The sequence below is a fragment of the Chitinophaga sp. Ak27 genome (assembly GCF_012726295.1).
Classification (GTDB): domain Bacteria; phylum Bacteroidota; class Bacteroidia; order Chitinophagales; family Chitinophagaceae; genus Chitinophaga.
In genome coordinates this window covers 1-230,686 of sequence record NZ_JABAOB010000012.1, presented here as the reverse complement: position 1 = coordinate 230,686, position 230,686 = coordinate 1, and the positions used below count along the sequence as shown (strand labels likewise).

At 47.0% G+C, this 230,686-nt stretch carries 168 protein-coding genes and 3 tRNA genes (1 of these 171 cut by a window edge); 92 read left to right on the top strand and 79 right to left on the bottom strand.

The features are described 5' to 3' along the window. The 3 genes in view from HGH90_RS29955 to HGH90_RS29945 are tightly spaced (at most 40 nt apart) and all read left to right on the top strand, a layout consistent with a single transcriptional unit that may run on beyond the window. A protein-coding gene (locus HGH90_RS29955) for a Calx-beta domain-containing protein (RefSeq protein WP_169192634.1) crosses the window boundary here: on the top strand, positions 1–10,582 show its final stretch. 15,554 nt of this gene lie to the left of the window's left edge; the window shows 10,582 of its 26,136 coding nt (coding positions 15,555–26,136); the start codon falls outside the window, past its left edge; it ends in the stop codon at positions 10,580–10,582. A 40-nt stretch (positions 10,583–10,622) separates the two neighbouring features. Beyond that, positions 10,623–11,624 (top strand): type IX secretion system membrane protein PorP/SprF, encoded by a 1,002-nt coding sequence (locus HGH90_RS29950; protein WP_168764688.1) that lies wholly within the window; start codon positions 10,623–10,625, stop codon positions 11,622–11,624. Between the two features lie 18 nt (positions 11,625–11,642). Continuing rightward, positions 11,643–13,451: an OmpA family protein gene (locus HGH90_RS29945; RefSeq protein WP_169192633.1), complete on the top strand. Its 1,809-nt coding sequence runs from the start codon at positions 11,643–11,645 to the stop codon at positions 13,449–13,451. 104 nt (positions 13,452–13,555) lie between these two features. Here HGH90_RS29945 and HGH90_RS29940 read toward each other — a convergent pair whose 3' ends face one another. Then, positions 13,556–15,448 (bottom strand): beta-N-acetylhexosaminidase, encoded by a 1,893-nt coding sequence (locus tag HGH90_RS29940; protein WP_169192632.1) that lies wholly within the window; start codon positions 15,446–15,448, stop codon positions 13,556–13,558. A gap of 253 nt (positions 15,449–15,701) precedes the next feature. Here HGH90_RS29940 and HGH90_RS29935 point away from each other — a divergent pair, with 253 nt between their 5' ends. The 4 genes from HGH90_RS29935 to HGH90_RS29920 all read left to right on the top strand — a co-directional run bounded on the left by HGH90_RS29935 (position 15,702) and on the right by HGH90_RS29920 (position 20,114). Then, positions 15,702–16,106 (top strand): DoxX family protein, encoded by a 405-nt coding sequence (locus HGH90_RS29935; protein ID WP_168764685.1) that lies wholly within the window; start codon positions 15,702–15,704, stop codon positions 16,104–16,106. 124 nt (positions 16,107–16,230) lie between these two features. Next, positions 16,231–17,046 (top strand): alpha/beta fold hydrolase, encoded by an 816-nt coding sequence (locus HGH90_RS29930; RefSeq protein WP_168764684.1) that lies wholly within the window; start codon positions 16,231–16,233, stop codon positions 17,044–17,046. Between the two features lie 122 nt (positions 17,047–17,168). Continuing rightward, positions 17,169–19,460 (top strand): glycosyl hydrolase family 95 catalytic domain-containing protein, encoded by a 2,292-nt coding sequence (locus HGH90_RS29925; protein ID WP_169192631.1) that lies wholly within the window; start codon positions 17,169–17,171, stop codon positions 19,458–19,460. Positions 19,461–19,568: 108 nt separating this feature from the next. Further along, positions 19,569–20,114, top strand: a complete 546-nt coding sequence (locus HGH90_RS29920; RefSeq protein ID WP_168764682.1) for a hypothetical protein — start codon at positions 19,569–19,571, stop codon at positions 20,112–20,114. 54 nt (positions 20,115–20,168) lie between these two features. On the opposite strand, the gene HGH90_RS29915 is transcribed toward HGH90_RS29920, so the two are convergent. Beyond that, positions 20,169–20,951 carry a carbon-nitrogen hydrolase family protein gene (locus HGH90_RS29915; RefSeq protein WP_168764681.1) on the bottom strand — a complete coding sequence of 261 codons (783 nt, stop codon included), beginning with the start codon at positions 20,949–20,951 and terminating at the stop codon, positions 20,169–20,171. 361 nt (positions 20,952–21,312) lie between these two features. Here HGH90_RS29915 and HGH90_RS29910 point away from each other — a divergent pair, with 361 nt between their 5' ends. The 10 genes from HGH90_RS29910 (at position 21,313) to HGH90_RS31885 (ending at position 47,885) form a co-directional block, all read left to right on the top strand. Then, positions 21,313–23,592 carry a hypothetical protein gene (locus HGH90_RS29910; protein ID WP_168764680.1) on the top strand — a complete coding sequence of 760 codons (2,280 nt, stop codon included), beginning with the start codon at positions 21,313–21,315 and terminating at the stop codon, positions 23,590–23,592. Between the two features lie 9 nt (positions 23,593–23,601). Further along, the gene (locus HGH90_RS29905) at positions 23,602–24,693 is read left to right on the top strand and encodes a hypothetical protein (protein WP_169192630.1); all 1,092 of its coding nucleotides are present in this window, start codon (positions 23,602–23,604) and stop codon (positions 24,691–24,693) included. A gap of 45 nt (positions 24,694–24,738) precedes the next feature. Beyond that, positions 24,739–30,345, top strand: a complete 5,607-nt coding sequence (locus tag HGH90_RS29900) for a PA14 domain-containing protein (protein WP_168764678.1) — start codon at positions 24,739–24,741, stop codon at positions 30,343–30,345. Positions 30,346–30,364: 19 nt separating this feature from the next. Continuing rightward, entirely contained in the window at positions 30,365–30,859 is a 495-nt protein-coding gene (locus HGH90_RS29895; RefSeq protein ID WP_169192629.1) for a hypothetical protein, read from the top strand. Positions 30,860–30,901: 42 nt separating this feature from the next. Further along, positions 30,902–34,369, top strand: a complete 3,468-nt coding sequence (locus HGH90_RS29890) for a hypothetical protein (RefSeq protein ID WP_168764676.1) — start codon at positions 30,902–30,904, stop codon at positions 34,367–34,369. 7 nt (positions 34,370–34,376) lie between these two features. Continuing rightward, positions 34,377–35,084, top strand: a complete 708-nt coding sequence (locus tag HGH90_RS29885; RefSeq protein WP_168764675.1) for a hypothetical protein — start codon at positions 34,377–34,379, stop codon at positions 35,082–35,084. 6 nt (positions 35,085–35,090) lie between these two features. Beyond that, positions 35,091–43,361 (top strand): RHS repeat protein, encoded by an 8,271-nt coding sequence (locus HGH90_RS29880; RefSeq protein WP_169192628.1) that lies wholly within the window; start codon positions 35,091–35,093, stop codon positions 43,359–43,361. Positions 43,362–43,588: 227 nt separating this feature from the next. Then, positions 43,589–43,924 (top strand): hypothetical protein, encoded by a 336-nt coding sequence (locus HGH90_RS29875; RefSeq protein ID WP_168764673.1) that lies wholly within the window; start codon positions 43,589–43,591, stop codon positions 43,922–43,924. A gap of 81 nt (positions 43,925–44,005) precedes the next feature. After that, positions 44,006–44,395 carry a hypothetical protein gene (locus tag HGH90_RS29870; protein ID WP_168764672.1) on the top strand — a complete coding sequence of 130 codons (390 nt, stop codon included), beginning with the start codon at positions 44,006–44,008 and terminating at the stop codon, positions 44,393–44,395. Between the two features lie 397 nt (positions 44,396–44,792). Next, the gene (locus HGH90_RS31885; RefSeq protein ID WP_248277095.1) at positions 44,793–47,885 is read left to right on the top strand and encodes a beta strand repeat-containing protein; all 3,093 of its coding nucleotides are present in this window, start codon (positions 44,793–44,795) and stop codon (positions 47,883–47,885) included. A gap of 87 nt (positions 47,886–47,972) precedes the next feature. Here the strand turns inward: HGH90_RS31885 and HGH90_RS29860 are convergent, their stop codons facing one another. From HGH90_RS29860 to HGH90_RS29845, 4 genes are all read right to left on the bottom strand, one after another. Beyond that, positions 47,973–49,475, bottom strand: coding sequence for a glycoside hydrolase family 43 protein (locus HGH90_RS29860; protein ID WP_168764671.1), 1,503 nt, complete (start codon positions 49,473–49,475; stop codon positions 47,973–47,975). A gap of 119 nt (positions 49,476–49,594) precedes the next feature. Continuing rightward, a complete protein-coding gene (locus HGH90_RS29855; RefSeq protein ID WP_168764670.1) occupies positions 49,595–50,353 on the bottom strand; it encodes an SDR family NAD(P)-dependent oxidoreductase in 759 nt (252 codons plus the stop codon). A gap of 91 nt (positions 50,354–50,444) precedes the next feature. Further along, positions 50,445–51,359, bottom strand: a complete 915-nt coding sequence (locus HGH90_RS29850) for a helix-turn-helix domain-containing protein (protein WP_168764669.1) — start codon at positions 51,357–51,359, stop codon at positions 50,445–50,447. A 3-nt stretch (positions 51,360–51,362) separates the two neighbouring features. Then, the gene (locus HGH90_RS29845; RefSeq protein WP_168764668.1) at positions 51,363–51,704 is read right to left on the bottom strand and encodes a winged helix-turn-helix transcriptional regulator; all 342 of its coding nucleotides are present in this window, start codon (positions 51,702–51,704) and stop codon (positions 51,363–51,365) included. 91 nt (positions 51,705–51,795) lie between these two features. Between HGH90_RS29845 and HGH90_RS29840 the strand changes: the two genes are divergently transcribed. Then, positions 51,796–52,653, top strand: a complete 858-nt coding sequence (locus tag HGH90_RS29840) for an MBL fold metallo-hydrolase (protein ID WP_168764667.1) — start codon at positions 51,796–51,798, stop codon at positions 52,651–52,653. A 36-nt stretch (positions 52,654–52,689) separates the two neighbouring features. On the opposite strand, the gene HGH90_RS29835 is transcribed toward HGH90_RS29840, so the two are convergent. After that, complete coding sequence (locus HGH90_RS29835; protein ID WP_247679884.1) at positions 52,690–54,843, bottom strand: GH92 family glycosyl hydrolase; 2,154 nt, start codon at positions 54,841–54,843, stop codon at positions 52,690–52,692. A gap of 163 nt (positions 54,844–55,006) precedes the next feature. Between HGH90_RS29835 and HGH90_RS29830 the strand changes: the two genes are divergently transcribed. The 3 genes from HGH90_RS29830 to HGH90_RS29820 all read left to right on the top strand — a co-directional run bounded on the left by HGH90_RS29830 (position 55,007) and on the right by HGH90_RS29820 (position 56,339). Further along, positions 55,007–55,738, top strand: a complete 732-nt coding sequence (locus HGH90_RS29830; RefSeq protein WP_169192627.1) for a DUF72 domain-containing protein — start codon at positions 55,007–55,009, stop codon at positions 55,736–55,738. Positions 55,739–55,884: 146 nt separating this feature from the next. Beyond that, positions 55,885–56,181, top strand: a complete 297-nt coding sequence (locus HGH90_RS29825; protein ID WP_169192626.1) for a response regulator transcription factor — start codon at positions 55,885–55,887, stop codon at positions 56,179–56,181. Between the two features lie 8 nt (positions 56,182–56,189). Continuing rightward, positions 56,190–56,339 (top strand): hypothetical protein, encoded by a 150-nt coding sequence (locus HGH90_RS29820; RefSeq protein WP_169192625.1) that lies wholly within the window; start codon positions 56,190–56,192, stop codon positions 56,337–56,339. Between the two features lie 5 nt (positions 56,340–56,344). Here HGH90_RS29820 and HGH90_RS29815 read toward each other — a convergent pair whose 3' ends face one another. Then, complete coding sequence (locus HGH90_RS29815) at positions 56,345–56,548, bottom strand: CsbD family protein (protein WP_168764664.1); 204 nt, start codon at positions 56,546–56,548, stop codon at positions 56,345–56,347. A gap of 260 nt (positions 56,549–56,808) precedes the next feature. Here HGH90_RS29815 and HGH90_RS29810 point away from each other — a divergent pair, with 260 nt between their 5' ends. The 6 genes from HGH90_RS29810 to HGH90_RS29785 all read left to right on the top strand — a co-directional run bounded on the left by HGH90_RS29810 (position 56,809) and on the right by HGH90_RS29785 (position 61,119). Further along, positions 56,809–57,294, top strand: coding sequence for an inorganic diphosphatase (locus tag HGH90_RS29810; RefSeq protein WP_169192624.1), 486 nt, complete (start codon positions 56,809–56,811; stop codon positions 57,292–57,294). Next, positions 57,291–57,788, top strand: a complete 498-nt coding sequence (locus tag HGH90_RS29805) for a DUF421 domain-containing protein (protein WP_169192623.1) — start codon at positions 57,291–57,293, stop codon at positions 57,786–57,788. The genes HGH90_RS29810 and HGH90_RS29805 overlap by 4 nt, the downstream gene beginning before the upstream one ends. 45 nt (positions 57,789–57,833) lie before the next feature. Next, positions 57,834–58,718, top strand: a complete 885-nt coding sequence (locus tag HGH90_RS29800) for an SDR family oxidoreductase (RefSeq protein WP_248277094.1) — start codon at positions 57,834–57,836, stop codon at positions 58,716–58,718. Between the two features lie 34 nt (positions 58,719–58,752). Continuing rightward, positions 58,753–60,183, top strand: coding sequence for an MmgE/PrpD family protein (locus HGH90_RS29795; RefSeq protein WP_169192621.1), 1,431 nt, complete (start codon positions 58,753–58,755; stop codon positions 60,181–60,183). 38 nt (positions 60,184–60,221) lie between these two features. After that, a complete protein-coding gene (locus HGH90_RS29790) occupies positions 60,222–60,890 on the top strand; it encodes a hypothetical protein (RefSeq protein ID WP_211172709.1) in 669 nt (222 codons plus the stop codon). 76 nt (positions 60,891–60,966) lie between these two features. Continuing rightward, the gene (locus HGH90_RS29785; protein WP_169192620.1) at positions 60,967–61,119 is read left to right on the top strand and encodes a hypothetical protein; all 153 of its coding nucleotides are present in this window, start codon (positions 60,967–60,969) and stop codon (positions 61,117–61,119) included. A gap of 46 nt (positions 61,120–61,165) precedes the next feature. On the opposite strand, the gene HGH90_RS29780 is transcribed toward HGH90_RS29785, so the two are convergent. Beyond that, positions 61,166–61,903 carry an SDR family NAD(P)-dependent oxidoreductase gene (locus HGH90_RS29780; RefSeq protein WP_168764659.1) on the bottom strand — a complete coding sequence of 246 codons (738 nt, stop codon included), beginning with the start codon at positions 61,901–61,903 and terminating at the stop codon, positions 61,166–61,168. An 87-nt stretch (positions 61,904–61,990) separates the two neighbouring features. Between HGH90_RS29780 and HGH90_RS29775 the strand changes: the two genes are divergently transcribed. After that, positions 61,991–62,326 (top strand): winged helix-turn-helix transcriptional regulator, encoded by a 336-nt coding sequence (locus HGH90_RS29775; RefSeq protein ID WP_168764658.1) that lies wholly within the window; start codon positions 61,991–61,993, stop codon positions 62,324–62,326. 1 nt (position 62,327) lies between these two features. On the opposite strand, the gene ppsA is transcribed toward HGH90_RS29775, so the two are convergent. The 6 genes from ppsA to HGH90_RS29745 all read right to left on the bottom strand — a co-directional run bounded on the left by ppsA (position 62,328) and on the right by HGH90_RS29745 (position 70,096). Next, a complete protein-coding gene (ppsA, locus tag HGH90_RS29770) occupies positions 62,328–64,934 on the bottom strand; it encodes a phosphoenolpyruvate synthase (RefSeq protein ID WP_169192619.1) in 2,607 nt (868 codons plus the stop codon). Between the two features lie 7 nt (positions 64,935–64,941). Then, positions 64,942–65,397 (bottom strand): MarR family winged helix-turn-helix transcriptional regulator, encoded by a 456-nt coding sequence (locus HGH90_RS29765; RefSeq protein ID WP_168764656.1) that lies wholly within the window; start codon positions 65,395–65,397, stop codon positions 64,942–64,944. Positions 65,398–65,515: 118 nt separating this feature from the next. Next, complete coding sequence (locus tag HGH90_RS29760) at positions 65,516–66,895, bottom strand: S41 family peptidase (RefSeq protein WP_169192618.1); 1,380 nt, start codon at positions 66,893–66,895, stop codon at positions 65,516–65,518. A 206-nt stretch (positions 66,896–67,101) separates the two neighbouring features. Beyond that, on the bottom strand, positions 67,102–68,031 hold the full coding sequence (locus HGH90_RS29755; RefSeq protein WP_169192617.1) for a helix-turn-helix domain-containing protein: 930 nt from the start codon (positions 68,029–68,031) through the stop codon (positions 67,102–67,104). A 5-nt stretch (positions 68,032–68,036) separates the two neighbouring features. Beyond that, positions 68,037–68,900: an NmrA family NAD(P)-binding protein gene (locus HGH90_RS29750; protein WP_169192616.1), complete on the bottom strand. Its 864-nt coding sequence runs from the start codon at positions 68,898–68,900 to the stop codon at positions 68,037–68,039. Positions 68,901–69,076: 176 nt separating this feature from the next. Next, positions 69,077–70,096 carry a YhcG family protein gene (locus HGH90_RS29745; protein WP_168764652.1) on the bottom strand — a complete coding sequence of 340 codons (1,020 nt, stop codon included), beginning with the start codon at positions 70,094–70,096 and terminating at the stop codon, positions 69,077–69,079. 318 nt (positions 70,097–70,414) lie between these two features. On the opposite strand from HGH90_RS29745, the gene HGH90_RS29740 reads away from it, so the two are divergent. Together HGH90_RS29740 and HGH90_RS29735 are read left to right on the top strand one after the other, a co-directional pair. Beyond that, the gene (locus HGH90_RS29740; protein ID WP_248277093.1) at positions 70,415–71,818 is read left to right on the top strand and encodes a DUF4157 domain-containing protein; all 1,404 of its coding nucleotides are present in this window, start codon (positions 70,415–70,417) and stop codon (positions 71,816–71,818) included. Positions 71,819–71,872: 54 nt separating this feature from the next. Next, on the top strand, positions 71,873–73,048 hold the full coding sequence (locus HGH90_RS29735) for a hypothetical protein (RefSeq protein ID WP_169192615.1): 1,176 nt from the start codon (positions 71,873–71,875) through the stop codon (positions 73,046–73,048). A 58-nt stretch (positions 73,049–73,106) separates the two neighbouring features. On the opposite strand, the gene HGH90_RS29730 is transcribed toward HGH90_RS29735, so the two are convergent. The 16 genes from HGH90_RS29730 to HGH90_RS29655 form a co-directional block, all read right to left on the bottom strand. After that, positions 73,107–73,691 (bottom strand): RNA polymerase sigma factor, encoded by a 585-nt coding sequence (locus HGH90_RS29730; RefSeq protein WP_168764650.1) that lies wholly within the window; start codon positions 73,689–73,691, stop codon positions 73,107–73,109. Positions 73,692–73,788: 97 nt separating this feature from the next. After that, the gene (locus tag HGH90_RS29725) at positions 73,789–74,379 is read right to left on the bottom strand and encodes a collagen-like protein (RefSeq protein WP_168764649.1); all 591 of its coding nucleotides are present in this window, start codon (positions 74,377–74,379) and stop codon (positions 73,789–73,791) included. A 66-nt stretch (positions 74,380–74,445) separates the two neighbouring features. Further along, entirely contained in the window at positions 74,446–75,477 is a 1,032-nt protein-coding gene (locus HGH90_RS29720) for a type IX secretion system membrane protein PorP/SprF (protein WP_168764648.1), read from the bottom strand. 33 nt (positions 75,478–75,510) lie between these two features. Further along, positions 75,511–77,508 carry an OmpA family protein gene (locus tag HGH90_RS29715; RefSeq protein WP_248277092.1) on the bottom strand — a complete coding sequence of 666 codons (1,998 nt, stop codon included), beginning with the start codon at positions 77,506–77,508 and terminating at the stop codon, positions 75,511–75,513. Positions 77,509–77,533: 25 nt separating this feature from the next. Next, a complete protein-coding gene (locus HGH90_RS29710; protein WP_169192614.1) occupies positions 77,534–78,538 on the bottom strand; it encodes a PorP/SprF family type IX secretion system membrane protein in 1,005 nt (334 codons plus the stop codon). 31 nt (positions 78,539–78,569) lie between these two features. Continuing rightward, complete coding sequence (locus HGH90_RS29705) at positions 78,570–82,679, bottom strand: PKD domain-containing protein (protein WP_169192613.1); 4,110 nt, start codon at positions 82,677–82,679, stop codon at positions 78,570–78,572. A gap of 27 nt (positions 82,680–82,706) precedes the next feature. Beyond that, positions 82,707–83,060, bottom strand: a complete 354-nt coding sequence (locus HGH90_RS29700; protein ID WP_168764644.1) for a T9SS type A sorting domain-containing protein — start codon at positions 83,058–83,060, stop codon at positions 82,707–82,709. 10 nt (positions 83,061–83,070) lie between these two features. Beyond that, complete coding sequence (locus tag HGH90_RS29695; RefSeq protein ID WP_169192612.1) at positions 83,071–91,998, bottom strand: right-handed parallel beta-helix repeat-containing protein; 8,928 nt, start codon at positions 91,996–91,998, stop codon at positions 83,071–83,073. A 30-nt stretch (positions 91,999–92,028) separates the two neighbouring features. Next, the gene (locus tag HGH90_RS29690; protein WP_169192611.1) at positions 92,029–93,330 is read right to left on the bottom strand and encodes a DUF4302 domain-containing protein; all 1,302 of its coding nucleotides are present in this window, start codon (positions 93,328–93,330) and stop codon (positions 92,029–92,031) included. Positions 93,331–93,363: 33 nt separating this feature from the next. Next, entirely contained in the window at positions 93,364–94,263 is a 900-nt protein-coding gene (locus tag HGH90_RS29685) for a putative zinc-binding metallopeptidase (RefSeq protein ID WP_168764641.1), read from the bottom strand. Positions 94,264–94,300: 37 nt separating this feature from the next. Continuing rightward, positions 94,301–95,770 (bottom strand): RagB/SusD family nutrient uptake outer membrane protein, encoded by a 1,470-nt coding sequence (locus tag HGH90_RS29680; protein ID WP_168764640.1) that lies wholly within the window; start codon positions 95,768–95,770, stop codon positions 94,301–94,303. Between the two features lie 28 nt (positions 95,771–95,798). Then, complete coding sequence (locus tag HGH90_RS29675; protein ID WP_169192610.1) at positions 95,799–99,440, bottom strand: SusC/RagA family TonB-linked outer membrane protein; 3,642 nt, start codon at positions 99,438–99,440, stop codon at positions 95,799–95,801. A 410-nt stretch (positions 99,441–99,850) separates the two neighbouring features. Further along, positions 99,851–100,858 carry a FecR family protein gene (locus tag HGH90_RS29670; RefSeq protein WP_169192609.1) on the bottom strand — a complete coding sequence of 336 codons (1,008 nt, stop codon included), beginning with the start codon at positions 100,856–100,858 and terminating at the stop codon, positions 99,851–99,853. A 117-nt stretch (positions 100,859–100,975) separates the two neighbouring features. Continuing rightward, complete coding sequence (locus tag HGH90_RS29665) at positions 100,976–101,569, bottom strand: RNA polymerase sigma factor (RefSeq protein ID WP_168764637.1); 594 nt, start codon at positions 101,567–101,569, stop codon at positions 100,976–100,978. 512 nt (positions 101,570–102,081) lie between these two features. After that, complete coding sequence (ilvD, locus tag HGH90_RS29660) at positions 102,082–103,770, bottom strand: dihydroxy-acid dehydratase (RefSeq protein WP_169192608.1); 1,689 nt, start codon at positions 103,768–103,770, stop codon at positions 102,082–102,084. 22 nt (positions 103,771–103,792) lie between these two features. Further along, on the bottom strand, positions 103,793–104,350 hold the full coding sequence (locus HGH90_RS29655; protein WP_169192607.1) for a Crp/Fnr family transcriptional regulator: 558 nt from the start codon (positions 104,348–104,350) through the stop codon (positions 103,793–103,795). 427 nt (positions 104,351–104,777) lie between these two features. Between HGH90_RS29655 and HGH90_RS29650 the strand changes: the two genes are divergently transcribed. Next, positions 104,778–105,383 (top strand): hypothetical protein, encoded by a 606-nt coding sequence (locus tag HGH90_RS29650; RefSeq protein ID WP_169192606.1) that lies wholly within the window; start codon positions 104,778–104,780, stop codon positions 105,381–105,383. A gap of 348 nt (positions 105,384–105,731) precedes the next feature. On the opposite strand, the gene HGH90_RS29645 is transcribed toward HGH90_RS29650, so the two are convergent. Next, positions 105,732–105,816, bottom strand: a tRNA-Ser gene (locus HGH90_RS29645). Between the two features lie 694 nt (positions 105,817–106,510). Between HGH90_RS29645 and HGH90_RS29640 the strand changes: the two genes are divergently transcribed. Beyond that, entirely contained in the window at positions 106,511–107,494 is a 984-nt protein-coding gene (locus HGH90_RS29640; protein ID WP_169192605.1) for a hypothetical protein, read from the top strand. Here the strand turns inward: HGH90_RS29640 and HGH90_RS29635 are convergent. Next, a complete protein-coding gene (locus tag HGH90_RS29635) occupies positions 107,486–109,030 on the bottom strand; it encodes a hypothetical protein (RefSeq protein WP_169192604.1) in 1,545 nt (514 codons plus the stop codon). The two genes, HGH90_RS29640 and HGH90_RS29635, sit on opposite strands and share 9 nt — an antisense overlap. A 943-nt stretch (positions 109,031–109,973) precedes the next feature. Here HGH90_RS29635 and HGH90_RS29630 point away from each other — a divergent pair. The 12 genes from HGH90_RS29630 (at position 109,974) to HGH90_RS29575 (ending at position 128,654) form a co-directional block, all read left to right on the top strand. Beyond that, positions 109,974–112,946: a SusC/RagA family TonB-linked outer membrane protein gene (locus tag HGH90_RS29630; RefSeq protein WP_169192603.1), complete on the top strand. Its 2,973-nt coding sequence runs from the start codon at positions 109,974–109,976 to the stop codon at positions 112,944–112,946. Positions 112,947–112,962: 16 nt separating this feature from the next. After that, entirely contained in the window at positions 112,963–114,477 is a 1,515-nt protein-coding gene (locus HGH90_RS29625) for a RagB/SusD family nutrient uptake outer membrane protein (RefSeq protein ID WP_168764629.1), read from the top strand. Positions 114,478–114,482: 5 nt separating this feature from the next. Next, positions 114,483–116,072, top strand: coding sequence for a carbohydrate-binding protein (locus tag HGH90_RS29620; RefSeq protein ID WP_168764628.1), 1,590 nt, complete (start codon positions 114,483–114,485; stop codon positions 116,070–116,072). Between the two features lie 20 nt (positions 116,073–116,092). Then, the gene (locus tag HGH90_RS29615) at positions 116,093–117,154 is read left to right on the top strand and encodes a DUF5007 domain-containing protein (protein WP_168764627.1); all 1,062 of its coding nucleotides are present in this window, start codon (positions 116,093–116,095) and stop codon (positions 117,152–117,154) included. Between the two features lie 51 nt (positions 117,155–117,205). Continuing rightward, on the top strand, positions 117,206–120,355 hold the full coding sequence (locus HGH90_RS29610; RefSeq protein WP_169192602.1) for a SusC/RagA family TonB-linked outer membrane protein: 3,150 nt from the start codon (positions 117,206–117,208) through the stop codon (positions 120,353–120,355). A 30-nt stretch (positions 120,356–120,385) separates the two neighbouring features. Then, a complete protein-coding gene (locus HGH90_RS29605) occupies positions 120,386–121,915 on the top strand; it encodes a RagB/SusD family nutrient uptake outer membrane protein (RefSeq protein WP_168764625.1) in 1,530 nt (509 codons plus the stop codon). 10 nt (positions 121,916–121,925) lie between these two features. Next, a complete protein-coding gene (locus tag HGH90_RS29600; RefSeq protein ID WP_168764624.1) occupies positions 121,926–122,648 on the top strand; it encodes a fasciclin domain-containing protein in 723 nt (240 codons plus the stop codon). 55 nt (positions 122,649–122,703) lie between these two features. Further along, positions 122,704–124,290 carry a DUF5008 domain-containing protein gene (locus HGH90_RS29595; protein WP_168764623.1) on the top strand — a complete coding sequence of 529 codons (1,587 nt, stop codon included), beginning with the start codon at positions 122,704–122,706 and terminating at the stop codon, positions 124,288–124,290. A gap of 15 nt (positions 124,291–124,305) precedes the next feature. Further along, a complete protein-coding gene (locus HGH90_RS29590; protein ID WP_168764622.1) occupies positions 124,306–126,057 on the top strand; it encodes a DUF4983 domain-containing protein in 1,752 nt (583 codons plus the stop codon). Between the two features lie 35 nt (positions 126,058–126,092). Continuing rightward, a complete protein-coding gene (locus tag HGH90_RS29585; RefSeq protein WP_169192601.1) occupies positions 126,093–127,472 on the top strand; it encodes a discoidin domain-containing protein in 1,380 nt (459 codons plus the stop codon). A gap of 140 nt (positions 127,473–127,612) precedes the next feature. Beyond that, entirely contained in the window at positions 127,613–128,200 is a 588-nt protein-coding gene (locus tag HGH90_RS29580) for a Crp/Fnr family transcriptional regulator (protein WP_168764620.1), read from the top strand. Between the two features lie 91 nt (positions 128,201–128,291). Further along, the gene (locus tag HGH90_RS29575) at positions 128,292–128,654 is read left to right on the top strand and encodes a nuclear transport factor 2 family protein (RefSeq protein ID WP_168764619.1); all 363 of its coding nucleotides are present in this window, start codon (positions 128,292–128,294) and stop codon (positions 128,652–128,654) included. A gap of 59 nt (positions 128,655–128,713) precedes the next feature. On the opposite strand, the gene HGH90_RS29570 is transcribed toward HGH90_RS29575, so the two are convergent. The 6 genes from HGH90_RS29570 to HGH90_RS29550 all read right to left on the bottom strand — a co-directional run bounded on the left by HGH90_RS29570 (position 128,714) and on the right by HGH90_RS29550 (position 139,567). Beyond that, positions 128,714–131,602 carry a glycoside hydrolase family 38 C-terminal domain-containing protein gene (locus HGH90_RS29570; protein ID WP_248277091.1) on the bottom strand — a complete coding sequence of 963 codons (2,889 nt, stop codon included), beginning with the start codon at positions 131,600–131,602 and terminating at the stop codon, positions 128,714–128,716. Positions 131,603–131,787: 185 nt separating this feature from the next. Beyond that, positions 131,788–134,019, bottom strand: a complete 2,232-nt coding sequence (locus HGH90_RS29565; RefSeq protein ID WP_169192599.1) for a glycosyl hydrolase family 95 catalytic domain-containing protein — start codon at positions 134,017–134,019, stop codon at positions 131,788–131,790. Between the two features lie 210 nt (positions 134,020–134,229). Continuing rightward, positions 134,230–135,741 carry a RagB/SusD family nutrient uptake outer membrane protein gene (locus HGH90_RS29560; RefSeq protein WP_168764616.1) on the bottom strand — a complete coding sequence of 504 codons (1,512 nt, stop codon included), beginning with the start codon at positions 135,739–135,741 and terminating at the stop codon, positions 134,230–134,232. A 58-nt stretch (positions 135,742–135,799) separates the two neighbouring features. After that, positions 135,800–138,868, bottom strand: a complete 3,069-nt coding sequence (locus tag HGH90_RS29555) for a SusC/RagA family TonB-linked outer membrane protein (RefSeq protein ID WP_169192598.1) — start codon at positions 138,866–138,868, stop codon at positions 135,800–135,802. A gap of 261 nt (positions 138,869–139,129) precedes the next feature. Next, positions 139,130–139,252, bottom strand: coding sequence for a hypothetical protein (locus HGH90_RS32035; protein WP_262888621.1), 123 nt, complete (start codon positions 139,250–139,252; stop codon positions 139,130–139,132). Positions 139,253–139,312: 60 nt separating this feature from the next. Further along, positions 139,313–139,567: a hypothetical protein gene (locus HGH90_RS29550; RefSeq protein ID WP_169192597.1), complete on the bottom strand. Its 255-nt coding sequence runs from the start codon at positions 139,565–139,567 to the stop codon at positions 139,313–139,315. Positions 139,568–139,808: 241 nt separating this feature from the next. On the opposite strand from HGH90_RS29550, the gene HGH90_RS29545 reads away from it, so the two are divergent. After that, positions 139,809–140,540 carry a GntR family transcriptional regulator gene (locus HGH90_RS29545; RefSeq protein WP_145674070.1) on the top strand — a complete coding sequence of 244 codons (732 nt, stop codon included), beginning with the start codon at positions 139,809–139,811 and terminating at the stop codon, positions 140,538–140,540. A 65-nt stretch (positions 140,541–140,605) separates the two neighbouring features. On the opposite strand, the gene HGH90_RS29540 is transcribed toward HGH90_RS29545, so the two are convergent. Next, complete coding sequence (locus HGH90_RS29540) at positions 140,606–141,490, bottom strand: hypothetical protein (protein ID WP_169192596.1); 885 nt, start codon at positions 141,488–141,490, stop codon at positions 140,606–140,608. 203 nt (positions 141,491–141,693) lie between these two features. On the opposite strand from HGH90_RS29540, the gene HGH90_RS29535 reads away from it, so the two are divergent. Beyond that, positions 141,694–145,728: a DEAD/DEAH box helicase gene (locus tag HGH90_RS29535; protein WP_169192595.1), complete on the top strand. Its 4,035-nt coding sequence runs from the start codon at positions 141,694–141,696 to the stop codon at positions 145,726–145,728. Between the two features lie 46 nt (positions 145,729–145,774). Here HGH90_RS29535 and HGH90_RS29530 read toward each other — a convergent pair whose 3' ends face one another. Beyond that, positions 145,775–146,533, bottom strand: a complete 759-nt coding sequence (locus HGH90_RS29530) for an SDR family NAD(P)-dependent oxidoreductase (RefSeq protein ID WP_169192594.1) — start codon at positions 146,531–146,533, stop codon at positions 145,775–145,777. Positions 146,534–146,561: 28 nt separating this feature from the next. Beyond that, entirely contained in the window at positions 146,562–148,280 is a 1,719-nt protein-coding gene (locus HGH90_RS29525) for an IlvD/Edd family dehydratase (protein WP_168764610.1), read from the bottom strand. A gap of 224 nt (positions 148,281–148,504) precedes the next feature. Here HGH90_RS29525 and HGH90_RS29520 point away from each other — a divergent pair, with 224 nt between their 5' ends. From HGH90_RS29520 to HGH90_RS29495, 6 genes are all read left to right on the top strand, one after another. Then, complete coding sequence (locus tag HGH90_RS29520) at positions 148,505–151,276, top strand: outer membrane beta-barrel family protein (RefSeq protein WP_169192593.1); 2,772 nt, start codon at positions 148,505–148,507, stop codon at positions 151,274–151,276. A 6-nt stretch (positions 151,277–151,282) separates the two neighbouring features. Beyond that, positions 151,283–152,053, top strand: a complete 771-nt coding sequence (locus tag HGH90_RS29515; protein WP_168764608.1) for a GLPGLI family protein — start codon at positions 151,283–151,285, stop codon at positions 152,051–152,053. 20 nt (positions 152,054–152,073) lie between these two features. After that, positions 152,074–152,880: a helix-turn-helix domain-containing protein gene (locus HGH90_RS29510; RefSeq protein ID WP_211172708.1), complete on the top strand. Its 807-nt coding sequence runs from the start codon at positions 152,074–152,076 to the stop codon at positions 152,878–152,880. A gap of 143 nt (positions 152,881–153,023) precedes the next feature. After that, entirely contained in the window at positions 153,024–153,398 is a 375-nt protein-coding gene (locus HGH90_RS29505) for a VOC family protein (protein WP_169192592.1), read from the top strand. A gap of 103 nt (positions 153,399–153,501) precedes the next feature. Next, positions 153,502–153,768 (top strand): hypothetical protein, encoded by a 267-nt coding sequence (locus HGH90_RS29500; protein WP_145674052.1) that lies wholly within the window; start codon positions 153,502–153,504, stop codon positions 153,766–153,768. A 250-nt stretch (positions 153,769–154,018) separates the two neighbouring features. Further along, positions 154,019–154,564 (top strand): hypothetical protein, encoded by a 546-nt coding sequence (locus HGH90_RS29495; RefSeq protein WP_169192591.1) that lies wholly within the window; start codon positions 154,019–154,021, stop codon positions 154,562–154,564. A gap of 1 nt (position 154,565) precedes the next feature. Here the strand turns inward: HGH90_RS29495 and HGH90_RS29490 are convergent, their stop codons facing one another. Then, the gene (locus HGH90_RS29490) at positions 154,566–155,003 is read right to left on the bottom strand and encodes an acyl-CoA thioesterase (protein WP_168764605.1); all 438 of its coding nucleotides are present in this window, start codon (positions 155,001–155,003) and stop codon (positions 154,566–154,568) included. Between the two features lie 169 nt (positions 155,004–155,172). Here HGH90_RS29490 and HGH90_RS29485 point away from each other — a divergent pair. After that, positions 155,173–155,257, top strand: a tRNA-Ser gene (locus tag HGH90_RS29485). 143 nt (positions 155,258–155,400) lie between these two features. Here HGH90_RS29485 and HGH90_RS29480 read toward each other — a convergent pair. The 3 genes from HGH90_RS29480 to HGH90_RS29470 form a co-directional block, all read right to left on the bottom strand. Next, a complete protein-coding gene (locus tag HGH90_RS29480) occupies positions 155,401–155,907 on the bottom strand; it encodes a hypothetical protein (protein WP_169192590.1) in 507 nt (168 codons plus the stop codon). A gap of 241 nt (positions 155,908–156,148) precedes the next feature. Then, entirely contained in the window at positions 156,149–156,622 is a 474-nt protein-coding gene (locus tag HGH90_RS29475; protein ID WP_169192589.1) for a hypothetical protein, read from the bottom strand. A 226-nt stretch (positions 156,623–156,848) separates the two neighbouring features. Next, positions 156,849–157,172: a DUF4870 domain-containing protein gene (locus HGH90_RS29470; RefSeq protein WP_168764602.1), complete on the bottom strand. Its 324-nt coding sequence runs from the start codon at positions 157,170–157,172 to the stop codon at positions 156,849–156,851. A 231-nt stretch (positions 157,173–157,403) separates the two neighbouring features. Between HGH90_RS29470 and HGH90_RS29465 the strand changes: the two genes are divergently transcribed. Then, the gene (locus tag HGH90_RS29465) at positions 157,404–159,221 is read left to right on the top strand and encodes a helix-turn-helix transcriptional regulator (RefSeq protein WP_169192588.1); all 1,818 of its coding nucleotides are present in this window, start codon (positions 157,404–157,406) and stop codon (positions 159,219–159,221) included. Between the two features lie 18 nt (positions 159,222–159,239). Here the strand turns inward: HGH90_RS29465 and HGH90_RS29460 are convergent, their stop codons facing one another. After that, positions 159,240–159,617 (bottom strand): winged helix-turn-helix transcriptional regulator, encoded by a 378-nt coding sequence (locus HGH90_RS29460; protein WP_169192587.1) that lies wholly within the window; start codon positions 159,615–159,617, stop codon positions 159,240–159,242. A gap of 187 nt (positions 159,618–159,804) precedes the next feature. Between HGH90_RS29460 and HGH90_RS29455 the strand changes: the two genes are divergently transcribed. Continuing rightward, a complete protein-coding gene (locus HGH90_RS29455) occupies positions 159,805–160,407 on the top strand; it encodes an FMN-dependent NADH-azoreductase (protein ID WP_169192586.1) in 603 nt (200 codons plus the stop codon). Between the two features lie 109 nt (positions 160,408–160,516). On the opposite strand, the gene HGH90_RS29450 is transcribed toward HGH90_RS29455, so the two are convergent. The 8 genes from HGH90_RS29450 to HGH90_RS29415 form a co-directional block, all read right to left on the bottom strand. Then, entirely contained in the window at positions 160,517–161,611 is a 1,095-nt protein-coding gene (locus tag HGH90_RS29450; protein WP_169192585.1) for a type I restriction endonuclease, read from the bottom strand. Positions 161,612–161,650: 39 nt separating this feature from the next. Further along, a complete protein-coding gene (locus HGH90_RS29445; RefSeq protein WP_169192584.1) occupies positions 161,651–162,643 on the bottom strand; it encodes a DUF4407 domain-containing protein in 993 nt (330 codons plus the stop codon). A gap of 11 nt (positions 162,644–162,654) precedes the next feature. After that, the gene (locus HGH90_RS29440) at positions 162,655–163,221 is read right to left on the bottom strand and encodes a hypothetical protein (protein ID WP_169192583.1); all 567 of its coding nucleotides are present in this window, start codon (positions 163,219–163,221) and stop codon (positions 162,655–162,657) included. Positions 163,222–163,231: 10 nt separating this feature from the next. Continuing rightward, on the bottom strand, positions 163,232–163,633 hold the full coding sequence (locus tag HGH90_RS29435) for an HNH endonuclease (protein ID WP_169192582.1): 402 nt from the start codon (positions 163,631–163,633) through the stop codon (positions 163,232–163,234). A 49-nt stretch (positions 163,634–163,682) separates the two neighbouring features. Then, positions 163,683–163,883: a hypothetical protein gene (locus tag HGH90_RS29430; protein WP_168764594.1), complete on the bottom strand. Its 201-nt coding sequence runs from the start codon at positions 163,881–163,883 to the stop codon at positions 163,683–163,685. A 50-nt stretch (positions 163,884–163,933) separates the two neighbouring features. Beyond that, complete coding sequence (locus HGH90_RS29425) at positions 163,934–164,143, bottom strand: hypothetical protein (RefSeq protein ID WP_211092980.1); 210 nt, start codon at positions 164,141–164,143, stop codon at positions 163,934–163,936. Between the two features lie 88 nt (positions 164,144–164,231). Next, a complete protein-coding gene (locus tag HGH90_RS29420; protein ID WP_169192581.1) occupies positions 164,232–164,897 on the bottom strand; it encodes a response regulator in 666 nt (221 codons plus the stop codon). Further along, entirely contained in the window at positions 164,894–166,570 is a 1,677-nt protein-coding gene (locus tag HGH90_RS29415; RefSeq protein ID WP_169192580.1) for a tetratricopeptide repeat protein, read from the bottom strand. Before HGH90_RS29415 ends, HGH90_RS29420 begins: the two co-directional genes overlap by 4 nt. 613 nt (positions 166,571–167,183) lie before the next feature. Here HGH90_RS29415 and HGH90_RS29410 point away from each other — a divergent pair. From HGH90_RS29410 to HGH90_RS29400, 3 genes are all read left to right on the top strand, one after another. Continuing rightward, positions 167,184–168,176 (top strand): hypothetical protein, encoded by a 993-nt coding sequence (locus HGH90_RS29410; protein ID WP_169192579.1) that lies wholly within the window; start codon positions 167,184–167,186, stop codon positions 168,174–168,176. Positions 168,177–168,289: 113 nt separating this feature from the next. Next, a complete protein-coding gene (locus tag HGH90_RS29405; RefSeq protein WP_168764589.1) occupies positions 168,290–169,312 on the top strand; it encodes an LLM class flavin-dependent oxidoreductase in 1,023 nt (340 codons plus the stop codon). A 235-nt stretch (positions 169,313–169,547) separates the two neighbouring features. Further along, a complete protein-coding gene (locus HGH90_RS29400) occupies positions 169,548–172,361 on the top strand; it encodes an outer membrane beta-barrel family protein (RefSeq protein WP_169192578.1) in 2,814 nt (937 codons plus the stop codon). Positions 172,362–172,412: 51 nt separating this feature from the next. On the opposite strand, the gene HGH90_RS29395 is transcribed toward HGH90_RS29400, so the two are convergent. Then, positions 172,413–173,216, bottom strand: coding sequence for a GLPGLI family protein (locus HGH90_RS29395; RefSeq protein ID WP_169192577.1), 804 nt, complete (start codon positions 173,214–173,216; stop codon positions 172,413–172,415). A 150-nt stretch (positions 173,217–173,366) separates the two neighbouring features. Here HGH90_RS29395 and HGH90_RS29390 point away from each other — a divergent pair, with 150 nt between their 5' ends. Both HGH90_RS29390 and HGH90_RS29385 read left to right on the top strand, forming a co-directional pair. After that, a complete protein-coding gene (locus tag HGH90_RS29390) occupies positions 173,367–174,881 on the top strand; it encodes a sensor histidine kinase (protein WP_169192576.1) in 1,515 nt (504 codons plus the stop codon). Between the two features lies 1 nt (position 174,882). Then, a complete protein-coding gene (locus HGH90_RS29385) occupies positions 174,883–175,566 on the top strand; it encodes a response regulator transcription factor (RefSeq protein ID WP_168764585.1) in 684 nt (227 codons plus the stop codon). A 95-nt stretch (positions 175,567–175,661) separates the two neighbouring features. Here HGH90_RS29385 and HGH90_RS29380 read toward each other — a convergent pair whose 3' ends face one another. Continuing rightward, entirely contained in the window at positions 175,662–176,021 is a 360-nt protein-coding gene (locus HGH90_RS29380) for a nuclear transport factor 2 family protein (RefSeq protein WP_168764584.1), read from the bottom strand. Positions 176,022–176,364: 343 nt separating this feature from the next. Between HGH90_RS29380 and HGH90_RS29375 the strand changes: the two genes are divergently transcribed. The 6 genes from HGH90_RS29375 to HGH90_RS29350 all read left to right on the top strand — a co-directional run bounded on the left by HGH90_RS29375 (position 176,365) and on the right by HGH90_RS29350 (position 184,926). Continuing rightward, a complete protein-coding gene (locus HGH90_RS29375; RefSeq protein ID WP_168764583.1) occupies positions 176,365–176,949 on the top strand; it encodes an RNA polymerase sigma factor in 585 nt (194 codons plus the stop codon). Positions 176,950–177,025: 76 nt separating this feature from the next. Beyond that, positions 177,026–178,240: a FecR family protein gene (locus tag HGH90_RS29370; RefSeq protein WP_169192575.1), complete on the top strand. Its 1,215-nt coding sequence runs from the start codon at positions 177,026–177,028 to the stop codon at positions 178,238–178,240. A 48-nt stretch (positions 178,241–178,288) separates the two neighbouring features. Continuing rightward, positions 178,289–181,828, top strand: coding sequence for a SusC/RagA family TonB-linked outer membrane protein (locus HGH90_RS29365; RefSeq protein ID WP_168764581.1), 3,540 nt, complete (start codon positions 178,289–178,291; stop codon positions 181,826–181,828). Between the two features lie 4 nt (positions 181,829–181,832). Then, a complete protein-coding gene (locus HGH90_RS29360) occupies positions 181,833–183,299 on the top strand; it encodes a RagB/SusD family nutrient uptake outer membrane protein (protein ID WP_169192574.1) in 1,467 nt (488 codons plus the stop codon). Between the two features lie 8 nt (positions 183,300–183,307). After that, positions 183,308–183,979, top strand: coding sequence for a fasciclin domain-containing protein (locus tag HGH90_RS29355; RefSeq protein WP_168764579.1), 672 nt, complete (start codon positions 183,308–183,310; stop codon positions 183,977–183,979). A gap of 17 nt (positions 183,980–183,996) precedes the next feature. After that, complete coding sequence (locus HGH90_RS29350) at positions 183,997–184,926, top strand: DUF5007 domain-containing protein (RefSeq protein WP_168764578.1); 930 nt, start codon at positions 183,997–183,999, stop codon at positions 184,924–184,926. Positions 184,927–185,002: 76 nt separating this feature from the next. Here the strand turns inward: HGH90_RS29350 and HGH90_RS29345 are convergent, their stop codons facing one another. From HGH90_RS29345 to HGH90_RS29335, 3 genes are all read right to left on the bottom strand, one after another. After that, a complete protein-coding gene (locus HGH90_RS29345; protein ID WP_169192573.1) occupies positions 185,003–185,386 on the bottom strand; it encodes a VOC family protein in 384 nt (127 codons plus the stop codon). 80 nt (positions 185,387–185,466) lie between these two features. Next, entirely contained in the window at positions 185,467–186,048 is a 582-nt protein-coding gene (locus HGH90_RS29340) for a Crp/Fnr family transcriptional regulator (RefSeq protein WP_169192572.1), read from the bottom strand. Positions 186,049–186,061: 13 nt separating this feature from the next. Next, positions 186,062–186,760 (bottom strand): dihydrofolate reductase family protein, encoded by a 699-nt coding sequence (locus HGH90_RS29335; protein WP_168764575.1) that lies wholly within the window; start codon positions 186,758–186,760, stop codon positions 186,062–186,064. Between the two features lie 406 nt (positions 186,761–187,166). On the opposite strand from HGH90_RS29335, the gene HGH90_RS29330 reads away from it, so the two are divergent. Next, positions 187,167–187,568 carry a hypothetical protein gene (locus HGH90_RS29330; protein ID WP_169192571.1) on the top strand — a complete coding sequence of 134 codons (402 nt, stop codon included), beginning with the start codon at positions 187,167–187,169 and terminating at the stop codon, positions 187,566–187,568. A 64-nt stretch (positions 187,569–187,632) separates the two neighbouring features. Here the strand turns inward: HGH90_RS29330 and HGH90_RS29325 are convergent, their stop codons facing one another. Beyond that, positions 187,633–188,310 (bottom strand): TIGR02117 family protein, encoded by a 678-nt coding sequence (locus HGH90_RS29325; protein WP_317166187.1) that lies wholly within the window; start codon positions 188,308–188,310, stop codon positions 187,633–187,635. An 89-nt stretch (positions 188,311–188,399) separates the two neighbouring features. On the opposite strand from HGH90_RS29325, the gene HGH90_RS29320 reads away from it, so the two are divergent. Next, positions 188,400–189,140, top strand: coding sequence for a hypothetical protein (locus HGH90_RS29320; RefSeq protein WP_168764573.1), 741 nt, complete (start codon positions 188,400–188,402; stop codon positions 189,138–189,140). Positions 189,141–189,229: 89 nt separating this feature from the next. Here the strand turns inward: HGH90_RS29320 and HGH90_RS29315 are convergent, their stop codons facing one another. The 5 genes from HGH90_RS29315 to HGH90_RS29295 form a co-directional block, all read right to left on the bottom strand. Then, positions 189,230–190,144 carry a bestrophin family protein gene (locus HGH90_RS29315; RefSeq protein WP_168764572.1) on the bottom strand — a complete coding sequence of 305 codons (915 nt, stop codon included), beginning with the start codon at positions 190,142–190,144 and terminating at the stop codon, positions 189,230–189,232. Positions 190,145–190,154: 10 nt separating this feature from the next. Then, positions 190,155–190,640 (bottom strand): hypothetical protein, encoded by a 486-nt coding sequence (locus HGH90_RS29310; protein ID WP_168764571.1) that lies wholly within the window; start codon positions 190,638–190,640, stop codon positions 190,155–190,157. A 109-nt stretch (positions 190,641–190,749) separates the two neighbouring features. Beyond that, positions 190,750–192,108, bottom strand: coding sequence for a sensor histidine kinase (locus HGH90_RS29305; protein ID WP_168764570.1), 1,359 nt, complete (start codon positions 192,106–192,108; stop codon positions 190,750–190,752). After that, on the bottom strand, positions 192,092–192,811 hold the full coding sequence (locus HGH90_RS29300) for a response regulator transcription factor (RefSeq protein ID WP_168764569.1): 720 nt from the start codon (positions 192,809–192,811) through the stop codon (positions 192,092–192,094). The genes HGH90_RS29305 and HGH90_RS29300 overlap by 17 nt, the downstream gene beginning before the upstream one ends. Before the next feature lie 17 nt (positions 192,812–192,828). Beyond that, positions 192,829–193,404 carry a histidine phosphatase family protein gene (locus HGH90_RS29295; protein ID WP_168764568.1) on the bottom strand — a complete coding sequence of 192 codons (576 nt, stop codon included), beginning with the start codon at positions 193,402–193,404 and terminating at the stop codon, positions 192,829–192,831. 246 nt (positions 193,405–193,650) lie between these two features. Between HGH90_RS29295 and HGH90_RS29290 the strand changes: the two genes are divergently transcribed. Beyond that, complete coding sequence (locus tag HGH90_RS29290) at positions 193,651–194,784, top strand: terpene synthase family protein (protein ID WP_168764567.1); 1,134 nt, start codon at positions 193,651–193,653, stop codon at positions 194,782–194,784. 7 nt (positions 194,785–194,791) lie between these two features. Here HGH90_RS29290 and HGH90_RS29285 read toward each other — a convergent pair whose 3' ends face one another. After that, the gene (locus HGH90_RS29285) at positions 194,792–196,525 is read right to left on the bottom strand and encodes a hybrid sensor histidine kinase/response regulator (RefSeq protein ID WP_169192570.1); all 1,734 of its coding nucleotides are present in this window, start codon (positions 196,523–196,525) and stop codon (positions 194,792–194,794) included. A gap of 284 nt (positions 196,526–196,809) precedes the next feature. Here HGH90_RS29285 and HGH90_RS29280 point away from each other — a divergent pair, with 284 nt between their 5' ends. Further along, entirely contained in the window at positions 196,810–196,977 is a 168-nt protein-coding gene (locus HGH90_RS29280; RefSeq protein ID WP_168764565.1) for a hypothetical protein, read from the top strand. A gap of 49 nt (positions 196,978–197,026) precedes the next feature. Next, entirely contained in the window at positions 197,027–198,100 is a 1,074-nt protein-coding gene (locus HGH90_RS29275; RefSeq protein WP_169192569.1) for a class I fructose-bisphosphate aldolase, read from the top strand. Positions 198,101–198,138: 38 nt separating this feature from the next. On the opposite strand, the gene HGH90_RS29270 is transcribed toward HGH90_RS29275, so the two are convergent. Together HGH90_RS29270 and proB are read right to left on the bottom strand one after the other, a co-directional pair. Continuing rightward, positions 198,139–199,386: a glutamate-5-semialdehyde dehydrogenase gene (locus HGH90_RS29270; protein WP_168764563.1), complete on the bottom strand. Its 1,248-nt coding sequence runs from the start codon at positions 199,384–199,386 to the stop codon at positions 198,139–198,141. Between the two features lie 13 nt (positions 199,387–199,399). Next, positions 199,400–200,434 (bottom strand): glutamate 5-kinase, encoded by a 1,035-nt coding sequence (gene proB / locus HGH90_RS29265; RefSeq protein WP_145673948.1) that lies wholly within the window; start codon positions 200,432–200,434, stop codon positions 199,400–199,402. A gap of 116 nt (positions 200,435–200,550) precedes the next feature. On the opposite strand from proB, the gene bla reads away from it, so the two are divergent. Next, a complete protein-coding gene (gene bla / locus HGH90_RS29260; RefSeq protein WP_168764562.1) occupies positions 200,551–201,450 on the top strand; it encodes a class A beta-lactamase, subclass A2 in 900 nt (299 codons plus the stop codon). A gap of 39 nt (positions 201,451–201,489) precedes the next feature. Here bla and HGH90_RS29255 read toward each other — a convergent pair whose 3' ends face one another. Next, positions 201,490–201,963 (bottom strand): hypothetical protein, encoded by a 474-nt coding sequence (locus tag HGH90_RS29255; RefSeq protein ID WP_169192568.1) that lies wholly within the window; start codon positions 201,961–201,963, stop codon positions 201,490–201,492. Positions 201,964–202,147: 184 nt separating this feature from the next. Here HGH90_RS29255 and HGH90_RS29250 point away from each other — a divergent pair, with 184 nt between their 5' ends. The 4 genes from HGH90_RS29250 (at position 202,148) to HGH90_RS29235 (ending at position 205,015) form a co-directional block, all read left to right on the top strand. Next, positions 202,148–203,038, top strand: a complete 891-nt coding sequence (locus HGH90_RS29250; protein ID WP_168764560.1) for an AraC family transcriptional regulator — start codon at positions 202,148–202,150, stop codon at positions 203,036–203,038. Between the two features lie 39 nt (positions 203,039–203,077). After that, entirely contained in the window at positions 203,078–203,347 is a 270-nt protein-coding gene (locus HGH90_RS29245; protein WP_145673940.1) for an ArsR/SmtB family transcription factor, read from the top strand. Between the two features lie 136 nt (positions 203,348–203,483). After that, on the top strand, positions 203,484–204,239 hold the full coding sequence (locus HGH90_RS29240) for a glucose 1-dehydrogenase (protein WP_169192567.1): 756 nt from the start codon (positions 203,484–203,486) through the stop codon (positions 204,237–204,239). A 20-nt stretch (positions 204,240–204,259) separates the two neighbouring features. Further along, positions 204,260–205,015, top strand: coding sequence for an SDR family oxidoreductase (locus HGH90_RS29235; protein ID WP_169192566.1), 756 nt, complete (start codon positions 204,260–204,262; stop codon positions 205,013–205,015). Positions 205,016–205,250: 235 nt separating this feature from the next. On the opposite strand, the gene HGH90_RS29230 is transcribed toward HGH90_RS29235, so the two are convergent. After that, positions 205,251–205,901: a hypothetical protein gene (locus HGH90_RS29230; RefSeq protein ID WP_169192565.1), complete on the bottom strand. Its 651-nt coding sequence runs from the start codon at positions 205,899–205,901 to the stop codon at positions 205,251–205,253. Between the two features lie 51 nt (positions 205,902–205,952). Then, positions 205,953–206,321 carry a winged helix-turn-helix transcriptional regulator gene (locus HGH90_RS29225; RefSeq protein ID WP_168764556.1) on the bottom strand — a complete coding sequence of 123 codons (369 nt, stop codon included), beginning with the start codon at positions 206,319–206,321 and terminating at the stop codon, positions 205,953–205,955. 84 nt (positions 206,322–206,405) lie between these two features. On the opposite strand from HGH90_RS29225, the gene HGH90_RS29220 reads away from it, so the two are divergent. After that, positions 206,406–207,230, top strand: coding sequence for an alpha/beta hydrolase (locus tag HGH90_RS29220; RefSeq protein WP_211172706.1), 825 nt, complete (start codon positions 206,406–206,408; stop codon positions 207,228–207,230). Positions 207,231–207,236: 6 nt separating this feature from the next. Here HGH90_RS29220 and HGH90_RS29215 read toward each other — a convergent pair whose 3' ends face one another. Continuing rightward, the gene (locus HGH90_RS29215) at positions 207,237–208,667 is read right to left on the bottom strand and encodes a PLP-dependent aminotransferase family protein (protein ID WP_168764555.1); all 1,431 of its coding nucleotides are present in this window, start codon (positions 208,665–208,667) and stop codon (positions 207,237–207,239) included. A gap of 66 nt (positions 208,668–208,733) precedes the next feature. Continuing rightward, positions 208,734–210,167 (bottom strand): PLP-dependent aminotransferase family protein, encoded by a 1,434-nt coding sequence (locus HGH90_RS29210; RefSeq protein ID WP_169192564.1) that lies wholly within the window; start codon positions 210,165–210,167, stop codon positions 208,734–208,736. A 94-nt stretch (positions 210,168–210,261) separates the two neighbouring features. On the opposite strand from HGH90_RS29210, the gene HGH90_RS29205 reads away from it, so the two are divergent. The 11 genes from HGH90_RS29205 (at position 210,262) to HGH90_RS29155 (ending at position 218,933) form a co-directional block, all read left to right on the top strand. Beyond that, entirely contained in the window at positions 210,262–210,612 is a 351-nt protein-coding gene (locus tag HGH90_RS29205; protein WP_211092978.1) for a nuclear transport factor 2 family protein, read from the top strand. Between the two features lie 20 nt (positions 210,613–210,632). Beyond that, entirely contained in the window at positions 210,633–211,070 is a 438-nt protein-coding gene (locus HGH90_RS29200; protein WP_169192563.1) for a carboxymuconolactone decarboxylase family protein, read from the top strand. Between the two features lie 156 nt (positions 211,071–211,226). After that, a complete protein-coding gene (locus tag HGH90_RS29195; protein ID WP_169192562.1) occupies positions 211,227–212,135 on the top strand; it encodes a DNA-3-methyladenine glycosylase family protein in 909 nt (302 codons plus the stop codon). Positions 212,136–212,144: 9 nt separating this feature from the next. Beyond that, positions 212,145–212,630 (top strand): methylated-DNA--[protein]-cysteine S-methyltransferase, encoded by a 486-nt coding sequence (locus HGH90_RS29190; protein WP_211092977.1) that lies wholly within the window; start codon positions 212,145–212,147, stop codon positions 212,628–212,630. A 108-nt stretch (positions 212,631–212,738) separates the two neighbouring features. Continuing rightward, positions 212,739–214,157 carry a pyridoxal phosphate-dependent decarboxylase family protein gene (locus tag HGH90_RS29185; RefSeq protein ID WP_169192561.1) on the top strand — a complete coding sequence of 473 codons (1,419 nt, stop codon included), beginning with the start codon at positions 212,739–212,741 and terminating at the stop codon, positions 214,155–214,157. Then, positions 214,150–215,070, top strand: coding sequence for an EamA family transporter (locus tag HGH90_RS29180; RefSeq protein ID WP_169192560.1), 921 nt, complete (start codon positions 214,150–214,152; stop codon positions 215,068–215,070). Before HGH90_RS29185 ends, HGH90_RS29180 begins: the two co-directional genes overlap by 8 nt. 129 nt (positions 215,071–215,199) lie before the next feature. After that, on the top strand, positions 215,200–215,640 hold the full coding sequence (locus HGH90_RS29175; RefSeq protein WP_168764549.1) for a GNAT family N-acetyltransferase: 441 nt from the start codon (positions 215,200–215,202) through the stop codon (positions 215,638–215,640). A 26-nt stretch (positions 215,641–215,666) separates the two neighbouring features. Continuing rightward, positions 215,667–216,230 carry an NUDIX domain-containing protein gene (locus HGH90_RS29170; RefSeq protein ID WP_169192559.1) on the top strand — a complete coding sequence of 188 codons (564 nt, stop codon included), beginning with the start codon at positions 215,667–215,669 and terminating at the stop codon, positions 216,228–216,230. Between the two features lie 19 nt (positions 216,231–216,249). Then, the gene (gene rlmB, locus HGH90_RS29165; RefSeq protein WP_248277090.1) at positions 216,250–217,071 is read left to right on the top strand and encodes a 23S rRNA (guanosine(2251)-2'-O)-methyltransferase RlmB; all 822 of its coding nucleotides are present in this window, start codon (positions 216,250–216,252) and stop codon (positions 217,069–217,071) included. Between the two features lie 17 nt (positions 217,072–217,088). Continuing rightward, on the top strand, positions 217,089–217,940 hold the full coding sequence (locus tag HGH90_RS29160; RefSeq protein ID WP_169192558.1) for a hydroxymethylglutaryl-CoA lyase: 852 nt from the start codon (positions 217,089–217,091) through the stop codon (positions 217,938–217,940). Positions 217,941–217,949: 9 nt separating this feature from the next. Then, a complete protein-coding gene (locus HGH90_RS29155; RefSeq protein WP_169192557.1) occupies positions 217,950–218,933 on the top strand; it encodes a GSCFA domain-containing protein in 984 nt (327 codons plus the stop codon). 30 nt (positions 218,934–218,963) lie between these two features. Here HGH90_RS29155 and HGH90_RS29150 read toward each other — a convergent pair whose 3' ends face one another. Next, positions 218,964–220,424 carry an MFS transporter gene (locus tag HGH90_RS29150; RefSeq protein ID WP_168764545.1) on the bottom strand — a complete coding sequence of 487 codons (1,461 nt, stop codon included), beginning with the start codon at positions 220,422–220,424 and terminating at the stop codon, positions 218,964–218,966. Positions 220,425–220,643: 219 nt separating this feature from the next. Here HGH90_RS29150 and HGH90_RS29145 point away from each other — a divergent pair, with 219 nt between their 5' ends. Next, entirely contained in the window at positions 220,644–222,914 is a 2,271-nt protein-coding gene (locus HGH90_RS29145; RefSeq protein ID WP_168764544.1) for a patatin-like phospholipase family protein, read from the top strand. A 31-nt stretch (positions 222,915–222,945) separates the two neighbouring features. On the opposite strand, the gene HGH90_RS29140 is transcribed toward HGH90_RS29145, so the two are convergent. Then, a complete protein-coding gene (locus tag HGH90_RS29140) occupies positions 222,946–223,542 on the bottom strand; it encodes a tRNA-(ms[2]io[6]A)-hydroxylase (RefSeq protein WP_168764543.1) in 597 nt (198 codons plus the stop codon). A 79-nt stretch (positions 223,543–223,621) separates the two neighbouring features. Between HGH90_RS29140 and HGH90_RS29135 the strand changes: the two genes are divergently transcribed. From HGH90_RS29135 to HGH90_RS29125, 3 genes are all read left to right on the top strand, one after another. Further along, positions 223,622–224,737 carry an aminotransferase class I/II-fold pyridoxal phosphate-dependent enzyme gene (locus HGH90_RS29135; protein WP_169192556.1) on the top strand — a complete coding sequence of 372 codons (1,116 nt, stop codon included), beginning with the start codon at positions 223,622–223,624 and terminating at the stop codon, positions 224,735–224,737. 52 nt (positions 224,738–224,789) lie between these two features. Next, on the top strand, positions 224,790–227,216 hold the full coding sequence (locus HGH90_RS29130; protein ID WP_169192555.1) for a penicillin acylase family protein: 2,427 nt from the start codon (positions 224,790–224,792) through the stop codon (positions 227,214–227,216). A gap of 76 nt (positions 227,217–227,292) precedes the next feature. Next, positions 227,293–227,365, top strand: a tRNA-Lys gene (locus tag HGH90_RS29125). 233 nt (positions 227,366–227,598) lie between these two features. On the opposite strand, the gene HGH90_RS29120 is transcribed toward HGH90_RS29125, so the two are convergent. From HGH90_RS29120 to HGH90_RS29110, 3 genes are all read right to left on the bottom strand, one after another. Further along, the gene (locus HGH90_RS29120) at positions 227,599–228,525 is read right to left on the bottom strand and encodes a hypothetical protein (protein WP_169192554.1); all 927 of its coding nucleotides are present in this window, start codon (positions 228,523–228,525) and stop codon (positions 227,599–227,601) included. Positions 228,526–229,015: 490 nt separating this feature from the next. Beyond that, positions 229,016–229,591, bottom strand: coding sequence for an SMI1/KNR4 family protein (locus HGH90_RS29115; protein ID WP_169192553.1), 576 nt, complete (start codon positions 229,589–229,591; stop codon positions 229,016–229,018). Positions 229,592–230,291: 700 nt separating this feature from the next. Further along, a partial coding sequence (locus HGH90_RS29110; RefSeq protein WP_169192302.1) for a YbjQ family protein occupies positions 230,292–230,686 on the bottom strand: 395 nt, incomplete at its 5' end.

Genomic DNA, 230,686 nt, shown 5'->3' with positions numbered 1-230,686 from the left:
TGGAGCAGAACCATCTACTCCTGGCAGCTTCAAAGTAAGCCTGCCTGCGAATATTACTTCCGCGAGGGACATTACGGTGGCTTACAGCACCAGCGGTACAGCTACCGTGGGCGCTGACTACCAGGCGCTTGGCACTATTACCATCCCTGCTGGTCAGAACAGTGTAACCATACCCGTTAATGTGATAGATGATAAGATCATTGAGCCAACGGAAACTGTGGATATGACGATCACCGGTGGCAGCGATACACAGTTTACCTATACTGTAGCCGCTGGTGGAGGCGCTGCCACAGTGAATATCGCGGATGATGATTACACGGCTAACAGTAATGTAATATTGCTCACTAAAGTGTCGGATGCGATAGAAGGTAGTACCAATGGTCGTTACAGGGTTTCCCTGCCACCAGGCGTTACTGCCCAGTATGACGTGGTGATCACCTATAACCTTGGAGGAACAGCTAACGGTCCTGCGGCCACGCCAACAGACTACAGTCTACCGACGATACCTGCCGGTAGTTTCACTATACCTGCAGGCTCTAATGAAGTGTTCATTGATGTAGCAGCTATTAACGATGGTATTATTGAAGGTCCGGAAACAGTGGTAATGAACCTCATCAACGCAGCTTCTGCCAGTATGCCATTTACAATAGATCCATCTGGCAACGGTGCAGTGGTGAATATCATAGACGCCAACGCTGCTTCCAGCACGCCTATACAGGTGGTTACGCCTGTTAATGCCTCTGAGCCAGCCGGTAACGGAAGCTTCAGAGTGAAACTGGCCGGCACAGCTACCTCCGCATGGCCTGTTACAATTGGCTATAGCATATCCGGTACCGCTACTTCCGGCGAGGACTACCAGGCGCTGAGCACTATCACTATTCCGGGTGGCAGCAATGATGCACTGATACCAATCAATGTGCTGGATGATAAGATCATTGAGCCAACTGAAAACATCACCATTACGCTCCTCTCGGGTAGTGCAACAGATGGAGGCGGCAATGCCTACATCTTCCCGCCAGATCCGGCTAATAGTAATGTTACTGTTAACATTGCAGACGACGATGCTACTGCGGTGAACCAGGTGCTGAAAGTGGTGAAAAAAGATGATGCCGCTGAACCAGGCACCAATGGCGCCTATACTATCAGCCTCCCTGCAGGCTATACTTCTGCCGCTGATATCACGTTCAGTTACAATATGACTGGTACCGCTGCCCGTAATACCGACTACACCATCAGCGCCATCAAGCTGCCGGCTAATAGCAACAGCTTTACTATACCGTTGATCGTTAGCGATGACAAGATTATCGAACCTACGGAAACGGCTATACTAAATCTGACAGGTGGTACGGACGCCAATGCGTTCACTTATACCGCCGATCCGGCAGGTAACAATGCCACCCTGAATATCATCGATAATGACAGTACTGCTGTTAACCGCGTGTTGATGGTGACGAAAACAGCCGATGGCGCAGAACCAGGTACTGCTGGCGAATTTACCATTAGCCTGCCTGCTGGTTATACCGCGTCGCAAGACATCGACGTAACTTATACCATCGGTGGTACCGCCACCCCAGGTGCAGGTTTTGACTATACTGCGCTCACCGGTACCGCGAAGATCATTGCCGGTCAACCGGACGTTAAAGTAGCCGTACCTGTAACCAACGATAATATCATAGAAGGCACAGAAACAGTGGTAATGACACTGACTGGCGGAACCAGCAGTAGCTTTAACTTCACACCGGCCACTGGTAACAGTACTGCCACCGTGAACATTACCGATGATGATAATACAGCGGCTAACCAGGTGATCAACATCACGAAGAAAACGGATGCAGCAGAACCTGGTATTGATGGTGCGTTTACTATCAGCCTGCCTGCTAACATAACGTCGGCTAAGCCGGTAACCGTGAATTACACTATTGCCGGTACCGCGATCAACGGAACAGATTACGGCACCCTTTCCGGTACGGTTGTAATACCTGCCGACCAGAATAGTATAGACGTGCCCGTTACCGTGAAAGACGACAAGATCATAGAAGGTACAGAAACGGTAGTCCTCACCGTTACAGGTGGTACTTCTCCGGACTACACCTTCACCGCCGGCATTGCCACCGCTACGGTGAACATCACCGATGATGATGACAATCCCACCAACCGGATGCTGAGCGTTATCAATAATGGCGACGCCGCAGAACCAGGTACCAACGGTCAGTTCCTCATAAGCCTGCCTGCCGGTTATACCGCAGCTGTGCCGATCACTGTGACTTATACCGTAGGAGGTACCGCCACTGCCGGCGCAGACTACACCGCGTTGACCAATACCGTGGTGATACCAGCCGGAGATCCGGATGTGCTGGTAGCCGTTAATGTGATAGATGATAAGATCATTGAGCCTACAGAAGACGTGACCCTGACCATCACCAGTGGCACCGGCGGTGCAGCATACACCCCCGACCCTGCTAAAGGTAGCGCTACCGTGAACATTACGGATGATGATAATACACTTGCCAACACGGCGCTGACGGTAACCAGGACCGCCGATGCTGCGGAACCGGGTACCAACGGAAGCTTCAGCATTAACCTGCCTAACGGCGTAACCGTAGCGGAAGATGTTACCGTTCAATACACCATTACCGGCACGGCGGTTAACGGCACCGACTATACGACCCTCAGCGGTACTGCAGTGATCCCGGCTAACAGCGACAAGGTAATTGTGCCGGTGACAGTGATCGACGATAAGATCATAGAGACAACTGAAACCGTGATCATGAAACTGAATAGTGGCGCCAGCACTCACTTTAACTTTACCGCCAGCGGCACTCATGGCAGCGATACGGTGAACATCGTGGATAACGACAATACCTCCTCAGCGCTTGTGCTGAGTATCAAGAAGAAGAACGACGGTGCAGAACCATCTACTAATGGCGCCTTTACCATCAAGTTGCCTGCCGGCTATACAGCTTCCCAGGATATTACCGTGAACTATACCGTAACAGGTACAGCCACCAGCGGTGATGACTACAACACCCTCAGCGGCAGCATCGTACTGCCTGCCGGTAAAGACAGCGTTGACCTGCCGGTAACTGTGAAAGATGATAAGATCATAGAGCCTACAGAAACCGTGGTCGTGTCCCTTACCGGCGGCAGCAGCACCGACTTCACGTTGGTACCGAGCGCCATAGAAGGTACCGCTACCGTTAATATCACAGATGACGAATCGCTTACACCAGCTAACCTTGCATTGAGTATAGTGCGGAAGAGCGATGCCGCGGAACCATCTACCAATGGGGCATTTACGATCAGTTTGCCTGCCGGTATCACCACGGCTGAAGCCATCACCGTGAACTATACCGTGGCGGGTACTGCCACCCCAGGTGCTGACTACACCGCCTTAACCGGCACAGTAGTCATCCCTGCAGGAGCAGGTACAGTAGACGTTCCCGTTACAGTGGCAGATGACAAGATCATAGAGCCTACAGAAACCGTGATCGCCACCCTGGCAGGAGGAACTTCCAGCAGCTTTACCTTCACCGGTAGCGGCAATGCCACCGTAAACATCACCGACAACGACAACGTGGCAGCCAACCTCGTGCTGAGCGTTGCCAACGCGGGCGATGCGGCAGAACCGTCTGTTCCGGGTTCCTTCCATATTACATTGCCGGCAGGATATACTGCATCAGAAGATATTACGGTGAACTATAACATTACCGGTACGGCCACCAGTGGCACAGACTATACCGCACTTGCTGGTACAGCCGTGATTTTGGCTGGTAAAGACGGGGTAGTAGTATCAGTACCTGTAATAGATGATAAGGTGATAGAGAATACAGAAACCGTGATCATGACCCTCAACGGGGGTAGCTCCACTACCTTCACGTTAACAGGTAATGGCAGCGCGACCGTAAATATTGCAGATGATGACAACAACAACGCGGCTAACCGCGTACTGTCTGTCACCAAAATAACCGATGCCGCAGAACCGGGTACTGATGGCAAGTTTGCCATCACGCTGCCTGCTGGCATCACTGCTTCCGAAGACATCACCGTAAACTATACCATTGGCGGCAGCGCTACCAGTGGAAAAGATTACTCTGCATTGAGCGGTACAGTGGTCATCCCGGCTGGTAAGGACACCGTATTTGTACCAGTGCCGGTGATCGACGATAAGGTGATCGAAACCACAGAAACCGTGGTGATGACCCTCACCAGCGGTACAAGTACCAGCTTCAACTTCGTTACCAGCTTTACCAGCGGTAACGCTACGGTGAATATTGCGGATGATGATAACGTGGCGACCAACCTGGTAATCAACGTGACCAATCCTGTAGACGGTGCAGAACCAGCTACCAACGGAATGTTTACAGTTGGATTACCGGCAGGTTATACCGCATCGGAAGACATCACCGTTAGCTACACTGTAGGCGGCACTGCTACCAGTGGTACAGATTACACTGCGCTTAGCGGCACCGTGGTAATCCCTGCGGGCCAGCCAAGTGTGCCTGTAACCGTTAGCGTGATCGACGATAAGATTATAGAAAATACAGAAACCGTTGTATTGACGGCCACAGGAGGTACATCCACCAGCTTTACGCTCGTGGCAAGCGGTACAACCGGCAATGCTACCGTGCATATCGCAGATGACGATAACACTATAGCTAACCGGGTACTGAGTGTAAAAAATGCAGGCGACGCAGCGGAACCGGCTACAAACGGTAAGTTTACGATCAGTTTGCCTGGTGGAGTAACTTCGTCTGAAGATATTACGGTGAATTACACCATTGCAGGTACGGCCACCAGCGGCGCAGACTACAATACCCTCAGCGGTACCGTAGTGATCCCTGCAGGAAAAGATAGCGTGGACGTTCCGGTGAGTGTGATCAATGACCAGATCATTGAAAGCACAGAAACCGTGATCCTCACGTTGAACGGCGGAACCTCTGCCAGCTTCATCTTCAGCGGTACTGGTAATGCCACTGTGAACATCACCGACGATGACGGCGGAAACAGAACGCTGACAGTAGTTAAAACCACAGATGCCACAGAACCAGGCACCAATGGCAACTTCAATATCAGCTTGCCTGCTGGTATCACCGCTGCGGAAGATATCACTGTTAATTATACGGTTGCAGGAACTGCCGTGAATGGCACCGATTACGCCAGTCTTACTGGTTCAGCAGTTATCCTGGCTGGTAAGAACGGTGTTAGCGTACCAGTAACGGTAACAGATGACAAGATCATTGAAAACACCGAAACGGTGATCATGACGCTGACCAATGGTACCTCTGCCAGCTTTGCCTTTGTGCCCAGCGCCGCCAGCGGTACTGCTACGGTAAATATTGCAGATGATGACAACACCACGGCCAACCGTATACTGTCTGTCACCAAAAAGGCCGACGCCGCAGAACCAGGCACTAATGGCCAGTTTGCCATCAGCTTACCTGCCGGCATCACCGCCTCCGAAGACATCACCGTAAATTACACTATCGGTGGCACCGCTACCAGCGGACAGGATTACACCGCCCTGAGTGGCACCGTAACCTTCCCGGCCGGTAAAGACACGGTATTTGTAACCGTGCCGGTGATCGACGACAAGGTGATTGAAACGACAGAAACAGTGGTGATGACGCTGAATGGCGGTACTTCTACCAGCTTTACTTTCACCGGTACTGGTAATGCTACCGTGAACATTACAGATGATGATAACACCGCGGCTAACCGCGTACTCACCGTGGTAAAAGGCGCCGACGCAGCTGAACCATCTACCAACGGTACATTTATTATTAGTCTGCCTGCAGGTATTACCGCTGCTGAAAACGTGACCGTAAACTATACCATCAGTGGCACTGCCACCGCAGGTACTGACTACACCACGCTCAGCGCTTCCGCCCTGATCACAGCAGGTCAGAACAGTGTTACTGTTCAGGTACCGGTAATCGATGATCAATTGATTGAAAATACAGAAACCGTTGTGATGACGCTGAACGGTGGTTCTTCTACCAACTTTACCTTCACCGGTAACAGCAACGCTACTGTAAACATACTCGACAACGATGATGTTGCGGCTAACCGTATACTCAACGTAACGGCTACGAAGCAGGCCGCAGAACCAGGTACCAATGGTGAGTTCACCATTAGCCTGCCAGGCACAATAGCTTCATCAGAGCCTATTACAGTAACCTACACCATTAATGGTACCGCTACCAGCGGCGTAGATTATACGGCGCTCACCGGCACCGTGATAATCCCTGCCGGGCAGCATAGCGTAACCATTCCGGTACAGGTGATCAATGACCAGATCCTGGAAGGTACAGAAACCGTGGGCATGACCATCACAACAGGTACCTCCACCAGCTTCACCTTTGCCGGCGGCAGTGCAGCTACGGTGAACATCTCGGATGATGAGAATACGGTGGCTAACCGCACACTCAGCATTGTGAAAACAGCCGATGCCGCAGAACCTGGCACTAACGGCGCATTCAAAATCAGCCTGCCAGCAGGTATCACTTCTTCCGAAGCGATTACCGTAAACTATACAGTTGCCGGTACAGCTACCAGCGGTACTGATTATACCGCCATCACAGGAGCCATCACTATCCCGGCGGGTCAGAACAGCGTAAGCGTTCCGGTGGCTGTAATAGATGATCAGCTGATCGAAAACACAGAAACCGTTATCATGGCCCTGAGCGGCGGTACTTCTAACAGCTTTACGCTCGCCGGCACAGGTAATGCTACCGTGAATATTACAGATAATGAGAACACGGCGGCTAACCGCGTACTGGCCGTAAGTAAGGTAGCCGATGCCGCGGAACCGGGTACCAATGGCGGATTTAAAATTAGCCTGCCAGCAGGTATCGCTTCTTCCGAAGCCATCACGGTTAGCTATACCATCGGCGGTACGGCCACCAGTGGTGCAGACTACACAGCTATCACGGGAACCATCACTGTTCCTGCCGGCCAGAATAGTGTAACCGTACCAGTGAATGTAAAAGACGACCAGTTAATTGAGAATACTGAAACGGTGATCCTGACGCTGAACGGCGGAACTTCTACCAGCTTTGCTTTCACCGGTACTGGTAATGCTACCGTGAATATTACGGATGATGAGAATACGGCGGCTAACCGCGTACTCACCGTTGCCAAAGCAGCAGATGGCGCAGAACCGTCTACCAATGGCGGATTTAAAATAAGCCTGCCTGCCGGTATCGCTTCTTCTGAAGATGTAACCGTAAACTATACCATCACAGGTACAGCTACTGCCGGTACAGACTATGCCGCCATCACCGGCGCCATCACAATCCCAGCGGGTCAGAATAGCGTGAACGTACCAGTAATGGTAATAGATGATAAACTCATCGAACCTACTGAAACCGTGATTATGACGCTGAATGGCGGCACTTCTACCAGCTTCACCTTCACCGGTACTGGCAATGCTACTGTAAATATTACCGATGATGAAGGCGATCCGGCCAACAGGGTACTGACAGTAGTAAAAACAACAGATGCCGCAGAACCTGGTACTAATGGTGCGTTTACTATCAGCCTGCCTGCAGGTGTTGCATCCTCAGAAGATGTAACGGTGAACTATACCATTGCAGGTACCGCTACTGCCGGTACAGATTATACTGCCATCACTGGAGCCGTCACCATCCCGGCAGGTCAAAACAGTGTGAATGTACCAGTAACGGTAATTGATGATAAACTCATCGAGCATACCGAAACGGTGATCATGACCTTAAACGGCGGTGCATCCACCAGCTTCACCTTTACCGGTACTGGTAATGCTACCGTGAACATCGCCGATGATGAAGACACACCGGCTAATCGCGTGTTGAGCGTAGTGAAAACGGCGGATGGTGCAGAACCTGGCACAAACGGTGCATTCAGCATCAGCCTGCCAACTGGCATTGCTTCTTCCGAAGACATTACTGTCAACTACAGCATAGGTGGTACCGCTACCAGCGGAACAGACTACAATGCTATCACCGGAACGATCACTCTTCCGGCAGGTCAGAACAGTGTAGCAATACCGGTGGTAGTGAAAGACGACCAGGTAATTGAAATGACCGAAACGGTGATCATGACCTTAAATGGCGGAACTTCCAATAGCTTCACGTTTACCGCCAATGGTAGTGCTACAGTTAACATCACCGATGATGAAAGCATTACACCGGCCAGCCTGGCACTGACCATCGCCAAAGACACCGATGGTGCAGAACCATCTACCAATGGCGCCTTTAAGGTGAGCCTCCCTGCAGGCATCACGTCATCAGAAGATGTGACAGTAAATTATACCGTGGCAGGTACAGCTACTGCCGGCGCAGATTATACGACCCTTACAGGATCAGTAGTGATCCCCGCAGGTCAGAATAGCGTGTTAATCCCGGTAGTGGTGACAGATGACCAGATCATAGAAGTTACAGAAACAGTCGTTGCCACTCTCAGCGGAGGAAACTCTGCTCACTTTACCTTCACCGGTAATGGTAATGCGACAGTGAATATTACAGACGATGAAAGCATCACTCCGGCCAAGCTGGTATTGACCGCCAAAGGAACAGACGGTGCAGAGCCGGGTACCAATGGTAGCTTCGTTATCGGATTACCGGCAGGTGTTACTTCATCAGAAGACATCACCATCAACTATACGACTGCGGGTACCGCTACAGCCAACGCAGATTATACCGCACTGACAGGTACGGTTGTTATTCCTGCAGGTCAGAACAGCATCACGATACCAGTGGTAGTAAAAGATGATAAGATAATAGAAGGTACTGAAACGGTTATCATTACACCAACCAGTGCCACTTCCGGTCACTTTACTTTCACCAACGCTGGTAGCGCCACTGCCAACATCACCGATGATGAAGTGGTAGATGCTAACCTGGTGCTGAATGTTACTAAGGATACCGACGGTGCAGAGCCATCTACCAATGGTAGCTTCACCATCAGTTTACCGACCGGTGTAAGCGCAGCGATGGATATCACCGCCACCTATACAGTGGCAGGCACCGCGAAGAGCGGAATTGATTACACCGCCTTAACCGGCACGGTAGTAATTCCTGCAGGTCAGAACAGTGTTACCATACCGGTAACTGTGATAGACGACCAGTTGATAGAAGGAAACGAAACTGTGATTATTACCGGAACAGGTGGTAAAGCAGGCAGCCTGGTATTTACACCAGGTAGCAGCAACACCGCTACTGTGAATATCGCGGATGACGACGATATCAACCTGGACCTGGAAGCCAGCGCTACTAAGGCCAATGCGGCAGAACCATCTACAGCAGGTGAATTCACAATTAAACTTGCCAGCGGCAAAATACCGGATGCCGACATCACCGTTACCTACTCCATTGCGGGTAGTGCAACGGCAGGCAGCGATTACCAGGCGCTTACAGGTACCGTGGTGATCCCGGCCGGTCAAAACAGTGTAACGGTGCCAATGAATGTAACAGACGATGACTTGATAGAGCCTCTTGAAACCGTAGTACTCACTGTTACCGGCGGCAAATCCAGCACCATTAACTATACAATAGGTGCTAATAAAACCGCTACTGTAAACATAGCAGATGACGACAACACCAACCTGGGGCTGTTGATCACAGCAAGTAAACCAAACGCCGCAGAACCTAATGTTGACGGAGCGTTTACCATCAGCCTGGCAAGTGGCAAGCGTACTGCCGCACCTATCACCATACAATATATGATGAGCGGCAGCGCCACACCGGATGCAGATTACACGGCCATCAGCGGTACCATTACCATTCCGGCCGGCGCCAGCAGTGTAGTCGTTCCGGTAATAGTTCAGGACGACCGCGAAGTGGAAGGACCAGAAACGGTGGTGTTCAAGCTCACCGGCGGTCAATCGGCCGACTACGCCTTCACAACAGGTGCAGCCACCGAAGCCACTGTAACGATTGCAGACGATGACAAACTGGCGGGCGATCTGATCGTCACCAAAGAAATCGTTTCACCGGTAGCGGGACCTTACCGTATGGGACAAAACCTGACATATCGCATTACGGTGAAGAATGTGGGTAACATCCCTGTCACCAGCGTGAAGGCAGAAGACCATTTACCGGTACAACTGGATATACCAACGCATACAGCAGCAGATCGCGGTGATGTGATAGTAACGCAAGCCACCAAGCTGGTAGAATGGAATATCGGTGACCTGGCAGTAGGAGCTAGTGTACAGATGACGCTGACAGCCCGCGTAATTGAGGGCGGTAAGCTGATCAACGAAGCAACGGCTTACAGTACCAATATGCCGGATGCCGATAGCACCAATAACGTAGGCGTATCAACGATAGCGGTAGAAGGGTCAGACTTGTCATTCCCGAATGTGATTACACCGAACGGCGATGGTAAGAACGAAAGGTTCATCATCGGTGGTTTGGAAAAATATCCGGGTGCTGCCATCTTTATCTTCAACCGTTGGGGTGGACAGGTGTACCAGTCGAAGGATTACCATAACGATTGGGATGGTTCCAACCTGAATGAAGGCACCTACTACTATATACTGGAAGTAAGGAAAGAAAGTGGTATCAAGAAGTACAAAGGTTGGGTAACCATATTACGGTAAGAGATAACAATATTATCTGCTACAAAAAAAAGTGTAAAAGATGCAAACAGTACTTAGAGCAGGAATAATGGTCTTGCTGCTGGCAATAAGTATGCGCATTGTAGCGCAGCAGAACATTCAGTTCAGCCAGTATGTCTTCAACGGGTTAAGCGTTAACCCTGCCTATGCAGGCTATAAGGAAGACCTGTATGTGAATACCGTTTACCGTCATCAATGGAGTGGTTTCCCTGGTGCGCCCCGTACGGGAGGCGTATCGATAGATGGGGTAACGCCGGCGAGCGACAACAAGGTAGGATTAGGGTTACAAATGTTGTTTGATAAACTGGGACCACAGGAGGCGTTATCGCTGTATGGCTCATACGCCTACCGGATTCCGCTGGATGATGAAGGTACGCGCCGGCTTTGCTTTGGTCTTGGTGGTGGTGTTACCCAGTATTCCATCGACGGTAATGCGCTGCAATACACAGATAACGATGACGTGGCGCTGCCGCTGGGCAAAAAGAGTGTGTGGGTGCCAGACGCGCGCTTTGGCATATACTATTACACTTCCCGTTTTTATGCCGGCGCTTCCGTCATGGACCTGTTTTCTCTCTATACCGATGCTACCCGCTATAGCTGGAAAGGGAATAACTATTCCACCATCCGAAAAACACAGCACCTGTATATTACTACAGGTGCTATGTTTCCGCTGGGCGACAATTTGCAGCTGAAACCTTCGATCCTGATTAAGGAAGATTTTAAAGGGCCTACCAACGTAGATATTAATGCCTTCCTGTTGATTGGCGACAAATTATGGACAGGCGCTTCCTATCGTACCGGTGTGGGATTATGGAATAAAACTAACCTGCAGAAAGACCTCAGCGAAGTAGATGCTGCCAGCGTAATGGTGGAATTTTATGCTACTGAAAAATTGCGTATTGGCTATTCCTACGATCTGACCATTAATAAAATGGCAGGTTACCAGGGAGGATCGCACGAGATATCACTGGGCTTTTTGATCCCATCGAAGAATTTTACGGTAAGGAGCCCCAGGTATTTTTAACCTTTAGTTGTTACACGTATGATACGTTGCACGATAATGACCATTCCGCTGGTGTTTTTGATGACGACACAGTTATACAGCCAGGAGCAGAAGAGTTTGACGCAGTTGGCTGATGAGGCTTATGCAAGGCAGGAGTATGCAAAGGCGGGCTCGCTCTATTACAGGATTGCCCGTAATAAAGGAAGTAAGACGGCGGTAGACCAGTTGATGAAAATGGCCCATAGTTACCAGGAAATTGGGTACTATAAGTTGGCTGCCGACATCTACCAGGAAGTTATCAGTCGCCCTGATTGTCCTGCGTCTGCTTATTTTTCTTATGGAGAAGTACTCCGGCAGCTGGAACAATATGATGCGGCAAAAAAACAATATGCTTTGTTCAGCACGTCGAATGCCGACAGCCTTAAATTAAAAGATGTTGCGTTGCTGGGCTGCGACAGTGCCGCCGTATGGAGCAAGCAGGGCGCGCCTATAGAATTGAAGCCGATCAAAGAACTGAATACCTATGGTTCCGACCTCGTTAGCGGGGCGGTACAAAAAGGTTTGCTGGTAATGTCGAACGGTTACCGCTCAATGGCGCTGAATAGCGGCTCACAAGCGAGTCCCGCCATCGACAAACGCACGGAGCAGCCTTATTACAAGGCATATGTTTACCAGCAATACGCCGGTGATAATTCCAACGCCTACCTGGAAGAGCTGGTACCCGCGCTGCTCGGCAAATATGACTATCATATTGGTCCTGTATGTTTGAATAGTACGGAAGACACCCTTTACGCGACCATTAATATACAAGGCAAGGGAGTGCCCGTTACTGGCAAAGGTGCTATAAATGGTATCCGTCACCTGCAGATCTACCAGTCGGTGAAAAAGAATGGTAAATGGGAAACCCCGGTATTGATGCCTGGCATTAATATAGAAGGATATTCGGCCAGTCATGCAGTATTAAGTTCCGGTGGCGATGTCTTGTATTTTGTATCTGATCGTCCTGGTGGTCTGGGACAGACGGATATATGGTATGCAGAGAAGCAGGCAGATGGTACCTGGGGAGCGCCGGTTAACTGCGGTAGCCAGGTAAACACGGTGGCAGCTGAAACCTTTCCAACGGTAAATGAAGACGGCATTCTTTACTTTTCCAGCAAGGGTTATGCAGGGATGGGTGGTTATGATATCTATCGTGTAAAGGGCTCGAAATCCAATTGGGAAGTACCGGAGAATATGAAACTGCCGTTTAATTCCGGGGCTGATGATATGGGGTTGGTATTGAAACGAAATGGTTATGAAGGTTACCTGGCTTCCAACAGGCCAGGTGGTATGGGGAAAGATGATATCTATTATTTCTCAGACCCCAACTATTTTAGCCGGGTTAATCCTGTGCCGGAGCCACCGGTGACTGTAGCCCATACAACGACACCAGTAACGGGCGGACCACCTAACCCGGGCGGGAAAAAACACACCGCCGAAGAAATTACGGATAAACAAAAACTGGAAGAATTGAAGTTTTTGTATGACTATAACAGTGCGTCCCTGCTTACTGAGTCCCGCCGGATCCTGGAAGAGGTTGCAGCGGTGTTGAAGCGTCATCCTGACTGGAAAATTGTGATTATGTCCTTTGCGGATAGCCGTGGTGGCGATCAGTACAATACCGATCTGTCGGCATTGCGTTGTTATGCAGTAATAGATTACCTGGCCGGTAAGGGCATTGATCCCAAACGCCTTTACTACAGCAATAAAGGGGAGCGGGATCCTGTAAATGGCTGTAAAGATGGGGTGCCATGTAGTGAAGCAGAATACAAACAAAACAGACGTTCCGAATTAAAGATAAAATGGTAGGGTAGATAGTAAATAGTAAGCGCCTTCAGGGGAAAACCTGGAGGCGCTTTTTTGCTGATCAGTTTAAGATAGAGGAGAAGTAGCGCATGCTGTATGGGCACGCACTATTTTTTCTCTATTCTTTTTTCAAGCTCTTTAATACTGGTTGTGATCATTTTACCAATGGGTTTATTATTACGGTAGGTGATCATCCGGAAGGTATCTGCTCCTTTGGGAATGTTGAGCGTATCTGTATATTTTGGAGAGAAATTGTCCGGGAAGGTACCATCAAAGGTATAATAGATGTCCAGTTTATCCAGTTCCCGGGTGAGCACAATGCGCATAGGTTGGCTGCTATCCTTTTTTACAGGCTTGATTGCGGCATCATACACCGACCTGGCGTAGTTTACATGGGCTACGTCAAAGCGGGCTAGCTGTGTTTCCATGCGACTGATAAAGCTATCCCAGTTCCTGGCTGATTTGGGCGACCAAAATACTTCACATAACGCAAAGGCACGGGGCCAGGTCATGTATTCGGCATGCCGGTAGTTGGGCACAGATTCTGTCCATAGGTTGCCTTGTCCGCCTAAGATGAGGGAGGGATCAGTTATTTCATTGGGCACTGGTTCAAATTTGTAGCAGCTGGTGAGGGTGAGCATTGAATAAGTGAGCGGTTCGCCGGCAGGATCACCCTGATAGAGGTCCAGGTAGCAATGGGAGTCGGGTGTCATGATCACCGGATGCTTCATCTTTGCCGCATTTAAACCGCCCTGCATACCTCTCCAGGACATTACCGTAGCTTCCGGGGCCAGGCCGCCTTCCAGGATTTCATCCCATCCTATCATCTTTTTTCCTTTGGAAATAATGATCTTTTCCATCCGCCTGATGAAATAACTTTGTAGTTCTTCTGCCGATTGCAATTTTTCATCTGCCATTCTTTTCCGGCATTTTTCGCATTTTTTCCAAAAACCTTTATAACATTCATCACCGCCGATATGAATATACGGGCCGGGAAAGAGGCCGGCTATTTCTGTGATTACCTTATCCATCAATTCGAAGCTCTGTTCATTGCCAGGGCATAAGGCGTTATCTTCCCTGGCATAAAATACATTGCCAACATTTACATCAAATGGGCCGCCGGTACATGATAATTGGGGATAGGCGGCCAGGGCGGCTAAGCTATGACCGGGTACATCTATTTCCGGTAGGATCGTCACAAAACGTGTCTTTGCATATTGCACAATTTCTTTCACTTCTTCCTGGGTATAATAACCTCCATAGGTAACCTGTTCTCCTTTGGCCCGGGGCTCCCTTGTCCACCAGGCGCCCATCCTGGGTGCACGCCATGCCCCGATGGTTGTCAATTCCGGCAGGCTCTTTATTTCAATTCTCCAGCCCTGGTCGTCCGTAAGATGCCAGTGAAAAACATTCATTTTATACCTGGCCAGCTGGTCGATGTATTTCTTTACCGCTTCTTTCGGAAAATAATGACGACTTACATCCAGCATCAGTCCCCTCCATCCAAACCGGGGGTAGTCGGTAATCTTTACACAAGGAATGGTCCAGCGCTGATGTGCTGCCAGCTCATGGCCTTCAACTTCTTTGGGCAACAATTGTAGCAGCGACTGCATGGCATAGAAAAGTCCCGCCGGCCTGTTGGCTGAAATATCAATTCTCGTGGGGGTAATATCCAATATATAACCTTCTTCTCCCAGGGTTTTATTGTAAGTAGGGCTAAGATCAAAGTGAATACCCTTGCTGTTATGCGTTGCATGCAATAATTGAAAGCCCGAAGGGGCGCGGAGCATGGTAGCGAATAGTTCGGTAATCCCCGTCAGCGATGGCGCAGATACCAACGGAGTGTTGGCCGTTAAAGTGAAAACACCGGTGTGGTTTTCCACTTTAACGGGTAAAGGAACCAGGTCGAGTTGGGGGGCCTGCCCGGTTTGGGCCATAGCTGTATACGGACTAAAGGTCTGTAATAGGCATGCTGTTGCCAGCAGTAAAATTTTCTTCATCGTGGATGTTGTTCAGTGTTCTAAAGAGCGCCCCGTGGGGGGGCGGCCGATAAAGTACGATATTTTATTAGCATTCAGTGAGGTTATATTCTATGTCCGCTGTTATCTCACCCCTCAAAAAAACGAACTCACGGGCCAATTTGTCCAACTGGCGTGTTTGATAAAATTTCCCATTGCGCGGCTGTCTACTTTTGAGTAACAACTAGCAAAACGCAGTAACAACTACATTTTATCAAATATTAAAAATAGAAAAATGAAAACTACTACCACAAAAATCATCTATTGGTCAGGCATTATTTTTATGTCACTTTGGTTTGGCGCCAGTGGTTTCTTTGAATTAACCAGGAACCCGATCGTATGGGATATCACGCAACAATTGGGCTATCCGCCGCATTTTATCTATATCCTGGGTGTTTTTAAAATTTCAGGGATCATCACCTTATTAATTCCCAACCGCTTACTGCGGTTAAAAGAATGGGTATTTGCGGGTATGTTTTTCGATATCATTTTTGCATTTTTTTCTAAAATAAGCGTGCTGGGCTTTCCTGCTACGATAGATGCTATTATTGCATTTAGCGTACTGTTGGCCGCCTACCTGATGTTCAGGAAGCTGTACCCGGCTCATTATGCGGTGGAAGTGCCGGCAATGGCGCATTGAGTGGCTGTCTTAAAGGGGAAGGAACTAACCTGTAATTATACAGAACAAACCCCGGCTTGTACCTGTTGGGAGCTGATGGGGTGGACTATTTTTGTGTTATCAATCACCATAAAAACAGATCAAAATGGAAAACATAATAGCCACCCTGCCAGCCACCCAATATTTTACTACCGGCGACGGTGTGCGCATTGCCTATGAACTGGAAGGCGAAACAGGAAACCCGGTGTTGGTATTGTCTAATTCTATTGCCACCGACTATCATATGTGGGATGTACAAATGCCTGCTTTTACCCGTTACTTCCGGGTATTGCGGTTTGACACCCGGGGAAATGGCGCTTCCGCCGCACCCGCAGGAGATTATTCCATTAACCGGATGGCGCTGGATGTAATCGAGTTGATGGATCACCTGGATATTGAAAAAGCTCATTTCCTGGGCCTGTCGTTGGGTGGTTTTATAGGTCAGTACCTGGCCATACACATGCCGGAAAGGATCGATAAATTAGTATTGGCCAATACTTCTTCTTACCTGGGGCCACAGGAGTACTTTAATAAACAGATAAAATCCCTGCACGAGGGGGCTGGCATGGACGGATTTGCCAATATGTTTATTCATAATTGGTTTCCTGCCGCGATGATCAACAGTGGAGACAGCCGGGTAGCACCTTTCCGTGACATGGTATTAAACACACCTCCACAGGGACTGGCCGGTTCTTTCGCGGCTGTGCGGGATGGCGACCTGAGAAAAACGGCTGCGCTGATTCCACACGCAACGCTCATTATAGGCGGGCAGTTTGATACAGTTACCCTGCCTGAACACAGTGAGTTGCTGGCTGCCACCATTAGTAATGCCAGCCTGACTATATTGCCGGTCGTGCACCTGTCGAATGTGGAGAACAGTGAAAGGTTTAATGAGCTGGTGATCGACTTTTTACAGGATTAAGATGAAATAGTTTTGTAGTGGATAATTGCAGCGCCAGGCGATTATCCACTACGTGTATAGAAAATGTCGATAATAGTCAATATAGCATTGGTAAAATCGACCCGGAATAGCGATTTTAGTAGATGCGCAAATACCAACTATTTTCCTGGGTTGCTTTTTTCTACTGCCTTGTCGTAGGACAAACCTTAACGGCACAGGATCGTGCCGCCGCAATTATATCTGCTTGTAAAGCGGTATTCACAGAGCCCCCCATTCATATTCCGTCCACCGTAGCCGTAGATGCTCCTTTACTGGGCAACGGATACAGTGCAGCTGCGCTGGGGGGAAAACCAGACAGCCTTTGTTTTTATCTGGCCAGAAACGATTTTTGGCGGCTTCAATCCGGGTTTAATGAATCCTTTCCCGCCGTACTTGGAAAATTGCAATTATCGATACCTGCATTAAAACATGCCAGCTACCGGGTGGAACAGTCGCTGTACAACGCCACTATGTCCGGGAAGTTCATTGACGGGGATACGCGACTGTTGCTTACCACCTACCTGAGTGCCACTGAAGACTTGCTGGTTATTCAATTACATAACGAGGGCCCGGCAACAGTGGAGGGTACGGCAGATTTACTGCTGCCACAGCGGGATCAGTTTAATATAAATCCCCCGTTGGAAAATAAGTTTGCTGATACCACCGCAGCAGGCGGGCAACATGCCGCTGTACAGTGGATCACCCGCGGCTTTACCCATGACGTATCTATTAACACGATGGCTGCTGCTGCCTGCAAGATGATCGGAGGAACGGGCAATCATTTCCGCTTGCAACAGGGGCAATCAGCAACGATTGTCTGCGCGTTATCCAGCAGCTTTAAAGAAAAAGATTATTTACAACAAACCATCCATAAAGTAGCCAGGCTCACTCCGCAGCGCCTGTCGGCCGCATACAAGGCGCACACCGCGTGGTGGAGTAAATTCTGGCATGAATCGTATGTAGATACCGGCGACAGCCTGTTGAATAAACAATATTATCTCTCTCACTATATCATGGCCTCCTGCAGCCGGGATGTTCATTTTCCCGCTTCCATTTTCGGCAGCTGGATCACCCGGGAAATTCCTGCCTGGAACGGCGACTATCATCTCAACTACAACTATATGGCACCGTACTACGCGTTGTATTCTTCCAATCACCTGGAACAGGCGGCGCCTTATGAGTCGCCCCTGATAGATTTTATGGAGAGAGGAAAATATTACTCCCGCAAAGTAACGGGCATTGCCGATGGTGTACTATACCCGGTAGGTATTGGTCCTATGGGGATAGAAAGCACGAGAAAAAATCAACTGATGGAAGCATATGCCCATCATTTTATAGAAAGTGGTAATGTTGAAGATGAAGGTTTGTTTTTCGGACAAAAGACCGATGCCGCTTATGCTCTTGTTAATATGGCGCCCGCATTTTATTATACCTACCGTAAAGCCTATGCGCAAAAAGTTTATCCCTACGTGAAGGCAGTGGCGCAGTTCTGGGCGCAATATCCCCGGTGGGAAAACGGGCGATACGTCATTGAGAATGATGCCATTCATGAAGGTACTATCGGTGACAGGAATCCTATACTGTCCCTGGGATTGGCGAGACTGGCCCTGCAAACAGCCATTGATGTCAGCAGGTTCCTGCAAACGGATAGTACGTACCGTATCCGCTGGGATAGCGTATTGACACACCTTGCTCCATATCCAACACAAATGAGGAATGACCGTAAGGTATTCCGGTATACCGAAACCGGAACTGCCTGGTGGGGGGATAATAGCCTGGGAATTCAGCATATCTTTCCTGCGGGGCAGATAGGGCCGGGAAGTGATACAGACTTGTTGCAGACCGCCAGGAATACTATCGGCGCCATGCAGCGGTGGATGGACAATAATGGTAGTAACAGCTTTTTCCCTGCTGCGGTAAGGGTAGGGTATCCGGCGGACAGTATCTGGTATTTCCTCCGTAAATACAGTTTGCATACCTATCCGAATGGCTTCCAGCTAAATAATCCGCATGGTATAGAGAATTGCAGCACGGTGCCGGCAACCATCAATGAAATGATGTGCATGAGTTACCAGGATGTATTGCGGTTATTTTCCGTGTGGCCATCTCACCAGGATGCCGCTTTCTGGAACCTGCGTGCCAGGGGAGCTTTCCTGGTATCTTCCCGGCTGGCAAACAATGAAGTGAGCTTTGTGTCGGTGAAGAGCGAACAAGGAAGGCGGCTGATGCTGGAAAATCCCTGGCCGGGGCAACAAGTGGTAGTAAAGAGTAGCCGTGGAACGGTACGGACGATGAAAGGAACGCGGTTGATCATGAGCACCCAGAAAGATGAAATCCTTTATTTTGAAAAAGCAAGTTCGTACCAGCCGGTTTCGGGAAATCATAATGGTCAATAATGAAATTTCCTTATTATTGTGGTGAAAATGAGCCAACGAGTTCAATTGTTAAACCAGTTAATCAATGTTAGCCTGGCTGTCATAGCCTAATTTTAACCACTTTAATTTATGAAGAGAATATTGACGCTCCTGTTAGGAACAGCATTTCTATTTTCCTGCAGTAAAAAGAAAGACGATAATACCGGCCCAAGTTCCGCTGATGCCAGTTGGAAGCTTGGTCAATACACCTACGTAAGAGGTACGTCTTCGCAATCCAGTACTACCAATAGTGGAAAGACTATCACAGCTATGGCCGTAAGCACCACCGGCGATGGGGGAAACCTTGGCGCTTTTTCCGGCAGCGCATTGACCTTTACCTTTTACAGCAACCTGGGAGAAGGTGAATACCGCCTGGGTACAACGGAAGCGATGGTGTCGAGCCCTGCTGCCCGCATTATCGTAATTAATTGCACCATTGGCACCGCCGTGAACACGGGCTCCCTGCTGTATTCTGTGCTGGGAACAGGAGGTACGGCCAGCGTGACGCTAGACAGCAAAGGGAAGTATCACGTGAGCGTGTCAACACCGGTTACTTTCAAAAAGGATATCGCGGTAAACGGGGGAATTCCTTCAGCGCAGGAAACATATGATCTGACGATCAAGAATGCATATTAAACCTGTTAACGATAAACGTAAAGCTGGCCAGGACTTGTTTCCTGGCCAGCTTTTTTAACGGTAAAGGTTTTCTTTAAACCGGTGGGCCAACAGGCCGGTAGCCAGTGCAGGATCTATGTCGGCTACGGTGATGCCAGCCTGCCCATAGGCGGCATGCGCAACGCAGCTGCCATCCGGCGCAATAATAGCACTCGCTGAATCGGGATAACGGGAAGCGTAATTAACGCTGGCAAAATAAATGGTGTTTTCCAATGCCCGCATCATCATCGCTTTTTCGTAGTAAGGATTGTCTTTGTGGCCCCATTCTGTAGGCGAGGGCCCTTCGGTATTACTACCCCCAAAATGTGGATGGAATACAACTGCTGCCCCTTGCCTCGCCGCCCATCTCACCGATTCCGGGTAACGGAATCCTTCATGGCAGATCGTAATGCCAAATTTTACTCCTTTTACCTCGAATATGCTACGCGCCGTGCCAGGTACCCATATATTATCTTCTGTAGGATCCAGCTGGTTTTTGGTTTGATAGCCCAACTTTTCACCCGTACCTGATATCACCCAGGCCACGTTGAGCAAGCCTTGTGGTTGATACCAATCCATGGGCATGATAATCGCTACGCCATTTTCTTTAGCAATGGCACCTACTTTATCCAGTGCCGCGGCTAGCTTTTCTGGTGTACGCTCTTCTGTATTCATGCCCGGATAGCCAGGTAGATAAGATTCCGGAAAACAGATAATGTCGGCATTTTGACCGGCGGCTTCTTTAACAAGTTGCGCTGTCCAATGCAAACCATCGCTGATGGAGGATGGGAAAGGAGGTGCAGCTAAAGCTATTTTCATGTGTTGGGTTTGTGCAATAATTTTTTTGAGAAAAGGAGTAATAATTCAATTAAGGTAATATATTTGCTGACGAGTGGAAAATGAAAAGTGAAAAATGAGCGTAACGCATTTTCATTATCCTAAACTGTCAGAAAGTATTGTTATTCCCCTTTGATTGTTAAAAATAGTATTAGTATAAAAAATCCTATATCATGAATTTAAATTTGTACCCTAGTTTATACCCGCGTAACAGGTATTCCAGTCATTTTTATTTGTTACCCGTTTAATGGCCTGACCCGCGTCCATTTTACTTTTAGGTTTGATATGTATTTGCCTGGCACGACGGGCCAGGGCATACTGTAGATTGTTATAAACGATCCCATTGAAATATTTTGCCCCTATACTAGCGATTTTATTATTTGTCCTGTGCTGTGAAAGTAGCGCCCAGCTGCGTTTACCCAACAGTAACAACCGGTTATTGGATACTGGCTTTTACTACATACACACAGGGTGTAAAATGATGTTGCCGGTATTAGTTGTACAGTATGAGCAACCGGTGGGAGATACGCGATATCAAGTCATCCGGCGAAAACATATTGAAACGTTACCACCAGTGGTACAGCATCCGAAGTTGATTACCATCCATGGTAACATCACTTATGATGGCTATTACCAGTATAATGCAGATACGCCTTTCCTGGAGCGGGATTTATACCAGCACACGTTGCAAACTACCCTGGATATTATGGTAAAGGAGGAATATCCCTTGCACGTTGCATTCAGTACCAGCATGGGTAATTCCCAATTTTTCCGGAATATCACTGGTGCTAATTTTCAGTATTACAACCAGGATTTCAAGAATCAGTTGTTAGCAAAAGCAAAGCGCTGGGATGCAGGGAAGTTAAAGCAAAAAATAGCCCTGGAGCAGTGGAAGGATAAGTTGGATAAAGACTGGAATGAACTTAACCAGTTAAAATCCTGGTTTACGGCTCCTGCACAGCTACAAAAGATGGCGGAACTAAAGGAGTATGAGTACCGGCGTCAGCTGGAAGATTCGTTGAAGAAAACCGTAGCGAGATGGAAGGATAGTGCAACAGCGTTACCGACGGCAAATATCTCGCGAAAAGATAGCATCCTATTGGGTTTCAGGAAAATGTATGACGAGAAGAAATTGCTCCTGGATTCATTAGTGGCTTTATATGCAAAGAATGAACGCTTATTTATACAGAAAGAAAAATCATATGTTGCCCGCAAAGGATCGTTGATGGATGCTTTACAACATAGCCGTAATGAAGGGGAATTGATATCGGAACTGGAATCTATGAACCTGCCTGATTCTATATTGCCTAAAGGATATAAGGCCATGTTGGCGGTGAAGTCATTGGGACTCGGACGTACGCTGGTCGACTATTCGGAGCTAACCGCAAAGAATATCAGCTTTATGGGTGTACAGGCAGAAGTGAACCCTTCCTGGTACGTGGCGTTTGCCACCGGGAAAGTAGACTACCGGTTCCGCGACTTTATTGTGAACGACAACCGGGTGCAGCAGTACCTGAATATGATTAGGATGGGGGTAGGTAAGAGAGACGATAACCATTTGATTCTATCTTTTTATACAGGAAAAAAGCAGGTATATAATTTTAACACGGGCACTTCAGCCGGTGGAGCGATTACGCCACCTGATTACAAGATCATGGGGTTATCCCTGGAGGGGCGCTGGCAGTTGAACCGGAATAACTATGTGATAGGAGAAGTGGCGAAGTCATCACTACCGTATTATGTGCGGAGCGTCAATCACCAGGGACTGGGTGGTAGTATGCTGGGCTTTAATGACCATAGTAATGAAGCATATGCCCTGAGTGCATTTTCATTTATACCGGCAACGAGCACACGTATAAATGGTATGTATAAACGCATGGGTGCTAATTTCCAATCATTCAGTTTATATGCTACCGGCTCAGCTCAGGATGCCTGGATGCTGCAGGTAACCCAGCCGTTTTTTAAACAACAGTTAACCCTTACCGGCAGCGTGCGACAAAATGTTTATACCAGCGTATTTGATAATGCAGCCTATAGAAGCAATACTATCTTTAAAAGTATCCAGGCCACGTTTCGCCGAAAAAGATGGCCGGTATTATCCGTGGGATACTTCCCGTCTTCCCAGCTGATGAAACTGAGTGAGGACAAATACGTAGAAAACCTCTTTTATACCCTGGTAGGTACAGGCAGTTATTATTACAATGTTCGCAATGTGCAGATGAACAGCATTGTATCTGCTACCAGGTTCTATAACCACCAGGCCGACAGTAACTTTGTGTATTTCAACAGTACCAATCTATTGTTGAATCAGACTGTTTTCCTCGGAAAGCTTACACTCAACGGGGGCGGATCTATGGCCACCAATACAGATTATGCGCTGTATGGTGCTGATGGCAGTGCACAATACCGGCTGTTGTCCTGGCTGGAGTTGGGAGCGGGGGTAAAGTATAATTATCAGACGGTGTATGAAATAAAGCAGTTTGGATACCTGGCTAATATGAGGCTGAATATACGGAAGATAGGAGAGATCACTGTGTCGGGTGACAAAGGATTTGTTCCGGGCGTTAATAAGCAACTGGTGCCGAATAAAACGGCAAGGTTAACCTATACCAAAATATTTTAAGTAATGACTATGAAAAAGTTCCTATGCCTGCTGTTGATACTGAGCGGTTTTCGTACAGCCGCCCAGGTGAGTATGACGGTGCAGCTGCCACCAGCTGGTGTATTGCTGAAATCCCAGCTATGGAATATCATGCTGGCATCTGCGGCTGGCAGGTCAATGGATGTACGGGTAACGATGCGTTTATCTGATGCGCGTACCAACCAGCCTATACTCACCGGCATTAGCCGTAGTTTAACGGTCAATAAGGGCGCCCGGCAATTGCAGGCAGCCGACCTGATGCCGGTGCACTATGAATATTTTTCTTCCACCATCGACTGGAGTGCGAATGGCTTGTTGCCTGCGGGTAATTACCTGGCTTGTTATAGCCTGTATATAGAAGGGGATAAATCGGGTACCCAGCCGGGGGAAGACTGTATGCCGTTTACAGTGGAACCAGTAAGCCCTCCGTTGTTAAATAGCCCGGCAGATAAAAGTGAATTGTCTTTTTCCCTGCCACAGTTTACATGGCTACCCCCTGCGCCGTTGAATATGTTCAGCGACCTGAATTATGATGTAACCTTAACAGAGGTACATGACCACCAATCACCGGCAGAAGCCATACAGCAGAATATTCCGGTACTACGGGCGCCCGGGTTGCGCAATATATTTATGAACTATCCTTCCGGCGGTGTTTCACTGGATACGGGTACCACGTATGCCTGGTCGGTTACAGCCCGTAACGGTAACCTTTTTGTGGCACAAACTGAAACCTGGACTTTCCGGGTGAAAGGAGCTGATAAGGTCATTGACTCTGCGAAAGGCGCATATGTGCAGTTGCGTAAGGAACTGGATGGAACAGTGGTGCGTTGTGGTGAATCTATCCAGGTAAGCTATGTGAATGAAACAGGCGATTCTACCGCCCGGTATGAGTTGCTGGCCCTGGATTATACCAGTAGAACCATTTTTACGGGCACGATATCTCTGAAAAGAGGTAGTAATCACCTGGATATACCATTGGGCTACAGGAGAGGGCTGGATGGAAATAAAATATATCTTTTCCGGTTGCTGAACGGCCGGAATGAGTATTGGCAAATGAAGTTCATCCGTGTCAGAAAAGATTAATACGATTAAAACCGATAACACCTTATACCTATAAAATAACGTGCAATGATACTGGCGCTTGCTGCAAAGAGGAAGAAGCTGATAGCGGGTGTGATGCTGTCGCTCATATATATGGAAGTGTTGGTTCCTGCCTATGCGGTGGGTGCTCCCGGGAATCCTGTCATAAGCGGGAGTTCCTCGTCAGGCATACTTCCAGCCAAGAACAAAACAATATTTGCTGACGGGCTTATTCCGGAAAGAAAAACCGGCAAGGCAGATAAAGTAGAGAAGGTGAAGGACGCCGGGAAGGCAGACAAGGCTACCGGCGGCCCCACGCAGCCGGAGAGTGAGGCATTTCACTCCGTGAACAGCGATAAAATGGTGGATCTTTTCAGTGGTGATTTTTCTTACAGTATCCCATTGATGGATGTAGGAGGATATCCCATTACCATCGGCTATAACAGTGGAATTACCATGGACCAGGAAGCCAGCTGGACGGGCCTTGGATGGAATATTAACCCCGGCGCTATTAATAGGAATATGCGGGGATTACCGGATGATTTTAATGGAGAGGATTCCATTAAGAAGACGCTGAGCATCAGAACCAACCAGACCATTGGTGGTGCCGGATCTTTCAGTGGTAAGATTTTTGGCACGCCCATAGAATTCACCGCCCATTTGGGTTTGTATCATAATAATTATACCGGCTGGGGAATGGAACAGGGTATTAACGCACAAATCCGTAGTGGCAATAAAAGTGCGGGTACACTAACAGGTGAGCTGAGCATTTCACAAAATACGCAAGGGGGCATCTCGCTCACGCCGGGTATTTCCGGAGATCTGTATGTACGGGACGCCAATGACAAAGGTGGGATGGCAGGAAATCTATCGCTGGGTCTACCTTTCAATTCGAGAGCCGGTATGAAAGCGCTGGAATTTTCAGGCGGAGTTACCAGGACACAGCGATTAGCCGTCATTCACAACAGCGACCGGCAAGGGAACTTTAAGGTAGGACTTTCCAGCTCCTTCAGTTTTGCCGCGCCTACTTATACGCCCACCATCAGCATGCCATATACCAGTGAAGCATATGCAGGCCAATTCGGCATGGGTGGGGAGCTTTTTGGAATCTATCCATATTATGGTATCAGTGGATATGTAACTACACAATATATAGCGGAGCCGGATAAATTTCAGAAACTACCTGCCTACGGTTACCTGTATCTTTATAATGGAGGGGCTAAAACCAATGCTTTATTGGATTATAACCGGGAGCGGGATATCCCGGCAAGAGAAGACAACCCGGCTATTGCTATGCCTTTTTATACTTATGACGCTTTTTCCATTAGTGGCGAAGGTACAGGTGGCATGTTCAGGGCCTATAGGAATGACATCGGTTATGTGTTTGACCACCCGATGAAAACCAGGGATAAGTCTGTTAGTGGGGGCGTGGAGCTGGGGTCTGGGTATGCCGCGCATATCGGGGCCGCATATACGCAGTCGCACGCATGGTCTGCCAATGGCCCCTGGAGAGATGAGAACCCGATGGCACAACTGATCAACTTCACTGATGTAGACAAAAATTATGAACCGGTATACTTCCGCAACCCGGGCGAAATGGCTGTTAACAATGGCTCGTTTTATAAAACAATTGGAGAATCCGATGTAGTCATGCCAGAACTTACCGGCCACCAAACCAGGCATATATCTACTACCGGTAACTTGTTGAGATACCGGGGAGGTAAGATTGTCGACAAAACTGCGCTAACAACTGCCAATGCAAGGAAAGTCGAGAGGGACAAACGTACACAACTCATCACCTATCTCACTGCTGAAGAAGCCAGTAAGGTGGGACTTAACAAGTTTATAGAAAACTATAAAGTAAACCAGTATACACTTAACAGCTGCGATATGAGGATGCCGGAAAACCTGGAGAGTGCACGAGGGTTCAAGGGGCGGGTAAAGCCTTTCCCTTCAGACGATAGTCAGTTCAGATACGGTACTTTCAGCGATATCAATTTCTGGAAATTGGAGCAGCTGTTTGCCAGGTCAACACCGCCCATGTTTACGGAAGTGAATAATAAAGCTTTTCGCTTATACGCCGATTGGGAATGCAGAGTATTGGCGCCAGTATCGGGTAAGTATGATATCAACGTACGATTTAACGACATTGGAGCACTTTATATCAATGATGTTCCTTTCCTGGAAGCCTGGGAGCATGATGTAGGTAATTATACCACCAGCGTAAACCTGGAAGCGGGAAAGATGTATAAGGTAAATGTCGCTTATATGAACCAGGAAGCTGATGGAGAATTTAATATGGATTGGGTATGTAACGGTACACATATCCCGCTTGAAAATTTCTTCCTGCCTGAACCAGCGGATACGCTGGATATGGGAGCTGTGTCCCTGGAAAGAAGGATTAACAATGTTCGTAAAAAACATCACATCTCCGAAATAGATGTATTGAATCCTGATGGACAAAAATACGTATATGGTTTACCGGTATATAACCTTGTACAAAGGGATGCTACTTTTTCGGTAGAGCATAAGCAGGGTAACAGTGAAGAGGGCACTACCGATTATACCGATGGAAAGGATAATACAGTGAAAAATACGTCGGGAAGAGATCATTACCTGAGTACGGAAGAAATCCCTGCCTATGCGCATACCTTCTTGCTCACCGGTATTGTATCATCCGACTATGTCGACCTGACAGGTAATGGCATCTCTGATGATGATCCCGGGAATGCCGTGAAGTTTAACTATTCAAAAACGGCGGGGAACGCTTATAGGTATAAATGGCGTACTCCTTATAACAATAAAGCCACTTTTAATGAAGGGCTCAAATCTGATTTCGACGATGATAAAGGAAGTTATGTATATGGAGAGAAGGAATTATGGTACCTCAACTCTATCGTATCCAAGAACATGGTGGCCACTTTTAAAGTGAGCGACCGCGCTGACTTACTTCCCATTACCGAAGACGGAAGGAAAGCAACTGGTAGCGGTTTGCCGAAAAAGCTGGATGAGATTAACCTGTATACAAAAGCTGACTTCCTGAAATATGGCAGCAACGCGGTACCGATAAAAACCGTGCATTTTGATTATACTTATGACCTGTGTCGTGGTATCAATGCGCCGGTAAACGACAGCGGTAAACTTACCTTAAAGCGGATCTGGTTCTCCTATAATGGTAACCAGAGCAGGGATAGCAAGCGCGCCCGGCAAAACAGCTATGTGTTCTACTACAATAGTAAGAATCCCGGCTACAATAGTAAGTCGTTCGATCGTTGGGGCAATTATAAGGATCCGCAACAGAATCCTCCTTCTGCTTCTCCACAAATTATTACTAATGCGGAATACCCCTATACATTGCAGGACAGTTCATTAATGGCTGCCAATGCTGCCGCCTGGACACTCGATTCTGTTCAGCTGCCATCCGGCGGGCGCATGAAAATTAACTACGAGAGCGATGATTATGCCTATGTGCAAAATAAGCGTGCAGCCAGAATGACGCCTATCGCAGGGCTTTCGAAAGACCGGCCGGCTTCACTATCAGATTTATCTGGCAGTCTTTACTCAGGCGTACCGGTAACTGATTACCTGTATGTATCTATGAATGTACCTAAAGCGGTTACTTCTACGAAAGAAGTGTTTAAAAGTTACCTGGAAGGATTAAATAATATGCTGTATTTCCGGCTCAATGTGAAAATGCCCTATGAGCCAGACAAAGAAGATAACGGAGCGGAATATATTTCCTGTTATGCCACGCTGGACAGTCTTGACTACGGATTTTATAATAACGGGCATACCATTTACGTCAAAATGCGCGCAGTGGAGCTGGATGGCGACGATGGGGGAAAATTCAGCCCGCTGGCTAATGCGTCCACCCAATTCCTGAAAGTCAATCTGCCCTTTAAGGCTTATCCCGGAACACAAATGGAAGAGATGTCGCCGGTGGGCGCTATCAAGATGCTGGCTACCATGGTATACTCTATACACAGTGAGCTGGAAGGATTTCCCAAGGCGAGTAGAAAACGCGGTGCCGCAAGAGACCTGGATTTGAGCCGTTCTTTTGCCCGGCTGAATGACCCATTTTATAAAAAATATGGCGGCGGCTTGCGGGTAAAAAGTATCCTGATTTATGACCACTGGAATGCTATGACCGGGCAGAAAGAGTCGGTGTATGGTACTGTTTACAACTATACTACTACGAAGTTAATAGACGGCAAGAAAGTGGAAATCAGCAGCGGAGTTGCCTCTTACGAGCCTATCCTGGGCGGGGAGGAAAACTCCTGGCATACCCCGTTGGTATATAAAGACAGGATCGGAAAGTTGATTCCTGCCGTATCCAGCTATGTAGAAACGCCTATGGGTGAGTCGCTGTTTCCTGCGCCGTCAGTAGGATATAGCAAGGTGCAGTCCCGCTCTATCAATACCAAAAATACCCGTTCGGCGAATGGGTATGAAGAAACCTGTTTTTATACAACGTACGACTTCCCTACATTGGTATCATTTTCCGCACTTGATCCCGGCGTAACGCGCATGGGTTATACACCAGGCTTGGGAAGTATTCTGAAGATAAATACGGCACGCCACCTGGTGGAATCACAAGGGTTTGTAGTAGAGCTGAATGACATGAATGGTAAGATGAAATCGCAGGCGGTGTATGCGGAAGGAGGAAGTGAGCCTATTTCATCGACTACGAATTACTATCGGGTAGATAATCAACAACAGGAGTTTAAGCACCTGAACAACCGGGTACTGTCTATGAATGCAAATGGAGTCATAGACAGCAGCGCTATCATTGGTTTAGATGCGGAACTGATGGTGGATATGCGGGAGCAGGTATCCAAAACGCAGGGGATGGTATTGAATGCCGGTGTAGACATCTTTACCATAGGCCCCTGGCCGTTTACCCCTAGTTTTTCTTTTATTTACCCGCAAAGTGAGGAGAAGAAATTCCGCTCCTGTGCTACCACCAAAGTCATTTACCGCCATGGTATCCTGGATAGCGTTATTGCCACCAATAAAGGCAGTAGGGTTACTACACAAAACTTGTTGTTCGACAGTGAAACAGGAAGTGTGTTACTCACCGCTACCCGGAATGAATTCGGTGATTCTATTTACCAGTTTAACTACCCGGCAGCCTGGGTATACGATGGTATGAGCGGCGCCTATAAAAATATCAACACCACGCTGAAAAATGTGACCATCAAGGCGGGTAAGCTAATTACGAGTCTATGGCCTTACACAGTGGAAGATTATTTTTCTTCCGGTGATGAAATCCTGATGTATAGCAAAGTGCAGGTTGATACCGCGGCATGTTCTACGTTATTGGCTTCCTTCCCGGGCAGCACAAAGATCTGGGCGGTAGATGCCAATGCCCTGAATGGTAATCCTCCTAGCATTTACTTCGTTACCAAAGAGGGGGCGCCGGTTACGGGAGAGCTCATTACCTCTATGAAAATTGTCCGTTCTGGCAGAAGAAACATAGGCGCCAGTATCGGTACTGTTACCATGATGAAAAATCCGTTGGAACGCACACCATCCGGTTATTCACTGGTGATCGATAAACGAAAAAATATTATTAACGCTTCCATGGTGGAATATAAGCAGAACTGGCATGTGGAAGATTCGAAGAAATCGGCTACCAATTGCGTATACCAGTAACGCTGTTAAAAAGGAAATTATGAAGATCCTGAAAATTGTATTTGTACTGTTGATGTTGACCGGTGTAAAAGTATGGGCGCAGCAGCCAACATCAATAGATGCCCGCCTGCAGGGTACCTGGCATATCAGAAGCGTAACGGCTACCTACTCTCATATGCAAACAGGCGCCTTATTGCAACAGAAGGAAATCACCGCGTCTGATTCCATCCAGCGGCTTAGCGGAAGCATATTTCTCCGCCTGGAATTTGCCGGTAATGAATGTACGGCTAAGCAAGCTTATAGCAGGCAAACCTGGAGTTGTGCCAGCAGAGATACGGGTGTGCTGGAATTTAAGCAGCTTCCCCTGGGGCCGGAAAAGATGCCAAACGATCCCCAACAGCAACCGCCTTTACGCTGGCCTTACCGGTTCGATCAAACAGGGCAATTAACAGCCGGACCCTTTACTATCGGGTATATGGATGCCAGTGGGAAGCCAGTTAAGGTACTGTACAGCTGCCATTATATCAAAGACTAAGCAGGTTGTAAATATATTATTAAGCCCTATACCCAATTGAAGATGGGACAATTTATAAAGTGGAATAAAGTAGCAGGAGGAATATGGTTGCTGGTGCTGATACTGGGTGGTAACTGTTTACAGGCACAATGCAGTAACTGGCACATCGAAACGGTGATAGACAGTGCTACCTGTGCTGCAGATGGCCGTATTACCATATCCATTCAAGGCGTTGATGCTGCCAATCTCGATAGCTTTCATTACAGCCTGACGCCACAGTTTACGGGAGGAAATTCGATCTATCAGAGTACTACACCGGTAATGCAGAACCTAAAGCCTGGTGCTTACCGGATTACAGTGGATGCATTGTGCAGTCAGCAGCCGGTTTCACAGATATTGGATGTAACGGTGCCAGGTAGTTATAGGGAGTTGACGGCCGCCGTTTTTCTCAAAAGAAATGCACTGCATAGCTGTAATACTGGACAGATCCAGGTAAATATGAACCAAGGCAGGCTGCCTTACCGGATTGTCCTCACAGCATATCCGGCTTCCTATGCCGGGCCTAAGAGCTTTGTTACCAACCAGGCTTATTTGGTAGTAGATAGTTTATCAGTGGGTAGCTATACAGTATCAGTTACTGACGCTTGCTCCACCACGCCAGCTATAGGAGGGGTGCAGGTATCCCAACTCCCGGCTCTTACCGGGGGGTATATAAGTCCGTTCCTAACAAGCATGAATAATTGTAACAGCTTTATTACTTATTTATATATGAATTTGTCCGGACTTCCGGGTTATTCTCAAGATGATCTTCAACTTGTTTACAGCGCATCTCTTGATAGCGGTCCAAAGACACCCTATCGTCCATTAAATGGCTCAAATGACACTTTCTTACTGGCAGCAGGAAAAACAATGAAAGATTATTATGGAAAGCAAATTGCGTTCTATGTAAAGGGCCCCTGCCAGGATGAGATAAGAAATATCCGTTCGATTAGCAATCCTGGTTTCCGCTATACGGTTAATAGGGATTGTAACAACCATTTTAGTTTCAACACACTTTATTATTATCAGGATTTTTTCTGCAATCCGTTGGTTATAACATTGGAAAATAGAGAGACCGGTTATGTGTTAACGGATACAGTATCTTATAATGTTGGGTCATATCAAAATTCACGGCAGTTTCCACTCGGGAAGTATAAATTGAAAGTCGTTTCAGGGGATAGTGCAGTCCTTTATCAAGATACACAATTCGATGTATTAGAGTTGGATACAATAAGCCCATATAGTGTGGTGCCGTCTCCCTCAAATTATTCGTTATATGGGCAAAGTGGTGCTGGCCAATTTGTTGTGTCTAGCAGATACAGTCCTTTTCCTGTCGGAACAACTATACGGATTATATATCCTTTTACGACAACCGGCGTGACAGTTTCTTCTGGTAATAATTATACCTACTATCTACAAAACAAGGATGATGGATCGGTTCTTTCTCCCGGCTATTATGTAGTTAGAGTATCAGATCCTTGTAAAAGGAAAGATTATGACTTCCCCGTTTATATCAGTGATGATAATGTCTTTTATTATCATTGGTCTTATACCATGGAGAGGACTTGTTTAGGGATGAAGATAACGCCATCTGGAACTGTACGATTTGGAGCGAGTACGGAAGGGGGAAAATATATAATAATGTCGGCAACAGCCCCTTATCCAGTAGGAGTTATTAGCGAAGGAGAGTCGTTTGTATTGCCATTTGCGGGGACCTATACCATTGGGATGTCGGATTTGGAGTGGGTATTTGACTTCGGCGACAACGTCAAAACCATCACCTTCGAAGACTCTCCCCTGAAAACCCGCGCCGACAGCACCCTCGGCTGGGTATGCCCCGGCGATCCCAATAACGCCGGCCATATTAAAATCCGCGCTGCCTTCGGCAACAGTACCACCAGCCATTACCTGTACAAACTGGCGGCAGATGGGAATGGGGAAACAGGGCCTTACCTGGACAGTAATTATACCGGCAATTTCGATGGCAGCAGCAATTACCAGCTGATGAGAAACGCCAGTTACCAGGTGAAGATCATCGATGATTGTAACGCCTCTATTGTGCAACGGGTAACCATTCTCGACTTTGCCAATTTCCAGGTGATCACTACTGATAAGCCGCTGTTTTGTATCAACGACGAGGTATACCTCAGGGCGTTTAACCTGCCTACTACCGCCAAATATTATAGCTGGACCGGGCCTAATAGTTTTACCAGCACCGATCAGATAGTAACCTTGCACCAGGTGAAACCTAAAGACGAAGGCGTATATCATGTATCTATCAGTTCAGATATGTGTAGCCGTCCTATAGAAGGCAGTGTAAACATCCGTTTGGCACCTTATGTAACATATTGTTATAGCGCGGTGACAGATACCAGCGTGAATCCTTATACATTCGGTATGCTGGGTAACTGGCGTCCTTCCCGTTCTTATGTTTACTATGGCGCCCGGGCGCAGTCGAGCACTGCACAGGCAACCAATGTTCGCTCAGACGGTGCATTTGATGCCTTCAGCAGTTTCTGGAAACAACAAACCAAAGGCTGGGCAAAAGACGCCAGCTACGATACCACTGCCTGGGTGTGGAATGCGGAAAGTACCATTTTCAACAAGAAAGGATTTGAACTGGAGAATAAAGACCCGCTGGGTCGCTACAACGCTGCGCTCTATGGGTACGACAATGCCATCCCGGTGGCCACCGTTCAGAATAGCCGCTACCGGGAGGCTGCCTTCGATGGGTTTGAAGATTATTCGTTTGTAAGTGGTAAGTGCGATGACGGCGCCTGCCCGGTAGACCGGCGGCTGGACTTCAGCAACTATATCCCCAAAATGGATACCACACAGCATCATACCGGCCGTTATAGCTTACGCCTGGAGGCCAATGATACTGTACAGGTGAAAGTGCCGGTAATAGCTACAGAAACTACCATCAACTCGCCCCGGTTTATCCTTGGATCCAGCGCGTGTACCCCTTACCAGGTGCTGAGTAATGTGAAGGTAGACAGCACCATATTATTACCGCCATTTTCCCCGGTGGCCGGCAATAGTATGCTTTTCAGTGTGTGGGTAAAAGAGGAACAGGATTGTAAATGCACTGCTTATACGCATAGTAAAATAACCCTGTTCGTAGCCGGCGATACCCGGCTCACGGCAGATGTAACGCCAGTAGGGAGTATCATCGATGGCTGGCAACGGTATGAGCGGGTAGTTGACCTCCCGGTAGGAAGCACTGGTCTCAGCGTAGTAATGGCAACTACCGGCGGCACACGGGTGTACCTGGATGACCTGCGTTTCCATCCTTATCATGCCAACATGAAATCTTTTGTGTATGATCCGCAGAACCTTCGCCTGATGGCCGAATTGGATGAAAACAATTACGCCACCTTCTATGAATATGATGATGATGGTACCCTTACGCGTGTGAAGAAAGAAACAGAGCGGGGCGTTAAAACTATTAAAGAAACAAGGAACGGTTTTATAAAAGAAGACAATGAATAATAGCGGTATGTCAATAGCAAAATGGTGTTTGTTGCTGCTATTGATCAGCAGTAGCTGGCAAACAACGGCACAATCGAAAGATACAGCCGCGCTATTGGCTGTTTTCAAAAAAATGCAACAGGACCTTATAAGCCGCCCGGTTTCTTACGAGGTGAAGATCAGCTACACCCGCCTGGATGCCCCGGGCACTGCTCCCGACACGGTATCTGGCATGGTGAAGATCGCCGGCCGTCAACTGCATTACCTCATGGATGGTGTGGAAACCATCTCTAATGAAAGGTATACGATTACCCTGTTTCACCAGGATAAAACCATGTACCTGAATAAGCCGGTTACTACGCCGGAACAAGAGATGGTGGCCGTGGCCAACCTTTCCCAGGTAGTTGGAGAGGTGAAGGAATGGTCCCTTAAAACAGAAGGGAAAGAGAAAATATTACAACTTACTTATCCTGCAGGACTGCAGTATAAGCAGGCCGTTTTTATCATAGATGCCCGCAGTGGTTATTTGAAGAGCACCCGTATCACAATGGACGTACTGGCAGAAGATACCTTGCACACCGTAGAAGTATATTCCCGTTTTGTTAACTATCAGCCTATCCCCAACGGTTATAATGGATTCAATGAAAGCAACTATTTCACCAGGAAAGGAGATGATTTCATTGTTACACCAACATACCGCGACTATCAGATTTTTAAAGCATCGCCGAACCTATAGAAATATATGAGACCTTATTTGCTCAAAATATCCCGTACCCTGTTGTTGCTCCTGAGCAGTATCCTGTTGCTTGGTTTGGCCGGCTATGCGCAGCAGGGCCGGGGAGTGTTGATTAAACGAACCCTGGATGGTGCCAAAGGCCAGCTGGCAAAAGATTCTGCCATCAACGTACAGGATGATGTATATTTTGATGCTGCTATCAAAAGCCGTCTTGACACGCCTTACCTGGTTCGCAATAGCGTTACCTTGCGTATCAATGAGTATGCAGGGATATACCTGCCGGATACTTTCAGCGCTACGGTAAACGTCCGTATTTTCTATACTGCGCCAGACTTGAGCACATATTCTACCGATCGTAGCCTGACGATCAATTATGATACCGCTCATCCCTATAGTTTGCGCAATAGTTTTGTATTTAGCAATGCTCACCAGGTAAAGGTGCAGGTATTGAGCGTTACCACCAATGCGTCCAGAAATGTAATTCCCGCACTGGTATTGGATAATGAGATGGAAGTACACCCGGTATATAAACTGGATTGCCAGGCCAATGCTATTACTACCATTACGTCCAATCAGCCAGCAAATACAGATTCTACGGATGAAATTACTGTCAGTTGGCCGGCAGTAGCTGGTGCAGATGTATACGACCTGGAATGGGCGTATATAGATTCCAGCGCCCTGGAGGCCAACAGGTATGGCAGCCCCGTTGTGCCAGCACTGGTTTTTCAGGATAATACCACGCGTGTAACCATCTCCGGAAATAGTTATGCTATTCCTTTGCTTTACGATAAAGTAGGGGTACTGTTTTATAGGGTAAGAGCGGTGCAGGAAAAGAATAATGATGTGAGAATAGAAACAGCCTGGAGTTCCAGCTTCCCAGGCGGTATGGGCAGCTATACTTTCGACGGGCATCAACATCAATTGAACTGGCAGTCCAGTATTTCATTTGCCGAAGATGGCAAGCGAAAAGTAGTATTGCAATATTATGATGGTAGTTTACGTAACCGTCAAACGGTTACCAAAGACAATACCACTAATCAAACGGTGGTGGCGGAAAGCTTATACGATTACCAGGGACGCCCGGTTATACAGGTATTACCTGCGCCTACGCTTAACCAGGTAATGAAATATACCCGTAACCTCAATAGTGCTATCAACGGAGGCGAGTATGATAAAAATCAATATGACCGTATTAATCAACCTTCCGATATCCTGACGGCCAGCGCTCCCGCTATGAGTACCAGCTCTGGGGCCAACCAGTATTATTCACCGGCCAACCCGGAAAAAAATACCGGCATCAATCAATACCTGCCGGATGCCCAGGGATATGCTTTTACAGAAACGATCTATACACCTGATAATACCGGCCGTGTTAGCCGCCAGGGAGGAGTGGGCGCTGCATTTAAAATTGGCAGCAACCACGAAACAAAATACTACTATGGCGATGCAGAGCAGGAAAACCTGGATGCACTGTTTGGTACAGAAGCCGGGTTAAGCAGTCACTATAGCAAAAATGCCGTAGAAGATGCCAACGGCCAGGTTTCGGTGAGCTATATCGATATGCATGGCCGCACGGTAGCTACCGCGCTGGCCGGCGAGGCGTGGAATAAAAGCCTCACAGATTTGCCGGATAAAGTAGTAAAAACAGAAACAGATTCACTCTCCGGCGCAGGCAGTACGGCTAAAGAAGATCAGGCGTTGATCACTCATCGTTCTATTCCTGTATTGATGGATGGTACTTATACCTTTACCTACGAAATGGATCCTCCCACGTTGAAAAAAGTGGGTTGCAATAACGATACTACCAGCTATCTGGGGCTATATGATTTGCAGGTACATATTACAGACGATGCCTGGAACCTTCACCTGGGAGGCGCTCCATTTGATACGGTACTGCATAACTATACACCTGATCTCCAGGTGAATGATAATGGGAAGCTATCACTTTCCTTCTCCCTTTACCTGGTAAAAGGTACTTATGAAGTAACAAAGACATTATCCATCAGCCAGGTGGCGATGGACTATTACCGCGATAGCACCTTCCTGAAACATAATGTGTGTACAACGCTGGAGGAAATAAGGGAAGCGCAACTGGCAGAAAAGCGTAAGCTGCTATGTGCTCCCGCCTGCGCTGGTTGCGAAGATTCATTACGCACCGATGGCGACGATATACGGGCAATGATGCTGGAGGATATGAGCCCGCCATCCGGACAATATGCCTTGTTGGCCGATAGCAGTAACAGTAGCGCCATTGCCTATTCGATATTATTTAGTAATAACGGGGCACCGGTTTACAAACGCAGCGACATTAACTATCTGAATGCAGATGGCAGCCCGTCAATGATATTGAATGCGGTGACTAATACAATGGTAAAGCCACAGGAGCTACCTCCCCTGGAATTTGCCGATGCCTTTCAACCATCCTGGGCCGAAGCGTTGTTAAAATACCATCCGGAGTTTTGTAAACTTAGCTTTGTGTCGGGCGACCAGCTGAAGAAGGCGCAGTTGTGGGAAAAGGATTTCCTGGCTACGGATACCTACTTTGGCGCAAAACAAAAAGGATACCTGGCGCCACTGTCGGGCAGTACTGCCGATCCATTGACGGCGTTGATGCCGGATTACCTGAACACTGAAATGAATAAGTTCAGGTCAGCGTCTAACCAGCCTATGACGTTGCTGGGAATGGCCATTGTATCGACTATCTGCGATCAGACTGCCAGCTGCTCAGATACCTATGCGGCTTACACGCCTTCCCAGGCGGAGAGCAGCTTCTGTGGCCCGGATCTGGACATGGTATGGCGTACCTTCCGGTCGTTATACCTGAACATTCACCGGACTGGGGTCGATAATTATATAAATAGTAATTGCCCGGGCGGAAGTCAACAAGCCAGTGCCTTGATGGCCATAGGTAAAGCCCCCAGGTTTGTGGTAGCTTCCAATGTATTGCAACAAACCGGTGCTGATGCTATCAACAACAGTATACAGCAGTCGTCCAACCAGGCCCAGGCAGCACAGGATGCCATGAACCAGGTTTATTACCAGCAGATAGATACGCTGGCAGATAGATGGCTAAAGCAATTGGCGCCTTGTAAGTATGATGCAGGTGCTTTAGGAGAGATAAAAATGAAGCTGCTGGCGTTATGTAAGGCCAGCGCGGATAACAACCATCCGTACGGGGCCAGTACCTTGAAACCAGGTGCTTCCAATCCGTACACCAGCTTCCAGGCTATACTGGCTGAATATAACGATAGGCATCAGATCACTGATCCGTTAATTTGTAACGGAGAAATGATCACCTTCCCGGCTCCTTACGATAAACAACCAGCCACCGCGAACAACTTTAGCTTTAAGAAGCCCCAGGAATGTGAATGTAATAACCTCAATGCACTGAATGCAGAATATCAGCAGCTTAAATTGCCTGCTGATGCTAATTTCTCTGCCTACCTCTTGCGCAAGCGCGGTGTGAAAATTGCGCAGACTGACCTGGATGATTTACTGGCTGCCTGCGGCAGCAACACGGCCAATTGTAACTACCTGCCCAAGCCTGTAAAAATACCTACCTTAATACAATGTAATATAGCGGCGCCCTGCGTGAACTGCGCGGTAACCGATAGCCTGTATAACGCGTTTGTGACAGCTTATCCGGGTGTAACGCCGGCCTATGATGAAACGGATTCGATACAGCGGAAGAAAAATGTGTTGTTCGCTGCCTTTATGAATAGCCGGCTTGGCTTCCATGAAAATGCCGGTACCTACCTCGAATTCCTGGATAGCTGCCATCAATCAACTAATCGTGGCACGCCAGTATGTATTAAAGTAGCAGGCACCGGGAAGATGGTCAATACCTATTCCAACGGAGGACAGGACAGCATTACCGACGTGCGGGCAGTAGCCGGTGGATTTATTTTGGCAGGTAGCACAACAGGTTGCAGTGTGGGCGGGAAAGACGCTTACATTATAAAAACGGATCTGCAGGGTAATCTCCAGTGGTCTAAAACTTACGGCGGAACAGAAGACGATGTTTTCCGCAGGTTGATACCTACCGCAGATAGCGGCTATATTGGTATTGGTACCACTTACTCCTTCTGTTTCCCGCAAGGAGCCATGCTGTTGGTAAAAACCGCTGCAGATGGTACCATGGTGTGGAATAAAACCATCGATTTTGGAGATGCCAACGGCGCTATAGGCAGTGACATCGTGGAAACCAGCACAGGCAATTTTGCCATTGCAGGGTTACGTACAACCGCTGGCGTTAGTACCGAATGGATTACCGGTGTATTGACACCCGGGGGAGACCTGTTATGGCTGAAACAAACCGGCGGTAACAGTTCAGGAGGGATGCTACGTATGGCATCTTCTTCCAGTACGGATACTACCATCGCGCCTAAAGACGTGATTAGCCTCATAGCCAGTAACGATACATTGATTGCTGCTACTACTATGAAAGGCCAGAGCAGTGAACAGGCCCCGGTACTGTTTAAACAGAACCTGGCCACCGGGGCAGAGTTGTTTATGATGCAATACCAACCAATTGGTATGGGCAATTGTGTTGTAAACAACCTGCTGAAAACCGCTACCGGCTATAAAATGGTGGTAGCCGGCAGTAATGTGGCAGGGGAGCTGTTAGATATTGATAATACAGGCCTCTCCGCAATTGGTAAACAACTGAAAAACCTCTCCGGTAGCCAAAGCTGGACAGCCACTACCACCGCAGATGGGGGCGTGATGTCGGCCGCCTCCACACAAGACGTATATTGGAGCAAGTGGGGAGCAGGCAATAGTTTGCAAACAACCAGTCATGTACAATTACCAGGCAACGATAAAGTATATAAGATAGCGGAAGCCTCCGATGGCCGTTTGGCTGGTGCTGGTCTATATAACGGTCAGGCCATGCTGATGTTGGCCAACAAAGATGGAAAGAGCGGCTGTTCAGATAAGAATGAAAGCCTGACTGCACAAACAGACAACCCGTCTTTGATTGCACTGGCTACGCAAGCCACGCTGTACCTGTCTGACAGGTACATCAATACCGTGGCGGTAGTGGAAAGCAATTGCCAGCCAACTGCCAATACAATTTCCTGCCCGGGCATAGACAGCTGTTTTATGATATACACCGGGCTGTTATGCGGCAACGCTACACCTGTATATGACGAGGATCCGTTGACGCCAGTCACTTCCTGCGCTGATAGCCTGGCTATGGCAGATAATATTGCCAATATTATCTACAATGCTATCGTTGATTCTGTGGCAAATGACTTCAACAGCACTTATATTAATACAGCACTGGATGCCCGGGAGCGGTTTGCTGTAACGCATAATTCCGCAGAGTATCACTATACGTTATATTATTACGACCAGGCAGGCAACCTGGTGAAAACCATACCACCGGCCGGCGTGGTGAAAGATCGTTCAGACGACTGGCTGAGAAGAGTAAGAACCGCCCGTGAGCAAGGCGTAGCATTAACCGTGCAGCACCGCCTGCCAACAGAATACCGTTACAATACGCTCAACGGCATGGTGGAACAAAAGACGCCGGATGCAGGCGTATCCCGCTATTGGTACGATCGCCTGGGCCGGGTGGCGGTATCGCAGAACGCTCAACAGGTGGCCAATGCAGCCTATAGCTACACCCTGTATGATAACCTGGGAAGGATTACGGAAGTGGGTGAAATTAACAGCAGTGCTTCCATGTCGGATGTGATCAGTCGTGATCCGGTGGCTTTATCTGCCTGGATACAGGCAGCTGGCAGCAGCCGTACGCAAATTACCAGGACTGTATATGACCAACCTTACGGATTTATTGAAGGAATAGACTGGAAAGCTACCAACCTGCGCAACCGTGTGGCCTGGAGCGCTGTATACAATAGGGTAGCAGACACCATCCCTGGTGGTCAGGCCTCTGCTACTTATTATAGTTACGATATCCACGGTAACGTACGTACGCTATTGCAGGATTATAACCCCGGTACAGAAGTAAATGCCAGCAACCGTTTCAAGAAAATCAATTATTCCTACGACCTGGTAAGCGGAAAAGTCAATACCGTCAGCTATCAGCCAGGCAAGGCAGATGCTTTCTATCACCGGTATAGCTACGACGCAGAAAACCGGTTAACCAACGTGGAAACGAGTCGCGATAGCTTATACTGGGAAAATGACGCGTACTACCAGTACTATAAGCATGGTCCGTTGGCCCGGTCGGTAATTGGCCAGGCACAGGTACAGGGTATCGACTACGCCTATACGTTACAAGGTTGGCTGAAAGGTATTAACAGCAGTGCCATTGGTACCGGTAAAGATATCGGTCTGGATGGCGCTACCAACGGCATCACCGCGAAAGATGTGTTTGGATTTGGTCTGCACTATTTTGGTGACAGCGATTATGTATCCGTATCCGGTAAACGTCCGTTTGCAGGAGCAGCCGGCGTATTGAAACCGCTCTACAATGGTAACATCGGCGCTATGAGCGTTAACCTGCCAAAAGCCGGTGACCCTTTGCTGTACACTTACAGGTACGATGCGCTGAACCGCCTGGTAGGCATGGAAGCCAACCGTGGCCTGGAACAAACCACTAACACCTGGACGCCGCTTGCCATCAACGATTATAAAGAAGATATTACCTACGATGCCAACGGTAACATTCTGACTTATCATCGGAATGGTAATAAGCCTTCGCCCATGGACCAGCTGACCTACCACTATCAACCGGGCACCAACAAACTGTCGTGGATAAACGATAGCATCGCTGCAGGGCAGTATGATACCGACATTGACGATCAGCTGACTGGTAATTACCAATACGATTCCATAGGTAATCTTATCCGTGATAAAGGCGCTAACCTCGATAGCGTTGTATGGACAGTATATGGAAAAATAGCCCGGATCCGGAAGGCAGACGGCACACTTATCACTTACACCTATGACGCAGCCGGCAATCGTATCAGCAAACAAGTAGGGAATACCATTACCCGTTATGTACGCGATGCCACCGGTAACGTAATGAGTATCTACGTATCCGGCGACCCTGCTATTAATAATGGGCAGTTGAGCCAGACAGAAACGCCGGTTTATGGAAGCAGCCGTTTAGGAATGGATACCAGGATTACCGCCGTACAACAGGATACCTTCCCGGAAGTATATAAATTAACCGGTGTGGGAGATGCACAATTCACTAACTTTATGCGTAGGTATAAGGTCTTTGAATTAAGTAACCATTTGGAGAATGTGCTGGCTACCGTGTCGGATGATAAACTGGGTGTTTCCCTGGATAGTAGCGTAGTAGATCATTATGAAGCCCGTGTTATTTCGGCACAGGATTATGCGCCGTTTGGTATGGGGCTATTGGGTAGGTCGATGAATAGTAGTGGGTATCGCTGGGGTTTCAATGGGAAGGAGAATGATAATGAAGTGAAGGGAGAGGGGAACCAGCAGGATTATGGGATGAGGGTGTATGATCCGAGGATTGGCAAGTTTTTGAGTGTGGATCCGTTGACAAAAAGTTATCCGATGTTGACGCCGTACCAGTTTGCAAGCAATAGACCCATTGACGGAGTGGATATTGATGGAAAGGAATGGGGCAATTCAACTTCGGTAGTGACAACTGGTGTCAACACAGCTGGTGGGCTTGGTTATGGCGCGAACTATGCAATTCGGATTGGTACTGCTTACGATATGATTGGTAAAACTCAATTTGCATTATCCTCTACCATAAACCCGACGAATCAAGATCTAAGCGATGGGAGTAAGAATCCAACTTTGGTTATAGGAGCTGAAGGTGGAGGCGATGCTGCGTATCAATGGATACATAAACCAACATTTGAGCAGGCAATGAATTCATTAGGATTTTCTATGTCAACAGTAGGTCTTAAATTGGGATTGGGAGGAAGTTTGACTTTTGGAGAAGATAATGCGGGAATATCCTTAGGCTATGGAATAGGAGGAACGATCAAAACTGGGAATCAGACGGTGGTGCTGGCTTCGATTTCAATTACAACGGCGGAAAAAAATGCCAAGACACACGCTTTGGGGGTTTGGAGTGTTGAAAATGTTTCGCCTATGAGAGATGAGAACGATAATATTGTTGGATATATAGGAGATTTAATAGAGACAAATTTGAAGAACCCTTTTGCTCCTAAAACTAATCATACTGGTATCAGAGTTACATCTGATGCTATGTCGACAGTTAAAACCATTAATGGGAAAAAAGTGCAGGAGACCACCCCCGTAAATAACTGGAAGAGCTTTGATTATAAATCAGAAGAAGAAAAAGTAAGTAATTAGAAAGTTCGATATTTTAAGGTTCATTAATTTATAAATAACATATGTTTAACGAGCGACAGTTTAAAATATGGATTACTGCGATGGCGGTAATATTTGTTGTTGTTAATGTTACTTGGTATTCATCTTACCTGTACCGACGGTATGATGGAAAGAGAATGTACCAGCGAATAAAGAATAATAGGAAGATTTATGTTTACGATACTTATTATAGGACATTAAACTCCGCTATGTATGTAAGCAATGATAAAGATACGAACAGACTAATTGAATTTTATTCGAGATCGGAAAAACAAGATAGAGGAGCCGTAATCAATTTCCCAATTAAATATTTGTCATTTAGTTATCCAGTTTATTTAATTGATAATTATGCATTAGATAACAATTCTCGTGTTATGGAAGTAATTGATATTGACACAGTGGCTGACAGTTATTCCTATCGGAGAGGATTTATTTACAAAGGTACAGCACATGTTGAGGCACCAAGTGATAGCTTATTGATTGAGTATGATAAATTTGTCAAATCAAGAGATACAGTAGAATTTCCTTCTTGGCGGAATCATTAGCTTTCATAGAGAAGTAGAAAGGGACGAGAAGCAGAGTGGGAACCTGATGAAAGGGATATTATAAATGAGAAAAGAGTAACTATGATTAGCAAAAAAGGTATTATTGTTGCGACAGCCATTTTTTCAGTATTGGGGATAATGTTGTTAACTAATGGGTGGAGGGAAAAGAATTTTCAAAAAAATGCTCATTTAACTGCAGGCGAGGTAACAGGTTATTATATTGGGACTAGAGGTAGTGGTGTTGTTTTGCAATATAAATATGAAGTTAATGGTACTTCCTACTATGGGGGGCTTTTATACTATAGAATAGTAGCAGGAGATATAAGCTTTTTCTTAAATCATAAGTATCCTTTATTATACTCTTCAAAGGATCCTGGTACAAGTCGGTTGTTGATTTTCCCGGATAGTTTTGAAAAGAATGGGATATCTTTTCCAGATAGCCTTAACTGGGTGCTAAAGCACATTTATTGACGGTAATAAAACGAGAAAATCATTTTTTTAGCCAAATGCAAAGAAATCGAAATTTTTGAAGTATTAATATTACTACAATAATGGCTAACAAATTTGTATCAAGAAAGCCCTAACAACATCCTTTTTACTATGAAATATTTTTTTGTATCATTTTTTTTCTATTCATTGGTTCATTTTGTTACGCCCAACAAGTTTACCAGATTAAGGCAGACAGTGTATGTATATATAACACCTGTGATACTGCTGAATCCAGGAGATGAATGGGCAAGTAAAAACATTGAAGGAAGAAGTGAAAATGCTCAGGAAACAATTGAAAGATACCAGGAAATAGCGATTAACGCGAATGGAAAGGAACATCCATTAATAAAATAAAACGAAAGTCCTAACACCCCATACTATGAGATCATTTTTTAGTATTATTTTTTTACTATTCATCGGTACGTTTTGCCATGCCCAGCACGTGTACCAGATTAAAGCCGACAGCGTACGTATCTACAATACCTGCGACACCGCCGAATTAATTCTTGAAAACCGTACTCAAAAGGTACCAGGTTTTTTATTCAACAAAGGCAATGGTAGAACTGAGTTTCAGAAACTGAGATTCACTTCGCCAGGATTAGGTCTGCTGGCGATTCAAGGGCAGGATACGATTAACCTGTCTAATGTGCTGTCCCCATGGACAGATACCCGTTATGATTTGTTATCAACTAATTTTGCAACGCTTTCTGCAACAGATACGATGCGTTGGGAACAGTGGTATACCAATAAACCTATTGGTTATTTCGCTTATAGTGCACCGGATATGCCGGTACTTTCGGCGCAGGCATTCAATGGCTCCGGATCAAATACCTATTACAACGGCCTGGTGGTAAAAACTGCTACTACTGGATTCGATTTCGCTGTTAACTGGAATGGGGAGTTGCAAGGGCCTAATGGTGCTTTTATACGCACAAAGGATGATACGCAAACAAAGTGGAGCCAGTGGAGGGAGCTGTTATTTAAGGATTATGCTGATAAGGCGTATGTTCTTAACCAAAAGGTAGCTGCGCAGGCAGCCAATTTATGGATTAGTGGGGCCGCGAAAGTTGGCGATAGTGTCGTACTGACGAGGTATAAAAATAACGCGGCTGGAGACAGTGTGCTAACAACTGATGCGGCTGGTAACCTGAAATTGAAATTAATGACAGTGGGAGGTGGTTCGCTACAGGATGTCACTACAGTAGGTAATCGAACATCGAACGAAATGCTGATTACAGGTAACGCGTTGTCAAACACTGATAAAGGGCTACACTTATCTTTCAATCCCGTTACTAATAGTTCAAAGATCATAAATGTTGATGTAAACGGTAATCCCAATACGACCTTGATCAATATGGATCTTCATAATCTTGAGTTTTTTACGCAAACCGGATACCGGATATTAGGTCTTAATGATCAGCAATCAGCAGGGTTGGCAGGAGCTAATTTCAATTGCCGGGTAAGAGGTGAAAGTGCATTACTCAATAATGAATTTCCAATATTGGGTCAGATGATAGATAGTATAAATGCCCATACAAAGGATGTCGCACCCGGTAATATTCCTTTATCTACCGTATTATTGAATGGAAGCCAAGCCAACAACAATATTAATTTGGGGGCTTCTGGTCAAACCACACAATACGGACTGAATGTAACCAGGACAATAGGTGGAACTGACTATAAGGCCACCTATGCAATCAATGCTGCGGGATCAGCGTATATGGGAGTTGCATCCGGCACATCAACGAGAGTTATAGATGTTCCGGCAGCATTGACCTATGCGAGGTATTCATTAGATGGAGGAAATACCTACTATCAAATATGGGATGCTAATGCGCACCCGGCGGGAAACGCAGTTGATCCCACTTTAACAGGTGCAAATGTGTTGTCACGTTTATTTGTAAATAGTGCCGGACATATCACTGGAGCCGCTACCAGGGCTTTACTCGCGTCAGATATTTCCGCAGCCCCTGCTGCCGGATCCTGGAATTACATTCAGAATCAAGAAACGGTTGCACAGTCAGGAGCAAGCTTTTGGATTGCCGGAGGGGCAACCGCTGGTACTTTTAGATCAACAGCATCAATTGGGCTGGCTGATCTCGTGATATATAACGGAAGAGGAATCGGACAGCCCAATACAAGGTGGACCATCCATAAAAGTATTACGGAAACGGGCACCGGAAACGTAGGAAGTAATTTTAATATTGCACGATATGCGGATAACGGTGGGCAGATCGACGTCCCACTAAGCATTAACAGGTCAACTGGAGAGGTAACATTAGGCATAATTAACAATGAGGCAACAGATGTAGATAAATTCCTGGTATCAAATGGTGGAGTACTCAGATATAGAACTGGTGCACAAACATTACTAGATATAGGCGCTGCGCCACTATCCGGAGCGGGCAACTACATACAAAATGGTACTACTGCGCAAACAGCGAACTTTAATATTACAGGTAATGGCACATTTGGTAGTATGGCCTCTTTTGCCGGAGGTATCCAGTTAACTAACGGTACATCCAATTTGATCAATTATAGCAATTTTGGGGTAGTGGCGCCTACTTTTACCACCAGAAGTGCAGGAACTAAACTCGTTTATTATTCTACGTTATCTACCGCTGCTGTAGATTATGCCACCGGAGTGGAAACTTCACATATCTGGAACTCTGTTCCAATAAATAGTAATACGGTTGGATTTAAATGGTATGGAGGAACAACCCCCGTTGCCAGATTGGATGGTTTGGGCAGCTTGGAATTGGTTGGTCAGGGAAGGTTTAAAGGCTGGTATACTGCGAATGGTACCGGCCCTGCGGCAGAACTTGGCTTTAGCGGTGGCATAGCTGCGCTATATGGTTTTGACAGAACAGCAGGCGCTTATACGCCATTGAGGTTGGGAGGTGGTAACACGGCTACCGGGAGGTATTTTGATATTGACGGAACAGGTTATAAATTCACGAATCTACCCAATACTAAGATGTTAGCGACGGATGCTCTTGGATATGTAATAGATAACTCGGGCGCTTTTATTCAAAATGGAACCAGTGTACAAGCATCTTCTAATTTCAATATCAGCGGAGCAGGCGTTATTGGTACCGCATTAAATGTAGGAGGACAAACTACTTTAAATACCGTAAGTGTTTCCGGCACTACAAATATGACCGGAGCATTGACTGCATCAGGAGGAATTAGCACTACCGCCATAAAGATGAAAGAAGGCACCGCCAACGCTACTATGGGAGTGGCCAGTTTCGGCAGTGGGGTAATATCTGTGACAGTTAATACAACAGCCGTTACCGCAAATAGTAGGATATTTCTAACACCAGTTGTTACCGCTGCATCTCCTATTGCAGGAATGACAGCTCCTTGCCTGGGGCCCAGGGTAGCAGGAACCAGCTTTACCATTTTTTGGACGAAAGAGGCGGTATCTTCGAGTGGCTCCGTAGAGTGGATGATCGTGGAACCTTATTAATCTGAGCATATCAAAAGGCATGAATTAAACAAGAAAAGGGATACTTCATAGTATTCCCTTTCTTGTTCTTGTATTAACCGCTGATTCCTACCTATACCTTATCTCAAAAAAACTAAACACCGCCTCCTCTTTCTCCGTCCCCATAAAACTCAACCCCGGCCTTGGGCTTCTGTCCCATGGTGGCAGGAAGCTGATAGTGTAAGGCTGCTTCCCGGGAGTAAGCTCTTCCCAGTCCTGCTGTTGTTTCCAGTACACCCGGCAGGTGAAATCGGGAAATACCGACAGCTTCAGGTATACTGATGAATTTGTGTCGGTGATTGATTGTTCATTAAGCACCCTGCGTTTCCCATCTTTCGATATCCAAAATATTGCTTTATTACCGCTGACAGCAATGCCAGCAGCTGCACCGGCGTCGCCATATACCACCAGGCCTTTGGCGGCGGGATTGTGATTGACTACCGCCGTGCTGATATCATAGGCAGCAGAGTAAGGGCGAAGAGTGAGTGCAATACCGGAAGGATTTTGTGCACTATATTTCCCTGATAAATGCAATATCCCGTTGTTGTAACGGTACAGCGGTTGCATATTCCTGAAATCCCACTGCCAGAAGATGTCGTTGTTGACGTGGGCAAAATCATAATGGTATACTGTAAGGGGCGGTTGGTTCTCCAGCGCGGTAGACGAGCTGAATACAGGCCACTGATCCGCATTCCATGACAGGGCGGATATAAGCCCTTCCCTTCCTGTGAAAACATTGCTCTGCTTATTATAGGCGTGGTAAAGGTAGAAGGTAGCGCCTTGTGTATCTTGTACGAAAGTACCGTGACCGGGGCATTTCCAGTTGCCTCCATCGGTCAGCACCGGGTTGTTGCGATAGTCAGTATAAGGCCCGGTGATGGTAGTGGAACGGGCTACATTTACATGGTAGCTGCAATCAGCGCCGCAACAGGCGCCGGCGGAATAAAAAAGATAGTAAAAGTTACCTTTCTTCAGGATACTCTGTCCTTCCATTCCTTTTCCCTCGTTGTCTTTGAGCAGGGTAAACGGTTGGCCCACCAGGGAAAGCCCGTCGGGGGCGAGTTTGCTGCCTAGTATTTCAATGGGGCGTTTGTCGAGCCCATAGGCTTTCCAGGTAATGTACAGCTGCCCGTTGTCATCGAATACAAAAGCGTCGATGGCTTCCCTGCCGTATTCGATAAGTATACCATGGTCTTTGAAACCATGATCGGGGTGAGCAGAAGTGGCTACGCCGATGCAGGATACGCCATCGCTCTTTCTCCGGGCGGTATAATAAACGAAGTAGGTATTATGGTGATAGAAATATTCAGGCGCCCAGAAAGAACCTACAGTCCAGGCAGGCGCCTGATCAAACAGGAATCCTGTTTGTTTCCATTGCCGCAGATTCAAGGAACGGAATATCGGGAATTGCGGCCCCCATTCACTGGAAGTGCCAATAGCATAGTATTGGTTGCCTTGCCGGAGGATAGAGGGATCTGCGAAGTCGCCCGGAATATTGGCTGAGCGTTCCTGCGCCAGGAGCGGGATAATGCCGGAGAGCATCAGCGCGAAAATGATAACGATAGATTTCATCTTTGCCGGAAATTTTAGCTGCGTAACGGTTTTTGTGCCATTGCGCGAAACGGCAAAAATAACAGTTCATCGGTATCCCCGGTGGCGTTAACATCTCATAAATTCACTGAATCATCTCACTATAGCACCATGCCACCGGCAACCTCTATACGTTGGCCGTTTACCCACCGGTTTTCCTCGCCTAGCAGGGAGGCGATCATAGGGCCTATGTCATCCGGCTCTCCTGCGCGGCCAAGGGCGGTCATACTGGCTACCATCCTGTTTACTTCGGGGTTATCTCTTACCACCCCTCCACTGAAATCGGTTTGTATGGCGCCTGGCGCTACGGTGTTGACAGTAATACGCCGTGGTCCCAGCTCTTTGGCGAGGTAACGGGTCAGTACTTCGATGGCTCCTTTCAGGGAGGCATAGGGGCCACTTTCCGGTACGCTCACGCGGGTTAAACCGGAAGAAATGTTTACAATGCTACCCCCATCTGCCAGTAGTGGCAACAGCTTTTGTGTGAGGAAAAATACACCTTTGAAGTTGACCTGGTATAACAGGTCCAGTTCCGCTTCTGTTGTTTGTGCAATGGAGTTGTGATGAGAAATACCGGCGTTGTTGACCAGGTAGTTGATGTTTTCCCATCCATAGGTTGTCAACACCGTTTTTACACGGCTTACAAAAGTGTCAAAGGAGGCGGTGTCGCCGGTGTTAAGTGGAAGGGCCACGGCGGTAGCGCCTTCTTTGGACACCATAGCTACTGTTTTATCCGCTGCTGCTTTATTGGCATGATACGTAAAAATGGAAGAAATGCCTTTTTTTGCTAAATGAATAACGGTATTGCTGCCCAGTCCTCTGCTGCCACCTGTTACCAACGCTATTTTGTTTGATGCCATGATCGTAGTTTATTTTGATGAACAAAGGTAGACTGTGGATCAGGAACCGGTTTACGGATATCAAACCAATATTTGCAAAAATCAAAACAGTTTATGCTGCCCTGAATTGCTGGGGCGACAACTGTGTATATTTTTTAAAGAAATTGGAGAAATGGGCCACCTCATCGAAGCCAAGACACCAGGCTATTTCAGAGATATTCCAGGTAGTATGTTTCAGTAATATTTTGGCTTCCTCCAGGATACGCGTGGCGATCACGGCGGATGTAGTCTGCCCCCTGGTTTCCTTCAGGGCTTTATTGAGATAGTTAACATGAATAGAAAGCCGGTCTGCATAGCCTTTGGGCGATGTAAGCTCTATTTGCTGGCGTATATCCGTCAACGGAAACTGTCTTTCCAGCAGTTCAATAAACAACAGGGTAATACGCTCCGCGGCGTTATGATGCGACAATAGGGGCGGAGCAGGGTGTAGCTTTTGGCCCAACAAAATAAGTTCCATCAGGTAAGCCCTGATCAAATCATATTTGTAAGCATAAGAGGATGCCAGCTCTTGCTGCATATGTGTAAAAATACGCTGTATATCTGCTACCTCGCGATCGCCTATTTCAAAGACGGGATAGGCGCCGGGACTAAAGATGGGCAAGGCATCCAGGAATAATCCGGTTTGCCGGGGGGACAGAAAATCTGCCGTAAATACGCAGAAGTAGCCCGATTGATCGGGCGCCTCCGGCACCCACCGGTAAGGTATTTTGGGCGTGGCAAAGAGCAAGGCATTGGTACTCACCTTGATCACCCGGTCTGCATATTCTACCATGTTTTTTCCCTGTATCAGGCTAATCTTATAATAGGTACGCCGGTTATAGGGCATGATCTTATCTGTACGGTAGCGTTGCAGCGTTTCGGAAATATTAAAAATGTTGAAATGCGTAGACTCTCCAGCAGCAACAAGTGATTGCTCATCCTGGTCGGCATAAAAATCTTTCAGCGCCCTTGGTTGCTCTTTCGCCATCCGTTATCGGTTTACGTAGTCTTTACCCCATGTTCTCATAGCATCAATAATAGGCAACAGGGTTTTGCCCAGGTCGGTCATCTTGTATTCCACACGGGGCGGTGTTTCTGCAAACACTATCCTTTCAATAACGCCATCTGCTTCCAGCTCCCGCAATTGATTGGTCAGCGTTTGTTTACTGGCCTCCGGCATGGCTTTTTGCATTAAGCTGTACCGGTTGGTATCATTACGGATGAGATGTATAATCACCGGCTTCCATTTGCCACCAATGATGTTCATACAGTAGGTCACCGCGCAGTTGGTCGGGTTAAAGTACCTGTTCTTTCTAACACTTGCCTTCGTCATTAGTCTAAAATTTTAGCCTAAGCCCATAAAGCCGGACTATTGGGCTCATTTAACCGAAAAGAGGGTATTTGCGACAAATTTACTAAATGCTATGCTACTACTCACAATGAATCATCCGGCCGGATTTACTGCCTTCAGATCAGGGAAAATGGAAATTTTTTCCGTTACAGACGGGGACGTCATATACGAAGACCGCTGTTTTGCACCGGGTTTTCCGCGGGCGTTATTGGGCAATAACCTCCGTCATTTTATCTTACCACATAATATCCTGGTACTTCGTTTCAACAACCGGGTGGTGATGTTTGATGCGGGAAATGGAGATTACACTGCTCCCGAAGCCGGCCTGCTCCGGTATTATTTACATGCCGCCGGCATTACCCCCGAATCTATTACGGATATTATATTGACCCATGCACATCCCGATCATATCAATGGGCTCGTAGGTATCGGAGAGCGACTGATGTTTCCGGATGCCCGCATACATTTATCACAGGCCGAATATGATTTCTGGATGTCAGACAGTCCCGATTTTTCAAAGAGTAAAAATGCCCCCGCGGCGTTGCTGCAAATGCAGCAGCATATCAAAGGCATATTAGCGTTACTGAACAGCCGGTTGCAGTTGTTTAATAGCACTGATGCCCTGTTGGAAGGAATACAACCCATCGCCGCAGCGGGGCATACACCCGGGCATACCTTGTTTGCCATTAACACCGGCGAAGAACAGTTTATTCATATGGCGGATACCTGCCACGAGGATGAGTTGTTGTTTCGTCATCCGGAGTGGGGAACTATTTTCGATATCGATTTTGAACAGGCGGCCCGGGCACGCCAGGCCACGTTGCGGGAGCTGGCTAATAAGGGGCAGCTGGTATTTGGTTATCATTTACCGGCGCCAGGGTTTGGGAAGGTGATACAAGCAGGCGACGGATTTGTATGGAAACCACAGTAAAAAACAGGCGCCCGTCGGGCGCCTGTAATCAACTCTTTATTTCGTCAGCACCTCAATAGTGCCGCCTTGCTTAAACAAGTCGTGCGATACAAAGTATCCTTTCAACGCCTTTCCGTTTACTTTGATGGCTTTCAGGTTTCTGCCGGCACCGGGTTTGCAGATAGTGAGCTGTTTCCCGTTACTCGTCGTCCAGCTTATTTCATCAAACACCGGTACGGTAACCAGGTACTTAGGATCGGTAGCAGAAAATGGATACAGACCCAGGGCGCTGAACACATACCACGACGACATTTCCCCGGCATCATCCATTCCGCAGAGCGCCAGTCCGTCGTCGCCAATGCCATATAAATGACCCAGTATATAATCAATCATCTTTTGTGATTTCTCCGGCTTATTGATGAAATAATAGGCAAAAGGCGCTTCGTGGTCCGGCTGGTTGCCATGACAATACTGCCCTACCATGGTCTCTACATTGCGTGCAATGTAGGAAGGATTCCAGGGTACGGTGAACAGCGAATCCAGCTTGGCTTCAAAGGGCTTAGGGCCGCCGTAGAGGTCCACCAGGCCCTTCATGTCGTGTGGCGCATAAAAAGATACCTGCCAGGCATTGGCTTCCCTGAACATATACTCGTAGTAAGGATATTGCGGGTTGAACGGCGCGATCCAGTCGCCATTGTCCAGCCGTCCTCTCATAAACCGGATGCTGCGGTCAAATACATTCCGGTAATTTTTAGAGCGCGCCATCAGGATACGGTAATTGGCTGTATCACCGAGTCGCTGTGCCAGCTGGGCCAGTGAATAGTCGTCGTACGCATACTCCAGGGTTTTAGATACACCGGCTTTCCCTTTCGTTTCCACATGGGGATTTTTAACGTCCGGATCAGAAATATAACCCTTCTGGATATACTCTGTAATAAAAGGGCGGGTACCGCCTGCTATGTTGGCATTCCTCAGCAGCAGCTGGTAGGTTCCGCGTACATCAAAATTGTCGATTCCTCTCAGGTAGGCGCCAGTAATGGAAGACGCGGCATGGTCGCCATGGAAAAAGGTGGGAATAAAACCTGTTTTGTCGCCGATGTCCTTCATCGATTTAATGACATCCAGTGTTACCTGTGGAGAAATTAATCCTAATAGCACATCTTTGTTGCGATAGGTATCCCAGAGCGAGGGCACTGTATAATAGCGGAAGTCTGCTTTGATCACCTGGTGTTTGGCATCTGTGTACTCACCGTTTACATCACTGCGTAATACTGGCCACAGCAGGGATCTGTACAGGGAAGAATAAAACAGCTGCCTTTCTTTTTCGGTACCGCCTTTCACCTGTATTTTCGATAGGGTACTTTCCCAGGTATCATGAGCGGCGGCACGTATAGCGTCAAAAGATTGATTCCCGATTTCCTGCGCCAGGTTTTCTTTGGCGTTGGCAGTGCTGACAAACGACAAGGCAATTTTTACTTCTACCGGTCCTTTATTATTGTCGCTGATATGCAATAGGGCGTAAGTAGACTGCTTGTCGAGCCGGGAAATATCATTATTTAGTGTGGCGTAGAAATAAATCTTTCCTTCTCCCACTTCCTGGTAACCTTGTATGGCACGGTTGCCGTCCTGTTCAATCGTCCAGCTGCTTACCCTGTTGTTGGCTTTGGCCAGGTCGAACAATATCTGCCGGTCGGTGGATTGCTCATATTCGTAGCGGTGATAGCCGCATCGCAGCGTGCTGGTCAGGCTTACATTAACTTTATAGTCTTCCAGGTATACCTGGTAGAAGCCAGGAGAAGCGCTTTCTTTCTGATGAGAGAAGTGAGAGCCGAATTTTTCACCGGGGTTGGATACCGGCAGCAGGGGAATATTGCACAGGTTCCAATGTCCCTTGTTGGTGTGGGTAAATCCGTAGATAGTATTGTCTTCATATTCATAGCCCGCCCCGGAGCCATATTCCGTAATGGGACTCAACTGCACCATGGCATTAGGGAGCGAGCTGCCGGGAAATACCAACCCTGCCCAAGATCTCCAGCCTTTCGGCAATTCATATCCCAGTATTTTAGGATCAGTTAAAGGAGCGGTACCAATAAATGGGTTCACATATTTGGTGTAGTCTGTGTGGGATTGGCTATTTGCGGTGCCTGCGCTAATGGTGGCAAGCAGGGCAATCAGCCATACCATGAAGGAATGCTTATGCTTGTGTTTCATATCTGATGGAATAGTTAATAACGGGCAGTAAAGTATACATTCAAAAGCAAAAATGCCAGTATTTTATATGAAGGGTTTACAACAGTGATATTTTGCGTGTACAATCGACAGCCATCATGGTGTAATTATTGAGTAGCTGACAGGTAAGGATATTATAGCTGTCATGATAAAAAAAGGTAAAACATACATCGGTACTTCCGGCTGGCACTACCAGCATTGGAAAGGAAATTTTTATCCGGAAGAGATAGCAGACAGCGCGGAGCTGGCTTATTATACGAAGCACTTCGCGACGGTGGAGTTGAATAATTCCTTTTACCATCTACCTCCCGCCGAAACATTTAGTAACTGGAGAAAGAAAACGCCTGCAGGATTCATCTTTGCGGTCAAGGGAAGCAGGTATATCACGCATTTAAAAAAGCTGCATGTCGATAGGGAGGCAGTAAATACCTTCCTCTCCAACGCAGGTAACCTGGAAGAAAAGATGGGGCCTATATTATGGCAGTTTCCGCCAAGGTGGAGGATAAACACGGAGCGGCTGTCGGCCTTCCTGGAATTGTTGCCGCCTAAGTTTCGCTACACATTTGAGTTCAGGGATCATACCTGGTATGATACGGCGGTGTACGAACTATTAAAGCAATATAACTGTGCTTTCTGTATATACCAGTTGAATGGACATTTGTCGCCCATCACCATAACGGCCAACTGGGTATATATTCGTTTACACGGCCCCGGTGCCAAATACCAGGGTAGTTACCGGTTGCCGACGTTACGGAAATGGGCGAAGCAATGTGAAGACTGGAATAATGAAGGCAGAGATGTTTATTGCTATTTTGATAATGATCAATCCGGTTATGCAGCTGCCAATGCCGCAAAAATGAAACAGCTGATGGAATAGCAAGGCTCCTGTTTGCTATAAATAATATTCGTATATAGGTAATCGTTATAATTGATGAGATTTTTGTAAGCAAATTGAACAATTGACCCTGGTTGAGTTGTTTACTTTATTTACGATTACTTGTGTACCATTAAAAGTTGTAGCCCATGGAGGAACATTTCGACGTATTGTTGGTAGATGATGATATAGATGATCTTGATCTTACGTCTGCTATTATTCAAAGTTTGTGCCCGGCTATAATAGTGCATACCCTCACAAATGGAATGGAGGCCTTAGCCTGTCTGGAGCGATTGCCAGACGACACGCTGCCGGATTTGCTGCTAATAGATTTCAATATGCCCTTGCTGACAGGCGCAGAAGTATTGGAGCGACTGGCGAAGGAAGAGCGGTACGACCGTCTGTTTAAAATCGTGTTGAGCACAGGGGGAGTCATACTGAAATAAAACGCTGTATGAAAGCTGGCGCCACCGGGTATTTCGTTAAAGGTTGCAGCCTGGAGGAGAGTATACTTACTGTCAGCAATATCCTGCTCCTGTGCGGGAAAAGCTATGATCAGTATAAGCCCCGCCTGGCGAATCTCTGCCGGCAGACGGGGCTGTAACATTCTTACAAAGTATCGATCCAGGATTTTACTTCTTCTTTTGTTTTTCCTGTTTTCTGTTGCAGACGGCCTAATAGCTCATCTTCTTTTCCTTCAACATAGAGCAGGTCATCATCCGTTAGATCTGCATATTGTTGTTTTATTTTTCCTTTAAGCTCATTCCAGTTGCCTTTTAATCTTAATGATAGGCTGTTGTTTTCCTGTGTCATGGTTAAATATTTTGATGATGAGATAATGGCGGAGTATCTCAAATAATAAACCAACCGGGAAACTGCCCTCGCGGGAAGCGTTTCTCAATTATCTTATGTATGTGCTCGTAGAATTATATCAGCACTTGTTGGTAGTAACGCTACGTTATGGCGCACTGTGGCATGGCTGTAATGGCCGCTGGCCGGAGGCATGAACTTTGGATATCGCTCTGTATTACATAACCATTTTAAATGCTGTTTTCCCGATAACAAAGAAATATATGTCGAAGAAATCCATTTTTGTAACAATAGAGTCGCCTAAAGGCAGCCGTGAGAAGTTTGATTATGACCCAAAAAATAACCGCTTCCTGTTAAAGAAAATACTGCCGATGGGAATGTTTTTTCCGTTTGACTACGGTTTTATCCCCGGCACACGAGGCGAAGACGGTGATCCGCTCGACGCTTTTGTGCTATCAGATGTAAAAACATTTCCCGGCTGCGTAATAGAATGTAAGCTCCTGGGCGCTATCAAGGCTGAGCAACGGGAGCGGGATGGAACGGTAGTCAGAAATGACCGCTACCTATTCACACCAGTGGTCAACGGGCATAAAAGAAATCCTTTCGATGGCGTGGGACTGGAGCAGGATGAGCTTAAAGAACTCGTGGATTTTTTTGTTAACTACAACGAGATAGATGGAAAGAAATTTCGCTTCATCGCGTTTGTAGACGCTAAAGAGGCTTTACGTAAAATCAATAGGATAAGATGATGAACATGGTTGATACCATATTTGGAACAGGGGAGCAGCTTACGATGCTTCAAATGGGCGCCCGGTCGGCAGTAACATTTATTATCTCACTAATCTTAATACGGCTGGGTGGTACGCGTGTGATTGCGAAGCGATCCACATTTGATACGATTATCATCATTTCTATGGGCTCTGTGCTCGCCAGGGGAATCGTAGGGGCCTCTCCCTATTTTTCCACTGTTGTTGCCGCCACCGTAATGGTATTGATCAGCAGGATATTAGCCTGGATGGTGGCCAAGAGTACGCTGATAGCCGGATGGGTATGTGGAAAACCTTTACTGCTGTACGACAATGGCCAGGTGCTTTGGGAAAACATGAGGGTAGCTTCTTTAAGCCTGGAAGATTTGAAAGAGAGCCTGAGGCTAGAGACCAAGAGCGAAAAATTGGACAACATCAGACAGGCATTTTTAGAAACAAATGGTAGGATCAGCTTCATACTGGCATCTGATAAGTGACGAATGCAAGCTTGTTTATAATTCAAGATTGAAAATAGAATGACCATGAAAATATTTGAAAATCCTCACAACAAGTACGCTGCTCCTCCATTTCCGCGGCAGCATCAGCCGGTACCTGGTACAGATGCCGTCATGAAGCCGTTGGCTGACCATGGTATAGACAGCTATATTGGCTCAGGGCGGCTGGCAGGTGCCAAGGCTATTATTACCGGCGGTGATTCAGGAATAGGTCGCGCCATCGCTATCGCCTACGCCCGGGAAGGCGCCGACGTAATGATCAGTTATGGATACGATTTTGAAGAACTCGATGCCAGGCAAACGGCGCAGTGGGTGGAAGATGCAGGGCAGAGGGCTATTTTATCGAAGGGAGATGTCCGTGATGAAAAATACTGTAGTCAGTTAATCGACCAGGCGGTACAGGAGTTCGGGCAAATTGATATACTCGTAAATAATGCTGCCTTCCAGATGGCGCATAAAACCCTGGAAGAAATTACTGCAGAGGAATGGGACCGGACTTTCGATACCAACATCCGCAGTATGTTTCTGCTTTGCCAGCTGGCGGTACCGCATATGTGGCCCGGCAGCTCCATTATCAATACGGCCTCTGTAAACTCTTATCATCCTAATGCAGTATTGCTCGATTACGCCGCCACCAAAGGCGCCATCCAGAACTTTACGGCTAACCTAGCCCAAATGCTGCTGGAGCAAGGGAAAGGCATCCGCGTAAATGCCGTAGCACCGGGGCCGGTATGGACGCCCCTGATACCATCCACCATGCCGGAGCCAGAGAACTTTGGCAGCGAAAGTCCTATGAAACGGCCTGCCCAGCCGGCAGAGATTGCGCCAGCATATGTATTCCTGGCATCTGAAGAGGCTAGCTATATCGCCGGCGCTACTCTTCCGATAACCGGGGGAAAGGTAGCTATGTAGGATAACCGGAATAAATGATAACGAAAACGCCTATATGAAAAAAGAAACGGATTTGCAGAACTACCAGATAGCAGCGTTTGCGCTGAATGCCAGTTACGACAGCATCAGGAAAGCAGATATCGCACAACTCAAACGTCACCTGCTGGACGCTTTAGGTTCCTTTTTCTTCGCTACCAGCAGGGTAACGTTGTATAAGCTGGTACGGCAACTACGGGTGTTATCGGATGGAGGAGGAGATTGTGTTTCTCCCTACGGCTTTCACCTGGCAGCCGACAGAGCCGCCCAGCTCTACACCGCGCTGATACGTGTTCCCGATTTTATGGATAATTATATCGGAAAGGAAGCTACCTGCCATCCCAGTGATAATATCGGGGGATTGTTAGCAGCCGCCCAACTGCATCCTGTCAGCGGAAGGGAGTTTCTTGCCGCAATGGCCATTGCGTACCAGGTGCAGTGCCGGCTGATTGAAGAAATTCCTGTCATGCAGAAAGGAATAGACCACACGTTACTACTGGGTTATTCGCTGACAGCAGCCCTGTCGCGCATGCTGGGCCTCACCGAAAAACAAACGGCGCATGCCCTCGGTATTACCGGATCGTCTATCAGTCCCACCGTGGTCAGCCGGGCGGCGTACACTTACGAATGGAAGGGATTTGTGTCTTCTTTTGACGCCATGAACTGCATAAACATCGTGCTGCTGGCCCGTGAGGGCCTAACGGGCCCTATTGCCATTTTCGAAGGCCCTAAAGGACTGGATGAAGTGTTTAACATGAAACTGGACTACGACTGGTCCAGGGAAGATTTCTCTTTGCTGTCTAAATGTATATTGAAGAGATATAATGCGGAAGTGCATGCACAGCCTACCCTGGAAGCGGTAGACGATTTAAGGAAACAATATGACATCAATCCGGCTACGATCGAAAGGATCGATATCCGGACTTTCCTGACGGCCTTTCATATTATTGGTTCCGGCGCCTATGGCGACCGGAAAGAGGTGTATTCCAAAGAGCAGGCAGATCACAGCCTATTTTATACAGTGGCCGCATTGCTCCTGGATAAAGAATTATATCCTGCCCAATTTGAGCCCAAGCGTATCAATAGGGACGATGTACAGCAGCTGCTGAAGAAAGTATATGCTGGTACGGGATTTAATATCCATAAGCCTGTGGAACTGGCGGCGCTGCTGGACCCCTACACCCGGGCATATCCCGGCAAATTAAAGGCAAAAGTAACGATCCATTTGCAGGGCGGACAAGTACTGGTCAAGGAAAAGGAAGATTACCACGGATTTTATACCCGCCCGTTTTCGTGGGAAGATGTAGAAAACAAGTTCAGGAAGTTAACCAACGGTATCTTATCTCGAGGCAGGCAGCAACAGGTGATAGACGTAGTACGCGACTTGGAGCACAGGGAGGCTTCAGACCTGGTAGAATTGCTCCACCTGGAAGAAAGTGTAGCAGGATAGTTGTGGTGAAGCTGTTGATCACTTATAATACGATGCGTATGCAAACGAGGAAACGTAAGGCAACAGCCGGCAGGAAGCCTGGTTATGATAGCCGGAAGCTATTTAACGGAAAACAGTATACCGGCATGCAGGTAGGCCGGAGTCATCACTGGGATTATGATGCGGGCGACTGGAAAGAAACCAAGATCACTCCGGACCTGTGGGAGATTTCTTATGCAGTAACAAAGCGACGACGCGGTAAAGCGCCCGAATATAGCGGTGTGCCGGTGGGCACCGGCTACCATTGGTACATATTGGCGCACCAGTATGTAGAAAAGCTGAATGCCAATGATTATACTACCGACATGAGAGGATTTAAGTTTAAGATAGCGCACCACCGGGCTGGGGCGCCGGGTTGGAATGTTAAGGGAGGTACCCAGCGCAAGCGGTTGATCAAGTTTCTTAAAGACGTGATTATCCAATTGGAACAGCCATCCATACCGTTAAAGTTTACCTGGCAGGGAGCGTTGTATAAAGGAGAAGCGCAACCGGTAATGGCTACCTGCGAAGCAGGCGTATGCCGGGAAGCGGAAGTAATGCTCAACGACCATTATTGGGGTGTTATTAAACGCCTTAGCAAAGGGTGGAAAATTGACCGGGTAGAAGATGATCTTTCTTCGCTGGTAGGCGAGCAGATTGATGCAGCGATGCAGAAGCAGGCTAAATAAGCAGCGCCGGCGTATTTGCGGAATGTGATACTCACTGCCGAGAAAAAGCGTAACAGTATGGGAGTTATTTTTCAGCTTGGAAAAAGTAGCGGATATGGACCGGGAACTCAGCGAAATCCGGAGCAGTGAAGTTAATAATGCCGAAGCCGCCAGCAATAATCAATGGTGTAGCTATGAAGCTGGGAAGAGAAATGAGCATGCAGCAGTTTCAGCTGCTATAGCTAACTAAAAGTCCCGCCGGGAGGAGCCCGGCGGGACTTTTAGTTAGGCTTATCTCATATGGTGATGCCGCCATCGATCACAAAATCAGCTCCCGTGATAAATGAGGCAGCGTCCTGGCACAGGTATGCCACCAGTTTTGCCACGTCTTCCGGGATACCCACTTTCTTCAGCGGTACCAGCGTGCTGAGATGATCCCAAATATGCTGGGCGGTGGCATCATCATTTAGTTTGTTTAAAACTGCTGTCTTCGTCGGACCGGGACTTACTATATTAACCCTGATCTTACGGGGGGCCAGTTCCGCGGCAGCTGTTTTGGCAACAGAATTCACCGCTGCCTTGCTGGCCTGGTAAACAGAACTTTTGGGCTGATGCGTGGAGGCCACAATAGAAGAGAGGAAGACTACCGATGCGCCGTCTTTCAGCAGGGGCGTAAATTTGCTCAAGGTGAAATAGGCGCCCTTGAAATTAATATCCATCACGCTGTCGAAGTTTGCTTCGCTGGCTTCGGCTATCAGTGTGTTTTCTCCTGTAATACCAGCATTAATAAACAGGATATCGACCTGACCAAACTGATCCCGCACCGCCTCGTATAATGTATGGATGTCTTCCAGTTTTGATTGGTCGGCCACAAATGGAATGGCCCCTAATTCCTGTGCTGCCTGATCGATAGCTTCTTTTCGCCTGCCGGTGATGATAACCCTGGCCCCCTGGCTGATCAATTCCTTTGCAGTAGCATAACCAATGCCGCTATTACCACCGGTTACTACCGCCACTTTGTTACTTAAATTCATGGCTTAAAAATTTTACACAAAGATATCAGGGGGATGATATACTTTTGTTACCAGTATACTGGAGTATACCAGTTTAAATTTCAGACAATGGAAAGAGATCAGGCGGAAGAATTACGGGCTTTGCAGGACACGCTTTACTTTATCGGCGGTAAATGGCGGGTACCGGTTATCAACTCCCTTTGTAATGGCAACAGGCGTTTCCGGGAAATAGAACGGAGCATTCCCGGCATTACCACTCGGATGTTATCCAAAGAACTCAAAGATATGGAAATGAATAAGTTGGTTACCCGCATGGTATATAACGATACGCCGGTATTGGTTGAATATGAACCCACTCCCTACTGCCGCACCTTCGGGAAAATCATCCAGGAAATGATTAACTGGGGAAGAGATCACCGGAAAAAAGTAATACAAAAGCAATAGCCTATCCTAATATTTCTACATATCCTTCCGTTCCGTTTAGCCGGATACGTTGCCCGTCTTTAATCAGCCTGGTGGCATTGTCTATGCCAACAATGGCCGGTAAGCCATATTCACGCGCAATTACCGCACCATGTGTCATCAGTCCACCCACCTCAGTAATCAATCCTTTTATCGACACAAACAAGGGTGTCCAACTGGGATCGGTAAAGGCGGTGACTAATATATCCCCTTCTTCCAGGACAGCGGTTTCCATATTTAGAATAACCCGCGCACGGCCTTCAATAACGCCCGCAGAAACAGGTAATCCTACAATGGCGTTGGCTGGCAGGTGGTCACGCTGATATTTACCGGTGATAATTTCTCCATCGGAAGTCATTACCCGTGGGGGACTCAGTTTTTCATATGTTATATATGCTGCTTTACGCTGGGGAATGATCTGCCGGTCCAGTTCACGCGTACGTACGACTTCCCGCAACTCGTCAAAAGTGAGATAGTAGCTATCTTCTTTTTCAGCGATGATATATGCCTGTACCAGTTGTTCGATTTCTTTCAGAATAGCTTGTTTATACAAGAAGTAGCGGCATATTTTTTCATATTTCGGATACTCCCGGTATCCCATAAAATTACGGACAAAGCTAATTTTTTGCTGAACTTCCAGTGCCTTCTGTTCGCCGTCAGGTAATAGTTTCAGCCGGTCTGTTAGTTCCTGCGCTTTTTTGAATGCTTCCTGTTGCCCCTGTTCAAACATCCGGATGCTGGCATTGGGTGCGAAATTTTTAATATGACTTAATAAAATGGGAATCAGTATAGCGGGGTTTTCATGCCAACGGGTTTTCGTAATATCAATTTCACCTGGGCAGCGCATACCATATTTGGCAAGAAAATCTTCTATCGCTTCCCGGCTTTCCCGGCCGCCTCTGAGGGAGTTTAGGTGTTCCAGGAAGTGAGGATCTCTTACCTGTTGTAAGTATTCAATTACGTCCGGATAAGGGCGAATTGCATCCGCTACATCCAACAATGCCAGTCCCATTTCCGAGGTAATGTTGTTGGGTACTGACTGAGTGAGTATATCGGCTACATTTTTTTCGCCCAGCCATTCATTTATTTTTTCATTAAGCCAGGAATAAGCATCCATGGCTGCCAGGATCACCGCCAGGCTTTGCGGGGCATATCCCCTTGTTTTTTGCTGATGGAGATCTTCCTGTATAAAATCAAATAGAGCGGGTCCTGATTTTGTTTGGATGTCCTGTTTCAGGGTATCGAGCGATGCCTGTGCCTCCTTCACCAGGTTGGACACTATAGCCGGGTCATTATCGACCTGCGGCCGGGCGCTGGGAGGAGGGATGGTAGGTTGGCCGGCAGCCGGATCGTCGGCCGGTACCGACAATGCAAAGTCCTTTCGCTCCAGGATATTGAGCAGCGCATCTTTGATCAGCGGATCTGATTGTCCCAGTACGTTGATCATCATTTCCCTGCCTGCCGGGGTAGCCAGGAGTGGAGCTACGTCTACAAACAATCTTCCTCCGGCAGTAAACATAGGACGGGGTGTTGTTAACAGGAAAAATGATAGTCCCAACGGTTTAATAGGGTCTGTCATCATTTGCTGGTGGCCAACGGATACATATACATGGTTGTCGGCATTGTTCACCATGGGGATGGGGTATAATGTAGTGACGGGCCTGCTTTGAACAATATAAAAAATACCATCTGCCAGGCACCATTCAATGTCTTGCGGGCAACCGAAATGGGCTTCAATTTTTCTGCCCAGGCGCTCCAGCGTCAACACCTGTTCGTCTGTTAGCACTTGCTGCTGCTGTAGTGCCGGCGTTATTTCCTGGAGGGTGGTGCCGCCATCTTTCGCGGCATACAACGCCCGTTGTTTAGTAGCTATTTGCCGATGGATGATTTGACCATTATTCACCTGGTAGTTATCTGTATTCACCATGCCTGCAACTATGGCTTCTCCCAACCCAAAGCTGGCATCTATCGACAATATTTTCCTATTGGCATTTACTGGGTGAGCCGTAAACAGGATGCCGGCGGCCTGGGGAAAAATCATCTGTTGTACTACTACGGCCAGCTGAATTTTCTGGTGATCGAACCCATTCTGAATACGGTAAATAATGGCCCGTTCGGTAAACAAGGATGCCCAGCACAGGCTGATGTGCTGGAGAATGGCCGCTTCCCCGGTAACGTTCAAATAGCTATCCTGCTGGCCTGCAAAAGAGGCGGTAGGCAGGTCTTCCGCCGTAGCGCTGGAGCGCACGGCAAAGGCCGTATTTTCTCCAAAAGTGGCCAGTTGCTGCCTGATGGTGGCAACGATATCCACCGGAATCGGTATTTGTGCAATGAGGTGGCGGATGTTGCCACTTATTTCGCTGACAGCTTTCTGTTGGTCGGCAGTCAGGCCGGTTAACTGTTGCAGCAATATATTAAAAGCTTCGTTTTGTTCCACGACGGCCCGGTAAGCTGCTGTGGTGATGCAAAAGCCCCGGGGCACTGTTATATCTTCCATCCTGATCAGCTCGCCCAAGTTGGCGCCTTTGCCTCCAAACAATGCCAGGCTATTGGTGTCAATGTTGTGCAAGTCAAGTGCGTAAGCATTCATATACGTATTATTTATCGTTGAGGGTATGCATGGTTTCGTTCATGATGTCGATTGATTTTGACAGGTACTTTTCAATGATATGAAGTTCCTGGGCAGAGAAAGAGGCAATGAGCTGCTCTGATTGGCGCCGGTATTCTTTGTACAGCGGCTCCAGCAATGCCATTATTTTCTCGGTGTTGGGCGCTATGATCACTTTTCGACGGTCGGTTTTGTCAAACTGCCTTTTCACCAGGTGTTTTTTCTCAAACCTGTCTATTAACCCGGTTACTGCCCCGGTGGTCAACCCGCTTAAAGCCGCCAATTCGCCCGCCGTCATGGGGCCCTTTTGCAGCAAAAAGCCCAGGTACTTGTGATCGGTACCGGGGAGGCCTGCCTTGCGGCCCACGGCCTCGTGAAGGTGGATGGTGGTGTAGGCATGGGCCTGGTTTAACTTTCTTATCTGCCTGGTTAAATCGGTATTCATTTTATATCTTATTAACTAAATATCTTAGTTGCTAAGATAAAATTAAATTCGCAATATCCAAACAATTTGGAAAAGATGTTAGCAGGGTCAACGATACATGGTCGGTGGAAAGCAGGTACTATTTTAGCTGTTGGAGGAGGGTATTAACATCAACCATCTGTTTATCGGTTAATAAAATATCCGGGCGCAGCTGGTTGTCTGCCATCTTCCCCGCCGGCCGTATATGCTCTTTCACGCCAAAGCGCACAAAGATCTGTGTATGCGGAAGATTCGTATAGAACATTTCCCCAAATCCGGTAGGGTGCCCGTTAACCGGCGTTTGACCGATCAACGTAGCCATATGGTTATCTTTGATTAACGTAGCGAAGTTCATCGCGCTGGAAAAAGTAGGACGACCTATCACGACAAACGTTTTTCCCTTAAACGGATAAGGCACCTGCTCCGGAACCACCTGTTCGGAAGGAAAATGCAACACTTTGCCTACCGGCGCACCGGCGTAAGCGGCATTGTCGAACCCCCAGGACCGCAACAGCTTTAAGTATTCATCGCTTCTCTTCCAGTTGACCTGGTAATCCAAATAGGGTTGATGATAAACGTAGCTGATCAGGTAGTCGCCCACACCGGTGCTACCACCTTCATTGTGGCTCACATCAATCACCAGTTTCGTGACGCCGTCGGTTTGTACCTGTTTGAATAGATGATCTATTTGCGCTTTAATAGAATCCAGGGAGTACTTCCCTGTAGCCTTTACATCGAATGAACAGGCGTTGATATAGCCAATATGGCCATACCGGGTATAGGATAACCGCTCCGTACAACTACCCACGCCGGATTGTGAAGCCAGCCATGTTTCCCAGTCTTTCCTGCTTACACCTGGCAGCTCAATTGTTTTCCCTGCCGTTGTTCGGATGGTAAAGCTGTTATCCAGTGTTGGGCTGGCCCATGGATATAAATATCCAAATTGCCTCAAGGCGACGACAGTCCGTTGAAAAGGAAATCCGGTGGTAGATAACGCACATGCCTGTACCAACTTATCTACCATTACACCATTGATGCTCCTGATTATTTGACCGCTATAGCGTGCCGCCACAGCACCCAGGCATTGATCAATGGGATAATTATTGCCTTCCTTTTTCAATGTAAAAGGAAGATAGTAAGCATCGCTACTATACCTGGCGTCCAGTAGCTCGGGCTTTAGGTTGATTTGTGCGTGCTCATCTGAGAGGTAAGCTATTACTGGCCTGACTTTTTTCAGGAATTCGGTTGCGCTGGCGGAATCCTGCAGGGATATAGCTATGTTGTTAAAAAGTTGATCATACTGTGCCGGGGATAATTCACTGTTCGGATTCACATGTACTGTGGTAATGAGCTGCCGGAGATAATTAAGATCTTCTTTTAACTGACCAGGTGAAAAAAGAGTTGGCTTGCGCTGGCCAGAAGAGGAAATGCTAATGATGCTCACCAGGACAATAGAAACAGAAAAGAAAAATGACTTCATATACATGATAACGTAAAAAAGCTAAATAAGTGATGTCTAGAAATATACAGATTATATAGCTTTTATGGTGAGGTCAACGGGCTGATACCGCGGAGTGTTACGTGCAATCGCCTGCGTACCGGGGGGGCTGTGCACGATTCCTTTTTTGATCAGCAGTAGTATATTGTTATCATGCTCTGTAACCTTACTGGATGCCGGGGGAAGAATTACTGTCTACCAAGCTTCCTGAATGCCAGTGGTGAAAAGGTCGTTTTTGTCTTGAACAGCTTTGAAAACGATTGTGGATATTCGAAACCAAGTTCAAAAGCAATTTCATTTACCGACCAATCTGTCATTATCAGTCTCTCCTTCGCTTTTTCTATTATCTTTTCCTGTATATGCTGCTGAGTACTATTGCCGGTAAGCGTTTTAAGCAGGCCACTCAGGTAATTAGGTGAAATATTCAGCTGGTTGGATATATCCTTTACGGTTGGTATTCCTTTCTTTTCCAGCACCTCTTCAGAGAAGGCCTTTTCCAGTAGTGCATCTAACTGGCTTACTATACGGTGGTTGGTGATGTTGCGGGTAATGAACTGCCGCTGGTAAAAACGCGCTGAATAGCCCAGCAGGGCTTCAATGAGGGAAATAATAATTCCCTGGCTGAAAGTGTCGATGTTAGTCCGGTATTCCTGGTCAATGTTCTTAAATAACCCGCTAATGGTCTGCGCTTCGCTATCAGAAAGGAACAGGGCTTCATTTACACTATAATCAAAGAATTCGTATTGCTTTATCTTTAATGCCAGCGGATGTTTCCATAGAAAGTCGGGGTGAAGCAGCAGCAGCCACGCCGGCGAAGTTATTGCTTCTGCCTGGCCAGTATTAAAACCAAAAACCCGCCCCGGCGCAATAAAGTTCATCATGCCTTTATCAAAGTCATATGCCTGGTGCCCGTATTTCATTTGCAAACAGGCCTGGGCAGCGTTTCCCAGGCCGATAAAATAGAAATCGGTAGTTACCGCAATATCTAAATGCCCGGGTTGATTTTTTAATTCAGCAGTATTGAGTACGCTAATCAGCGGATGTTTTGTATCAGGTAAGCTTCTCAGCTGCAGCAGCTCAGCAATACTTTTTATTTTCCGGGGCAGATTTCCGGCCATAGCAGTTAGTTTTGATGATACCAGGTAGCATACTCCCTGGCAAATTCGCGTAGTTTTCGTTCTCCTAATACAGGCCTGTTAAGGTAGTAATCTTTCTGCGCTTTCCCGTTGTGCATATTTTCCTGCATTTCTACTAATAATTCAGCCACTACAGGTGAAACGCCTGAGGCTTCGAGTCCTTGCTTTACCTGTTCCCCGGAAGCGGTTATCCATTGAAGCCCCGGTATGCCAATGGCTTCTCCTATAATTTGTGCAGCCTGGTTGCAGGTAAGTTCCTCGCTGGCCACATAGGTCACTTTTAACCCTTCGGTGGCAGGGCCGTTGATTTCTTTCGCAATAGCGGCAGCAATATCTTCCGGCGCTACAAAAGTAACTATATCTTCTCCTCCATAATTGGATACAATCATACCCTGGTGACGGATCATGTCTTTGAGGTGATAGAAATTGCTGTAAAAAGGTCCTGGGCGCATAAAAGTGACAGCTACTCCGGGAAGTGCTTCAAACTTTTTCTCCGGCTGAACGGAGCTCAGCAAATGTGCTACCCAGCCACTAAGCATAATAACACGCTTTACCCCAGTTTCCCTGATAGCCACGATATAATTATCGACAACGCTGTTCCATGCATCCAGATTTGTAGCTGTGAAATCCAATGGAGTCATGCAATAAACTATATCAGCTGCCGTAAAGGTTTTAATAAGGAAAGGTTGGTCGCCAAGGTTGCCAATAGCTGGATGGGCGCCCATTTCCCGTATCTGCTGTGCTTTATCAGGATCTGTACTGATAAGGGTCACCTCGTGACCGCTATTTACCAACATTTCAGTGAGTGGTTTACTGATATTCCCGAGGGAACCTGTAACTACAATTTTCATTTCTGCAAGTTTGAATGGAACACAAAGTTCTAACCAGGAGGTTGGAAAAAAGTGTTCAAATCTCGCAAGATTGTATGCAGATGTATGGGACGTGCGGTTGGCTGACCGCAGTAGCCGCTTTGCCCGTCTTTATAAATGGCGGCTAACTGCTGCCAGCTAGCCGCTAACTTGTCCGATTATTTCGTTTGATAGCTATCCTTTTCTTCAAAGCTCACCAGCTCTTTATTTACCTCTTCCAGCAATTGCTTTTCAGTTGGCAGGTATAGGTCATACTGACTGGCAATGATTTGTTTTTGTCCTTCCGGCAGCGTGAATTTTACCATGGTATCGTTTTTATCTACGCAAAGCAAAATACCTATCGTGGCGTTTTCGTGTGGCAGTTTTTCTATCCGGTCGTAATAATTTACATACATCTGCAACTGTCCGATGTCTTGGGGACCAAGTCTCTTGGTCTTTAATTCAATGATCACAAAACATTGCAGTAACCGGTTATAGCATACCAAATCTACATAGAATTCATCTCCGTCAAGATGGATCCGTTTCTGCCTTGCCACAAATGAAAAGCCGTTGCCTAATTCCAATAAGAAATCCTGGAGATGAGTAATAATGGCACTTTCCAGATCTTTCTCATAATAAGATGCTTCCCGCTTCATGCCCAGAAATTCCAATAACATAGGGTCTTTGATGATTTCTTTGGCATCGGAGGGGAGTTTTTCCTTTTTAGCCACCGCAAGGACACTTTCTTTGTCATTGCTCATCAAAAGCCGTTCATATAAACTGGTGTATACCTGCCTTTCTAATTGTCGAGAAGTCCAGTTGTTTTTGATCGTCTCGGCGATATAGAATGTTCTAGCGTCCTCATTTCTAACGCTTAATAGCAGTTTGTACTGGGTCCAGCTCAATTGCGACCGCACTGCGGACGCAATTGGAAACAGGCGATAAAACTTGCGATAGCGCTCCAGCTGCCTCACTGAAAAACCGCTGCCAAATTGCGGTTGTATCTTCTCAGAAAGATATTTTATCAGATAGGTACCATAATCAGCCCGGTCTTTGCCAGCTTGTTCCTCTTCAAAAATACGTTTACCAATATGCCAGTACATCAGCGTCCGCTGATGGTCTACCGCACGAATGGCTTTTTCTTTTGCATCCGAAATGATTGATTTGATGTCTGTAATAAAAGACTGGTTGATTAACATAATGATGGTTTTACAATTTGGATTGATATGATTAAAAAAATATCTTTTTCGTTAAAATATTATCCGGCATTTGTTTGTCAATAACGCCGGGATATTGTAGGGTTGGAACAGCTTCGCCGGGAGTTAATCTGGTAAAAACAAAACAGCGATACAAGTTCTTACTGAACTTCTATCGCTGTTGTATTATGTGTACGCCAGTATTGGCTCCGGGAATCTATTTAAAAAGCTTTCAGAAACTGTCTGAATTCGTTATATTTACTATGACGAAGGTAAGTACAATTTGCTATCCGTACATAGTTGTTTAATTATCATTTCATAATGAACACACACGTCGATAAAACCCCCGCAAACAAACCCCAGGCATCCCTTAATACGGCTGTGCAAAAGCAAAGCTACAATATTTCAGCTTTCAGATTTGTTAATAACAGCCCCAATGCTATTGCGCAGAAAAAAATGCAGGACGTCATAAATAACAGCTCCCGTCTGGAAGGATTAAGAGCTTATCAGGGAATGGCAAATGACAGTCCTCGCGTTGCACAACTAACAGCCTTTCAGGAAATGGCTAATAACAGTTCTGCACTGCAACAGCATCCCATCCAGAAGAAAGAAAACAATACCGGGTTGCATGATAGCTTAAAGTCGGGAATTGAGCATTTATCTGGTTATTCCATGGATGATGTTAAAGTCCATTACAACTCCGACAAACCTGCTCAACTACAAGCGCTTGCCTATGCGCAAGGTACGGATATTCATTTAGCTCCCGGGCAGGAAAAGCATCTGCCTCATGAAGCATGGCATGTTGTGCAGCAAAAGCAAGGCAGGGTAAAACCTACCATCCAGATGAAAGAAGGGATTAATGTGAATGATGATATTGGATTAGAGAAAGAAGCTGACGAGATGGGAGGAAAAGTGCTCCAACAAATGAATGGGAATAGGAATGCCGGGATAGTTAATAAGTCTGTCAATAACAAAACGATTCAGCGTCAAATTGATTTTTCCGGTACAGGAGCGGAGTTCCTGCCTTATTTAATTGATAATTTTTCTATGAGAAGCCCTTACTTTAAAATGGCCGTTAATAATCCGGAAATTAATCTAACGGTCCATTTAAAAACAGGGGTAGCCAAAAATGAAAAGGAAAAAGGAAGTAATGGCTTGACGCAAGCCTTCATGAAATGTGGACGTAATACTTATTACATGGGACCGGGAAACGATCCTGGAACACTTTTAAAAGCTGCCATGGATAGTAAAGACTATAAGAATTTAACAGGTATGGACATCGTCGTCAATATTTATCAAAACCCAGTTGAAGGTGTGACAAAGAGTTTTGAAGCGATGATGACCACTTTTGCGCATGAATGGGAGCTACATATTCAGCCAGCCCTTCAAATGTATGTTTTAATCAAGAATCGTGCAAAGGCAAAAGACTCACAGGAGAAAGGAAATGTAGACCAGGAACTGGCTGAACATACCGCGTTAATGATGGGCGGAGAGGACGCTGAACATGCAGAAATGACATCCAGGTTTTCTCTGATTGTAACACTCCTGAAAGCAATGGAAGCAATTGATAAAGGAGAAGAGGGTAAAAGAATGAAAATGGGCTTCCTGGAGCAGGTGCATAATTTACATATTACACCGGAAGAACTGGAGGAGTATGAACCTGAATTAAAGGAGGAAGGTATAACTACTGCTGAAATCTGGATCAGCGTATTGAAAAAAAAGTAAATAATATCCGGCTACTTTTAGCATTTTTTTTACTGTCAAAATGCCTGTGGCAATATGAATGCACATGCTGACAAAATACAGGAAAGTAAAAGCCAGCCGGCAGCAAAAGCATTTGCCGGAAAGCAGCGCTCCGGTGAATCCAACTTTGAGTCGGTTGACAACAGACCTATAGCTATTACGCAAAGAAAGCTACAGCACATGGCGAACAACGGCCCAAGGATTAAGCAGGCAGCTCAATTGCAATCAATGGCTTATAATAACCCTGCACAGGAAGCACGGAAAGCTGTCCAGATGAAACAAGGAGTGAGTGTAAATAAAGATGTTAATCGATCCACCTCACTGTTGAAGAACCTGGATGGTTCGCAAAAGGATGTAATTAGCTTTAAGTTGGCTAATAATAAATTGAATGTTGTGGAAGAAGACCACGAACACTCTGATCCCATCCGGGAGGAAGAAAAGAATTACAACGCGTCATTAGGTTTGCCCAGGGAAAAATACTTTCAAGAGTATCAATTTCAATACAAAGATCCAAAGACAGAGGAGGTGAAGCCTGCTGACAATCCTGTTAAAAGGGTCGTTTTTGCGGCTGCTAAAATGTATGAGTTGATAAACTTTCTTGGGGAGCAAATTGAAGGAAATTACAGCCCGGATAATGTTGCTGGCGATATGGAAGTAATTAAGCAAATAAAAGAGACTTTAGATAACATTAAGGATGTTCAGGATATTTTAACCGGTGAAGACATTGGCCAGGAAGACGAAAGCTTTGAGAGAATACGCGACGATATTAGAAAGTGGGCTTACTTAGCAGGATATGCCATTGGTAACCTTCAGCGGAAATTGATGAGCCACGACCGTCCAAACGCCAGTCAGTTCAAAGAGTTGACTACATTGTTAAAGCAATATGATGACAAGATGCATCTCGGGGTAGGTGACCTGGCGGGGCGTGCAAATTTCCTGCTCACAGGTGAATTGCCTCCAAAAGAGCTGGATCAGTGGTTCCGCGGGCTGGACCCCGGAACATTGGTTTCCGCAACCTCCATGAACCGGTCGGCCGAATTCCATACTGCAGCGCAGGCAGAATATAATAAACCTGCCGTGTGGAAGGTGGGATATGTTCACTTTGCGGAAATGGAGATGCAAACAGCACAAGACCCTGCAAAGTATCACGCCGAACCACGTGACAGTTACGATGAAGAAGTACAGCGGTTTATGCTGTCTGGATCCAAATGAAGAAGCAGGCATTCAAACAACTGGCGCCGCAGCCGCAAGCAAAAAGTTTACATTGATATTATGCGGATACCAGACTTTCTACGCCCATTTGTTTTCTTAAATTCACCAATGCATAGCGTACCCTGCCCAAAGCCGTATTGATGCTGATGCCAATGGTTTGCGCTATTTCTTTATAGCTCAGGTCGGCATAGTAACGCAATATCAATACTTCCCGTTGCAAGCGAGGCAGGCGATCCAGCATCACATTGATTTCTTCCGCTATTTCTGCTTTGATCATGCGGTGTTCCTGGCTATGCTCCGACAGTTCCATGCTATCGCCAAGGTCATCGTTGTAGTTCACCACTATCTGTGGCCGGGTATGTGCTTTTCTGAAATGGCTGATACAGGCGTTGTGCGAAATTCTTACCGCCCAGGCCAGGAAACGGCTGTTATCCACATATTGACCGGATTGCAGCGCGTTTACAATTTTTATAAATACTTCCTGGAGGATATCTTCTGCCAGGTTACGGTCTCTCACCAATAATACGATGGTGGTAAAGATCCTGTTTTTATGTCGGTGTACCAGTGTGGTAAACGCCTGGTTATTTCCTGCAATATACAGGCGGATTAACTCCTGGTCCGTGAGGTTACTATATAGGTTCATGCTGGTTTCGTATAACGTTGTCAATAGATTTTGGGAAGGGGCCGCCTTCAATAAGGCAGCCCTGTATATACTGGAGGTTGTATTAGCCAACCTAGTCCTAGTCTTTAAGATTTAGATATTTTTTTACCTGGTTGTAGTCATTCCAGTCGATCCCCGCCGCTGTTCTGGCGTTTACTCCACCAGGAATAATCACATATCTGTACTGGTAACGTTTATCCGTGGCAGTAGTACTGATAGGCGCGTTGGCAATCAGGTCGATTTTGCCGGCGGATGCCACAAACCTCACGAGATAGCCATATTCATCCACATATGGCAACGGCTGCACGAACGAAGTAGCCGCTGTGCCCAGGTTAATATATACGTTGATAGAAGCGTTAGCCAGTAGTGCTGCATTGAGCTTGGCTGCCGTGAGCGTGTATCCGAACAGGATGGTATTAATACTGCCGTCCTGGTTGCGGATGGTATCTACCGGCACAAACTTTACATCCTGCCAGGCTGAGTAAATAACATTGGCGCTGCCGGGAGCACCTGAATCACCTTTAGGGCCGGTGGAGCCTGGAATGCCGGAAGGGCCGGCAGGACCAGCAGGCCCGGCGGGGCCCTGTGCCCCATCTTTGGAGCAGGCCGCGAAAAATAATACAACAGCAGTGATCAATGCATAGGGCATAAAGCGTGTAACCTGTTTCATAATGACAATTGTTTGTTTTTTTATTGATGAATGAAAAGAATAAAAAGAATAAAAAGAGTAATGATGTTACCATACATTCCGCGGACAGGTGTCGCCGTACTTGTTGCCCAACAGGAAGCCAATCATGATTTCATGTGTGCCCTTTGTAACGGTATTTAACGAAGACGCCGTATAGTCGTAAGAATAGCCAATGTTAAACTGTGAGCTGATGTTCACACCAAACATAGCCGCCACACCATCGTGCAGCCGGTAGGAAGCGCCCAGCCAGAGCCGGTCGCGGTACATAAACCTGGCATTGAGATCTATACTCAGTGGCATTGCTGTAATCATTTTCAACATGACGGATGGCATCACATTGAGATCGTCGTTTAGCCATAACCGGTATCCCGTTGTAAAGAATAAGTGTGGTACCAGTTTGCCGCTATAAACAGAATCGCCGACTACCTTGCCGTTGTCAAAACCAATTTGCTGCGGGATAATATTTTGTATAGACAAGCCCGCGAAATAATCGGCAGAGTAGAGCCAAAGTCCCGCGTTTACTTCTGGTTTCCATTTATTCAATACACCGGAACTGCTGCCCAATACAGGATCGGAAGGATCAAAGAATTCAACTTTGCTTGCATCAAGACTTACCTGCTGCATCCCTATTCCGATGCCGGCGCTGACGCTGGTTCTGGGAGAAAGGTTGATGTGATGTGCATAAGCGCCGGTTACAGAAAAGCGGTTCAACGGGCCGGTTCTGTCGTTCAGGATTGTAAGCCCTACACCGGGATGTGGGGGCGGCGTAGTGTAATCCTGCCAGTAAGCCTTTCCCCGTGGGTTGTTGCCGTCTGGATCAAAGCCGGTGGGAGAGGCGGTACTGTAATCCGATTTACGCAATGGCCCCTGCAGGGTGAGGTAGGTTGTTACCGGTGAACCTTTCATACCTACCCACTGATGCCGGTGACTTAAACGCAGGTCCCAGTAATTTTCAATACCTGCCAGAGCTGGATTGATAATAAATGGATTCATAATATACTGCGTATAATGCGGCTGTTGCTGCGCCTGTACGAAATGCAACAGCAACAACAGCCAACCTGTGAGCACAATGTTTTTCATGGATTAGTGATTTTGGGTGAAACAGCCGGGCCGTTACTTTTTAATGATGGTGAAAGCAGTTCTCCTGTTCTTTTGTCTTCCTTCCGGGTTGTCGCTGCCATCTTCCAATGTGTTAGGGGCTATTGGTTGCGTAGCGCCATAGCCTATGTAAGTGAGCCTGTTCCGATCAATGCCCTTGCTGACCAGGTAATCCACACAGCTCTTTGCACGGGCCTCTGAGAGGCGCTGGTTCAGCGCTGCGGAACCTTTGCTGTCGGTATGCGCACTTAGTTCTATATACATGCCAGGGTTGGCATTGAGGAGGTCTACGAGTTTATCCAGCGAAGCGTAAGAGGCTTGCTGTAAGGTGGCCTTGCTGAAATCGTAGTATACATTTTCCAATACCACGGGCGCTTCCGGTGTGGTGAGTTTCACGAGGCATAACACGGGCACCGTCATGGCCGTCGTGTCCTCATTAACTGGCAAGACTATCTGCTGTGAGTTTGTCGTATATCCGTCCGCATTGGCAACTGCTTTTAACGGCAGGAAATCCGGGAGAGTAAAAGCATAGCTGCCGTCTGTGCCGGTTTGTTGGGTAAATACTACTTTATTGCTGACGGTATCTATAATATTAACGGCGGCGCCGGCCAGCGGGGTTTGGTTGTCGCAGGATACAACCATGCCGCTGAGTTGTTTTAACGGCCGGTTTTTGTGAACGAAGAATAATTCCAGGCAGCATTCGGCCGCCCGGTCGGTACCCAGTAACACCTCATCCAGCAGGTTTTTATTATTGCTCCTGCTGGTGAAATAGATATCGTCTTTTACCGAGTTCACCGGGTATCCCATATTCACTGGCGCTTTCCAGCTACCGATATGCCCTTTGGAAGAAAAGAAATCATAGCCTCCCATACCGATCCGGTTATCTGCCGAAAAAATCAGGGTGCCGGTGGCTGCGTGGTAGAATGGCGCCTGTTCATTGCCAGCGCTGTTGATTACTTCCCCCAGGTTAGCGGTCTGCAGTGGCTTGCCGTTTTCGTCGAGGGTAGCATACCACAAGTCGAAACCACCGTATCCATCGGCCCTGTCGCTGGCGTACAATAATGTTTTGCCATCTCCCAAAAGATATGGTTGCTGGGTATTATTACCTGTAGTGTTTACCATGGCATCCATGGGGACAGGGTCACCCCATTGATCCCCGTTTTTGCGGGAGAGGTAGATAGACGATATTTTTTTGCCATGGTCTATATGCCAGCGGGTGAGGAACAACATTTGCCCGTCGGGTGATAAACAGGCTGCGCCCTGGTGCAATCCTTCGGGCTGATCCAGCCGCAACAGGCGAATATTGGTTACCTGCCCTGCTTCAAAATCGGCTGTATACAGGCGGTTGATATACGTATGATTTTTATGGAAAGAGCTATCGGGCCGGGTAGAAGTAAAGATCAGGCTGCTGCCGTTGCTCCACAGGGGGGCGTAACTGGCGCCGGTGGTATTTAAAGCCGCCGGCGCTTTTGTTACTTTGTACTCCGGCAGATCTTTTTTATTTAACTGGGCGGTGATAAATTCCAGGTTTTGCAATTCCCTTTTCGCGGCTTCTGTGAATTTATCATTGGCGCCGTAATCGTTCAGGAAGTTGCGGAATGCCTGGGCTGCTTCTTCATATTTAGCCAGCGCCCGCAGGGATACGGCATAGTAATAAGCCGCCAGCGGAAAATTGGCTTTATCCAATTCCATCACCGATTCATAATGCGGCGCGGCCTTGCCATAGTTATGCAGATTGCGGTAACTCTCTGCCAGCTTATAAACGGCCTGTTGGTTGCTGCTTACATTTACTGTTTTATTTTTCGTAACAGCTACCGCTGCATAAGGCTTATAGGTATCTGGTTTCACGGCCTTATTACGGGTGCCGAGATACTTTTCATAGTAGGTAGCCGCTGAGTTATAATCGGCCTTGCTGTAGTATTGATCCGCTGCTTTGAGGTAGTTATACGTAAACTGCGCGTACGATACCATTGCTGATAACAACGCTGCTGATGTGAAGACTATTTTTTTCATGAGATACTGTTGCTTTAAAAGTTGATTACAATCTTGGACAAATGAATTCCACATCAGGCGTTCTTACCGATCTGCGGCCGATGAACGTCAGCGATATCTCAAAGCTGTTGGATCCGTGCGCCATTTTGCTGAGATCAGAAGTATTGATATCATAGCTGGCGCCCAGCATCATATTCTTGTAAATAAATCCTGCATGCGTGGTAATGGCATCTTTATACCTGTAATTCAGGCCCAGCAGGAAATCGGTCCCGGTAGCAGCATTCAGCTGCCCATAAGCGCCGATCATTTTTTCCTGGGCCGGTCCCTGCTGCATAAAGAGGAAGTTGGGCGTGATACTCAGTACGTCCGATAACGTTAGTTTTACGCCACCGTGTACATTAAAACGCATCGGGAAACGGGCATCACCTTTTGCACTGAACTGATCCTGTGGTTTTGTAAGATGCATAACAGAAAAGCCGCCATAGATATTGAATTTTTTCCCGGGTGTGGCGTCATAATATAATGCACCGGCGCCAGCATCGAAGGACGCTGCCGAAGTACGCGTCAGCGCATCGGACACCGGGTTGCCGGGGTTGTAGCCGGTTACCGGGTTCCACTGCTCTCCATATGTAAGCTTGGAGGGGTCAAATCTGCGTTGTATAAGGCCTAGCTGCAATCCAAAGTTCAGCTGGTGGTAATGCGAGGCATCCAGCTTCACGCCGGTATAGGCTGCGCTCACATATGCGGTGGTGTAGTTGTATCCGCCATTGCCGGCAGTTTGGTTTAATACGCTGGCGCCGATGTTGATATTACGGCTGGTGGGTATTTCGCCACTCACGCCATAGGTCTTAAACGGACTGATGTTACCCCATTGGGTACGGTAAATGGCCGCTACCCGGTAGTCGCCGTCGAATACACCGGTTAATGCGGGATTTAACCACGATGTGTATACGTAGTATTGCGAAAAGTGAGGGTCTGTTTGTGCCACCAGCCGGGTGCCGGTACATGTGGCCACAATAAAGAGGACTAAGGCTGCAATGATCGTTCTCATTTACAATAGGATTTTATGTGAATGATTTACTTTACCTGATAATTGTTACGTAACCTGTTATAGGCGCCATGCCTGGCCGGAGCCTGATTACATAATAGTAAGTGGCCATCGGAAGTACGTTACCCCTGAAGCGGCCGTCCCACGGTACGTTGTAGCCGGTAGAGCGGTATATTCTCTCTCCATACCGGTTGAATATTTCCACGGTGCTTTCCGCATAATCAGCCAGGTTGGTGATGATCCAGGTATCGTTGATATTATCGCCATTGGGAGAGAAGGCAGTTGGAGGTGCAACGGGTTTCAGTACTTTCACCGTCATGCCGTCGCGCGCCATACAACCATGTTTGCCGATAGCTGTCAGCGTATAGGCGGCATCGTGCATAGCAGGTATTACCGGCGACAACAGCGTTGGATCAGGGAAGTCGGCTGCCGGTTCCCAGGCGAACTGCAGGTTTACCGAATCATTCGCTACCGGTTTGAAACTGATGATAGTGCCTTGTGGTACTACAAATGAAGGCCCTGCATCAATCACCGGTTGCAGGTAAACGATAACAGTACCACTATACGCAGCCGAGCCACAGCCCGACTGGTTGGATACCTGTAACTGCACGCTGTATTCGCCGGGTGCAGTATATTTTTTCACCGGGTTTTGATCGGTAGAAACGGTGCCATCGCCAAAGCTCCACTGCCACTTGTTGATAGTACCGGTGGCGTCGGTGCTTTGATCTGTGAATACGTTATCAGTGCCCTGGCAAAGAGTATCTGGCGTTACTTTAAAGGAAGCGGTTGGCTGTCCGAAGAATGCGCTCAGCGTTTTGGCAGCGGAATCTTTACAGCCGTAAGCGCTGGTAGCAACCAGTTTTACTTCAAACGGTCCGAACGCTTTGTACTGCCAGGTAGGATCTTTGGTGGCAGCACCGGCGCCACCGTCGCCAAAATTCCATTGATAGGCCAGGCTTGTTTTATCTTTTATCGTAGTGAGATTGACAAAAGCAGCGTTGCCATCCGGCATACATACTTTGGCCGGTAAGCTGAAATCTACTACCGGTAAAGGATGTACCAGCACCGCAACTTTGGCAGTGTCACTGATACAGTTATGATCACTCACCGCCACCAGCTTCACGAGGTAGTTGCTGTCTTTCTGGTAAGTGATGGTAAACGGATTGTTATTGGTGTTGTTTTTTTGTGTACCGTTTGCCAGGTCCCATTTCCAATTGGTAATACTGCCGGTGGAAATAGTAGACTGGTCGGTGAAGGTGGTGTTTTGACCCAGGCACAGATCCGCGGCGGTGGTAAAGGCCGCAGTAGGTTTAGGATATACTGGGATGGTGGTGGAGATGGAATCTGCACAACCGCTATCGGTGTTAAATATATACCAGATGGTGTGTGTGCCCTCGCCGGCAATAGCAGGCGTAAAGTTGCCACTTGAATCGGTGGCTGGCCCGCGGTAGTAGCCCTTTCCGGTTACGCCATTCTGGATGGTAGCCTTACCGATGGCTACTGTACCCGGCGTATTTACACAAACGCCGGTCAGTGTCGCGTACGCCAACTGCGGTTTTAGTTTAAAGGTAGCCGTTACCGTGGTATCTTTTGTACAGCCTTTATCTGTGGTAACACTATATTTAATGGAATAGGTACCGAACTTCGTATAGGCGTGTGTGGGATCTTTCAGTACAGACGTATTCGGATTTGTTGCTGTTGCATTGGCATCTCCGAAATTCCAGGCATGCGCAGTCAGCGTTTGCGCATCCGGTACTGTGGCGCCGCTGCTAAACTGTACCAAACCTCCAACAGGCAGGCAGTCGCCCGGGTAGCTGAACAATGGTGTGGGTTTGGCATATACCGTTATTGTTTTGGACACGGTATCGCTTACACACAACTCGCTGACTTTTACTACATGCTTTATGGTATAGGTATTATGATCTTTGTAGGTAATCGTTTGTGTGGCGTTGGTAGTGGCTGTTAATACAGAGTCGTTGCCAAAATTCCAGTACCACGATTTCAGGGGAGCGGTGCCGCCGTATGTCGAGTTGTCGGTAATTTTCAATACACCAGCTTCGCAGAGCATAGCTGCATCTGTAGTGAATGTTGCTATGGGCTTAGCTACGGTAGCCACCTGGAAGGCGGTGTCTCCCACACAACCATCCTTTGATATAACGGTCAGTTTTATGGCTGCATTGCCTACCGGGAATACTTTGCCTACCTGTATGCCGCTGTCTTTTACCGCCCCCGGGAATTCCCAGTTCCAGCGGTCAATCAATGGATCTTTCAGGCTGGTATCTCCCTTAAAATATACAGTGTCCAGCGTACAACCTGTATGCGCATAAGTCATCACCGCACGGGGCTTGCCTTTCACTAATATAGTAAAGCCTACTTTTTCTGTGTTGTTACAGTTTTCGATGCTGGGATGTGTCGACATTACCGGGATATCATATTCCCCGATAGTGCTGAACTGGTAGGAGCCAGGCAAGGAGTACTTATAGTAGGTAATGCCATTGATCAGCACTGTGCCGGTGCTTACCGGCGCATTCACCGTTACATCTGTATTCGGTGTAATAACAGTGCCGAGAGAGCTGAGCTTCCACACCATTTTGGTGGGTTTATAAGCCATTAAAATGGACAGCTCTACCGGTGTATTGGTACAGGTGAAGTCATTGGATGTTTTAGAGGTGTCATAGCTGTTATGGATAGATCCCACTGCGTTGAGGTTGTTAATCAGTGTACCGGCGTTGTAGCCATAGCTTTCCACGCTACCCAAACCATAGGTAACGGCGGTAAATGCGGAGTCGCTGCTTACAATACACTGCGCGGGAGCAGCAGGCCATCGCTTTATTACTACCGTGTAACCGTTGAGGTTAGGGTGAGGGTAAGCGAAGTCATATAGGGGGCTGCCATCTATGCGCAGGGAGGTCAGGCCTGCCGTAGGGATAATCATTGTGAGATAGTTAGTTTCTATGAATTCCCGGTCGTTTCGGTAAAACCCTATTCTTTTAATGGCCTGTTCTACCGGGCTTAAGTATACCATCTCCGGATCGCCAAGTCCGCTGTTGTTACCACAGGCGCCTGACGACGACATAAACTGTGCTACCAGCACAGGTTTATTGGATTCAATATAATCGGCCGTATTGCTGACAAACTCGTAGTATGAATTGGCGATCAGGCCGGTGAGGATAACGCCGTTTCGTTTTACTACAGTAGTAGGGTCTTTTACCGCTACTTTGTAGATATTATACTGTAGGGCAGAGGGTATATCGTCTTCTGAAGTAGGCGCTGTCAGGTAACGTTTACCCCATGCCTGGAAAGGAAAGATCTGCTGGATATTATTATCGCCGCTGCTGCTGCTGTTGTTACAGGTGATAGCGGTACGACTGCTGCCGGAAAATACCGCTACGGGGTAACATTGCCCCATGGGGTTGCCGATAGACTTGATAGTGGTACCCGTCAACTGCCGCCCAACGCCGCCACCAAGTGAAGCGCCTACCAGCTGGTAAATATCGCCCCGGTTCAGTGTAACCGTAAAAGGTACACCTGCGGGGCGGCCATTACGGGTCAGCACCGAAGGGGTTATTTCCACCACGGTATTATTCTGGTTGGCAATCACAAACATCCAGGAAAAACAGTCGTCTGCATAGTTCTGCATACTGTTGACTGAAATATAGGAATAGCCCCAGGTTTCTTCCGGCATAAGCATAGTAGCGCCGGAAGAGGCGCTGCCATAGATATGCGCATAGGCTACGATGGGTACATTACTTTGTATGTGGATAGACTTACCGGTAAAAATACCTTCCCCACCGGTGCCGCCAAAAGACGGGGGGAGGGAATAAAGCCTGGCATCAATGGCGCCTGATTTTGGAATCAGGTCCGATGCAATCACGGTATTGGCCGGGATGTTGTAAGTTCGTGTCCAGGTAGTACCGGTGATGCTAACGGTGACCGTAGCCGGTTGTTCAGCACTGAGGTACAGGATCATTTCCTGGCTGTTGCTTTGACCCATTTCCATGAACTGGTGGTGTCCGTAGCCCACCCAGAAGTCTTTCCCTTTGTTGGAAAGATTCTGGGCGTATGCAACAGTGGCTACGAACTGAAACAGGCTCAGGGATATGGCAATCAAAAGTGCTTTGTAATATATTAGCTTGGTTGACATCTGCTTCAATTTTTCATATTGAAATGATTACTGCTTGATGATCATCTTCGACGTCCGGGTACCATCTTCAAAGATGGTGTTCAGCATATATGCTCCGTTTTTTATATCCTGCACATACAGCTGGTTACGTTTGCCGCAGGTGGCCACTTTTTTTATGGTTCTGCCGTCCATGGCGTACAGTATCAGTTGCTGAATGGGTTTGTGCGACTGTATATTCAAGGATGCCATTACCGGGTTCGGATATACGAGCACTGATCTGCCGTTGCCTACGATACTGTCTATTTCCTGGGGAGGCAGGATGGTTGCATTGGCGCGAGGCCAATGCAACATCATCATACATCCTGCGGCAAGCGACAGTTTTGCTATGCTGATTGTTTTCATACAACTGCTTTTAACGGATCAGGTTAATAACTCCTTTCTTTTCTGTTTTACTTCCATCGGTTAGGGTAAGATGACATACATAGATGTACACACCGGAAGGCAATGCTTTGCCTTTGTATTGACCATCCCAGCCCGTTGTCTGGTTATTGGATTCGAATACTTTTTCGCCCCACTGGTCAAAAATGGTCATGTGCATTTGTTTGATGATATAGCCATATACCAGCAGCACATCATTTTTACCATCATTGTTGGGCGTAAACGTATTTGGAATATAGATGCCGTCAGGTAACGTTTTACCTTCCGCAGGTAATGATTCCTTGTCTTCGCAGCCCTTTGCACGCACGATCAGTTTCACGGTCTGCACCGGTTGTAAGCCATTTATAATGTGTACCAGTCCTTCCCTGCCGGATGAAGGCAGGGTCCAGGTGGTGCCGCCATCAACAGATACCTCATAACCGGTGGCGTTGGCGATTGCCTTCCATTTGAACCGGACCATATTCACACCTACGCTGTCGACCGTTACTACCGGCGTAGCAAGTACCGGCAACACATGCACGACGGCTTTGGCGCGGAAGGCGCCAGGGCAACCGTGGGTAAGCGTTTCAAGATAGTAGGTACCATCGGCCGCGATATTATTAATTGTATAGTCGCTTCCGGTATATAACAGGTTACCTGCTACTGGTGCATCGTACCAGTTATACAATACGCCGGGTTCCGGATTTTTGGCAGACAAGGTCACGTTAGTGCCACTGCAAACCGTCATGGAGTCTTTTACAATCTGAGCAACGGCAGGAGCATATACTTCCACTTCTTTGGTGGTATCGCCTACGCAGCCTTCAGCCGCTACAATGCTCAGTTTTACCTGTTTTATGCCTGGATACCTGTAGTGTTTCAGGGTATCTTTTGCGGTGCCCAAAGTAGAGTCCCCGAAGTTCCATGTCCAGCTGCTGATAGCCACACCGTTACTGGTGGTAGCGGTTCCCTTGAAGAGGGCGCCATCATTTAAGCACCCGGTGTAGTCAACACTGAAATTCACCACGGGAGCAGGAATCACTTTGATCTGCAGGATGCTTTCAAAGCTATTGCTGCAACTTTCTATATCGGGATGTGAAATCAGGATAGGTACATCGTACATGCCTGGTTTACTGAAGATGTAATCTGCTGGTACGGTGAAGCGATAGTATTTACGCTCATTGCTGACCATAGAATCTACCGGTACCGGGTTGTTCTGCACTATGTCTTTATTAGGGGCCAGGCTGGCTACCTGGCTGAATCTCCAGGTGATGCTGGTGGGTTTCACCGGTATCAGCATAGAGAAGCGGAACGGTGTTTTAGCACAGGTATAAGTGTTATTCTGACCGCTGTTATTCATTACGTTGTTGAATGAAGGCAGGATGTTCAGATTTTTCACCAAAGTACCGGCATTGTAACCGTAGCTTTCTACACTTCCAAGGCCATAGGTAATAGCAGTAAACGCAGAGTCGCTGGTAACGGTACACTGGGCCGGTGCAGCCGGCCAGCGTTTCACTACTACCGTATACCCTGTGGCATTAGGATGCGGATAAGAATGGTCGAAGGTAGCGCTGCCATCGATCAGCAGGGAAGACACGCCGCCTGTTGGTATTATAAGGGTCAGGTAATTGATGGTGATAGCCTCCTGTGTATTGCGGTACAACCCTACTTTTTTGATACCCTGTTCTACGGGGCTCAGATAGATCATTTCCGGATCGCCGTCGCCGTTGGTATTGGCGCAGCTTCCGCTGGACGACATATACTGGGCTACCATGATAGGCTGATTAGCCTCGATATTGTCAGCGGTATTGCTTTCAAACTGGTAGAACCGGTTATTGATCAAACCTGTTAACGCCATGCCATTTACTTTTACCTGGGTTGCAGGGTCTTTCACCAGCACGCGGTATATATTGCTCATAAAGGAGCTGGCGCTGCTGCTGTTAGAAGTAGGTGCGGTGAGGTACTTTCTACCCCATGCCTGTGACGGGAAGTTTTGCTGGATCAGGTTGTCGCCTGAGCTGCCCGTTTCTCCGCCACAACCGATACCGGTACGGCTGCTGCCGGAGAATACGGCCATCGGGTAACATTTGCCATCTTCGTTGATCACTGATCTTACCCGGCTGCCCGACAGATCATATCCTTCGCTGCCACCACCTGGCATCATAGCACCCAATACCTGGTAAACTTCTCCTTTATTCAGTGTAACGGTGAATGTTGTATTGGCTGGCTTGCCGGCCAATGTTGGCACCGAAGGTGTAATTTCTACTTTGGTATTGTCATAATCGGCGATCACATAAAACCAGGAATAGGTGTCGGTACTGTAGTTCTGCCTAGATGATAAGGTGGCATATTCATATCCATAAGTACCTACGGGCAATAGCATGGTGGCCCCGGAAGAAGCGCTGCCATAGATATGTGCATAGGCAACAATGGGCACATCACTTTCTATACTGATGCCTTTATCGGACAAACCTTCCTCTATGAGGCGGGCATCATTGAGTCCGTTCTTTGGTATAATCTCCGTAGTGATGGTTTTATTGGATGGAATATGATATATACGTTCCCAGCTGGTACCATTGATACGGACGGTAACATTGGCAGAATCTTGTGCATTGAGGTACAATACCATGTTCTGCGAGTTATCGCCGGAAAAGAACTGGTGATGGCCATAGCCTACCCAAAACCGGGTACCCCTGTTGGAACTATCGGCTGGTTGTAACAATTGTGTATTGTTGGCGCCGCCATTCAACCCGGTAAATTTATCCAAGAAGTGCAGCGAGCTATCCCTGATCACGTTCGGGATATCGTATACACGGCTTAGTGAATCGACTATCCAGGTATTGGCATTGTCAGTACGGCCCATCCGGATGTCTTTCTGACGCCTGATAAATCCTTGCCATGGATCGAGATAGAACTGATCGATATTAAAATTGTATTGACCGTTGGCAGGTGTTACATCCACATCTGTATAAAAATACATATGTGCGGTTCCGTTAGCCAGGTTAGGCGGCTTAATACCGGAGTAACGTCTTACTGCTATATTGGTGGGGATGGCAGTACCCGGATTCCAGGTGATTTTTGTAACCGTATCCGTACCAAACATAAATGTTTGTGTTACGCCTGGCGCCGGTGTGGCGGGGAAGGCGGGTAACACCGGTGGTACCGCTGTTGGCAGGAACTCATAAGCGCCCATATCCGGTACGCCATCGGTCAGTTTAACCGGTCTGAATGCACCGTTGATATCTTTATCGTTGCCTTCTATCTGCACACCACGGCCGTGGATGGCCCATACTTCAGGGTTGGCAATGGCAGGTTGCAGCGTGGTATCATTTACAAAAGCAGGTTTGTAAACAATTGAGTTGATATCAAGGGTATCTGCGCTGATATAGTCATGCAGCGTAGCATAGCTGCCCGCAGGTGTTGCCTGTTTTACGAGTACGGTACCTTTTGTATACAGCGTATTGTAGTCGCTTTTCAGGTAAAGCGGGTTGGCTACATACATCGCCACGCCGCTGGTGTCTGATGCAAAGATGTTGTTTTTGATCTTCACATTGCCATAGTAGGTGGAGGTATGACTGAAGTAAGCGGCGTAGTTGTCGCCCGTGGTAACTCCACTGTTCAGCACCGAATTGTTATAGTAATTGAGATTGGAGCTGCTTCCGCTGTAAATGCCATATGCATTGGTACCACTGGCCTTCACGCTGATTACGTTGTTGGAAATAGTGGCAGCATCAACCTGGTAAAGTTCCAGGCCGCGCACGTCCCCGGTGATATTTCCTCTTGTAATGATCCGGTTACCGGATACCAGTCCTTTTATACCTGCATTAGCATCTGCATTTTCCAGGTAGATGCCGTGGATGTCGTCGGTGGTATTGTTGATAGTAAGTTTGTTGCCGGAAATAATATATCCGTTGGTATTATCTGCATGGATGCCATAAGCGTCGGAGGCGAGGTTGCCGCTCATACTCACCTGGTTGCGCTGAATCATCAGGCTGTCAGTATATTCGGCATAGATACCGTTTACATACGACTGATCCAGTTTGTTGCTGTCCAGTACCAGGCCTGGCGTAACAGAGCTGTAAGCGCCAGACCAGTAGATGCCATTAGATCCGTTACTGATGGCATTGCCACTGATCACGTTGCCGACACCGGTACATTCGTCGCCGTATACGCCGCTCACGGTCGTTCCTGTGCTGGTAGTAACCGGTAAAGGAATGATACAGGCGCTGATGCTGTCGTAAGACGATGTGTTGGTATATACCACGCCTCTTGCATTAGTGGTGCCTGCTGGTTTAATAGTGATCGCTCTCCAGGTAACATAGTCCACGCTATCCAGCTTCAGTACATAGTTCAGTGCGCTAGTACCGGCATAGGTAAGTGTTACCGCAGTAGCATTACCTGCTTCGCTGCTAAAGGTAACCCTGTTCACAGCAGATGCTCCCGGGATATGATGCATGGTAATTTGCTCGGTGTAGGTACCTGCTTTTGCCAGGAAGGTAACAGGACCGGCTATACCGCATTCCAGCTTGGATACAGCGCTGCTGAACGACTGGAAGTTGATAGTACTGGTAGGTAATGCCGGGTTAATAGTATACACACCAGCCAGCAATGGCGGATTCAGGTTAGCCTTTACGGTAGTGGAATAAGCCGTGTCTGTACCGCCGCATATAATCCGGCAGCGATAGTAGTTTTCAATACCTATGATGGTATTAAATACGCTCACGTATTGCGTATCGCTGGCGTTTACCCATGGACCGGCAGCAGAAGTTGAACGTTGCCACTGATAGGTTTGGGTACCACCGGTACTATTGCCCGCCAGGTCCAGTTTAATGCTGGTGCCCATACATACCGGGGTAAGCGGGAACACCGTTGAAGTACCCGGCACCACCGGCTTGCTGCAATTAGGCACGCTTATTTCATAAGCGCCCATATCTGGTTTGGTAGTACTTCTGCTTGTACCCACGATATCTGTGGTAATACCTACTGATTTACCGGTGTTGTCGAGGGGAGATATTACCGGGGCAAAGTTACCGGCAACAGGATCTGCAAATACAGGCGGAACAGCCAGTGAATTGCTATCCAGTTTGGTGCCGGTTGTCCATGCTGCGAGGGTAACGTAGTTGGAACCTGCCACGCCGGTATAGGCGGTATTGAAATCACTTTTTACAAAGATGTCATTGTAGTTGGATGTCATTACAGTGCTGGTACCAATACTCACACCCGTTCTGTTGCCTTTACCAGCCCTGCTGATGTCGAGTATATTATCGAAGAACTGTATACCGGTAGCAGTACCTGACTGGTATAAGCCGGTGGTGGTACTGGACGACGTATTTTGACTATCGTTCAGCACAATGGTGTTGTGATAGTAGTAAATGTAATCGGCGCTGTAGTTAGAGAAACCGTACTGCGTACCTTGTCCGCGGAAATCATATACCACGTTGTTGAAAACTTTGGCAGGATTGGTAGCAGTGGCATCTGCATACGAAAACTCAATTCCGTATGCAGAAGAGGTGGAAGTAGGCGAACCACCGAGCATGTTGTGGATGCGGTTATTGCTTACTACTACATCCGCCGATTTACTTTCTACGCTGATGCCGTACACAGAATAGCTGTTATTGGTACGTCCTGGCCTGGAAATATCGTTGTGGTCTGCCAGGGTGTTGGTAGTATAGGTTAGAGAGATACCTGTTTCATAAAACTCTTTGATGGTATTATTGCTGACGGTGTTGCGGGTAGCCGGTGAGGCCGTTTCAGCATAGATCGTAATACCATAGTATCCCCCGGTGATAGTATTTTTTGAGAAGATATTACCATCACAACCATTATTGGTACCGCTATTAGGACTGGATTCACTGCCATTTACCACAATACCCGCATATTCGTAATAGGTGCCTTCGGTATCTGTCAGGATGGTGCAACGGGTGATTTTGTTGCTATCAGCGTTGTTCAGCAGTTGTACGCCATATCCATAGTCGCCGTTGGTGGCGTCTATAGTAAGACTGTCGAATACGATATGATCGGCGCCACGCAGTTTGATGACCGCTCTTTCATTGCCGTCGGCAGGTGCAAATTTTATCGTATTGCCATTACCATTAAACGTAATAGTATTGACAGCAGACGTACCTGCGATAGAATCCAGCACCAGTTGTTCGAGGTAAGGACCAGAGGCCGGCGCCACATTCATTACAACAGGCCCCTGAATGCCACATTCCATTGCCGCCTTAGCCGCATTAAAGCTGATAAAGTTAGTGGCGCTGGCAGGGATATTTTTATTGATGGTGTAAGACCCTGCCGGGAAGGCCTGGTTTACGGTGAGCAGAATAGGCTGTGAGTAAGCAGTATTGCCGCTGCAGGTAACGGCTACACGGTACCAGGAGGTGGTGACAGCCATAATCACCGTATCCGGGTTGGTCAGCAAACCGCCTATGGGTGTATAAGTACCGGTAGCTGTGGCAGATCTTTGCCATTGGTAGGTTTGTCCCAGTCCGATGGTATTGTCTGTCAGCGTTAAGGATACTTTTCTGTTCACACAAATCACAGAGGGGCTCACCTGTGCGTTACCGCCCAAAGGTGGCGTTACGCAGGGGCCGGGCGTAAATTCATATGCACCAATGTCCGGTGTGGTAGTACTTCTGGTAGCATTGTTAATATCCACCGTGATATTTACCGGTGTGCCCTTATTATCGATAGAGGCGTTGGCGGGTTGATAATTGCCGCTGCTAACAGCTACAAACAGTGGATTGGAGCTTACGGAGTTACTATCCTGTTTAGATGCGGTTTGCCAATCAAGGAGGCTGGCGTTGTTGGCGCCATAGTACCCAACGTTATTGGCGCCGCCGGCCGCCGCCAGGTAATAGTCGTTCCTGTTGGCATGGATGGTGCCGTTGGTAGCAGAGAAGTAAACACAGTATTTATTGCCGCCGCCGGTGCGTGTTATCGAAATGAGATTGTTTACAAATTCAATACCATCTGCTTTGGAAGTCTGGTAAAATCCGCGGGTGGTATAAGTCGCTGAGGTAGTAGACACCCCATCCAGTGCAATGGTGTTGTGATAATACCAAACGTTGTCTGACCCTGAGTTATAGATGCCATATACATCTCCCTTACCTGTGAAATTATGCAGCAGGTTATTGCTTACCACATTCTCCAATTGGGAGAGTGCATCGGTGCTGGAGAAATAGATGCCATAGGCAGTGCTGGTACTGTTGGGGGCGCCGCCGAAAGGGTTGCGGATAATGTTACGGGTAATGTTTGCCTTCGTACTGAGGTTGGTAAAGTAGATGCCATAAAACGAGGTAACATTACTCCGTGTAGGTCTGCTGATAATATTGGCTTCAATCAGTGTGTTAAACGAGCCGGTTACATAAATGCCATAGCTGTAGAAGTTGCTGATCTTATTATTGATAATTTTATTGTTACCGTTGGCAAATGTATTGCTGCCGGTTAATACGATGCCATAGTAACCGCCGTTGATGTTGTTATCAGCAAAGGTGTTGAAATCGCATTTTGCTTCACCGGTAGCCGTAGCGGAAGTTGAATTGCTGATCACGATACCTGCGTTACTGGTAGAACTGGAGGTAGTATCCAGTAAGAAGGTACAGTTGCGGATATTGTTATAGTCAGCATCGCTGGTCAGGTGTACTCCCCATCCGTTGCTGGTGCCGGTGGGTTTGATCACGAGATTATTAAATGTGAAGTAATCCGCGTCAGATAGTTTAATGACCGCTGGTGAAGCAGAGGTGCCGCTGTAAGTCAACGTGTCCCCGTTACCGTTAAAGGTAATGGTATTGGCGGCGGAGGCGCCGGGAACGGGACTGATCAACAGTTGTTCGTTATAGGCACTGCCGCCTGCCGCTACGTTAAATATAACGGGACCGTTGATCCCGCACTTGATAGAGTTGTAGGCATCATTAAAGGAAGCAAAGTTGGTACCACCGGTAGGCAGGGCCTTATTAATGGTAAAAGTACCGGATACCGCCAGTGGAGATGTTACTGTTGCACTGCTGGAAATAGCGGTGGCATTGGTGGCGGTACAGGTTACTTTACAACGGTACCAGGTGGTAGCTGTTTGCGTAGTCTCCAGCCTGTTGGTAGTATCGTTGGGGATATCTGTCCAGGTACTGTTATTGGGAGATGACTGCCATTGATAATGTATCCCTGAGGCGACCGTGGTACCGGATAAGGTAACAACCACCTGTCCGTTCATACAAACGGTAGCGGGGTTAGCAGTAGCAGTACCGGCGGTAGGTGTGCCGGTACAGGCAGCTGCAGGTGTCCAGGAGAATTTGATATCCGGACGGGTGGTCATAGTGCCCGTGTTGCTGGTATTGGTGGTGCCGCATAAATAGTTGAGCCCATCGGTTCTGTAGGTGTGCGAGCCGTTAAAAGAAAGACCTGTTGTAAAAGGTATTTCTGGGTTGTGGGTATATGTAGTACGCGTATCCGAGTCGGGTGCGCCATTACATATTTCTACTACGATATTGTCGGTTCCGTTCCAGAAAAAATTGGAAGAGAAGGAAAATATATTGATACCTGTTTTGGGCAGGTAGTTCACCGGCCCGTACACCTGGTTGCTGACGGTGATCCAGCTGGTGCTGCTTAACGTAGTGTCGGAAGTGACGCCGATTTTGATCGTGTATTGCTCAACAGTATCGGTGGCATTGAGATTAAGCACATTAAATTTCAGACCACTGATCACGCCTGCGGCCATACCTGCGCTGTGCAATTCGGATGCGCGGTACAGGAATTGCGCGCGGCTGCCTTCGTAGTAGTCCTGCAAGGGGCAGGGATATCCCAGGTTTGAATTACCCGAAGTACTGTTGCCGATGCTGATATCTGTTTGTGCTGATAGCCGGGCTACCAGCATCAGTAGTACTCCTATAAGTAATGTTGTTTTATATAAATAACGAACCGTACAATTTCTCATATGAGGCTATTTTGAATTTGGTTGTTGCAATTAGAAAGTCTGCCAGCTGATCCACGATTTACCATCCCTGGCATTGACCATGTCAAAGGTGGATGTGCTGGTTTGTACGAGATAAAAGCCCTGTGGGTCGGCCATCAGTGCTCTTGTCTTTTGCACGGCAGGAACGTAATCGGAAGGATCTCCGTAAAAGCCATCGTCATTGAAAATGATCCGCCCATCTGTGGTAAAAGAGGGTGCGCTGTAGCCCGGACCAAACTCGATACTATTCTTACCATTGTCCTGCTTTATCACGAAGCCGAGGAGGTCCAGCGAGGTGCCAGGGCCATTGATCTGCGGGTAATAGGTGAGAAAGGCGTAGTTGGGTAAGCCCGTGATATGGCAGGCGTCATCTTTACCATCTGCATGAAACCCGTTGGCCGTTATCCAGTATTTTTCATTTTGCGCAGCATACTGGTACCACCGTTGGGCTGCTGCTGGGTCAATAACCAGTGGTGTGGCCGTGTTGGCAATGGTAGCCGGCTTACCGTTGATGGAAAAGGCAATGGCGCCATTTTCCCATTTTACCTGGTCCAAGCTGCTGATGGTCATGTTGTTAGCTTTGAATGCGGGAATAAGTGCAATGCCTGTTGACGTATAGGTGTAACCGGTAGTTACCTGTTGTGGCTTCCCATCCGCTATCCAGGTAAAGGTGATCCAGTGCAGATATTGGTTAATGCTTACATCATAATCGCCGGAGCTGGTAGATAGCCGGTGAAAGTAAGTAAGCAATGCACCAATGCTGTCGATCGATCGGTTGATCCTATGCTGCAGGTAGTTTTCCTGGTCCTGCTGCGTGGCTTTGATCAGTACAGCTTTGCTGCGATGGAAGCGGCCGGTGAGCCAAACGGAATCGCCTTGTGCGCCGTTGATGGCAAATTCGAAATCGGAGCCAAGACCGTTTCCATACACGCCGCCATTGTGGCTGGCATCAGGGTCGCAGAGTACATGTAGATAAGAGTAGGTGTCGAATAGGAGAGATGGCTGTTGCAATGCTTTCAATCGCCAGCTGCTCTCATGTACGTTGTTGGTACTGGCAGCATCGAAATCGGAAAACATTTGTACCCGGTTGGCATCGGAGAAACTGAAATAGAAGCTATATACGCTTCCGGGGACGCCCGCCGGGTATACTAGCGCCCTCCAGCCATACGGAGCACCGGTGAGCACTTGCTGGTAATGCGACAACGTATCATTGATACGTTCATCCGGTGATTTGTCAAAAACGGGAGGCGTTTCCTTTTTGCAGGAGCAGATGCCGGCCAGGATGAATAATAAGAAGATAAGGTTGTTTCTCATACTGTTATTTTTACGCGCTGTGGAGCGATGCTGTTAATAGAGTAACTGGTTGATTTCCCTTCGCGTGCGTGTTTGGAGGCTGTAGAAGTCGATATGCCAAACAATGGAGAAATAGCTGACCACGAGGGCTTCCTTTTGCCGCAGTCTTGACTGGGCCTCGGTTTTGGATACGCCGTTGATACTGGTGCCGTCCGGAATACTGTTTACGATGGCGTCAAACCCGGCTTTTCCCTCTACCAGCATAGTGGATACCATTTCCACAAAATCTTCGTCAAAGCTGGCCATGGAGTAAGGGGTTACAAAACCATCGCGGCGGGCCTCCTCGTCAGAAATGTTATTCCAGTTGCCAGTGTAGAATCCTGCGCAGATGCGTTTAAAAGCAACGGGATACATTACGGTCTGATGCAGGATGTGGCCAAACTCATGTTCTATTACATGGAACATTTGTTTTACATTGGATGAATCTGAAGGCCGGTATCCTTCCATTCCTTTTGTCAGAAAATCGTTGACAAGGTACAGCACTACCTTTCGGCCACCTTCTGCTGTTCCGAGGGTAATAGTGCCGTTTTCGTTCCAGCTGGCGCTGCCTGACAGGATAAAATACTTAGGGCAGTATTTTTTGAAGAAAATGGGCCCGGCTTCGGCGATATAGGTATTCATCCATACCTTTTGAATGGCCGACATTACCGGTATTATCTTTTCTTCTTTGGGCGGTACCAATGTCTTATTTAGTTCAAATTCGAACTGGTCCCATTTATATTTTACTGCAATATTGAAAGGCACCGTCAGGGTATCATGCAACCATTTATCCAATGGTGAGTTCACCCAGGTATCGCCGCCGAGGCCGGGAATATTTTCCACGTTGCCCGGGTCATCGTTCTTGCTGCAGGCTAACAGCATGCATAGGGGGATGATGAGTAATAATGCTTTCATTTTGTTGATGTATTAATGTTGGAGGTATCGCATGTTATTATCTCGGGTTTAATGCTATTCCGGAGGTAGTGGCAGCCGCCGGGATCTGAAACAGGCGGCGGTTATCATCAGCTTTTAGTTCCAGTACTTGTCCTTCCCTGGTAGTGTGTATCACCGGTATTTTGTAGCGTTGCAGGTCAAACCATCGTTGCCCTTCCTGTACATATTCTGCCCGCTTAAAATCCAGGATGGTACGGATACAGGCGCTTCTGGCATCGGTGATGCCATAGAATTGCTGCATGGCCGACAGTGTGATGGTATGTTGAGCAGCATTGTAATTGCGGATACGTTTGCTGGCAAACAGGTTGAGATCAGCTAATACGGCGCTGGTATTGTTAAGCCAGGCATTGGCTTCTGCGCGGTTAAACAATACTTCTTCCGTAGTGAATAAGGGGGTCATCACGTAGGGCTGTCCGATAGTAGCGTTCACGGAGTTTTTCACGAAGTATTCTGATAGTTTAGGAACAAAATAATCCTGGGAGCCATAGTAGTATAAAGGGTATGACCAAACACCACCGGTTACATTGCGGCCCAGTATCTGCGCCTCGTGTACATAGTCGAGATCGTACCGCAGCCGGCCGGCATTGCGGCCCCAGAGAGAAGGGGCTTCAGCAATCAGCAGGTTGGCTTTTTCGTTGGCGTTGGCATAGAGGTCGAAGATCTGTGCAGGCGACATGCTGCCGTAGGTGCTGTTCCACTGACGCATGTTGTTGGCTATGTCGTTATTGGAAAAGGTATGGTCGGCATATGCTATGACCTTAGGATAATCTTTCTTAAAAAGATAAAAACGGGTGGCAAATGCATAGGCGGCGCGCTGGTTAAAATGATAACGGGGAACGCTATACGCATCATCGCTGATCAGCGGCAGGCCGGATAGCAGGTCTTTTTCCACCATGTCGTATACATAGGCTACCGTTTTGCGCTCATATTGTTTGATGACAACGGTTTCGGGCACGGTTACATAGGGGATGCCGGGATCATTGGCGGCTGTGGTGGCATCGTAGCTTTTGGAAAAGATATTTACCAGCATAAAATGGGCATAAGCCCTTGCCAGCAAAGCTTCGCCCCGCTGACGTGTGTAGGCGGCCGGATCTGCTGCTTTTTCACATGCTGTCAGCGCCTGGTTAGCTGCGGCAATAGCAGTGTAGCAGGCTTTCCAATAAGCCTCGGGAGAGTCTTCCTCGATCCACTGGATATCATTAAATACATAAGCATCCTGGTTGGGGCGGTAGTATACGCCCACGCCTTTATCGCCTACATTGTCAGACATGGCCTCGCACATAGTAATATAACTGGCCTGCGGGTAGGCGGTGCCCAGTAACTTGCTTACTTTGGCGGGCGTGCTGAGATCCGTCCAGGTGCTGTCGGGCACCTGTTCCAGGTATTTTTTGCATCCGCCGGCGATAAGCGTGGTGAATGCAAATACGCCGATAAGGGCAGGCTTTATTTTTCGTTGAGTTGTTGACATTTTATAGCAGGTTGACATATATCGTTTTTTAAATACCAACTTTTAATGAAAATGTGAATTGCTTTTGAATGGGTTGGGCTACGCCACCGGCATTGAAGAACTCTGGGTCCTGGCCCTGCAGCCTTTTATCGGCATAGAGTAGCCACGGATTGATGGCGGCAGCGCTTATTGCTATGTTGCTCAAGCCGGCACGCCTGGTGAATGTTCCGGGCAGTTGATAAGTCAGCGATACTGTTTTCAGGCGGATAAAATCGCCTTTGGCTACTCTTTCCGTAGAGTAGTTGTAGTTGTTGTAAGGATGAGCGCCGTTGAGCAGTATTTGTTCAAAGGCATCCAGTATAGATGGAACATGTGTGGTGGCTTCGTCACCGGGCATTACCCAGCGATCGTAGAATTCTTTGGGCATGGCATCCAGGTCGGAGTAGCTGGTTTTGAAGGCAGGATACAAGCGGATCTTATTGCCAAATTGGTAGGTAAAAAATATATTCAGTGATAAAGCTTTATAGCGGAAGGTATTGGAAAACCCGCCTGTGATTGGTGGATCTACCGGCCCCTGGTATACCAGGTGACTGGTGTTTAGTGATTGCAGGTCTACATCAGCACTCTTTGCGCCGTTCTGGTTAATAAATGATGGAACGCCTGATTTTGAATCCAGACCGGTATATTGGAGGGAGAAAAGGCTGTGTACAGGGTATCCTTCTGTGTTACCGCCTTCAGCTACTACGAGGTCAAAGATGCCGGGGATATTTTTTGCGTTGGTAATTTTATTGGTGCTATAACCAAAAGTAGCGCTGGATTTCCAGTTCCAGTCTTTAGTCCGGATTATATCTCCGCCTATCATTACTTCCAGTCCTTTAGAATCCATGTCTGCATAGTTGGCTGCTTTAAACATTTCGCCACCGATGCCGGAAGTTTTGATACGGCTGATCAGGTCGAAGCTTTTACGCGTATAGGCATCGATGCTGAAGTTGAAGCGGTTATTAAAGAATCCACCGTCGATCCCGATGTTGGTGGTGTATAATTTCTCCCAGGTGAGATCATCATTTTGTAAATGCGATAACCGTATAACCGATTCTACTTCTGTGAGATGCGGACGGTTGGTATTAACGGTTTGGTATACTATGTTGGAATTGGTAGCTGGCCCCATACTAGCGGTTAAGCCGTAGCTGGCGCGAAGGGTCAGATAGTCCAGTTGACGAATGTTTGCGGCAAAAGCTTCCCTGTCTATATTCCAGGATCCGGCCACACTCCAGGTAGGGAGCCAGCGGGCTTTACGGGATTGCCCGAGGCGGTTGGAACCATCATAACGGCCGGTAGCCGTGAAGTTGTATTTGTTATTGTAGGCGTAGGTACCGGTGGCATAAAATGCCGCAAAACGGTCGTAGTCTCTGCCCATACCGAAGTAGGGGAAATTACTTTCAATGGTTTGTTTGAGGATGCGGTAATCGGTGAAGGTGGCGCCCCCGTTGTCGTATTGATAGCCATATCCGGTGTTGGATGCGTTCTGGCGGTCAGCATATTTCACTTGCTGTCCTACCAGTATATTGAGATTATGTTTTTGCGCGAAGGTATCGGAGTAATTGATGCCATTACGGAAGTCGTAGTTCAACAGTTGATCTTCGGTACGGTTATAGAAACCGCCGGCCGGTAATACTATTACCGGCAGGGCGTCCGGGTTGTCCGGATCGCGGTATAAAAACTTGTTTCTTTCGGCGATAGTGGCGTTGCCGGCTGCGCGGTAGGCGTTAGCCATGTTGGCATTTTCGGTGATCTGGTGTTCCCTGGAGGATTTCACATACCGGATAGCGCCGGTAAATTCGTAGCGGATATTTTTTGTCAGTTTCCACGACAGGTCACCCTGCAGGCGGAGGTCCATCATATTAAGGTCGAGGTAATTATTTTCCAGTTCGTTGATGATATTGAACGGCGCATAATTTCGTCTGAAGTATTCCAGCTTCCCGTTTTGATCATACGCAGTCAGTGTGCGGCTGGTATTGAGGGAGTAGCTGAAAGGGTTGATATCGAAATCGCGGTCGTATTGACCTTCTACGGGGTTGCTGCTGCGGGTGAGTGCGCCTGGTGCTTTCTGGCGGCGAACAGATGCGAGTGTAGAGAACCCGGCGGATAGCCTGTCGGACAGTTTATAGCTATTCCGGTAGTTTAGTGTATAGCGGGTAACTTTATCGGCCAGCGTCCATCCGTTATCACTATAAAAGCTGGTAGAGAAATAGGATTGCGCTTTATCGGTTCCTGATGAAATGCTGAGTGAATGCTCCTGTACAAAGTTATTCCGGAAGAGGAGGCCAAACCAGTCCGTGTTGGCCTTGGCGTAGCGTAATAAAAATGCCTTGCGGTGTTCAGGGTCGTTTTCCACGGGGAAATTTCCGTTGTTATCGGCATCGAGCTTTTCGTATAATTTACCAAATACACCGATGTCGCCCTGGGAGAGTATATCCGAGTTGAGGATTCCTTTTCTTTCCAGTTCGGCCAATACGGACATCTGCTGTCCGGAGTTCATAATATTGAAGTTGCGGTAGTTGGGTTTTAGCTGTGTGCTGAAGTTACCGCTGTAGTTAATAACGGGCTTGCCAGCACGACCTTTTTTGGTAGTGATCACTACCACGCCGTTCATGGCACGGGCGCCGTACAAAGCGGCTGCAGCAGCGTCCTTTAAGATATCAAAACTTTCGATGTCGTTGGAATTAAGGCCTGCCACTGCGGAACCTAGCAGGGTGGTGGGGTCCCCGCTGGAAAGCTGGTCGTTGGAAATATTGACCACATCTTCCAGTACCACACCATCTACTACCCATAATGGCTTATTGTCGCCATTGATGGAAGTAGCTCCACGGATACGTACTTTGGGCGCGGAGCCAAAAGTGCCGGAAACGTTTTGGATGGCTACGCCGGCAACCCGCCCTTCAAGCATGCGGCTTATGTCGGGGAGCCCGTCTATTTTCACGTCTTCGCTTTTCAGACGCGTAGCGGCGCCAGAGAATTTTGTTTTATCGATGTTCTGAAAGCCGGTGACTACCACTTCCTGAAGACGGGTGGGTTTTTCTTTTAGTACAATGGTAAGAGCACCACTTCTGAAGGAAGAAACACTGATTTCCTCTGTCTTGTAACCGGTATAATTAAATACCAGGATGGCATCATTGGCTACTTTTTTTAGTTCAAATATGCCTTTTTCATTAGTGGTCACACCTCGGGAAGTGCCTTTGATCATGATACTTACGCCTGGCAGGAGCTCCTTCTTTTCATTGGTCACCACCCCTCTTACGTCTGTCACGGGAAGGGATATACGCATCAGGGTACCTGTTACTTCTAAAGCAGCGGGCTTTTTGCTGTTGTCATGTTTGATGACTACGCGATCGTACATTACACTATAGGAAAGCGCGTAGGGGGTAAGCAGTTTATCGAGCAGGTCGCCCACTTTTTCGTTGTGGGCATTCACACTTACTTTATTAACATCCAGCGCCTCGTTGCTTACAAATACAAAGGATACTTCTGCAAGATTCCCGATTTTTTCTAATGCATCTTTAAGAATAACATTCTTTAATTCAATGGTGATTTTTTTGTCAAGTGCGTCCTGCAAGCCGTTTCTGGCATAAGTTTTTGTTACTGCAAGCAGGAGGAGTAAGCAATAAATAAAAGAAGTTTTTTTTCGGAACATAAGTATGTTTTATTGGTTTCGTTCGGGCAATAGGAGCTATGTTCCGGCTTCTGACTGAAACCGGGCAATAGGCGGCCTGCTGCATGAGCAGGAGTGTTTTTAATAAATCATATGATGGCTGTTGTTAGCCGGACGATAAAGAATTAATCGGTATCATGTGCGATGTAGTTTTTTTGGTTGAAGATTATGTTACGGTCTACAGCTATGGTAAGTATGGGCAACAGGCAGCCATTTGATCCAATGTGTTACATTTGATCAATCAGTTAACCAGCATGAAGTGCATTCAGGCTAAAGGCCACCAGGATAGTATACCAGACTTAGTGTATTTTCTTTCTTAGAATCGGGTTCAGTTTTGTTGATAGCAGTTCATCTTGAATATAGTTTGGTTAACGAAATTTCGGTTGTTTTTTTTATTTACAATTACCGCCAACGATAATGTATCCATTGCCTGCACTGTCTTTCCTAACTTTGGCATCTAATGAAAATGCAATTAGCGCAAGCGCTTTATCTAAATCATCTGTTGTGTTAAAGGATCCGTAAAACCTGCACTGTGCTGATTTCTGGTCTGTTACTACGGGTACGTTATAATATCTTTGCAGGTCAATGGCTACTTTAGATAAAGGATCTCCTTTGTAAATAAATTTGCCACTCATTTTCTGCGTAAAAAAACGGGCGTCTTCGGTAGCATCCTGTAGTCGTAAGTCTTGCGATACCGGGTTGTACACCGCGCCTTTGTTGGCTGTCAGTACCAGCTGTCCGTTTTTGTTGGCCTGGTTGTGGTTTGTGTTTACCTGTACCATTCCGGATACTACCACTACCCTGGCTATATTTCCTTCGTGTACTTCCATATTAAAGGAGGTGCCTAATACGGTGGTATTTATCAACGAAGAAGAGATAATAAAAGGGTGTTTCGCGTCATGGTTGATTTCAAAAAAGGCTTCTCCCTTTAAAACTACTTCCCGGTTCTTGCTGTTAAACTCCTCCGGAAAGCTGATACTGGAGGCCTTTTCAAGATGAACGACGGAGCCGTCCGGCAGTTTCACTGTTTGTCGTTCTGTAGTAGTGGCAAATACCTTTTGTTTTACCTGTTCCTGCCATAGCATATACCAGGCGGCGCCGGCCAGCAGCAATACCACGACGGCTGCGGCAATTTTTTGTTTATATAAACGGAATATACCTTTAAAAGAACTATCGTTGACGCCTATACGCTGGTGGATATTTTTCAACATCCGCTCAGACAGGTGTTTATCCAATATCTGCTTTGCTGTCAGCAGGTCGGCTTTAAAATACTCGGCGGCTGCCACTTCCAGCTCTGAAAGATCGTTGGTCTCCAGGTAATCGCCCATCCACTCCTGCTCTGCGGCAGTCCACCTATCTTTCTTTAACAGTTGTTTGAGATATTCCTTTCTGTTTGGCACTAGCGTGATGGTTTAATCTAAATACGCGCAGTTGAAAAAAAAGGGGGGGCGCTTTCCAGACTTTTTTTTGAAAATTAAAATATTAATTAAAACATAATATAAAACCCATTGGTTCGATTAGGAATCGTGGTAGTTTAGAAACAAGAGCAGCAACACAATATATTTATGGTCCCCATTGCGCTGCATATAATCATTTAGTTTGATCATGGCGGCCGATAGATGTTCTTTTACCGTATTCCGGGAGATATTAAGTTCATGGGCTACTTCTTCATAGGTTTTACCTTCCAGTTTACAGCGGGTAACAATCGTTCTTTTTTTAGGAGATAATTTTGAAATCGCCTGTTCCAACAAATGATATTGTTCTTCGTCGATGTTCTTTCGCTCAATGGCTACCGGGTCATCTGCATCGGCCTGGAAGATATTTTTGTGGAAAGCCTGTTCACGCAGCTTTTTCCTTACAAAAGAAACACACATGTTAAAACTGATCACAAACAGCCATCCGCTGACGGATTGGTCCGACTGTATATCCTGTCGTTTTTCCCACAGGCGCGCAAATACGTCCTGTAAGATATCCTCTGTTACCACCTCATCTTTCACAAACTTGAAAATATTGCGGTACACCGCCTGATGATATTTCCAGTACAAGGCATCGAAGGCGCTTACTTCGTGGTTTTGTAATCGCGCTACCAATTCGGCATCTAGTATATTCATATTTCTTCTTTTATATAAATCATATCGTGGAATATAATTTATATGGCTAGAAAAAAGCCAGGTTCCCAAAGGCAATGGCCATCAATTCCGATGCATAAATTAGTAACAAATATTATTATTTAATAAATAAATTCGTATTAACTATAATTGTTAATTGTTATAAGCGTATACAGAGGGAAAAGTGTATAGGAGGCGGGGCGTTAGTGCAGCACGGGGGGGCCGGTATAACCGGCTATACCGCTTATTTTGGCGCCCGCTGGCAGGGTGGGTAACGTAATGGGATATACGCCGTTGCCGGCGCTTAACACACCATACATTTGTGGTGCGATCCAGAGCGGTATACATAAAGTATAGTTGGTGTAGTTGCGAAAGTTTTTTAGGGGCGTTTTTCGGTATTAAAGAAAAAAGCCTGTAGATGAAATATCTACAGGCCTAATGCACCCTCTGATAAGGTTATTTGCGAACTGCACGGGATCTCGGTCGCCACCGATACCGCTTTTACTGCTCAATCACTATAAATCACTCTTTAAAACAGCTCCATTACTGGCATTCGTCACTAAAGCCCTATACTGCCCGAGCCATCTTGACTTCAGACTTTTTTTTACCGGCACAAACGCAGCTTTCCTCTTTTTAATCTCCTCTTCCTCCAAATTCACCTCTAAAATGTACTTATGCACATCAATATGAATCTCATCTCCATCCTTCAGCAGCCCTATCATTCCTCCTTCTGCCGCTTCTGGCGATACATGCCCAATAGATACGCCTCTCGTGGCCCCACTGAACCTGCCGTCCGTAATCAATGCCACAGAGCTACCCAAGCCCATCCCCATTATCAAACTCGTTGGTGTCAGCATTTCCTGCATGCCAGGTCCGCCCTTTGGCCCTTCGTACCTGATCACCACCACATCGCCAGCCTTCACTTTTCCCATCAAAATCCCCTCTATGGCCGCAGGTTGTCCATCAAAACATACTGCTTTGCCCGTAAATAACCCGGAGCCCGTAATCCCGGCTGTCTTAATCACAGCTCCCTGTTCCGCCAGATTTCCATACAGTATCGCCAATCCACCTACCTGGCTATAAGGATTATCTATCCTATGGATGATATTGTCATCCTTGATCTCCGCGTCCTGAATCTTTTCAAAAAGCGTTTCCCCACTAATCGTCAGGTTATCAGTCAGTACGTCATTTCCCCGCTTAGTCATCTCCTTCATTACGGCATTCACACCCCCGGCCTTATTGATATCCTCCATATGCACTGTCAGCAGACTAGGGGAGATCTTTGCAATATGAGACACATTCCTGGAGATCTCATTGATATCCCTCAACTGGAAATTGACGTCCGCCTCCTGGGCAATCGCCAGCATATGCAGCACAGTGTTGGTACTTCCGCCCATCGCCATATCTACTGCAAATGCATTCCGCACAGCATTCTCATTAAGGATGTTCTTTAACTTAAACCGCTCCCTTGCCACATCGTCCTTTACGATATCACAGATCCTTTTGGCAGCTCGTCTATATAGTGCTTCTCTTTCCTGCGTTTGCGCCAGAATCGTTCCATTTCCCGGCAGGGCAATACCCATCGCTTCCATCAGCGTATTCATAGAATTTGCCGTGAACATACCAGAACAACTACCTCCACTCGGACAGGCATTACACTCAATATCTCTGAGTTCTTCGTCGCTTATCATTCCTGCCTCGTGCCTACCTACTGCTTCAAAAGCTGTAGCCAGATCAATAGGAGAGCCATTTTTTGTGTATCCTTTTGCCATAGGCCCGCCACTAACAAAGATGGTAGGTACATCGACCCTGAGTGCTCCCATGATCATGCCGGGTACAATCTTATCACAATTAGGAATAGCGATCATAGCATCGAGCTTATGAGCATTCATCACACTCTCTACCGCGCTTGCAATCAGTTCTCTGCTTGGCAGAGAAAACAGCATTCCATCATGGCCCATTGCAATCCCATCGTCAATACCAATGGTATTGAATTCAAACGGAACGCAGTCATTTGCCCGGATTTCCTCTTTAATGATTTCCGCTACTTTATTCAGGAAAAAGTGTCCCGGAATGATTTCAATAAATGAATTAGCAACGCCAATAAAAGGCTTATTGAAATCCTTATCTTTTAATCCGGTCGCTCTGAATAATGATCTGTGTGGTGTTCTGTGATACCCTTTTTTTACTTCGTCACTTCTCATGGTGGGCATAGTTGTTTTAGCATTATATATGTGATTTCAGTCTGCTAAGCGTCTCCGGCGATATATTAAGGTAGGCGGCAAGATTAGCATTAGACAATCGCTGAATAAGTTCCGGGTTGTTTTGAAGCAGGCTTCTATACCGTTCCGCAGCGTTTTGCGTAAGCAGACTGCTGAGTTTTGAGTTAATGACAGTCAGGCCATATTCGAGGATGTAGATGTAAATCTTATCCCATCCCGGCATAATTTCTCTCAGTTTGAAGAAGTCGTGGTGCGTAATCACGAGCAGCTCCGAGGTTTCTACCGCCTGTATATACTCCGGTGCCGGCTTCCTGGAAATAAAGCTGACAATAGAGGTCAGGAAGGTGTTTTCGAAAGCCATAAACCTGGTAGATTCATTCCCATAAGAAAGCCGAAGGCAGCCTTTTGCAATGAAAAACAGCTTATCTGCCACCATGCCCTCTTCCAGTAGCAGTTCATTCTTCTTTGCGGTAACCTGTTTAAAATAGGAGAGCGTATCAGCGAGCTGTTCTTCACTGAGGGGCGTAATTTTCCGGATGAGGTCTGCAAGGTCGGCCGTCATTAGTCTGCAATTGAAAGAACAAAGATGGGGGAAAATTTTTTGAAAAAGATTGACCTTCGTCAAAATCGGTGGCCCATTACGTTCCTGCAACAACCATCTCCGGGTATCTCCTTATAACGGCCGGTAGCGCTAAATAGGATGACAATTATGTGGGCGCTTTATTCAAAGATTAACTAACGCTTCTGCTGAGGGCCGGTAAGGGATTAATACTTCGCTTTTCGGCAGCAAAAAAGCCTTCAAATCTTTCGACTTGAAGGCTCTAACGCTTGCGGACGGTCAGGGGCTCGAAATCTGAACCTGTTACAGTCAAACCGTTTAACACATACCCGCTAAATTCAAGCTAAAACAGAATTTATTGGGTGTATCACTAACCCGTTGAAAATAACGATAAATTTAAAGTTGAATGTGAATAAAAAAAGTTATATAAATGAGTAGCATACCTCATAAGATACAAAAGAATATTGATAACATTGAAGTGTTAAAAAAACAGGTATCTCAATGGAGAAAACTTAGTATGGAGGATCTTTTTCAAAGTGTAAAGGAATTTGAAAAGACCCCAAGGCTAGAAGTATCGAATTATTATAACTACCTTTTTAATGATGTAAGGTTTTCTGAAACACTTTTAGACATTTATAGAAGCAATGCTGATAATGCCAAATTGGTTATCCTTCTTATTTCTGCAATAGGAAATATGATTCAAAGATACAACTTGCCGGAATCCCGGGATATGTATGAGTTTATGGTTGAAAATGCTTACAAAAAAAATGTAGGGCCTTACGTGGCGATATTTCTTCCAAGACTGGAACACTTTAAAAATTACAGCAGAAAATGGCAGTATTTTATGAATGTAAAGGAAATGTCTCCTAAAAAAGTAGCAGAAAGCTCTTTCGAGGTCATTATGGAATTGCATGGTAATGAGATACCTGAAGAGAATAAAGAAGAGGTAGTCCATTATTTCAACAAAAAATCTGAAGAGTCAAACAATGAGTATGGCAAGCAACACTATTTAGATTTAGCAAATAAATTTAAGTAATGCTAATCTGAATACTTTAGGTAATTGTGGATACTGAGATAAATAATAGTCTCTATAATAGTATTTAATCCGGAATTAAGTGTATGCATCATTTTTTCAGATTCAATTTAATGGGATAGAAAAAAAGAAATTTGAATGTCTTCGCTTTCCGATAGCTCCATGGCGCTCAAGCACAATATTGAAATTCATTTGTTGGATTTATAAAAAGAGAGACCATCAAAAATTAAAAGCCTTTGGTGGTTCACCAAAGGCTTTTAAAGTTTTTGCGGAGAGTGGGGGATTCGCCCCCCGCAGTATCTCAAAACAAAAAAGCCTTTGGTGGTTAACCAAAGGCTTTTAAAGTTTTAGCGGAGAGTCAGGGATTCGAACCCCGGGACCTGTTACAGTCAACAGTTTTCAAGACTGCCGCAATCGACCGCTCTGCCAACTCTCCAGGGACGCAAAAGTATAAAACGAAAACATTCTGACAAAATTTCTTTTCATTTTTTTATAGAAAGAGCTGTTAAGGCATAAGGCTAATGACGCTGTAATTACTTGCTGTAAGGCATTTATGCTGTTGTATTAGTTTATTATTCAATGTATAAATTGAATAATAACTGCCACAAAACATCCGTTTTTTAATGAAAAAGACGCATCGGCGGGACAGTCGCGCTGTCGCCGCCTCCGCATCGGGCAGGAAATTAACCAACCTGCCCTTGTTGCTTTCAAAGATGAAGAAGGGGGGGAATATTCTTTTCGTTTATTTCGCCTGCTGCCATGGCAACACCCCGAGGAAGGAAATACACAGTTCGTATAACCGTAGTGGTAATCGATATTGCCACGGCTGATTCCGTAAGGTTGGCATAGTATATGCAAATTGGAAAAGGAATGACCCAATGAAGAACAATGTAAATCTGAATGACGGGAGTAGTTTTTTCGGTATTGGCCAACATGTATATTGTTGTGTTAACCACCTGCGCATAGCCCTGGTATCATTTGTTTAATCCGGTGTTTTTTCAGCCTTGTACCCTCATCACAGGCATGTGTTGGGGGCGTTTTGTTGTATTGGGTACGGAGTAGGAAATGTGGGAATCCATACGCTATGAAGGAGCAGTAGCTATCTGTTTGTTTTAATCTATTATTTACGCATGATGTTGTGTATGCTGTTATACCGGCGCTGGCTGGATGACGCGGCCCGTTATTGGGAATGCTTTTCGCTGCCCGTAAAAATATCAATGGTAACATGTGTGCTGGCGCTTATCTGCGCAGTCGCTATCTATGGATGGATGATGCACCGGTGGCGGCGGCAGCGCAGATATATTTTCTGCGAAGCAACAGACGACTGGCTGGTGAACCAGGTCATCTGGCCGGCGGTGGTTTATGGAATAGTACCGGAAAAGCAGCTGGCGCATGCGCCGTTATCAGAATACCAGTACCCGGAGTACAAACAGCTTTTTATTCGCCAGCTGATGGCTTACCGGAAAAGTTTTACCGGGAATATCCCGGCAATTTTACGCACAGTATACCTGCGACTGGAATTGCAGGCCGGGGCAACGGCGGGGCTGTATTCCCGCCGGTCTGCCAGGGTACAGGCTTCACTGAAAGAGTTGTCGGGTATGGGCGTGTGGATAGACGGGCGGTTTATTCTCCGGCTTACAAAGAGTAAAAACGAACATACCCGCTGGCTGGCACGCAGCTATATGGTACAATGTGCGCCCGCTTATCCGCTTGAATTTTTGGAAGAACCTGGTGAAGTCCTGCTACCCTGGCAGCAGTTCGAGTTATCCCGCATGCTCATCGCCAGGGAAGATATTCCGGTGCCACTATTCGAAAAATGGATCGATCCCAGGTACCATCCTACTATTATTAGCTTCGCGCTCAGGCTGGCCACTCACTACCAGCAACGTACAGCCGTAAAGGTGATATTACGTTTACTGCCGGTATCAGTAGAAACACTGCGCATACATATCATTGGTTGCCTGGGACAATTACACGTAGCGGAGGTGGGGCCTTTGCTGAAAGGGATGTATGAGATGGAGTCGTCTGCCTGCAGAACGGCTATTCTGCAGGCAATCGACCAGATAAATGCCGGCGCCCAGCCGGGCCATCACGGCATTACTATTTTACGGTAGCTGGGAAGAAGCATCGGCCAGTTCTGCTTCGTACTTCTCCCGGAGAATTTTTCCGAGGGGTTTCCGTTTTAGCTTGGCCTCTATCCAGGCAGAGAAGTCGAATAGTTTCAATAGCTGCATCTCGTATTTATCTTGCTTTATTTTATCAAAATTACTGCTCATCTTTTTCCATAAGTTGGAAGGCCGTGTGGATATGGTAAACAGGCGCTCATTACGCAGAAACTTGATGATTGTTTTTTCCAGCAGGAAAGAGCGTTTATTGTCGGCATGCAGGTGCCGGCGGAAAGACCGTGTTTCATAACGGATATATTCATAATTACCCAGCTCATAATGCAGCAGCAGGTGTATCAGTTTGAACGTCCGGAAAATAGGAAGGTTGCTGTAAAGGGCGCCTTGCTGCAATACTATTTCCAGGTTTTCATGGGCGCTGTTGATATCTTCATTCCCCAGGTGTACCAATGACAGGTACAGGTAAATTTCGGCCTGTTGGCTGACGTCGAGCAGGTGAATTTTTTTCAATAGGGCTGGGGCTTGTTTTTTCTGCAGCGCCAGGGCGGCCGCGAAATTGCCGCTATCGATATGGCTTGCCAGTTCGTAGATGAACACGAGACGTTGCGTCATCACGTCAAGGTAGGGTGCATCACTTTTAAACCGCCGTACCTTTTCCAGGAATACCGACAGTTCCCGGTAGCGGCGGGTGGAGCGCAAACTATCGAGCATGCCTTCCAGTACCTGCAAGTGATCTATGGGCGCTACCGTATTCAGATGACCACGGGTTTCCAGCATGTTGTTGAGTGTACGGAAGTGTTGCAGGGCAGTTTCATAATATCCCGTGATCAGGGCATAGTGGGCCTGGAACATGAGATGTGTCCTGATTGCTTCCTGTGTTTTGCCGGCGGTTTGCCGTTCCCGCTCCACCAGGTGGTTAAGCGCTTCTTTCTGCCCGGCTGTTCTTACGGCGCCTTTATAGAGCCACTGATATCGCAGCTGTTCATAAAGGGCAGTATGTTGGAGCTGTTGCCCGATATCCTGCAGTACTCCCTGCAGGTATTGCTGTTTTTTTAACAATGATTTTTCAGGGAGATAGGGAAAGTTAAGTTGTTGCAATACCTGCATTTCCTGTTTCAGTGCCCAAAGTAACAACTCTTGCTTTTCACTGGTGCGTGCAGTTTCCTGTATTTTACGCAATTGCCGGTAACCTTCTTCATACAATGACTTCTGAAACAGGATATCTGTTTTTAATAAGCCTGATGTTAACCGGGCGGTATCATTGTGTTGCAGGTGCAGGTACAACAGACAATCCATAATTACTTTATACAGGTACTTGCTGCATACCTCAAAAGAGATACGGGGATATTGTTCATGAAAGGCCTTTTTTACTGCTGTTGCATTTTTGTAGGAATGGCGCTCCAGGAGGTCAAACAGTTTTACATAGTCTTTACTCCCCCGTTGCAGGGAGGAATGTAACCGGAAATATCTTTTTTCGGCTTTGGTGAGCGTATTAATAAGCCTGACAAGGATATCAGCTTTAGCCATAGGACAACTGTTTAGTTTTCGACATGATGTTGAACACTGTTCGGGACATGTAACAGGTAACACTGACAGACAGGATGGAAAGGGGTCGGGAAGAGTAGTTACCGCATTTTTTTGAGGCTCCTTTTGATCATATTTTTTGTCTCACGAGAGTTATTGCCGGGGCAAATTAAAAGAAATAATAAACAATGCAAGGGGAGAACCTAAAAGTTTTTGACTGGAGAAGGTTAATTTTTTGAGATTGTCTTTTTGGGTCAAAAATGGTTGTATATGCTTTATTTTATATGCCTTAATAAATCCTTAATAAATCGACTAATTTTGGCCGCTGTAAACGCTTTTTTGTTACATTGTAAAAACAATAATTGCTTACAGGCTGCTTTTTGGGTTTATCTTTTTGCCCGAAAAACTGGCGTTTTTTTTTAATATTGGCTGAGTAAATTTGATTCGTTATGGTAGCACTGCGTATATGCATTGACCCAGGTAAGAACAAAATTGCCCTATGTAGTAACCAATAATTTTCACGTTTAGCACAACCAAAAATCGCTTATATCATTTTTTAATTTTTAATCATTCATAAATCTCAAAATCAATGTAGAAGATTTTCCAAAACCCTTTCATAAGTATTTGTCCACGGTTTATTGCTAAATCGATTTTATTTTAACAGCAACAGGTCCATGTTCGCCCATTATGCTAAATCGATTTATTTAACGGGAGTTGTCAGATCAGGATGGATTTAAAAAAGAAGCGGTAAGCGCCTTCTCTGTTATAGTTTCCACGGGTATGTAAGTATATTAAAACGAATACCGCTTTAATATATCGTTGTATCAGTTGCGTTATGTTGATAATCGGGATGCCGTAAAGGTAGTTCCCCTGGAACTTCCATGCCTTTTTACGAAAACGATTACTTAACACATCGCTACCCGCCTTTTAAAAAAATATAAAAACTATGCGATCATTTGTACGGATCTTCATCTCGTGCCTGCCCTTGTATTGCCTTTTATCTGCACGGGCCGGCAATGTTTTACCGGTGTTAACGGTAATGAATACACGCTATTCACCCGATACCACTCATCCCGCTACGTCCGCTGATACCATCGTTCCCATACTGCCCTATGTGAAGAAAACAAGGGAACCGCTCTCCATGGAACGGGAAACATTTTATCCAAACGCATCGCTGCAACACCTGCTCAAAGGAAATGTGGCCGGCGTATATGTTCAGGAACCCAGCGGCGAACCCGGCACCAACCTCAATATATTCCTGAGAGGTACTGCCATCCCTTTTATCAGCAGCAAAGATGTATATGATGCTCAGCCTACGGTGATCCTTGATGGCATTCCCCTCATCATGGACCATCCCTTCGCCTTTGATATACAGCGATTCGACTATAACCGCATCGGACCCGCTACCAACCTGCTGGCGGCAATTGACCCGGACAATATCGCCTCCATAGAAGTGCTCAAAGACTTCGGACAGGCCGCCAAATACGGCCCCCGCGCTGCCAACGGCGGCGTTATCGTCATCACCACCAAACCACCAGTAAAGGGTAAACGAAGAATCAGCTTCAACACCTACTTCGGCATGGTGCAAAGTCCACACATCACCACCCGCAACGCTAAAACAGAAAACGACTTCCGCCAGCAGTTCTACGATAAATACGCAAACACCAGCCAGCTCCAGAGCTACCCGCTATACCTGCGCGATTCCACCAACCAGGCATACTATGGTCCCTCCAACTGGACAGACCTATACTACAAAAACCGGCCGGTATACGGCGTTAATGCCAGCCTCTCCAGCGGCACCGACCGGGCCAACTTCTTGTTTGCCATCGGCAACCGGCGCACCGCCAACCCCGCCGATGCTACGTCGATGGACCGGTACAACGCCATGTTTGAAATTAATATGATCCCCCTCAAAGGATTCACGATTTCTTCTATGATCAGCGCCACCAGGCTGGAAAGAAAACGCAACAGCTCCCTGCGCGACCGCTTCGCCGAAATGCAGTATCTGCCCGACCTGAGCAACCCGCTCTCACCTAATAAAGACTATTACAGCCAATACCGCAACGAATACACGAAATCATTCGACGATAATAAAGTCAACGAGGTAAATGGCTATTTCAAATTAAACTACGCCCTTGGCGACGACTGGCGCATCACCTCCAACTTTTCATTCGATTATAACGAAGGGCTGCGCGACCTGTTTTATCCCAGCACCTTACTGGAAACAGTGAACTATGTATCCAACTACTTTGGATATAACCAGCGCGTATGCTTCGATAATACCATCGCATATCACCATAACTGGAACAAAACCCACGACCTCAGTATGGAAGCAGGCGAAGTATTCCAGTCGGACTATAACAGGTACAACTATGCCTTTGCTTATAAAGGCCCGAACGACCTGATTAAAGTAAACCTGCTGAACTCAGATAATACGAAGGATAATTACCTTACCATGAAAGCATTTAATCATGCCCTCACCTTCATGTTCCTGGATCAGCAACGGCACCGCCTGTTATCCTTCTACGGCCGGGCGGCGTATAAGTACCTCGATAAACTCGATTTCTCGGTACTGGTAAGAAGCGATGGTTCTTCCAGCGCACTGCCCAACAATTGGTGGCTGGTATCACCCACCTTTACCACGGGAGCCAACCTGAAGAATATTTTCCTGCCAGATGATAACACCTTTAGCAGTCTGCGCTTTCACGCCAGCTGGGGTAGGGTAGGCAGGCTAATGACAGACGACCGTTTCGGTGAAGGTACCCAATATACTTCCGATCTCTCCTTTAGTAATAACCCGGTAAAGTTCTCTTATAACGGATTCCCCGGGATGAGCCGTGCCTATACCTCCGGCTACATCGGCAATGATATCAGGTGGCCTTATACCGATCAAACTGACCTGGGGCTGGACGCCGGTCTACTACATGATCGGATTCGTATATCCGTTGACGTTTATAACCGGATCGATAAAAATATGATCCTGGGTGTACCCTTCTCCTCAGAATATGGCTATAAAATGCAGTATAAAAATGGCATGAAGGTCAGCAACCAGGGAGTAGACCTCACCGTGCAGGCTGCCATACTGCCCGATGCCAGCCACCTTAAATGGACCGCCGGCCTGAACGTAAACTACAACCGTAACAAACTGCTGGCGTTGCCGGGTGGACTGCAAGAGCTGGTGGTAGCTGACGGCACCCGCTTGCTAAAAGTAGGACATGCCATAGACCAGTTCTGGGTACTGCAAAACAACGGTATCTACAACCGCGACGCTGATATCCCGGTGAACCCGGCTACAAAAAAATCGCTCAACTACCAAGGCATCCCACTCCTGGCCGGAGATCCGCGCTGGAAGGACGCTAACGGCGACTACGTAATAGACGATAAAGACAAAGTGCTGGCAGGGCATTCCATGCCAGTCGTTTCCGGCGGCTTCAATAACGATTTTCAATGGAAAGGATTTACCCTCAGCTGCTCTTTCTACTATGCCCTGGGCCGCAAAATATTGAACCAGAAAATGGCCGACCGGTTCGACTTCGTTAACCGCGAAGGAAAAATAGATATGAGCGCCATTAAAGAAATCACTTTCTGGAGTAAAGCGGGTAACTATGAAAAGTATCCTATCTATAACCCCTGGAGCACAGTAGATGCATACCGGGTAGACCAAGACCTGTTCCTCGAAAACGGCGCCTTCCTGAAACTCCGTTCGCTATCTCTGCAATACGATATTACCAGCGCAAAATGGTGGCATAAGAAAACTCCTGTCAACCGGCTCACGATATACGGCACGGCCAGCAACCTGTTTTCCATCACGCCCTATACCGGCGGAGATCCCGAACTGGTGAACTACAACGGGTTTGATACAGGATACGGACTGCCCATTCCTAAAACATATACCATCGGTTTTAAAATGGATCTATAACAGTAATAGCATGCAAATGAAAAAGATTATCCTTATCTGTGTCCTGCTCAGCGGCCTGCTGGGCGCCGGGTGCAAGAAATTACTGGACGTGGAATCCACCCACGTGGTGTCTGAAAAGAATTTCTGGAATTCCCACGAAGATACCAGGGCTGCATTGATCAGTGTATATGGACTTATGCGCGCTGCCCTGGCAGATAACAACGCTTTCTGGATGTATGGCGAATTGCGTAATGGCGACTTTACCGCCGTACAACGCCAGGACCTGAAAGCCATTATCAGCGGCGATCTGCGTGCCGCTTATCCACTGTTACAGTCACTGTCCGACTGGCGCCGGTTTTACGCCGTTGTTAATGCCGCCAATATGTTTCTCGAACACGTAGGAGAAGTGAAAGCGAAAGACCCCAAATACTCCGACCAAAACATGCGGGTAGATATTGCCCAGATGCACTTCATGCGGGCCTATGCCTACTTCTGCCTGGTCACCATCTGGGGCGATGTACCATTGATCACCACTTCGCACGATGGCGAATTTGCCAACAAGGCAAGAGACCGCAAAGAAACGGTGCTGGCATTCATCGAAAAGGAACTGCTGCTGGCAGCTCCCGACCTCCCTTATAAATACAGCCAGGGCGATGTGCAACAGCAAGGTAACTACTATAACGAAAGCGGCGCAAGGTGGATGGGAGCATTAGCCCGCAAATTGTCGGCATACGCCCTGCTGGCGCACGTAGCAGCCTACCAGGGAAAATACGCGGATGTATCAGTGTATGCACAGTTTGTACTCGACAATTACTCCAAAGCCGGTAGCTATTATGTAGGTACTGATGAACTGGTAAGGGGCGATGGATTTTATCACTGGAAACAAGACAATCATATCCTGGCCTTTAACTTCGACTGGGGCCATGTAGATGAGTCTTTTTCCGGGCACCTCGAAGAACTAACGCTGGCTAAACCTGTGGTGAATAAAGACCTGCCGGATATTTATGTGCCTAAAGAAACCATCTTGTCGGTATTTGACCAGCCGGTAGATGAACGTTTCAGCCTGGACACCCTCACGGGTGCGCCCACTTCCACCCGCTATTTCACCAGCTTCAATACACAGGTACCTATTTTCAACAAGATAAAAGTGATACAGGATGGCGCCACTACCGATCCCTCTTTTCGCATCTTCTCCAGTACCATCATTATAACAAGACTGGAAAATATTACCCTGTTGCAGGCAGAAGCCCAGGCGGTGAATGGGCAAACACAGGCCGCCATCGATTTGCTGAATACTATCCGCGACCTGCGCAAAATTAAGCGGTATGATCCCGGCATGGAGGGCGACCTGATCGACGCTATTTTCAAGGAACGCCGTAAAGAGTTGATGGGAGAGGGATGGCGCTGGTTTGACCTGATACGGTATAATAAGATCAAACAAAACGATCCCGCCTTCTTACAGCTCATCGCCAAAGGAGGAATCTACTGGCCGGTGTCTAAAGATATCCTGACCCAGAACCCGTTGATCAAGCAAAACCCTTATTGGCAATAACTTAAATGATGAAGAACATGCGGTATATCACCAGGATTTGTATTGCCGGCCTGCTACTATTCGCCGGCTGCCGGAAGAATAACGGCGACTACAACTACCAGAACCAATTGAAAATATTTGATGGAACGATTTACGATTTCCTGCGTCAGCAACAACAGTACGATTCTTTCCTGCTGGCGGCCGACCTGGTTCATCGTTCCGGCCTGTTGAAAAACAAAGACACAGCATTGACTGTCTTTGCCCCTACAGACGCCAGCTTCCGCCAGGCCCTCGATAATATGAACACGCTGCGGAAAATACAGGGACGCCCGCTGATGAACCTCAGCAGCCTGCCGGCAGAACAACTCGATACACTCGTATGCCGCTACATCATCCTGGGTAAAATTGCGGCCGACAGCATGCAGTTACAGGATGGACTTACCCTCAATACCATAAATGGATATCCCATGCATGGGAAGTTGAACCGTACTACCTCAGAGGGCTATGTGAAAGGGGGCCCCGGTGTAATACAATTCAGCGATACAAAAAAAGTGATCTATACCAATCGCTGGAGCAATACAAGTACCGTAGCCATCGATATCAATACAAAGAATGGCTACGTCAACATCCTGGAAAAAGATCACATGTTTGGCTTCGATGAATTCATTTCCCGCATGAGTCCCACCAACTCCGTACCCTGGACCGGAGAGCCCTTCTTTATTCCAGGCACCATAGGATTGGAAATGTTTGACAAAGGCGGGGAAATGGTGGGTTACCACGACCGCTCCAGGGATAACTATGGCGGCCAGTTCCGGCCGGCCGAAAGCGTAGACATTACCAATGCGGAAAATAATAGTTATAAGATTGGCTGGACCGAAACCGAAGAATGGATGAAGTATACCGTGCAGGTAACGGAAACCGGCGATTACAACATGCAGCTTCGCTTTGGCGCCAACGATGCCAATGGGCGCCTTCACCTGGAACTGGACGGCAATATAGTGACCGGCAGTAAACTGGTGCTGCCCTCTACCGGCGGCTACGACCGCTACCAGGATGTGTACAGCACCGTGCGGCTAGAGGAAGGCAAACATGTACTCACGCTGTTTTATGATTATGCCAACTATGACCTGCGGTTCCTGAAATTCCTGCCGGTAAACAGGCCCATGCCCATCCCCGGCTGTATACAACTGGAAGACTATAACCCCGGCGGAGAAGGCGTTGGGTATCATAATACTACAACCAATAACGATGGCGGCCAATACCGACCTAGCGATGGCGTAGGTATTGCCTTCGCTCCGCACGAAGGCGGCGGCTACGTGGTAGGCTGGACCCGGGCGGGAGAGTGGCTCGACTATGACGTGGATGTAAAAACCACCGGCTTCTATAATGCTACCACCATGATTGGTACCTCCGAAAGCGATCCTAAAACCTTTCATATTGAATTCGATGGTGTGGATGTAACCGGTCCCGTGAAAGCTGTGAACACCGGCGGTTACGATAAGCGTACGCCCGTTACCGTATCCGTTCACCTCACCAAAGGCAAGCATAAGATGCGCTTCTTTATGGACACCGCAGGCTATGATGTGAAGTCCGTCACTTTCAAGCTAATTAATTAAGTCCCTTTAAACTTATTGCAATGGAACGAAAAAAATGGAGGAACATTTATTGGCTGTCGGCAGGACTGCTCATCTTACTTACAGCCGCCTGCAGGAAATGGGCGCCCGACGACCTGGATTACCTCAGTCCCCGGGCGGTATACAATCAAACCGTATTTACCCCTGTACTGGGCCGTACTACCGTATATTCCCTGATTTTTAATACCGACAACTCCACTACGCCCATCCATTTTAAAATCATGAATGTGCGTTACAAAAAAAGTGGCTTGCCTGCTACCGACCTGGAAAAGCAGGTGCAAACACTGGTGTGGAAAAAAGCTTATACCGGTTATGAAAAGTCGCTCGCTGAAATAGAAGGGAAGCGCGCGCTGGAGTCGCATCCCGCCTGGGAGATCCGGGAAACTTCCGGCGACTTTATCCTCTGGGCCGGCGCCGACAGCAGCTTTATGCGTCAACAACCGGATTCTGGCTACCTGTTTGATGTACAAGCTGCTAATTCCGGCGGCAGTACGGTGTATAAGAACCTGTCGCTGCTTCCTTTGCGGGAACAACCCTATGCACCCAGCGAAATGGATGCCATCACCGGGCAGCAACAACGCAACTATCCCAATCCCGGCGATTCTTCCATTTATACGTTGATATACATCCACCCCGGTATCATCAACATCACCGACGATGCCACCAACCAGGGGCTGAAGTCAGATAGTGTAAGAGTGCTCTTTCATAAAAAAGGAAATGGCAATACCCTTACGTTCAAGTTCATGGATAAAGATTCCCTGCCAATAGATATCGACCGGTTTAATCTTACCAAATGGGATTCTATCCTGCATGGATTCAATGTGGTGCGTACCAAAACTGCTGTTACCTACGATGTGGCATATCCTATTCCCCTGGTGAAATTCCCTACCCGGTTTACAAATGGCGACGGTTCTTCCGCACATGTGAGCTTCAGTTTCGACCGGCTGGGGTTTGGGCATGCCCGTCAAACCGGCACGATCGATTTCTCTTTCAATATTTACCAGAAGGGAGACTGGGAAATCATCTTCTACTTCAGAAGCAACCCCCGGTTCCGCGATGAATAAACGCCACAGAAATATACCTATTTGATTACCGTAATAACAAATTATAGACGCATGAAACTTCTTTATACTGATAAGGGTGCGAAGTACCGGCTAATAGCCATACTGCTACTGCTGTTGGCAGGTAGTCCGTTGCTGGCGCAGGAAAAAATAGTGTTGAAGGGCACAGTAAGAGATGCTACTACTAACGAACCTTTGGTAGGAGTAAGTATTCTTACCGGAACACCTCCCAGGGCAGTAGGAATTACCAATGCCAATGGCGTTTTTTCTGTATCGGTAGCTCCCGATGCACAAATGATTTTCCGCTATATGGGTTTTGCCGACTACCGGTTTAAAGTAAAAGATAAACGGGATGTGGTAATAAGGCTCACTGTAACAGAAAATAAATTGACAGAAGCCATTGTAGTAGGCTATCAAAAGAAAACCAGGGAGCTGGGTACCGGTTCTGCTGCCATTGTGGGTGGAAAAGAATTGCAGGACATCCCGGTATCGAACGTAGAACAGCTGCTGCAGGGCCGGGTAGCGGGCTTAAATATCCAGAATAATACCGGCGCTCCCGGCGCCAGGGGCTCTATTCAAATCAGGGGATTGTCGAATATTACGGTGTCGGGCAGTGGTAACGACGCGTTTCTATCTCCCACCTCCCCTTTATATGTGATTGACGGTGTACCTATTGAAGCAGATGCCAACTTTGAATATGGCTACCAGTCGGCCGGACCAGGCGTAAGCCCTTTGTCCCTGATTCCCCCGGAAGATATTGAGAGCATGGAAATCCTGAAAGACGCACAGGCTACCGCGTTGTATGGCTCCAGGGGCGCTTATGGCGTTATTCTCATCACTACCCGCAGGGGTAGTTCACCCATCCCGTTGGTACGCTACACCGGTAACTTCTTCGTGAATACGCCGCCCCAGTTGCGTACTACCATTGGCGGTAAGGATGAACGAAGTCTGCGCATTGCGGAAATTTTTGCCAGCGGCGACCGCGATGATATCAATAAAATATCTACCACGCCATTCCTGGCGGATAGCCTCAATCCTTATTATAAAAACTCTACCAACTGGCAGGGCATCTTTTACCGTAGCACTTATAACCAAACCCATAACGTGAATATCAGCGGAGGCGATCCCAAGTTCAACTATAAAGTGGATTTAGGCTACTACCATGAAAATGGGGTGATACGTAATACCGGATTTGACCGCTATTCTATCAACACTAATATGCTCTACCAACCTAATCCCAAACTGCGTGTATTCACTACGTTGTCTACCCAGGTCGGTAAGCGGAATAAGGGAGATGGAAATGGCCTTACACAAAATGGCGTGGCAGGCAATGCCAGCGCTTCTTCCCTGTTGCCTGGCCCTTCTTTCTACCAGAGTACTGCCGGGGTATTATCGTCTTTAACCACCAAAAATGATAATAAAACGGCCAACGTGAGAGCCAGTGTAGACGTTAACTACCAGTTGTTGAAAGGTCTGAATGCCGCCAGCACTATGAGCTACGACTATGCCTCCAATACGGAAGACCGGTTTACGCCCGCTGCGGCACATAGCGACTTTTCACAGGTATATGCGTACAACGACCGCAAGTTTACCCTGTATAACCGCAACATGCTGTCTTATTTTTATAGTCTAAATGGAGAACACAATTTCTTCCTTTCTACCTTTAATGAAATCTATAACAAAGGCTTCCAGGGATTAGTAATACAACAGGAAAAAACGCCCAATAACCAATACCGAGGGCCATTGGGATTTGATGGCTGGGCCTCCCGTGGCGGTGGTTTGCTGGATAATTACTCCAAGCAACACATTGCCTCTTTCGCAGGAACTTTTTCCTATAACTATAAACAGAAGTATGTACTGGACCTCAGCTACCGCCTGGATGGTACTTCGAGCACCGGTTTTTCAGACCCCTATTCCCGTAATCCCGCTGTAGGCGTACGCTGGAATTTTAACAAAGAGGCATTGCTCAAAGACAGCAAATGGCTAACCTACGGCTCTTTGCGTGGCAGCTGGGGACAGAATATCGTACCCGCCGGCGACATCTTCTCCATTTATGGTACCTATAACCCCCGCGGATTGTACAACTCTAATCCGAGGCTGGGCATCGATTTCGGGCAACTGCCCAATACCACGCTGAAGCCCACTACCACTACCCAGTACAACGTAGGCTTTGAAGCAGGACTATTCGATAGCCGCATAGAGGTGATTTTCGACGCCTATTACAAATCTGTGAAGAACCTGTTGCGTACCAAGGATGTAGCGGATATGACCGGCTTCAACAACATTACCACCAACGAAACGTCGTTGATCGATTATGGTTATGAAGCTACCTTCACCTTTCGTCCTTTGCCCCGCACCAGCGCCGTGCAGTGGACTATTTCCGTGAATGCAGCCTTCAACAAGGATATCCTTACGCACTTGCCTAATGGCGCCAAAGCGCTGATCCAATACGACAATGCCAGCGGACAATATATCCTCTATCGTGTAGGACGCAACAGCCTGACCAACTACCTGTTTAAAACCACCGGCGTATATGCTTCTGATGCCGATGTGCCGGTAGATCCGGCCACAGGGCTGCGCTACCGTACTTCAGGAGGTACCTACTTTAAAGGAGGCGATCCTATCTGGCAGGATGTAGATGGTAACTATGTCATGACTAACGATGACTATACCGCAGCGGGTAACTCGCAACCATTGATTACCGGTGGTTTACAGTCATATCTCAACTGGAAGAATTTTTCCGTGAACCTGAGTACCTCGTTTACCCTGATCCGGTCTATCCTCAACAATGCGCTGGCGCAGCGTATGCAGTACCTGGGTAATCCTTATGATCCCAAGGCAGTGGTAGACTTCTCGAACGTAGACTATTGGAAAGGCACGGGCAATACCGCTACTTATCCCTATCCATTTGACTACAAGAGAGCCGGGCAAATAAATCCTTACCGTTATGAACAAACGCTTACGGAAGAGGATGGGTCCTATTACAAAATCAATACAGTAACGCTGGCTTATTTGCTTAACCGGAAATTTACGAACCGTTATGGCATTAACTCCGTACGCTTTTATTTGTCGTGCAATAACCTGGTTACTTTTTCCAACTACAGTGGTCCCAACCCGGAAAATGTATCCGCGCTGGGCCGCGACCAGTCTGGCGGTTACCCGATTCCCCGCTCCTGGAACTTTGGTTTGAACGTAGAATTTTAAAGTGATCTCTTTCATTAAAAGCTGTTGATTATGTTTCGCAGGATTACTTATATCGTTACCCTTTTATTATTCATGACGCCACTGGGATGTAAAAAGTTCCTGGATGTAAAACCGCTGGACCGCTTGTCTGGTAATACTTTCTTCCAGAACCGGAATGATGTGGAGAGTAATTTATGGGATATTTACGGGCTGTTCAGAGATGCAGCCGGCTCCTGTCCGCTGTTTGCTGCGGCTGGTGAAATGAGGGGCGGGCAAATGGAAATGTCGCCGCAAAAAAATGATGGCAACGACCGCACCTTCCTGGTGAGCATCGCTAAAAATGACCTGAGCAACGTAGTGAATACCCCCGGAGGAAAAGACTTCTGGAACATCTTTAAGTTGTGGAACTTGTCCGACTGGCGGCCTTTTTACCGTATTATCCAGGCCAGCAACATCCTGGTATATGAACTGGATCACCGGAAGATCGCCGACATCACCGACACGGATATTAAAGGCTACCAGGCAGAAGCCATTTTCATGCGTTGTATGACTTACTTCATCATGGTACGCCTCTGGGGCGATGTGCCTTACTATACCGACGCTTATCACGATGCGCCTTTATCACGCGAAAAAATGGTGACGGTGATGAACAATTGTATTGCCGACCTGGGAAAAGTAAAAGACAACCTGCAATGGACATTTAACGATCCTGCCAACCAGGGCGCCAAAGCCAGCAGGGGCGCTGCTTTAGCGCTGATGATGGAAATGAGCATGTGGAATGCCGGTTTCGATAAAGGGAATGCCCAGCAATATTATACCCAAACCGCGCAGTGGGGCGATGAACTGATTAAAAGCGGCGCCTACGACTTACTGCCTATCGAACAGTCATTTACCATCTTTAAAGGCCGCTCCAAAGAAAGCCTTTTTGATATTGTGATTAACTCCAACTATGGCGAAACGTTGGGCGACAACTGGAACGACTTATCCGAGTTTGTTGTGCACTGGCCATATAAACGTCCGGCTGCCGGTCACCAATATAGCTTCTCCTATATCCGTGCCGACTTCCTGCGCAGGTTATATCCCACCGGCGTGCCCGATGCGCGTGCTACCACCTGGTTCGATTCTCAGATGTATGCCAACGATGGTACCTTCCTGTTTCTTAAGTACAGCAGCATTTTTGAGCAAGGCGAAAATGATAAGAACGTGGACAATGACCTGATCCTGTTGCGCTATGCCGGGGCTATCCTGCTGCGCGCCGAGGCATTGGCTGCGCTCAACAAGGATGCGGAAGCTATTCGCATGCTGAACATGATCCGCAACCGCGCTAAAACTACCCTGTACCAGGGCCAGGGAGGTCCTGCGTTGAAAGACGCTATCTACATAGAAAGCGCCAAGGAGCTGATGATGGAAGGCCATTATTATTTTGACCTGGTACGCACCGGTCGCGTTATGAATCAGCAATGGTGCTATTACCCGCTTACCCAGTCGCAGTTTGAAAACGGTGGTTGGACCTGGCCTATCAGCCCTGCCGCCTTGAATAACAATCCCGGTATGCAATTGAATAATTATTGGTCAAGATAAAATATTGCTCATGAACCAGCTAAATAAAAGTCACCAGATATATACCCTGCTTATCTTATTGGGCGTCCTGCTATGGACGGGCGCTTGTAAGAAAGAATACTATAAAGACTCAGGTACCAGCGATCCGCACTTCAAAGGTACTACTATGGACTATCTCAATGCCGTGCCCTACTTTTTCGACAGCGTGGCGCAGGTAGTGAAATTAGCCGGTTGGGAGAAGGTATTCCGCGAAGATACCCTCACCTTCTTCGCGCCTACCAATAATAGCATCAAGCACCTGGTAGTACGCCTCAATGGTGATCTGAACTACCAGTCGTACGATACGATCAAAAAGCTTTCAGACATTCCGGCTACCATCTGGCAGCGCTACCTGGGGTATTACATGTTTCACCAGCGCAGCGAGTTGAAAGACTTTCCGCAGATCGACTACAACCTGCTGTCGATTTACCCGGGGCAGGGCTACCTGTCGTGGAATGGAGCGCCGATGAATATCGGTGTTATCTACAACGATGATAACGGGGTGAAATATGTGGGTTACCGGCAATTGTCTATCTGTTACATCCCTGACATAGGTCGCCCAATGGATAACTGGAACCGCGCCGATGTGGCCTCCTGTAATATCCTAACCAACAATGGTGTAGTGCACGTATTGAGCGATGCGCATTATTATTTCGGATTCGATTACCAGGCATTCCTGGATGATATGATCATCGTCATGAAAACAGGTGGTTGATATTTTCTCTCCCGAAAAAAGCAAAAAAATGATTTCTCCAATTAGTAAAAAATATATGAAACGAACCGGGCGTGTGGGGCTGTTTGCCTTGCTGATCACGTTATTGCTGGTCAACTGCCGGAAAGATAGCCAGGTATTTGATAATCCCTATGCCGGTGGAAGACAGCAGCTGGGCGTGATGTTGAGCACTGATCCTCCCGAGCCGTTAGAAGCGGCGCCCGGCACGGTGGTTACTTTCAAAGCTACCGGCCTGGTTCCCTATAAAGATTCTCTTCGCTTTACATTTAACGCAGAACGGGCAGAGGTAGTGAGTGTAGATACCGCCGGCATCAAGGTAAAGGTGCCGGTAACTGGTAGTACGGGCGTAGCTTCGGTCACTATCGGCGACCAGATCTATTTTGGTCCCATTTTCCGGGTGAAAGGCAACCTCGACCTTGACCCCAACTATAGAGCCACCGTTGGCGCCAATGGCCCCGTAAATGAAGCCTACCAGATGCCTGATGGCCGTATGTTGTTGCTGGGCGGCTTCTGGGATTTTGAACGCAAAGGGGTGGTAAAGCCCCTGAACCGGATCGTATTAACCTCGAAAGATGGAGAAGTAGATCGTAACCTGTTGTCTGGAAAAGGCGCCGATGGCTCACTGGGCGCTATTGCTGCATTGCCGGGGGGCAAGCTGGTGATCACCGGCAGCTTTTCTTCTTATGATACCCACAATGGTGAAATGCGCAACATCACCCTGCTCAACAGCAACGGCTCGCTGGACAGTGCGATCGTAAACACCTATACTAAGAAAGACACCGTTCCTGCTTTTAATGGGGGGACCGATGGGAATATTTACCGGGCCTATGTATACGACAATAAGATTACCTGTATTGGTAATTTTAATTATTACCTGAGCTATGTGTATAATAAACCCGACTTTTTGCATGAACGCGATTCGTTAATTACCGATAGCGTGGTGGTGCGGCAGCTGATTCGTTTCTATCCCGATGGGCGGCTGGATTCCACTTTTAACTACGACCTGGCAAAACATAAAAGTTTCGACGGCGCTAATGGTCCTATCTCCGACGCCTATATGCAGCCCGATGGTAAGCTGATTATCGTAGGACGCTTTACCAAATACAATGGGCAGCCTGCACCCTACATTGCCCGGTTGAATACCGATGGCAGCCTGGATGCCGGTTTTGGCGGCAGCGGAGCCGATAATACCATTTACACCATCCGCTACAATGCCGCTAAACAACGTTTTATGCTGGCAGGCGATTTTACCCGTTTCAATGGCGCCGATAAAAGCGGCCTGGTGATGCTGAAAACAGATGGAAGCATCGATAACCAGTTTGCACCTTTGCCGGTACTCAGCGGTACCAGTTACCTGTTTGCGCATCAGTTGAACAACGGTCTCATTATCGTGAGCGGGTATTTTAAACAATATGGAAATGTACGCCGGTCCGGGTTCATGGTGCTGAATCCTGATGCATCGCTGGCCGCAGGATACAATAATACCGGCGATTTCAGGGGATATGTGAGTAAAGTGGTGGAAACGACCAGCGCTAATGGACAAACGCAGGCCCTGGTACTTGGCATGTTTTCCCGGTTCAATGAAAAAGATGCCGGCAATATTTTCAGACTGTTATTCAAATAAAAAAATCTGCAGCATATGAACATCTATAAAACAGGCAGAAGATGGCTGGCCGTCATGATAGGAATGATCACCGCTATCGCGGCCTGCAATAAAGGCCTCGATCATGCGCCGGTAAAGCATTACGACGACCCTACCAATGTAACGGTAAAACAGCCTAAGATATTAATGTTGGTGATAGATGGCGCCAGGGGAGAAGCGGTACGCGATGCGCCGGCGCCGCAGCTCACCGCCATGGAAGACAGCGCCATCTACTGTTGGAATAGTATCAGCGATACCATCAGCCTGGATGCTACCGGATGGGCAGATCTGCTTACAGGTGTACACAAGGAGAAACACGGAGTTGTTAGCGAAGATATGAGCAATAACAGCCTTTCCCAATATCCCGTTTTCTTTAAGTATATCAAGGGGCGCAACCCCGGATATAGAATTGCTGCTTTCAGCGCTGCCGATGATTTAGGGAAAAAACTGATCACAAATGCCGATGTCAATAAAACATTTGCTAACAACGACGATGCGGTGCAACAAGCATTGCTCAATGAGCTGAAAGTAGATACAGCAGGCCTGGTGTTCGGCCAGTTCAGCCAGGTTGCCCTGGCTGGTGCTGCGCATGGATATGAGTCCGGCACGCCTGAATATAAAGCGGCTATATTAAAAGTAGACGGCTATGTAAGTGAGCTGCTGGCCGCCCTGAAAAAGCGGCCCAGCTACAATAAGGAGAGCTGGCTGATAGTGGTTACGTCTAACCGCGGTGGCGCGGTAGTACCCAATCCGCAAACCGATGACGGCACTATTCTCAGCAATGGCAAGGTCAATACCTTCACCATTTTTTATTCACCCCGTTACATGCCCAGCTTCATCGACCGGCCGTTTACAGGTAACCGTTATACCGGCAAGTCGGTGCGGCTGTATGGCGACAATACCGCCAATGCTATATATGCTACGATCGACAGCGGCAAGGCAGACTATAACCTGGGCGATACCACAGACGCGACGATTGAACTGAAGATAAAAAAGAATAAAAGTCATTCCGGCGACTATGCCTTTACCTGGCCTTCCATCATTGGCAACAATATGTCGATGGACTGGTGGCATAATACCGGCTGGAATATGTCGCTGGAGCAAAATAACTGGGGAGTGCATTTTGGGCAAAACACACCTGTATTTAACGCCAACAACATGATTACAGGTGGTAATATCGGAGATGGGAAATGGCATGATCTCGCTGCGGTTTTTTACCGGAGAGATAACAAGCGTTACCTGCGCCTGCTAACCGACGGGCAATACAACGGGGAAATTGATATCACCGGCTATGGCAGTTTTGATACCGATGCACCGCTCACCCTGGGCTTTATGCCCGGCAACGTATCAGACAACCGCTGGCTGGATGCCTATGTAACAGAAGTGAAATTTTTTAAAGCAGCAATTCCGGATGATGTGATAAAGACATACGTATGTGCCGATCAGCTGCCCACTTCCCATCCTTACTACGATTACCTGGCGGGCTACTGGTCGTGTAAAGACGGGTTCGGCGGCGTTTTCAAAGACCAGAGTAGTTTAAAACATGATTTTCAGCTAAAAGGCAATTATGCCTGGGATGATTTCAATGATCTCATGTGTCCTACTGCTAACACCAACCTCTCCCAGCTGGTGCCGCAGCCGGTAGATGTTGTCAGGCAAATACTCAGCTGGCTGCAGATCCCGGCCGATACCAACTGGAATCTCGATGGAAGGGTATGGATCACTACTTATGCCAACGTAGGCATATAGAAGATCTCAATTTAATGACCTACAAACCTTATGATATGGGCAAAAAACCAGGGCTGCTATGCCTGTTGCTACTATCAGGCATCATCGCCTGCAATAAAAATGAACGCTTCACAGATGAAACGTTGCCACCTGTAAAAGTGGCGATCAGCAGTGTAAACGGGCAGATTATAATCCCTGGCGCGGCCAGCTATATTAAATCCAATGATAAAATTACCGTACCGGTAAAAATTGCCTTGTCTTCCAGCGCGCCGAAGATATTTACCCTCAGTATAGGGGTGAATAATGATACTATCCAGCAACTCATTTCCACCGGAAAGCTTCCCAATACCGTATTGCTGGAAGATAACTATTACACCATTCCCAGGGCCGCCGAGATCCGTTTCGGCGTAGACACGCTCTCATTTAACCTCGATATTGCAATGCAGGCGATTGAGAAGAGTTATGGAAAAAGCCTGGCGCTGGCCATACAGCTGGGTAATCCGGGAAAAAACAATACGCTCGATGGAGCTGCCGGATCAGCAATTGTGATCGTTCATACCGACAAAGTCATAACCCCTGCGGAAATTCACTATGTCTATTTTACGGATGCCGGTACAATTTCTCATCAGCCTTCGGGAGATAATGCTATCCTGGGTACCACGGAAGTAACGGTTCCTATCAGCGTGTCGCTGGGTGGGATTGCAGGAAATGCATTTACGGCAACTGTCAACGCCGCGCCGGACACAGCCCAGCGCCTGCTGGATAAAGGGACTATCACCGATGGTGTGCTGCTGGCTAAAGATAACGACTATACGTTGCCACCTACGGTGAATTTCGATGCCAACAAGAACACAGCTACCTTCGGGCTCAAAGTGAAAGTGGCAGCCCTGCAACAATATGCGGCCCAAAAACCGGTATTGGCGCTTACCCTCAGCGACCCATCCAATCACCTGGTAGATTCCGTGAAGAAAACCGTAGTGATTGTACTGGACCCTTCCAAACTGATAGAAACAGATATTACCAATACCAATATCCGGTACAGCGTTCAGTTTGAGAATACCAGTAATGGAAACGAAAATTCGCCCAAGCTGATAGATAATAATATCAATACCAAGTTCCTGTTGTTCAATTTTACCAATGCATGGATGCAGCTTGATTTCGCTATGCCTCAGTATACCGGCGCCTATACTATTACCTCCGCCAATGATGCTCCCGGCAGGGATCCCAAAAATTGGGAAATACAGGGCTCGTCAGATGGGCAAAACTGGGTGGTGCTGGATAGCCGCAACAACGAGTCGTTCGGCTCGCGCTTCCTCACCCGCAAGTTTACTTTCAGCAATAAAGTAGCCTTTAAATATTATCGTTTAAATGTAACTGCTAATTGGGGCGAGGGATTGTTCCAATGTGCCGAATGGCGCCTGCTCAGGCGGCCGTAGGTGGAGCAGAAAGCGTAAAGCGTAAAGCATAAAGCGATTGTAAGGAATGATATCAGCAGATATCGGCAATAGCTTTATGCTTTACGCTTTATGCTTTCTGCTCTTTCATTACCTTTATGCGGCAAAAATTGAACGCTATTATGCTCGACCTCGAAGCAGCCGCATCGCAACAGGTGCTGCACTACATGAATACGCTCACCGGTTTCCGGGCTAAAGATTGGAGTGCTATTTATCCCGCACTCACCATCATGTCATTTAAGAAAGATGACTGGCTGTTGGAACCAGGCAAAGTATGCGATGCCCTCTTTTATATCTGCAAAGGTTATTGCCGTGCTTTTTACAATAAAGACGGGAAAGAGATTAATACCGCTTTCTTCTTCGAAGAAGATATTGCCACTAATATCAACAGCTTTGCCCGCGGAGAACGGTCGGAGTACGCCATACAGGCTGCTGAGCCCCTCACAACCATTAAGTTTGATAAGCAACGCCTGTATGCCGCTGCTGCGCAGGATCCGGATGTGGAAACATTGGGCCGGAAATGCCTGCAAAGCATTGCGGCCAAACAGGAACAACATGCCGTTATTTATAAACTTATGACGGCACAGGAACGCTACGCCTACCTGGCTGAACATTATCCCGACATGATGCAACGGGTGTCGCTTTCACAACTATCATCCTACCTCGGCATCGCCAGGGAAACACTCAGCCGTATCCGTAGCAGAAAATAACCCGGTACCCATTTTGTGACGATCATCACAGGTCAGCTTATCCACATAAACCGACCTTTACACTGTTCTTCACCTTTAAAGAAAAAATGGCATGAGTACCACACAAACCATCAACAGCGCCAAAGACATAGTGCTATCTTTTATTGATGCCTTAAACCGCGAAGACTTTTCGGCTGCCCGTCAATGCCTGGCAGATGATTTTAATTTCATTGGGGTGATGGGAAGCCGCCATGGGGCCGATATATACCTGGATGATATGACCCGCATGAAATTCAAATACAATATAAAAAAGGTACTGGCCGATGATACTGATGTAAGCCTTTTTTATGACATTGACATGGGCAATGCCACTACCATCTTTGCCAGCGGGTGGTATCAAATCCAGTCAGGCAAAATAAAAGCGTTTAAAGTCATTTTTGACCCAAGGCCATTGCTGGAGAAGCAGAAAGCTTAAAGCAGAAAGCAAAAGCAGAAAGCTTTAAGCTTTCTGCTTTTGATAAAGCCGGTTGATTTTTATTTTAAAGCCACACGGATCATGAGCACCCCTCTGCCAGGAATGGAGAAGGTGGATGCCAGTGGCCGCACATCAGCTTCCAGCACATTACTTTCCCGGATGTTCAATGCGTTGTTTTTGTTTTTTGGCGCTATCGCCACTTCGGTGGCAGTAACTGCTGTGTTTACCAATTGCAGTAATACGCCTTTGCCATCGGCGGCAGGATAGATGTTTTCAACATATACCGGCTTGCCCTGTATCGTGAAAAAGAGATCTTCTGTTGCCGGGCCGCTGGCCGCGGCTACTACCAGCGGCTGGTGGTTTTCCAGCCCGGTGGCGTTAACTGCTGCGGCATCATAGGCGCCATGTACCTTCAGGTAGTAATGGAAAGTAGTAATACCCTCCTGGTCCCTCCGGAAGTTGGTATGCCAGAGGTTATTCATCACCCAGGAAGCGATCAGGGGTTGCTGGGCGGTAAAGCCAATCCAGCGCGGCGAATCATGTAATCCTCCCAGCAGCCCGGCAGTGGGATACTGGCCTATTTCAAACAACGGGGCGTCGGGGCTGGACCAGGTAACGCCGGTTTCGCCGTTAGACACGTCTACCCAGCGTTGCTGCGTATACCAGTTCCGGTTAGTATGCGGCAGTTGTGCTGATTCCGCCCGGATGCTGCTCCAGGGAATGCTGTAGCGCACCTGCGCCGCCGGGATGTTGAATGGAAACACAAAGTGAACGCTTTCTTTATTGCTCACTGCTATTTTATCGATGGTGTTGGTAAGCGCTACCTCGTCGGTACCAGCTGCCAGCATAATTTCACGGACAAGAGACTGGGCGCCGGGCGCAGGGGAGCTGATCTGCAGGCTCACAACCAGTGGGCCTTTTTCCCCGATACGGATGGTGGCCGCGCCACTCGACTGCACTTTTTCTGCGGAGTCGCCGGGCAGGTAATCGTATTGATTTAATCCTGCTGTAGTAGCGAAATTGGTGTTGAATCCTTTTTTATGGAGACTGGTGATATTGCCGGTATGTTCGTCGACCGTGAGGCTGTAAAGGCCGTTATCGAGACTATTGGCGCCGACGGTAGCTTTTTGTGGGCCGGTCCACGCCTTCCCCGGAAAGATGTTAAACCGTTGTTTGGAAAAAGCCGGCAGCCCCTTTACTAAAATGGCCAGTTCACCCGTACTGAGCCTTTGTGAGGGCACTTTATTACCCTGCAGGTCTTTCACGAGGTCGCCTCTGCTGCTGAGTGTCGCAGGTACCTTCACCAGGCTGGTGTAGGGATGGTCAATGGGATTATAAACATCGATGGCGTTAGCAACAGTATTGTGGTTGCTGGTGCTTTGCTGAAGCAGGGCTGCTGACTGTGTCTGGGCTTCGAGTGCAAAGGCTTGTTTAAACTGCCACTGTGCGATGGCTTTCGGATCTGCCGGATCTGATACACTGTTGTAGGCGCCCCAGGTATGTTCGTTAAACATGATGAGTTCTGTCCACGTTTTATTGAACGAGTCGGCCGGATACGCCGGTTTATCACGCAGGGCCCAGATGGCGCCGGCTTGTTGCAACCTGTCGGAAGCATTCCGGTTGATGGCCGTTTCCCGGGCGGCGGAAGCGATGCCGTCTGTCCAATACTCGGTATAATCGCCCGATAATACCGGGATACGATTTTTCCAGGTGTTTTCAAAGTCGGTAAAGAATTGTTTTACCGAGGTGATCACCAATTGCGGAGATGCATACCGCTCATTCCATGCTTTTACGGCATCCGGCAGTTCGGGATCTATGGGCGCGTTGTCGCTCATCGCCCAGGTGAGCAGGGTCATGTCGTAGGGGAAACGCCGCTGTTCCAGCTGGGCCAGGTAATCGAACAGGTAAGGATTCAGGAAGTTTTCGCTGGGCTTGCCGGTATAATATGGTTTGGGATCTTCTACCGTGAAGAAGTTAGGGATTTTGCTGCCTTTCAGCGTATAGCCGATTGAGTAGGGCGATGATTGCCAGAACAGCACCTTTTGCTGGCCGGAAGGCGATTGCCAGTAGAAGGGTTTATCACGCCACTGCCCCGAGCTGCCTATACGGTCCGACGCATTGGGGGCGCTGAGGAAGTAGTGAATGCCGGTGATATCAGCTTGACTGGTGAGTCCCCAGGAAGCGCCGGGTACATCGCCCTGGAACATGGTGTGTATTGACATGTCGTATTGCCGGGCGAGCCTGGCCCCGGTGCCAAACAGGTGCAGCAATTGGGCCGCGCTGGTAGCACTGGTATTGGTGTTGGCATAGGCGCCATCGAGATTAATCCAGCCTTTTTTAACGGCGTCGCGGAAGGCGGCCTGTTTATCGGGACTTGCCGTTGCCAGGTATTTATCTACTACCCACAGCGCTTCTGTATTCCATTTAAAGCGTGCTTCCGGTGGATAGTTGGCGGTACGGGCAGCTATTTTAATGGCTTCGTCAATATTGTTCATATGAATGGACAGCACTTTCGACTGTACGTTGGTATAGCCAACATCTACGTGCGAATGTGGCATTACATATACCTTCCAGGAGCGGGTAGGTGTTACAATGCATTGGGCGGCGTAGGTTTGGCGGCCATAACGGTAACGGATAAATGCCTGGGTGTCTTTATCCACTGGGCCCCCGGGCAAGGGTATTTCCACGAGACTTACGCCCGCAGCACTGGCAGGCACGGGGAGACTGTCTTCTCTCCCGTTAAAGGAAATATAGACGGTACCCGCCTGGTAACTGCGTCCGTTATGAAAGATCAACCGCGCCATGCGGGCGGAGCCAGTGGGTTGCCTAAGATAGGCAACTGTAGGCTGTAGTTCAATACTGGTAAAGGTTTGCAGCTGTTGCTGTGCGCTGGTAAGGCCGGTGCAAATACAGCCTGAGAGGAAGAGTATAGACCTTATATGCTTCATATGTACAAACATACATACATATTAACAGGAATGCAAAAAATACTGACAAGTGGTAGTGGATTAGCTTTTTACTTTTTTGTCCGGGAATCCCGGTGACTTCAAAAACCTCGGTGAAGGTTTTACCAATGATTCGTTATCATGTGTTTTTTTCTAAATGACTCCATAAGTTAGCCGCAAATCGATATTTATCCCTTCTGCGTTACCACCTGTATTTTCTTATTATTTACCCGGACCCATACTTTCTTTTGTTCAGCTGATCTGATGCGATACTCAGTCACTTGCCCATTTTGCCAGCTGCAATCTATCGTATATCCTCCCCGGGCTTTCAGGCCTTTAAAAGACCCGGCCGCCCAACCAGAGGGTATTCCCGGCAGCAAATGAATTTCACCGGCATGGCTTTGCAGGAGCATCTCCGCTATAGCCCCAGTGATACCGAGGTTGCCGTCTATCTGGAAGGGAGGGTGTGTAGTAAAAAGATTGGGCAGGGTATTATAAGTAAGTAACCCGCGCACCATGATGCCTGCCTTCTCACCTTCGCCAAGGCGCGCCCAAAGCGCACAGCGCCAGGGCCATGTCCAGGAGCGGCGACTATCGCCCACCGTTGATTCGACAGTGAATGGCGTGTTTTCATTTTTTCCATAGTTCCCGCTCCGGCTCCGCAATGAAATGATAGCGGCCTTTGCGAAATCCGGGTTAAGGGTCATACTGATCTGGCGGCCGGGATAAACGGCAAAGAGGTGAGAGGTGTGCCGGTGCTGGTCATCCGGGTCATCCCTATCTTCCTGCCATTCCTGTAACTGTCCCCACTTACCGATCTTGTTAGGGGCAAGATGTGCCTGCATACCTGCTACTTTCAGCTGGTAGGCCGAATCGATGCCTAATGCCTTCGCTGCTTCCAGGTAGTTTTGAAAAAGGTCCCATACCAATTGCTGATCGTGCATTACGCCATCTTCCCGGGGACCATGCTCGGGCGACCATCCATCAGGCACCATCAGTTTGCCATCGGGCGTTTTCTTTAAACGATCCTCCCAAAACTGACAGATCTCCTTCAAAATAGGGTAGGCCGTAGTACGTAAATAGGTTTTATCCATGGTAAAAGCCCAATGTTCAAAAACATGCTGCGCATACCACGCGCTGGCCGGAATATTCCATTCCCAACCATTCCCACCGAAAATACTCTGGCTGGTGCGGGCCGTCCATCCACGTACATTAGACCCGAATGCCTTCCGGGTAGCAATACGACAGGGCTCTTCCGCAGCCTTGATGAAATCTATCAGGGGCAAATGGCATTCAGATAAATTCGTTGATTCTACCCCCCAGTAATTCATCTGGATGTTGATATTGTTGTGATAATCGCCGGCCCAGGGCGGTGTGTTGCTGTCGTTCCATAAACCCTGCAGGTTAGCCGGCAACCCGCCTATACGCGAACAGCTGGCCAGCAAATAACGGCCATACTGAAAGATAGTTTCTTCCAGGTCGGGATCCACACTGCCTCCTGCATATCTTTTCAGACGAGCGTCGGTAGGCAATAGTAACACGTCGGCATTAGTTTTCCCAATATCAATAGACGCTGCCTGTGTGAGACGGGTAAGGTCTTTTGTATGGCGACTCATCAATGTTTGATAACCACTTTTCCTGGCTGCACCGATCTCCTGCTTAACCAGCGGCATAGGGTCTGCCCCACGCCACCCTGACCGGAAATCCGGTTTATAGTTTGTCCGCGCATCGAGGTAAATGGTAATCGTATTGCATTTTTGAAATACCCAGTTATTTCCTTCCACCGAAATACTCCCTCCTTCGTGCGCAATTTGCATGTTAGCAGCATACTTCAGGTGATTGGGCATTTCACCCGTAAAGCTCAATCCTTCTGCATTAGCAGTACTTATAGCTCCTTGCGCTGACTGCATGGAGATTTTACCGGATAAAGCTCCTTTTTTACTGGCGGTATAACGGAAAACCATCACCTGGTCAGGGTGACTGGCAAATGCTTCTCGCGTATAGTGGGTATCGCCTATTTCAAAAGCGGTGGTATGCACCCCGGTTTGAATATTTAGTGAGCGATAATACCCGGTTACTACCTCCGTATGATTGAAATCTATTACAAACGTTCCGAAATTCCGGTAGGATCCAAAGCCATGATCCCCTGTTTCATATTCTCCGTCCCAATTATTGTCGCCACTCCATAAACTCTGTTCGTTGTACTGTACCTTTTCCGTTTTAATACCCCCAAATAGCATGGCGCCCATTCTTCCATTGCCGATAGGTAATGCCTGTGCATCCCATTTTTCGGCAGGTTGAGTGTACCATAACTGGTAGTTATAGCCCGCACCAGGACCGGCGTCCGAATGCTGCGCATTAACAGCTGTAGAAAGAAGAATGAAGGTACAACACAGTATAGCGCCCAATAGCCTTTTCATTTTACGATTTTAGTTTGTTTTAAGCATTGTGAACGGGTAAATATACGCTATCGATGCCTCCGGTATCGCCACTATATTGGCTAATACTAGCAGTTTATTGGCATTCACTTACCGGGTATTAAAAAAAAACTTTGAAAAGGAGGAATGCCGAAAATGAAAAAGGGCCTCTCAAAATTTTGAGAGGCCCTTTTTCGGGATGGTTGCTGACAACTAGAATCCCGGGTTATTCGGTAAAAGATTAGGGTTTACATCTATTTCCTGCTTCGGCACAGGGAACAACAGGTTCTTTTCTGCAAACGTAGCATTGAACACTGTTTTGTGTCCTACAAAGTTGTCCCAGTTACCCGTTACATCGTTATGTACTTTTCGTGTGCGGATCATATCAAACCACATTTTATTTTCAAAGCACAGCTCATAGTAACGTTGCAGCCATACTTCCTGTTCAAAGGCTGTTTGCGACATACCAGCAGGTAACGGACCCAGGTTAGCGCGATCGCGGATGGCTTTTACATATTTGAGTGCATCAGCATTCGGGCCACCTTCAGCGCGGTTGGAAGCTTCTGCATACATCAGGTATACATCGGCCAACCGGTATAAGGTGTAGTTCAAGTCAGATTTGGCAGTATTTACCACGGCCAGCGAATCGAAGAACTTGTAGATATACGTGTTCCTGAAAGTGATGGTATCCGTACTGTTGATCTTTCTATACTTGGTATAAAAGAATTGCCTTTCCTGTATGCGTTTATCTTTCGGGTCGAACGACTGTATAAACTGCGGTGTTGGATATACAGACCCGTACTCGTCGGAGTATTTGGAGATACCCGCGTAGTTCGGAATAGTGAGTGCTGTCAGTGGATTGGTAGATGGAACAGATGCGGCATACTGTACCTGGAAAATGAATTCCCCGATATTTTTATTCAGCGGGTTATTCATATCTGTATAATTTTTAAACAGCGAAGCGCCGCTGTTGGTGATCACCGCTTTGGAAGCCGCGGCAGACAGTGCATAATACTGGGTACCGCCATTGATCGCTGCGCCGGCGTAAGTGAGGTATACATCGGCCAGCAGGCTCTGTATCATACTCATGGTTACGTTACCGGTATTATTAGACCATGGCAGACTGGATTTAGCCGCAGTCAATAGATCAGGAATGATGATGCTGTCGTAAATGGCTTTGGCAGGCGTACGCGGCAGGTTCAGGTTCGGTGCAGTAGGAACGGTAGGCACTTCCGTAATTTTAGGGATGGCCCCATATAATCTTACCAGCTGAAAATAATACAATGCCCGCAGCGCATGCGCTTCCGCCAGCTCGTAGGTAGTCGTGGTGGCGTCCTGTACTGCTTTTGGAATGTTCTGGATAGCCAGGTTACAAGCGCCCACACCCAGGTACATCCGTTGCCACCAGGTGTCTACATAAAAGGAAGTATAGTTGTAACTCAGGTTCTGGAAATTGATGAAGCCTGTTTGTCCCAGGTCACTATTGGCCTTACCCGTCATAAACTCGAGCAGGTTGTACACGTTACCGCCATAAGAAGAAGGCTGGCCTTGCAGAAAACCCTGCAGGTTCTGGTAACAGCCGTTGGCAAACGCCCTGGCTACCTTCGGACTGGTAAGGTCAGCATCCGGCGTGAGGAAGTTGGTGGGCTTTTCGTCCAGGAACTTCTTACAGGAACAACTGAGCAACACCATCAACGCTATTAATATATGTTTAGTCGTTTTCATTTTCTGAATTTTTAATTCACTAAATAGATTGTCACTTCAACGGTTACACGAAACGGTGTTAAAAGTTAAGGTTTACACCCAGGTTCCACACACGTGGACGGGGGTATGGGAAGAAGTCGATACCCTGTGAAAACCCGGTATTGTTACCATAGCCAAAGTTGAATGTATCTACTTCAGGGTCGTAACCGGTGTATTTAGTGATCAGGAACAGGTTCTGTACGCTGGCATAAATACGGAAGCGGTTAATGTGGCTGCGCTGCATCCAGGAAGCAGGGAACGTATAACCCAATGTAAAGTTCTGACCACGGATATAAGAACCATCTTCTACCCACCAGGTATCGAAATGGGAATCCTGTGTGAATTTGTAGCTGCGTACCTGTGCAATGGAAGTATTCTGGTGATCCGGTGTCCATCCATCCAGTACGGTTTTCAGGCTGTTGGCCAGTGTTTGACGGTCTTCTGTTGAGTGTTTGAAGGCAGCGGCGGTGTTCATACCCTGTACAAAACGGATATCGGCGGTCAGATCCCAGCCTTTATATTTCAGCGTGGTACTGAAGGTTCCGGTCCATTTTGGGTTAGCGCGGCCGATGATGCTATATACGGGGTTGCCGGCAGCATCGTACACATATTTTCTGTCGCCTGGCAACAGCGAGTGTTTCGCAGCTTCGGCGGCTTCATCTGTGCTGTAAGTACCCAACCTGGTCATGCCATAGAAAGAACCGATAGGCTCACCTACTCTCAGCACATTCGTTTGCCCGAGGAAGTTAGGACCCGGGAAGATGTCAGCATTACCATCGTTGAGTGTCAGGATGGTGTTTTTGTTAGAAGTAAAGAGGAAGTTGGTGGTCCAGGTGAAATTAGGAGTCTGGATGTTAGTAGTGCTTAGTCCTATTTCCCATCCTTTATTTCTCATGGAGCCTACGTTTTTATATACATTACCGTTGTAGGTACCGGCAGACCATGGAATGGGGGCTGCCAGCAGCAGGTCGGTGGTTTTACGGTTGTAGTAATCTACGTTCAGGTTGATGCGGTTGTCTAACACGGAGAGTTCTACGCCGGCATCTACCTGGGTTGATTTTTCCCATTTCAGGTTCGGGTTACCAATATAGCCCGGTACCAGCGTGGGTTGGTTAGCGCCACCAATAACGGTTTGATCTGGTCTGTACTGCGCAAAGTTCTGGAATTGCCCAATTTCCTGGTTACCGGAAAGACCATAGCTGGCGCGTACTTTCAGGTTATTTACAAATTTGCTGTGTTTCAGCCATTCTTCTTCAGATACACGCCAGGCGGCAGCTACGGAAGGGAAGAACGCAAATTGTTTTTCCTTGCTGAACTTGGAAGAACCGTCATACCTGCCGGTAGCGGTAAACAGGTATTTACTGTGCAGGCTATAGTTAACACGTGCATAGTAAGAATTCATGTCCCAGGGAGAAGTGAGGGAAGTGGCGTTTGACCGTACAGAACCGGCGCCCAGGTTATTCCATTGGAAATAATCTGTTACGAAGTTCTGTGTTTCTACCAGTGCATTTTCTCCTGAATATTTGATGAAGGAAATACCACCTACGGCATTCAGGGTGCTGTTGTTGCCCAGGTCTTTGTTATATGTCAGGTAGCTTTCTGATTGCCAGTATTTGTTGTAATCATCTGTAATCCTGGCAACGCCGCCCTGGTCCTGCGATAAGTGAGGCAGGTCGGTACCGCTGTAGAAGTTAGCCTTGTTGCTTACCAGGTCGTAACCGAAGTCTGTTTTGAAGTCCAGGTCTTTGGTGATATGAAACAACAGGTATACATTACCCAGGGTATGCTGGGAGTTATTCAGTGTATAACGGCTCTGGGCAATATGTACCGGGTTGGGGCCTCCTTCCAGGCCGGCAATGTCGTTGTTGCCTGCCCAGGTACCATCGGGATATCTTACCGGTACAATCGGCACTTCTTCTGTTACCATCCTTGGCACGTTTAAGCTACCGTTACCATCAGATACCAGTCTTTGTTTGCTGGAAATGATATTCAGGCTACCACCTATTTTCAGCCATTTTTTAATGTTGTTGTCGAAAGTCAGGCGGGCAGAATATCTTCTGAACCAAGACTGTGTCATTAAACCGTTCTGATCCAGGAAGCCGAGGGAGGCGCTGTACACCAGTTTATCTGTACCGCCCTGGAAATTGAGCTGGTGGCTGGTAGAGATGGCTGGTTTGTACGTTTCTTTTTCCCAGTTGGTATTATACAGTGGTTTATCATTGGCATCGAACAGCTTGGGGAAATTCTGATGATTCAATGCTTTGGGAGGCGCCCAGGTGCCATGTTGCGGGTCGAATTTGGTGGCATTCACAAAAGCTTCGTTATATACTTTTACAAACTCGTCGGAGTTGAGGGTAGGCAGGTGCCTGGAGAGGGTGCTTACATTCACGTCGCCCTGGTAGCTTACTTCGGTAGGACCTGCTTTACCACGTTTGGTGGTGATCATGATAACACCGTTGGCGCCCCTGGCTCCATAGATCGCGGTAGAGGAAGCGTCTTTCAATACTTCCAGGGAGGCGATGTCGTTGGGGTTGATGGCGTTTCCATCTACGCCGGCTATTCCATCTACCACGTAGAGTGGATCTATGGAGGAGTTGATGGAGCCAATACCACGGATACGCACTTTGGCTGCCTGGCCGGGTGCGCTGCTGTTGATATTGACTTCCACGCCGGGTATTTTACCCTGTAAGGCTTGCGAGATATTGGGTACGGGGGCGTCCATGATCTTCTCCGCTTTCAGGGAAGCAACGGCGCCGGTGAGGTCAGATTTCTTGACGGAACCATAACCAATTACCACGAGGTCATTCAGCGTGTTTACCTGTACGTCGAGCGCTACATCGATAACAGTTCGGTTACCTACCTTTACTTCCTGGTTGGCAAACCCGGTAAAGGAAAATACCAACACTGCATTGCTGTTGGGTACCGTCAATGAATACACGCCATTTTCATTGGCAATGGTACCGCTCGAGGTACCTTTGATGGCCACCGTGGTATTAGGGATCGCTGTCCCGTCTGCCGCATTGGTGACCTTGCCACTAACTTTAATTTGGGCCATCGCGTGCATGGAGAGCAGTATACATGCAAGCACATAAACAAGTGTTGTTTTCATAACAAGTCTTTAGAGATGATGGAATAATAGCCGGTAAATTGTTCTTCCAGTTGATAAGCGACGTGGGAATATTATCATACGTGGATCCCCACTGCAACAAAATCGATTTAGTTTTGTTAAATCATGATAATAACAAGTTTTACATAGTTAGATAGTTTGATAATTACATAGTTAGAATGTCAGATTCGGTTGATGAATTAGTAATAATAACCGAACAGCCAAAATTGTTTACGCTTTCCTGCTGATTTGCTGCGCAATTTTTTAAATGGCAATAGCGTCTGACAATAGGCCGGCTTCTCCTCCTGAAATTTGCTGGTCCTTCGGGTCTTCTCTGTTTACTTTGTGCTCGTCTTGGAAGTTGTTGTATGCAATGATATGGTTCATGGTTTTAGTGCTGCAACAACTTCCGGTATATATCCATTCTAAATGCGGGCTTGTATCTTCTTATACCCCGCCACGTTCAATCGTCTGCGTTTGGGTAAACGCAGGGCTGCTCCAGATCCACTTCATGCTTTGCAAAATCGTTTTATCACTGAGGGCTAAAAAAAGAATTGCCCGGTGGCCGGTAGTCAGCGGCTTATTTCCCTGAATCGATGCTGCTAATGCTTTCGGATAATAAGATGCCTGACCGCCTTCCGGTGTGAAAGCTGCAATGGTAATTTCCGCAGGAAGTGGAGCTATGAATAAGTTTTTCATCATGTGGTCCCGGGTTATTATGTACAAACATAGAAACATTAATGAATTAATGCAAGAAAAGTTTTTAACAAAACCTTAAGACACTGATTTTTAATAAATTATTTTAAATTATTGAGTTATGTATATGTACTGCGTTTAATGTTTATATCAGGTTCCCCTTTTACAGGCATGAAAAACCACCACTGCGCGCCAGAATCAGCGGACGAAAATTGGTTTTCTTGTTATTTTCCAGTTTTTTTGCGGCATGAATTTGAGCATAGATCATAAAAATCCACTACCCCTTCATGTTCAGGCAGAAAACCTGTTACGGAATATGATCAAGGATCCGCAGTATGCCGGCGGAAAATTTTTACCCAATGAAATTCAACTGGCAAAACAACTGGCTATCTCCCGGTCTACTTTGCGCCATGCACTCAATAAATTGGTATACGAAGGGCTGCTCACCCGCAAGAAAGGAGTAGGTACCAAAGTGGCCGAAACCGCCATCAGCTCTAAATCAAAGAACTGGCTGAGCTTCACACAAGAAATGAATGCCCGCGGTATCACCATCAAAAACTTTGAATTACACGTTACCTGGGTATTACCCGACGAAACGGTAGCGAACTTCTTCGAAATTAGCCCCGATAAGAAAGTATTGAAACTGGAGCGGCTGAGAGGTAAAGCAGAAGGGCCTTTCGTGTATTTTATTTCTTATTTCCACCCCAGGGTAGGACTAACCGGGGAAGAGGATTTTAAACGCCCCCTCTACGAAATACTGGAGAAAGAATATATGACAGTGGCAACGCTCTCCAAAGAAGAGATCAGCGCTAAAACAGCCGATAAATTTATTGCATCCAAACTGGAATTGGAACCAGGAAGTCCTATCCTCTTCAGGAAACGCTTTGTATACGACCAGGGCGAGCGCCCTATTGAATACAACCTTGGCTACTACCGGGCCGACAGCTTCGTATATACGGTGGAAAGCAGGAGAGACTAATTACTATCAACAGATCATATTACAGCGCCGTACCGCTTTTATAAAGCCGATACGGCGCTGTTGTATTAAGGCTGCGGCGCAGCAGCTGCATCTTTGGTAACCACCGGCCATACCCCCGGTTTAGGCACACTCACGCCTTTGTTGGAGCCTCTCACCCCGGCATCCTGGCCAAAGTAGTATAGCGGCCATCCCTTGTACGTCAGCTGCTTTTTACCAAACACAGTAGTGGTGCCAAACAATGTTTTATCTAATATAGAAGGCACTATCACCTGGTCGGTTTCATAAATAGGCCAGATGGCATTGTTAGAAAAATCTGCCTTGGTAAAAGTATTCACATTAAACTTATCGGGCGCAAAAGCATACAGCGTCACACCTTTGGCATCTGTGAAGTACAGGGTTTTACCTGTACCCTCCGTGTGGTCAGCCAGGTAATTTTTACCGTCGGCGCCCACCAGCTGCGCATTTACCAGCTGTATGGTGTAGTCTGTTTTGGCAACAAACCATACGTTGTTTACCGCTTCTCCCTTGGTTTCTCCTGCTGCTTCCCGTACGTTGGCACCGCCTACATTAGGTGCAAAATAATATAGAGGCCATCCTTTATAGGTTGTTTGTTTTTTACCGTCGGTAGTTGTAATGGTAGCGAAATCCTTAATGTCTAAACCTGTACCCAGCGCGGCCTGTGCCAGGTTGTCGCCCGCATAATAAATAGGCCATACTGCGGCACAACCACCAGTACAGTTATTGGAGCCGTTAAAGTCGTTGGAAAAATAATAAAGCGAATTGCCGTCCACATCAGTGATATGATTACCCACCGTAGCGCTGGCGCTGATTTGTACTACCGGCTTCGGTGCGGGTGTATCGGGGTTGTTATTTTTGCTGCCGCAGGCACTGAGGGCCACAATACCGGCTATAGCTATCCATGAGAATAAGGTGTTTGTTACGCAGTTCATGCTGATTGAAATTTTTTCGGGAATAAAAAATAGTACGCAACTGCCTGCCGCTGGCCAGCAAGGCAGCGCAATCCGGTACGTATACTTATTCGGAAGAAACCATGAAAAGGTTGCCACGATGAAAAAATATTTTCTACAGGGCGCCTGTTTAATACGATGATTAAAATGCGTCCTGCTCCCTATAATCTGCTAAATTTGTTGCCATGGTAAACGAACAATACTACCTGCAACAATACGAATCACAGGAAGGCGATACCCGGTTAGTGATGGAAGTCATGTCGGTATACCTGTATCCCCTGGAAACCTTTACCATCACAGATGCGGTAAACCGCATCCTGGAAGTGCGCGGCACCCGGATCGGCGATATCCTGCAACAACTGGTTACTGCGGGACTGGCCATAAAAAATGTGACCGGCAGCTATTCGCTCGTGCCGGAAATGAACTTTTGGCTGTTTCCACAAACTATTACCAGGCCTGCTTTTGAACAACTTCTGCCCGGTACCCGCCGCGCCATACACGCGTTTTATAGTATGAGCGCGAGACTGCAGGACCTGCAGCAATTACTTACCGCTTATTTTACGGGTGACCGCTTACTATTATCGCTTCCCATCCGGAAAATAGAACAGGAGCTGGAAGAATACCAGCCTTACCTGTCGTACCTGCTGTATTTCCCGGCCTATGCGCCGCTGCTTGCACTCTTTAGCCAGGATAGCCTGCAGGAAATGGCCAGGTTTGCCCTGAAGTATAATATTTTAAAAATGCCGCCGGTGGCCGTACTGGAAGCGTTCCGCCAACAATACGCCGTGAGCTTCCCCGAGCTTGACCTGCTGCAGGGACACCTCGACCCGCCCGCTACGGACGATGCAGCAGACGATAGCTACGCCCAGGCCGTGGTGGAGCTCTATGCCAACCATCCCGGCAAAGCGCTGACCCTGTTTGAGAAAGGAATCAAACGACAACGGCAGCACGATAAAAAAAATATCCTGCCCCTGTCGCCGGTATATGCCTTCTATTACGCCTTTACGCTGGCGCTCCTGCCGGGGGACCAGGTAAATCCGAAAATCAGTAAAATAACTGCCACGTATGAACGGAAACTCTTCCCCGCCATCACACCGGCCGTTTGCCTGCTGCATTTTCATGCAGGACGTAAAGAGAAAGGAGATAACCTGCTGCTTATTTTACTGGAAGGCGGAGAAAGCCCCCTGCTCAGCTACCTGTCGCTACTCTGTTTGCAGTTATTGCATCCTAATAGCCGGTTGCTCCGCACCTTTGGCCCGCAGATCGGGCGCCTGCTCAGCCTGGGCATAGAACGGCACTACCGCTTACTGACCTACGAATATTTAAGTTTATTTAAGAAGGATGATTACCGGGGATATGAAAGCACTTTCCGGGAGATAGCCGCTATTACCCGCTACCCGCCAGCATTGTCGCAAATGGAGCAAACGCCAGACTGGGAGCGGTTATTGAACACCTTGCTGGGCGTAGATAATCATCTCAGTAAAAAAGAGAAAAATGTAACGGCATCCCGGTTAATTTACCTGGTAGACCTCGACCATTACAAAATACAGCCGGTGCTTCAAACATCCCAGGGAAATAATAGCTGGAGCGCCGGCAGGAATGTGTCCCTCAAAAAACTGAAAGAAGGAAAAGCAGAGGCCATGACGCCACAGGATTTTCGTATAGGCAATACTGTTCAAAAGGATCACTACTATAACTATGATGGAGAATCCTACTCTTTCGCGGAAACCGTCTGGCAGGAAATCGCCGGTCACCCGTACCTGTTTGCCGCCGATGATCCCTCTATCCCGGTAGAAATCATAAAAGCGCCACCGGAACTCAGTATTAACAACACCAGCCAGGGATATACCTTCAGCGCCAACATCGAGGATTATGTCAGCGAGACGGTGTTTGTAAAGGAAACCAGCACCCGGCTGAAGGTCATCTCCCTGACTGCCCAGCAACGGCGACTGTTGCAGACCTTACAACAGGTACGCATAGTACCCCATGCCGGAAAAGATAAGCTGCTACAGGTATTGAAAGGGATAGGTGCGCATCTCACCATCCATGCCGATATGGGCGATATGACAGCCAATATCAACAAACGCCCGGCCGACAGCCGCATTGTGATTCAGCTGCTGCCCCTGGGCGAAGGACTGAAAGCGGGCTTGTATGTAAAGCCCTTTACGATGGATCCGCCCTATTGTAAACCCGGTGCCGGCGCGCACAACATTATCGGCGTGAGCAATGGAGAACGCTGGCAGGCCATCCGGGACTTGCCCCTGGAACAGGCCAACCTCCGCGCGCTAATGAACCTCCTGCAAGGAGCCATCTTACCGGATATCTCCGATGATACCATCATTTTTGAAGATCCGCTGGACTGCCTTCAGTTGCTGGAAGTGATCCGCCAACACCCTGAGCTGGTAAGGGCGGAATGGCCGGAAGGAGAGCGGTATAAAATAAAACAACAGGCAGGATTTGCACAGCTCAGCATCGGTATCCGCGAAAAGAATCACTGGTTTATGTGCGAAGGCGAACTAAAAGTAGATGAAACTACCGTATTATCGCTGAAAGACTTACTGGATACATCGCTCACCGTGAAGAAGCGGTTTATCGCGCTGCAGAATGGCGAATACCTTGCATTGACAGGGGACTTACGCAAACGGCTAAACGAAATGGCGAGTTTTGCCGGCATCGATCGCGAGGGAGTCAGTATCCCCGCATTTGCCGCACCAGTATTGGAAGAATGGCTGGAACAGGCGGGGGAAGTCAGTACCGATGCTGCCTGGAAAGACTTTGCCCGCAAACGGGCCACAGCAATGGCGCTTACCATTCCCGTGCCACTCACCCTGCAAACAACTTTACGCCCCTACCAGGAGGAAGGGTTTCATTGGATGACACACCTGGCCGCCTGGGGAGCTGGCGCCTGCCTGGCAGATGATATGGGGCTCGGTAAAACCATCCAGGCCATCGCCATGCTGCTGCACCGTGCCACAGAAGGGGCCGCATTGGTAATTTGCCCCGCTTCGGTGGTCAGCAACTGGAGCAACGAAATCCGCCGCTTTGCACCCTCCCTGAACATCGTGTTGTTAGCAAACGGCCGTCGTAGCGCCCTGATCAAGAAAGCCGGTCCCCTCGATGTGGTCATCACCACGTATGGACTGCTACAGGCGGAAGAAAAATTGCTGTCGACAGTGAAATGGCCTACCGTGGTACTGGATGAAGCGCATACCATTAAAAACTTCCAGACCAAAACTTCCAAAGCAGCCATGTCGCTGCAGGCAGGGTTTAAATTAATGCTAACGGGCACGCCTATACAAAATCATATGGGAGAGATCTGGAACCTCTTTAACTTCCTTAACCCTGGCCTGCTGGGTACCCTGGATCATTTCAATAAACAATTTGTATTTCCATCTGTCCGCAATCCCGAAAGCACCGTGAAGCTGCACCTGAAGAAATTGATTGCCCCCTTTATCCTGCGACGTACCAAAACCGCGGTGCTGGATGAGTTGCCGCAGAAAACAGAGATTGTGAAAATGGTGCCTTTATCGCCCGATGAGGCGGCCTTCTATGAAGCGGTGCGCAGAAAGGCGCTTGAAAATATCAAAGCGCAGGAGGGAAGTGCGGCCCAGCAACATATCCGCGCGCTGGCAGAAATCAGCCGCCTGCGCATGGCGGCTTGTAGTCCGCAGTTGGTGGATGCAGAAACTGATATTGCTTCTTCCAAATTACAGGTATTCCAGGAGATCGTAGAGGAGCTGGTATCCAACAACCACCGCGCGCTGGTGTTCAGCCAATTTGTAAAACACCTCGACTTGGTCAGGGAAGCACTACAGGCACAGGGCATTACTTACCAGTACCTCGATGGCAGCACCCCCATTTCACAGCGCGATAAGCTGGTGAAAGATTTTCAGTCGGGTAAGGGCCAGTTATTCCTGATCAGCCTCAAGGCCGGTGGGCTTGGGCTGAATCTTACCGCGGCCGATTACGTGATTCACCTGGACCCCTGGTGGAATCCGGCTATCGAAGAGCAGGCGTCCGACAGGGCCTATCGTATCGGGCAAACCAGGCCCGTTACTATTTATCGCCTGGTAACACAGCATACTATTGAAGAAAAGATTATTGCCCTGCACAACAGTAAGAGAGATCTGGCCGACCAGCTGCTGGAGGGCAGCGACCAGTCGGGCCGTCTCACTGCAAAAGAGCTGCTGGCGCTGATTGCCGCGGAGCATGATGTATAAGTGAATCGCTGCAATAGCTTTCAGCTTTTCGCTTTCAGCTTTTTGCTCAAAAAGGGGATGGACTGATACTCGTCCATCCTCCGTCAATCACCAGGCTTTGCCCGGTGATATGCCGGGCATAATCCGATACGAAGAATAACGCTGCCTGGGCAATGTCCAGTGTGTGTGCCGGCCTTCCCATCGGCGTTATAGCCGACCAGGTTTTTTCGTAGGAAGGATCATCCTGCGTACGTTCGGTGAGGGTAGCGCCGGGAGCAATGGTATTGACCGTAATTTTAAACGGAGACAATTCTATTACCAGGTTTTTAGCCAGCATTTCCAGGGCGGCCTTACTCATGCCGTAAGCTGCCAGGTCTTTATGCGCCTGGTGGCCGGTTACAGAGGAAGTAAACAGGATGGCCCCCCCCTGTTCCTGTTGCTTCATTTGATTGGCGGCCGCCTGGGCCAGGAAAAAGGTACCGCCAAGATTCACCTGCATTACCCGGTTAAATGCCGCGGGACTATATGTAAAGAAATCGCCAAACAGGGTGATGCCGGCATTGGCAATCACGATGTCCAGGCTGCCATAGCGACTTACCGCTGTGTTGACCATTTGTTGCAGGAAAGTTACATCGCTGGAGTCGCCAGGCATGGCAATGCAGATCCCTTTTTCGGAAGTAATTTCATCGGCGGCGCTGCGGGCCAGGGCCTCATCGATATCATTGAGTATAACAATGGCGCCCCGTGTGACCAGCTGCTTGCATATTTCAAACCCAATGCCCTGGCCGGCTCCGGTAACGATGGCAACTTTATTTTCGAAATTCATAACAATTCTTTTAGTGTGATCAGCGTAGTTAGTGAGAATCGCGGGTTACCTCACTGCCGGAGCTGCCTTTGAGGAAGTCGAGGTCGGCGCCGAGATGGGCTTGTTCCACGTGTTGCTGGTATAATTGTACATATCCGCGGGTCGACAGCGGGTGTATCGGTTGCCAGGCAGCTTTTCTCTTCGCTATTTCCGCATCGGAGATTGCCGCATGCAGGCGGCGTTCATGCACATCCAGGGTAATGATGTCTCCGTCGCGGAGAATGGCCAGGGTGCCTCCGGCAGCGGCTTCCGGCGATACATGCAGCACTACGGTGCCGAAGCCGGTACCGCTCATCCGTCCGTCGGAAATGCGCACCATATCGGTGATACCTTTTGCCAGCAGTTTGGCGGGCAGTCCCAGGTTACCTACTTCCGGCATGCCGGGATATCCTTTCGGTCCTGCGTTTTTAAGCACCAGTATACTATTTTCATCTACTTCCAACGCCGGGTCATCGATACGCTTTTTATAGTCGTCAATATCTTCAAATACCACGGCTTTGCCGGTATGTTGCATGAGATGGGGACTGGCGGCAGAAGGCTTGATCACGGCGCCGTTTTCACAAATATTACCTTTCAACACTACGATGCCTGATACGGGGTTAAAGGGGGTATCTATGCCAGTGATCACGTCGGGGTTATAGCTAACGGCATGGGCGTAGTTGGCGCCGATGGTTTTGCCATTGGCTGTGATACAGTCCTTGTGTAAATGGTCTAACAGTGCGTTAATTACCGCTGGCAGTCCACCGGCATAATAAAGATCTTCCATAAAATGGCTGCCCGAAGGCTGTAGGTTAGCGATCAGGGGGATATTAGCCGAAAATGTGTCCATATCTTCCAGGCTCAGCGGAACGCCTATGCGGCCGGCGATGGCCAGCAGGTGTATCACGAAGTTAGTAGATCCTCCGATGGCGGCATTCACCCGGATCGCATTTTCAAAGGCTTCCCTGGTGAGGATATCAGACAACCGCCTGTTTTCCTTCACCATTTTCACGATCTCTGTACCAGACAACTGCGCCAGTACTTTCCTGGCCGCATCCGGTGCAGGAATGGCGGCGTTTTGCGGCAGCGATAGTCCCAATGACTCTACCATGCAGGCCATCGTGGAAGCGGTACCCATCACGGCGCAATGCCCGTCGCTCCGGCACATCCCGGCTTCGGCCAGGGCCAGCTCTTCAGTTGTCATGCGGCCAGCTCTTACCTCTTCGCTGAACCGCCATATATCGCTGGTGCCAATGGAGCGGCCTTTATGGCGACCGGTGAGCATAGCACCTCCCGATACTACGATGGTAGGAATGTTAACGCTGCAGGCGCCCATGACCAGCGCCGGGGTGGTTTTGTCGCACCCGCATAATAATACCACCCCGTCCAATGGGTTGGCGCGGATCGATTCTTCCACATCCATGCTCACCAGGTTGCGGTATAACATAGCGGTGGGCTTTATGAGGGTTTCCCCTAACGACATCACCGGGAATTCCAACGGGTAACCGCCAGCCTCCAGTATGCCTCTTTTTACCGCCTCGGCCAACTCCCGGAAATGAGAGTTACAGGGCGTAAGTTCTGACCACGTATTACAAATACCAATAACAGGCTTGCCTTCCAGCTCATAGGCGGGAATGCCCTGCTTCTTCAGCCAGGCGCGGTAAATAAAACCATCTTTGCCTCCACGGGCAAACCAGTGACTACTTCTAAGTGAATGTTCCTGCTGCATAACGGGAATGGATATAGTGTACTTTATATTATAGATGTTGAAATTTACGGATTTTGACAGTGGTATGCAACCCTAAAATTATCAGGTGAAATAATCTGCTTTCCCTACATGATAAATAGGCTATTATTTAACAGATGTTTATCACACATGGCAATATAAGCTCAAAATAATTTATGGAATTTCGCCGTTGTTGCGTCTGTAATTAACAACCCGTAATTCCCACAATGAAAAAAATTCTATTTACTGTCCTGTGCATTGTTGTGAGTTTGTGCTGTGCTGCCCAACAGGCTACCATCAACGGAAATGTGTCGGATACACTAAATGGCGTCAAATTATCCAACACGGTAGCAGCATTGCTACATGCTAAAGACTCCATATTATATAAATTTGTCAGAGCAGATGATAAAGGTAACTTCGACATCAAAAATATTCCCGCGGGCAACTATGTCCTGCTGGTAACATATCCCACCTACGCCGATTACGTAGAATCATTGACGCTAACCGATACTACTCATATTCATCTCAGCAAGATTATCCTGATACAGAAATCCCGCCTCCTGAAAGAAGTGGTGATACAACAGAAAGTGGCTGCGATCAAGATGAAGGGTGACACTACGGAGTTCAATGCGGAAAGCTTTAAAACTGCGGCCAATGCCTCTGTGGAAGACCTGTTAAAGAAACTGCCAGGTATCCAGGTCAATAGTAAAGGCCAGATTACCGCCCAGGGAGAAACGGTAAAGAAAGTACTGGTAGATGGGGAAGAATTTTTTGGAGATGACCCGACGCTGGTGACCAAAAATCTACGGGCTGATATGGTAGACAAAGTACAGCTGTACGATAAAAAGAGCGATCAGGCCACCTTTACAGGGGTAGACGATGGCGAAAAATCAAAAACTATTAATATCCAGTTGAAGGAAGACAAAAAACGGGGCTACTTTGGCAAGCTGGCCGTAGGCGCCGGCGATCATGGATTTCATAACACGGAAGGGCTATTTAATTTATTCCGGGGAAAGAAGAAAATGGCTGCCTATGGTATTGTTTCCAATACGGGAAAGATTGGCCTCAACTGGGAAGACCGTGAGAAATTTAGCGCTAGTTCCATTTCTGTAGACGACCAGGGTAATATGGAGTTTTTTGGCGCCGGTGACGACCTCGATAACTGGAGCGGCCGATATGAAGATAACGGCTACCCGTTGGTGCAAACTGGTGGACTGCATTACGGTGATAAGTGGGACCAGGACCGGAAGAACGTGAATTTGAACTATAAGTTCATGAAGCTGTACGTAGATGCTGATAAAACTATATCCAGCCAAAATATCCTGAAAGACACCATCTATTCGAGTAACTCAGCGGAGCAATCGAAAAACAGTATCATGAGGAACCGGATCAATGGCCTTTATGAATTGCAGCTGGATTCTACCTCCTCCATTAAATTATTGGTAGATGGAGGCCTCGATCATAAAATTACCAGCATGCGCAATACTTCTGAGATGCAGAAGAATGATATGCTGATTAACAATGGATATCGTATTACCAACAACACGTCTGATGCCGGCAAACTCAATACAAACCTGCTTTGGCGGAAGAAACTGAAGAAGAAGGGACGTACCATTTCCCTGAACATTGCTGAAAATTATAGCCGTACCAATGGGGAAGGCACCCTGGATGCGTTGACGGAGTTCTATCAAAAAGGGCAGGTAGATTCTACCCAGCGTATTGATCAGCTGAAAACCATTAATAACGAGCAGCTCAACATCAATACGAATATTACCTATACAGAGCCATTGTCAAAAAAATCTTCGCTCGTTTTTAATTATGGTATTAACGTCAGCAACAGTCATTCGAACCGTAATTCGTTTAATAAAAACAATGGCGGTAAATACAGCCTGTTGGATTCGCTATACAGCAACGACTATGCCTTTAATATACTCACGCACCGGGGTGGTATCAGCTACGCTTATACGTTAAATACTAAATTGAGAGTGAACCTGGGCAGTAACGTTGGATTCACTGATTTTAATCAAAAAGATATGTTCCGGAATCACCAACAGGAGCGGAGTTTTGTGAACTGGTATCCCAATGCATCGGTGCGGTATAGCTTTACCCAGCAGCGCCGTCTTAACTTTTTCTACCAGGGGTATACGCAGCAACCGGATATCAACCAGCTACAACCTATCCGTACCAACGATGACCCTTTGAATATCATCATTGGAAACCCTAATCTGCAGCCATCTTTCAATAATAGTTTTCGCCTGGGTTATTCAGATTATAAGGTGATGAGTGGCCGGAGTATCTGGGCTTCCGTTAGTTATAATTTTGTTTCGGATGCTATCAGCAGCCGGAGCGACCTGGATACTTCCGGTAAAAGAACCTCGCAGGCAGTGAATGTGAATGGTAACCGGAATATACGTTACGACCTGGACATGGGCTGGAAGATCAGTGCATGGGACTTGAGGATTGGTGGTGGTATAGGCGGGGATTTTTCCCGTAATGTGAATTATGTCAACTCGCTGTTGAACATTACCAACTCCAGCCGTACTGCTATTAACTTTAATATGCAAAAAGAAAAGGAGAAGAAGTACCAATTTTATTTTACTGCCAGCGCTAACTATAACGTAGGCGTATCTTCTGTACAGAGCACTTTCCGCACAGATTACTGGTCGTATTACATAGAGCCCAATGCCGACGTGTACCTGCCCTGGAAGTTGCAGCTGCATGGCGATATGAGCTATGCCATCCGGCAGCGCACAGCCGTGTTTACCGGTAATAACAATGCGGTGATCGTGAATGCATTTCTTGCGAAGAAATTTGGAAAGAAAGAATTGATGCAGGTAAATTTTTCTATGAATGACATATTCAATCAGAATATAGGGTTCGACAGGTCGGTGCAAACCAATACCATTACGCAAACGCGCTATAGCACTATTGGCCGGTATGCGTTATTGTCTTTTATCTGGAATTTTAATAAACTGGGTCCGGGCGCCCCGAAACAATAAGTGATCATGAATAATCTTCGATTAAAATTACGTTTAACCGTTTTAGTGATATTATGCACTTTATCGTTACAGGCGCAGGTATCGCCTTTCCTGCTGCAGGGACGTATCGAATATGAAAAGCGGGTTAACCTGCATGCCCAGATGGATGAGGCCTTAAAGGGAGAGCAGGAGCACTCCTGGTATGAATCTATTAAGAAGAGCTCTTCCCAGTTCCAGGTCACTTATTTCGACTATTCGTTTGCGGGTAACACCAGTTTATATAAGCCAGGGAGAGAGAACCCTGAAAATAAGAACCCATTTATGGGGGACGCACCTGCGAGCGCAAATGTGGTGTATTCGAAGCTCGACAGTATGCAGTCGGTATCGCAAAAGAAAGTGTTTGAGCAGCTGTTCCTGGTAAAAGACAGTATCCGGCCTATCCATTGGAAGATTACCGATGAAACGCGCAAAATTGCCGGTTTTGATTGCCGCCGGGCCAACGCCATCATTATGGACTCTGTATACGTGGTGGCATTTTATACCGATGCCATCGTAACACCGGGAGGCCCGGAATCTTTTGCCGGTTTACCGGGAATGATATTGGGAGTTGCTTTACCACATGAGCATACTTCCTGGTTTGCCACTAAGGTATTGGTAGATGATATTAAGGAAGGTACGCTGTTGCCCCCCACGAAGGGAAAGGCGGTGAATAATAAAGCCCTGCGGGAAGGCCTTAACAAAACCATCGGGAAATGGGGCGGATTTGGTCCGCTTTATCTACGGTCAATTTCCTTATAATTGCAGTACAGACCACTGACATGATGGAGGTATTACAACATTTCCGGCAGCTTTATCAGCCTGTTCAGCCCGCAGCAGAACAGGAAAAGGGACCGGTGTTGTATCGCGAATTATTGCCACATACTGGATTGCTAGCATATGTATACTGTTACTGGGAACTTAAATCCACGGGGCCTTTAACGGCGCCTTACCATTACCGGGTGATAGCAGACGGATGCATAGATATTTATTTTGAACCCCATCAGCCAACAGAAAGTTACCTGATGGGGTTTAGCAATTCCTATACGGCTTTTCCGCTGCAGGGGGATTTCCATTTTGTGGGCATCCGTTTCTTACCGGGTATGTTGCCCTTGTTGTACCGGCTAAATGCTGCGGAGCTGACCGACCAGTCGGCGCCGCTGGATGCTATTTGCCAGCCACTGGCTACTTTTCTGGCAGCGCGTTTTCATCCCGGTTTAGCTTTAGGAGAGATGAAAGCTTTGCTGGATGAGTATTTGCTTGGATTATTGAGTAAGGGTATCGTTACCGCTGATAGCCGCTTATATGAGGCCATTTCGATGATACTTGATACCGGGGGAATGATTGGTATCGAAAAAGAGTTAGCGGTAGGTATCAGTCCACGGCAATTGCGTCGCTTATTTCAATTTTACGTGGGCGATACGCCTAAATCTTTCAGCGAAGTAGTCCGGTTTCAGAAAACATTGCAGCGCATGACGCATCACCGGAAACAGCGTCCTTACCTGGATACCGGTTATTATGACCAGGCTCATTTTATCAAATCATTTAAGCAATTATACGGTCTTACTCCTTCGAAAGTCCTGCTTTAATTTGTCCGTTTTTTACAATGTTTGCCTTCGAGGTTGCCCTAGCTTTGTTGTCATCTAACAAAAAAAATATGAAGCAGGGCTTATTATGGGTATTATTATGCTGCTTTGCAGGGCCCATTTATTCACAGACAAAACCAGGAAAAATGAAATTGAATGCAGGCATTATTACTTCCAAAATAGCGGAGAGTAAGCGGTTTTACACAGAGATATTAGGCTTTGGAGTGACATTTGAAAACGATTTTTATCTCTTGTTACATACACCGGACAAGCAATCGGAGATCAGTTTTTTATTGCCGGAACACGCGTCTCAACAACCCTTATTCCGGCCGGCCTTCGAAGGTAAAGGAGTGTATTTGACGATAGAAGTGGAGAAGGTAGATGAGGTGTATGAACGCATTAAAGCGAAGGGAACAGCGATTAAAATCCCCATCCGCAATGAGCCCTGGGGCGACCGGCATTTCGCTATTGCAGATCCTAATGGGGTAGGGATCGATATTGTAACTTATTCACAACCATAGGTCATTAACATTTTTTTAAGATAATGAAATCTTAAAATCGGTTGGCACCAGACTAAACAGGACTCATTTTTGTTTCGGTGATGGTAACTAAAAAATTTTAACCATGGCAAAACAAAGCAAGGATGCAGTAAAGCATGAGATCCAGGAATTAGCGATTGGCAACTACAAGAGTTATCCTGCCGATTATGAGACAGGTCCGGTAGCCGTTTCGCAGAATATTCAGTCGCTGGCCAGGGGCTACTGGGACTGCAGAGAGTATAAAGAAGTAGAACGGGATGAACGTTTAGGAATAGGATTGGAAGATTATCAGCATTGGACGAGTGAAGCCTACGATATTTTTATGCGTGCCAATGGACAAACGATGAATTAATATGCTGTCGTATTGTTGCGATAGGCCCGGTACTGCGGTACCGGGCCTATTTTTTTGAATAGTGCAACTATTTGAAGCATAAAATTGTTTTATTGATTACGGTGGATTCACTGCCATTTATGTAGTGGGCACTACACCTGCTTAATGATCTGTTTACGCGAGCGTCACCGCCCTTTTGAGCTGGTGTTCTATACCCCCTAATGCATGGGACCAGTGGCTGAACCTGCCATTAATCCTAAAACTTCGACATATGAAAAATTTTATTTGTTTGCTGCTGCTGCTGGTAGCGGGGGGTGGGCTGTTTGCCCAAAAAGCTACAACCGCCGTTACTACAACAGCCGCTGTGGTAAAAGAAGAAGACCTGGTAACACAGATCTTTGGTAAGAACAAGGAATCACTGTTCAGTGAGTTCCTGAAAATTTCTCCGATAGAGGAGCGGGCCTTCCAGGAGGCATTCCTGGAATATGAAACAGAAAAAAGTCCGTGGTTATCGGAACGTATTACGTTGCTAAAAATGTACAATGAGGAATTTGCTTCCCTGGACGAAAAGAAGTTGAATTCACTGACCAAACAGCTGATTAACAACGACCTGGAATTTGGTCGTTTGCAAATGCGTTATTTCCGTCGCATGAATAAGTTGCTGGGGGCTACCCGGGCGGCAGCCTTCTTCCAGCTGGACAACTACCTGGAGCAATCATCGAGGGTATACCTGCAGCACAAGCTACCTTTTATCAAGGAGCTGGAGTCCGACCGGCAGGAGTATACACATGAGGGTAAGCCGTTGACCAGGAGATAAATCAAACCTTTTCTTCCACGAAGTCCTCACTACGTGGAATGTCGTTAAATTTCTCGAGCAAATCTGGCGTAAGTCCTGTCAGCTTACGTTTGCGGGTATCCATCCAGGCGCCGTCCACCAGCACCGTAGCGGATTTGGTACCATCGCCCCTGAAAATTTCGTGTTTGATAGACCAGCGGGAAGCGTCAGATTTGCATCGGGTCATTTCGCAGGTCACCTTCACCGTATCGTTAGGGTTTATTTCCCGGTGATACAGTAATTCCTCCCGGAAAAGGATGGGTCCTATTCCCAGGCTTAAGAACTGACGGGCATCCAGTCCTACCCGCTCCAGCAGGCTAAGCCGGGCTTGCGCCGCGAAATCAGCATAGGCCGAATGCCGCAGATGCATGTTGGCATCAATCTGTGACCATAGTACAGGTCCTTCAAAAAATACGTTCATGCTTAAATTTACGTAAAAAGGGGATAGGAAGCGGAGGGGATAGCTACCTATAACGGCTATACGTTGGCGGCTACTACCCTTGTATACCTGCCAGGGTGGGCTATTTTAACGATTTTTTTTAGTAAAACAAATTTTTTTTGGATCGATACGTTTTATACTTTCGCGGCATGGAGAGTTGGCAGAGCGGTCGATTGCGGCAGTCTTGAAAACTGTTGACTGTAACAGGTCCCGGGGTTCGAATCCCTGACTCTCCGCTAGTAACATTCTTAAAAGGTGCTAAAAGCCTGTAGATATTTAATTTACAGGCTTTTTTATTTCCCGAAATGCCAAAAATCATAACATTTTCACGAAATGAATCGCGGCATTCGTGGCATTTATTTACAAAGAACTGTGTCTTCTAAGAAGAATGGTCACTTTTTACAAATTCCAAAATAGGATTTAGCACTTGTTCCACATATTCCTGCTCCCTGGCATTACTTTTTTTACTGTTAGTGAAGGTATCGCTGATGGAATAATTTTTCATGAACTGCTTTTTCTTTTGACCGATTGCATATTCCATGCAACCGGGATCCCCGGAAACGTTGATGATCGTCATTTCCTCAAACGTCATTAACCGTTGTCTTAGAAAAGGTGCGTTAATTCTGTAAATGACCCCCGCATTTTTGTCAAATAGAAACTTCACATTTACATTAAACAGAAAATCATAGATCGCATAAAACACCATAATGGCTCCGATACCATACAGTGTATACCTGATGTGGTTATTCATCCAATTGCCCATAAAAGGAACTGTCGCAAAAATTAAAACGGACAGCAGGGCAAACGCTTTTATCTTGGGCATAAAGCCAAAATAGGGTTTAATGCTCAGCTCCCGGGATGTTATTTTCAACTGATATTTATTCATATTTATCGTCTCTTTATTTACCAGGCCTCTTTATACTGAAGATATTCCGTGTTATACTGCCAGTAACCACGCCATCCTGTTCCTCTTGTAACAAATTGTTTCAGGTAAGCCCTTATGCCCGACAATTCGGGCAAGTCAGATGCGCCAGCGGGAGTGGTTTTTACCGGGATGTAATTTGTCGAAAAGCCAGAAACGTACCTGTTGCTATTTTTGTTCAGCCATAAAGGAACTTGCTGTCCGCCTAATTTGCTTCAATTCCCATGATCGCTGACACTTCGTTGATCGCATCTTGGGCAGATTGTTTGTTGAATAACCCTGCTACAATGGGTACACGCCTCTCGTTTCCATTGTGAGTGAATATAAAAAAGGCTGTACTATCCAGTGTTATAAAGAGATACTTAGTGTTAAGTACATAGAAATTTTCAAACTCATTAAAGTGATAAACAACTTCGTTATTCAAGGCATTATTTTTATGGGCAATGGTTTTTGCGTTGGGGTCAATCGTTAATTTTTTGGTTGTTTTCAATAAGTTGATCAAGCCCAAAAGCAGGAATAGTAATGCAGCCCATATGCCAATTTTCTTTTCCGGCGGAATAATAATATATACTGCTACTCCGATAGCCAGGCATACTACCGTGCGAACAACTGCTGTGGACATACTGCTTTTCAAATGAAATTTGTTCCCTTCCTGCGTGAAATATTTGTAATTGCTCATTTTTGAATTTTATTTACGTAAAACAATACACATATTAAAGATACTCCTGCGTTACCCGGTCTGCTTTCAGCTGCAATTGATAAAAAGTCAGCTCAATTTTGCCCCTTGCTTTACACAAAGGGCATTGGGCAATGGAGATGGGAATTGTTTTAAGGAAGAGATGACTTTTGTATACGCTTGCAGTAACCAGCATGGTATTAAATTCCGGGGGGATCTCAATACCCTGCTAGTTGATAAAAGCAAATTTGTCCTCGAACATTTTGCCAAATACCGGTACCGGTTTTTCGGCGCCATTGCCGGCATTAATCATTCCCAATATCCAAAATACCGTTAAAACATATCCGATCAGGCCCAGGAATGACAGTGCCGGCGTGACATAGGCTATAATGTTCAAAACAATACTCACTGCAATGCTGATAATGCCCAGACCCAGAGATTGCTTCAGATGGTATTTAAGTAAATTGTCTGCCCGGTCTTTTCCGGAAAAATAAGCAATCAGCCATCCAATCAGTGTAATGTAGGAGATAACAGATAAGGTGCGGTTGTTCATAAAATGTAACGATTTGTCGGGCAATATTGCCTGGCACAAATATCCGTTTGGAACACCGGGCGTTCCAAACCTTGTTATCCTACAAAGCGTCTACCTTCTGAGCGAACGAGCGTCTACAATACGACTACATTGTTTTAATATGGTTGTTTATCAATTATTTATATAGAATGTTTATATTCATATTGTTTTATTCTTGCGAGCACTTTTACCAATTTATAGTAATTTGCCGGCATGAAATTCTTGCTGTATTCTCTATTAATATGCATTTATATTAGCCTGTCATTGGATGGTTTTGCACAAACGGCCGCTGCTCAAAAAGATCAGCCAGGTATTTTTTTACAACAGGCTGAAAGCGAAAGGATCAATAAAAACTATGAAGCTGCTTTGTCTGCGGTCAGGCTAAGCATCCAAACCGCCTTACAAAATAAAAACTATACAGGAGCAGCCAAAGCTTACACGCTGCTGGTAAATATTAAGAGCAACACCAAAGAATTGACCACACTGAAGGAAACAAGCGACTCTGCCCTGTTAATGGCCCAACGGGCGAATGACCCGGTGGCAATGGCCTACGCTTACTATGCCCGGGCACTGTTATATAAAACCCTCGACGATGCCGAAAATGTGGTGAAAAATTGTCAGGCCGGCCTGAAAGAGCTGAAACAGAAGATGGATCATACCATCGCTGGTAAATTATACTATCAACTGTACGCGGTAAATTCAACCTGGAATAACGAAGATAAAGTAAACTTCTACGCCCGGAAGGCAACAGAAAATATCCTGCAAACAAAGGATTATAACATGTTAAGCAACTGTTATACTGCGCTGTCGGTAGCACATGAGTATAACTATAATACCCAAAAGGAAAAGCAGGAACTCGATAGTACCTTGTTTTATTTAAGCCAATCGGAAGCGCTTTACCGGCAATACCCGGGTCAGGTGGCCGATTATACCTATGCCATTGCATGTATTAATATCGCCAGCTGTTATCTGAAATATTTCCCGGAAACAGACGAAGGGGCCAAATCCCAGGCTGTTCATTTCGCCAAAACCGCCAGAACCGTGTTGAAAGATGCAGGCAATAGCCAAGAAGTTGTGGCCAGTAGTTTAGGAATATTAAGCGAATATGCCCGGAGGGAAAATAACAATGCCGGGGAAGAGCGCTATTTGCTGGACGCTTACGAGGTAATGAAAACTGAACAACCGCCTTATTATTATACTATGATCAATGTGGTAAATGCATTATCGGCTCTTTATAAGCGCAAAGGCGACTACCAGAAAGCATTGGAATACCAGGAAAAGGTAACAGAATACAGCAATAAAAATTTTAGTCAGAAGCAGGCACAGAATGCCCAAAAGCTGGAGATACAATACGAAACAGAGAGGAAGGATAATGAAATGAGGGTACTGAAAGAGCGGGAAAAAAGCCGGATGCTGCAAAATTATTTGTATGCCTGTATAGCAGTGGCTTCCTTACTTGGCCTGGTGTTTATGTTCCGTTCCTATCATTTCCGCCTGCGCTATGCCATGCAACGGGAAAAGCAGTTACAACTCGAAAAGCTGGATTCTGAGTTACAGATAAAGCTTCAGAAGGAAGAACAGGCAAGGCTCGTGGCAGAGCAGCGGTTGATGGAAACCCAGCAACAACAGCTTCAAAAGGAAGTAATGGCCAATGTATTACACCTGGAACATAAAAACCGCATGTTGCTCAACATAAAGGATAAATTATCTGAAGGCGACCCGGTAAATATGCAAAAGATATTAAAAGAAGAACTGGTCATTGACAACGACTTCGAAAATGCAAAATTGCAGATCCAACGTGTTCATCCCGATTTTTTTAACCTGATTAACGAAAAAGCGCAAAGAAATCTCAGCCCGCTTGACCTGAAGCTATGTGCCTATCTTTATCTTAAAATGGATACTCGGCAGATAGCCCAGCTAATGAATATCGAAGCCAAAAGCGTCCGGATGAGCCGCTACAGGATCAAGCAAAAGCTTGGACTGGGAAAAGACGAAGACCTGAATGTTTTCTTGCAGGCTTTGGGCAGTTAAACCCGCAGATGCCCCTACTCAGGATTGTTGCCGTATACTTTGTTTAACCTTTTCCCGGTGTTGCCCTCCCCAGGCACTTAGTTCACCTATCAGACTTTTTAAAGACCAGCTGTACCCGGTTGCCTCATAGATAATGGTTACCGGCGTGGTTGGATATACATGACGTTTGATAAAGTCATTCAATTCCAGGTCCTTTAATTCTTTCGCCAATATCCTGGAAGATATATCCCTCATTTCATGCTGAATCTCACTGAAGCGCTTTGGAGATTGCATTAAACATAGGATCAACGCCAGCTTCCATCTTCCGTTAATAACAGACAGCGCATCAAGGGCGTTTTTAAGCGAACTTGTACATGCTTCCTTGTCTGGAAGGGGCTCATTTATAGTCGTTGTCATAAACACAAATGTAATTGTATTACATAAATGTAACCGCTTTCCTTTATGTAAGTAGTCCCTTTTGACTACCTGGTAACCATAATTTTGTTGTTGATAATTCGGTATGGTATCCTTTCCTCTTTAACAAAAAATGAAATCGGACGGCCCCGGAATTTAAAATGACAAAATTATAAAACAGGTAAATTTTATGAAACGTATCCTTCATTTAATGTCAAGTATACAACAGAAAGGATCGCATAGCATCCAGCTGGGTCGTGCTATCATCGAAAAGATTCAGGAGAAGTATCCGGGCAGCATATTGGAAGAATTAAACCTGGTCGATATCGACATTCCTCATCTGAACCCTGCTGTCCTTCGTACCTTCTTTATTCCCGGAGATCAGCTCACGGAAGAAGAAAAAGGATCTATACGTTTTTCTGACAAGATGGTGGCGCAGTTGTTGGCAGCAGACATTATTGTGATCGGCGCTCCGCTTTACAACTTTACGATTCATTCCTCATTAAAGGCCTGGATTGATCATATTACAAGGGCAGGCATCACTTTTGGCTATGGTGACAATGGTCCAGTAGGGAAGGTAACAGGGAAAAAGGTGTATGTCGCCATGTCTTCTGGAGGCGTTTATTCAGATGGCCCCGGTAAGGCTAACGACTTTGTTGCACCTTACCTGCATGCGTTCCTGGGCTTTTTAGGCATGAAAGATTTGACAGTAGTGCGTGCCGAAGGATTAAAAGTGCCAGGCATAATGGAGTATGCTATGGAGAAAGCCATAGATAGTATCAGCATTGATTAGAATGTCTTTTAATTAGCATATAGGGCGCAATCCCGGACGCTATTGAAAATTGAAGGAGTTATTTCGTGTTGAAATAACTCCTTTCAGGTTTTATATGTGGCGGATGTTATTAATTTGCCGGCGCTTTTTCTGCGTCATACCATTCAACTGTCTTATGAAGTACCTCTTCGAACTTAAAGAGGTCATCAATTGTCATAAGTTCTGTCTTTGTTTCTTTCTTTTGCTCGTCAAAAGTGCCGATATATTTTCGGGAACTGTTAAAATACAACCGGCATATTGTTTTCCGGTTATTGTCGTCCAGGAGTATCGCGAAATAGGACAGTGCATCGCGATAGGCTATCCTGGCTGGCTTCACCCTTTGGCGAAGGATTGTTTTCACAATCATGTAGCCTTCTTTCTCCTCCTCGGTGGTTTCAATCACTGCGCCTTTCTCTTCAATGACGGCAACTGCTGTTGTTGCTTCTTTTTCTACCTCAGGTGGCTCGGCGTCATTTTCTTTTTTCAGCGCTGATTTGAGCCTTTCCGTTATCAGGTCATTGATGTATTGTTGTATCGACTTCTTCGTAAGCGCACCCAGCTGCTCCACCACTTTTGACGTTAGCATTCCCCTGTATATCTGTTTGGCAAAGAGTTTAACCAGTCCCTCAGAGGGGTTTTGGAACTCAGCATTGATCAGCGTTTTGAGCTCATTCATATATTTTAGCTCGCTCGCCGTGGTTTGAATGCTTTCCAGGTTGAAATATGACTTGTGGAATTTCTTGAGTTCTTCAATCTGGTTATCTTTTATGTCCGTCACGTTAAACTCAAAGAATGGTTTATCATCCATTTTATTCTGCTCCGCAAGATCTGTATAGAACCGGTAAATAATGCCATTCGACAATAGGCCGAACTTGGCGCTGGTAGTATGGAAGTACCGGAAAAGCTGGGAGTTGTGCGGGTCCAGGCTTTCTCCCCAGTGTTTACATTCTATGAGTATGGAAGGCTTGCCCTCTTTCAGGATGGCATAGTCTACTTTTTCGCCTTTCTTGATACCGATATCCGCAATGAATTCGGGCATTACTTCAAACGGGTCAAACACATCGTAGCCCAGCACTTTAATGAAAGGCATGATAAAAGCATTCTTGGTAGCTTCTTCTGTTTGAATCTGGTTTTTAAGCTTTTCGACTTTGTCGCCGAAGAGTTTGATTTCATCTTTAAAATCCATCGTAAATTTTTTTTGATATTGATGTTGTCTGCAGTTTTATCATTCAAATCCTTTTCCCAGGGCATCAAGTCGCCGCATCTGTAAGTTCATGTGGTGCAGTACCACTTTTTCGTAATCATTAGACTTGTCGCCCATTTTACTGAATAATACCAGCATCTCGATAAACAGGAAAAACAGGATCCACAAGCACCAGAAAGCCAGGGCCACATGAGAGGCGGATAACATTTGGATCATGATGGTTAGATCGTCCAGGAATCCCGTATGTGCTTTCATTTCTGCTTCAAGGGCGGGCCTGATGTGGAGCAGTTCATTTTCCTTTTGGGCTTTTTGTTGCCGCATTGCGCCAATGGTAGAGTCGAGAGAGGGAATCAATGCTATTTTGGGATTGGGCACCAGCATTGATGTAACGGTACGGTCAGTCACTGTCTTCCAGGCCTCCGTATCCTTTCCGGAAGATGTGACGGTTTGTACAGGCACCCGCTTAGTGGTTGTTTGTATCGTGGTACCAGTTGTGGTAGGATGTTTACTGATATCTTCGACGTAATTATCTTTTTCCTGCTCTTTTTTATTAATCGTCGTATCCAGCGCGGCCATCTGCTTCCGTAGTTCTTCTGTTTTCAAGGGCAGTATCCTATTCACTTTTTCCGATATGTAGGAAATCTTTTCAATCTCGATATCTTTCTCAAACAGAATCTGGTCGATGATCACAGCGCCGAGGTTAGACATTATAAAGGCCAGGCAGCCCCTGAGGATGAGCAGTAACCGGCTGGGATGAATAGATAGTACGATCTGCTTTTCTACCTGTACAATGATCAGGGTGGAGAGCATGCCAGCCAATAGGCAACCTGGGAAGCTAAGTGACAGGTAGCGGTGTGCAAATGCGAAACCAATAAAAAACCACAGGATGCAAACAATCAGTATGGCTGCTGTATATTTCTTCACGGATTTAAAAGCAGCTTCGCTGCAGTTGCGTAAAATGTTATAGTTGTATCCGGTCATAAAGCAGCCGAAACGAACCCATAGATGTTTCATAACGCCCGGTTTTAGAAGTTTTTGTTCAGGATGATATGACTGGAAATGGCGGCCAAACCATTCCTGAATCCCCGGCTATAGCTGATAATGATACCATGTCCAACGCCCTCGTTGAGCTTTGCCTGGGCTTCAATTTCTTTTACCTGGCTGATATGGCTCTCCGCAATTTCCTTCTTGATGGTAAGCTCTTCTACGGTATCGATCATGCCGCTCCTGCTTCTGCTCGAAATGTGGAAATTAATTTGGCGGATAAAGTCTTCGTAGAACGTTTTTACTTTTCGGATGGATCTTTCCAGGTCATTCTTTAACGCAATCACATTTTGCTCCAGGTGCGTTGTATCTGGATTGATCAATGCGTCGTTATAGCCTTTGGATTCATAATTCTTGTCGAGGAAATCATATAAGAGATGTATGCCGCCGTTAAACGGCGTAACTGGTTTTTCATCGGCAGGCTCTTTTTCCGGTGGTGCCTTTTCAATGAAAGTTGTTTCCGGGATATCCGGTATAGCGGTTTCAATGGCCATGGTATGGGTGTGCCCATTCTGGCGTTGCCGGTTGAAAATATCAAATAAGCTCATATCTATTTAATTAAATAGTGATGGTGGGTACTTTGTATTTACTATGCCCTTTACTATGACAGGATTCGCAAAGCGTGATGAGCAGATGACCGGGATACTCCCAGGGAAGGCGGAATTGTTGCTCGCGTGCTATAAAGTGGTATTGCCGGTGATGCACTTGCAAGTCTTTGTCGCTGCGGCAGTGCACACAACGATGCATATCACGTTGTAATATTTCCTTTCGTTTCGCCTTCCAGTGAGGGTGAAATAATAGTGCGCCATAGCTGCCGTGAGATTTTCCGTTGAGGAAGCCAGGGTCCGGAGGTCTTGCGGGGGCAGCTGTTGCCGGAATATCTTCCTGGATATACCTGCTATAAAATTGATCTCCCTTAAACTGCAAATATCTATGTGGTGAGTTGCCTGGAGTGGTCATAATAACAACAATTGGAGTGTATTGAAATATAGTTCCGGTCGGGGCCAGGTCATTGTTCCCACTTGCAAAGGGTCCTGGTGGCCATTGCTTTTTCGAGGGGAATACTGATGATTTGATGCTTACAGTTGCTGAGTCCACGGCAATTCACATTATAATGATACCTGGTAGCATATTTGCTGTCGCAGATATACACGTTTACCGGTTTGCAGTGAACACAGCCTATAAGCAGCCAGGCGCATAAACGTTTCATGGATCGATGGGTTCGGAGATAAGGGGTTACAAAAGAACTGGCAGTATCGTTTAACTTGTATGACAGGGTCTGCAACAAGTAAAGCAGCCATTTGCCTTTGGATAAAGTTTCTTTGCTTTGCGGATGGCTTCCTGGCAAGTTTCAAATTCTCCGATCTCTGTCCGGTTAAACATCATGGAAAAGTATTCACAGGTACTAACGTGCACTTCATAGTCGCCGTTATACTGAACGTTGTTGTTGACGTAATATTTTCGTTTCATAGCGTTGGTTATTTTATGAAACAAAAATAGATTCCGTCAACCTTCTTTTTTTATGGGAAACCGTAATCGCCTATTTTTTTTGAGATGCCTATATAGCGCCTAAATCCTTGCAGTAGGCCACCAGTTGTTCATTCTTGGTAAAGCCAAGGGCATCTTTCATTTGGTTGAGTTTTTTTTCTATGCTGCTTAGGCCGGAAGGTTTTATTCCATTACGTTGCAGGTGTGCAGGTATGTCTTTCTGCAGCATTCCTTGCGCCAGCAGTGTGATGATGGTGATATCAAAATCCGAGAATGAGTAGGCGTTCTTTTTGTCGATCAGCTGCCTGATATGGCGTGGGAAATAGCGGCGGTGAAGGGCTATTTCGTTAATGGCCTCTTTCAACTCCCGGGCATCGTGCCGGGCTTTGCGTACAAATCCGTCAACGTCATAATTGTTGTAAAGCTGGTCAATAACAGCCGACCTGTTTTCTGCCGAGAAGACCAGGATATTCAGGTCGGGCTGCACTTCCCTGGCGGCGGTAATTAGCTCCATACCCCCAGATAGTACCTGTTTATGGTCATCTGGGTCAAAAGACAAATCTGTAATAAGGAGATCGAAAGAGCTGTTGGCTTTAACTGCCTGTACTATCTTATTCAACGCGTCATCGCAATAATAGGCATATGCGACGTCGGCGATGCTGAGTTCTTCCAGCGTTTTCTGCACGGAAATATTGGCGCTTTCGTGATCTTCGGCAATAAGTACCTTTGTAATCATGAGGATTGAGCTATTGGAAAGGAAATGTGAATTTTTAACCCTTTTGCAGGATGTTCAAATGTATATTGCCCGCCAATTCTTTTAATACGGTTTTCCGTATTCTGCAATCCGTTCCCATACTTAACTTGCGGAGAAATACCGATGCCATCATCGGTATAGAGCACCTGAACCCGGCCCTGGTGATAATCGAACTTTATCATAACAGCATTGGCCTGGCTATGTTTTTTCATATTGACCATCAATTCCTGCAGGATATGTTCTATCTCATGCTGTACCTGCTCATTGGTCCGGCTCCAGAGTAACGGGCCGTTGCCAACGATCAGGACCTTGATATGTTCAGAGCCGAAGGACTGGAGCAGTTCGTCAATTTTAGCGTGAAAAGGAGTTACTGAGGTGGTGGAGTGCTCGTACGAGATATCGCGGGATCGCTCATACAGTACCTCGATCTTATCTATCAGCTGCTCTTTATCTACTGCTGGTTTATACTCCAGGTCAGCCATGATGCGGTACAGGCCATTGGCCACTACGTCGTGTACTTTCTGGGAGGTTTTAAGCTGATGTTCCTGTATAGCTTGCCGGGAGGCAAGTTCTATCTGTTGGCGGCGCCTGCGGTACCGAAGGACCAGCACAATTCCGGCGATGATGAAGAAAAGGATGGTCAATGCCAATATGAATCGCTGTACTACGAGCTGGGTTTTCTTTTGGGCATTGTCCTTTTGCAGCTGAAGGTTATCGGCCTTATTTTTTGCGGCTTCATACCGGATTAGGGCGAATTGGTTCTTGGCGGCGTTTTTCGCCGTTTGGATGCTATCTGTCAGGTATTGGTAACGGGCAAAGTAAGATTTCAACAAATTGGTGGGGCTAAGTGTAATAAGTTTTGATAATGCCTCGACTTCGTCGTCCGGACTTTTCATTTCCCTGGCCATTTCATACCTTTTCCCGGCATAGTAGAGTGCTGAATCGGGTGAGGAAACGGTATAAAAGTCCGACAGATGGGCGTAGCTGGCATTGAGCCCCCTGATATCATTGGAATCCTTACGGATTTGTAATGCTTGTTGCAGCTCTGTCCCGGCTGGATAAGCGGAATCTTTCAGCCATTTGGTCCTGGCATAGTTGGAAAGTACCCGGGCATACTCTTTTTGCTTGCCCTTACTTTTAGCCAGCAGGGATTTGTATAAATTGATCGCCTGGTCATAGTCGCCTTTCTTCTGGTAAGTAAGGGCTATACTGTTGAGTGCTACTGCTTCGAAGTCCGGGTCTTTTATGTATTTAAGCGCTTTCTGGTAGTAGTCGATCGCGGCGTCATAGTTTTTAAGATTAAGACAAACATTGCCCAGTTCATGGTAGTCGGAGCTGAGGCACCCCTGGTCTTCTTTTTTGTATTCATCGAGATAATTAAGGGATTTCAACAGGCTTTCCTGTCCTCCGTAATGGTCTCCCTCATATGCCTGGATGATACCCATATAAGTATAGGCCATGGCAATATCCAAACTGTCGGTCGCCTCAGTTGCCACCTGGTTGAAATAGTAGAAAGCAGAGTCGTTATTCTTGTTGAAGTAGGATTCTCCTTTTTTCAACGTGGGGGCAGGAACAGGTTGTGGAACTTCCCGGTTGGAAGTACAGGCTGCCAGGCAGCCAAGGAATAAGGTCAGGATAATGTTTGAGGGGCGCACCAGGGATTATTTCTCTTAAAAGTATTGAATTTCTCCATGTTGAGAAATTATTATTAACCGCTATAGAAAAAGTGAGGCAAGCATTGCTTGCCTCACGGAGATGATCTATCAGGGTTTCCTTGGAGGAATAGTTCCTGTTTCGCCGCCGGTATCATCAAGAACAGTGACCTGTGGATCATTATTATGGTTGCCGTTGTTGGAGTGGCTTGGGTTCAAGAGTGCCAATAAGAAACTTAATATAATATGTAACATAGTTTTAGTTTTTTGGATGTTTAGGAAATAGGCTGCCGGTTGCCGGGCAGCCGGCAGCGGCGTTTTGAGTCAGTGAAGAAGCGCTTCTTGCTTTTTTGGGAAGGAGTGGGCGTGGATTACGGAAGCTGATCATCGCTTCCCAAGCCGGTAACCGGCTTCCGCTTTCTTTGCCCGGGGTGCATTGGTTCTGTACAGAGAGCCTCTTAGCAAGGGAGGCGTTACCCGATTGCAAAACAAAGATAGATCGAGGTAAGAGGTTGATTTACAAACAATTCCGATAATTCCAGTAATTCCTGGTATTCCATTTATAATTCCGGGAATGCGGGTTCAATTCCGATTATTCAGTTCTATAATTTCATTTATGGCAACAGTTTTTATCGACTATCAGCGGCTGGTTATGCAGGCGTATGAACAACAAAGGGAAAACAATACGCTACCTCATGGCCTGATGTACCTCACCCCTGCAAAACTCAAAGAGGAGTGTGTAAAGAAATGCACGACAGATGTGAGCAGGAAAGATGAAAAGGTGATCAGGGATTTCTGTGGGGATTTGAGTGAATCGAAAAGCTGTCAGGCTATCCTTCAGCGATGTGATACGGATAAGTTCAGGCCATTGGTGAATTATTTGAGAGGGAAGTCGGGGAGGCCAGATGAGAAGAATATTGAGCTGTTGGCCTGGTTAATTGACTTTCGGGGCAGGCCCTGGGAAATGGGAAAAACGATTACCGGCGAGGAGGATATAAAGGAAGGCCTGGTGTTAGATGATACTGGCCCGGCAACAGGAATACCGGCAGCACGATTCGGTTTGCTGGCCACCCCGCCGCCAACCAGCAGTGATGGGCCTGCCGGAAATCCGGCAATTCCGGAAATTCCGATGCATCTGCCATCGATGAATGATACAAAGGGCAAGGAAAATGAGAGCGTTGAAACTGCGGAGCCCAGTAAGGAAAAACAAACAGGGAGAAAGTCAACGAAAACGTTGGCGGCCGCGGTAATGATATCGCTGGTATTGGGAACTGGCGGCATGTGGTGGTGGAAGGATAAACTGGGCTCCGGAGGGTGCATGTACTGGCATGAAGATCATTACGAGCCGGTAGCCTGTGACCAGAAAATACCTTACACGACGGTTATAGCATTAGATGCAGAGAAGCAGCAACATTTCAGGAAGATAACCAGGCCGGATACTATCACCTACCAAGCTGTTGGAAAGGTTTGGTATGCTAAGATTAAAGGGAAAATGGAATATTACACATGGGCAGGAGAGCATCCGGAGGTTTCTGGTTACCAGTTAAAGCCAATTACACCTTATATTATCGACAACCACATTCATTCGACGGTGAGTACAAATCAGTAGCCCTATGGTAGCCCTATGAAAGTAATACGGGCCGGGCACTAACCTGGAGGAAACCGTTACAGTAAATGAAAAAGAGATAATATTTGGTTATTTTTCCCCGCGAAACCAGATTTATGAAGAAAATAGGATTTTTATCGTTCGGGCACTGGTCTAATCATCCAGCCTATAGCACCCGTACAGCCAGCGATACGTTGCTTCAATCTATTGATCTGGCAGTTGCTGCGGAAGAAATTGGTTTAGACGGCGCCTATTTTCGGGTACATCATTTTGCAGCCCAGTTAGGATCTCCATTTCCATTGCTTTCGGCTATCGGCGCCAAAACAAGCAAAATAGAGATTGGAACGGGCGTAATTGATATGCGTTACGAAAATCCGCTGTATATGATAGAAGACGCAGGGGCGGCGGACTTAATTTCAGCCGGGCGATTGCAATTGGGAATCAGCAGAGGGTCGCCGGAGCAGGTCATTGATGGATGGCGTTACTTTGGATATGAGCCGGCGGAAGGAGAAACGGACGCCGATATGGGGCGCCGTAAAGCATTGGAATTCCTGGACAAACTGAAAGGCGTCGGTTTTGCGGAGCCTAACCCGTACCCAATGTTTCCGAATCCACCGGGCCTGTTGCGTTTAGAACCCTATTCGGAAGGATTGCGGGAGCGTATTTGGTGGGGCGCCGCTTCCAATGCTACTGCTGTGTGGGCTGCCGAAAACGGCATGCACCTCCAAAGTTCTACCCTGAAGTATGACGAAAGCGGTAAACCTTTTCATATACAACAAGCCGAACAAATCAGGCTTTACAAAGAAGCCTGGAAAAAAGCGGGACATACCCGCGAGCCAAGGGTTTCTGTGAGCCGGTCTATTTTCGCATTGGTAAATGACCAGGATCGCTATTTATTCGGACAGGAAACCAACCGGGTCGATAAAATCGGGATGATTGAGGCGGACAAACGCGCTATTTTCGGAAGGAGCTATGCTGCTGAGCCAGATCAGCTCATCGGGGAGTTGGCTAAGGACGAGGCTATCCAGGAAGCGGATACACTCCTGTTGACCATACCTAATACATTGGGTGTTGATTATAACGTGCATGTATTGTCTGCTATTTTGGAGCATGTGGCGCCGGGGTTGGGTTGGCGATAATCTGCTATAATAAAGACACTTCATTAAATGTGATACAAAAATTCACACCGGATTTTTGTATCACATTTTTAGTTTACGGGATAACGGTGGCATCTCCCGGTCATTTTTTAAATAGGAAACTTGCCTTAAACGCCTTCCTTCTCTCCATTCATTAACCTTCCTTAACATTAAAGCAACCCTTGTTAACCTGCTTTGGCGTGCTGTGAAATTACATTCGTATTTGTAAAAGAGTACTATGAAGAAATACTACCTGCTACTCATTGCATGCTGGTGGTCCTTTGCCGCCTATGCACAAAAAAACGGCTCCATTAATGGGAACCTGCTCGACACTATAGCGCATCACCCGGTAGTTTCCGCCACGGTAACGCTGCTCAAGGCAAAGGATTCATCGCTTGTAACGTTTACGATGACCAATAACAAAGGAGACTTTGAACTCAATGGACTGCCGCCGGGCGACTACCGGTTGTTGTTTACCCACGTGAGCTATCACAATAACCGCCGCCTTGTTACCATCCCTGCCGGCAGCCCGGAGGTGCGGCTACCTGTTATTATCATGCATGACTTAAGCAGAACCCTCGATGAGGTGGTGATAGCGGGAGAAGCGCCCCCGGTGACCCTTGTCGGCGACACCATTCAATACAACGCAGGTTCTTTTAAAACTGTCCCCAATGCCAGCGTGGAGCAGCTACTTAAGAAAATGCCCGGCATACAGGTGGGAAAAGATGGTACCGTAAAGGCGCAGGGCCAAAAGGTAAACCGCGTACTGGTGGATGGCAAAGAGTTTTTTGGCAACGATCCCAAGATAGCTACTAAAAATCTACCCGCCGACGCGGTGGATAAAGTACAGGTATATGACCGCCTCAGCGATGCCGCACAACTCACCGGCTTCGACGATGGTAACAGTGAAAAGACGATCAACCTTAAACTAAAGGCAGACAAGAAAAAAGGCATGTTTGGTAAAGCCAGTGCAGGCGCAGGAACCAGCGATCGCTACGAAGGCCGTTTCAACGTAAACTCCTTCAAAGGCGCCCGGCAGCTTTCCGTTATCGGAATGGCTAACAATACCAATGCCGAGGGCTTTTCGTTCATGGATATGATGAGCTTCACTGGTGAACTGAATCGCATGCGGCAAAGCGGTAACGCCAGCTTTGCCATCAGCTCGGACGATCCGGTGAGCGCCCTCATGGGAACCGGCAACAGTAACGGCTTCAGAGATATATGGGGTGGTGGTATTAACTATAATAATATCATCGGCAAGAAAGTAGACTTTACCAGCAACTATTTCTATAACCATTATAATCCGCACCAGGAAAGTAGTTTACAGCGGCAATACTTTTTGCCTGACTCTACTTACAGCTATCAACAGCAGGCCCGCAGCAACAATATCAATAATACCCACCGCGCAAATATAAGCGCCAACATACAACTGGATTCCACGCAGTCGTTGAAAATTACCGGTACTGCAGGCTACCAGGAAAATGCCGGCAGCAGCACATCTAACTATAAAACGCTGACGGGAGCACAGGTAACAGCGAACGAAGGATTCAGCGACAATCAGTCTTCCGGCAAAGGCAGCAATGTAGCGGCAGATATATTATACAGGAAAAAATTCCGGCGGCCAGGGAATACCTTCTCACTGGGGCTCCAAACCAGTTTTAATAATACGGAAAGCAACGGCAGTTTATTATCGGTCAATCACTTCTATGTCCACGGCGGCTCGCAGCCCGAATATGATTCCATACATCAGCGAAATTCCGTGTCCGGTAACTTGCGGAGTTATAACGCGCGCGCTGTATATACGGTTCCGTTACTCAAACATTCCCTGCTGGAGCTGAGCCTGGGCAATAGCAGCAGCACTAATACGGCCCATAAGGTTACCTACGATTACAACCGGCAAAATGGTAAGTTCGACCAGCTGAATCCTTTGCTCAGCAATAATTTTGAAAATACATATGGCTATAACAATGCCGGGTTCCGGATACGTACCAAACAAAAGAAATTCAGTATTGCCGCCGGCATCAACTGGCAGCAGGCAGCGCTGGAGGGAAAAATCATTGCAGGTACCAAAGACTCGGTGATCCGCAAAACATTTTATAACCTGCTCCCGTCTATGCGGTTTAAGTATGACTTTACCCGCTACCGGAACCTGAGTATCAATTATGCTACGGTCACTAATCAACCCAGCATGTCGCAGTTACAGCCGGTTCCAGATATTAGCGATCCACTGAATATCAGGGAAGGCAATCCTTACCTGAAGCAGGAGTTCACCCATGCGGTGCAACTGAGTTTTATTTCGATAGATCCTTTCAGGAACAAAAATATTTTTGCTTTTTTTAACCTGCAGGAAACACAGCACAAGATCGTAGACAATGACGTGGTGGATAGTTTGGGTATTAAACATAGCCGCCCGGTAAATATCAACGGTGTGTATAATATGACCGGTAGCGTCAACTGGGGAATGCCTTTGGGCGTATGGGGCGGTAGTTTAAATGTAAGCAGCAATATGGGCTACAGTAAAACGCAACAGTTTATAAATACCGCTGCCAACACGATCCGCACATTTACCTTCGGGCCCGCTGTTCGTGCAGATCTGAACCCTTCCGAAAAGCTGGATCTGTCGCTTAGTGCAGGGATTAATTATTACAAAACGGATTACTCACTGAAATCCGCCCTGAGCACAGCGTATTTCTCACAGCAATATGAAGGAAGTCTTAACTGGCAGCTGCCAGCGAGCTTCTATTTCTCCGGGAGCCTCACCTATATCATCAATAGCCAACGGGCCAACGGTTACAACAACAACATCCCGCTCTGCAATGTGTCGATAAGCAAACAGTTCCTTCATTTTAACAGGGGCGAATTAAAGCTGAGTGTATCGGATCTCTTTAATGAAAATGTAGGGATCAGCCGCAGTACTAATCAAAATTATATTGAAGATAGCCGTATCACGAATCTTCAGCGTTTTTTCCTGCTGAGCTTTACGTATAGTCTCAGTAAAAACGGGCTTTCGGCCGGTGGTAAAGCGCAGATGTTTAGGATGAAAGCTCTGTAACAAAAAAAGCTCCGGAGTTATCCCGGAGCTTTTTTGATCACCACTTTGGGGTTACTGTGCAATGCGTATGGTTCCTGCCGCCCTGGCGCCGTGACTACGTTGCATTGTTCCCATTAGTTTATCCCGCTCTTTTTCAAATTCCGCCCTGGTCACTTTCTTTCCTTTTGAAGGTGCTTTGATCTCTGTGAGATCTGCCTGGTCGCTTAATGAGGTGGCCGTGTACACGGTGCGGCCGTTGTTGATATCAATCCCCAGGATCAGCCCTGGCAGCTGTCCCTGGTACTCTGGACCCGCCGATACCGGGATAGATGGCGTGAACCAAACAACGATATTAGCCGTATCGGCAACCTCTTTTGTTTCCAGTTTACCATTTTCCATCGTGGCGCTGGATCTTTTACCAATGCGTTGCATAACTGCCTGTTGACAGGGATAGTTCAGGATAGTGGTGGTGGCCCCGGTGAGCTTCCAGTTGGGATGCCGGACGCTGTCGGTGATGATATAATTCTTTGCTCCAAATTCAGTTCCTTCTATTATTTGTCCCGTTGCCAGGTTAGTGTATGTTATATCCCCTGCGCCCGCCATTACCATGTGTACTTGCATACCGCCTTCCGGTTCTGCTAATTCCTCCGGTGTATTATCCTCTACTGAACGGCGAAGCGACTGGTCATTGGCAAACAATACCTCGAGCTTGTCTTTATGCGAACGTGGCAATGACTGCGCCATATCGTCGGCCAATCCCTGTATGTGTATTTCCATCTGTGTGGTGCGCTCATATACCACCTTTCCCTGTTTTTGCTGTCCATACACCGAAAGCAGTACCAGCAACGCGGGAAGCGTACAAATAGTTTTTTTCATCTGGTATGTATTTTAAGAAAATAAAGCTATTTCCTTCCGGCGGCAACACAGGTTAATGTAGCTTGACTTAATGTTAATTTAGGTTAATGTTCGCCGGCCGGGCCCCGGGATTTGATAGATTTGCGTTAGTATTGTTATTACTTAACACACATGCGTTATAAACTTTCCATACCGGCTACCGCTTTCCTGATTGGGTTGTCGATACTGCTCATTACTGCTTTCCAGGGATACTGGCTAAGCAAGAATTACCGGGAGGAACAAAAACTGTTTACCTCGCGTACCAACATCCTTTTCCGGGAAACCATTTTCCGCTTGCAGGCTACCAAACTGAAACTTGACTCTACCTTCAGCATACACATTACGGACAGGGAAGGAGTGATGGGAATTTCCAGTGTATTGCATGAACGTTTCAAGGATTCTGCGGCTGTAATAGCGCAGGCAAAACCCGCTATGATCGTGGCTATGAAAGCGGATGACCAGTCGGCAGAGCTAAAAACGATTAACCCACCGGTACATGAAACCTACAATGTGCAGTATGCCCGCACCCAAAACGCTCCGTCTGTACGGGTATTTGATTTTCTCACCGGGGTAGACTCTCTCCGTGATTCCATTACCATCAACGAAGTGGTAGACCGGTACGCCAAAGCATTGCAACGGGAAAAAATAGACGCCGACTTTACTGTTGCTACTGTACCTATTGACACCACCCATCGCTATTTTGGTCCTTTCCCCGACGACCTGGAGAATAATATTGTCACCGTAGGTTTTACCAAACCAATCAGCTACCAGGTGAATTTTGAAAATAACAGCTGGTACCTGCTCCGGCGTATCAGTCAACCGATACTGATATCTGTACTATTACTCGGTGTCACTATTTTCTCCTTCCTGTTGCTGTATCGCAACCTGAAGCAACAGCGGAAGCTGGCTCAACTCAAAAACGACTTTATCAGCAATATGACCCATGAGCTGAAAACACCCATTGCTACGGTGAATGTGGCGATTGAAGCGCTGAGAAGTTTTGATGTACTCGACGACCGTAAAACCACCAACGAATACCTCGATATTTCCGCGCATGAAATGCAACGACTCAGCTTACTGGTGGATAAGGTATTAAAATTGTCTATGTTTGAAAACAGGGAGATTGGCCTCAACAAAGAACAGTTTGATATCCGGGAATTGGCCAGGAGTGTTATGAGCTCTATGAAACTACAGTTTGAAAAACATCGGGCAGTCACCACTCTGCAAACTACCGGCAACAATTTTATTGTGATGGCCGACAAGTTGCATCTCACCAGCGTATTGTATAACTTGCTCGATAATGCGCTGAAGTATAGCGCGAAAGAGCCTAGTATCCTTATTCATATTATTGATCATAAACAATACCTGGAAATTCGTGTAGCCGACAACGGTATCGGCATTGCGAAAGAATATAAAAGCAAGATTTTTGAGAAATTTTTCCGGATACCCAATGGCAACCGGCACAATACAAAAGGATATGGACTTGGGCTAAGTTATGTATCACATATTGTTCAACGGCATATGGGCTTTATAGAAGTAGAAAGTGAGTTAGAGAAAGGCAGCATATTTTCAATTAAAATCCCTTTTGCTGAGGCTGCCGTTATTTATTACGATAAAGGCCGCGCCATCAGGTCAAAAAAACTGTGACATGAAGATTAAAATTCTATATGTTGAAGATGAATTATCCTTGGGTAAGATCGTAAAAGAGAGTCTGCAGCGCCGGGGCTTTGAGGTAGTGTTGGAAAGCGATGGGGCCAATGTGCTGGATGTTTTTAAAGCGATCGATCCCGCGGTATGTATACTAGACGTAATGTTGCCGAATAAAGACGGCTTTGAAGCAGCTGCCGAAATACGCCATATCAACCCGGAGGTACCTATATTGTTTCTCACAGCAAAAACCCAGACCGCCGATCTGGTAAAAGGATTTACGCTGGGGGGCAACGATTATATTCGGAAGCCTTTTAGCATGGAAGAGCTGATTGTGCGTATCGATAATGTATTACGTTACTCGCCTGCCAGTACGGTTCCTACAGCAGACCATATCAGGATCGGCAAATTTCATTTTTATACCAAGAAACAGGTACTGGTCCATGGCAATGAAGAAATAAAGCTATCGTACCGGGAAAGCGAACTGCTTAAACTGCTATATGAAAAACGTGACGGCATTATCGGCAGGAAAAGTATCCTGGATCTGCTGTGGGGGCACGATTCCTTTTTCAACAGCCGGAACCTGGATGTATATATCACCCGGCTGCGAATACATTTAAAGGAAGATGAAAACCTCCAGATCCTCACGATCAAAGGGGTTGGATACAGGTTTGTGCTGGATTAGATGAACAGGCTGGTAACCCAGGTTACTTACTCGCCATTAGAGTATTAATTTTAATCCTGAAAGGCCGGTTTTTTCGAAAAAACCGGCCTTTATTTCTATACAAAGAATTGCTCTGCAATAATTTTACCGTCCTTCACCGTATACACACAAAGTTCCGACACCTTTTCGCGGTCTTTGCCTTTCATTTTGATGTCCATCGTGAGTATAAAGCAAAATGAATTCCCGGCTATTAAGGGAGCAGATACGGTAGTGCCAAACCGGGCTTCCACCATGGCATTAAATTGCTGGTCCTTCTCCTTTAAGGCGGGAAGCCCTTTGGTTTCTTTCTCAAAACCAGGGATGGCGTAGGGTTCTATACTTACAGCATCCTCAGCATACAGCTCGGCTTGTGCCTGGGTAAATTTTTCATTGCGGCAATGTTCTGCCAAACGGGCGGCGATTTGTTCGACTGTCATGGTTAAAATTTTACGTGTCAGAAAATAAGTTACTGGTCGGGAGCTGTATTGCAGGTTCATCCAATGGGTAATTTGTTCTGGCGTGAATCTTTCAGCTGCCCTTGATGCGCTGTACTCCCTCAAACAATGTTCCAGTTAGGGTTGCTGAATTAATATTCATAGCAGTTAAAATACAATAATTAGGGATAGGTTTGTAACTTGGATTTTGCGTGGTGAGGTAACATAATATATATTTATGCAAAAATTGCATAAGGAAATATTGTTTACTATACTTAATATTGCCTTGATCCCTAAAAATAGCAATATACCTAACAGTTAATATCGACCAATTTCTAGCAGTAGTATGGGGCTAAAACGCATTGATAATGAGCAGCAAATACTGGAGCTGGTTGCCGGTGGCAGCGAGGAAGCATTTTCCAAATTATTTCACGGTTATCTGAACCAGGCCGGCAGGGTCGTTTTCGCCATTGTAGGATCAAAGGAACAAACAGAGGAAATCCTGCAGGATTTGTTCGTTAAACTTTGGAAGAACAGAACGCAACTGTCAGATATCAGGGATTTTAATGCCTATTTTTTTATCCTGTTACGTAACCATACACTGAACCATCTCGTGAAGATGGCCACCGAGCGGAAGAAACAGCAGGATTATGCCAGGTTTGCTGTCAACCAGGACGGCCAGGGAAGTATTGCCCCAGATCATCACTTGGACATTTTGGATAAAGCTATTGATGCACTGCCACTGCAGCAAAAAACTGTTTTCCTGCTGCGGTCGCAAGGATATAGGAACCCCGAGATCGCTACCCGTATGAATTTGACTACCGATTCTGTAAAAAAGTATAATCAACTTGCCATTAAATCGATTCATCGCTACCTGAAAGTGCATGTTACCGCTGCCCTGGCGGTTGTTGCCGTTCATTTCGTTAATTAAAATTTTTTTTGCCGGCATATCTCCTTTTTTACCCCTCTTACTGTCTTATATAACAGATACATTCAAGTAGCCGTATATGGAGGAGCAAAGCAGGTTAAATTTTCTGACAGAGAAAGTGATAGATGGCAGCATCACAGCAGCTGAGCGGGAGGAATGGTGGCTGTTATTAGCAGATCCTGAAGCCAAACAGGCCTATGAACACCTGTTTAATACAATTGCCGATACCGACGGCGTTGCGGAAGACCTGTTTTCCAACCAGGAAGCGGCGGTATTGCTTGACAAGATTAAGTCTGCCAGCAAGGAACAGGAATACGCGACACTGGAGCCGGGGCGTGTTTTCCCATTGAAGTTGATCCTGTCGTGGTCGGCAGCTGCGGTTACTTTGACCACCTTCTCTTTATTATCTTACTTTTTTCTCGAAAAAGATGCCAGGTCAGCTGGCACCACTATAGTCAGAACGGAGCAAACCATTCGTAAAGCGCCTTTCATCCAAACCCCTTCCGTTGTAACGCTTACATTATCTGATGGCAAACAAGTAACGCTCGATAGTACCGGGAACAGCCAGATATTTACACAGCCAGGCGCCCATGCAGTTAAGAGCAAAACGGGCGTGCTTACCTACGAAGAAGGAAAAGAGGAGTTGGAAAGGCCGGCAGTTGCCTTTAATACCCTTACCACGCCGCGGGGAAAAACTTATAAAGTAGTGTTGCCAGATGGTAGCCAGGTTTGGCTAAATGCAGCATCGTCTCTTCATTACCCGACACGGTTCGCCGGTGAGGGACGTAAAGTGGAGTTAACAGGGGAAGCCTATTTTGATATTGTAAAGGATGCTGATCATCCATTTATAGTGGCAGCCGGGAAACAAACGATCGCCGTGCTCGGTACCGCATTTAACGTAAAAGCCTATACGGATGAGTCATATATCAATACTACGCTGGTGGAAGGAAGTATTAAGATAGATCCGCAAAACGGAACCGCGCCGAAGCTATTGAAACCGGGAGAGCAGGCTATTTTGGAAAATAACCGGCTGCAGGTAGGTAAGGTCGACATACAACAGGAGATATCCTGGAAGTCCGATTTATTCTATTTCTCAAATACCGATCTGCAGGTAGTTGCCCATCAGCTACAGCGCTGGTATGATATTGAGGTAGATTTCTCTACCCTGCCAACTAAAAAATTATATGGGCAATTGCCCCGTAGCACGCCGCTACCACAATTGTTGAATGCAATCGAAAAAACAAGTAATATAAAATTAAAACTGACGAATCACCGGTTGTTTGCTGAACAATAGCAACCGGATTATCAACCAACAATCATTTCTTACTAAAAATCTGTAGTTATGAGAATTCTTCGTGGCCGCACTTTGGGCCATTGGAAGCGCTATGCCTGTTGCATACTACTGGTAGCCTTCCATTACCTGACAACAGCTGCTGTTGCATTTTCCCAGCAAGTGAGTCTCAAAGTTACCGGGGCACGATTGGAGCAGGTGCTCGAATCGATCCGGTCACAGACGGGCTATGCTTTCATTTTTGATGCAGCGTTCGCAAAAAATGCTTTGCCCGTAACGGTTAACTTGCAGAACGAACCGCTGCAAGGCGCGCTGGAACAGGTGTTTAAAGGGCAGCCATTTACTTTTGAAGTAAATGATAAAATTGTAACTGTCACTGCGTTACCCAAAGCGATGCAGTCGCTGGTAACACTTTCGGGAAGAATCCTCAGTCCCGATAACCAGCCTATAATAGGCGCTACTATTATAGTACAGGGATCTAAGCAGGGGGTTTCTGCAGATGAAAACGGTAAGTTTACCCTTGCCAACATACCGGAAAATGCCAGCATTGTTATCACCTCTATTGGTTTCAATTCTCTCTTACTTAAACTAAACAATGGGGTATTGGCTACTGCCGGAAAGGAGTTCAGAAGCCAGCTGGTAAGAAATGCCTTGCAAAATTTGCTGATCACGTTGCAGCCTTCCTCTTCACAATTGCAGGAGGTAAATGTAACCGTGGGATACGGTACACAAAAAAGAAGGGAAACAACAGCGGCCATTTCTACGATCAAAGGATCCCAGCTGCAAAATAAGCCAGCAGGTTCTATTGAAGGACTACTGCAGGGCCTGGCGCCGGGGCTGGTGGTACAGAATAATTCCGGTATGCCGGGAGGCAGGAGTATGGTGCAAATACGCGGACTTGCTTCCTTTTCCAACTCTGCCAACTCTAACGTGGTGAGCACTCCTTTATTTATTATTGATGGCGTACCGTTGGAACAGGATGTATTTAATCCCTCTGATCCCCGGCAGGCTATTACCAGCGTGTTAGCCGGGTTCAGCCCATTCGACCTGGAGTCAGTGGATGTATTGAAAGATGCATCGGCTACGGCGATATACGGATCCAGGGGCGCCAACGGCGTAATTATTATCAACACCAAACGCGGTAAAATAGGAAAACCAATCGTTACCCTGAACACCCAGTATGGCTTAAGCATGTATCCATCCCTGCGTAGGACACTGGGTGGTAAAGCGGAGCGCGACTTTAAAATAGATCTTTTCAACCAGTATAAATCTGCCAAAGTAGGTGGTGGTGGTACAGACATGCCGATTGAACTAACAGACAGTCTGAATAGCTTCTACAATAACTCTACCGATTGGCAGAAATTATATTTCCGGGATGCTGACCTGAAGAACATCAACCTGAGCGTTAGCGGGGCCACAGAAGCAGCAAGCTACCGGCTGGGTATTGATTACTACAATGAAAAAGGTATCGTGTTGGGTTCCGGCTTTTCCAGGTTTGCGCTCACCTATAATGGGATATTTAAGCCCAGTTCAAAACTAACGATCACCGGTCGCGCCAACCTCAGCCAAACAGATGCCAGTCAGAAAAGAGGCGATACCTATAGTGCCGCCGTTGTAGGCAACAACTTTTCCTCTTCCTTCCGCCCGGGGCCTAACAGTGGTTTCTTCGACAGCTTCCTGGAATCCTATAAGAGAGGAGTGAACCTCGATATTACCAGGAGAGCGCTGGCACAACTGGAGGTGAGCTACGACGTGTTTAAGTTCCTGAATATTACCTCCAGGGCATCCGGTAACTATGAGTTTTACCGCACCCGCTCTTTCGAACCTTCTGCTACCCGCAATGATCAGAAAGCAGCAGCATCCTATTATTCACAGGAGAAGGTAAACCTGTTGAGTGAAACGTTTTTACGGCTTTATCATACTTTCAACGAAAAGCATTCATTCGACTTTGTGTTGGGTAACACCATCAACACCAGCGAGAAGAACAACATCTTTGGGTCCGCCTTCGGTGGCCCCAGCGATGCCCAACAGGTAATCCTGGGGTATCCGCAGGCTAACCTCAAACTGGAAACGCATAATATCCGGTATGGCCTGTTGTCCTACTATTCCAGGCTATCGTATAATTTTAATAAGAAATACCTGTTACAGGGCGTGATGCGTGCGGATGGCTCCTCCAAATTTGGAAAGGACAACCAGTGGGGATATTTCCCCTCACTTTCTGCCGGCTGGGTATTTACAGAGGAGAAGTTCGTTCGCCGCAACATAGGCCGCTGGCTTAATTTCGGTAAACTCCGGGTAAGTACCGGTAAGTCAGGAACCCAATACGAAGATGACTACCTGGCCGTGGGTGCTTACCTCACCAAAAGCGGCGACAATGCCACTTATAACGGTATACCCTTGCTGGCTCCCAACTACGCTGGTAGTAACGGCATGATGTTGCCCAATCTTACCTGGCAAACTACGAAGGACCAGGGCGTGGGCCTCGACCTGGAATTTTTCAACAGCCGCTTAACAATGGTACTCGATTACTACAATAAACGTACAGATGGTTTCCTCTTCCCGGATGCGTTGAACAGTACCAGCGGCTATGCTTCCAGGAATATCAACAGCGGAGCCGTTCGTAACTACGGATATGAAGCCGCTATCACCGGCTATATCACCAAACCGGGCAAGAACTTCCAATATTCTGTAACGCTCATTGGCGCCATTAACCGCAATGAACTCACCAAATTGCCTGATTTTGGCAGAAGCGTATCAAGAAGCAACTATGCAGTAGGACAGCCTTACCTGCAGATTGGCCGCCCACTCAACGGATTTTACCTGATGAAGTACCTAGGCGTATATCCAACAGATGAATCTGTACCAGTAAACAAGTATACCGGTAAAAAATTATATCCCAATACAAGTGGATTTACTTCCCAGGACCCTTACAAGGCTGGCGATATTATGTTGCTGGATGTAAATGGAGATGGAAGGATTGGGGTAATGGATAATTCTGACCGTGTTTATTGTGGTGATCCTAATCCTAAGTTTACCGGTAGCATCACCCAAAATTTCAGTTATCGGTTTAAGAACAATTCTACCCTTTCACTCGACCTGTTTTTCAACTACTCTGTTGGCAACAAGGTATTCAATAAAGTGCTGGCCGATCGTATCAAGGGAGTAAGCTGGACTGCCAGCGAAAACGTGAATTACCCTGGCGGACAAAGAAACCTCCTGGATGTTTCAGACCTGGACGTGTGGACACCCCAACATACCAACGCTAAATTCCCGGTACTGAATCCCTGGAGATATTACGGAACCTCCAGTTATGATTTTATCGGCAACTATGAAACCAATACCGACTTGTTTCTCGAAGATGGCAGCTTTATACGCCTGAACAACGTTAATGTGGGATACGACTTTTCACCTGCAGCGTTGAACCGGATTAACATCAGGCGGCTCAGGGTATATGCCGGGATGAGCAATGTATTCATCATCAAAAGATATACCGGTGTGGATCCCGAGAACGTAGATCCTTACGGCTATGACCTGGGTAATGGTTACCCCCTTCCATATAAATTTAACTGCGGCTTTAATTTTGAATTCTAAGCATATGAAGAGATTAATCAATCGGAGAAACAGCCTGATATGCACGATCTTGTTATCCTGCGTAGTATTGTTTTCCTGTAAGAAAATATTGGATCCGGAAATTATAGAAATGCCAACTGCCGACAACGCGATCACCATGCCGGCAGACGTAGAAAAAAGTGTAGCTGCTGCCTATTCTTTTCTCCGGGCAGTAGTGCCGGATAAAGTTTTCCTCATGGGAGATGTGCGAGCCGACTTATTTTCCAGCTATTCCCAGAGTTCCAATGTGCGCATAGAAACGCCCATCGCTACCAATAGTGCCGCCGCACTGCTGAATAACGATGGTGGTAACTGGAACCAGTTTTACACCGTAATAGCGCAATGTAACCTCGTACTGGAAAGAATTCCCAACATAAAAGGATATGATGAGCTGCTTAAACGCAGGCACATAGGAGAAGCCAGCTTTATCAGGGCGCTTGCCTACTTTTACCTGGTAAGATTTTGGGGAGATGTACCCTTGAACCTGAAGAGCGTGGATATCGATAACCTGTCGAGAGCCCCACAGGCTGAGGTATTTGCACAGATCAGGTCCGACCTCGACGTGGCTATTGCCAACCTGGAGCTGGATTACGGCGATGGCGACAGGGCGGTAAGAGCCACCAGGGGCGCTGCCTGGGCTATCAAAGCACATCTGCTTGGATGGATGCAGGACTACGCCGGATGCGAAAAATTATGCGACAGCGTTATCACCAAAGGTCCCTACAGCCTGGTAACAGATACCATGAACCTGATCAGCATCTTCGTGGGAAAATCAAGGGAAGGCATCTTTGAACTGAATTTCGACGCCAACTTAAGAGAAGTACAAAAGAACCGTGTATATAACAGAACGCTGGGCCGGCCCTGGTATAAAGATGTTTCCGACGGTGGTGGCGGGTCCGACAGGTACCTGCTGTGCCCTACCCGGCAGCAGCTCAATGTGATGTTCCCTCCCAGTGCAGTAGACGCACGGTTGTTTACCTGGTTTATCCGTGAAACCTACCTGCAAGGGGTAAACGAAGACCGCATTTTCTTTGGCAAATACAGAACCCTGCAACTCAAAGGTGATACTTCTTCCCAGAATATCAATGAGTCTAATATCATCATTACCCGCCTGGCGGATATCATGCTGCTGCGCGCCGAGGCACTGGCCAGCACTGCAGTGGGAAGACCCGGAGAAGCGGCCGTATTGCTAAATAAGGTGAGACAGCGTGCATTTGCCACACCTTATACAGGTGGTGGTAATATACAGGATACCATCCTGTTGGAACGTAAGAAGGAACTGATAGGAGAAGGACAATACTTCTTCGACCTGGTGCGCAACCGGAAACTGGATAAAGATTCGAAGATCACAGCCGGCGACTGGTACCAGAAGGGTGCATGGTTGCTGCCGATCAACCAAACCATTATTGCCAAAAGTAATTTTGCTATCACTCAGAATGAATTCTGGAAATAACTAGTTGTATGAAGAAAAATATTTCATGGAAGAAGGCTGCGCTCCTGGTAGCGGTATCAGCGCTCCTGTTCACAGCCTGCAGAAAGAATGATTATTATATAGATGGCGGCTTATCAGCACAATCTGAGGCGGAAAAGAAAATGCTGTTATACGATTTCCTGGCCAGCAGATCTAATCACATGTTCGACTCGCTGGTAAAAATCATCGACCTCACTAATGCCAAAGACCTGGTCAATAAACCCGGTATTACTTTCTTTGCAGCGCCCAACACAGCGGTAGCGCGGTTGCAGATGAACTATAACCCGGATGACCGCCAAACGCTCAAACCCCTGGAAGGCATTGGGAAAGATACCCTGTTGAACCTGCTGAAACGCTTCATCATTACAGATGGAAGGATTTCGCTGGAACAGGCGGTGAATGATAAGTCGAAGTTTTACCAGGCTGCCAATGGCGATAGCGTTTATATCAACGGAAAGGGAGGCGGTACAGGCGCCACCAGCTCTATACAAACTTCCGCTTATTACCTGGAGTATGTACACGTGAAAATACCAGGTGTAGATTCAACCAGGTTCACCGGGTCTATTCAAACGCATAACCTGATAACAGCCAATGCCACCGTGCATGTATTGACCAATGGCGCCAGCTTCGCTTCAGGACTGAAACAAAGGTATAACCGGTAATCTTAATGATCTTTATTATGAAAGCATTCATGAACATAAAAAACAAATGGTGGCTGCTGATCGCGGTATTTGCTGCATCCTGCAAAAAAGACAGCACCGATGGTTTCCTGAGCCCGGCGCTCAAGTACACCAACCCATCCATAAAAGTAGCCGTGGGCGCCTCCCTCATTCAATCCGGCGCTATGGTAACCGATGAATCCACAAAACCGTTGACGTTCAGTATAGACGGCATCTACTATGAAGACGGAAAATTAGCGGACAAGGTGATGGCCTATAAGGTAGATACCTACTTCTGGCAGGCGGAGTATACCGGAAAGGAAAAAACAGTAGAGGAACTCAATCAGAAACGCACAAAGGTAAACCGCCCGGCGATTGATATCAATCCCGAAAATGGTAACATCGTTATATATCCTGAAGCATCAGATACCACGCAGCTGGTCAAAGGAAAATATATCATCGATGTGAGGGTGAAGAACAGTGGTGGGGAAATAGTGGTAAAAAAGGCGCTGACCATTGATGTGAGCTATGCGTTACCATACTACTACCGGTTTGCAGGGGTGGATGGAAATCTCACCGGCATCGATGTTACCTTCGACCGGCAGCAGCCTACCGGTAATAAAATACTGGTATACGTATTGAAGAAAGACGGCTCGCCGGTGGATCCGAAGTTACTCCTCGGATATGATTATTCCTCTACACCTGGCGTAACAGATCTGAAAGACTGGCATAGTCTCGGTTTAAACAACCCTACCAAATACACGGAGTTTCCCGATCACCTGGAACTGGAAATAGCCGGGTACCCGCTGCCTTTTGTAGCGGGGCAGGTATTGAGGATTGATATGTATAACAATGGGGAAGTAAACGGACAATATTTTAACTATTGGTTCGATATGGCGATACTCAAAGAAGGTATCTGGAAAGTTACTATCAAGTTGAAATATAATTAGGGTTGTCGGTAAACAGTGAGCAATCAGGGGATACACGTTTCTACGTGTTCCCCCTTTTTTATTTACTACTACCGCATCATTTCCCTGACCGTAACCCGATCATATTTCCCTCCGAATCTTCTATCAACGCGATGAATCCGTATTCGCCGATATTTTGTTTGGGACGGACCACTTTACCGCCGGCGCCTTCCACGCGGCTTAAGGTATCCTCTATATCTACGGTATCGAAATATACAAGGGTACCGCCAATTCCGGGCGGCGCTACATCGAGTTTTACCAGTGCGCCGCAGGCATTGGGAGCCTGTTCGTTGCCGGCAAAAACGGCGTATTCCATCTGGCTATGCCTGTCGTTGTTGACCGGGAGATCTGTAAGTGTACATTTAAATACGTCTGTATAGAACTTTTTAGCTCTCTTAAAATCGGACGTATAGATCTCAAACCAATTCACTGCATTTTTCATATTGCCTGTTTTAAAGTTGAATCAATGATTCAAAATTAAAAGAGGCCGGCAAAAGTGGACTTGTCCTATGGCAAGAAATGCTAGCCTGCGGCGATTTCTTTCCGGATCCGGCTCAGCGAGCTGTCGGTGATGCCGAGGTAAGAGGCAATGTATTTTAAAGGAGAGAGGGCGACGATGGTTGGCCTTGTAGCAATCAGCTGCAGATACCGGTCGGTGGCGCTGACCGTGAAAGCCTGGATAGAGCGCTGTTTCAAAACGAATAGCTGGTGGGTGGCCCAGTTTCTTCCCCATTCCCGGAATCCTTCTACCGTTTGCAGCAGCTGCTGGAAATCATCATAAGCTATCTTCCACGCAGTGACGGCCGGGATGGCCTGGAAGTTTTCGTTGGAAGGGATGCGTTGAAAAAGGGAGAAAGATTCTATCAGTATATCACCTGGACAGTAATATTCAGTAGTTATTTCATTACCATTATAATCATACAGGAATGACCGGCATAATCCCTGTTCAATGGCATAAAATTCCCGGGCAGTTTTGCCAGCTTCCAGCAACAGCATGCCGGGCGTGAGGTCAATTTTCGTATGCGCTTCGGCGATAGCTTTATAATCGTTGTCCTTGAGAAGGGGATGATGATAGATGGTTTGGAAGAAAGAGGTGTCGGTCATCTGGCAACATTTTCTATTTCGATACATATCTCAGCCACACCACATCTCCGGCTAACTTCTCCACACCTGCCAGTTTCAGTAGGGCTGCTTTTCCTTTACCTGCCTGGTTGGTAATTTCAAATACAGTGGGGGTATTGGGCGTGCCATCGGCAATGGGTACAATGAGTACGCTGAATTCATCGATAAGCCCTTCATTGAGGAAGGTGCCGTTGAGGATGCTGCCGCCTTCGAGCATCAGTTGTTTGATGGGAAACAGGGTGGTAAGATGATGTAAGGCTTTTTTGATGTCTACTTCTTTTTTCCCGGCAAAGACGTAGGATATTTTTTTACGTTGCAGGTAGTAGAGGTAATCATCGCTGACATCTTCGGTAAGAACAGCAATGATATGATCGCCACCAATTTCGTTGGTATCCCAGGCTAGCTTCCCTTTGGTGTCGACGGTTACCGCAAAGCTTTTGGCTGTTTTGTCGCCTATGAAAGGAGCGCGGCTCATGGTATTGGTGGGTTGGATGAGTTCTGCTTTAGCGCCTTCATAAAAGTCTTTTTCCAGCGATACCCGGCCAAGTATCCATCCCTGTGTGTGATAGTCTTCGTGAATTTTATTATAGAGAGCAGAATACTGCTTTACTTTTTGTGGATGTTCCCAATTTTCGGTAAGTATTTTTCCGTTGATGGATGCCACCATGTGGCAGATGATATATGGTTTGTTCATTGTTGGGAAGTTAAGGGTAATGCGGCCCGTTGATAGATATCCTTTTAAAAATGCAAAGGATACCGGACTTTTCCCGGCTAAGGTAGAAAAAATGGGCCGTTTAGACTAAGTAGGATTTTAATGATATTATATAAACAAGATTTTATTATCAGCTTATCTCATTCTGATAAAATAAAATAATTTAGAAAGAAAAGTCTCACATATAATTCCTATCCTATATTTATACATTGTTAAAATTGCCCACAGCCGCTCTATCTGCTATCGGCTGCAGCGACTAACAGGAGCCTGTCGCAGCTGCTGAGTCGCAACCCGCATCTACTCTTCACCCTGCTAAAAATGCGCGGCATAATACCTAATTGCGGAACTTTGCATTGGAAACAGATTCTTTCATCTAAAACCATAGACTATGAAAAAGATGATGAATTATGTATTGGTAGCAGGTATGGGTTTGGTGGCCGTTGGTATGATACCGGCAACTGTTAGTGGGAACACAATGGGGCATCGTCACCATATGAAGAAAGAAGAAAGAAGGGAAGAGAGGAGAATGCGTAAGGAAGAGAAGAATCATATAGAAATTATCTCACCAGCGCAATCCGGAAATATGATGCCACAGGCAGCATTGCCTGTAACGGAAGCATATGTTCCGAAGGAGGTAGTAAACACCTTTGAATCTAAGTATGGATCTGCATTATACGATATTACACCACTTCAGGGCGCCAATGGGGTAGACCGTTATTGTGTGCGCACGTTGAACAATGGTGTAGCGGAAGCGGTCACTGTGGATGGTTCCGGTGCTCCGGCCATGTAATTGTTTCCCTTTATCCGTGAATATTTTAGCCTCCTGGTGTGATGCCGGGAGGCTTTTTTGTAGCTTATTGCCTGTATTGATAAAATATCCCCGTATCAAAAATCGTCCAGCGGCAGGCTTTTTGCCCGCAGCTTTTCAGGCCACTGTTAGCCCAGGTATTACAGGTATGAAAAAGGTTATAACTGCCTTTGGCTTCATAAAAAGCATCGTTATTATCATAATTGGCGGTGGTGTTTATCTTCACAGGCAGGCCATCGGCGCCGGTTTTAAAGCTGTCGTTGATATATAGTATTAACCGGGCGTATTGAGAGGCGCTGATCATGATCCTGCAACAACTTTCATTTTCCTGGAGGCGGTGATAGTAGGTGGCATGGATGGCGGCGGTACTTAAGTTGAAAGCGGCTTTGAAGGCAGTACTGACCTTTAGATCAGCCCAGGTGGGCGTTTCCAGGTAAAATCCTTTATCGCCCCAACCGAAGGCCAGGAGCTGTGCACTGCTATCGTTGGCAATGGTGTTATGATAGGGAATACGGGTGCTCCAGTCGATCTGTACGGTGCGAACAGGCACCACCAGGTCAGTGTGCACACCATTGGTAAGGATATAAATGGGAATGTCTGCGTCATTTACCAGTTCTTTGGTGGTGCTCATACGGGAAAGGGTATACGCTGATAGCAGGTATATACCGATCAGGCTAAAAAAGGTTAACAGGGTGTAGGCGATGCACTTCAGTACTTTCTTCACTTCAAGACGTTTTATGAAATCGACAAATTAGTAATTTTATTTATTTTGCAGACAAATCAGTTTTATTAACCCTGGTTACAGCTTTACACATGTTCCCTTTTTGGAGTGACTATTATTATCTTGTTATTATATTACAAATTATCTGTGCCGTACATGCGCTGAAAAATGGCAGAAGAGAATGGTTGTTTTTTATCATATTTGTTCCCCTGATTGGCGTAGCTGTTTATTTTATCCGCGAGATCCTGCCGGAGCTGAGTAGCGGCGATGTAGGCGAAAAGCTGATGCGCAGCATCTGGCCCGATGGACGCATCAAAGAGTGGGAGCGTAAGGTGCGTATATCTGATACCGTTACCAACAAGTTGCAGCTGGCCGACGCCTATGCGCAGCGGCAGCAATACGAAAAAGCCATTTCGCTGACCCAGGAATGCGCGCATACTTTTACAAAAGACCCGGGGATATTATTGCAGCTGGCGCGCTACCAGTTCCTGGGTGGATATTATGCCGGTAGTATCCAGAACTTCGACCGGGTAAATGCCAGCAAGGGAGTAAGAATGAGCAAAGTGGAAGATGAGCTGATGTATGCCCAGGCGCTAGAATACACCGGGCAGCCGGATTTGGCAGAAGCGGCCTACCAGAAGATTATCCAGGTACATCACTCCCTGGAGGCGATGTATTATTATGGATTGATGCTGAAGAAACAGCAGCGAATCGCTGAAGCCCGCGCGCAGTTTGAGCATACCAAAGCGGAAATAGACCTGCATCCCAAATATGTGAGGCGAACTTTACGCAAGTGGGTAGCGCTTTCTAAAAAAGAATTGAGCGGCCTGTAAAAAGGAGAGCCCCCCGCTGAAGCAGGGGGCGTTATTTCTACGCTATAAATACGGTTCTTTGGGAAGAACACCTTAAACACAAAGTATCTTTACAGCACGTAGTAGGCTGGCTTTTCTTCTGGTTCTTCCGGCGCATGGTATTGCTCATGCAGCATTTGCCGGAGGTCCTTTTCGATATTCCGGGAAATGGTGGTCACCGGTGTATCGGTAGGTTTGTTCTCAAACGGATCCTGCAGGTTGATGGCCATCTTTTCTATCAGCAGGAAAGAAGAGGCAATGGCTACTACCAGTGGTATCTCCATAAATCCAAGCACATCTATCAATGCAAAGGGCAATAACAGTATAAAGAAGATGAGCGTAAAGTGAGTGTACAGGCTGTAGGTAGCCGGGAACACCGTATTTTTAATACGTTCACATTTTCCCATGGCATCGCATAGCCGCGACAAGGTTTCATCCAGCGCTATTTGCTGATACTGGTTAATCCAGCCTTGTTCCAGGGCATATTTGAGGTCCTTTCCATGTAAGAGCAACAAGGCAGCCGGCACATTATCATATTTCATCAGGTAGTTAAGTTCCCTTCTTGTTAAAAGTCTGTCTAAACCTTTCAGCGGATCTGTCTTGCGTAACGATTGTCCGAGGCTATAGCACCAGGCTGCCTGTCGCTTTACAAAGCGCTCCTGGAACAGGGTCAGGTCTTCCGACTGATACGTTGCATCCATCAAACTGAGTACCTGCCTTGTGAGTGAGCGCGAATCATTTACAATGGCGCCCCATATGCTTCTGGCTTCCCACCAGCGGTCGTAGGCCTGGTTAGACCGGAAAGCCAGCAGGAGGGAAAGTACCGTACCCAATACCATGGGTACTGCAATGGGGATCACCAGGTTGGTGACATCATACCGGTAATAGAGGATGTTGATGGTGAGCGAATAAACCGCTACCAGCATGATTTCGAACCTGATTTTGCCGAATACATATTTAAGGGGGATATTTTTCTTGAGTAACATAACCTTGCTTTTATTCTGTTGCCAGCAAAAGTGCTGATATGGTGGACATGTTGGCCACAAACCGTTGTTTCTGCAATTGAATCTTCATTTTCGGGTAGTTGCATTTGCTGATCAGTTTTTCCGGATCATAGCTCCTTTTGGAAGGCGGCGTATATTCATGATCTACAGGTTGGATGATCAGGTCGATGTTTTGTGCCAGCAGGAAGTTGCGCAATGCTGCGCGGGTGCTGCCGTGAAAGAATTCAATTTTCAGCTGGTGAATAGCGGAAGAATATTTATTACGGATAATTTCACAACCATCCTGGAAGTCGGCCGAAATCAGCTCTACGTGCCTGCTGTTGCGGGTGTAGGTAACCAGGTCGAACAGCGAGTCGGGCATCTGTAAAGCATGCATCAATATGATATTTACCTGTTCGTAGGGGTGTTGTGCCACAATGCTGTGCACATAACTGAGAGATCGTATGGAGAAGTCTGTTGGAATTAGAATATTTTTCATATCTGGTAGCTTTTATGATCACAAAATTATTGGGCGCATATAAGGAACCAGTAAGAGCGGGGTTAAAAGGTTGTAAGAATGTGGTAAGAATTCGGTAAGAAAGCAAAGTCTACAGTGGAAGCTCCACCCTGATCTCGGTTCCGTGGTTTATCTGGCTATTTACGATGATGTCGCCCTTATGCATACGGATGATATTCATGGCCAGTGGCAGACCAATACCATACCCTTTAAAATGGGACGTATTGGAGGCCCGGAAGAAGGGAGAGAAGATATAGGGGAGGTCTTCCGCAGGGATACCGATGCCCAGGTCTTTTACGATGATGATATTTTTCTTTTCGGTGGCTGCCAGCGCGATGGATACTGGCTGGTTATTAGAATATTTCACGGCATTCATGACGATATTGCTGAGGGCTAGTTCCAGCAGTTGTTCATTGCCGGGAATCAGCAGTTTATCTTCTTCTTCGGGGAAAAGGCTGTAGTCGATCTCCACCTTATTGCCGGGATGGAGTTTATCGATGGTATGTTTTACGGTAAACAGCAATTCATCGCTGCGGAGCTGGCTCCATTCCTGCTTTTTGCCGTCGAAGCCGGTCTGGGCCAGGTGCAGGAGGCTTTTGGTGATATGCTCCAGTCGCCCTGCCTCGCTCAGAATGTTTTGGAGCGAATAGATATATTTTTCGGAGGTACGTTCTTTATTGAGGGCCAGTTCGGCTTCCCCGATGATGGCAGTAAGCGGGGTGCTCAGTTCGTGGGAAGCGTTGCTCACAAAGTTATTTTGGGTTTCGAAGGCCGTTTCCAGGCGGTCGAGCATATTATTGAAGGTATTGGCCAGGTCATTGATTTCATCGCCGCTATTTTCTACGTTGAGCCGCAGGTGGAGATTGCGGGAGCTGATACTTTTTACTTGCCCCATCATATGCCGGATCGGCTGGAGTATATAGCGGGAGAAGAAAATGCCGGCGCCTATTAATATCAGGCTCGAGGCCACGGAGCTGATGATTAAAATCCTGCGAAGCCAGCCCAGGTATTCCGCATTGTATTTGTTGATAGCAGAAACAATCACGATGTAGAGGCCCTGTTTGCTTTTATAGAGCACGCCTTCATAGAAGAGGTCGCCTTCCCGGTAGGTGGCTTTTTTTTCCCTGATTACCTGGGAGTAGAAGTCGGCGGGGAGCGCCAGCTGTTCATTGTTATGAATGGAGCTGTCGGCGGCCAGGGGGAGGAAGTATTCCTTTTCGGAAGGGAGTTTTTCCAGGTGTTCATCCCGGATTTCATTATAGATGGCAGAATCGGATTCGTAATAGGGAAGGGTGGCTTTGGCACTGAGATAGGCGCGTATTTCCAGTCGTTTGTAGAAGTCCTCGAAGGAGTGTTGGTTAGCGAAATAATACACCAGTATACTCATCATGAGGATGGTGGAAACGGTTAAACCGGCAAACAGCAGTAATATCTTAGTACGTATTTTCATCGGCCTTATTTTCCCTGATCATGTATCCGAGTCCCACTACGGTATGAATGAGTTCTGCCGGGTTATGCTTATTAATTTTTTTCCGGAGATAGTTGATATATACGTCTACCACTTTGGTATTCATATTAAATTCGATGCCCCATACCTGTTCCAGTATTTCCAGGCGGGAGAGCACTTTCCGGGGATTTTTCAGCAGGTATTCCAGCAGCCGGTATTCTGTAGCGGTCAGGGCAATGGTTTTTCCCTGCCGGTTGGCTGTTTTGGTATCTGTATCCAGCTCGAGGTCGGCCAAACTAAGTATAGCCGGCGACGTTGGAACAACGGGAATATCGGTATTATTGGCTTTCCTTCTGAGCAGGCTGCGGATGCGGGCTTCGAGCTCCTGTAATTTGAATGGTTTTACGAGGTAGTCGTCGGCGCCGCTATCGAGTCCCATCACAATATTTTCGGTGGTGCCGAGGGCGGTAAGCATGAGTATAGGCACTTCCAGCTGCGCTTTTCGCAGGGAGCGGCATACCTCGATGCCATTGAGGCCAGGCAGCATTACATCGAGTATAATGAGCCGGAAGGATGGGTTATTGAGCGCCATTTGGAGGCCGCTGTTGCCGTCGGGAGCTACGCTGACTTCGTAGCCGGCTTCAGCGAGGCCGCGGGTAATAACGGATACTACAGCAGGTTCATCTTCTATCAGTAATAGCTTCATGACGGGTAAAGATAAGGCTATTCGAGATGGCGCACGCAATTAAAGAGGTCGCAGCGCCAGTTGGGATCGGTAAACTGCAGCTTGGTGAGGGAAGTATTTTTCATGGGCGGGGTAGGATGCATTTCCGGCAGGAGGGCATCCAGCATCTGGCGGATAAAGCTGCCGTGGGTAATGAGGAGTATCCTTTTGCCCGAGTTTTCGGCGAGCAGGTCCTGGATGAAGGCATTGCCCCGCTGGAGTACGGAGGCATTGGTTTCCATGCCGAGGTCCATTTGTTTCCAGTTTTCGCCCCATTTGGCCAGCCGTTCGGCTTCGGTGGTGCCTTCGATGAGGCCTCCCCCGGCTTCCCCGATTCTGCTGTCTTCAATAACAGCGTTGATTTGTAATTCCTGGGCTATGATCGCAGCGGTTTGCCTGGCCCTGATCAAATGACTCGAATACACCAGATCCCATGATTCACGGGTGAGCCACTGCCCAAGTTTGAGAGCCTGCATAATACCTTCTTCATCCAGGGGGATATCTGAATGTCCTTGTAATCTACCGGCTTTGTTCCAGGAAGTAGTTCCATGGCGAATAATCGCAATTTGGGTCATATGGGCAGTTTTGAATTCCGGGGGACAAATATAGGTAAATCATGGCGGGGTTAATAGTAAAATTACAGTAGTAATTATAATCCAGTGATTTTTTGTATATTAAAAGTATAATATATTTGTTCAAACTATTTCCCGGTATACCTTTTCATCCCTTAGCTGAACCTGCAAGACACACCCCTCTCTTAAATCAGGACCTTACTTAGAAATTGGTTTTTCATCTTTTCTTTTTACTCAAAACAAACAATTATGAAACACAATGTTCAGATGCTGGCCCATGCCAGAATGCAAAAAATGCAAAAGGAATATGTTGCAATGATGGCAAATGGAGAAGTATGTTTTTCGTTATTTCAACTATTTAATCATGATGAATTCCGGTTGGATGAATTTTGCCAATCATTCAGACCGCACCCTTATTCACGTCAATTAAAACGGGCAGCCCAGGAGTTTTGCGAAAAATACGATATCTGGCTGGAAAACGCAGAGCATTATGTAACCTGCGCCATATATCTTTTTCCAACGGCTAACTTGTATCGTATGATCAACATTCTCAAGAATTGTACGGTTGATTTCTACCTGAATGATACCATGGGAAGAGAAGTTTTTACACATCTCAGCCCGGCAGAACAAGAGAAGTGTAATGTGATAAGGGAGCATATGGCAAGGTTAGATAGCCCATTTATTTGCCAGCCGGATGTTGCTGATGTCGAAAAAGCTAATGCAGAAATGATGTCAGATATCTGTAATACATCGCCGGTAAGTTGGTTTGAGGCATTCCGCAAGATGTACAATTATCATATTGATGTTACGCATTTAGACTGTAACACCAATACAATGGGGCGCATCCCCAGCGTTGATGAGTATATTGATATGAGGGGGCATATTTCCGGAATGCATCATACGATTCAGTTGATTGAGTACAGCGATGGGCAATTCCTGGATTGGGGGTGGATGGAAAATGTGAATATTTCGTCAGATATGCAGCGTTTGCAATACGTTACCGCCGCCATTGGCTGCTTGATGAATGATCTCTTCTCTTTCGAAAAAGAAGTGATTGACAACAGCTCTGATTCAAATTTGTTGATGATCATGGCGCTAAATGACACTACACTCACTCTAAAAGAGGTCATTTTAAAATCGGCCGGAATTGTACAGCAACTATTATTGGAATTTACAGTACTGGTTAACAGGGTGCGGGCGCGGAGTTATCAACGGTTGCCTGCAGACTCTGAAATGGTTGATAAGCTGGATGCTCATATCGGAGGGCTTGAAAGATGCGTTCAGGCAAGCTGGATGTGGCAAGTTTATACAAAACGGTATAAGAGAGTCAATTCCATGTGGAAAGAAACGCAATTGGCTCCCATTACTGCGGCTGCTGTCTAATTAAGAATTATTCCTGTAATTCGCCACTGAGTGGATGTAATTGTTGGTTGAGAATCTTTACCAGGGACTTGTAATCAAGCGGCTTTTCAACAAAAGCGCTTGCACCTGCGGCTATCATCTGATCGCGGGATTCCAGGAAAGCATCGCCAGTGGCGATTATAACGGGTACTTTCTTAAGTAGCGGATTTCTTTTTAACCGTATTAATGTGTCTTTACCGTCCATGATATCCATGTGGTAGTCCATGATAATAATATCAGGAATACGTTTCTGACAGGCTTCAAGTACTTCAGAGCCATTTGCCGTCAGGCAAACAGAACAACCTATTTGTTTTAGAAACCTGGAGACAAGCATCGCGCTCATTTCATTATCTTCTGCCACAATCACGTGGATGTCACTCAGGTCTGTAATGTTGTCCTCTTCCAGCATATCCAGTTGAATATCTTCGAGGCTGCCAGCAATCAGCGGTAGCACCACTTTGAAGCTGTTGATGCCTGATGGACTGCTTTCGGCCGTAATAGTGCCGTTCATGGAATTGACCTTATTTTGCACAATATAAAGCCCCAAACCTGCACCTTCAGTGTACTTCCGCTTGTCTGTGATGAACGGATCGAATATGGTTTTAAGCTTTTCTTCCGGAATATGGTTCCCCATATTAACGATATGCAGCGACCAGCTTGTTTGGTTGCCAGTAATATAGCAATTTATGGTGGAGCCCTTATCTGAGTATTTAATGGCGTTTCCTAATAAGTTGGTGGCTACCTGGTTTAGTTTTAACGCATCCCCAATAATCACCTGTGGCATTTCGCTGATACTAAGCTTAATTTTAATATTTCTCGATTTGGCAATTACCCTGCTTACATCTACCAGTTTTTCGATGAATGGAGTTATCTCAAATGCTTCATTGGAGATAGTATCAGTATTTCCAGATTCTATTTGAGCCATGTCCAGCACATCATTGACTATGTTCCTGGTATGGTTGCTCGCCAGTAATAATTGATCTACCAGCACTTCTATGCTCTTCAGGTTCTCATCTAATTTTATTTCCCGCTTTAATAATTGAGCTACACCATAGATGGCGTTTAATGGGGTTCTGAGTTCATGTGTTACCTGGTAAACAAATATTTTCTTAAAGTGATTACTTCTTTTTAATTGTTTGTTGAAGTCATTACTGTGAATGTAAGGCCTGCTGACAACAATAATCAGGGTTAAAACACCAAACATGGCTGATATACGGAAAATATAAGCGGCATGTATACTCAATGGGATAGTAGATACCAAATGATAATGATAATAGGTTTCCAGCATTGTCAATATGCATATCGCCACAATCAGCGCTACTCTTCTCGTTGGACGGTCCTGGAATATCAGGTAAATGATGGATATCAGGAATATAATCATTGCCTGTAGTTCAATGATATTGCTTAACAGTATGCCGAAATAAACTGATGCAACGCATTGAATGAGGAACGTACTCGCTGCAGCTGCCCAATAGCGTCTTTTGTGATTTAGATAGATGGCAAACAACGTTGCGAAAAATTCGATGCTGCTTGGAATGATGATAGACAACCGCGGTGTTATAACGATGAATGTAGCTCCTACGATGAAGATAAGCGTAGCTAACACGAGACTAAGTGTATTCACAAGCGTTATTCTTGCTACCAGCTCGTCATCATTCACTCCTTCTGTGCCTGTTTTGGTTATTTTTCTGAAGACGGTCTTTAGTCTTTCTATAATTTTCATGGTCATAATTAAGTAGTCGTAGGATTTAGCAACATTAAATTCGAAACCGACTTAATCAGTAAGCAAATGTTTAAGTCTAGTTGTAGGTAAATGTCTTAGTTCATAACGCATTAATGATCTTCTGAGGGTTGATTTCCAGTGCTAGTTCTTCCCGGTATCCTTTTAAGGGGGTTGGATACTTACTTATAAAGTTATAGTATTTCCTCCTAACATCAAATTATCATTATTTTTTTCAAAACCTACCCCGGACCTGCATTTTCCCGGTAATGCTTACATTTGTCATTATGGCCATGAATATTACTCCTAACAAAGAAACAACAACAACGGAACCTGCACCGGTTAGAGAAGAACCTGTTATTCACGACGGCTCCGGCGGCGCGTTCGAAGGCACAGAGCTGGTAACGGAAGAACGGGATGACAAACCTACACCAAAGAGTCCTACTCCGTACTAAGTGGATACCTTTAAATGTTTAAATTAGTTGTACCAAAAAAGTAAAGCTTATGTTATCCTTGGAAAAAATCAGCGAATTATTAGGGAAAGAAAGCGATACCCTCCTGCAACACCAAAGCAAGACCATCAGCAAAGATTTGTTGCACCTGCCTGGTCCCGATACGGTAAATAAGATTTACCTGCCCTCCAGCCGGAACCCACAGGTGCTGCGCAGCCTGGGACAACTATTTAATCACGGGCGACTCTCCGGCACCGGCTATATGTCGATACTCCCGGTTGACCAGGGGGTAGAACACAGTGCCGGCGCTTCTTTCGCGAAATATCCTGCTTATTTTGATCCGGAAAATATCGTGAAGCTCGCAATAGAAGGCGGTTGCAATGCGGTAGCTTCCACCTTTGGTGTGCTATCGGCCGTATCGCGGCAATATGCACACCGGATTCCCTTCATTGTAAAAATTAATCACAATGAACTGCTCACCTATCCCAACCGGGCCGACCAGGTGATGTATGGCACTGTGGAAGAAGCCTGGAATTTAGGAGCGGTAGCGGTAGGCGGCACCATTTATTTTGGCTCTGAGCAATCCGACCGGCAGCTGGTGGAGGTATCGCAGGCTTTTGAAAGGGCGCATGAACTGGGGATGGCTACCATTCTCTGGTGCTACCTGCGCAATGACGCCTTTAAGAAAGATGTGGATTATCACCTGTCGGCCGATCTTACCGGTCAGGCCAATCACCTCGGCGTTACCATCCAGGCGGATATTATCAAGCAGAAACTACCGACGGTAAATGGCGGATATAAGGCATTAAACACCGGCAACTCTTCTTACGGTAAACTGGATGAACGCATCTATACGGAGTTAACCTCAGATAACCCGATTGATCTGTGCCGTTACCAGGTAGCTAACTGTTATATGGGACGTATGGGATTGATTAACTCGGGCGGAGCATCGGAAGGGGCGGCCGACCTGGCAGAAGCCGTACGCACGGCGGTCATTAATAAGAGAGCCGGTGGCATGGGACTGATCTCCGGACGCAAAGCATTCCAACGTCCGATGGTGGAAGGAGCCGCTTTGCTGAATGCCATCCAGGATGTATACCTGAACGAACAAATTACGATTGCATAATGATACATAGCCCCGCGCCATGCGGGGCTATTTTTATCTTATCTCACCTGGCCATTGCCATATACAAACCATTTCTCTGTTACCAGCTTTTCCAACGCAAAAGGCCCACGGGCATGCAGTTTCTGGGTGGATATACCTATTTCGGCACCCAGGCCAAATACGCCTCCGTCGGTAAACCTGGTTGACGCATTCACGTAAACCGCCGCCGCATCTACCTCATTGAGGAAACGCTCACTCACGGCAGTATCCCTGGAGATAATTGCCTCAGAATGGCGGGAAGAAAAATGTTGTATATGCGACAGCGCGGCGGTAGTGTCGGGCACTACCTTCACTGAACATTTGAGCGATAAAAACTCCCTTCCAAAATCTTCCGGCGCCGCGGCAAATAGCCGTGGATATTGTTGTTGCTGTAAAATGCCAAAGGCAGTAGGATCTGCATAGATGTCTACGCCATAGGATTGCAACTGTGGCGCCAGCAGGGCCAGGAAGTCTGCTGCTACGGCTTCATCTACCAGTACGGTGTCCAGCGCATTACATACTGAAGGGCGGGACACTTTAGCATTGGTAACGATGGTGGCCGCCTGTTGTAAGTCGGCCGTTTTTTCCACGTAGGTATGGCAAACCCCTGCGCCGGTTTCTATGACCGGTACCCGGGAGTTGGCCCGCACAAATTCAATCAGCTGTTCAGAACCACGGGGGATGATGATATCGATATATTTTACCGCGGTCAGCATTTCTGTTACCAGGTTACGGTCTGTAGGCAGCAACTGCACGGCGTTTTCATCTACCCCAAACTCTTTTAATACTGCCTGTATCAGCTGAACGAGGATGGTGTTGGTATCAAAGGCATCGGTGCCGCCACGCAGTACGCACACATTGCCGGAACGGATACAGAGGGCCGCTACGTCGACGGTTACATTGGGGCGTGATTCATAGATAACGCCTACCACGCCCAGGGGCACGGTTTTTTTCTGTACAAGTAAACCATTGTCCAGCGTACGTTCCAGTAAGAGCACATTGGCGGGATCGGGCAAGCCGGCAATCGCTTCCAGGCTGCTGGCCAGGTCGCGGATACGGGCTTCGGTAAGCAGGAGCCGGTCCTTTTTAGGATCTTCATCCGGCATGCGGTCCAGATCTTTCTTATTTGCAGCGGTAATGGCGTCCGATTGAATCAGGATTACGGCTGCCAGTCGCCGCAGGAGCGACTGCTTCTGCGCATCAGGCAAGGTACGTATGGATATGCCTGCCTGCTGTGCCTTTTCCAGTAATGGTTGTATCGTTTGCATGATTTATTTCCGGTTATAACAACACAATATCGTCGGCATGTGCTACCTCTGTATTCTGTGCTTTATGATGAGTATCCAATACGTCGGACGCGATTTTAGCCCTGCCGACGGCGATGGCTACCTGGTCTTCATTCACAATTTCGATCACTTCCCCGCATTCAAATTTTTCGAGAACAGCTTTTACGCCCACTGCCAGTAGGCTGTGGCGTTTTTCCAGTGCCTTTTGCGCCCCCGCATCTATCTGTATACGGCCGGTAACCAGGCTACCGCTGGCCAGCCACTTTTTACGGGCAGGCATGCTGCAGGGTTGAGGTAGGCACAAGGTACCAGTTTTGCCTGCTATGGCATTGAGTATCCCATCTTCCGTACGAATACCAAAGATGACTACCCGGATGCCCATCCGGGTGGCTAAACGGGCAAAGGTGAGCTTGGATACCATCCCGCCCAGTCCCAAGGCCGACTTTTCCTTGTCGGCGAGTCCCAGCGCGGCTTTGTCAATAACATCTATCTGTGGCACAACCTTCCCCTCGCGGTCGAGTACACCAGCCACAGAGGTGCTGAAGAGCAGGAGCGAAGCGCCAAAACCAACGGCTATCAACGTAGCCAGCTCGTCGTTGTCGGAAAATTTTAACTCCAGGCTGCTCACCACATCATTTTCGTTGGCGATGGGAATAATGTTGCTGGCCCACAATTCTTCGTAAGTGCGCTTCAGTTGCAGGAACTGGTTGCGGTCAGAGAAATGCGTTCTTTCACAGAGACTCTGGGCTACGGCGATATTATACGGTGCAAAATAGCGGCTGTATTTGTTCAGCAGCAACGGGTTCCCGATGGCGGCAGCGGCTTTACGCTCGCTGATGGTGCCATTGTACTGGCGTAAAAACTGTTTACCGGCAGCTACTGCCCCTGATGATACCAGCACAATGTGGTAATCCTGGTGTAATTCGGCCACCTGCCGCGCAATGCCGGCAATAACGGTTTCGTCCAGGTCCCCATTTTGATGGGTAATAGAAGCCGTTCCAAATTTTATAACAAGTATCGGTTTGCTCAATTTGTCCTCAATTTGGCGCCTAAAATAATATTAAGGCGGCGAAATTCTAAATGTAAAATTTGCCGGGCCGCAGAATTATCAGTTATATTAGCGTTTATATTTTCATCATCATCGATATGAAGAAGCATTATATATTTTCTGTAGCAGCCACCATAGCTTGTTTGAACGGTTTCGCCCAAGCCGGTAATCGTCACACCACACTCCGTCAGCAAATTGCCGATATCGCCGGAAATATATCTGGAAAAGTAGGCGTGTATGCGCAATTACTGGAAACAAATGACACAGTATCGTTTAACCGCGACCAGCATTTCCCCATGCAGAGCGTATACAAGTTCCCGGTATCTATGGCGGTATTGCAACAGGTAGATGCCGGAAAAGTAGGGCTGGATCAACCAGTACGTATCAATAAGGCAGATCTCACCACGGCAGGTGTAAGCCCGCTCCGCGACAAATACCCCGACGGCAATGTAAGCCTCACGGTACGCGAACTGCTGGACTACAACGTGCGTAAAAGCGATGGCAGCGCCTGTGATATACTGTTTAAGTTACTGGGTGGGCCGGAAAAAGTGAATGCTTATGTACATGGACTGGGCATCCGGTCAATCAACATTGCCACGCTGGAGGAAGCACAGGTGCATAAAGATAATTTACAGGTACAGTACCGGAACTGGTCCACGCCCGCGGCCATGGTACAGCTGTTAAAGAAGTTTTTCCAGGATCCGGTATTATCAGATTCCAGTAAAGAGCATTTATTATACCTGATGACCACCTCCGGACCGGGAGCAAAACGGCTGAAAGGATTGCTGCCGGAAGGAACAACAGTAGCGCACAAAACAGGCACTTCATGGACGGTAGATGGCATAACAGCGGCCAACAATGACGTAGGCATTGTTACTTTGCCTAACGGCACTCATATGGCGATTGCTGTATTTGTATCCGATTCGAAGGCGAATGATGAGGAGCGGGATGCTGCAATTGCGAAGATTGCGAAAGCGGTGTGGGATAGTTGGAAATAAAAGGAGAACGATCCGAAAGGATCATTCTCCTGCAGGGTGTTATTTCATATATTTTGCGTACTCATTTTCTATATCGGTAACGTCTACTTTATGTAATTTGTTACCATCGTACAACCATATTTCCCAGTTATATTTTTTATCATTCAGATCTAGTTCAGTAGGATGATTTTTCGGTGAGTGAAAGGTCAGCTTTCCGCTGGCAGGTTCCAGTATATTTACACCTTTGCCTTCCAGGAAGTTACGCGCATCTGCCATATAGTTCTGGTTATCGTCGGCAATCGTGTAAAAGGCCTCTTCTCCGTTATCTTTTTTTAATTTTTCCAGTTTAATGCTATCAGGTGAATATAACACCGCGCAAGGATGTGTGATGGTAGCTTCATTTTCTACAGCTGCCTGTTGCGGCGGTGCAAATGCTGTATGGACTTTTTCTTCCGGCGCTTTGGTGTCGTGACAGGCAGTAAACGCGGATAGTGCTACAACCGGAAGGATGAGATGCTTCTTGATGGTTTTCATAGTAATAGTTTGGCATATTTAATAACACGGCTGTTGAGTAGATCAACAGCCGCTGGTGCCTAAAGATAATATAAAAATATACGGGCGGCAATAAATAAGATTTCATCATAAAAGGATAATCTTGTCTGGCCCGTCAATCATTATCATGCTGGTATCCGGAGTGATTATTGTAATTTAGCAGGTTATGGGTGCACGTAATCTACATACACCATTTGAGTTAACCCAGGCCGATATGTCGGCATGGGATACAGCACCGAAGGTGTATTATTTCTTTGAGATCATGCAGATTCGCCAGGGGAGCGGTTATCGTATTATTAACCAGAACAGGTTGCCATATGATAAAGGGAGTATATTCCTGTTTACGCCGCAGGACTGCCGGGGCTTTGAAGTATCAGCTGCCACGGAGTTCGTGTCTATCCGTTTTTCTGAGTTGTTTATGGGACTAAGCCAGGTACCACAACAGAAAGCGCGGCTGGAGGAATGGTTACGGCAGCTGGAGTATCTCTTTTTTGCGCATAACCGGCAGGGACAGTTGCAAATCCGGCATACGAACGATTGTAAGATGATTGCGTCGCTGATTGAAAATATGGTGGAAGAATATGAGCAAAAGCCGCCTTACTACCAGGATAATTTGCAGCATTATGTAACCCTGTTACTCAATATTGTGGCAAGAAATGTAGCAGAAGAGGTGAATGTTGGCGAAAATGCAGCGGAGTCGTCGCTGATTAACCGCCTGGTAGCGCATATCCGGCAGCATATTTACCAGCCGGAATTGCTAAAACTGGAGCACCTGGCGTCGGTATTTCACCTGTCAGCTAATTATATAGGGGAGTTTTTCAAGAAGCAAACGGGAGAGAGCCTGCAGCAATACATTATAAACTATAAACTGAACCTGGTACAGCTAAGGGTTACCCATAGCGATTTAACTATTGGGGAGATAGCGGATGAGCTAGGGTTTACGGATGAAAGTCATATGAGCCGCTTGTTCAAGAAGTACCACGGGCTTACGCCGGCAGCATACCGGAGGGAGAAAATGCAGGGCCGGAAAAATATGCTGGAAAAAAATATTCATTGAAATATTTCGATATTTAGAAAATAGTATTACTTTTGTTCTATGGATTTAGCAGTTATAGAAAAAGCAGCAAATGCCATCGCAGACAAGCACCGGTTATCTATAATCATGGAGGTTGTTAAGAAGGGCAAGCTGATTTGTGGTGATGTATGTGAGTTTACATGTTTGTCGCAACCGACGGTATCGCACCATGTAAAGATCCTGGTGGATAGTGGGGTGCTGAATTCCTCCAAAAATGGCAGAATTGTGGAGTTAACACTCAATAAAGAGATGATGAAGCAATTGTCCATGTTCTTTTTACAATTAAGCTGAGGGGCCAACGGGCAGGTTACCACCGGCTTTTTTTATGAATAAATACATTGAAGTTTTTAAATTTATGAATTAATGAGAAAGTAATTTCTCTTTTTTTAAAAGTAATTATATCGATAATCTTAAATGAATCAATAGGATGGGACAGTTGCAAAATAAAACAGCAGTAATTACAGGAGGCAACAGCGGAATAGGATATGCCACAGCAGCGGATTTTTTGGCGAAAGGCGCAAAAGTATTAATCACAGGACGTAACCCGGAAGCCGTACAGCAGGCTGCGGACACGTTGGGTAATGACACAGACAGTTTTATAGCAGACCAGGGCAAGATAGCAGATACACAAAAATTAGCGGAGTATGTACGTGACCGTTATGGCAAAATTGACATCCTGTTTGTAAACGCAGGTATCGCCGATTTTGGGCCTTTTTCAGCAGTAACAGAAGAATCATTCGACCGGCTCATGGACATCAATCTGAAAGGGGCCTTCTTTACGGTACAGTACTTACTCCCGCTGATAAAAGACGGAGGCACCATCATCTTATTATCCTCCATCAACGCCCTTGCCGGCATGCCTGGCGGATCGATCTATAATGCCAGCAAAGCGGGGCTTAACTCACTGGGTCGTACATTATCCCGTGAGCTGGCCAGCCGCAAAATCAGGGTCAACGTAGTCAATCCTGGTCCGGTGGAAACGCCTATCCTGCAAAAGGCTGGCATCCCTGAAGAGGCGATCAATAAAGACGAGATGGCGAAGAAATTACCTGCCGGCAGAATAGGCCAGCCGGAAGAAATTGCCAAACTGGTATCCTTCCTCGCCTCAGATGAAGCCTCTTTCATCACCGGCGCAGAATACAATATTGATGGCGGCTTCAGTGTTCATCCCCTCATTGGTTAATCTCAAAAAAACAACATTTCATGTCATCATCTCTGAAAGATAAAGTAGTTGTTATCACGGGCGGTAACAGCGGTATAGGATATACAACAGCGGCCACATTTTTAAGAAAAGGAGCAAGGGTATTGATAACAGGACGTAATCCGGGTGCGGTACAACAGGCAGTATACGCACTCGGGCACCCTGCCGAAGGATTTAAGGCCGACCAGGCCGTACCGGAAGATGCAAAGAGACTGGCAGAATATGTGCAACGCCGCTACGGAAAAATAGACAGCCTGTTTATCAATGCAGGAGTGGCGAAGCTGGCGCCCTTTGGCAACGTAACGCCGGAGTTATACGATGAATTGATGAATGTGAATTTCAAAGGCGCTTTCTTCACCATCCAACGGTTACTGCCACTGATCAACGATGGTGGTTCTATCACCCTGTTGTCGGCCCTGAATGCATATTCAGGCACACCTAATGCTACCGTGGTATCGGCCAGCAAGGCAGCGCTGAATTCATTGGGAAGAACATTGTCGAGGGAGCTGGCGGATCGTAAGATCCGTGTCAACGTGGTAAACCCGGGCGTAATCGCCACCCCGTTACTGGAAAAAGTAGGGATGCCCGACGTATTCAAAACACATATCGGTAGTATTACCCCACTGGGAAGGTTAGGCCAGCCGGAAGATATTGCTAACATGGTCACTTTCCTGGCTTCAGACGAAGCATCGTTTATTACTGGCGCAGAATATAATGTAGACGGCGGCCTGATGGTGCACCCGTTGATCGGTTCATAAATGATCCTGGGCGTTGCAGTGTGCAGCATTGTGCAAATGCTGCACCGGCAGCAAGGACTTTAAAAGATTTTCTTTGTTGATTTACAGTTATAACGGTTGTTTAGGATGTTAATCCCATTGGTTGCCCGCCGGATGCCGCTTGCTATACAGGCATCTGGCGGCAACTTTTACAGATTTTTTAGTTGTAGGTGTAATAGTGAAGCGGTGCGTTGTTATCATTAACAACGCACCTTTTTTATTGCTGTTGTGCTTTCTTATCCAGGTATACGGTAAACGTACCGGTTACACGAAGTTTGGTAGCGCCGCAAACATCGGGATTGTACATCGGGATACGGCCGCTATGGGCAATAGCTTCCATGGTACAGGCATCAGACAGGTTGGAAGAAGAACTGGCTGCATTGAAATGAAACTCCCCGCTTATCTTCAATAAATTGGCCGTATCCTGCACCTGGCGCAGCGTGATATAAGTCATGCTGTTTTTTTGATTCGGATCGGTATCGTAAAACAGGAAGTAGTCCATACCAGAGTAATCCTTTGTACCACTGCCAGTCGACTGGCTAACCCCTCCGGGCGCTGCTTTCTGCTCCACTCCCGTTGTGAAAGGGATAGTCGCTAACCCACTGTTGGCGGTCAACACGCTTTTACCATTTACGATTACATTGGCCACCAGGGTGAACCCCTTTAAGTTGGTTTTGGTAAAGCCCAGCAGGCCCACGCCTACATCGGTACCGGTTAAGTGTATTTGCTTGTTGATATCACCTTCAATGTTCACAGATAGTGTATTGAGCGAGGCCGGATCATCATCTTTAGTAGTATTCACTTTTGATTTACTACAGGCAACAAGACTGCAGGCTAATAAAGCCAGGTAGGTTTTTTTATAAAGCATAGTTTTTTAAGATAGGCAGCAAAAATACGGAAATGATTGATATCAGATATATTACCCACAGGCGGCAATTTCTTTTCCTTCATATGCCTTTCCCCAGTTACACAGGCTTTCCAGGATAGGCACCAGGTCCAGCCCTTTATTGGTAAGGATGTATTCAATGCCGGTGGGAACGGTGCCGGCAATTTCCTTTTTTACAAGAATAGCATGTGTTTCCAGTTCTTTAAGCTGTCTGCCCAACACCTGTTCTGAGATATTAGGTAACTCCCTTTTTAATAAATGAAACCGGTTATAACCCCGCGAAACAGAATATACTATCTGCGACTTCCAACGTCCGCTGATCACGGCTATAGCTGAATTTAACTCGCATACCCCGAACAGGAACTGCTCATTCATGGCATTGGTGGAACGTTCTTTTCGCATCGTACAAAAAAAATTAGACTAACAAATTTGTTCGTTATTGCAAACGATATGCCGCCTGCTGAACTTTGCTGCAAAAATAAGAAAATGAAAAATCTGGTAGTAGCAGCACTGGTGTGCCTGATGAACATTATGGCAAATGCACAGGAAAGATGGGTTATCACTTCAGATCATCTCAAGCGGCCAGACACTGTTTTGATATTTAAGCCCACCCGGTATAACCACACCCGGGAATACCCGGTGGTGTACCTTTTGCATGGCTATAGTGAAAACTACCGACAATGGCCGAAGACAGCCAACCTTCAGCAACTGGCAGATCAATATAATTTTATCATCGTTGCTCCAGATGGCTTCACGTCTTATTATATCAACAGTCCTATCGATAAAGCCGCGCTTTACGAGGACTTTTTTTTCAAAGAATTGGTGCCCAAAGTCCAGCGATCATTTAAGGTAGATAGAAAAAATATTTTCATCAGCGGGCTGAGCATGGGTGGTTACGGTGCATTGAGGTATTTTATTTTACATCCTGATTATTTCAATACCGCAGGAGCAGCCAGTGGGGCCCTGGAAATTGACTACCCGGATTTTCAGCGGGTAAGCCAGCTATTCTGGCAATCTGATAGAATGGTAACCGACCTGGCTAAAATTATTGGTAACCCGGAAACCACAGACTGGCGCCAATACAGCATTTCCACGCTCTTGCGTCAGCATCCGGATTTCCGGAAACCATTTATTTTTGACTGTGGTACGGAAGATGTGTTGTATCCGCTTTCTGCGCAATTGAAGCAACAAACGGATAGCCTAAAGATTCCCTCTACGTTTATCAGTCGCCCGGGAGATCATAATACCGCCTATTGGCATACGTCCATCGAATATCACTTTATTTACTTCCGGCAAAGCCTGAAAGAATAACCGACGTTACACGCTCATCTTGCGGATCAGTTTTCCCAATGTTTTCAGCCCATCATCTACCTGCTTGCTCCAGGCATTGCCGAAGCTGATCCGCATGCAGTTGTTGTATTTATTCTGCAGCGAGAAAATTCTGCCGGGACAGAAGCTGATCTTATGTTTCAGTGCCTGCTGGAATAGCTCAAAAGTATTCACTGATTCTTCCAGTTCTATCCACAACACGCAACCGCCCTGTGGGCGGGAGATGCGGGTGCTTTCCGGGAAGTATTCGCTGATGGCCTGGGAATACCGCAGGCATTGGGTATGCAGCATTTTCCGGAGATTACGCAGGTGAAATTCATAACGGCCCATTTCCAGGAAATGCCCTACGGCGGCCTGTGGCAGCGAGGCGCAGGCAATAGAGTGGTTTTGCTTCATGAGCAATACCTTCTCTTTATATTTTCCTGGCATAGTCCAGCCCACGCGATAGCCCGGCGCCAGCGATTTGGAAAATGAATTGCACAATAGTACATGACCATGTTTGTCGAACGTTTTACAGTTCACCGGGCGTTGTTTGCTGAAGTATAAGTCGCCGTAAATATCATCTTCTATCAGGGCGATATCATACTTTACCACCATGTCTACCAGCATCTTCTTATTCTTATCCGGCATGCAGGAGCCCAGCGGGTTGTTGTAGTTGGTCACAAACAGGCAGGCGCGAATTTTATGACGGGGAATGGCTTTATTGAGATAGTCGAGGTCTACGCCCGATACCGGGTGTGTAGGGATTTCCAGCACTTTCAGTCCCAGGCTTTCGGCCAGCTGCATAGAGCCGTAGTAAGCAGGACTTTCAATGGCGATGGTATCACCGGGTTGGGTAACCGCGGTGAGACATAGGGTGAGTGCATCCATGCAACCGCTGGTAGTAACTACATCATCGGCGGTGAAGGCGCCGCCCCAGGCCAGGGAGGTACGGGCTATTTGTCCGCGTAAGAGGGCGTTGCCCTGCAGCGCTTCATACCCGATGCCGTTGTTGGGCAGGTTGCGCAGTGCATGGGTGACTGCTTTCGCCATTTTAGCTGCCGGCAGCAGGTCTGCCGGCGGAGTGGCCACTGAAAAGTTCAGGATCTGTGGATTGCGCATGTGGCTGAATACTTCCATCACCATATCGCTTACAGTAGCTTCGCTGGCTTTTTTTACCGGGGCGCAGGTGCCCGGTAGCGCAGGCATGCGTTTAGAGTTAAAGCGGATGTAATAACCAGATTTTGGACGGGACTCGATCAATCCTTTTCCTTCCAGGTGATAATAGGCCTGGAAGGCAGTAGATAAACTGATGCCCTGTTGCTTGCTCAGCATGCGGACAGAGGGCAGTTTTTCTCCTATTTTCATCACTTCTTTTTCTATCAGCTGTTCGATGTTATCAGCTACCTGGAGATACAGGTGATCGGCAGTTTTTATCATGGCATTACTATCTGATATGGCCAAAAGTACGAAAATGCCATCTGTTTTAACCTGTTTTTTTCTTCCTTATCCCTTGAGCTGCTGTTGGCTGAGTTCACCGATGGTGCGGATAGCCCAGTCCTGGTCGTCATTCCAGGGGTTGGCATTAGTAAGCCGGATACAGTTTTGATAGCGTTGCTGACTGGAAAACAAGGCGCCGGGTGTAAAAGTAATGCCCTGTGCTATGGAAGCATCGTGCAATTGCCAGGTATTTACTTTAGGCGGAAGTACTACCCAAAGGCTGATACCGCCGTTGGGGCGGGTAAGCTGGGTATCTTCCGGGAAATATTCCTGGATGGCTTTTGTGATCTGCATGGTTTGCATGCTGAGGGCCTGCCGCAGCGATTTGAGGTGCAGGTCCAGCCGCTGCTGATCCAGGAATTTGGTGAGCACCAGCTGTGGGAGTATGCCGGTGGAGGCGGAGCTCATGAATTTGAGCTGTGCTACTTTTTCATGATAGCGCCCGCCGATCACCCAACCGATGCGCAGGCCGGCGGCAATAGATTTGGAGAAGGAAGAACAGTAGAGTACGAGTCCTTCTTCATCGTACGATTTGATGGTGCGGGGGCGTTCCGGCGCAAAGTGCAGATCGCCGTACACATCATCTTCAATCAGCGGCACCTGGTACTTTTGCAGCATTTTGGCCAGTTGTTCCTTGCTGTTATCCGGCATACAGCTACCCAGTGGGTTGCTGTAATTGCTGACGAACAGGCAGGCCTGTACTTTTTTCTGTTTGAAGGCATCTTCCAGCACATCCAGGCTTACGCCGGTGACGGGGTCGGTAGGAATTTCCAGCGCTTTCATGCCCAGGCTTTCTATGGCCAGCAATAGCCCAAAGAAGGTGGGGGACTCAATGGCGATGGTATCGCCGGCGTTGGCCACGGCGCGCAGGCAGAGCGAAGCAGCTTCTATGGCGCCATTGGTAACAATAATCTCGTTGGGAGAGAAGGCCCGGCCCCAATTGAGGCAATGGCGGGCGATATGCCGCCGAAAGGGCTCGTGGCCGGTAATATCACCGTAAGGGATAAACGAATTATTCAGCTCCCGGGACGCGAGCTGCAATGCTTTCTTCAGCTTGGCGGCCGGCATCAGCGACGTGTCGGGTGAAGCGCCGATCAGGGAAATAGTTTTCTCCGATCGCGCCGTTTTCCGGAATACCGCCAGCTTTTCATTAATCTGTACCCTGCCGGCCCTGGGAGCAGGATTGGTAACAGGAGGGAGTTGTGGCCTCAGTTGCCGCGCATAGCGCACAAAATAGCCCGATTTCTCCCGGGAAGTTACCCATCCCTTTTTCTCCAGGTGAGTATATACCTGTAAGGCAGTGCTGATACTCACGCCATGTTCCAGGTGCAAAGAACGCACCGATGGCAGCTTATCGCCCACCGCATATACACCCTCGCTGATCATATGCTGGATGTTTTCCGCCAGTTTAAGATATATGAATCCGTTGCTTTTTTTCATCTCGCCAAAGGTAAACTGTTATGGTTTAATATTGATAAATCTGTATCTGTTTTGGTGATATTTATTGCCGTTATTTTGTACCCGTAAATCAATAATGATGACGGTGGTTAAACGACTCGCACATAACCTGGTGGCCCTTTGCCGGGAATGGAAATTTCCGGAAGCACAAGCTACGTTATTCCATGAAGCTGCAGTAAACATAGAGCCCGACGGGCGCATTACTGACGGATTGCCCGCTATAATGGCCAAAGAACGCCAGTTTCTCGACAGTATCGAAGAAAGACACCTGCTGGAGATTTCAGAACCAGTGGTGGCCGACGACTATTTCGCCATCCAGCTGCTGGTAGACGTTACCATCAAAGGCGCCGGCCGCCGAACGCGCAATGAATTGTGCGTATATCATGTAGCCGACGGTAAAATTATCCGCGAACAATTTTTCTATTAACAATTAATAAATATATCAAGATGGAAGCAAGAATGGATGTGTATAAATTAGCACCGGGCTCCATGCAAGCCATGATGGGACTGCAGAACTTTGTAAATAGCACTGGGCTGGACAAAACCCTGTCGGAACTGATCAAGATCCGGGCGTCCCAGATCAATGGCTGCGCCTTTTGTTTGAATATGCATACCAAAGATGCCCGTAAAATGGGAGAAACAGAACAACGCATCTATGGATTGAGCGCCTGGCATGAAGCGCCTTATTATACCGACAAAGAACGTGCTGCCCTCGCGCTCACAGAAGCAGTAACCCTGGTAAGTACTTCGCACGTACCGGATGATGTATATAACAACGCCTTGAAAGTATTTACGCACGAAGAAGTGGCACACATCACCCTGGCAATTGTGATGATCAACGCCTGGAACCGTGTAGCCATAACTTCCAGGACGCAGCCTGTGTGAGAGGAGCAGAAAGCAAAAAGCTATTGAAGCGGATGAATAATGCGATTTTATATCCGCAAAGACCATCCGCTTCAATAGCTTTTTACTTTTTGTATTCAGCTCAAAAAAACGCAAGAATCCGTAAATGTAACCGTGCTCATTTACGTATTTTTGCGCATGGCTTTGCAAAAGATAAAAGTGCCGATCAACGATCCGCAAAACTTTTCTTTCCAGGAATGTTTGCGTTTCCTGGGAAGGTCAGATAAAGAATGTTTGCATTATATCGTGGAGGGTAAGGTGCGGCGCATGTTATTGTCGGACGGGGAACCGGTGGTGATAGAAATAGCGCCCGGTTCCTCCGCCGGTTACCTGGAAGTGACTGTACTGGCGCCATTGAACGTACAGGTAGCGGAAGCACCGATTATAAAGTATATAACCCATTGGTGGCACCTCGATGCCAACCTGCAGCCGTTTTACGATTATACGGCCAAAGATCCGTTGTTAAAGGGACTGGCAGATGAGTACCGGGGGCTGCGGCTGATTGGCATGCCCGACTTGTTTGAAGCTATCAGCTGGCCCGTTATCGGGCAACAGATCAACCTGGCATTTGCATACACATTGCGGCAGCGGTTTATCACACAATTTGGTTACCACGCCGTAGTAGATCATACCGACTATTACCTGTATCCGCATCCTGTGGTGGTAGCAGCCCTGGAGCCGGAACAGTTAACGCCCATGCAGTTTTCCCGCAGTAAGGCATTATACCTGGTGGAAACTGCCAAACAGATGGCCAGCGGCCGTTTGAGTGAAGCCAGCCTGGATGCAATGAGCTACGAAGAAGCGTTACAAAGCCTGGTGGCAATGAAAGGTATCGGTAACTGGTCGGCCAACTATGCTCTCATGAAATATCGCCGTTTCCCACAGTCTGTTTTGCTGGAAGACGTAGGCTTACAAAATGCGATAAAAAATAGATTACATTTGGAGAGCAAACCTTCCATGCCCGCATTGCAGGAATTTACCCGACCCTGGAAGGAACATGCTGCATATGCCACGTTTTATTTGTGGAGATCTTTATTACCCCGGTAGATTATTTTCATGGAAGAAGGAATGCATCATCTGCGTATAGACAGTCCCGTAGGACCATTGCTCATCAGTGGTACAGGGGAATTCATCAATGCGGTATCGTTTACCGAAGAACCAGCTGTGGACTTCCCGCAGCCTCCAGCATTGTTATTGGATTGCGCTCAGCAATTATATGAATATTTCGGAGGCGGGCGCAAAACATTCGATCTGCCCATCTTCCAGGAAGGCACCGGCTTCCAGCAATCGGTATGGCAACAGTTGCTCGAGATCCCGTTCGGACACACCATCTCTTACCAAACACTCGCCAAACGTATCCATAATCCCAAAAGTATCCGGGCTGTAGGCACTACCAACGGAAAAAACAGGCTGGCCATTATTGTGCCTTGTCATCGTGTGATAGGCAGCAATGGTACACTGACCGGCTATGCCGGTGGAATATGGCGCAAGCGCTGGTTACTCGAACATGAAAGAACAGATTTGTTTACCGGCCTCGTTTAATCTGATATGCTCAAAATTTTAAAAACTGCATCTGTTTTAAGATAGTTATTTGTCTCAATTTTGACCCTGAATCAGCACTGATATATCTCATTTATATATTGCCTAGTCATGGATACAAAATTGCAGGACGACCTGAAACATACAGATCAGTTATTACAGTTAACCAAAGATTTCAGCAGTAAATTTTTATCCGCAATAGATAAACTGGCGGCTGACAAGGAGATAGCTGTCGATTGTCGTATATCCATGCCCGATAGCGGGGCGGGAGGTGCGGCTGCGCTGGAAATGTTCCGGCAGCAATACGGTAATAGTCTTACTGCGCCTGCCGGTCCGCGTTACTGGGGATTTGTAACCGGCGGCGTTACGCCTGCCTCCCTGATGGGCGACTGGCTTACGTCGGCCATGGACCTGAATTCATCTGATAAAACCTCCGCTGCTTTTTATATAGAAACGGAAACCATCACGCTATTAAAAGAGTTGCTGGGATTGCCGGAGTCCTTTCTGGGCTGCTTTGTAACGGGAGCTACGATGTCCAATTTCACGGGACTGGCTGTAGGCCGGCAATGGGCCGGGTTACAGCAGGGCGTGGATGTGGCTAAAGATGGTGTGGCTGTCTTACCGGGGCTCAAAGTGATTTCCGGCACCCCGCATTCCAGCGTGGGAAAAGCCATGTCGATGCTGGGCATGGGACGTAGTAATATGGTATACATCCCGGTAGTGCCGGGGCGCGAACAGGTAGATATAGCTGCATTGGAACAGTACCTGTTGGCACACACCGGTGAACCGCTTATTTGTGTAGCCAATGCAGGTACCGTTAACACGGTAGATTTTGATGACATTGCCGCGTTGGTAAAGCTGCGGGAACGTTATCCGTTCTGGTTGCATGTAGATGCCGCCTTCGGCGGATTTGCCGCTTGCAGCGATCAGTGGAAACACTTGCTGGCAGGCTGGGAGCAGGCCGACAGCATTACCATTGATGCGCATAAATGGCTGAATGTTCCCTACGATGCTGCCATGATTTTTTGCCGGCATCCGCAGTTGCAGTCGGTCGTATTCCAGAATGCCGGTGCGGCGTACCTGGGTGATCCGGCTGAGCAATTTAACTTCATTCACTATGTACCCGAAAACTCGCGTCGTGCACGCGCTTTGCCCGCCTGGTTTTCCCTGCTGGCCTACGGTAAAAATGGTTACCGGCAGCTGGTGGAAAATAATATCAACCTTGCTGGTCAGCTGGGATATTTACTGGAAACAGATTCCCGGTTTGTGTTGTTGTCGCCCGTAAGGCTTTGCGTAGTTTGCTTCACCTTAAATGTAGCATCACCGGATGAAGCGAGGGCGGTGAGTGAGTTCCTGGCCGCGCTCAACGGATCGGGGGTAGCTTGCATGACAGCCACCGTATACCAGGGGAGGCAAGCCATCCGCGCTGCTTTGGTAAATTGGAGAACAACCGCCAAAGATGTGCAGCTGGTATATGATACTATGAAAATTTTAGCAGACCAAGTTGTGAATAAGTACAGTTATGCGTAAATCGAATACTAATGCTTACATCGCACTAGTGATTGTAAGTATTTTCTGGGGCACCACCTACCTGGCATCGAGGGTGGGTGTTAGGCATATACACGGGGTGATGCTGGCAGGGTTGAGGCAGGCAGCAGCAGGAGTGCTAATTACAGGATTCTTTTTGTTGCGCGGATATAAGCTACCCGAAAAAATGGTGTTGTCGAAACTATTTGTAATAGGCACCCTCATGCTTTGCGGAGGCAATGGCCTGCTCACCTGGGCTATGCAATATATCCCCAGTGGCCTAGGCGCCATTATAGCGGCCACCATTCCGCTCTGGATCACCATTGCCAGCTATTTCCTGGTGCAGCGCACCCGGTTTAGTTTACAGCTGATTATCGGAATGATACTAGGTTTTGGAGGAGTGGCAGGTATCTTTTATAACTACCTGTCGAATTTAATGAACCCTGATTTCCAGTTTGGCATTTTGATCGCATTTTGTTCCTGCATCTTCTGGGCGCTGGGTTCGGTACTCACGGCCCGCTGGGCATTGGGCGTAAATTATCTCTATGGGGCAGGATTCCAGATGGTATTCAGTGGCGTAGTGATGTTGCTGGTAGCCTGGTTGTTCCTGGGGCAGCACCTGGAAGTCAGCGCTTTTACCACAGAGCTGTGGGAAAGCCTGTTGTACCTGGTACTGATAGGATCGGTATTCTCTTATTCCGCCTATGTATTTGCGCTGAATAACCTGCCGCCGGCGCAGGTATCTGTGTATGCGTACATTAACCCGGTGGTAGCCGTTTTGCTGGGAGCGTTGATCCTGCACGAGCAACTGACCTGGCTCACCGGTGTTTGTTCGCTGGTAACCATAGGGGGCGTATTCCTGGTAAATAATGCATTTAATAAACACAAGAAAACACTTGCTGCGGCAACAAAATAAGTAATAGCTATATTTTTTAAGGTAGAAGTTTAGTCAGATGTTCGCCCCGGTTTTTACCGGACAGGACATCTTTTTTTCTATTAGTGAAATGCGTTAAATTGAGTAGGTATTCAGTTAAATTTTTATACTATGCAAGTTATTCGGGCAACGGAATTACATATTTATGAAGTGGCGGTTTTGTTTGAGGCTTACCGCGCTTATTATGATCAGGCGCCGGATTTCGATGGTGCATTGGCTTTCATCACCGAGCGGATTGCCAAAAAAGACAGTGTCATATTTGTAGTGTTGCAGGGAGAGGAGATCATCGGGTTTACACAGCTTTATCCCATCTTTACTTCCCTGGGAATGAAAAGGGGGTGGTTACTGAATGATCTGTATGTTTTGGAAGAGCATCGCGGTAAGGGGGCGGGGAAGGCATTACTGGATGCTGCCAGCGATTACGGTAAAAAAACAAATGCTGCCTGGCTGATGTTACAAACCTATATTGCCAATACCACTGCGCAGGCACTGTATGAGAAAGAAGGGTTTAAGAAAGACACCAATTCCTACTATTATTATAAGTCCCTGTAGTATTCAATATTTTTCGATTTTAAGAGATGGACACAACAAAGAACCCGTGGACGATTCATTCCCGGGAAAGAAGATATGATAACAACTGGATCAGCGTTTGGCATCATGAAGGGTTGAACCCAACGGGAGGGAAGGGTATTTATGGGGTGGTGCACTTTAAGAACCACGCCATCGGAGTGGTGGCGCTGGATGGGGAGAACAATATTTACCTGGTAGGGCAATATCGATTTCCCCTGGAGCGCTTTAGCTGGGAAATCCCGGAAGGAGGGTGCCCTTTGGGCGAAATTCCGCTGGATACAGCTAAGCGGGAGCTGCTGGAAGAAACGGGGCTGGTGGCCAACCATTGGGAGGAGATTACCCGGCTGGATTTGTCGAATTCAGTATCTGATGAAACAGGAGTGGTATTCCTGGCCCGGGGGTTGGAGCAGCGGCAGGCAGAGCCGGAGGAAACGGAGCAGCTGGTGGTGAAGAAAATACCTTTTGAAGAAGCCTACCGGATGGTAGACCGCTACGAGATCACTGATTCGGTGTCTGTTGCGGCTATACAAAAAGTGAAGCTAATGATGTATGAAGGCTTATTAAACAAATAAACCCGTTACCTTTGCAGCAATGGAAAGGAAATTTAATGCTTTCAGAGGTGAAAGAAAAGAGGGCTCAAGAGGGCCGAAGAAATATGCTACCCAGCGGCCCAAGCAATCATCCATGATCATTGGCCGTCAGCCGATGATGGAAGCGTTGAGCACTGGCAAGCCTATTGAGCGCATTTTCATGCTGCGTACGGCCACCGGCGATATTATTCCTCAAATCCGGGAGCTGGCGCAGGCCAACAACATCCCGGTAAACTATGTGCCGGTAGAAAAGTTGAACGGCCTTACCCAGGCGAATCACCAGGGAATAATCGGGATTACCGCCAACGTTACCTACCTGGATTTGCAGGATGTGATTTCTCATGTTACCGAAAAAGGAGAAACGCCCCTGTTCCTGATTCTCGATGGTATTACAGATGTACGTAATATAGGAGCTATTGCCCGCAGCGCTGTTTGCTGTGGCGCGCAAGCCATTATCATACCCGACAAGGGCATTGCGGCATTGAATGAAGAAGCGATGAAATCTTCTGCCGGCGCGCTGGAGAAAATAGCCGTTTGCCGGGTGAACAGCCTCAACAAAGCCATTGATACCCTGCACCTCAACGGAATTAAGGTGTTGGCCAGTGAAATGGAAACCGAAATAAAATTATACGATTGTGACCTGAAAGAGCCGGTAGCAGTGATTATGGGATCGGAAGACAAAGGAGTGTATCCTGCCCTGATAAAAGCTTCTGATGTGTTGTTTCGTATACCCATGGCCGGTAACTTCGAATCTTTTAACGTATCGGTAGCAGCAGGGATTATTTTGTATGAAGCCCTGAAACAAAGAACTATCAACATTTAGGGAGCAAAAGGTTTGTTATGCTAAAATTAATTGAATGCCCGCGTGATGCGATGCAAGGATGGCACCGGATGATCAGTACTGATGAAAAGGTAAAATATCTCAATGCTTTGCTGCAGGTGGGCTTTGATACGATTGATTTTGGCAGCTTCGTTTCTCCCAAAGCCATTCCTCAAATGGCGGATACGAAGGAGGTGCTGTCGCAACTGGATTTGTCGCGCACCAAGAGCAAGCTGCTGGCTATTGTGGCCAACCTGCGGGGAGCAGAAGAAGCCGTGGTATATGATGAAATTAGTTACCTGGGCTTTCCTTTTTCTGTATCGGAAACTTTCCAGCTGAGGAATACCAATAAAACCATTGCCGAATCGCTGGAACAGGTGCATTCCATGCAAGAGCTTTGCATTAAAAACCGCAAGGAGCTGGTCATCTATATTTCCATGGGATTTGGAAATCCTTATGGAGACCCATACAGCCCGGAAATAGTGTTGGAGTGGATCGCTGAAATGGTGAAGATGGACATAGGTATTATTTCCCTGGCAGATACTGTAGGAGTGGCTGATCCGGCTACGATCACCGGTTTGTTTAGACACCTGGTACCGGCTTATCCCCAGGTAGAGATCGGCGCGCACTTCCACGCGGCGCCATACAACTGGGAAGACAAGCTCAAGGCAGCCTATGACCAGGGCTGCCGGCGTTTCGATAGTTCCATTAAAGGCATAGGAGGCTGCCCCATGGCCAAGGATGAATTGGTAGGCAACCTGGCCACAGAAAACCTGATCGCTTTCTGCCAGGAACACGGCGAATCATTGCCCCTGAATATGCAGGCCCTGGGCAAGGCACAGCTACTGGCGGATGCCGTTTTTAAAGATTAATTGTCAATCATGCAGTTTCATTTGAATGTTCCGGTAACACCACTTCCGGCAACGATCCAGTATCAGCAGGAATTGTTGCTGATGGGCTCCTGCTTCGCAGAAGAGATAGGTGAAAAGTTGCAGGAGCACCGGTTTAATACACTCATCAATCCCCACGGTATTTTATATAACCCGCTCAGCATCACGAAAGCGCTCACCAGCTATATGGACGGGCAGGTATACACCCGTGAAGATCTTTTCCAGCACAACGATTCCTGGAATAGCTGGGACCATCACAGCCGCTTTTCCGGCCTTACGCCAGAAGTCGCGCTGGATCATATACAGCATATGCAAACCGCTGCGGTGCGCGCCATCGACCACGCCGACTGGCTCATTATCACCCTGGGCAGCGCACATGCGTATGTGCTGAAAGAAGATAACCGCCTGGTAGGCAACTGCCATAAAGTGCCGGGAGGAAATTTTTACAAACGTTTATTAACGGTCGATGAAATTGTAACGGCGCTCGATAATATGATGCACCGGCTGTTTTTTCGCAACCGGAAAATTAATATACTCTTCACCGTTAGCCCGGTACGGTATATCCGCGATGGGGTGGTGGAGAATAATCTCAGTAAAGCGGTATTGCTGCAGGCCGTGCATCACCTGGTCAATAAATTTAACCGGCTCTTTTATTTCCCGGCATATGAGCTGGTGATCGATGATTTGCGCGATTACCGGTTTTATAAAGAAGATATGGTGCATCCGAATGAGCAGGCCATCCAGTATGTGTGGGAGCACGTAGTGAAAGGATGTATCAGTGAAGGCAGCCAGGAATTGCTGCACCGCATTGCCGAATTAAACAGGGCCGCCCGTCACCGGCCGTTTAACCGGGAAAGCCCGCAGCACCGGCAATTTTTGCATACCTATGCCGCCAGGGTGAAACAGTTGATGGGCGAACACCCGGAGCTACCCCTGGATGATTTGCTGGCCTATTTTGAGGAGCCGATGGCCTAAAGGGAGCGGAAAGCTTAAAGCTTTCCGCTCTTATAGTGCAATGCCTCTTTTATCTTTCAGGTAAATCAATCCTACTACAAAACAGATAAGCGCAATAGCTATCGGGTAAATCAATCCCGCCAGGTGATTGTTGGTATTAGTAACCAGGATAGTAGAAATAGTGGGTAGCAGTCCGCCGAATACGCCATTCCCGATGTGGTAGGGAAGGGACATAGATGTATACCGGATGCGTGTGGGAAACAGTTCTACCAGGAAAGCGGCAATGGGGGCGTATACCATGGTAACAAAGATCACCTGTATAAATATCAGGATCACCAGCCAGGCGATGTTTGCGCGGCTTACGGTAAGCTCTTTTTTAGCGTCCGTTTCCTTCAGGATGCTACCGTCGGTGTAGCTATGTACCCGGGTCGTTTTGGTAACCATTTCGCCCACATCATTTTTAGCGCTATTGCTTTCTATGCGGAACAATTCCGTTTGTTCCTTTTTCAGGGAAATGTTACCGATATTATCCATTGCCCGGTAGATAGGAAAATAGGCCAGGGCCGCCAGCAGCATGCCGGTGAGCATAATCTTTTTTCTTCCTATGCGGTCGGACAGGGAGCCGAAATAAATAAAGAACGGGGTACCCAGCAGCAGTGCAATGGCAATGATGATATTGGATTGCACAAATTCTATGTTCATGGTTTTCTGGAGAAAGGAGAGCGCATAGAACTGGCCGGTGTACCATACCACGCCTTGTCCCATAGCGGCGCCGAAAAGCGCTATCATTACCAGTTTCAGGTTTTCCTTGTTGGCAAAACTTTCTTTGATAGGGTTAGTGGAGGTTTTCCCTTCCTTTTTCATTTGTGCAAACAGCGGTGATTCCTGCAGGCGTATCCGTATGTAATATGACATGATCACCAGCAGCACCGACAGCAGGAACGGGATACGCCAGCCGTAGTTATTGAAATCGTCTGGTGTCATTACCATGCGGGTGAGCAGGATAACGCCCAGGGATACAAAGAGGCCGAGGGTAGCCGTGGTTTGAATGAAGCTTGTATAATAACCGCGGCGGTGGTCGGGCGAGTGTTCGGCTACATAGGTAGCTGCGCCGCCATATTCACCACCCAGGGCCAGCCCCTGCAGCAGGCGAAGCAGTAATACAATTATGGGCGCCAGTACACCGATGGTACGATAACTGGGAATGAGCCCGATGGCAAAAGTAGATCCGCCCATGATCAACAGGGTAAGCAGGAACGTGTACTTACGGCCTACCATGTCGCCCAGCCGCCCGAATACAATGGCGCCGAAGGGACGTACAATAAATCCCACGGCAAAAGTGGCGAGGGTAGCAATATAGGCCAGTTGGGGATTGCTGGGAGGAAAGAATTTCTCAGCAATGATGGCGGACAAACTGCCGAAGATGTAGAAGTCGTACCACTCAATCAGCGTGCCTGCCGAAGAGGCCAGGATAACTTGCCAGATGTTTTGCGGGGAAAGCGAGTTTTTCATAAGTGTTAATTGCTATGTCTTTTTTGTCGGTTGATGACGGCTGTGTGAAGTCGCTTTCAATCATATACCCCGGTAACATGCTCCTCGCGTCAGCGAATAAAGCGAATAAGATAATAAATATTTAGAACTGCCCCAAATATCCCCGCAAAAACTCCGGCTTTATAAACATTATAAATGTCTATAAAGCCTTATCTTTAAAGAAGGGGTCAATCATATACTATGAAGCCAGGTTTAATTGTAAAGGTCAGCAGGGGAATAAGTGTATTGTTGTTAATTATTTTTGCAGGTAGCAGGGAGGTGGCCGCGCAGCAAAGCGTGAGCAACCGGCCCAAAGTAGCACTTACCCTTAGTGGCGGCGGCGCACGGGGACTGGCCCATATTGGCATCCTGGAGGCTATTGATAGCGCAGGTCTGAAAGTGGACATTGTTACCGGTACCAGCATGGGAAGTATTGTGGGAGGTTTGTATGCCATGGGATATTCCGGCAACCAGATCGAAGCAGTGGCCCGCGAACTTCATTGGAATAGTCTTTTTGCCAACCAACCCGACCTTACCGACATTTCCTATGAAGAAAAGCGGGAGTACAACCGTTATATCATCGAAATTCCATTTGAATATGGAAAGCCCAAGCTGGCTTCCGGCGTGATTTCCGGGGAAGCCCTGTGGCTGGAACTGGCAAAGTTGTGCTGGCCGGTGAAAGACGTAAAGCATTTCAAGGACTTTAATATTCCGTTTAAATGCGTAGCCACCGATGTGGCTACCGGCCAGATTGTGACGCTGGACAGCGGGGAGATTGTAACCAGTTTACGGGCCAGCATGGCCATCCCTTCCATTTTTACGGCGGTGAAAATCGGCGATCGTAAGCTGGTGGATGGAGGCGTAGTACGCAATTTTCCGACAGTTACCGCTAAGGACATGGGGGCGGATATCGTGATAGGCGCCAATGTGAGCGGCGGATTACGTAAGGCGGATCAACTGGTAACGCCTATTGACATCCTTTACCAGCTCGGATTTTATAAAGATGCGGAAGACTTCCAAAAAGCGCGGCCATTGTGTGATGTGTATATACCTATGAGCAAAGAATTGGAAAACTATTCAGCTGCGAGCTTCGGCAGCGTAGACTCCATCATAGAAGTAGGCCGCCGGAAAGGAAAAGAGTTGTACCCGGTTTTCAAACACCTGGCCGACTCGCTTAATGCCTTGTATCCGGAAGCCCCCTTCCAGCCAAACCGGCTGCCATTTGCTGCTGATGTGGAATTGAGTGGCATTAATGTGTCTGGCCTGGTGCACTCTGATCAGAAATTCTTTTTGCAGCGCCTGCACCTCAAGCCCAATGGCTGTTATAGTGCTATCCAGATCAGGAATGCCATACAGAATGTATTTGGTACGCGCTTCTATAAACTGATCACCTACAACCTGGTACCGGAAGGTTATGGCCGGAGCAGGATGGATATTACGGTAGAGGAAAACCCGCTCACCTATGTGAAGGTGGCGCTCAACTATAATACTTTTACTGGTGCTAATGCTATCATCAACCTCACTCAGCGCAATTTTATCGTGCCCAACTCCCGGTCTTTTGTAACGGCGGTAATCAGTGAAAATCCGCGGCTGGAAGCGGAATATTTTAAGTACCTGGGACGCAGCCGTAATTTTGGATTTGGCCTGAGTGCCTATTATGAAAACAATGGCTTTACTTTTTATGACGATAATTTCGCCCGGCAACAGCCTTATCGTAATAAATATGCCAATGTGAATATGGACTTTCAGTATACAATTGGCCGGAATATGTCGATAGGCGCAGGTACACGCTGGGAGTATATTAAATACAAAACGCCGTATTCCATTTTCCAGGATGTACGTGGCAGCACTAACCAGTTCAATACCTATGTTTCCTACGGTATCAATTCGCTGAACCAGAAAGTGTACCCTACCAAAGGATTGCTGCTGGATTTTGAGGCCGGATATATTTACAACCAACACCCGGGCATCAGGGTGAGTCAGAATGGGCAAGAGCTGGACCTGGAAACATTAGGTGTACGGTTCAACAACTTCCAGCGGGCTATGCTGAATATGAAGTATTACATTCCAACCGGGCGTAAGTCGGCCGTGGAGCTGGATGGTAACGCGGATTTCAGTTTTAACTATCACCAATCGGTGGTGAATGGTTTTGTGGTGGGAGGGATGACTAACGTTGTGCATAACCAGGTGCCTTTTGTAGGAATTTATGAAGGAGAAGTGATTACACCGCGGGTAGGCGCGTTACAAGCGGCCTGGCAGTATGAGTTTATGAGAAATTTATATGCAATTCCGCGGGTGGGTGGCGCTATTTATGATGGAGAGCTAACAGGTGGCAACCGTTATAAATACCTAAGTGGCTATGGGCTGGGAGCAGCTTATACCAGCCGGCTGGGCCCTATAGAAGCTACGATGATGTATTCTGATCAGTCGGGGCAGATTAAATTTTATGTGAATATGGGATTTAATTTTTAAGCTGAGCGCTGAATGCGCCCAGCTTAAAATACTAATGCATTCTGTCGCCCCGCACATCTATATTCTGGAGGATTTCGGCTTCTGTTTTCAACCATTCCTGCCAGCGGTTTCTTACTTTTTCTTCCGGGAAATATTCATTGGCCAGGTCGATAAAGAGGCGGTAGTGGCCAGCTTCAGACACCATGAACTTGCGATAAAATTCGCGCAGGTATTCATCTTCGAGGCCTTCGCTGAGGAGGCGGAACCGTTCGCAGCTGCGGGCTTCAATCAGGGCAAATATCAGGAGTGCATCGAGGAAGCTGTCGTCGGCATGGCCTCCTTTCACACGGTTATCCATTAATGCGTTTACGTAGTCGTCTTTACGTTGCCTGCCGAGGGACAGGCCGCGTTTTTTTAGTTCGGCCAGCACCTGCCGGAAGTGGCCCCACTCTTCCGTAACAATAGGCGCCAGTTCCTCTACCAGCCTGGTTCTTTCCGGGTTACGCTGGATCAGTGAGATAGCGGAAGATGCAGCCTTTTGTTCGCAATAGGCGTGGTCGGTGAGAATGTCCTGCAATGAAATAGCCGCCAGGTTTACCCATCGAGGGTCGGTAGGCAGTTTCAATCCGAGTATAGATACTTTGCTCATGTGAATATAGTCCTTGGTAGATCGCTTTTTTGCGAAGATAAAGGCAAAGTTTAAATTGTGCATCGCTAAAGAGGAAGCTATGCATACTGCAGATATATCTTTTCTATCCCAATTGCTCGATGAACGCAAGGCCCGGCAGGCATTCCGGGAGTTACGGTTGCCGGGAGACAAAATAGATTTTTGTTCAAATGATTATTTGGGACTCGCCCGTCACCCGGAGGTGAGGGCTTATATTCATACGCTGATGGAAGAGCGTCACCCGGCGCATGGCAGCACCGGCTCGAGGTTGCTGGCAGGTAATTACGAATGGATAGAGTCGGTAGAAAAAGACCTGGCGGCCTTTCATCGCGCCGAAGCAGGACTGTTATATAATTCCGGTTACGACGCCAACCTGGGGCTGTTGTCCTGCCTGGGGCGGAAGGGCGACACTATCATTTATGATCAGCTGATACACGCTTCTATCCGTGATGGGGTGCGCTTGTCGGCCGCTCAGTCTTTTTCCTTTCAGCATAATGACCTTGCCGACCTGGAGAAAAAGATAAAACATGCCACCGGTCATATTTTTGTAGCAGTAGAATCGGTGTACTCCATGGATGGCGACCTGGCGCCGTTGGCAGCCATTGCCGCGCTGTGCAGCCGGTACCAGGCTCACCTGGTGGTAGATGAAGCCCATGCCACTGGTATTATCGGCGAGGCGGGGGAAGGGCTGGTGCAACAACTGCAGCTGGAAACACAATGTTTTGCCCGGGTACATACCTTTGGAAAGGCAGTGGGGTGTCATGGCGCCGTGATACTGGGAACGAAGCTGCTGCGGGAGTATCTTATTAACTTCTCCCGGTCTTTTATCTATACCACCGCTTTACCTCCTGCCTCCCTGGCCGCTATAGAAGCGGGATACGCTACTTTCCCCTATATGCAGGCGGAGCGGAAGAAGTTGTCAGAGCTCATTGAGCAGTTCCGCGCGGGCATCTTACGCACTGAGTTACTGCCTGGCCATACGCCTATACAGGCTGTGCTTACCCGGGGTAATGAAAATACCAGGCAGGTGGCGGCACGGTTACAACAGGCAGGACTAGATGTACGGCCTATACTGCATCCTACCGTGCCTAAAGGGGCCGAGCGACTGCGGGTAGTGCTGCATAGCTTTAATACCCGGGAAGAAGTAGGGCAGCTGATAAAAGTATTGGAGGCGTAAGCGGATATAAGACAAATTTGATGTATTTTACATATTACATCCGATCCGTATTATGAGAATCATTCCAGCTGTTATAACCGCCGCTATTACCTTATCGCTTGCTTATGCTTTCAGCCACAAACTGGGCCAGGTACCACCCCTCGGAAATTTGTTAAGCCCGCAAACCGGTTTCTGGCAAAATGCAGAGCCTAATGGTGAATTTCCCCACGAACAATTGGTATTACCCGGGTTATCGGGCAAAGCAGAAGTTTGGTACGACGACCGCATGGTACCACATGTTTTCGCCGACAACGATGCCGACGCGTTTTATGTACAAGGTTATGTAACGGCCCGCGACCGGCTCTGGCAGATGGAATTGCAGACCTATGCCGCCGCCGGACGGCTCTCTGAAATACTGGGCCCCCGGACCATCCAATATGATCGCCGGCAGCGTCGCCTCGGTATGGTATATGGTGCCGAGCAAACGGTGAAGGAAATGATGGCGGATCCTGATACCAAAACGGCCGTGACATCCTACGCCGCTGGTATTAATGCTTATATTGCCACGTTGACACCTGCTACCTATCCCGTAGAATATAAAATACTCGACTATAAGCCAGAGCACTGGGATGTGATAAAATCGGCCCTGCTGTTGAAATACATGGCGCATGACCTGGCGGGGTTCTGCAATGACCTGGAGTTTACCAATGCCCGTCGACTTTTTTCCATGAAGGATTTCAACCTGTTGTACCCGGATTTCCACGATGCCACCGACCCGATCATACCCAAGGGAACCGCTTATGCTGCTGCTGTTGCAAAGGCTGTAATGCCGCCGGATAGCGTAGTGGCTGCCGATGCCGCCTTCATGAAATACCAGATGGATAAGCCCGATCCGGCCAATGGCAGTAATAACTGGGCTGTGGCCGGCAGTAAAACCCGTTCCGGCGCGCCTATCCTATGCAGCGATCCGCATCTGGGGCTCTCCCTGCCTTCCCTTTGGTATGAAATACAGCTGCAAACGCCCGATATGAATGTATACGGCGCATCGTTGCCCGGTTCTCCCGGTGTCATCATTGGCTTTAACGATCATATTGCCTGGGGCGTTACCAATGGAGAGGAAGATGTAAAGGACTTCTACCGCATGCAGTTCCGCAACGGTAAACAAGAATACCTGTATAATGGCAGCTATCGTCCGGCTACGCTGCGCGTAGAGGATATCAAAGTGCGCGGTGGTGCTACTATACATGATACCGTTGCCTATACCGTATTTGGGCCGGTAATGTTCGACAATACCTTCCCGGATAAGGCCACCCGTCAAACTTTCCTGGCCATGCGCTGGAAAGCGCTGGACTCTTCCAATGAGTTGGCCACCTTTACGCGGTTGAATAAGGCACGCAATTATGATGACTACCTGCGGGCATTATCGATATATACCTGTCCCGCGCAAAACTTTGTATTTGCCGATAAAGCCGGCGATATTGCCATCTGGCATAATGGGCAATATCCATTACGGTGGAAAGACCAGGGTAAATGGATTATGCCGGGTACCGACAGCTCTTTCTCCTGGCAGGGATTTATTCCACACGAAGAACTGCCACATATCAAAAATCCCGCACGCGGATTTGTGAGCTCTGCCAACCAGCGCGCTACTGATAGCACGTATCCTTATCGTTTATATGGACATTACGACCTGTATCGCGGTGTTCGCATCAACGAACGGCTGGCGGCCATGAACGCTATCACCACGCAGGATATGATGCAGTTGCAAAATGATGATAAAAACCTGTTTGCTGCCGCCGCGCTGCCAATGATCCGGCAGCATATCGACAGCAGTTCCCTGACGGCACAGCAGCAGCCTTACTGGCAACTGTTATCGTCGTGGGATTGCATGGCTACGCCCGACAGTAAAGGCGCCACTATCTTCAACACCTTCTGGACGCACCTGGAGGATACGCTCTGGGGAGATGAACTTCGCCCCAAAGACACTACCATACTGGCTTATCCGCAGGCTATCACCACCCTGCAAATCCTGTTGCGCGATACTTCATTCCATTTTATCGACAACATCAACACCCCACAAAAAGAAACGTTGTCGCAGTTGGTGCATGGTGCTTTTATCGCCACCGTAAATGAAGTGAGTGAGCTGAATAAAGCCGGCAAACTGGAGCTGGGCAAGGCGCGCGGTACCAATATCAACCACCTTTCCCGTGGCATTCCTGCTTTCAGCGCCCTTCACCTGAATACTGGCGGTGGTCAGCATATTGTAAATGCTACGAAGCAAGACCACGGGCCTTCATGGAGAATGGTGGTACAGCTATCGGATAAAACAGAAGCATATGGCATTTATCCTGGCGGACAAAGCGGTAATCCGGGTAGTCCGTTTTATGATAATGCGGTAAATGACTGGGTAGCGGGTAAGTATTACCTGCTGCATATCTTCAGTAAAGAAGAAAAAGATGATGCTGTAATCCGCTACAAGCTTGTGTTTACCGGGAAATGATAAAAATATTTCAAATAAATTTGGCTAGGAGTAAATAATTACTATCTTTGCACTCCGTTAAACAAACGGGGTGAATGATTCCCTAGCTCAGTTGGTAGAGCAATACACTTTTAATGTATGGGTCTTGGGTTCGAGTCCCAAGGGGATCACTGGAGAAACCTGAAACCTGCGCACTGCGCGGGTTTTTTGTTTTTGGTCTATTTGTTAGTCTATCAAAGTGCGGATTCGCGATTCGTGGTTACTTCGTTTTATTTGGGTTTACTTACCTATACTAATTTACGATATTTTGACTTTAAATCCATATTAGCTTCTCGTTGTAATTTTAGCAGGATCAAAAAAAATTTTCAAACCTTGTGTTACTTGATTGAGAGGTAGTTGAGTTCTATCGGTTAATGATATTATTTTTTTCCTTGGCCAAATGTGGATACAAGTCTTGAATCCTCTTCCTTTTCTCTTCCGTGTCTGCCTTGTCCATCATCCGTTGATACAGGTCTGATTTTAAATAATATGTGTCGGTACCTGTGTAAAAATAGTCACTGATAAAATCATCAGATAATTCAAGTAAATGTATCATTTGATTTAAACCTGATAAATCGAACAGAATTACAGTGTCGTCCTGAAGATTATCATCGTATTTGATGAATTCTTCTTTGAAATTACCCGGAATTTTTCCTAAGTGATCCACAAATTTATAAAGTGGATCAAGTATCAATACTTGGAAGAGCGAATCATTGTGGTTGTTACCAGTCATCACTTCAACAGTTTTCCTATAGATTGTTGATAGCTTATGAGTACGTGGAGGCTGAGTGCCTGTTAAATCAAGATATGCCTTGCAAAAGACTTCTATATAAAAAATAAGGTTATGGTATATAGCAGATGATAAATTGGTCAGGCTGTCAAAACTATGAGAGTCGATGTCATACACTGTTTCATCTTGAACGACTTCAATCGCCTTCTCAAATAATAATGAGATCACCGTATATTGATTTAGGCATGAATTTACAGCGCGGTTTGGGTCCCTTTTCCTATTCGCAACTAGGCCAATATTGCTGATCCATACATATCCGGACCCACTTTCTGATATGTGCAATTTCCGCATTGGATCGTAATAAAAGTATTTGACGGTAAAGTCTTCATTGCTAACTTCTACTGATTCAAGTAGAGTAATAAAGAGCCCTCTTTCAGAAAATTTGAATTGATCGGCAAATGGTTTCTGTTTGATAATTCGATTAACTATTTCTTCCACGTGGCCCTGCTTGGATACTAAGATGTATTCCTTTCCATTTTCAGTTATAGATTCCAGCTTCATTTATAATATAGTTTGTTGAATAAAGATCACTTCGTCTAACGGGTTGATAAAATTCATCCCTCGAAAGCTGTTATATGGTTCTATCGGCTTCAATATGCCGGACAAAATTGATTACCATCAACATTATTGTCACAGATTTAAATCTGCGCAGTTTCTGAGGCTACGTAAAGGTAATATGACAACTGCGCAGTCTACTTGCGTAGTTCTTGTTAGCTGCAAAAAATAGAGAAATTAATAAAAATTATTGCTATCAGTACCAGTTAGTAATGGAATAACCCAAAAAACTTATGATTTATCTAAAAGCGAGAGCCTAGTTTGTTACTGGCTGCTTGTCAGGTATTTCATTGCCATAAGGAAAGCGATGCAGGGTAAGGTCTGGTTTAAATATACAGTTAGCCAATACCAATAAGTCTATTATCTTCGTTTGCATCGCGTGGGAATGATATCCTCAACCAGAGTTTTCTATTTATTTTCTGATGTAATTCTCTAGCTATGGTACTTTCTCGTTGTTAAGCCACATTTGTTTATTTTCTTTATCTAACTTGATAAGCAGTTCCATAAAGTTATCGGCTACATCTTTAATTTCGTCAGAGCGATCGTGATCCCATAAAACAATTGGATAGTCGTTATTTCCCAAATTTCGGTTAGCATCGAAACAAAGCAGGCCCCAATCACTCCAGTCCGCGAAAGGAATAAATCCACGGTCAATAATTTCTTCAGTCGGCCAGCCTTCAAAGATCATTTCATGAAGATGCTTCGCCCATTTATTTATTGGATGTCTGCAAAATGATGCTTCTGAAATATAAAGCTCGTAATAGTGCTTATGCTTTAAGAATGTTTTATAGTCTTCGGGTAGATGGTATCCTATTTGGTTTTCAAGAGATTTAATGTCTGAATCTGTAACTGTGCTATCAATTGGAAACCAGTTTCTCCATTCTTCACTAGGATCTTGATTGTGGTCTGCCATTTCTGGTTCTATTTCGGAAGGAAATTTATTAGCCCCCTCATCAGTGCTTGTCTTTAAATAGAAGTCAATAATCTCTTTTATAATAGTGTTGTTTGCCATGATTTGATACTCAGTTAGAATTTTTTTTTCAAGAAATAGACCTGCGATATTATATAGTGGATAAATATAATGTTTATTTTAAATTTACTGATTTTAAACTAATTAATATCAATTGTTCAGGGTAGTAAAAGCGTGGATAAAGTTAACCACTAATAGTTAGGAGAACGGTGATTAATAATTTTTTGTCTGTCGTCAGGCAAAACTATCCATAGTGACTATACTGGTTCCTCCATATTTTATCAACAATGCCTCGAACTCTGTGTGCCACTCAGTATTGCTTTCTAATGATTCTTTGAATTTAAGAATACTGATCTCAAAATACTGGTGCAGGCGCAAGACATTTACATAATGAAACCTGCCGTGTATGCGAAACAATACTTCGTTGTTTTGTGAGGCCGACAATAGAAAACGATATTCATTGTCGCCATTTTTTGCATATAGCCCAAAAGAGTGGAGTAAGCTATTTCGGAGCTGATAAAGTATTACATCTTCATTTGGACTGATAAATTCCCGAACAAATTGTTTAAATCGTTGTCCGACTTGGTTCGGTGCTCTTCATATGCAAATTTAGCCAGTAGGTCATTCCAAATATCTGGTCATAATGTAGGCTTCCCCTGTAGGCACTTGTTTTTTGTATAATTAAACATCCTTTCCAACTATTTCGGAAGAAGGATAGGTGTAACAGTTTCTTTACCCTGCATTAATTTAACTTTTCAAGTATTTCCGCATATTTATTATTGGATGCATGCAGTTTATCAGCTAGAAACGATATTTTTTTTATTGATTCAACTTTATACTGGTCGAGGACTTCCAAGTTATTCAATTTTACCACAGTACCGGACATGCAAACCATGATCATGCCTTTTTCTCCTCCCATTTCAGAATAATCAATATCAACTGCAATAACTGCATTGCCACCAGCCCTTACAGCTTTGGACCTGATTTGTAGAAGGCATAGTTCCTCACCGTTGGCTATTTTCTTGTTATATGCTTGAGATTGCATTCCAAAAAAATCTGTCCAAGAAGCCCCGACTTCTGTAAACAGACCGGTGCCGGTTGTACTTTGACCAGTTACTAAGCCCAATACCTTGTAAT

Coding starts and splice junctions, on each gene's coding strand:
- HGH90_RS29390 (WP_169192576.1), top strand. CDS start 173,367: ATGCGTTATAAACTTTCCATACCGGCTACCGCTTTCCTGATTGGGTTG.
- HGH90_RS29780 (WP_168764659.1), bottom strand. CDS start 61,903: ATGAATTTAAGTAACAAAGTGGCGGTAGTAACCGGTGGTAATAGCGGC.
- HGH90_RS29885 (WP_168764675.1), top strand. CDS start 34,377: ATGTCAATAGCAAAATGGTGTTTGTTGCTGCTATTGATCAGCAGTAGC.
- HGH90_RS29455 (WP_169192586.1), top strand. CDS start 159,805: ATGAAACGTATCCTTCATTTAATGTCAAGTATACAACAGAAAGGATCG.
- HGH90_RS29735 (WP_169192615.1), top strand. CDS start 71,873: ATGAATGCACATGCTGACAAAATACAGGAAAGTAAAAGCCAGCCGGCA.
- HGH90_RS29710 (WP_169192614.1), bottom strand. CDS start 78,538: ATGAGAACGATCATTGCAGCCTTAGTCCTCTTTATTGTGGCCACATGT.
- HGH90_RS29895 (WP_169192629.1), top strand. CDS start 30,365: ATGAAGATCCTGAAAATTGTATTTGTACTGTTGATGTTGACCGGTGTA.
- HGH90_RS29575 (WP_168764619.1), top strand. CDS start 128,292: ATGAGTACCACACAAACCATCAACAGCGCCAAAGACATAGTGCTATCT.
- HGH90_RS29195 (WP_169192562.1), top strand. CDS start 211,227: ATGGCTTTGCAAAAGATAAAAGTGCCGATCAACGATCCGCAAAACTTT.
- HGH90_RS29905 (WP_169192630.1), top strand. CDS start 23,602: ATGAAAAAGTTCCTATGCCTGCTGTTGATACTGAGCGGTTTTCGTACA.
- HGH90_RS29750 (WP_169192616.1), bottom strand. CDS start 68,900: ATGAAAATTGTAGTTACAGGTTCCCTCGGGAATATCAGTAAACCACTC.
- HGH90_RS29880 (WP_169192628.1), top strand. CDS start 35,091: ATGAGACCTTATTTGCTCAAAATATCCCGTACCCTGTTGTTGCTCCTG.
- HGH90_RS29245 (WP_145673940.1), top strand. CDS start 203,078: ATGGATTTAGCAGTTATAGAAAAAGCAGCAAATGCCATCGCAGACAAG.
- HGH90_RS29525 (WP_168764610.1), bottom strand. CDS start 148,280: ATGCAGCAGGAACATTCACTTAGAAGTAGTCACTGGTTTGCCCGTGGA.
- HGH90_RS29250 (WP_168764560.1), top strand. CDS start 202,148: ATGGGTGCACGTAATCTACATACACCATTTGAGTTAACCCAGGCCGAT.
- HGH90_RS29615 (WP_168764627.1), top strand. CDS start 116,093: ATGGAACGAAAAAAATGGAGGAACATTTATTGGCTGTCGGCAGGACTG.
- HGH90_RS29675 (WP_169192610.1), bottom strand. CDS start 99,440: ATGTTCCGAAAAAAAACTTCTTTTATTTATTGCTTACTCCTCCTGCTT.
- HGH90_RS29765 (WP_168764656.1), bottom strand. CDS start 65,397: ATGAATACCGATTTAACCAGGCAGATAAGAAAGTTAAACCAGGCCCAT.
- HGH90_RS29380 (WP_168764584.1), bottom strand. CDS start 176,021: ATGACAGTCGAACAAATCGCCGCCCGTTTGGCAGAACATTGCCGCAAT.
- HGH90_RS29505 (WP_169192592.1), top strand. CDS start 153,024: ATGAAATTGAATGCAGGCATTATTACTTCCAAAATAGCGGAGAGTAAG.
- HGH90_RS29800 (WP_248277094.1), top strand. CDS start 57,834: ATGAAAATATTTGAAAATCCTCACAACAAGTACGCTGCTCCTCCATTT.
- HGH90_RS29720 (WP_168764648.1), bottom strand. CDS start 75,477: ATGAAAAACATTGTGCTCACAGGTTGGCTGTTGTTGCTGTTGCATTTC.
- HGH90_RS29300 (WP_168764569.1), bottom strand. CDS start 192,811: ATGAAGCTATTACTGATAGAAGATGAACCTGCTGTAGTATCCGTTATT.
- HGH90_RS29925 (WP_169192631.1), top strand. CDS start 17,169: ATGCGCAAATACCAACTATTTTCCTGGGTTGCTTTTTTCTACTGCCTT.
- HGH90_RS29535 (WP_169192595.1), top strand. CDS start 141,694: ATGGTAAACGAACAATACTACCTGCAACAATACGAATCACAGGAAGGC.
- HGH90_RS29120 (WP_169192554.1), bottom strand. CDS start 228,525: ATGAAGCTGGAATCTATAACTGAAAATGGAAAGGAATACATCTTAGTA.
- HGH90_RS29305 (WP_168764570.1), bottom strand. CDS start 192,108: ATGAAAATACGTACTAAGATATTACTGCTGTTTGCCGGTTTAACCGTT.
- bla (WP_168764562.1), top strand. CDS start 200,551: ATGAAGAAGCATTATATATTTTCTGTAGCAGCCACCATAGCTTGTTTG.
- HGH90_RS29280 (WP_168764565.1), top strand. CDS start 196,810: ATGGCCATGAATATTACTCCTAACAAAGAAACAACAACAACGGAACCT.
- HGH90_RS29230 (WP_169192565.1), bottom strand. CDS start 205,901: ATGCTTTATAAAAAAACCTACCTGGCTTTATTAGCCTGCAGTCTTGTT.
- HGH90_RS29185 (WP_169192561.1), top strand. CDS start 212,739: ATGGATACAAAATTGCAGGACGACCTGAAACATACAGATCAGTTATTA.
- HGH90_RS29870 (WP_168764672.1), top strand. CDS start 44,006: ATGATTAGCAAAAAAGGTATTATTGTTGCGACAGCCATTTTTTCAGTA.
- HGH90_RS29410 (WP_169192579.1), top strand. CDS start 167,184: ATGGCAACAGTTTTTATCGACTATCAGCGGCTGGTTATGCAGGCGTAT.
- HGH90_RS29420 (WP_169192581.1), bottom strand. CDS start 164,897: ATGATTACAAAGGTACTTATTGCCGAAGATCACGAAAGCGCCAATATT.
- HGH90_RS29740 (WP_248277093.1), top strand. CDS start 70,415: ATGAACACACACGTCGATAAAACCCCCGCAAACAAACCCCAGGCATCC.
- HGH90_RS29665 (WP_168764637.1), bottom strand. CDS start 101,569: ATGAATATACTAGATGCCGAATTGGTAGCGCGATTACAAAACCACGAA.
- HGH90_RS29585 (WP_169192601.1), top strand. CDS start 126,093: ATGGGCAAAAAACCAGGGCTGCTATGCCTGTTGCTACTATCAGGCATC.
- HGH90_RS29370 (WP_169192575.1), top strand. CDS start 177,026: ATGGAGGAGCAAAGCAGGTTAAATTTTCTGACAGAGAAAGTGATAGAT.
- HGH90_RS29470 (WP_168764602.1), bottom strand. CDS start 157,172: ATGAACAACCGCACCTTATCTGTTATCTCCTACATTACACTGATTGGA.
- HGH90_RS29565 (WP_169192599.1), bottom strand. CDS start 134,019: ATGAAAAGGCTATTGGGCGCTATACTGTGTTGTACCTTCATTCTTCTT.
- HGH90_RS29590 (WP_168764622.1), top strand. CDS start 124,306: ATGAACATCTATAAAACAGGCAGAAGATGGCTGGCCGTCATGATAGGA.
- HGH90_RS29480 (WP_169192590.1), bottom strand. CDS start 155,907: ATGAATAAATATCAGTTGAAAATAACATCCCGGGAGCTGAGCATTAAA.
- HGH90_RS29430 (WP_168764594.1), bottom strand. CDS start 163,883: ATGAAACGTTTATGCGCCTGGCTGCTTATAGGCTGTGTTCACTGCAAA.
- HGH90_RS29850 (WP_168764669.1), bottom strand. CDS start 51,359: ATGGCGAAAGAGCAACCAAGGGCGCTGAAAGATTTTTATGCCGACCAG.
- HGH90_RS29680 (WP_168764640.1), bottom strand. CDS start 95,770: ATGTCAACAACTCAACGAAAAATAAAGCCTGCCCTTATCGGCGTATTT.
- HGH90_RS29160 (WP_169192558.1), top strand. CDS start 217,089: ATGCTAAAATTAATTGAATGCCCGCGTGATGCGATGCAAGGATGGCAC.
- HGH90_RS29690 (WP_169192611.1), bottom strand. CDS start 93,330: ATGAGAAACAACCTTATCTTCTTATTATTCATCCTGGCCGGCATCTGC.
- HGH90_RS29445 (WP_169192584.1), bottom strand. CDS start 162,643: ATGAAACATCTATGGGTTCGTTTCGGCTGCTTTATGACCGGATACAAC.
- HGH90_RS29170 (WP_169192559.1), top strand. CDS start 215,667: ATGGACACAACAAAGAACCCGTGGACGATTCATTCCCGGGAAAGAAGA.
- HGH90_RS29940 (WP_169192632.1), bottom strand. CDS start 15,448: ATGAAGAAAATTTTACTGCTGGCAACAGCATGCCTATTACAGACCTTT.
- HGH90_RS29620 (WP_168764628.1), top strand. CDS start 114,483: ATGATGAAGAACATGCGGTATATCACCAGGATTTGTATTGCCGGCCTG.
- HGH90_RS32035 (WP_262888621.1), bottom strand. CDS start 139,252: ATGAACCATATCATTGCATACAACAACTTCCAAGACGAGCACAAAGTA.
- HGH90_RS29605 (WP_168764625.1), top strand. CDS start 120,386: ATGTTTCGCAGGATTACTTATATCGTTACCCTTTTATTATTCATGACG.
- HGH90_RS29755 (WP_169192617.1), bottom strand. CDS start 68,031: ATGGCCGGAAATCTGCCCCGGAAAATAAAAAGTATTGCTGAGCTGCTG.
- HGH90_RS29705 (WP_169192613.1), bottom strand. CDS start 82,679: ATGTCAACCAAGCTAATATATTACAAAGCACTTTTGATTGCCATATCC.
- HGH90_RS29935 (WP_168764685.1), top strand. CDS start 15,702: ATGAAAACTACTACCACAAAAATCATCTATTGGTCAGGCATTATTTTT.
- HGH90_RS29875 (WP_168764673.1), top strand. CDS start 43,589: ATGTATGTAAGCAATGATAAAGATACGAACAGACTAATTGAATTTTAT.
- HGH90_RS29510 (WP_211172708.1), top strand. CDS start 152,074: ATGATGGAGGTATTACAACATTTCCGGCAGCTTTATCAGCCTGTTCAG.
- HGH90_RS29640 (WP_169192605.1), top strand. CDS start 106,511: ATGATGTTGTGTATGCTGTTATACCGGCGCTGGCTGGATGACGCGGCC.
- HGH90_RS29205 (WP_211092978.1), top strand. CDS start 210,262: ATGATGACGGTGGTTAAACGACTCGCACATAACCTGGTGGCCCTTTGC.
- HGH90_RS29425 (WP_211092980.1), bottom strand. CDS start 164,143: ATGAAACGAAAATATTACGTCAACAACAACGTTCAGTATAACGGCGAC.
- HGH90_RS29840 (WP_168764667.1), top strand. CDS start 51,796: ATGCTACTACTCACAATGAATCATCCGGCCGGATTTACTGCCTTCAGA.
- HGH90_RS29350 (WP_168764578.1), top strand. CDS start 183,997: ATGAAAGCATTCATGAACATAAAAAACAAATGGTGGCTGCTGATCGCG.
- HGH90_RS29140 (WP_168764543.1), bottom strand. CDS start 223,542: ATGAGCAAAGTATCTATACTCGGATTGAAACTGCCTACCGACCCTCGA.
- HGH90_RS29700 (WP_168764644.1), bottom strand. CDS start 83,060: ATGAAAACAATCAGCATAGCAAAACTGTCGCTTGCCGCAGGATGTATG.
- HGH90_RS29805 (WP_169192623.1), top strand. CDS start 57,291: ATGATGAACATGGTTGATACCATATTTGGAACAGGGGAGCAGCTTACG.
- HGH90_RS29540 (WP_169192596.1), bottom strand. CDS start 141,490: ATGAACTGCGTAACAAACACCTTATTCTCATGGATAGCTATAGCCGGT.
- HGH90_RS29180 (WP_169192560.1), top strand. CDS start 214,150: ATGCGTAAATCGAATACTAATGCTTACATCGCACTAGTGATTGTAAGT.
- HGH90_RS29570 (WP_248277091.1), bottom strand. CDS start 131,602: ATGAAGCATATAAGGTCTATACTCTTCCTCTCAGGCTGTATTTGCACC.
- HGH90_RS29650 (WP_169192606.1), top strand. CDS start 104,778: ATGAGTAGCATACCTCATAAGATACAAAAGAATATTGATAACATTGAA.
- HGH90_RS29335 (WP_168764575.1), bottom strand. CDS start 186,760: ATGAACAAACCATATATCATCTGCCACATGGTGGCATCCATCAACGGA.
- HGH90_RS29625 (WP_168764629.1), top strand. CDS start 112,963: ATGAAAAAGATTATCCTTATCTGTGTCCTGCTCAGCGGCCTGCTGGGC.
- HGH90_RS29545 (WP_145674070.1), top strand. CDS start 139,809: ATGAATTTGAGCATAGATCATAAAAATCCACTACCCCTTCATGTTCAG.
- HGH90_RS29130 (WP_169192555.1), top strand. CDS start 224,790: ATGAGAATCATTCCAGCTGTTATAACCGCCGCTATTACCTTATCGCTT.
- HGH90_RS29775 (WP_168764658.1), top strand. CDS start 61,991: ATGGAAAGAGATCAGGCGGAAGAATTACGGGCTTTGCAGGACACGCTT.
- HGH90_RS29295 (WP_168764568.1), bottom strand. CDS start 193,404: ATGACCCAAATTGCGATTATTCGCCATGGAACTACTTCCTGGAACAAA.
- HGH90_RS29515 (WP_168764608.1), top strand. CDS start 151,283: ATGAATAATCTTCGATTAAAATTACGTTTAACCGTTTTAGTGATATTA.
- HGH90_RS29355 (WP_168764579.1), top strand. CDS start 183,308: ATGAAGAAAAATATTTCATGGAAGAAGGCTGCGCTCCTGGTAGCGGTA.
- HGH90_RS29235 (WP_169192566.1), top strand. CDS start 204,260: ATGTCATCATCTCTGAAAGATAAAGTAGTTGTTATCACGGGCGGTAAC.
- HGH90_RS29150 (WP_168764545.1), bottom strand. CDS start 220,424: ATGAAAAACTCGCTTTCCCCGCAAAACATCTGGCAAGTTATCCTGGCC.
- HGH90_RS29135 (WP_169192556.1), top strand. CDS start 223,622: ATGCATACTGCAGATATATCTTTTCTATCCCAATTGCTCGATGAACGC.
- HGH90_RS29395 (WP_169192577.1), bottom strand. CDS start 173,216: ATGAAAAAAACTATTTGTACGCTTCCCGCGTTGCTGGTACTGCTTTCG.
- HGH90_RS29460 (WP_169192587.1), bottom strand. CDS start 159,617: ATGACAACGACTATAAATGAGCCCCTTCCAGACAAGGAAGCATGTACA.
- HGH90_RS29155 (WP_169192557.1), top strand. CDS start 217,950: ATGCAGTTTCATTTGAATGTTCCGGTAACACCACTTCCGGCAACGATC.
- HGH90_RS31885 (WP_248277095.1), top strand. CDS start 44,793: ATGAGATCATTTTTTAGTATTATTTTTTTACTATTCATCGGTACGTTT.
- HGH90_RS29385 (WP_168764585.1), top strand. CDS start 174,883: ATGAAGATTAAAATTCTATATGTTGAAGATGAATTATCCTTGGGTAAG.
- HGH90_RS29315 (WP_168764572.1), bottom strand. CDS start 190,144: ATGTTACTCAAGAAAAATATCCCCCTTAAATATGTATTCGGCAAAATC.
- HGH90_RS29215 (WP_168764555.1), bottom strand. CDS start 208,667: ATGATAAAAACTGCCGATCACCTGTATCTCCAGGTAGCTGATAACATC.
- HGH90_RS29915 (WP_168764681.1), bottom strand. CDS start 20,951: ATGAAAATAGCTTTAGCTGCACCTCCTTTCCCATCCTCCATCAGCGAT.
- HGH90_RS29365 (WP_168764581.1), top strand. CDS start 178,289: ATGAGAATTCTTCGTGGCCGCACTTTGGGCCATTGGAAGCGCTATGCC.
- HGH90_RS29560 (WP_168764616.1), bottom strand. CDS start 135,741: ATGAAAACGACTAAACATATATTAATAGCGTTGATGGTGTTGCTCAGT.
- HGH90_RS29695 (WP_169192612.1), bottom strand. CDS start 91,998: ATGAGAAATTGTACGGTTCGTTATTTATATAAAACAACATTACTTATA.
- HGH90_RS29855 (WP_168764670.1), bottom strand. CDS start 50,353: ATGGCATCAAACAAAATAGCGTTGGTAACAGGTGGCAGCAGAGGACTG.
- HGH90_RS29580 (WP_168764620.1), top strand. CDS start 127,613: ATGCTCGACCTCGAAGCAGCCGCATCGCAACAGGTGCTGCACTACATG.
- HGH90_RS29210 (WP_169192564.1), bottom strand. CDS start 210,167: ATGAAAAAAAGCAACGGATTCATATATCTTAAACTGGCGGAAAACATC.
- HGH90_RS29945 (WP_169192633.1), top strand. CDS start 11,643: ATGATACGTTGCACGATAATGACCATTCCGCTGGTGTTTTTGATGACG.
- HGH90_RS29725 (WP_168764649.1), bottom strand. CDS start 74,379: ATGAAACAGGTTACACGCTTTATGCCCTATGCATTGATCACTGCTGTT.
- HGH90_RS29270 (WP_168764563.1), bottom strand. CDS start 199,386: ATGCAAACGATACAACCATTACTGGAAAAGGCACAGCAGGCAGGCATA.
- HGH90_RS29290 (WP_168764567.1), top strand. CDS start 193,651: ATGAAACACAATGTTCAGATGCTGGCCCATGCCAGAATGCAAAAAATG.
- HGH90_RS29795 (WP_169192621.1), top strand. CDS start 58,753: ATGAAAAAAGAAACGGATTTGCAGAACTACCAGATAGCAGCGTTTGCG.
- HGH90_RS29825 (WP_169192626.1), top strand. CDS start 55,885: ATGGAGGAACATTTCGACGTATTGTTGGTAGATGATGATATAGATGAT.
- HGH90_RS29730 (WP_168764650.1), bottom strand. CDS start 73,691: ATGAACCTATATAGTAACCTCACGGACCAGGAGTTAATCCGCCTGTAT.
- HGH90_RS29950 (WP_168764688.1), top strand. CDS start 10,623: ATGCAAACAGTACTTAGAGCAGGAATAATGGTCTTGCTGCTGGCAATA.
- HGH90_RS29175 (WP_168764549.1), top strand. CDS start 215,200: ATGCAAGTTATTCGGGCAACGGAATTACATATTTATGAAGTGGCGGTT.
- HGH90_RS29190 (WP_211092977.1), top strand. CDS start 212,145: ATGGAAGAAGGAATGCATCATCTGCGTATAGACAGTCCCGTAGGACCA.
- HGH90_RS29595 (WP_168764623.1), top strand. CDS start 122,704: ATGAAACGAACCGGGCGTGTGGGGCTGTTTGCCTTGCTGATCACGTTA.
- HGH90_RS29375 (WP_168764583.1), top strand. CDS start 176,365: ATGGGGCTAAAACGCATTGATAATGAGCAGCAAATACTGGAGCTGGTT.
- HGH90_RS29285 (WP_169192570.1), bottom strand. CDS start 196,525: ATGAAAATTATAGAAAGACTAAAGACCGTCTTCAGAAAAATAACCAAA.
- HGH90_RS29400 (WP_169192578.1), top strand. CDS start 169,548: ATGAAGAAATACTACCTGCTACTCATTGCATGCTGGTGGTCCTTTGCC.
- HGH90_RS29790 (WP_211172709.1), top strand. CDS start 60,222: ATGCAAACGAGGAAACGTAAGGCAACAGCCGGCAGGAAGCCTGGTTAT.
- HGH90_RS29520 (WP_169192593.1), top strand. CDS start 148,505: ATGAAAAAAATTCTATTTACTGTCCTGTGCATTGTTGTGAGTTTGTGC.
- HGH90_RS29340 (WP_169192572.1), bottom strand. CDS start 186,048: ATGACCGACACCTCTTTCTTCCAAACCATCTATCATCATCCCCTTCTC.
- ilvD (WP_169192608.1), bottom strand. CDS start 103,770: ATGAGAAGTGACGAAGTAAAAAAAGGGTATCACAGAACACCACACAGA.
- HGH90_RS29345 (WP_169192573.1), bottom strand. CDS start 185,386: ATGAAAAATGCAGTGAATTGGTTTGAGATCTATACGTCCGATTTTAAG.
- HGH90_RS29760 (WP_169192618.1), bottom strand. CDS start 66,895: ATGAAGTCATTTTTCTTTTCTGTTTCTATTGTCCTGGTGAGCATCATT.
- HGH90_RS29330 (WP_169192571.1), top strand. CDS start 187,167: ATGAAAAAGATGATGAATTATGTATTGGTAGCAGGTATGGGTTTGGTG.
- HGH90_RS29820 (WP_169192625.1), top strand. CDS start 56,190: ATGAAAGCTGGCGCCACCGGGTATTTCGTTAAAGGTTGCAGCCTGGAG.
- HGH90_RS29220 (WP_211172706.1), top strand. CDS start 206,406: ATGAAAAATCTGGTAGTAGCAGCACTGGTGTGCCTGATGAACATTATG.
- HGH90_RS29930 (WP_168764684.1), top strand. CDS start 16,231: ATGGAAAACATAATAGCCACCCTGCCAGCCACCCAATATTTTACTACC.
- HGH90_RS29550 (WP_169192597.1), bottom strand. CDS start 139,567: ATGATGAAAAACTTATTCATAGCTCCACTTCCTGCGGAAATTACCATT.
- HGH90_RS29815 (WP_168764664.1), bottom strand. CDS start 56,548: ATGACACAGGAAAACAACAGCCTATCATTAAGATTAAAAGGCAACTGG.
- HGH90_RS29320 (WP_168764573.1), top strand. CDS start 188,400: ATGTTCCCTTTTTGGAGTGACTATTATTATCTTGTTATTATATTACAA.
- HGH90_RS29490 (WP_168764605.1), bottom strand. CDS start 155,003: ATGAACGTATTTTTTGAAGGACCTGTACTATGGTCACAGATTGATGCC.
- HGH90_RS29655 (WP_169192607.1), bottom strand. CDS start 104,350: ATGACGGCCGACCTTGCAGACCTCATCCGGAAAATTACGCCCCTCAGT.
- HGH90_RS29450 (WP_169192585.1), bottom strand. CDS start 161,611: ATGGATTTTAAAGATGAAATCAAACTCTTCGGCGACAAAGTCGAAAAG.
- HGH90_RS29715 (WP_248277092.1), bottom strand. CDS start 77,508: ATGAAAAAAATAGTCTTCACATCAGCAGCGTTGTTATCAGCAATGGTA.
- HGH90_RS29500 (WP_145674052.1), top strand. CDS start 153,502: ATGGCAAAACAAAGCAAGGATGCAGTAAAGCATGAGATCCAGGAATTA.
- HGH90_RS29610 (WP_169192602.1), top strand. CDS start 117,206: ATGAAACTTCTTTATACTGATAAGGGTGCGAAGTACCGGCTAATAGCC.
- HGH90_RS29145 (WP_168764544.1), top strand. CDS start 220,644: ATGAAGCCAGGTTTAATTGTAAAGGTCAGCAGGGGAATAAGTGTATTG.
- HGH90_RS29635 (WP_169192604.1), bottom strand. CDS start 109,030: ATGGCTAAAGCTGATATCCTTGTCAGGCTTATTAATACGCTCACCAAA.
- HGH90_RS29745 (WP_168764652.1), bottom strand. CDS start 70,096: ATGTTAATCAACCAGTCTTTTATTACAGACATCAAATCAATCATTTCG.
- HGH90_RS29435 (WP_169192582.1), bottom strand. CDS start 163,633: ATGACCACTCCAGGCAACTCACCACATAGATATTTGCAGTTTAAGGGA.
- HGH90_RS29920 (WP_168764682.1), top strand. CDS start 19,569: ATGAAGAGAATATTGACGCTCCTGTTAGGAACAGCATTTCTATTTTCC.
- HGH90_RS29830 (WP_169192627.1), top strand. CDS start 55,007: ATGATAAAAAAAGGTAAAACATACATCGGTACTTCCGGCTGGCACTAC.
- HGH90_RS29360 (WP_169192574.1), top strand. CDS start 181,833: ATGAAGAGATTAATCAATCGGAGAAACAGCCTGATATGCACGATCTTG.
- HGH90_RS29495 (WP_169192591.1), top strand. CDS start 154,019: ATGAAAAATTTTATTTGTTTGCTGCTGCTGCTGGTAGCGGGGGGTGGG.
- rlmB (WP_248277090.1), top strand. CDS start 216,250: ATGGAAAGGAAATTTAATGCTTTCAGAGGTGAAAGAAAAGAGGGCTCA.
- HGH90_RS29465 (WP_169192588.1), top strand. CDS start 157,404: ATGAAATTCTTGCTGTATTCTCTATTAATATGCATTTATATTAGCCTG.
- HGH90_RS29600 (WP_168764624.1), top strand. CDS start 121,926: ATGAACCAGCTAAATAAAAGTCACCAGATATATACCCTGCTTATCTTA.
- ppsA (WP_169192619.1), bottom strand. CDS start 64,934: ATGAATGCTTACGCACTTGACTTGCACAACATTGACACCAATAGCCTG.
- HGH90_RS29530 (WP_169192594.1), bottom strand. CDS start 146,533: ATGAATTTCGAAAATAAAGTTGCCATCGTTACCGGAGCCGGCCAGGGC.
- HGH90_RS29475 (WP_169192589.1), bottom strand. CDS start 156,622: ATGAGCAATTACAAATATTTCACGCAGGAAGGGAACAAATTTCATTTG.
- HGH90_RS29440 (WP_169192583.1), bottom strand. CDS start 163,221: ATGAGCTTATTTGATATTTTCAACCGGCAACGCCAGAATGGGCACACC.
- HGH90_RS29115 (WP_169192553.1), bottom strand. CDS start 229,591: ATGGCAAACAACACTATTATAAAAGAGATTATTGACTTCTATTTAAAG.
- HGH90_RS29405 (WP_168764589.1), top strand. CDS start 168,290: ATGAAGAAAATAGGATTTTTATCGTTCGGGCACTGGTCTAATCATCCA.
- HGH90_RS29900 (WP_168764678.1), top strand. CDS start 24,739: ATGATACTGGCGCTTGCTGCAAAGAGGAAGAAGCTGATAGCGGGTGTG.
- HGH90_RS29890 (WP_168764676.1), top strand. CDS start 30,902: ATGGGACAATTTATAAAGTGGAATAAAGTAGCAGGAGGAATATGGTTG.
- HGH90_RS29240 (WP_169192567.1), top strand. CDS start 203,484: ATGGGACAGTTGCAAAATAAAACAGCAGTAATTACAGGAGGCAACAGC.
- HGH90_RS29835 (WP_247679884.1), bottom strand. CDS start 54,843: ATGAAACACAAGCATAAGCATTCCTTCATGGTATGGCTGATTGCCCTG.
- HGH90_RS29810 (WP_169192624.1), top strand. CDS start 56,809: ATGTCGAAGAAATCCATTTTTGTAACAATAGAGTCGCCTAAAGGCAGC.
- HGH90_RS29225 (WP_168764556.1), bottom strand. CDS start 206,321: ATGCGAAAAGAACGTTCCACCAATGCCATGAATGAGCAGTTCCTGTTC.
- HGH90_RS29310 (WP_168764571.1), bottom strand. CDS start 190,640: ATGAAAAATATTCTAATTCCAACAGACTTCTCCATACGATCTCTCAGT.
- HGH90_RS29630 (WP_169192603.1), top strand. CDS start 109,974: ATGCGATCATTTGTACGGATCTTCATCTCGTGCCTGCCCTTGTATTGC.
- HGH90_RS29860 (WP_168764671.1), bottom strand. CDS start 49,475: ATGAAATCTATCGTTATCATTTTCGCGCTGATGCTCTCCGGCATTATC.
- HGH90_RS29275 (WP_169192569.1), top strand. CDS start 197,027: ATGTTATCCTTGGAAAAAATCAGCGAATTATTAGGGAAAGAAAGCGAT.
- HGH90_RS29200 (WP_169192563.1), top strand. CDS start 210,633: ATGGAAGCAAGAATGGATGTGTATAAATTAGCACCGGGCTCCATGCAA.
- HGH90_RS29685 (WP_168764641.1), bottom strand. CDS start 94,263: ATGAAAGCATTATTACTCATCATCCCCCTATGCATGCTGTTAGCCTGC.
- HGH90_RS29555 (WP_169192598.1), bottom strand. CDS start 138,868: ATGAAAACAACACTTGTTTATGTGCTTGCATGTATACTGCTCTCCATG.
- HGH90_RS29255 (WP_169192568.1), bottom strand. CDS start 201,963: ATGAAAACCATCAAGAAGCATCTCATCCTTCCGGTTGTAGCACTATCC.
- HGH90_RS29845 (WP_168764668.1), bottom strand. CDS start 51,704: ATGACGAAGGCAAGTGTTAGAAAGAACAGGTACTTTAACCCGACCAAC.